212 protein-coding genes (2 of these 212 cut by a window edge) are annotated in these 226,628 nt (G+C 63.2%); 102 read left to right on the top strand and 110 right to left on the bottom strand.

The window, feature by feature from the left end:
* The 3 genes from glpK to C7A17_RS03975 all read left to right on the top strand — a co-directional run.
* A protein-coding gene (glpK, locus tag C7A17_RS03985; RefSeq protein ID WP_106736796.1) for a glycerol kinase GlpK crosses the window boundary here: on the top strand, positions 1-1,272 show its 3' portion. It extends 216 nt beyond the left edge of the window; only the last 1,272 of its 1,488 coding nucleotides appear in the window; its start codon lies beyond the left edge, outside the window; the stop codon is at positions 1,270-1,272.
* On the top strand, positions 1,269-2,054 hold the full coding sequence (locus tag C7A17_RS03980; RefSeq protein ID WP_234035881.1) for a substrate-binding periplasmic protein: 786 nt from the start codon (positions 1,269-1,271) through the stop codon (positions 2,052-2,054). Before glpK ends, C7A17_RS03980 begins: the two co-directional genes overlap by 4 nt.
* A 97-nt stretch (positions 2,055-2,151) precedes the next feature.
* Positions 2,152-2,958, top strand: coding sequence for a PhzF family phenazine biosynthesis protein (locus C7A17_RS03975; RefSeq protein ID WP_106736794.1), 807 nt, complete (start codon positions 2,152-2,154; stop codon positions 2,956-2,958).
* On the opposite strand, the gene C7A17_RS03970 is transcribed toward C7A17_RS03975, so the two are convergent.
* Positions 2,959-4,065 carry an ABC transporter ATP-binding protein gene (locus tag C7A17_RS03970; protein WP_106736793.1) on the bottom strand — a complete coding sequence of 369 codons (1,107 nt, stop codon included), beginning with the start codon at positions 4,063-4,065 and terminating at the stop codon, positions 2,959-2,961.
* Positions 4,062-4,982 (bottom strand): ornithine carbamoyltransferase, encoded by a 921-nt coding sequence (argF, locus tag C7A17_RS03965; protein WP_106736792.1) that lies wholly within the window; start codon positions 4,980-4,982, stop codon positions 4,062-4,064. Before argF ends, C7A17_RS03970 begins: the two co-directional genes overlap by 4 nt.
* Before the next feature lie 338 nt (positions 4,983-5,320).
* On the opposite strand from argF, the gene C7A17_RS03960 reads away from it, so the two are divergent.
* The 3 genes from C7A17_RS03960 to grxD all read left to right on the top strand — a co-directional run bounded on the left by C7A17_RS03960 (position 5,321) and on the right by grxD (position 8,463).
* A complete protein-coding gene (locus tag C7A17_RS03960) occupies positions 5,321-5,752 on the top strand; it encodes a hypothetical protein (protein ID WP_021490288.1) in 432 nt (143 codons plus the stop codon).
* Between the two features lie 145 nt (positions 5,753-5,897).
* Positions 5,898-8,006 (top strand): molybdopterin oxidoreductase family protein, encoded by a 2,109-nt coding sequence (locus C7A17_RS03955; protein WP_106736791.1) that lies wholly within the window; start codon positions 5,898-5,900, stop codon positions 8,004-8,006.
* Between the two features lie 130 nt (positions 8,007-8,136).
* Positions 8,137-8,463 carry a Grx4 family monothiol glutaredoxin gene (gene grxD / locus C7A17_RS03950; protein WP_013716756.1) on the top strand — a complete coding sequence of 109 codons (327 nt, stop codon included), beginning with the start codon at positions 8,137-8,139 and terminating at the stop codon, positions 8,461-8,463.
* A gap of 63 nt (positions 8,464-8,526) precedes the next feature.
* Here the strand turns inward: grxD and C7A17_RS03945 are convergent, their stop codons facing one another.
* Genes C7A17_RS03945 through C7A17_RS03935 form a run of 3 tightly spaced genes read right to left on the bottom strand, consistent with a single transcriptional unit; the run spans position 8,527 to position 11,628 of the window.
* A complete protein-coding gene (locus C7A17_RS03945; RefSeq protein ID WP_026042107.1) occupies positions 8,527-8,865 on the bottom strand; it encodes a YdbL family probable chaperone protein in 339 nt (112 codons plus the stop codon).
* A gap of 11 nt (positions 8,866-8,876) precedes the next feature.
* Entirely contained in the window at positions 8,877-9,068 is a 192-nt protein-coding gene (locus C7A17_RS03940) for a YnbE family lipoprotein (protein WP_013716754.1), read from the bottom strand.
* Positions 9,069-9,072: 4 nt separating this feature from the next.
* Positions 9,073-11,628, bottom strand: a complete 2,556-nt coding sequence (locus tag C7A17_RS03935; RefSeq protein WP_106736790.1) for an intermembrane phospholipid transport YdbH family protein — start codon at positions 11,626-11,628, stop codon at positions 9,073-9,075.
* Between the two features lie 132 nt (positions 11,629-11,760).
* Between C7A17_RS03935 and C7A17_RS03930 the strand changes: the two genes are divergently transcribed.
* The 4 genes from C7A17_RS03930 (at position 11,761) to C7A17_RS03915 (ending at position 15,313) form a co-directional block, all read left to right on the top strand.
* On the top strand, positions 11,761-12,132 hold the full coding sequence (locus C7A17_RS03930; RefSeq protein ID WP_106736789.1) for an XRE family transcriptional regulator: 372 nt from the start codon (positions 11,761-11,763) through the stop codon (positions 12,130-12,132).
* 206 nt (positions 12,133-12,338) lie between these two features.
* Positions 12,339-13,091, top strand: coding sequence for an RES family NAD+ phosphorylase (locus tag C7A17_RS03925; protein ID WP_106736788.1), 753 nt, complete (start codon positions 12,339-12,341; stop codon positions 13,089-13,091).
* Between the two features lie 428 nt (positions 13,092-13,519).
* Positions 13,520-13,771, top strand: a complete 252-nt coding sequence (locus C7A17_RS03920; RefSeq protein WP_106736787.1) for an SEL1-like repeat protein — start codon at positions 13,520-13,522, stop codon at positions 13,769-13,771.
* A 66-nt stretch (positions 13,772-13,837) separates the two neighbouring features.
* Complete coding sequence (locus tag C7A17_RS03915; protein WP_106736786.1) at positions 13,838-15,313, top strand: DNA recombination protein RmuC; 1,476 nt, start codon at positions 13,838-13,840, stop codon at positions 15,311-15,313.
* A gap of 97 nt (positions 15,314-15,410) precedes the next feature.
* Here C7A17_RS03915 and C7A17_RS03910 read toward each other — a convergent pair whose 3' ends face one another.
* Positions 15,411-16,301, bottom strand: a complete 891-nt coding sequence (locus tag C7A17_RS03910; protein WP_106736785.1) for a metal-dependent hydrolase — start codon at positions 16,299-16,301, stop codon at positions 15,411-15,413.
* Positions 16,298-17,230: an alpha/beta fold hydrolase gene (locus C7A17_RS03905; protein ID WP_106736784.1), complete on the bottom strand. Its 933-nt coding sequence runs from the start codon at positions 17,228-17,230 to the stop codon at positions 16,298-16,300. The genes C7A17_RS03910 and C7A17_RS03905 overlap by 4 nt, the downstream gene beginning before the upstream one ends.
* A gap of 285 nt (positions 17,231-17,515) precedes the next feature.
* Here C7A17_RS03905 and C7A17_RS03900 point away from each other — a divergent pair, with 285 nt between their 5' ends.
* Complete coding sequence (locus C7A17_RS03900) at positions 17,516-18,328, top strand: MerR family transcriptional regulator (protein ID WP_106736783.1); 813 nt, start codon at positions 17,516-17,518, stop codon at positions 18,326-18,328.
* Between the two features lie 75 nt (positions 18,329-18,403).
* Here C7A17_RS03900 and C7A17_RS03895 read toward each other — a convergent pair whose 3' ends face one another.
* Positions 18,404-21,892, bottom strand: coding sequence for a hybrid sensor histidine kinase/response regulator (locus C7A17_RS03895; protein ID WP_106736782.1), 3,489 nt, complete (start codon positions 21,890-21,892; stop codon positions 18,404-18,406).
* Between the two features lie 201 nt (positions 21,893-22,093).
* Here C7A17_RS03895 and C7A17_RS03890 point away from each other — a divergent pair, with 201 nt between their 5' ends.
* Together C7A17_RS03890 and C7A17_RS03885 are read left to right on the top strand one after the other, a co-directional pair.
* Complete coding sequence (locus tag C7A17_RS03890; RefSeq protein ID WP_106736781.1) at positions 22,094-22,663, top strand: GNAT family N-acetyltransferase; 570 nt, start codon at positions 22,094-22,096, stop codon at positions 22,661-22,663.
* A 5-nt stretch (positions 22,664-22,668) separates the two neighbouring features.
* Positions 22,669-23,511, top strand: coding sequence for a helix-turn-helix transcriptional regulator (locus tag C7A17_RS03885; protein ID WP_106736780.1), 843 nt, complete (start codon positions 22,669-22,671; stop codon positions 23,509-23,511).
* Positions 23,512-23,641: 130 nt separating this feature from the next.
* Here the strand turns inward: C7A17_RS03885 and C7A17_RS03880 are convergent, their stop codons facing one another.
* Positions 23,642-24,979: an imelysin family protein gene (locus C7A17_RS03880; RefSeq protein ID WP_106736779.1), complete on the bottom strand. Its 1,338-nt coding sequence runs from the start codon at positions 24,977-24,979 to the stop codon at positions 23,642-23,644.
* Between the two features lie 190 nt (positions 24,980-25,169).
* Here C7A17_RS03880 and C7A17_RS03875 point away from each other — a divergent pair, with 190 nt between their 5' ends.
* Entirely contained in the window at positions 25,170-25,742 is a 573-nt protein-coding gene (locus C7A17_RS03875) for a LemA family protein (RefSeq protein WP_106736778.1), read from the top strand.
* 1 nt (position 25,743) lies between these two features.
* Positions 25,744-26,649: a GIDE domain-containing protein gene (locus C7A17_RS03870; RefSeq protein ID WP_106736777.1), complete on the top strand. Its 906-nt coding sequence runs from the start codon at positions 25,744-25,746 to the stop codon at positions 26,647-26,649.
* Positions 26,650-26,730: 81 nt separating this feature from the next.
* Here the strand turns inward: C7A17_RS03870 and C7A17_RS03865 are convergent, their stop codons facing one another.
* Positions 26,731-28,785: a putative bifunctional diguanylate cyclase/phosphodiesterase gene (locus C7A17_RS03865; RefSeq protein WP_106736776.1), complete on the bottom strand. Its 2,055-nt coding sequence runs from the start codon at positions 28,783-28,785 to the stop codon at positions 26,731-26,733.
* 255 nt (positions 28,786-29,040) lie between these two features.
* On the opposite strand from C7A17_RS03865, the gene C7A17_RS03860 reads away from it, so the two are divergent.
* Together C7A17_RS03860 and C7A17_RS03855 are read left to right on the top strand one after the other, a co-directional pair.
* Positions 29,041-30,336, top strand: coding sequence for an ammonium transporter (locus tag C7A17_RS03860; protein WP_106736775.1), 1,296 nt, complete (start codon positions 29,041-29,043; stop codon positions 30,334-30,336).
* A 2-nt stretch (positions 30,337-30,338) separates the two neighbouring features.
* Entirely contained in the window at positions 30,339-30,983 is a 645-nt protein-coding gene (locus C7A17_RS03855) for a hypothetical protein (protein ID WP_106736774.1), read from the top strand.
* A 100-nt stretch (positions 30,984-31,083) separates the two neighbouring features.
* On the opposite strand, the gene C7A17_RS03850 is transcribed toward C7A17_RS03855, so the two are convergent.
* The 8 genes from C7A17_RS03850 to C7A17_RS03815 form a co-directional block, all read right to left on the bottom strand.
* Positions 31,084-31,665 carry a superoxide dismutase gene (locus C7A17_RS03850; RefSeq protein ID WP_003462535.1) on the bottom strand — a complete coding sequence of 194 codons (582 nt, stop codon included), beginning with the start codon at positions 31,663-31,665 and terminating at the stop codon, positions 31,084-31,086.
* Positions 31,666-31,917: 252 nt separating this feature from the next.
* Positions 31,918-33,249 (bottom strand): DUF58 domain-containing protein, encoded by a 1,332-nt coding sequence (locus tag C7A17_RS03845; protein WP_106736773.1) that lies wholly within the window; start codon positions 33,247-33,249, stop codon positions 31,918-31,920.
* A complete protein-coding gene (locus C7A17_RS03840; RefSeq protein WP_106736772.1) occupies positions 33,246-34,286 on the bottom strand; it encodes an AAA family ATPase in 1,041 nt (346 codons plus the stop codon). The genes C7A17_RS03845 and C7A17_RS03840 overlap by 4 nt, the downstream gene beginning before the upstream one ends.
* Positions 34,283-35,461 carry a DUF4350 domain-containing protein gene (locus C7A17_RS03835; protein WP_106736771.1) on the bottom strand — a complete coding sequence of 393 codons (1,179 nt, stop codon included), beginning with the start codon at positions 35,459-35,461 and terminating at the stop codon, positions 34,283-34,285. The genes C7A17_RS03840 and C7A17_RS03835 overlap by 4 nt, the downstream gene beginning before the upstream one ends.
* A complete protein-coding gene (locus tag C7A17_RS03830; protein WP_106736770.1) occupies positions 35,458-37,035 on the bottom strand; it encodes a DUF4129 domain-containing protein in 1,578 nt (525 codons plus the stop codon). The genes C7A17_RS03835 and C7A17_RS03830 overlap by 4 nt, the downstream gene beginning before the upstream one ends.
* A complete protein-coding gene (locus C7A17_RS03825; RefSeq protein ID WP_106736769.1) occupies positions 37,022-38,002 on the bottom strand; it encodes a stage II sporulation protein M in 981 nt (326 codons plus the stop codon). Before C7A17_RS03825 ends, C7A17_RS03830 begins: the two co-directional genes overlap by 14 nt.
* Positions 37,999-38,724, bottom strand: a complete 726-nt coding sequence (locus C7A17_RS03820) for an RDD family protein (RefSeq protein ID WP_106736768.1) — start codon at positions 38,722-38,724, stop codon at positions 37,999-38,001. Before C7A17_RS03820 ends, C7A17_RS03825 begins: the two co-directional genes overlap by 4 nt.
* An 88-nt stretch (positions 38,725-38,812) precedes the next feature.
* Positions 38,813-39,571: a DUF975 family protein gene (locus C7A17_RS03815; RefSeq protein WP_106736767.1), complete on the bottom strand. Its 759-nt coding sequence runs from the start codon at positions 39,569-39,571 to the stop codon at positions 38,813-38,815.
* 180 nt (positions 39,572-39,751) lie between these two features.
* On the opposite strand from C7A17_RS03815, the gene sbcB reads away from it, so the two are divergent.
* Positions 39,752-41,197: an exodeoxyribonuclease I gene (sbcB, locus tag C7A17_RS03810; RefSeq protein WP_106736766.1), complete on the top strand. Its 1,446-nt coding sequence runs from the start codon at positions 39,752-39,754 to the stop codon at positions 41,195-41,197.
* A 268-nt stretch (positions 41,198-41,465) separates the two neighbouring features.
* On the opposite strand, the gene mvaT is transcribed toward sbcB, so the two are convergent.
* Complete coding sequence (gene mvaT / locus C7A17_RS03805; protein WP_106736765.1) at positions 41,466-41,840, bottom strand: histone-like nucleoid-structuring protein MvaT; 375 nt, start codon at positions 41,838-41,840, stop codon at positions 41,466-41,468.
* 303 nt (positions 41,841-42,143) lie between these two features.
* Here mvaT and purU (C7A17_RS03800) point away from each other — a divergent pair, with 303 nt between their 5' ends.
* The 3 genes from purU (C7A17_RS03800) (at position 42,144) to C7A17_RS03790 (ending at position 43,730) form a co-directional block, all read left to right on the top strand.
* The gene (purU, locus tag C7A17_RS03800; protein WP_106736764.1) at positions 42,144-42,995 is read left to right on the top strand and encodes a formyltetrahydrofolate deformylase; all 852 of its coding nucleotides are present in this window, start codon (positions 42,144-42,146) and stop codon (positions 42,993-42,995) included.
* A gap of 108 nt (positions 42,996-43,103) precedes the next feature.
* Entirely contained in the window at positions 43,104-43,532 is a 429-nt protein-coding gene (locus tag C7A17_RS03795) for a CBS domain-containing protein (RefSeq protein ID WP_106736763.1), read from the top strand.
* A 15-nt stretch (positions 43,533-43,547) separates the two neighbouring features.
* On the top strand, positions 43,548-43,730 hold the full coding sequence (locus C7A17_RS03790; RefSeq protein WP_106736762.1) for a hypothetical protein: 183 nt from the start codon (positions 43,548-43,550) through the stop codon (positions 43,728-43,730).
* 90 nt (positions 43,731-43,820) lie between these two features.
* On the opposite strand, the gene C7A17_RS03785 is transcribed toward C7A17_RS03790, so the two are convergent.
* Positions 43,821-45,698: a methyl-accepting chemotaxis protein gene (locus tag C7A17_RS03785; protein ID WP_106736761.1), complete on the bottom strand. Its 1,878-nt coding sequence runs from the start codon at positions 45,696-45,698 to the stop codon at positions 43,821-43,823.
* Positions 45,699-45,854: 156 nt separating this feature from the next.
* Here C7A17_RS03785 and C7A17_RS03780 point away from each other — a divergent pair, with 156 nt between their 5' ends.
* On the top strand, positions 45,855-47,330 hold the full coding sequence (locus C7A17_RS03780; RefSeq protein WP_106736760.1) for a helicase HerA-like domain-containing protein: 1,476 nt from the start codon (positions 45,855-45,857) through the stop codon (positions 47,328-47,330).
* Positions 47,331-47,406: 76 nt separating this feature from the next.
* Here the strand turns inward: C7A17_RS03780 and C7A17_RS03775 are convergent, their stop codons facing one another.
* Positions 47,407-47,628, bottom strand: coding sequence for a hypothetical protein (locus C7A17_RS03775; RefSeq protein WP_106736759.1), 222 nt, complete (start codon positions 47,626-47,628; stop codon positions 47,407-47,409).
* A 244-nt stretch (positions 47,629-47,872) separates the two neighbouring features.
* Positions 47,873-48,748 carry an aldose 1-epimerase gene (locus C7A17_RS03770; RefSeq protein ID WP_106736758.1) on the bottom strand — a complete coding sequence of 292 codons (876 nt, stop codon included), beginning with the start codon at positions 48,746-48,748 and terminating at the stop codon, positions 47,873-47,875.
* Positions 48,749-48,848: 100 nt separating this feature from the next.
* Between C7A17_RS03770 and C7A17_RS03765 the strand changes: the two genes are divergently transcribed.
* Entirely contained in the window at positions 48,849-49,604 is a 756-nt protein-coding gene (locus C7A17_RS03765; RefSeq protein WP_106736757.1) for a FadR/GntR family transcriptional regulator, read from the top strand.
* Positions 49,605-49,685: 81 nt separating this feature from the next.
* Here the strand turns inward: C7A17_RS03765 and C7A17_RS03760 are convergent, their stop codons facing one another.
* From C7A17_RS03760 to C7A17_RS03665, 20 genes are all read right to left on the bottom strand, one after another.
* Positions 49,686-50,591 carry an EamA family transporter gene (locus C7A17_RS03760; protein ID WP_106736756.1) on the bottom strand — a complete coding sequence of 302 codons (906 nt, stop codon included), beginning with the start codon at positions 50,589-50,591 and terminating at the stop codon, positions 49,686-49,688.
* Between the two features lie 92 nt (positions 50,592-50,683).
* Positions 50,684-51,964 carry a TRAP transporter large permease gene (locus C7A17_RS03755; protein ID WP_106736755.1) on the bottom strand — a complete coding sequence of 427 codons (1,281 nt, stop codon included), beginning with the start codon at positions 51,962-51,964 and terminating at the stop codon, positions 50,684-50,686.
* Positions 51,965-52,492 (bottom strand): TRAP transporter small permease, encoded by a 528-nt coding sequence (locus C7A17_RS03750; RefSeq protein ID WP_106736754.1) that lies wholly within the window; start codon positions 52,490-52,492, stop codon positions 51,965-51,967.
* 59 nt (positions 52,493-52,551) lie between these two features.
* Positions 52,552-53,526, bottom strand: a complete 975-nt coding sequence (locus tag C7A17_RS03745; RefSeq protein ID WP_106736753.1) for a TRAP transporter substrate-binding protein — start codon at positions 53,524-53,526, stop codon at positions 52,552-52,554.
* A 77-nt stretch (positions 53,527-53,603) separates the two neighbouring features.
* Positions 53,604-54,479, bottom strand: coding sequence for a glucurono-1,5-lactonase (locus C7A17_RS03740; RefSeq protein WP_106736752.1), 876 nt, complete (start codon positions 54,477-54,479; stop codon positions 53,604-53,606).
* Between the two features lie 53 nt (positions 54,480-54,532).
* Positions 54,533-55,357 (bottom strand): NAD-dependent epimerase/dehydratase family protein, encoded by an 825-nt coding sequence (locus C7A17_RS03735; protein WP_106736751.1) that lies wholly within the window; start codon positions 55,355-55,357, stop codon positions 54,533-54,535.
* Positions 55,358-55,793: 436 nt separating this feature from the next.
* Positions 55,794-56,897 carry a DUF1513 domain-containing protein gene (locus C7A17_RS03730; protein ID WP_106736750.1) on the bottom strand — a complete coding sequence of 368 codons (1,104 nt, stop codon included), beginning with the start codon at positions 56,895-56,897 and terminating at the stop codon, positions 55,794-55,796.
* Between the two features lie 2 nt (positions 56,898-56,899).
* Complete coding sequence (locus C7A17_RS03725; protein ID WP_106736749.1) at positions 56,900-57,961, bottom strand: imelysin family protein; 1,062 nt, start codon at positions 57,959-57,961, stop codon at positions 56,900-56,902.
* A gap of 10 nt (positions 57,962-57,971) precedes the next feature.
* A complete protein-coding gene (locus C7A17_RS03720) occupies positions 57,972-59,384 on the bottom strand; it encodes a di-heme oxidoreductase family protein (RefSeq protein ID WP_106736748.1) in 1,413 nt (470 codons plus the stop codon).
* Between the two features lie 156 nt (positions 59,385-59,540).
* Positions 59,541-60,320 (bottom strand): SH3 domain-containing protein, encoded by a 780-nt coding sequence (locus tag C7A17_RS03715; RefSeq protein ID WP_106736747.1) that lies wholly within the window; start codon positions 60,318-60,320, stop codon positions 59,541-59,543.
* Between the two features lie 143 nt (positions 60,321-60,463).
* Positions 60,464-62,428 carry a methyl-accepting chemotaxis protein gene (locus C7A17_RS03710; protein WP_106736746.1) on the bottom strand — a complete coding sequence of 655 codons (1,965 nt, stop codon included), beginning with the start codon at positions 62,426-62,428 and terminating at the stop codon, positions 60,464-60,466.
* 391 nt (positions 62,429-62,819) lie between these two features.
* Complete coding sequence (locus C7A17_RS03705; RefSeq protein WP_106736745.1) at positions 62,820-63,590, bottom strand: IclR family transcriptional regulator; 771 nt, start codon at positions 63,588-63,590, stop codon at positions 62,820-62,822.
* A gap of 86 nt (positions 63,591-63,676) precedes the next feature.
* On the bottom strand, positions 63,677-64,351 hold the full coding sequence (locus C7A17_RS03700) for a sarcosine oxidase subunit gamma (protein ID WP_106736744.1): 675 nt from the start codon (positions 64,349-64,351) through the stop codon (positions 63,677-63,679).
* Between the two features lies 1 nt (position 64,352).
* Positions 64,353-67,250 (bottom strand): 2Fe-2S iron-sulfur cluster-binding protein, encoded by a 2,898-nt coding sequence (locus C7A17_RS03695; RefSeq protein ID WP_106736743.1) that lies wholly within the window; start codon positions 67,248-67,250, stop codon positions 64,353-64,355.
* Positions 67,247-67,555, bottom strand: coding sequence for a sarcosine oxidase subunit delta (locus C7A17_RS03690; RefSeq protein WP_074938280.1), 309 nt, complete (start codon positions 67,553-67,555; stop codon positions 67,247-67,249). Before C7A17_RS03690 ends, C7A17_RS03695 begins: the two co-directional genes overlap by 4 nt.
* Positions 67,556-67,565: 10 nt before the next feature.
* A complete protein-coding gene (locus tag C7A17_RS03685; protein ID WP_106736742.1) occupies positions 67,566-68,804 on the bottom strand; it encodes an FAD-dependent oxidoreductase in 1,239 nt (412 codons plus the stop codon).
* A gap of 5 nt (positions 68,805-68,809) precedes the next feature.
* Positions 68,810-69,685 (bottom strand): bifunctional methylenetetrahydrofolate dehydrogenase/methenyltetrahydrofolate cyclohydrolase FolD, encoded by an 876-nt coding sequence (folD, locus tag C7A17_RS03680; RefSeq protein ID WP_106736741.1) that lies wholly within the window; start codon positions 69,683-69,685, stop codon positions 68,810-68,812.
* Positions 69,682-70,548 carry a formyltetrahydrofolate deformylase gene (gene purU, locus C7A17_RS03675; RefSeq protein WP_106736740.1) on the bottom strand — a complete coding sequence of 289 codons (867 nt, stop codon included), beginning with the start codon at positions 70,546-70,548 and terminating at the stop codon, positions 69,682-69,684. Before purU (C7A17_RS03675) ends, folD begins: the two co-directional genes overlap by 4 nt.
* 450 nt (positions 70,549-70,998) lie before the next feature.
* Entirely contained in the window at positions 70,999-72,378 is a 1,380-nt protein-coding gene (locus tag C7A17_RS03670) for an ATP-binding protein (RefSeq protein ID WP_106736739.1), read from the bottom strand.
* The gene (locus C7A17_RS03665) at positions 72,375-73,097 is read right to left on the bottom strand and encodes a response regulator (RefSeq protein ID WP_106736738.1); all 723 of its coding nucleotides are present in this window, start codon (positions 73,095-73,097) and stop codon (positions 72,375-72,377) included. Before C7A17_RS03665 ends, C7A17_RS03670 begins: the two co-directional genes overlap by 4 nt.
* A gap of 180 nt (positions 73,098-73,277) precedes the next feature.
* Between C7A17_RS03665 and C7A17_RS03660 the strand changes: the two genes are divergently transcribed.
* The 3 genes from C7A17_RS03660 to C7A17_RS03650 are packed head-to-tail and all read left to right on the top strand — an operon-like array spanning position 73,278 to position 76,248.
* The gene (locus C7A17_RS03660) at positions 73,278-74,399 is read left to right on the top strand and encodes an ABC transporter substrate-binding protein (protein WP_106736737.1); all 1,122 of its coding nucleotides are present in this window, start codon (positions 73,278-73,280) and stop codon (positions 74,397-74,399) included.
* Positions 74,396-75,469, top strand: a complete 1,074-nt coding sequence (locus C7A17_RS03655; RefSeq protein WP_106736736.1) for a FecCD family ABC transporter permease — start codon at positions 74,396-74,398, stop codon at positions 75,467-75,469. Before C7A17_RS03660 ends, C7A17_RS03655 begins: the two co-directional genes overlap by 4 nt.
* Positions 75,466-76,248 carry an ABC transporter ATP-binding protein gene (locus C7A17_RS03650; RefSeq protein ID WP_106736735.1) on the top strand — a complete coding sequence of 261 codons (783 nt, stop codon included), beginning with the start codon at positions 75,466-75,468 and terminating at the stop codon, positions 76,246-76,248. The genes C7A17_RS03655 and C7A17_RS03650 overlap by 4 nt, the downstream gene beginning before the upstream one ends.
* Before the next feature lie 31 nt (positions 76,249-76,279).
* On the opposite strand, the gene C7A17_RS03645 is transcribed toward C7A17_RS03650, so the two are convergent.
* The 5 genes from C7A17_RS03645 to C7A17_RS03625 form a co-directional block, all read right to left on the bottom strand.
* Entirely contained in the window at positions 76,280-76,957 is a 678-nt protein-coding gene (locus tag C7A17_RS03645) for a carbohydrate-binding family 9-like protein (RefSeq protein WP_106736734.1), read from the bottom strand.
* A gap of 252 nt (positions 76,958-77,209) precedes the next feature.
* Positions 77,210-77,563: a cupin domain-containing protein gene (locus tag C7A17_RS03640; RefSeq protein ID WP_106736733.1), complete on the bottom strand. Its 354-nt coding sequence runs from the start codon at positions 77,561-77,563 to the stop codon at positions 77,210-77,212.
* Between the two features lie 34 nt (positions 77,564-77,597).
* Positions 77,598-78,992, bottom strand: coding sequence for an NAD(P)/FAD-dependent oxidoreductase (locus C7A17_RS03635; RefSeq protein WP_234035880.1), 1,395 nt, complete (start codon positions 78,990-78,992; stop codon positions 77,598-77,600).
* A 20-nt stretch (positions 78,993-79,012) separates the two neighbouring features.
* Positions 79,013-80,296, bottom strand: a complete 1,284-nt coding sequence (locus tag C7A17_RS03630; protein WP_106736732.1) for a nucleotide disphospho-sugar-binding domain-containing protein — start codon at positions 80,294-80,296, stop codon at positions 79,013-79,015.
* Positions 80,297-80,477: 181 nt separating this feature from the next.
* Positions 80,478-81,407 (bottom strand): GntR family transcriptional regulator, encoded by a 930-nt coding sequence (locus C7A17_RS03625; protein ID WP_106736731.1) that lies wholly within the window; start codon positions 81,405-81,407, stop codon positions 80,478-80,480.
* 188 nt (positions 81,408-81,595) lie between these two features.
* On the opposite strand from C7A17_RS03625, the gene C7A17_RS03620 reads away from it, so the two are divergent.
* From C7A17_RS03620 to C7A17_RS03570, 11 genes are all read left to right on the top strand, one after another.
* The gene (locus tag C7A17_RS03620; protein WP_106736730.1) at positions 81,596-82,645 is read left to right on the top strand and encodes a polyamine ABC transporter substrate-binding protein; all 1,050 of its coding nucleotides are present in this window, start codon (positions 81,596-81,598) and stop codon (positions 82,643-82,645) included.
* Between the two features lie 90 nt (positions 82,646-82,735).
* Positions 82,736-83,599, top strand: a complete 864-nt coding sequence (locus tag C7A17_RS03615; RefSeq protein ID WP_106736729.1) for an ABC transporter permease — start codon at positions 82,736-82,738, stop codon at positions 83,597-83,599.
* Positions 83,592-84,404, top strand: coding sequence for an ABC transporter permease (locus C7A17_RS03610; protein WP_106736728.1), 813 nt, complete (start codon positions 83,592-83,594; stop codon positions 84,402-84,404). The genes C7A17_RS03615 and C7A17_RS03610 overlap by 8 nt, the downstream gene beginning before the upstream one ends.
* Positions 84,394-85,473, top strand: coding sequence for an ABC transporter ATP-binding protein (locus C7A17_RS03605; RefSeq protein WP_106736727.1), 1,080 nt, complete (start codon positions 84,394-84,396; stop codon positions 85,471-85,473). The genes C7A17_RS03610 and C7A17_RS03605 overlap by 11 nt, the downstream gene beginning before the upstream one ends.
* Positions 85,474-85,502: 29 nt before the next feature.
* Entirely contained in the window at positions 85,503-86,789 is a 1,287-nt protein-coding gene (locus tag C7A17_RS03600) for a nucleotide disphospho-sugar-binding domain-containing protein (protein WP_106736726.1), read from the top strand.
* Entirely contained in the window at positions 86,782-87,147 is a 366-nt protein-coding gene (locus C7A17_RS03595; protein WP_106736725.1) for a cupin domain-containing protein, read from the top strand. The genes C7A17_RS03600 and C7A17_RS03595 overlap by 8 nt, the downstream gene beginning before the upstream one ends.
* A gap of 63 nt (positions 87,148-87,210) precedes the next feature.
* Positions 87,211-87,555 (top strand): cupin domain-containing protein, encoded by a 345-nt coding sequence (locus C7A17_RS03590; protein ID WP_106736724.1) that lies wholly within the window; start codon positions 87,211-87,213, stop codon positions 87,553-87,555.
* Positions 87,556-87,559: 4 nt separating this feature from the next.
* Complete coding sequence (locus C7A17_RS03585; protein WP_106736723.1) at positions 87,560-88,603, top strand: aminoglycoside phosphotransferase family protein; 1,044 nt, start codon at positions 87,560-87,562, stop codon at positions 88,601-88,603.
* 16 nt (positions 88,604-88,619) lie between these two features.
* Positions 88,620-90,122: an aldehyde dehydrogenase family protein gene (locus C7A17_RS03580; protein WP_106736722.1), complete on the top strand. Its 1,503-nt coding sequence runs from the start codon at positions 88,620-88,622 to the stop codon at positions 90,120-90,122.
* Positions 90,123-90,132: 10 nt separating this feature from the next.
* The gene (locus C7A17_RS03575; RefSeq protein ID WP_106736721.1) at positions 90,133-91,083 is read left to right on the top strand and encodes an NTP transferase domain-containing protein; all 951 of its coding nucleotides are present in this window, start codon (positions 90,133-90,135) and stop codon (positions 91,081-91,083) included.
* Between the two features lie 12 nt (positions 91,084-91,095).
* On the top strand, positions 91,096-92,577 hold the full coding sequence (locus tag C7A17_RS03570; protein WP_106736720.1) for an aldehyde dehydrogenase family protein: 1,482 nt from the start codon (positions 91,096-91,098) through the stop codon (positions 92,575-92,577).
* A gap of 52 nt (positions 92,578-92,629) precedes the next feature.
* Here C7A17_RS03570 and C7A17_RS03565 read toward each other — a convergent pair whose 3' ends face one another.
* Complete coding sequence (locus C7A17_RS03565; RefSeq protein WP_106736719.1) at positions 92,630-93,922, bottom strand: NAD(P)/FAD-dependent oxidoreductase; 1,293 nt, start codon at positions 93,920-93,922, stop codon at positions 92,630-92,632.
* A gap of 127 nt (positions 93,923-94,049) precedes the next feature.
* On the opposite strand from C7A17_RS03565, the gene C7A17_RS26710 reads away from it, so the two are divergent.
* Positions 94,050-94,808 carry an IclR family transcriptional regulator gene (locus tag C7A17_RS26710; protein WP_158704639.1) on the top strand — a complete coding sequence of 253 codons (759 nt, stop codon included), beginning with the start codon at positions 94,050-94,052 and terminating at the stop codon, positions 94,806-94,808.
* A gap of 46 nt (positions 94,809-94,854) precedes the next feature.
* Here C7A17_RS26710 and C7A17_RS03550 read toward each other — a convergent pair whose 3' ends face one another.
* Together C7A17_RS03550 and nhaA (C7A17_RS03545) are read right to left on the bottom strand one after the other, a co-directional pair.
* Positions 94,855-103,497, bottom strand: coding sequence for a glycoside hydrolase family 94 protein (locus C7A17_RS03550; protein WP_106736718.1), 8,643 nt, complete (start codon positions 103,495-103,497; stop codon positions 94,855-94,857).
* Between the two features lie 132 nt (positions 103,498-103,629).
* Positions 103,630-104,967, bottom strand: a complete 1,338-nt coding sequence (gene nhaA, locus C7A17_RS03545; protein WP_234035879.1) for a Na+/H+ antiporter NhaA — start codon at positions 104,965-104,967, stop codon at positions 103,630-103,632.
* 199 nt (positions 104,968-105,166) lie between these two features.
* On the opposite strand from nhaA (C7A17_RS03545), the gene C7A17_RS03540 reads away from it, so the two are divergent.
* A complete protein-coding gene (locus tag C7A17_RS03540; protein ID WP_106736717.1) occupies positions 105,167-105,895 on the top strand; it encodes a Crp/Fnr family transcriptional regulator in 729 nt (242 codons plus the stop codon).
* 111 nt (positions 105,896-106,006) lie between these two features.
* On the opposite strand, the gene C7A17_RS03535 is transcribed toward C7A17_RS03540, so the two are convergent.
* On the bottom strand, positions 106,007-106,618 hold the full coding sequence (locus C7A17_RS03535; RefSeq protein WP_106736716.1) for a hypothetical protein: 612 nt from the start codon (positions 106,616-106,618) through the stop codon (positions 106,007-106,009).
* A gap of 209 nt (positions 106,619-106,827) precedes the next feature.
* Between C7A17_RS03535 and pdxR the strand changes: the two genes are divergently transcribed.
* Positions 106,828-108,249 carry a MocR-like pyridoxine biosynthesis transcription factor PdxR gene (gene pdxR, locus C7A17_RS03530; protein ID WP_106736715.1) on the top strand — a complete coding sequence of 474 codons (1,422 nt, stop codon included), beginning with the start codon at positions 106,828-106,830 and terminating at the stop codon, positions 108,247-108,249.
* Positions 108,250-108,331: 82 nt separating this feature from the next.
* Here the strand turns inward: pdxR and C7A17_RS03525 are convergent, their stop codons facing one another.
* The gene (locus tag C7A17_RS03525; RefSeq protein WP_106736714.1) at positions 108,332-109,315 is read right to left on the bottom strand and encodes a GlxA family transcriptional regulator; all 984 of its coding nucleotides are present in this window, start codon (positions 109,313-109,315) and stop codon (positions 108,332-108,334) included.
* A gap of 108 nt (positions 109,316-109,423) precedes the next feature.
* Between C7A17_RS03525 and C7A17_RS03520 the strand changes: the two genes are divergently transcribed.
* Entirely contained in the window at positions 109,424-109,966 is a 543-nt protein-coding gene (locus C7A17_RS03520; RefSeq protein WP_106736713.1) for a thioesterase family protein, read from the top strand.
* A gap of 48 nt (positions 109,967-110,014) precedes the next feature.
* On the opposite strand, the gene nhaA (C7A17_RS03515) is transcribed toward C7A17_RS03520, so the two are convergent.
* Complete coding sequence (gene nhaA, locus C7A17_RS03515; RefSeq protein ID WP_106736712.1) at positions 110,015-111,280, bottom strand: Na+/H+ antiporter NhaA; 1,266 nt, start codon at positions 111,278-111,280, stop codon at positions 110,015-110,017.
* A 393-nt stretch (positions 111,281-111,673) separates the two neighbouring features.
* The gene (locus C7A17_RS03510) at positions 111,674-112,273 is read right to left on the bottom strand and encodes a helix-turn-helix domain-containing protein (RefSeq protein ID WP_106736711.1); all 600 of its coding nucleotides are present in this window, start codon (positions 112,271-112,273) and stop codon (positions 111,674-111,676) included.
* A 244-nt stretch (positions 112,274-112,517) separates the two neighbouring features.
* On the opposite strand from C7A17_RS03510, the gene glnT reads away from it, so the two are divergent.
* The 4 genes from glnT to C7A17_RS03490 all read left to right on the top strand — a co-directional run bounded on the left by glnT (position 112,518) and on the right by C7A17_RS03490 (position 116,972).
* Positions 112,518-113,852 carry a type III glutamate--ammonia ligase gene (gene glnT, locus C7A17_RS03505; protein ID WP_106736710.1) on the top strand — a complete coding sequence of 445 codons (1,335 nt, stop codon included), beginning with the start codon at positions 112,518-112,520 and terminating at the stop codon, positions 113,850-113,852.
* Positions 113,853-113,929: 77 nt separating this feature from the next.
* The gene (locus C7A17_RS03500; RefSeq protein ID WP_106736709.1) at positions 113,930-114,832 is read left to right on the top strand and encodes a class II glutamine amidotransferase; all 903 of its coding nucleotides are present in this window, start codon (positions 113,930-113,932) and stop codon (positions 114,830-114,832) included.
* A gap of 23 nt (positions 114,833-114,855) precedes the next feature.
* Positions 114,856-115,539 carry a GltB/FmdC/FwdC-like GXGXG domain-containing protein gene (locus C7A17_RS03495; protein ID WP_106736708.1) on the top strand — a complete coding sequence of 228 codons (684 nt, stop codon included), beginning with the start codon at positions 114,856-114,858 and terminating at the stop codon, positions 115,537-115,539.
* 107 nt (positions 115,540-115,646) lie between these two features.
* Complete coding sequence (locus C7A17_RS03490) at positions 115,647-116,972, top strand: FMN-binding glutamate synthase family protein (protein WP_106736707.1); 1,326 nt, start codon at positions 115,647-115,649, stop codon at positions 116,970-116,972.
* A gap of 241 nt (positions 116,973-117,213) precedes the next feature.
* Here the strand turns inward: C7A17_RS03490 and C7A17_RS03485 are convergent, their stop codons facing one another.
* Positions 117,214-117,999: an IclR family transcriptional regulator gene (locus C7A17_RS03485; protein ID WP_106736706.1), complete on the bottom strand. Its 786-nt coding sequence runs from the start codon at positions 117,997-117,999 to the stop codon at positions 117,214-117,216.
* 247 nt (positions 118,000-118,246) lie between these two features.
* Between C7A17_RS03485 and C7A17_RS03480 the strand changes: the two genes are divergently transcribed.
* The 5 genes from C7A17_RS03480 to C7A17_RS03460 all read left to right on the top strand — a co-directional run bounded on the left by C7A17_RS03480 (position 118,247) and on the right by C7A17_RS03460 (position 122,782).
* Positions 118,247-119,608, top strand: coding sequence for an MFS transporter (locus C7A17_RS03480; RefSeq protein ID WP_106736705.1), 1,362 nt, complete (start codon positions 118,247-118,249; stop codon positions 119,606-119,608).
* A gap of 63 nt (positions 119,609-119,671) precedes the next feature.
* Entirely contained in the window at positions 119,672-120,541 is an 870-nt protein-coding gene (locus C7A17_RS03475; RefSeq protein ID WP_106736704.1) for a sugar phosphate isomerase/epimerase family protein, read from the top strand.
* Positions 120,542-120,549: 8 nt separating this feature from the next.
* Complete coding sequence (locus C7A17_RS03470; RefSeq protein WP_106736703.1) at positions 120,550-121,356, top strand: shikimate dehydrogenase family protein; 807 nt, start codon at positions 120,550-120,552, stop codon at positions 121,354-121,356.
* Between the two features lie 24 nt (positions 121,357-121,380).
* Positions 121,381-122,412, top strand: a complete 1,032-nt coding sequence (locus C7A17_RS03465) for a Gfo/Idh/MocA family protein (RefSeq protein ID WP_106736702.1) — start codon at positions 121,381-121,383, stop codon at positions 122,410-122,412.
* Positions 122,413-122,491: 79 nt separating this feature from the next.
* Positions 122,492-122,782, top strand: coding sequence for a Rossmann-fold NAD(P)-binding domain-containing protein (locus tag C7A17_RS03460; protein ID WP_158704638.1), 291 nt, complete (start codon positions 122,492-122,494; stop codon positions 122,780-122,782).
* Between the two features lie 36 nt (positions 122,783-122,818).
* Here C7A17_RS03460 and C7A17_RS03455 read toward each other — a convergent pair whose 3' ends face one another.
* Positions 122,819-123,262, bottom strand: a complete 444-nt coding sequence (locus C7A17_RS03455) for a GNAT family N-acetyltransferase (protein WP_106736700.1) — start codon at positions 123,260-123,262, stop codon at positions 122,819-122,821.
* Between the two features lie 117 nt (positions 123,263-123,379).
* Positions 123,380-123,835: a GNAT family N-acetyltransferase gene (locus C7A17_RS03450; RefSeq protein WP_106736699.1), complete on the bottom strand. Its 456-nt coding sequence runs from the start codon at positions 123,833-123,835 to the stop codon at positions 123,380-123,382.
* A 131-nt stretch (positions 123,836-123,966) separates the two neighbouring features.
* Between C7A17_RS03450 and C7A17_RS03445 the strand changes: the two genes are divergently transcribed.
* The 3 genes from C7A17_RS03445 (at position 123,967) to C7A17_RS03435 (ending at position 127,824) form a co-directional block, all read left to right on the top strand.
* Positions 123,967-124,485 carry an RNA polymerase sigma factor gene (locus C7A17_RS03445; protein ID WP_106736698.1) on the top strand — a complete coding sequence of 173 codons (519 nt, stop codon included), beginning with the start codon at positions 123,967-123,969 and terminating at the stop codon, positions 124,483-124,485.
* Entirely contained in the window at positions 124,482-125,321 is an 840-nt protein-coding gene (locus C7A17_RS03440) for a FecR family protein (RefSeq protein ID WP_106736697.1), read from the top strand. Before C7A17_RS03445 ends, C7A17_RS03440 begins: the two co-directional genes overlap by 4 nt.
* Positions 125,322-125,400: 79 nt before the next feature.
* Positions 125,401-127,824, top strand: a complete 2,424-nt coding sequence (locus C7A17_RS03435) for a TonB-dependent receptor (RefSeq protein ID WP_106736696.1) — start codon at positions 125,401-125,403, stop codon at positions 127,822-127,824.
* A 91-nt stretch (positions 127,825-127,915) separates the two neighbouring features.
* Here the strand turns inward: C7A17_RS03435 and C7A17_RS03430 are convergent, their stop codons facing one another.
* Complete coding sequence (locus C7A17_RS03430; protein ID WP_106736695.1) at positions 127,916-129,877, bottom strand: methyl-accepting chemotaxis protein; 1,962 nt, start codon at positions 129,875-129,877, stop codon at positions 127,916-127,918.
* Positions 129,878-130,321: 444 nt separating this feature from the next.
* Positions 130,322-132,442 (bottom strand): TonB-dependent siderophore receptor, encoded by a 2,121-nt coding sequence (locus C7A17_RS03425; protein ID WP_106736694.1) that lies wholly within the window; start codon positions 132,440-132,442, stop codon positions 130,322-130,324.
* 384 nt (positions 132,443-132,826) lie between these two features.
* Here C7A17_RS03425 and C7A17_RS03420 point away from each other — a divergent pair, with 384 nt between their 5' ends.
* The 6 genes from C7A17_RS03420 (at position 132,827) to C7A17_RS03395 (ending at position 138,059) form a co-directional block, all read left to right on the top strand.
* Positions 132,827-133,372 carry a dimethylamine monooxygenase subunit DmmA family protein gene (locus C7A17_RS03420; RefSeq protein WP_158704637.1) on the top strand — a complete coding sequence of 182 codons (546 nt, stop codon included), beginning with the start codon at positions 132,827-132,829 and terminating at the stop codon, positions 133,370-133,372.
* Positions 133,369-134,313 carry a PDR/VanB family oxidoreductase gene (locus tag C7A17_RS03415; RefSeq protein WP_106736692.1) on the top strand — a complete coding sequence of 315 codons (945 nt, stop codon included), beginning with the start codon at positions 133,369-133,371 and terminating at the stop codon, positions 134,311-134,313. The genes C7A17_RS03420 and C7A17_RS03415 overlap by 4 nt, the downstream gene beginning before the upstream one ends.
* Before the next feature lie 80 nt (positions 134,314-134,393).
* Positions 134,394-135,422, top strand: a complete 1,029-nt coding sequence (locus C7A17_RS03410) for a heme-dependent oxidative N-demethylase family protein (protein WP_106736691.1) — start codon at positions 134,394-134,396, stop codon at positions 135,420-135,422.
* Between the two features lie 85 nt (positions 135,423-135,507).
* The gene (locus C7A17_RS03405; RefSeq protein ID WP_106736690.1) at positions 135,508-136,638 is read left to right on the top strand and encodes an aminomethyltransferase family protein; all 1,131 of its coding nucleotides are present in this window, start codon (positions 135,508-135,510) and stop codon (positions 136,636-136,638) included.
* A gap of 281 nt (positions 136,639-136,919) precedes the next feature.
* Complete coding sequence (locus tag C7A17_RS03400; RefSeq protein WP_074917000.1) at positions 136,920-137,258, top strand: DMT family transporter; 339 nt, start codon at positions 136,920-136,922, stop codon at positions 137,256-137,258.
* A 114-nt stretch (positions 137,259-137,372) separates the two neighbouring features.
* Positions 137,373-138,059, top strand: coding sequence for a type 1 glutamine amidotransferase (locus C7A17_RS03395; RefSeq protein ID WP_106736689.1), 687 nt, complete (start codon positions 137,373-137,375; stop codon positions 138,057-138,059).
* 39 nt (positions 138,060-138,098) lie between these two features.
* Here C7A17_RS03395 and C7A17_RS03390 read toward each other — a convergent pair whose 3' ends face one another.
* The 6 genes from C7A17_RS03390 to C7A17_RS03365 form a co-directional block, all read right to left on the bottom strand.
* A complete protein-coding gene (locus tag C7A17_RS03390) occupies positions 138,099-139,754 on the bottom strand; it encodes a methyl-accepting chemotaxis protein (RefSeq protein ID WP_106736688.1) in 1,656 nt (551 codons plus the stop codon).
* Between the two features lie 470 nt (positions 139,755-140,224).
* Positions 140,225-140,404 carry a hypothetical protein gene (locus C7A17_RS03385; RefSeq protein WP_106736687.1) on the bottom strand — a complete coding sequence of 60 codons (180 nt, stop codon included), beginning with the start codon at positions 140,402-140,404 and terminating at the stop codon, positions 140,225-140,227.
* A gap of 53 nt (positions 140,405-140,457) precedes the next feature.
* Positions 140,458-141,825, bottom strand: a complete 1,368-nt coding sequence (locus C7A17_RS03380) for an ammonium transporter (RefSeq protein WP_106736686.1) — start codon at positions 141,823-141,825, stop codon at positions 140,458-140,460.
* 245 nt (positions 141,826-142,070) lie between these two features.
* On the bottom strand, positions 142,071-143,057 hold the full coding sequence (locus C7A17_RS27305) for a methyl-accepting chemotaxis protein (RefSeq protein WP_106736685.1): 987 nt from the start codon (positions 143,055-143,057) through the stop codon (positions 142,071-142,073).
* 192 nt (positions 143,058-143,249) lie between these two features.
* Positions 143,250-145,595, bottom strand: coding sequence for a DUF1989 domain-containing protein (locus C7A17_RS03370; protein ID WP_106736684.1), 2,346 nt, complete (start codon positions 145,593-145,595; stop codon positions 143,250-143,252).
* Positions 145,596-145,704: 109 nt separating this feature from the next.
* Positions 145,705-147,075 (bottom strand): NAD(P)-binding domain-containing protein, encoded by a 1,371-nt coding sequence (locus C7A17_RS03365; protein ID WP_106736683.1) that lies wholly within the window; start codon positions 147,073-147,075, stop codon positions 145,705-145,707.
* A gap of 298 nt (positions 147,076-147,373) precedes the next feature.
* On the opposite strand from C7A17_RS03365, the gene C7A17_RS03360 reads away from it, so the two are divergent.
* The 5 genes from C7A17_RS03360 (at position 147,374) to C7A17_RS03340 (ending at position 151,115) form a co-directional block, all read left to right on the top strand.
* The gene (locus C7A17_RS03360) at positions 147,374-148,471 is read left to right on the top strand and encodes an ATP-binding protein (RefSeq protein ID WP_106736682.1); all 1,098 of its coding nucleotides are present in this window, start codon (positions 147,374-147,376) and stop codon (positions 148,469-148,471) included.
* Positions 148,468-149,133: a response regulator gene (locus C7A17_RS03355; RefSeq protein ID WP_106736681.1), complete on the top strand. Its 666-nt coding sequence runs from the start codon at positions 148,468-148,470 to the stop codon at positions 149,131-149,133. The genes C7A17_RS03360 and C7A17_RS03355 overlap by 4 nt, the downstream gene beginning before the upstream one ends.
* Positions 149,130-149,924 (top strand): PAS domain-containing protein, encoded by a 795-nt coding sequence (locus C7A17_RS03350; protein ID WP_106736680.1) that lies wholly within the window; start codon positions 149,130-149,132, stop codon positions 149,922-149,924. The genes C7A17_RS03355 and C7A17_RS03350 overlap by 4 nt, the downstream gene beginning before the upstream one ends.
* Positions 149,925-150,075: 151 nt before the next feature.
* Positions 150,076-150,786 (top strand): AzlC family ABC transporter permease, encoded by a 711-nt coding sequence (locus C7A17_RS03345; protein WP_106736679.1) that lies wholly within the window; start codon positions 150,076-150,078, stop codon positions 150,784-150,786.
* Entirely contained in the window at positions 150,786-151,115 is a 330-nt protein-coding gene (locus tag C7A17_RS03340) for an AzlD domain-containing protein (RefSeq protein ID WP_106736678.1), read from the top strand. Before C7A17_RS03345 ends, C7A17_RS03340 begins: the two co-directional genes overlap by 1 nt.
* A gap of 86 nt (positions 151,116-151,201) precedes the next feature.
* On the opposite strand, the gene C7A17_RS03335 is transcribed toward C7A17_RS03340, so the two are convergent.
* The 7 genes from C7A17_RS03335 to C7A17_RS03305 all read right to left on the bottom strand — a co-directional run bounded on the left by C7A17_RS03335 (position 151,202) and on the right by C7A17_RS03305 (position 155,173).
* Complete coding sequence (locus C7A17_RS03335) at positions 151,202-151,789, bottom strand: putative glycolipid-binding domain-containing protein (protein WP_106736677.1); 588 nt, start codon at positions 151,787-151,789, stop codon at positions 151,202-151,204.
* Positions 151,790-151,946: 157 nt separating this feature from the next.
* Positions 151,947-152,288 (bottom strand): HopJ type III effector protein, encoded by a 342-nt coding sequence (locus tag C7A17_RS03330; protein WP_106736676.1) that lies wholly within the window; start codon positions 152,286-152,288, stop codon positions 151,947-151,949.
* Positions 152,285-152,578, bottom strand: coding sequence for a DUF1244 domain-containing protein (locus C7A17_RS03325; protein WP_106736675.1), 294 nt, complete (start codon positions 152,576-152,578; stop codon positions 152,285-152,287). The genes C7A17_RS03330 and C7A17_RS03325 overlap by 4 nt, the downstream gene beginning before the upstream one ends.
* Positions 152,579-152,642: 64 nt before the next feature.
* Complete coding sequence (gene folX, locus C7A17_RS03320; RefSeq protein ID WP_106736674.1) at positions 152,643-153,014, bottom strand: dihydroneopterin triphosphate 2'-epimerase; 372 nt, start codon at positions 153,012-153,014, stop codon at positions 152,643-152,645.
* Positions 153,014-153,574 carry a GTP cyclohydrolase I FolE gene (gene folE, locus C7A17_RS03315; protein ID WP_106736673.1) on the bottom strand — a complete coding sequence of 187 codons (561 nt, stop codon included), beginning with the start codon at positions 153,572-153,574 and terminating at the stop codon, positions 153,014-153,016. Before folE ends, folX begins: the two co-directional genes overlap by 1 nt.
* 21 nt (positions 153,575-153,595) lie before the next feature.
* Positions 153,596-154,306, bottom strand: coding sequence for a dihydromonapterin reductase (gene folM, locus C7A17_RS03310; RefSeq protein WP_106736672.1), 711 nt, complete (start codon positions 154,304-154,306; stop codon positions 153,596-153,598).
* A gap of 300 nt (positions 154,307-154,606) precedes the next feature.
* Positions 154,607-155,173 (bottom strand): antibiotic biosynthesis monooxygenase, encoded by a 567-nt coding sequence (locus C7A17_RS03305; protein WP_106736671.1) that lies wholly within the window; start codon positions 155,171-155,173, stop codon positions 154,607-154,609.
* Between the two features lie 277 nt (positions 155,174-155,450).
* Between C7A17_RS03305 and C7A17_RS03300 the strand changes: the two genes are divergently transcribed.
* Positions 155,451-156,404, top strand: coding sequence for a MerR family transcriptional regulator (locus tag C7A17_RS03300; RefSeq protein WP_106742712.1), 954 nt, complete (start codon positions 155,451-155,453; stop codon positions 156,402-156,404).
* A 9-nt stretch (positions 156,405-156,413) separates the two neighbouring features.
* On the opposite strand, the gene C7A17_RS03295 is transcribed toward C7A17_RS03300, so the two are convergent.
* Positions 156,414-157,022: a PilZ domain-containing protein gene (locus C7A17_RS03295; RefSeq protein WP_106736670.1), complete on the bottom strand. Its 609-nt coding sequence runs from the start codon at positions 157,020-157,022 to the stop codon at positions 156,414-156,416.
* Between the two features lie 66 nt (positions 157,023-157,088).
* Positions 157,089-157,535, bottom strand: coding sequence for a PAS domain-containing protein (locus C7A17_RS03290; RefSeq protein ID WP_106736669.1), 447 nt, complete (start codon positions 157,533-157,535; stop codon positions 157,089-157,091).
* Positions 157,536-157,638: 103 nt separating this feature from the next.
* Between C7A17_RS03290 and C7A17_RS03285 the strand changes: the two genes are divergently transcribed.
* From C7A17_RS03285 to C7A17_RS03250, 8 genes are all read left to right on the top strand, one after another.
* Positions 157,639-158,088, top strand: coding sequence for a flavodoxin (locus C7A17_RS03285; RefSeq protein WP_106736668.1), 450 nt, complete (start codon positions 157,639-157,641; stop codon positions 158,086-158,088).
* A 207-nt stretch (positions 158,089-158,295) separates the two neighbouring features.
* Complete coding sequence (locus C7A17_RS03280) at positions 158,296-159,072, top strand: class II aldolase/adducin family protein (RefSeq protein WP_394337062.1); 777 nt, start codon at positions 158,296-158,298, stop codon at positions 159,070-159,072.
* The gene (locus C7A17_RS03275) at positions 159,069-159,965 is read left to right on the top strand and encodes an alpha/beta fold hydrolase (protein WP_106736666.1); all 897 of its coding nucleotides are present in this window, start codon (positions 159,069-159,071) and stop codon (positions 159,963-159,965) included. The genes C7A17_RS03280 and C7A17_RS03275 overlap by 4 nt, the downstream gene beginning before the upstream one ends.
* Positions 159,958-160,488: a DUF1569 domain-containing protein gene (locus tag C7A17_RS03270; RefSeq protein ID WP_106736665.1), complete on the top strand. Its 531-nt coding sequence runs from the start codon at positions 159,958-159,960 to the stop codon at positions 160,486-160,488. Before C7A17_RS03275 ends, C7A17_RS03270 begins: the two co-directional genes overlap by 8 nt.
* Before the next feature lie 259 nt (positions 160,489-160,747).
* Positions 160,748-160,930, top strand: a complete 183-nt coding sequence (locus C7A17_RS27035; protein ID WP_234035877.1) for a hypothetical protein — start codon at positions 160,748-160,750, stop codon at positions 160,928-160,930.
* A 115-nt stretch (positions 160,931-161,045) separates the two neighbouring features.
* A complete protein-coding gene (locus tag C7A17_RS03260; RefSeq protein WP_106736663.1) occupies positions 161,046-161,957 on the top strand; it encodes an SDR family oxidoreductase in 912 nt (303 codons plus the stop codon).
* 91 nt (positions 161,958-162,048) lie between these two features.
* A complete protein-coding gene (locus C7A17_RS03255) occupies positions 162,049-162,816 on the top strand; it encodes a crotonase/enoyl-CoA hydratase family protein (RefSeq protein WP_106736662.1) in 768 nt (255 codons plus the stop codon).
* Positions 162,817-162,893: 77 nt separating this feature from the next.
* Positions 162,894-163,502, top strand: a complete 609-nt coding sequence (locus C7A17_RS03250) for a DUF2846 domain-containing protein (protein ID WP_106736661.1) — start codon at positions 162,894-162,896, stop codon at positions 163,500-163,502.
* Positions 163,503-163,514: 12 nt separating this feature from the next.
* Here C7A17_RS03250 and C7A17_RS03245 read toward each other — a convergent pair whose 3' ends face one another.
* From C7A17_RS03245 to C7A17_RS03220, 6 genes are all read right to left on the bottom strand, one after another.
* Positions 163,515-164,375, bottom strand: a complete 861-nt coding sequence (locus C7A17_RS03245) for a DUF6279 family lipoprotein (protein ID WP_106736660.1) — start codon at positions 164,373-164,375, stop codon at positions 163,515-163,517.
* A 155-nt stretch (positions 164,376-164,530) separates the two neighbouring features.
* Positions 164,531-165,232 carry an ABC transporter ATP-binding protein gene (locus C7A17_RS03240; protein WP_106736659.1) on the bottom strand — a complete coding sequence of 234 codons (702 nt, stop codon included), beginning with the start codon at positions 165,230-165,232 and terminating at the stop codon, positions 164,531-164,533.
* A complete protein-coding gene (gene livG / locus C7A17_RS03235) occupies positions 165,233-166,000 on the bottom strand; it encodes a high-affinity branched-chain amino acid ABC transporter ATP-binding protein LivG (protein WP_106736658.1) in 768 nt (255 codons plus the stop codon).
* The gene (locus C7A17_RS03230; RefSeq protein WP_394337061.1) at positions 165,997-167,265 is read right to left on the bottom strand and encodes a high-affinity branched-chain amino acid ABC transporter permease LivM; all 1,269 of its coding nucleotides are present in this window, start codon (positions 167,263-167,265) and stop codon (positions 165,997-165,999) included. Before C7A17_RS03230 ends, livG begins: the two co-directional genes overlap by 4 nt.
* Entirely contained in the window at positions 167,262-168,185 is a 924-nt protein-coding gene (gene livH, locus C7A17_RS03225; RefSeq protein WP_106736657.1) for a high-affinity branched-chain amino acid ABC transporter permease LivH, read from the bottom strand. The genes C7A17_RS03230 and livH overlap by 4 nt, the downstream gene beginning before the upstream one ends.
* Positions 168,186-168,300: 115 nt before the next feature.
* Positions 168,301-169,422 carry a branched-chain amino acid ABC transporter substrate-binding protein gene (locus tag C7A17_RS03220; RefSeq protein ID WP_106736656.1) on the bottom strand — a complete coding sequence of 374 codons (1,122 nt, stop codon included), beginning with the start codon at positions 169,420-169,422 and terminating at the stop codon, positions 168,301-168,303.
* Between the two features lie 298 nt (positions 169,423-169,720).
* On the opposite strand from C7A17_RS03220, the gene C7A17_RS03215 reads away from it, so the two are divergent.
* Both C7A17_RS03215 and C7A17_RS03210 read left to right on the top strand, forming a co-directional pair.
* The gene (locus C7A17_RS03215) at positions 169,721-170,038 is read left to right on the top strand and encodes a DUF2288 domain-containing protein (RefSeq protein WP_106736655.1); all 318 of its coding nucleotides are present in this window, start codon (positions 169,721-169,723) and stop codon (positions 170,036-170,038) included.
* Between the two features lie 89 nt (positions 170,039-170,127).
* On the top strand, positions 170,128-170,496 hold the full coding sequence (locus tag C7A17_RS03210; RefSeq protein WP_106736654.1) for a DUF5064 family protein: 369 nt from the start codon (positions 170,128-170,130) through the stop codon (positions 170,494-170,496).
* Between the two features lie 111 nt (positions 170,497-170,607).
* Here the strand turns inward: C7A17_RS03210 and C7A17_RS03205 are convergent, their stop codons facing one another.
* The 3 genes from C7A17_RS03205 to pyrC form a co-directional block, all read right to left on the bottom strand.
* Positions 170,608-170,826, bottom strand: a complete 219-nt coding sequence (locus C7A17_RS03205; protein WP_106736653.1) for a bacterioferritin-associated ferredoxin — start codon at positions 170,824-170,826, stop codon at positions 170,608-170,610.
* A gap of 181 nt (positions 170,827-171,007) precedes the next feature.
* Complete coding sequence (gene rnt, locus C7A17_RS03200) at positions 171,008-171,682, bottom strand: ribonuclease T (protein ID WP_106736652.1); 675 nt, start codon at positions 171,680-171,682, stop codon at positions 171,008-171,010.
* Entirely contained in the window at positions 171,679-172,725 is a 1,047-nt protein-coding gene (gene pyrC / locus C7A17_RS03195; protein WP_106736651.1) for a dihydroorotase, read from the bottom strand. Before pyrC ends, rnt begins: the two co-directional genes overlap by 4 nt.
* A 318-nt stretch (positions 172,726-173,043) precedes the next feature.
* Between pyrC and C7A17_RS03190 the strand changes: the two genes are divergently transcribed.
* The 3 genes from C7A17_RS03190 to gloA all read left to right on the top strand — a co-directional run bounded on the left by C7A17_RS03190 (position 173,044) and on the right by gloA (position 175,813).
* Positions 173,044-173,991, top strand: a complete 948-nt coding sequence (locus tag C7A17_RS03190) for a flagellar protein MotY (RefSeq protein ID WP_106736650.1) — start codon at positions 173,044-173,046, stop codon at positions 173,989-173,991.
* A 117-nt stretch (positions 173,992-174,108) separates the two neighbouring features.
* Positions 174,109-175,326, top strand: a complete 1,218-nt coding sequence (locus C7A17_RS03185) for an argininosuccinate synthase (protein WP_106736649.1) — start codon at positions 174,109-174,111, stop codon at positions 175,324-175,326.
* Between the two features lie 94 nt (positions 175,327-175,420).
* Positions 175,421-175,813: a lactoylglutathione lyase gene (gene gloA / locus C7A17_RS03180; RefSeq protein ID WP_106736648.1), complete on the top strand. Its 393-nt coding sequence runs from the start codon at positions 175,421-175,423 to the stop codon at positions 175,811-175,813.
* Between the two features lie 42 nt (positions 175,814-175,855).
* Here the strand turns inward: gloA and nadE are convergent, their stop codons facing one another.
* Genes nadE through C7A17_RS03165 form a run of 3 tightly spaced genes read right to left on the bottom strand, consistent with a single transcriptional unit; the run spans position 175,856 to position 178,535 of the window.
* Positions 175,856-176,683: an ammonia-dependent NAD(+) synthetase gene (gene nadE, locus C7A17_RS03175; protein WP_106736647.1), complete on the bottom strand. Its 828-nt coding sequence runs from the start codon at positions 176,681-176,683 to the stop codon at positions 175,856-175,858.
* Positions 176,684-176,694: 11 nt separating this feature from the next.
* Complete coding sequence (pncB, locus tag C7A17_RS03170) at positions 176,695-177,894, bottom strand: nicotinate phosphoribosyltransferase (RefSeq protein WP_106736646.1); 1,200 nt, start codon at positions 177,892-177,894, stop codon at positions 176,695-176,697.
* Entirely contained in the window at positions 177,891-178,535 is a 645-nt protein-coding gene (locus C7A17_RS03165; RefSeq protein WP_106736645.1) for a nicotinamidase, read from the bottom strand. The genes pncB and C7A17_RS03165 overlap by 4 nt, the downstream gene beginning before the upstream one ends.
* A 140-nt stretch (positions 178,536-178,675) precedes the next feature.
* Here C7A17_RS03165 and C7A17_RS03160 point away from each other — a divergent pair, with 140 nt between their 5' ends.
* On the top strand, positions 178,676-179,368 hold the full coding sequence (locus C7A17_RS03160) for an NUDIX domain-containing protein (protein ID WP_106736644.1): 693 nt from the start codon (positions 178,676-178,678) through the stop codon (positions 179,366-179,368).
* Positions 179,369-179,634: 266 nt separating this feature from the next.
* On the opposite strand, the gene C7A17_RS03155 is transcribed toward C7A17_RS03160, so the two are convergent.
* The 4 genes from C7A17_RS03155 to C7A17_RS03140 form a co-directional block, all read right to left on the bottom strand.
* A complete protein-coding gene (locus C7A17_RS03155) occupies positions 179,635-182,148 on the bottom strand; it encodes a penicillin acylase family protein (protein ID WP_106736643.1) in 2,514 nt (837 codons plus the stop codon).
* Positions 182,149-182,257: 109 nt separating this feature from the next.
* Complete coding sequence (locus C7A17_RS03150; RefSeq protein ID WP_106736642.1) at positions 182,258-182,719, bottom strand: DUF2489 domain-containing protein; 462 nt, start codon at positions 182,717-182,719, stop codon at positions 182,258-182,260.
* 7 nt (positions 182,720-182,726) lie between these two features.
* Positions 182,727-182,921, bottom strand: a complete 195-nt coding sequence (locus C7A17_RS03145; RefSeq protein ID WP_106736641.1) for an SEC-C metal-binding domain-containing protein — start codon at positions 182,919-182,921, stop codon at positions 182,727-182,729.
* 18 nt (positions 182,922-182,939) lie between these two features.
* Positions 182,940-183,437: an LEA/WHy family protein gene (locus tag C7A17_RS03140; RefSeq protein ID WP_170965184.1), complete on the bottom strand. Its 498-nt coding sequence runs from the start codon at positions 183,435-183,437 to the stop codon at positions 182,940-182,942.
* Between the two features lie 191 nt (positions 183,438-183,628).
* On the opposite strand from C7A17_RS03140, the gene C7A17_RS03135 reads away from it, so the two are divergent.
* A complete protein-coding gene (locus C7A17_RS03135) occupies positions 183,629-184,189 on the top strand; it encodes a hypothetical protein (protein WP_106736639.1) in 561 nt (186 codons plus the stop codon).
* 131 nt (positions 184,190-184,320) lie between these two features.
* On the opposite strand, the gene C7A17_RS03130 is transcribed toward C7A17_RS03135, so the two are convergent.
* The 3 genes from C7A17_RS03130 to C7A17_RS03120 all read right to left on the bottom strand — a co-directional run bounded on the left by C7A17_RS03130 (position 184,321) and on the right by C7A17_RS03120 (position 186,499).
* On the bottom strand, positions 184,321-185,442 hold the full coding sequence (locus tag C7A17_RS03130; protein WP_106736638.1) for a hypothetical protein: 1,122 nt from the start codon (positions 185,440-185,442) through the stop codon (positions 184,321-184,323).
* A gap of 72 nt (positions 185,443-185,514) precedes the next feature.
* On the bottom strand, positions 185,515-185,997 hold the full coding sequence (locus C7A17_RS03125; protein WP_106736637.1) for a YchJ family protein: 483 nt from the start codon (positions 185,995-185,997) through the stop codon (positions 185,515-185,517).
* Between the two features lie 4 nt (positions 185,998-186,001).
* Positions 186,002-186,499, bottom strand: coding sequence for a DUF6231 family protein (locus tag C7A17_RS03120; RefSeq protein WP_106736636.1), 498 nt, complete (start codon positions 186,497-186,499; stop codon positions 186,002-186,004).
* A gap of 163 nt (positions 186,500-186,662) precedes the next feature.
* Between C7A17_RS03120 and C7A17_RS27300 the strand changes: the two genes are divergently transcribed.
* The 3 genes from C7A17_RS27300 (at position 186,663) to C7A17_RS03105 (ending at position 188,649) form a co-directional block, all read left to right on the top strand.
* A complete protein-coding gene (locus tag C7A17_RS27300) occupies positions 186,663-187,295 on the top strand; it encodes an OmpA family protein (RefSeq protein WP_106736635.1) in 633 nt (210 codons plus the stop codon).
* A 294-nt stretch (positions 187,296-187,589) separates the two neighbouring features.
* Positions 187,590-187,895, top strand: coding sequence for a DUF1145 domain-containing protein (locus C7A17_RS03110; protein WP_106736634.1), 306 nt, complete (start codon positions 187,590-187,592; stop codon positions 187,893-187,895).
* On the top strand, positions 187,888-188,649 hold the full coding sequence (locus C7A17_RS03105) for a hypothetical protein (protein ID WP_106736633.1): 762 nt from the start codon (positions 187,888-187,890) through the stop codon (positions 188,647-188,649). The genes C7A17_RS03110 and C7A17_RS03105 overlap by 8 nt, the downstream gene beginning before the upstream one ends.
* Positions 188,650-188,762: 113 nt before the next feature.
* Here the strand turns inward: C7A17_RS03105 and C7A17_RS03100 are convergent, their stop codons facing one another.
* Entirely contained in the window at positions 188,763-189,227 is a 465-nt protein-coding gene (locus C7A17_RS03100) for a CopD family protein (RefSeq protein WP_106736632.1), read from the bottom strand.
* A 130-nt stretch (positions 189,228-189,357) separates the two neighbouring features.
* On the opposite strand from C7A17_RS03100, the gene dinG reads away from it, so the two are divergent.
* The 15 genes from dinG (at position 189,358) to C7A17_RS03025 (ending at position 205,469) form a co-directional block, all read left to right on the top strand.
* Positions 189,358-191,502: an ATP-dependent DNA helicase DinG gene (gene dinG, locus C7A17_RS03095; RefSeq protein WP_106736631.1), complete on the top strand. Its 2,145-nt coding sequence runs from the start codon at positions 189,358-189,360 to the stop codon at positions 191,500-191,502.
* Between the two features lie 95 nt (positions 191,503-191,597).
* Positions 191,598-192,743, top strand: a complete 1,146-nt coding sequence (locus C7A17_RS03090; RefSeq protein WP_106736630.1) for a serine hydrolase domain-containing protein — start codon at positions 191,598-191,600, stop codon at positions 192,741-192,743.
* A gap of 69 nt (positions 192,744-192,812) precedes the next feature.
* Positions 192,813-193,463, top strand: a complete 651-nt coding sequence (locus tag C7A17_RS03085) for an OmpA family protein (RefSeq protein WP_106736629.1) — start codon at positions 192,813-192,815, stop codon at positions 193,461-193,463.
* A 76-nt stretch (positions 193,464-193,539) separates the two neighbouring features.
* Complete coding sequence (gene pdxH / locus C7A17_RS03080) at positions 193,540-194,187, top strand: pyridoxamine 5'-phosphate oxidase (RefSeq protein ID WP_106736628.1); 648 nt, start codon at positions 193,540-193,542, stop codon at positions 194,185-194,187.
* Positions 194,188-194,368: 181 nt separating this feature from the next.
* Entirely contained in the window at positions 194,369-195,490 is a 1,122-nt protein-coding gene (locus C7A17_RS03075) for a sugar diacid recognition domain-containing protein (protein WP_106736627.1), read from the top strand.
* Positions 195,491-195,650: 160 nt separating this feature from the next.
* Positions 195,651-197,018, top strand: coding sequence for a GntP family permease (locus C7A17_RS03070; protein ID WP_106736626.1), 1,368 nt, complete (start codon positions 195,651-195,653; stop codon positions 197,016-197,018).
* 55 nt (positions 197,019-197,073) lie between these two features.
* Positions 197,074-198,228 carry a glycerate kinase gene (locus C7A17_RS03065; RefSeq protein WP_106736625.1) on the top strand — a complete coding sequence of 385 codons (1,155 nt, stop codon included), beginning with the start codon at positions 197,074-197,076 and terminating at the stop codon, positions 198,226-198,228.
* A gap of 119 nt (positions 198,229-198,347) precedes the next feature.
* Positions 198,348-198,809, top strand: coding sequence for an outer membrane lipoprotein (locus C7A17_RS03060; protein WP_106736624.1), 462 nt, complete (start codon positions 198,348-198,350; stop codon positions 198,807-198,809).
* Between the two features lie 330 nt (positions 198,810-199,139).
* The gene (locus C7A17_RS03055; protein ID WP_106736623.1) at positions 199,140-201,932 is read left to right on the top strand and encodes a monovalent cation/H+ antiporter subunit A; all 2,793 of its coding nucleotides are present in this window, start codon (positions 199,140-199,142) and stop codon (positions 201,930-201,932) included.
* A complete protein-coding gene (locus C7A17_RS03050; protein WP_106736622.1) occupies positions 201,933-202,262 on the top strand; it encodes a Na+/H+ antiporter subunit C in 330 nt (109 codons plus the stop codon).
* Positions 202,259-203,764, top strand: coding sequence for a monovalent cation/H+ antiporter subunit D (locus C7A17_RS03045; protein ID WP_106736621.1), 1,506 nt, complete (start codon positions 202,259-202,261; stop codon positions 203,762-203,764). Before C7A17_RS03050 ends, C7A17_RS03045 begins: the two co-directional genes overlap by 4 nt.
* Positions 203,761-204,258 carry a Na+/H+ antiporter subunit E gene (locus C7A17_RS03040; protein WP_106736620.1) on the top strand — a complete coding sequence of 166 codons (498 nt, stop codon included), beginning with the start codon at positions 203,761-203,763 and terminating at the stop codon, positions 204,256-204,258. Before C7A17_RS03045 ends, C7A17_RS03040 begins: the two co-directional genes overlap by 4 nt.
* Positions 204,243-204,512, top strand: a complete 270-nt coding sequence (locus C7A17_RS03035) for a K+/H+ antiporter subunit F (protein ID WP_106736619.1) — start codon at positions 204,243-204,245, stop codon at positions 204,510-204,512. Before C7A17_RS03040 ends, C7A17_RS03035 begins: the two co-directional genes overlap by 16 nt.
* A 19-nt stretch (positions 204,513-204,531) precedes the next feature.
* Positions 204,532-204,870 (top strand): Na+/H+ antiporter subunit G, encoded by a 339-nt coding sequence (locus C7A17_RS03030; protein WP_106736618.1) that lies wholly within the window; start codon positions 204,532-204,534, stop codon positions 204,868-204,870.
* Between the two features lie 83 nt (positions 204,871-204,953).
* The gene (locus C7A17_RS03025; RefSeq protein WP_106736617.1) at positions 204,954-205,469 is read left to right on the top strand and encodes a GNAT family N-acetyltransferase; all 516 of its coding nucleotides are present in this window, start codon (positions 204,954-204,956) and stop codon (positions 205,467-205,469) included.
* Between the two features lie 65 nt (positions 205,470-205,534).
* Here the strand turns inward: C7A17_RS03025 and C7A17_RS03020 are convergent, their stop codons facing one another.
* The 4 genes from C7A17_RS03020 to C7A17_RS03005 form a co-directional block, all read right to left on the bottom strand.
* A complete protein-coding gene (locus C7A17_RS03020) occupies positions 205,535-207,145 on the bottom strand; it encodes an NAD(P)/FAD-dependent oxidoreductase (RefSeq protein ID WP_106736616.1) in 1,611 nt (536 codons plus the stop codon).
* Positions 207,146-207,319: 174 nt separating this feature from the next.
* The gene (locus tag C7A17_RS03015) at positions 207,320-208,516 is read right to left on the bottom strand and encodes an MFS transporter (RefSeq protein ID WP_234035876.1); all 1,197 of its coding nucleotides are present in this window, start codon (positions 208,514-208,516) and stop codon (positions 207,320-207,322) included.
* A gap of 32 nt (positions 208,517-208,548) precedes the next feature.
* Positions 208,549-209,151 (bottom strand): NADPH-dependent F420 reductase, encoded by a 603-nt coding sequence (locus C7A17_RS03010; RefSeq protein WP_106742705.1) that lies wholly within the window; start codon positions 209,149-209,151, stop codon positions 208,549-208,551.
* 78 nt (positions 209,152-209,229) lie between these two features.
* On the bottom strand, positions 209,230-209,994 hold the full coding sequence (locus C7A17_RS03005) for an SDR family NAD(P)-dependent oxidoreductase (protein ID WP_106736615.1): 765 nt from the start codon (positions 209,992-209,994) through the stop codon (positions 209,230-209,232).
* 116 nt (positions 209,995-210,110) lie between these two features.
* Between C7A17_RS03005 and C7A17_RS03000 the strand changes: the two genes are divergently transcribed.
* Positions 210,111-211,040 (top strand): LysR family transcriptional regulator, encoded by a 930-nt coding sequence (locus tag C7A17_RS03000; RefSeq protein ID WP_106736614.1) that lies wholly within the window; start codon positions 210,111-210,113, stop codon positions 211,038-211,040.
* A 63-nt stretch (positions 211,041-211,103) separates the two neighbouring features.
* On the opposite strand, the gene C7A17_RS02995 is transcribed toward C7A17_RS03000, so the two are convergent.
* On the bottom strand, positions 211,104-211,763 hold the full coding sequence (locus C7A17_RS02995) for a COG3650 family protein (RefSeq protein WP_106736613.1): 660 nt from the start codon (positions 211,761-211,763) through the stop codon (positions 211,104-211,106).
* 125 nt (positions 211,764-211,888) lie between these two features.
* On the opposite strand from C7A17_RS02995, the gene C7A17_RS02990 reads away from it, so the two are divergent.
* Positions 211,889-212,770 carry an RluA family pseudouridine synthase gene (locus C7A17_RS02990; protein WP_106736612.1) on the top strand — a complete coding sequence of 294 codons (882 nt, stop codon included), beginning with the start codon at positions 211,889-211,891 and terminating at the stop codon, positions 212,768-212,770.
* A gap of 67 nt (positions 212,771-212,837) precedes the next feature.
* Here C7A17_RS02990 and C7A17_RS02985 read toward each other — a convergent pair whose 3' ends face one another.
* The 9 genes from C7A17_RS02985 to C7A17_RS02945 form a co-directional block, all read right to left on the bottom strand.
* Complete coding sequence (locus C7A17_RS02985) at positions 212,838-213,812, bottom strand: Bug family tripartite tricarboxylate transporter substrate binding protein (RefSeq protein ID WP_106736611.1); 975 nt, start codon at positions 213,810-213,812, stop codon at positions 212,838-212,840.
* Between the two features lie 105 nt (positions 213,813-213,917).
* The gene (tcuB, locus tag C7A17_RS02980) at positions 213,918-215,084 is read right to left on the bottom strand and encodes a tricarballylate utilization 4Fe-4S protein TcuB (RefSeq protein WP_394337068.1); all 1,167 of its coding nucleotides are present in this window, start codon (positions 215,082-215,084) and stop codon (positions 213,918-213,920) included.
* A 4-nt stretch (positions 215,085-215,088) separates the two neighbouring features.
* Positions 215,089-216,543: an FAD-dependent tricarballylate dehydrogenase TcuA gene (gene tcuA, locus C7A17_RS02975; RefSeq protein ID WP_106736610.1), complete on the bottom strand. Its 1,455-nt coding sequence runs from the start codon at positions 216,541-216,543 to the stop codon at positions 215,089-215,091.
* Positions 216,544-216,679: 136 nt separating this feature from the next.
* The gene (locus tag C7A17_RS02970) at positions 216,680-217,615 is read right to left on the bottom strand and encodes a LysR family transcriptional regulator (RefSeq protein WP_106736609.1); all 936 of its coding nucleotides are present in this window, start codon (positions 217,613-217,615) and stop codon (positions 216,680-216,682) included.
* Between the two features lie 138 nt (positions 217,616-217,753).
* Positions 217,754-218,794 carry an AbrB family transcriptional regulator gene (locus C7A17_RS02965; protein WP_234035875.1) on the bottom strand — a complete coding sequence of 347 codons (1,041 nt, stop codon included), beginning with the start codon at positions 218,792-218,794 and terminating at the stop codon, positions 217,754-217,756.
* Positions 218,795-218,803: 9 nt separating this feature from the next.
* Positions 218,804-220,321, bottom strand: a complete 1,518-nt coding sequence (locus tag C7A17_RS02960; protein WP_106736608.1) for a tripartite tricarboxylate transporter permease — start codon at positions 220,319-220,321, stop codon at positions 218,804-218,806.
* A 2-nt stretch (positions 220,322-220,323) separates the two neighbouring features.
* A complete protein-coding gene (locus tag C7A17_RS02955) occupies positions 220,324-220,779 on the bottom strand; it encodes a tripartite tricarboxylate transporter TctB family protein (protein WP_106736607.1) in 456 nt (151 codons plus the stop codon).
* A 149-nt stretch (positions 220,780-220,928) separates the two neighbouring features.
* On the bottom strand, positions 220,929-221,849 hold the full coding sequence (locus C7A17_RS02950) for a tripartite tricarboxylate transporter substrate binding protein (protein ID WP_234035919.1): 921 nt from the start codon (positions 221,847-221,849) through the stop codon (positions 220,929-220,931).
* 93 nt (positions 221,850-221,942) lie between these two features.
* Positions 221,943-223,208, bottom strand: a complete 1,266-nt coding sequence (locus C7A17_RS02945; RefSeq protein WP_106736605.1) for an OprD family porin — start codon at positions 223,206-223,208, stop codon at positions 221,943-221,945.
* Between the two features lie 395 nt (positions 223,209-223,603).
* Between C7A17_RS02945 and C7A17_RS02940 the strand changes: the two genes are divergently transcribed.
* Positions 223,604-224,275 (top strand): response regulator, encoded by a 672-nt coding sequence (locus tag C7A17_RS02940; protein ID WP_106736604.1) that lies wholly within the window; start codon positions 223,604-223,606, stop codon positions 224,273-224,275.
* Positions 224,272-225,669, top strand: a complete 1,398-nt coding sequence (locus C7A17_RS02935; protein WP_106736603.1) for a sensor histidine kinase — start codon at positions 224,272-224,274, stop codon at positions 225,667-225,669. Before C7A17_RS02940 ends, C7A17_RS02935 begins: the two co-directional genes overlap by 4 nt.
* On the opposite strand, the gene C7A17_RS02930 is transcribed toward C7A17_RS02935, so the two are convergent.
* A complete protein-coding gene (locus C7A17_RS02930) occupies positions 225,652-226,407 on the bottom strand; it encodes a substrate-binding periplasmic protein (RefSeq protein ID WP_106736602.1) in 756 nt (251 codons plus the stop codon). The two genes, C7A17_RS02935 and C7A17_RS02930, sit on opposite strands and share 18 nt — an antisense overlap.
* A gap of 138 nt (positions 226,408-226,545) precedes the next feature.
* Positions 226,546-226,628, bottom strand: the end of a protein-coding gene (locus C7A17_RS02925) for an HDOD domain-containing protein (RefSeq protein ID WP_106736601.1). 754 nt of this gene lie beyond the right edge of the window; only the last 83 of its 837 coding nucleotides appear in the window; its start codon lies beyond the right edge, outside the window; it ends in the stop codon at positions 226,546-226,548.

Raw genomic sequence — 226,628 nt, 5'->3', positions numbered from 1 at the left:
ATCGCGGCCATCGGCATCACCAACCAGCGTGAAACCACCCTGGTGTGGGATGCCGTCAGCGGCACGCCCATCCATCCGGCCATCGTCTGGCAGGATCGCCGCACCGCCGACTATTGCGCCGGGCTCAAGGAGCAAGGCCACGAAGCGATGGTCTCGGCCAAGACCGGCCTGCTGATCGACCCGTATTTCTCCGCCACCAAGCTGCGCTGGATTCTGCACAACGTGCCGGGCGCCCGTGAGCGTGCCGAGCGCGGTGAGCTGCGCTTCGGCACCGTCGACAGCTTCCTGCTGTGGCGCCTGACCGATGGCAAGGTGCACCGCACCGACGCCAGCAACGCCTCGCGCACGCTGATGTTCAACATCCATACCCAGCAGTGGGACGAAGAGCTGCTCGAACTGTTCGACATCCCCACCAGCCTGCTGCCCGAAGTGCTCGATTGCTCTGCCGAGTTCGGTCATACCGCCAGGGAACTGCTCGGCTCCAGCATCCCTGTGCTGGGCATGGCCGGTGACCAGCAGGCAGCGCTGATCGGCCAGGCCTGCTTCGAGCCGGGTATGGTCAAGAGTACCTACGGCACCGGCTGCTTCATGATCCAGAACACCGGTGACCAGCCGGTGAGCTCGAAGAATCGCCTGCTGACCACGGTCGGTTACCGCCTTGATGGCAAGGTCACCTACGCCGTGGAGGGCAGTATCTTCGTCGCGGGCGCGGCGGTGCAGTGGTTGCGTGACGGCATCAAGCTGATCAGTCATGCGCGTGAGAGTGAAGCGCTGGCCGAAGCCACCGGCGAGGCCTGCGGCGTGTACCTGGTGCCGGCCTTTACCGGGCTGGGAGCGCCGTACTGGGATCCCAAGGCGCGGGGCGCCATCTTCGGCCTGACCCGCGACACCGGGATCAAGGAGATCGTTACCGCCGGCCTGCAATCAGTGTGTTACCAGACTCGCGACCTGCTCGAAGCCATGCGCCAGGACGGTGCGGCGGCGCCCAGCGCCTTGCGCGTGGACGGCGGCATGGTGGAGAACAACTGGGTCATGCAGTTTCTCGCCGATATTCTCGGCGTCAGTGTCGAGCGCCCCGAGGTTACCGAGACCACCGCGCTTGGCGTGGCCTATCTCGCGGGTTTGAAGCTCGGCCTGTACCAAGACCTCAATGCCATTGCCAGCCATTGGCATCGCCAGCAGCGCTTCGAGCCGCGAATGAACGAAGCGCACCGCGAGCGACTCTACGCCGGTTGGCTGGATGCGGTGAAACGGGTGCGCAGCGAAGCGTGAAAAGACTCGTCCCGGTACGCTCCCTGCTGAGCGGAATGGGCGTCGGCGTGCTGCTGTCGCTGCTGCTAGGCAGCGGGCTGGCGCGGGCGGAGAAGCTGGTGATTGCCGGCGATCTATGGTGTCCGATCAACTGTGCAGCGGATGCGGAGAAGCGTGGCCTGTTCGTCGAGCTGGCCGAGCAGATCTTTGCCGAGTCCGGTATCGAGGTGGAGTACCGTGTCATCAACTGGGCGCGTGCGGTGCACGATACCCGACGCGGCAAGCTGGGCGCGTTGATCGGCGCCGGGGTGCAGGATGCGCCGGACTTCATTTTCACGTCCAGTGCCCCCGGTATTTCGCGCATGTGCTTCTACGCCCTGCGCGGTGGAGCCTGGCGCTACAAGGGGTTGGAGTCGTTGCAGGCCGTGCGTCTCGGCGCGATCAACGGCTACAGCTACGGCGCCGAACTCGATCTGTATCTGCGTAACCACCATGACCTGGATCACGTACAACTGATGACCGGCGACCGCGCGCTGATCAGTAACCTGCGCAAGCTGCGTCATGGTCGTATCGATGCGCTGGTGGAAAATGCCTGGGTGATGCAGGCGCTGCTCAGCGAGCGCTATCTGCATGGTGACGTGGTGGAAGTAGGTTGCCGTCAGCCGGATATTCCCATCTACCTGGCATTCGCTCCAGGGTTGCCGGAAAGCGCGCGTTATGCGCAACTGTTCGAGCAAGGGCTGCAGCGTTTCCGTGAGGACGGGCGCATGGAGCAACTGTTACGGCGCTACGGCATTCGCTGACGCCCACTGTTCGGGGAAAATACAGCGCGGCTGTACCGGGTTCACTACCGGTAAACTGGGCATGCTCTGATTTTTCAGAACCGGCCAGGAAAGCCCCATGTCTCTCGAATTTCATCAGATCGACGCCTTCACCGATCAGCCCTTCGCCGGCAATCCGGCCATCGTCTATCGCCTTGACCGTTGGCTCGATGAGGCGCTGATGCAGCGCATCGCGGCCGAGCACAATCTGGCCGAGACGGCGTTCGTGGTGAGGGAGGGCAACGCCTGGCATATCCGCTGGTTCACGCCGGTCAGCGAGGTGCCGCTCTGCGGGCATGCCACCCTGGCCGCTGCCAAGGTGTTGTTCGATATCTATCAGGAACCGGCTGAAATACTGGATTTCACTTGCCTGTCCGGAGCGTTGCAGGTTACCCGGCAGGGCGAGCGTCTGGAGCTGGATTTCCCGGTGCGCCGCGCGGCCGTGGTGGAGCAGGCGCTACGCGAGCAAGCCGAGCAGGCCCTGGGGCGCCAGGTGGAGGAGGTGCTGGCACTGGGCAACGCCGATGGCGGCGTGCAGGAGCTGATGGTCGTCTTGGGATCTGAAGCCGAGCTTCGCGAGTTGAAACCGAATCTGCCAGTGTTGGCCACGTTGCCAGGGCTGGGTGTACTGGTCACGGCCGCCGGGCAACAGCACGACTTCGTCTCGCGTTACTTCGCGCCGAGTATCGGCATCGATGAGGATCCGGTGACCGGTTCGACCCATTGCATCCTGATGCCCTATTGGGTCGAGCGCCTGGGTCGCAACACGCTCAGCGCCTTTCAGTGCTCGGCACGTGGCGGTGAGCTGCTCTGTCGTCTGGAAGGTGAGCGGGTGAAGATCGCTGGCCATGCGCGGCATATCGCCAGCGGCCAGCTGATGCTCTGATCAGTTGCTGCTGATTCGGCGAACGCCGCCGGAGTCGCTCAGCTGCAATTGAGCGGCGACGCTGCCCAGGGCCGGGAAGGCCACCAGGTGGTCGGCGGCGATGCGGATGCCCACCTCGTCGCCCGGCTGGTGGTCGGCATGACTGGGGAAGATCGACTCCAGTTGACTGCCGGTCGGCAGTTGCAGGCGGTATAGGGTGGCTGCGCCAAGAAAGGTCTTGCCGACGATACGAGCCTTCAGCCCACTGTTTTCGTCCGGGACGATGTCGTCCGGACGTAGCAGCACATCCACTGCGCTGCCTTGTGCCCAGGTATAGGCGCGGTTGCCGCGGATCACGCCAAGTTCGGTCTGCACCGTTTCCGGGCTGAGCAACTGGCCGCGGATGAAATAACCCTGGCCGATGAAGCTGGCGACGAAGGGCGTCAGTGGTTCGTGGTAAAGGTTGAATGGCGTGTCCCACTGCTCCAGGCGGCCATCCTTGAACACGCCTACGTGGTCGCTGACGGCGAAGGCTTCTTCCTGATCGTGGGTCACCAGAATGGCGCTGGTGCCGCGTGCCTTGAGAATCTCGCGCACTTCATGGCTGAGGCGCCGACGCAGTTCGCCGTCGAGGTTGGAGAAGGGCTCGTCGAGCAGCAGCAGCTTCGGCTCCGGCGCCAGTGCGCGGGCCAGTGCGATGCGTTGCTGTTGACCGCCAGACAGCTCGTGGGGATAACGCTTCGCCAGGTGGCCGAGCTTGACCAGTGCCAGCAGTTCCTGAGTCACGCGCTCGGCGTTGGGTTGTTTGCGAATGCCGAAGGCGACGTTCTCCGCCACGCTCAGATGGGGGAACAGGGCGTAGTCCTGAAACACCATGCCGATGTGGCGCTTTTCCGGTGCCAGGGTGAAGCCGGCGCGGGAGATTACCTCGCCTGCCAGCTCGATCTCACCTTCGAGTACCGGCTCGAAGCCGGCAATGGCGCGCAACGTGGTGGTCTTGCCGCAGCCGGACGGGCCGAGCAGGCAGCCAATATCGCCAGCGTTGAGGTGCAGGTCGAGATCCTGCACCACCTTGTGTGCGTGGTAGCCGCAGTTCAGCCCACGTAGCTGCAGCAGGGGCTGGTTCATGCGTGGTGGTACGCCGGCTCGACCAGCAGTTCCAGCAGCGCTTTCTGTGCGTGCAGGCGGTTCTCGGCTTGATCCCAGGCCACCGAGCGCGGGTCGTCGAGCAGGTCGAAGCTGATTTCTTCGCCACGGTGCGCCGGTAGGCAGTGCATGAACAGCACGTCTTCGGCCGCCGCATCGAGCAGTTCACGGGTGACCTGGTAGGGGCGGAACAACGCCATGCGCTGCTCGGCCTCGTCTTCCTGACCCATGGAGGCCCACACGTCAGTACTGACCAGGTGGGCGCCGGCGACCGCTTCACGCGGATCGCGCACGACCTGCACACGATCGCCAGCCTGGGTCAGGAAACGTGCATCCGGCTCGTATCCAGCAGGGCACGCGACCCTCAGCTGGAAATCGAACTGGATCGCCGCTTCGATATAGGAGTTGCACATATTGTTGCCGTCGCCGATCCAGGCTACCGTCTTGCCGGCGATGCTGCCGCGGTGCTCGAGGAAGGTTTGCATGTCGGCGAGCAACTGGCAGGGGTGCAGGTCATCGGACAGGCCGTTGATCACTGGCACCTTGGACTTGGCGGCGAAGTCGGTGAGGTTGCTGTGGGCGAAGGTGCGGATCATCACCGCATCGAGCATGCTCGACATGACGATGGCCGCGTCGCCGATCGGCTCGCCACGACCCAGCTGGGTATCGCGCGGCGAGAGGAAGATGGCCTGGCCGCCAAGCTGGATCATGCCGGCTTCGAAGGAGAGGCGGGTGCGGGTCGAGGCTTTCTCGAAGATCATGCCCAGCACGCGATTCTTCAGCGGTTCGAAGAGCACGCCACGATTGCGCAGATTCTTCAGCTCGATGCCTCGGCGGATCAGCCCCACCAGTTCGTCCGGTGTGTAATCCATCATCGAGAGAAAGTGTCTGACGCTCATCGTTAACTACCTTTATCACAACAGTTCGCAAGCCCATGGCCGGCGATCAAAACCGACAAAAACAGCAGAGCTTGCGGCAGGAGGCCGCAGGATGCGACGAAACAGGGGAAGGCGCGATCTTATAAGGAAATGACGAGAAGGCGCAAATTGCCGCCCTCAGGCATACAAAATCCTGTTTTGTAAGCTTTTTCCCAAAGCTGCGTGCGAGATGTCACAAAACTGACATCCTCGCTTGCGCCGCTCTAGAACGGGCCTCTAGGATGCCGCCGCCTTTCCAAGGCAATGCATTGCCCCCGCAACGGGGACATCCATGGAATATATGTGCAAAGGAGTTTTGCATGAAACACGTAGCCTACGCCGCCGCTTTCTCCGCTCTCGCCCTGCTGACTGGCTGTGCCAGCCAGAACGTTAGCCAGCCGACCGTTCCGCTGAACGGCACCGTGCAGACTAACCTCAAGGCCGACGTGAAAGTGGGCGAGCCCATCTCCGGTCAATCTTCGGTGAACATCCTGTTCGGTGTGTTCAAGCTGGGTGGTGACACTCAGTTCGCCGATGGTGTGACCTACGGTGGTGGCGAGGGTGGTTTCGCGCTGGGTCTCGACCCGGTCGCTTCCGCCAAGTCCGCAGCTGCCTACAAGGCAGTCAAGGCCTCGGGTGCCGACGTGATCGTCGCCCCGCGTTACGAAGTGAACGTTCAGGATTACTTCGTGTACAAGACCGTTAGCGTCAACGTTACCGGCAACAAGGGCACCGTGACCTCCATCCGTTAATTCGGACAGTCGCGACCCTGAATCGGCAGGCTTGATGCCTGCCGATTCATGAGACGAACGCTGCTGGCGTCGCCTCCGTGCTCGGCCCATAGTTCATGACCTGCGACCTGACCGGTCGTCTCGGATCAGAACAAGAGGCCAGGCCATGACCAAGTCCCTCCATTACCGTGCATGCCATCTGTGCGAAGCCATCTGCGGGCTCGCCATCGAAACCGAAACCCAAGCTGACGGCAGCACGCAGATTCGCTCGATCAAGGGCGATGCCCAGGACAGCTTCAGCCGTGGCCATATCTGCCCCAAGGCCGTTGCGCTGCAGGACATCCAGAACGACCCCGACCGTATCCGCCAGCCCATGCGTCGCATTGGCGAGCAGTGGCAGGCCATCGGCTGGGATGAGGCATTCGAGCTGGTAGCCGAGCGTCTGAGTGCGATCCAGTCCGAGCACGGACAAAACGCCGTGGCCGTGTATCAGGGCAATCCCAGTGTGCATAACTACGGGCTGATGACCCATAGCAACTATTTCCTCGGTCAGCTGAAAACCCGCAATCGCTTCTCCGCCACCTCGGTGGATCAGCTGCCGCACCACCTGACCAGCCACCTGATGTATGGCCACGGCCTGCTGATTCCGATTCCCGATATCGATCACACCGACTTCATGCTGATCCTGGGCGGCAACCCGCTGGCCTCCAACGGCAGCATCATGACCGTGCCGGATGTGGAGAAGCGCCTGAAGGCCATCCAGGCCCGTGGCGGCAAGCTGGTGGTGGTCGACCCGCGTCGCAGCGAAACCGCGGCCATAGCCGACCTGCACCTGTTCGTGCGCCCCGGCAGCGATGCCGCGCTGCTGCTGGCATTGTTGAATACCTTGTTCGAGGAAGGCCTGACGCGTGACAGCCATCTGCCTGTAGAGGGGCTGGATCAGGTGCGCGCGGCCATCGCCGGCTTCGATGCCGAAACCATGAGTTTGCGCTGTGGCGTGCCGGCCGCCACCATCCGCCAACTGGCGCGGGATTTTGCCGCCGCGGACAAGGCGGTGTGCTACGGCCGTATGGGCGTTTCCACCCAGGCCTTCGGCACGCTGTGTCAGTGGCTGGTACAGGTGATCAATCTGGTGACCGGCAACCTGGATCGCTCGGGCGGTGTGCTCTGCACGTCACCGGCGGTGGATCTGGTGGCCAGCACCTCGGGTGGCCATTTCAATCGCTGGCAGAGCCGTGTGTCCGGCCTGCCGGAATACGGTGGTGAGCTGCCGGTCTCGGCGCTGGCCGAAGAGATGCTGACCCCCGGCGAAGGGCAGATTCGCGCCCTGGTCACGGTGGCTGGCAATCCGGTGCTGTCCACGCCCAACGGCCGGCAGCTGGAGCAGGCGTTGGACGGCCTGGACTTCATGCTCTCGGTGGATTTCTACATCAACGAGACCAGCCGTTACGCCGACCTGATCCTGCCGCCAACCGCACCGCTGGAGCACGATCACTACGACACCACCTTCAATGTGTTCGCCGTGCGCAACGTCACCCGTTTCAACGAGGCGATCCTGACCAAACCGGACGGCGCGCTGCACGACTGGGAAATCTTCGTGGGCTTGGCCAAGGCCTTCGCGGCGCGCAACAGCCTCGAGCTGAAACCGACCCTGGCGCCGGAGCAGATGATCGATATGGGCCTGCGCTTCGGCCCCTATGGCGATCGCAGTGAGCACAAGCTCAGCCTGGCGGCGTTGCGCGAACATCCGCATGGGCTCGACCTGGGGCCCTTGCAGCCGAATCTGGCGGCACGTCTGAAAACTCCGAGCAAAACGGTGCAGGCTGCACCCGAACAGTTGTTGGCGGATCTGGCACGCTTTGCCGAGCAGGAGCAGCCCGCCGCCCATGAGCTGCTGCTGATCGGCCGCCGTCATGTACGCAGCAACAATTCCTGGATGCACAACTATCACCGTCTGGTGAAGGGCAAGCCACGTCATCAGTTGTTGATGAACCCGGCGGATCTTGCCAGCCGCGGCTTGGCCGATGGTCAGCGCGTACAGGTGCGCTCGCGGGTCGGCAGCATCGAGGTGGAGGTGGCCGCCAGCGATGAAGTGATGGCGGGTGTGGTCAGCCTGCCCCATGGTTGGGGTCATGCCCGACCTGGGGTACAGATGGATATTGCCCGTGCGCAACCGGGCGCCAGTGCCAATGACCTGACCGACGAGCGCCGGCTTGATGCGCTGTCCGGCAATGCGGTGCTCAATGGCGTGCCGGTTGAGGTAGTAGCTGCGTAGTCCGAATGAAATCCGGGGTTGTCTTGACGTGATGGGGGTGATGGCAAGGCCGAGCATTGCGCTCGGTTTTTCGCTACAATCGCGCCACCGTGGCGACCGTCGGGTCGCGAAGTCTATGCTGAGGTGCCCCATGGATATCATCGAAACCATCAAAGAGCAGATCGCCAACAACACCGTTCTGCTGTACATGAAAGGCTCGCCCAATGCCCCGCAGTGTGGCTTCTCCGCCCGCGCTGCCCAGGTGGTGATGGGCTGCGGCGAGAAGTTCGCCTACGTCGACATCCTGCAAAATCCGGAAATCCGCGCCAATCTGCCGAAGTACGCCAACTGGCCGACCTTCCCGCAGCTGTGGGTCGGTGGTGAACTGGTTGGCGGTAGCGACATCCTCACCGAGATGTACGAGAAGGGCGAGCTGCAGACCCTGATCAAGGACGCCGTGAGCAAAGCCGGCGCCTGATCGCCGTTCGCACAAAGCAAAGAACCCGCCTAGGCGGGTTCTTTCGTTTCTGCCGCAGGCTTTCTACTTCTGTAGCCACTGGCCATTGAGCTGGATGAACTGGCCCTTGGGCGTGCGCTCTATGGCCTTCTTGCCGGCGATGGCTTCCACGTCGCTCAGGCTGATGCCGTTGTCCTTGGCCACTTTCTGGTATTCGGCGCGACGCGCCTGGTTGATCAGGCGAGCGATCTCGTCGGCCTGGCCTCCAGATTTGACCACACCCAGATAGCCATTGGGTTGCTCGCCCAGCTGGCCGCTGGCCTTGGCGTCGCCCAGCGCGCTCATGGCCTGGTTGAGGTTCAGTGCATAGGCCGGCAGGCTCAGGGTCAATGCCAGCAGCAGGGTCGAAAGGTATCGAATCATCATGCTTCTCCTTAGAAGAGACCGCTGTCTTCGTTGAAGACATTGTCCAGCGCCTTGTCCACCTTGATGTAGATCTCGTGCTCGACCTTGACGTTGAGGTTGATGTTGATCGGCTCGTTGGGCATGGCCAGTTGCACCGTCGGGGTACAGGCCTGGCAGAGCAGACCCAGGCTCAGGGCTGCGAGGAGGCGGTACGTGCGCATGGCGCTACTCCTTTGACTCTTGGGGGACACGCTGGCGCATCCGTTGCTGAATCCGTTGCTGGATGATGTCGCTGACCTTGTCGGTCAGTTGCAGGCTGGCCAGCAGGGTCGGAATGTCTTCTTCCAGGTTGATGGTGAAGTGGATAGGCCGACCCTGTTCGATGGCCGGATTCTGTCCATGTAGACGCATACCGAGGCGCAGTGTGCCGGACGAATCATAGTCGAGGCTACTGCTGAGCAGATCGTAGTGGAAGTCCTCCAGGGCATCAGTGACCAGCTTCATGCCCGGGTTGGCCTGGCCCATGGCGCGGATGCGCGGCGAGTGAAAGCGCAGGCGGCCGCCGGGGGCGCGTGCTTCGATCAGCCCCTGCTCGACGCTGATCGCGTCGCCCAGGCGCAGCGGCAGGGTGCCGTCGAGCAGGCCGTAGCCTTCCAGGCCTTCGGCCGGATAGACGCGAAACAGTTCCTGCAGATCCAGGCCGCTGAGCTTCAGCGGTAGCAACTGGCTGGGGCGATCCAGTGCCCAGGTCGCCGGTTCCAGGCGCAGGATGCCGCCGAGGATACCCAGTTCGGCGCGCTGATGGCTTAGGTGGCCGGCCATGGGGCGTTGCAAGCTAGCCTGATAGCTGGCCTGCAGTTGCAAGGGGCCGAGGGCGATGCCGGGGTCGATCTGTTTCGCACTCAGGCTCGGCACTTCCAGCATCAGGCGGTCGCCAGCGAGTCGCAACTGCAGCTCGGCGTCCACACCGGCCAGCGTGCTGCGGTCATAGATGCCGGCCAGGCCTTTGCCATTCAGGCTCGCCCTGAGTTGCAGGGGCTTGCCGCTGGGCAGATTCAGGCTGGCGTCGGCCTGGATGCGGCCATTGTCCAGCGTCAACAGTGGCGGCCAGTTGGCCAGGGTTTGCGCCAGCGGGTTGCCGGCGCGCAGGAAGAGTTCGTCGAGCTTGGCATTCAGGCCCAGCGCATCGGCTGTATGGTTCAGGCTCAGCGCCATGCTCAGCCCCGAGTCAGCCAGTAGGGCTCCATCGAGCTTCTGGCTGGCGCTCTCGGCTTCCACTCGGCCTTGCCATTGCCAGCCCTGAGCCTGCAATTGCGGGTGTTGCAGGCTCTGTATGCGCAGCGCCAATGGCCCGGACAGCGTTGGTGAGCCTGGCGCTCCAGCAATGCCGAGGTTGGCGAGTGTCAGTCGAGTCTGTTGCAGCTCCAGATCACTGCTGCGCAGACGTTGGATATCCAGGCGAGAGTTGCCTGTGAGGGTGAGTTGTAGCTGCTGCGTGCTCGCGCTGCCGGTCAGGCCCAGGTTCAGCTGCAGGCCATCTGCACGATTGCCTGCCAGATCCACGCGCTTACTACGGGCATCGAGTTGCAACTGGCGCACGTTCAACGACCAGTCAGGGGCCTGTTGCAGGCCGAGCTCGGCATTGGCCTGCAGCTCGAGTGCTCCCTGTCCGGCGAGCTTCAGTTGTACGGCCAGTTCGTTGTCGAGTTTGCTCTCCAGTGGTGTGAGCTGCATCTGCAACTGGCGGGGTTGCAAGCCGCTTGGCAGGGAGTCGAGCCAGGGCGCGTCCTGCGTGTCGAGTTGCAGGTTGCCGTGCAGCTTGCGGGCTTGCCACAGGCCTGTGGTGTTGAGCAGGTCGAGCTGCAGTTCCCCGCTGATCATGCCGACACCGGGCAACGGCCAGGGCTGTGGCAGCTGTGCGTCGACACGCAGCCATCCCGGCGCTGCCAGCAGCTCTTCGAGTTGGCGAGTGGTCTGCGGTAGTTGCAATTGCCACTGGGCAATGACGCCGGCCTGCTGCGGTGTCGTTGGCAGGTTGGTAGCGTCAAGCGGCGTCCATTCGCTCAGCCAGGCGCCGACCCAGGCGATTTCCTGCAAGGGGGCGAGCAGCAGGTTGCCAGCCCATTGCAGCGCATCGTTCTGGGCGAGCAGGTCGCTGTGCAGCTCCATCTGCTGCTGATCGTCGAGGTGCAGGGTCATCTGTAACTGGCGTGGACTGTTCAGAGCACTGCCGAGTCCTTGCAGCTGCCCCTGCAGTGTTGCGCTGTGGCTATCGCGCACAAGCAGCAGGTGCAACTGCAATGCATCGTCCAGATGCTGCAGGCTGAGGTCGCCATCGACTGTGCATTGGCCGCTGTAGCAGGGCAGCTGGACATGAGCGTCCTGCACGTCAATCTGTCGTGGTAGCCAGGGCAGGGTGTTGAGCGCGTTGCTGAAGAGGGCGCTGAAGTCGCTGTCTGCCGAGTTTTGTACCTCAGCCGGGGCCGGTTGCCAGGTCATTTGCAGACCCTGTGCGACGAGGCGATAGCGCGGCGCTTCGCTTGCCAGCCAGAAGAGTTGCAATTGTTTGACCTGTGCATGCAGCTCACCGCTCTGGTGCTGCGTCAGGCTCACGTCATGCAGTTGGAGGCCGCGCCAGGACAGGCTCAATCGGTGCCAGTCCAGCTCGATATGTTGCTCTTCGAGCAGTTGCTGCACGCGATAGCCGGCATAGCAGATCAGTAGCGACAACACCGCCAATGTTGCGATGCCTATGCTCAGCCAGAAACGCCGGCGGCTCATGAGTTCTCCTTGCCCGATGCAGTGCAAAGGACGGTACCCCATGCTCGGGTAGGTGCCAAGCAGCTTTCCATGCTATTGTGTGTTTACAGCTTTCGAAGGTTTCTTTGTTCAAAACACGCGTAGGAGGAGATGATGAGTGCAGTAACTCGCAGCCAGCCTGACGCCGATGCGGTACTGGCCAAGGCCTTGCTCAATACCCGCGAACAGTTGGGGCTTACCCAGCAGGAGCTGGCCGATATCGTCGGCGTCCATCGCAGTGCCATCGGGCGCTGGAACGAGCAGGGTGGATTGCGTCCACAGAGCAAGACCGGCGAACTGGCGCTGCTATTGATACGCGCCTATCGCGCGTTGTTCGCCCTGTTTGGCGGCAACCAACAGGACATGCGCCATTTTCTGCGTACCGAGAATCGCCATCTGGCTGGCGTTCCGTTGCAGCAGATGAGTCAGGTGCAGGGCCTGGTGCGTGTCGTCGAGTATCTGGACGCCATTCGCGGCAAGGTCTGAGCGCATGTAGGGTGCGCCATGCGCACCGATTATCGGCGCGGTTTGCTGACAGCCCGCCTTCTTGAAGGCCGCGGCGTGCTGCTTCGCGAACGGGTTGTCGCCCGGTCACCCTACGACTGATCGCACAGACCATTTCCTATGTGAACGGCATCAGACCCTGGCTCGCGATGCTTTGAGCAGGCTCTACGCTTTAAGGAGGTATTGCCATGGATATCTGGCAACGATGTGAAGGCGAGCGCCAGGTTCGGCCGCTGCGCGGCAAACTGCTGCGCATGGTGGAAAGCCAGGCGCAGGTCGCGACCCTACAACTGGTGGATAACCTCGCCGAGCAGGCCCTGCTCGAAGAATTGCTCGAGAGCAGCAAGCCGCCACTGCCCGAGGCCGCCGAGCCTCTGCACTATCTGCTCAAGACACCGTTTCGTTATCCACCGCTGCGTTGGGGCTCGCGTTTTGGCACCGTGCACGAACCCAGCCTGTTTTATGCCGCTCAGCGTCTGGAAACGGCCATGGCCGAGGCTGCCTACTACCGTTTCGTGCTGTGGAACGGTATGGCCACGCCGCCGCCCAGTGGGCGCATCCTTTCCGAGCACTCCACCTTCGAAGCGCGTTATCGCGTCGAGCGCGGTATCCAGTTGCAACAGCCGCCATTCGATCAGCACGGCGCCCTGTTAGCCCATCCCAGCGATTACAGCGTACCCCAGCGTCTCGGCGCGGCGATGCGTGCGGCGGGTATCCAGGCCTTCGAGTACCGCTCGGCGCGCTGCCCGGATGGCGGTAGCAATGTTGCGCTCTACGTGCCAGGGGCGTTCGCGGAAAAGCGTCCGCGCAACCTCACGGCTTGGTTATGTGAAACCACCGGCGAATACGTGGCATTCAAGCATGCGCAGACGCCGGATCAGCCACGGCTGTTTCACTGGGAGCAGTTCCTTGTGCGAGGGCAGTTGCCACACCCCGCATGAACACAGTGTTGAGCGTTCCGCTGCCCCGAAACAGAGCGCTGCGCGGATATGTCGCAGCGAGTTGTGCACAATGCTGAAGCAGTCTGTCATCTCACTGTCAGAATCGCCGCTAAACGTTTGATTTTCCGTGGTTGATTTTTAAGTCAATGAAAAATATGCATTTTTTTCGTTGGTGAAAAAATCGACAGTTTGACTGAGAGCCCCATGGCATCGGGCCTGTGACCTCTTTCTCCCAAGTTGTTCACGGAGTTATCCACAGCTTCTGTGGATTGTGCGGAACCTATTTCGTGGAACGCAATCGGGCGGTTCTGGCAAGTCTTTACCTCTGGAAAAAAAGGAGTAGAGTGGCGCGCCCCGGCAGTCACCCCCTCGTATTTATGCCTCGCGCTCCGTTCTCTGCATCTTCCACGCCCCGTCCCAATGTTCCCATGCGCGTCGCGCTCTGGTTGCTCGACAACCCGCGCCTTGGGCAGACGGCCAGTGCCAAACGTCTGGCCGGCAACCTGCTCAAGCAGCCAGCATTGAAAGGTTGCGTGCAGGCGCAGAGTCGCCTGGGCCAACTGTTGTGCCGTGATTGTGGCAATACCCGTGACCGTCGTATCGGTTACGAGCTGCTGCGCCAGGCCGCCCGCGCGGGTGATCGTGGTGCGCAACTGGAATTGGAGCGCCTGTCGCGCTGATTCCGTGCTGGCCCCGTGTGAATAGTCAGCTGGGTATACTGCTCGGCGGTCAAACATGGAGCGTCTATGCCAATCGATCCCCTTTCTCTCGCCATTGGCGCCGTCGCCGCGCTGATTCCATTGCTGGCGGGCCTTTGGTCGCTACAACGCCGGGTTACCCAGGCGCAGAGCGAGCAGGCGCTGCTGCAGGAGCGTCTGGAGCATGCCCAACTGAGTCAAACCGGACTGTTGGCGCAGCTCGATGCCTGCCGCGCCGAGTTGGCCGAGGTCAGCGAGATCAAGGTGGAGCAGCAGACCGAGCTGGCCGGGCTGCGCCGTGAGAACGAGCTGTTGCAGCAGGAGCGGCAGATTGCCCGCGAAGCTGCGCAATCCTGGAACCAGCAGCGCGATCGCAATGAAGCTGAACTGCGACGGCTCACCGCCGAATGTGCGGCGCTGGCCGCCGAGCTGCAGGAAAATCGCGACAATCAGCAACAACGCCTCGATGACTTGCAGGGGGCGCGCAACGAGCTGCGTGCCCAGTTCTCTGAGCTGGCGACGAAGATCTTCGATGAGCGTGAGCAGCGTTTCGCCGAGACCAGCCAGCAGCGCCTCGGCCAGTTGCTCGACCCGCTCAAGGAGCGCATCCAGGCGTTCGAGAAGCGGGTCGACGAGAGTTATCAGCAGGAAGCGCGCGAGCGTTTTTCGCTTGGCAAGGAGCTCGAGCGTCTGCAGCAGCTCAATCAGCGTCTGGGCGATGAGGCGACCAACCTGACTCGTGCCCTGAAAGGTCAGAAAACCCAGGGCAATTGGGGAGAGCTGGTGCTGGAGCGGGTGCTGGAGCATGCCGGCCTGGAGAAGGGGCGCGAGTACCAGACTCAGGTCAGCCTCAAGGGCGCCGGTGGCGAGCGCTTCCAGCCCGACGTACTGATTCGTCTGCCGGGCGACAAACAGGTAATCGTCGATGCCAAGGTTAGCCTCACCGCTTATCAGCAGTATGTCGCCGCGGTGGACGAGCCCAGCCGTCAGCAGGCGTTGAAGCAGCATCTGCTGTCTCTGCGCAGCCACCTCAAAGGCCTCTCCGGCAAGGATTACCAGCGCCTGGAAGGGTTGCACAGCCTGGATTTCGTGCTGCTGTTCGTACCTATCGAGGCGGCCTTCGCCGCGGCGCTGCAGGCCGAGCCGGATTTGTTCCAGGATGCTTTCGAGCAGCACGTGGTGATCGTCAGTCCGACCACCTTGCTGGCCACGCTGCGTGTCATCGACAGCCTTTGGCGCCAGGAGCGCCAGGGCCAGAATGCGCGTGAGATTGCCGAGCGTGCCGGCCAGCTGTACGACAAGTTCGTCGCCTTCATTGCTGATCTGGACGAGATGGGCAGCCGTTTGCAGCAATTGGACAAGGCCTACGCCGGTGCTCGCAACAAGCTGGTGGACGGCCGTGGCAATCTCATTGGCCGGGTGGAAAACCTCAAGCTGCTGGGCGCACGTGCCAGCAAGAGTCTGCCGAGCGAGCTGCTCGAGCGCTCCGCCGATCTGCCGGCGTTTGACGAACTCGGCGAGTGAGCGCTCACTGCCGGTGATTGTAGGAAGTAGGGCGGGTGCAACCCGCCGGAGCGCCAATGGCGGGTTGCACCCGCCCTACATGTGGCGATCCACCGCTTCAGGCCGCGGCTTTTTCCGCCTCGGCGCGTAGCGCGGCCGGCGAGTTGGCCAGGTAATCCAGTGCCGCCTGTAGATCGCCCTCGACACGCGGGTGATAACGCGGATTGAAATAGCGCAGTACCGAGCGTCCCACGCTGGCCGTGGTCGGCAGCAAACCGCGCTTGCCCAGGTCGTGCCACATGCGCAGAAAGCCAGGGCGGTAACGCGTGGCCGGATCCTGGCGCATCATCATCTTCATCGCATCGCTGAACAGATAGAGCAGCGCTGGCGTGGCGATCAGCATGCACAGCCAGCGCATCGCCAGGCTGCCGCCCAGGTGCACGTGCAGGTCATGAGCCACGCAGCGATGCTCCACCTCCTCGGCGCCATGCCAGCGCAGCAGATCGAGCATCACCGGATCGGCATGATCGAGCCCGCGGCTGTTGACGACCCAGTCACCGAGCACGCAGGTGAAGTGCTCCACGGCGGCGATCAGGCCGACGCGCTGGCGCAACCACCAGGGTTGCAGGCGGCGAGCCAGGGCATTTTCCCCCAGCGGGTAGTCGCACAGAACCTTGTCGAACAGCCAGTCGACCTTGCGGGTAAAGGGCTTGGGATCAATGCCGTGGCGGATCAGGTAGGGCGTTAGCGCGCTGCCATGAGCACGGGCATGCTGGGCTTCCTGCAACACGAAACCGCGCACGTCCTCGCGCAGACCGGCTTCGTTGACCAGCGGGAGTGCCTTGTTGTAGACCTTGCAGAACCAGAACTCGCCGGCCGGCAACAGCAGGTGCAGGCCGTTCATGATGTGCGAAGCTTCCGGCTCGTTCGGTACCCAGTGCAGCGGGGTGTCGGCGAAGTCGAAGCGCACTTTGCGCTGTTGCAGTGCGGGTTGGCTTGGCGGGTTCATGTGCGAGCCTCGTGGGGGCGTGCCTGTTCCAGTTTGTTCACGTATTCACGCACCCAGCCGGCCAGGGCGGTGGGCTCGGCCAGCAACTGCCAATGGCCGGCGCGGACTTCGCGGCGGCTCAGCAGTGGCGCCCAATGCTGCAGGTCGTCGAACAGCTGTGGGCGCACGAAACGGTCGTTCAGCGGCACGATCAGTTGCAGCGGGACGCGGGTGCTGCGGCTGCGTGGGCGCAGCAGACTGCGAATGAAGTTGGCGCGGTACAACTGCACGCCGCGCATGCCATCAGCGCGTTGCGTGCGGCTCGCCTGCAGGTTGCGTATGCCTTCGAGGCGACGCAACAGCCAGGGCCAGGCGCGATCCAGGCCCAGGCGCCAGCACAGCTCCGGCAACAGCGGGATGTGGAAGAAGACGATGTACCAGGAACTGAGCAGCTGCCCCAGCGCTTGTAGCAATGCCTTTGGGCGACGCAAGGTCAGACGTTCGCGCATCCAGTGGCCGACATGGTCGAGACAGGGGCCGGAAATGCTGGTGTAGGACGCCAGCAGCGGCTGGATGCGTGGCTCGGTCACCGCCTCCCAGCTCTGGATCGAGCCCCAGTCATGGGCGATCAGGTGCACCGGGCGATCCGCGCTGGTGGCCTTTACCACTGCTTCAAGGTCGCGCGCCAACTGTTCCAGGCGATAGTCACGCAGACGCTTCGGCACCTGGGAGGCACCACAGCCGCGCACGTCATAGGCGACGATGCGGTAGTCGGCTGCCAGCTCGCGAACCAGTGGTAGCCAGATCTCATGATTGTCCGGATAGCCATGCACCAGCAGCAGGGTCGGTGCGTCTGCCTTGTCCCAGATGTAGGCTTGCAGGCACAGGTCGTCGCTGTGAACGCACACCTGTTGCGGCGGCAATGCATGGCGTTGCAGTGGCGCATTCATGATGCAAGGCCCAGGCGGATAGCGAGCAGGTACATGGCAGGCTCCAGGGAGATGACGATTACATTGTTTGATGTAATCGTCATTGTTGTGCGCCCACGCGCACTTGCCTAGTCATCCCGAGATCAAGTGGCAGTGGAGCGTTACGGCGTTACCTCAAGGTGCCAGGTGCTCTGGAATCGGCCTTGCTGGTGCAATTAGCGGGTTTCCTAGGCGGCAGCTGCGAGCAAGTCCAGCCCTTGGTTGGGGCGGTTGTGAGCCTTGCTGGCGCAGGGCTATGATCGCGCCATGACTCAAGCCTCCGCATTTTTCCAACGCCTTCTGAGTAGCGCCGCACCCGTGGCTGCGGCAGTCGCCGCCGAATACACGGTGGACGAACTGGCGCAGGCGGCGCAGACCACTGTGCGTAATGTGCGCGCCTATCAGGATCGTGGCCTGCTACCGCCGCCCGAGCGCCGTGGGCGCGTCGGCATTTATAGCGGTGAGCATCTGGCGCGTTTGCGCCTGATCGGCCAGTTGCTCGAGCGTGGCTATAGCATCGCCAGTATTCGCGAGTTGTTCGAGGCATGGGCGCAGGGCCGTGATCTGGCTCATGTGCTGGGGCTCGAGCAGGCCATTCGCGGCCCGGGTGAGCCCGAGCAGCCGGGACGGCTGGAGTTCGCCGAGTTGCAGGCGATCTTTGGCGACGATCTGGATGATGCCGTGATCGATCGCGCTCAGGCCATGGGGTTGCTGCAATTTGCCGGCGATCACCTGAGCGTACCCAGCCCGCGTCTGTTCGCTGCTGGCGTGGAGTTGTATCGCGCCGGTATCCCGCTGCCGGCGCTGCTCGATGAACTGGAGTCGATTCGCCGGCATGTCGAGCAGGTGTCCACAGGCATCGTGCAGATGATCGTCGGACATCTGGTCAACCCGCTGCTGCAGAGCTCGTTGCCCCGTGCCGACCAGTTGGAAGGCCTCAGCGCCCAGTTGCTGCAATTGCGACCGCTGGTCGAGCAGGTGGTCGAAGCCGAGCTGGCGCGTGGTCTGCCGGTGGCGGCCAATCGTGAACTGAGCGAGCGGGTGCACCAGTTGCTGCAGGGATTCCTGCAGCGCAACTAGCGTCGCATCTGCCCAGGCTCGGAAGTTATCCGTAGCCTGGACGATCTCCCGGATGGCATCTGGATACTCTCACCGTTAGCCGCGCAAGGTCAGATGGCGACTGAGCAAGGCGCGCAGGGCGGCAGGCTTGACTGGCTTGGGCAGATAGTCGAGGCCAGCGGCGTGCACTTCTGCCACCAGCTCAGGGCGGCCGTCGGCGCTGATCACCACGCCCGGCATGGGCTCGCCCATGCGCGTACGTAGCCAGGCCATCAGCTCGGTACCGGTTTCACCTTCGTCGAGGTGATAGTCGATCAGGGCCAGTTGCGGGCGTACTTCCTCGCTCAGCAAGTGCTCGCACTCCAGGCGGTTGCGCGCCGTCCACACCTGGCAACCCCAGCGCGACAGCAGGCTGTGCATGCCGGTGAGGATGCTGTCCTCGTTGTCGATGCACAGCACCTGGGTACCCTGCAGCGGTTGACCATGCACGGCCTGGGTGGCCTGTGCCTGAGGACGGGAGGCGGGTTTCTGCACCAGCGGTACGCTGACGCTGAACACGCTGCCCTTGCCAGGCCAGGAACGCACTTCCAGGCGATGGGAGAGTACGCGGCACAGGCCGTCGGCAATCGCCAGACCCAGGCCCAGACCTTTTTCGGCGCGGGTCTGGTGGCTGTCGAGGCGTTTGAATTCCTCGAAGATCACCTTGCGCTTGTCCTCGGGAATGCCGGGGCCGCAGTCCCAGACTTCGAGTCGCAGGTGCTGGCCTTCACGGCGTACGCCGAGCACCACGCGACCCTTGGCGTAGCGGAAGGCGTTGGTCAGGAAATTCTGCAGGATGCGGCGCAGCAGCTTGATGTCGCTGTCGATCCACTGCCGGCTGCCCCGTACGCGCAGGTCGATACCCTGTTCGGTGGCCAGCACGCCAAATTCGGCAGCGAGGGTGTCGAACAGATTGGCCAGGGCGAAGGGGTGGCGATCAGGGGTGATCCGGCCGTTTTCCAGGCGCGAAATATCCAGCAGGTCGGTGATCAGATCCTCGGCCGAGCGCAGTGAGCTATCCAGGTGGCGTACCAGCTCCTGCGCCTCCACCGGCAGCGCATCATCCTGATGCGCCAGTGCGGCGGAGAACAGACGCGCAGCGTTGAGCGGTTGCATCAGGTCATGGCTGACGGCTGCAAGAAAGCGGGTCTTGGACTGGTTGGCCGCTTCGGCGTGGGCTTTTGCTTCACTCAGCGCCTGGTTGAGCTGCGACAGTTCCTGGGTTCGCTCGGCGACGCGACGTTCCAGGCTCTCATTGGCTTCCTTGAGGGCACGCTCGGCCTGACGGAATTCGGTGATGTCGGTGAAGCTCATGACGAAGCCGCCACCGGGCATCGGATTGCCGATCAGCTCGATCACCCGTCCATTGGGGAAGACCCGCTCGTAGCTATGCGCGGTGCCCTGGCGCATCCAGTACAGGCGCTTGGCGACGTTCTCCTCGACATCGCCGCCGCCGAGCATGCCGCGTTCGGCATTGAAACGGATGATCTCGGCGATGGGGCGGCCGACGTAGATCAGCCCCTCGGGGTACTCGAACAGTTCCAGATAGCGGTGGTTCCAGGCCACCAGGCGCAGGTTCTGATCGACCACGCTGATGCCCTGGGTAATGTTTTCGATCGCGCCCTGCAGCAGGGCGCGGTTGAACTGCATGACCTCACTGGCCTCGTCGACGATGCGCACCACATCCTCGACCTGCATTTCGCGGCCTTCGATGGCCGCCTTGACCACCGCGCGCGTGCTCGATGCACCGAGCACGCCGGCAAGCAGGCGCTCGGTATGCGCGATCCATTCGCTGTTGGCCGGTTGGTTGGGGTCGAATTCCTTGCCTTTGCTCTGGCGTTGAGCGAAGCGCAGGAAGCTCTTGCGTGCGCGCTCCTCGCCAACGAAGCGGCTGGCCAGCATCAACAGGTCGGCTACCTGAACCGCCAGCAGGCTGCGACTGCTGGGTTTGGTGCCAAGGTCGTGACCGATGAAGCGCCCGGCCTGCCAGTGCTCGGACACCCGCGTGCGGGAGAACCAGGAAACCCAGGCGAACAGCAGGAAGTTGCCGGCCAGCGAGAGCACGACACCGCGGGTCAGCGGATCGACATGCAGGCCGATTGGTGCGTAGAGCAGGGTGGTCAGCGCGGGGAAACTCTCCAGCGACCAGCCCATGCCACGTGCCACCAACGGCAGCACCAAGGTGTAGAACCACAGCATGGAACCCAGGATCAACCCGGCGAACACGCCACGACGGTTGGCCTGCTTCCATACCAGGGCACCGAACATAGCCGGCGCCAGCTGGCCGATGGCGGCGAACGATACCTGGCCGATGGTGGCCAGGCTGGCGCCCTCACCGAGCAGGCGGTAGCAGACGTAAGCCAACAGCAGGATCAGTACAATGCTGACGCGACGTGCCGTGAGCATCCAGTGGCGGAAGGCTTCGAACGGGCGCTCGGTGCTCTGCCGGCGCAACAGCCAGGGCAGCAGCATGTCGTTGGAAATCATGGTCGACAGGGCCACGGAGGCGACGATCACCATGCCAGTGGCGGCTGAAGCGCCGCCGATGAAAGCCAGTACCGCCAGGCCAGGATGCGCCTCGGCCAGCGGCAGGCTGATGACGAAGGAGTCCGGGGTCACGCCTGCCGGTAACAGCATCTGTCCGGCCAGCGCGATGGGCACCACGAACAGGGCGGCCAGTACCAGATAGGCTGGAAACACCCAGCGCGCCAGGCGCAGATCCTTGGGTTCGATGTTCTCTACCACGGTGACATGGAACTGCCGTGGCAGGCAGATGATGGCGATCATCGCCATACCTGTCTGTACCAGCATGGCGGGCCAGTTCACGGCCTCGCTCCAGAAGGCATCGAGCTCTCGGGTGTTGTGCGCCTGTGCTATCAGGTCATTGAAACCGTTGTAAAGGCCGAAGGTGACGAAGGCGCCGACGGCGAGGAAGGCCAGCAGTTTGACCAGCGACTCGAAGGCGATGGCCAGCACCATGCCCCGGTGGTGCTCGGTGACGTCCAGGTTGCGCGTGCCGAACAGGATGGTGAACAGCGCCAGGGCCAGCGACACGATCAGCGCGGTGTCCTGCGCACTGGTGCCGGTGTCCTGGGCGTGCACGCCAATCAGCAGGTTGACGCCGAGCACGATGCCCTTGAGCTGCAGGGCGATATAGGGCAACACGCCGACCAGACAGATCAGTGCGACGACGATAGCCAGCGGTTGCGACTTGCCATAACGGGCGGCGATGAAGTCGGCGATGGAGGTGATGTTTTCCTGCTTGCTGATCATGACCATCTTCTGCAGCACCCAGGGCATGGTCAGCAACAGGATGATCGGCCCCAAGTAGATCGGCAGGAACGACCACAGCTGCTCGGCCGCCTGGCCCACCGCACCGAAGAATGTCCAGCTCGTGCAGTACACCGCCAGTGACAGGCTGTAGACCCAGGCGCGAACCTTCGGCGACATCGGCGTGCTACGACGGTCGCCGTAGAACGCGATGGCGAAGAGGATGGTCATGTAGATCAGCGCGACCGCGGCAATCAGCCCAGGGGACAGCGACATGCGAACTCCAGAACGCAGCAAGGAACGAGAACGGCCAGCGCCGGTGGGCGAGGCGGACGATAATGCAGTGTTGCACAAAGCAGCGCACTGTCGGCTGCGACCAAGGTCGCACGGTGGCTGCCGGGCTTTGCGGCACGGGTCGATTGTGTCGGAGTCGGGCGCCTGATAGCGTGATCGATCTGGGACTCAGGAGGGATCCTAATGTTCAAGCCGCAACTGGTCACGCTGCAACGTGGTGCTTTACGCCTGGAACCGCTGGCCGATGCCGATATTCCTGCATTGGTGGCGCTGGCCGAGGCCAATCGCGAAGAGCTGCTTTACATGAGTGGTACTCAGCGTCTGGATTGGTATCGCAGCGCGCTGGCCGATCTGCGCGAGCAGCGCGCACTGCCGTTCGTCATCCGGCTCGGCGACGTGCTGGTGGGGACGACTCGTTTCGCTGATTTCATGAACACGCTGCCGGCCTGTGAAATTGGCTGGACCTGGCTCGATCGCAGCCAGCATGGCAGTGGGCTGAACACCAGCATCAAGTACCTGATGCTCAAGCATGCCTTCGACAACTGGGGCATGGTGCGCGTGCAACTGAAGACCGCAGCCAGCAACCTGCGCTCGCAGCGCGCCATCGAAAAGCTCGGTGCCGTGCGTGAAGGGCTGCTGCGCAATCATCGTCGCCTGGCCGATGGACGTCTCGACGACACCGTGCTGTACAGCATCACCGATCAGCAATGGCCGCAGGTGCGCGAAGCACTGGAGTCGCGCTTCGGCGCCTGATCCTCATGGCGAGTCGCGAGCACACACGTTTCTGGCAGGCCTCGGCGTTATCCGGGGTAGAACTGTTACAGGCGCGTTATCGCGAGCAACGCTTCGCACCTCATGTGCACGAGGGCTTCGTCTTCACCGTGATCGAACACGGCGCCCAGCGCTTTCGCCATCGCGGCTGCGATCATTTGGCGCCGCAGGGCAGCATGGTGCTGATCAACCCGGATGAGGTACATACCGGTTCCAAGGCTCATGAAGATGGTTGGCGTTACCGGGGGTTCTACCCCAGCAACGGCCAGGTACTGGGTGCATTGCAGGAACTCGGTCTGGCCAGCGCCGGCATGCCGTCATTCGACTCCAGCGTGCTGCATGACCCGCAGCTGCATGCGGCCTTTCTGCATCTGCATCGCCTGCTCGAGGATGGTGCTGAGGCATTGCAGCAGCAACTGGCCTGGCGCGAAGCCATTCTGGCGTTGTTCCAGCGTCATGCGCGAATAGCCGAGCCACCGTTGCCCGGCCGCGAGCCCTGGGCCGTTTCGTGCGCCAAGCAGATGCTCGCCGAAAGACTGGTCGAGCCACCCTCGCTGGAAGAGTTGGCGAGTGCAGTCAATCTGTCGCCCTTTCACTTCGCCCGGGTTTTTCGTCGCGCCACTGGCCTGCCTCCGCATGCCTGGCTCAAACAGCGACGCCTGGAGCAGGCGCGTGCCTTGCTCAAAGGCGGTTGCTCGGCAGTCGCGGTCGCCATGCAGCTGGGTTTTGCCGATCAGAGTCATCTGTCACGGCAGTTCAAGCAGGTCTATGGCGTCAGCCCTGGCGAATACCGCAGCGGCGTAGCGCGGGTTGTGGTTGGGGATTCTTAGGGAGCGCCGTGCGCACCAGCAGCCCGAGCATTTCCCCGGTGCGCACGGCGCACCCTACTGAGCGTAACAGCCGCCATAAAAAAACCGGCGCTCCTTGCGGATGCGCCGGTTGTTCAACCCTGCGTTTCGATCAGAACTCGTGATCGGCGGTGTCCGGGTTCAGGTCGCTGATGCCCAGCTTGCCGGCGGCCTGCTCGATAGCGCCGGTCTGCTTGACCAGTGCAGCGATGGCGCCGCGAACCAGAGCCTGACCTTCGGCGTTGTCGGCTGCGATCAGTTGATCGAAGTGCACGTTGTTCTTCTCGGCACTGTCGACCAGCTTTTGCAGTTCGGCCTGGGTGGCGTCCAGATCGGCCTTGAGGGTGCTGTCAGCCTGAGCGTCGATTTTGGCGACCAGTTCAGACAGGCTCGGGCCGGTCAGGGTGCTGCCATCGGCTTTCTTGTACTCGCCCAGATAGACGTTGCGGATGCCCAGGCCATTGTAGAAGTGCGAGTTGTGGGTGTTGTCGCTGAAGCAATCGTGCTCGTCTTCGGTGGAGTTGGCTTCCAGCGCGACTTTCATGCGCTCGCCGGCCAGTTCGCCCAGTGACAGGCTGCCCATGCCGAACAGCATCTTGCGCATACCGTTCTCGGCGGAGTCGGCCAGCAGCTCGCTGCGGTAGTTACCTTCGACGCCGTCTTTCCACTGCTCGACCATTTCGTCCAGGTCGCTGACCAGCAGGTCGGTGGCAGCTTTCAGGTAGGTGCGGCGACGCTCGTTGTGACCACCGGTAGCGCCTTCGCCCACCAGGTAATCGGTGTAGGGACGCTCGCCGGCGCCAGGGTTGGTGCCGTTCAGATCCTGGCCCCAGAGCAGGAATTCGATGGCATGGTAGCCGGTGGCGACGTTGGCTTCGGAACCGCCCAGCTCGTTCAGGCTAGCCAGCAGCTCGCCGGTGATTTCGCTGACGTCGATCTTGTCTTCACCCACCTGGATTTCGGTGTTGGCGATGATGTTGGCCTGTGCGCCCGGGTTGCCCAGCGCATGCTGGTAGTCGGCGGCGACGTAGTCGATCAGGCCTTCGTCCAGCGGCCAGGCGTTGAGCTGACCTTCCCACTCGTCCACCACCGGGTTGCCGAAGCGGAACACTTCGGTCTGCATGTACGGTACGCGCGCGGCCAGCCAGGCTTCACGAGCAGCCTTCAGGGTCGCCTCGCTCGGGTCGGCGAGCAGGGCATCCACGGCGCTCTGCAGGGCCTTGCCGGTGCTGGCTGCGTCGCTGAATACGGCCAGAGCCAGGTCAGCGTAGTGCTTCACTACTGCCTGCGCAGCTGCTTCGTCGACCTTGGCGGCTGCGCTGGTGACGGTGCTCTCGGTGCTGGCAGCCGGAGCCGCCGCTTGGTTGGCAGGCGCTTTGTCTTCACCGCAGCCGGCGAGGGAAATGGCGATGGCCAGCAGGCTGGCGGAAGCCAGGGGCATACGAATCATGGCGTGGTCCTTTGCATGTACAGAATGTGGATGGTACGCAGGGGTACCTGAAAAACTGCAACATAATGCAAATGTTTCGCATTATGTGTAAAGGCCATTATTCGTTGCTGTGCGGGATATCGCTTCCGCCGCCCGTGACTGCCGTTAGAATGCCAGCACCCGATTCGCAGTTCTGCATGGAGAAAACTGCATGAGCCTGACCGCCGTGATCCTGATCGTCGTCCTCATTTTGCTGGGCGCCTACGCGGTGTCGTTGTACAACGGCCTGGTGCGTCTCAAGCATGGAGTGAGCAAGGCCTGGTCGAATATCGACGTGTTGCTCAAGCAGCGTCATGACGAGCTGCCCAAGCTGGTGGAAACCTGCAAGCAGTACATGCAGTACGAAGGCTCCACGCTGGAACGTGTAATCGCGGCGCGCAGCGCGGTTGCCAGTGCTCGCGAACAACATGACGTAGGCGCCCTGGGCAAGGCCGAAAGTGGTCTGCGCGCCGGCCTGGGGCAATTGTTCGCCCTGGCCGAGAACTACCCGGAGCTCAAGGCCAATGACAGCTTCCAGCATCTGCAGCAACGCATCAGCGGTCTGGAAAACGGCATCGCCGACCGGCGTGAGTTGTACAACGAAGCGGTCAATCTCAACAACGTGCGCATCGAGCAGTTTCCGGATGTGATCATCGCGCGCATGTTCAACTTCCAGGCGGCCGAGTTGCTGGTGTTCAGCGACGCGGAGAAAGCCGACGTCGATATCAAGTCCCTGTTCAACTGAGATGATGCACGGCGATCCTCTCGGCTTTCTGGTCGCACTGTTCTTCACCCTCGGTGCCTGCCTGGGCGGTGGTTGGTGGTGCTTGCGACGTTGGTCGCAGGCACGCCACCTGCTCGACACGCCAACTTCGAAGATTCGTTCGGCGGCGCAGGGCTATGTCGAACTTTATGGTGTGCTCGAAGAACTGCCGGATGTGCAGACTCGCGGGCCGCTGACTGGCAAACCCTGCCTGTGGTGGCGCTTCCGTATCGAAGAGTACGTCTCCAGCGACAAGAAACGCAGTTGGCGGGTTGTCGAGAGTGGCGCCAGCGATACCTGGTTGCGCCTGGTCGATGGCACCGGTGAGTGCCTGATCGACCCGCGCGGGGCGGAGATTCGCACGGCAGTTCGCGAGGTCTGGGAGGGTAACCTGCGTCACCCTCTGGGCCCAGCCAAGACCGGGCTGTTCGGTTTTCTCACCAGCGGCAAACGCTACCGCTACAGCGAAGAGCGTTTTCATGCCGGCCAACCGCTGTATGCCATCGGCGATTTCCGTACTCACGGCGCTGCGCAGCAGGGTTTCGACATGCACTCGGCTCAGGGCGAGGTGATCCGTGAGTGGAAAGGCGATTACGTCGGCTTGCTGCGGCGTTTCGACAGCGACGGTAATGGTGAACTCGATGAGCTGGAGTGGAATCGTGTGCGCCTGGCGGCGCAACTCGAAGCCGAGGATCGGCATCGGCGCAAGGCAGCGCAGCCTGCGCGGCACCAGATGAGCAAGCCCGGTGAGCGTCAGCCCTTCATTCTTTCCAATAGCGGAGAGGACGAGCTGGCGCGCAGTTTCTATTGGCAGGCTGCCGCAGGCGCGGCGCTGTGTCTGGCAGGTGCGCTGTCCACGGCCTGGCTGTTCGGCGTGCAGCACTGGTAAAGCGCGCCCTCGGTGATGCTGAGGCTGTGTGCGACATTGTAGGGTGCGCCATGCGCACCGGCTTTTCCTTGCGGTGGCCGTCTAGAGTGTCGCGGCAGAACTCAGGCGTCTTGCCTGCTTGAGGAACAGGGTCAATTCGCGCGCCGGCAGCGGTTTGCTGTACAGATAACCCTGACCCTCGTGACAGCCCTGAGCGATGATGTAGGCCTCCTGTTCGGCGGTTTCCACACCTTCGGCGATTACCTGCATGCCCAGGCTCTTGCCCAACTGGATGATGGCGCGAACGATGGTAGCGTCGTCCTCGTCTTCGAGCAGATCCTGCACGAAGCTCTTGTCGATCTTGATCTTGTCCAGCGGCAGGCTCTTCAGATAGCTCAGCGAGGAGTAGCCGGTACCGAAGTCGTCGATGGCGATCAGCGCACCTGAGCGGCGCAGGCTGAGCAGGTGCTGCGCGGCCGTGCTGATGTCTTCCATCAGGCCGGTTTCGGTGACTTCCAGCTCGAGGCTCTTCGGTGGCAGGCGGTAGACCTGCATCAGGTTGTTGACCACGCGCGGCAGCTCCGAGTGGTGCAGCTGCACGGTGGACAGGTTGATGGCCATACGCAGGTCGGTGAACCCCTGGTCGTGCCATTCGCGCAATTGGCGACAGGTCTGGTCGAGAATCCATTCGCCGATGGGAATGATGGTGCCGTTCTGTTCGGCCAGCGGAATGAACAGATCCGGTGGAACGAAACCATGCTGCGGGTGTTGCCAGCGCAGCAGCGCTTCGACGCCGACCACGCGGTGGTCGCGATAATCCACCTGCGGCTGATAGACCAGGTGCAGCTGGTTCTGCGCCAGGGCGTCGCGTAGATCCTTCTCCAGCTCGCGACGGCGACGCATCTCGCTGTCGACGCTGGCGATGTAGAACTGGTAGCGATTGCGCGAGCGGCTCTTGGCCAGGGTCATGGTCTGTTCGGCTTTCTGCAGCAGCTTCTCGGTGCTGTCGCCATCTTCCGGGAACAGGGTGATACCGATGGTGGCGCGCAGACGCACTTCCTGATGGTCGAGCAGGAAGGGTAGTTCCAGGTCATCGAGCACGCTCTGCGCCAGTTCGGCGGCTTCGTAGGGCTGCTCGATATCGGCCTGAACCAGGGCGAACTGGTCGCCACCAAGACGCGCCAGGGCGCCAAGACGGCCACTGTGACTACGCAGGCGGTCGGAGAGCGCGAGCAGTAGCTGGTCGCCGCTCTGGTAGCTGAATTGCTCGTTGATGCCCTTGAAATCGTCCAGACCGACACACAGCACGGCGACGCGGCGTTGCAGGCGGCCGGCGTCTTCGAGAATCTGGTCGAGCTGCTGCTGCAGTTGCTGGCGGTTGGGCAGGCCGGTAAGGAAGTCGTACTGAGCCATGCGCAGCAGGCTGTTCTCGGCCTCCCGGCGCAGGTGGGTGTTGCGCTCGATGGAGGATAGAAGCTGGTTGGCGGTGTTGATCCACAAGCCCAGTTCGTTCTTCTCGTTGCCCTTGAGCATGGGCAACTTGTGTTCGCTGGGGCGATCCGGGTTGATGTGGGTCAGGTGCTCGATGATCTTCGACAGCGGTTTGGTCAGCAGCCAGTGATAGACCAGGTACAGCACCAGGCCCATGGCCATGGCGCGTAACACGCCGGAGATGAAGATGATCACCGAGTTGGTGACGAAGCTCTCACCGTAAGGGGCCGTGTCGAGGGTGATGTTGAGGTCGCCGTAGTATTCGCTGTAGGGGCCTCGGCCAACCAGTTTGGTGGAGAACTGCTGCTCCTGGCCGAGAATCGGGTCGGTCAGCCAGCGTGTCGGGATCTGCGCCAGGTCGCGGGATTTTTCCGCCAGCATGGGCTCGTTGGGGTGGCCGATGGCGGCGTAGCGCACCGACTCGTGCTGAAACAGGCCTTCGATCACCTGCATGCCCATTTCCCGATCCAGGCTGTACACGGCCTGGGTCGATGGGTCGCGGAACATCCCCAGAATGCGTTGCGCGTCATTGGCAACCGCCTGGCGCGTCTTGTAGGCATCGAACACGATCTGCGCGCAGCTCAGCACCACTCCCACTACCAGTGCCGACAGCAGCACTACGCGGAGCAACTTGAGTGACAAGCTGTTCTTCAATTCCAGCTTCAAAGGCAATTCCTTGTGTCGATGCTTACAGCGTCAGTCAGACGAGAGTATTGGCAATCTCGACCTAGCCGTCAAAGGGCCATCATCACTGGTGGCACTTTTTGTTTTCAAGGATCGCTCATGGTGCGTGGCAATCCCTCTGGCCGTGCCCCTTGCTCTGTGTCGGTGCGAATTTCGCGGACTTGAGCGCTATCTGACATGGCCAATGGCTGGCACAAGAGTTGCGAAGGCTGACGTGACCATTATGAGGGGGCTCGGATGAAAACACTGTGGCTGTGGTTCGTCGTTGTCTGCTTTACCCCGTATGCACATGCCGCCGATGACGAGGCGATCAATATCGCCTGGATCGTGCTGGCCAGTGTCCTGGTGTTCTTCATGCAGGCCGGTTTCGCCTTGTTGGAAAGCGGCATGTCGCGCGCGAAGAATGCGGTCAACGTGATGATGAAGAACTACATGGACAGCTGCGTGGGCGGCATCGTCTTCTGGCTGGTGGGCTTCGGCCTGATGTTCGGCAGCAACCTCACAGGCTGGTTCGGCATGAGCCATTTCGGTCTGCACGAGGGCGAGCCCTGGGATTACACCTTCCTATTGTTTCAGATGATGTTCGCTGTCACTGCGGCGACCATCGCCAGTGGCGCGATGGCCGAGCGCACGCGTTACTCGGCGTATCTGATTGGCGCGGTGCTGATCAGTGGTGTGATCTACCCGATATTTGGTAGTTGGGTATGGAGCGGTGTCTATGGTGGTCAGGGTTGGCTGGCCAAGATGGGGTTCGTCGACTTCGCCGGTTCTACCGTGGTGCATAGCGTCGGTGCCTGGTGTGCATTGGCTGGCATTCTGGTACTCGGGCCACGACTGGGTCGCTTCGGCAGTGACGGTGAGGCGCGGATGATTCCCGGCCACAATCTCGGCATGGTGGCGCTGGGCGGTTTCATCCTCTGGTTCGGCTGGTTCGGCTTCAATGCCGGGAGCAATCTGGAGGTCAGCACCAGTCTGGGATTGATCGCTCTGAATACCCACCTTGCTGCTGTTTCTGGTGCCATTGGTGCCTTGTTGGCACAGCGCAGTACCGCCAGCCCGATCCTGCTGACCACCACCGTCAACGGCTCGCTCGGGGGGCTGGTGGGAATCACGGCAGGCTGCGCGACGATGGCTCCGGGGTTCGCCGCGCTCAGCGGTTTGCTGGCTGGTTTCGTGGTGGTGTTCGGCATGCGCCTGCTCGACCGGTTGCGTATCGACGATGTCGTCGGTGCAGTGTCTGTGCATGGCTTTGCCGGCATCTGGGGCACGCTGGCCGCGGGGTTGTTCTATCAGGGCGATCTGTTCAACTGGTCGCGCGTGGCGATTCAGGCGTTGGGCGCCGCTTCTGCTTTCCTCTGGGCATTTCCCATGGCGCTGCTGATGTACCTGCTGCTGGCCAAGACCATCGGTCTGCGCGTGACGCCGCAGCAGGAACAGCGCGGGCTCGATTTTGCCGAGCACGCCGAGGTGGGGTATCCAGAATTCAACCTGGCGCAGACCTTCGATAGTGAGCAGTGGTCGAGGAGGGGCTGAGGATGAGACTGAGCCTTCGTCGCCGCGCCATCTATACCGGCCTGGCCGGACACTTCTCCGAGGAGGAAATCTGGCCCCTGCTGGCATTGTGGGAGAGCAAGTACGCCGACAAGCCGCCCTTTGCACTCAATGAGTTTCTCGCCGAAGTGGTTCTGCGCACTGAGCGCAAGCTCGAGCGCGCGCGTCTGTATCGCGAGCTGGTCGGCGCCTTGACCGGGCCGCCCTCGCAGTTGTTGCCGGATCCGGAAGAACAATTACTGGCCTGGCGCCAGGGCCGTAACGAGGCGATTCGCAGTGTGGCCAAGCCGGATGCTGCCGCCCAGAAAACCTTCCTCTCGCTCAGTCAGGCATTGCTGGAACAACTGGAAGTACCGCAGCAGCAGGCCTTGCGTCGATTCGCTGCTGGCAACCTGGGAGGGATGCAGATCGGGGCGGAGCTGGCCACTCGGCTGCGGGCCTGGCTGGAGCAGGGGACGCAAGAGGGCATAGAAAGCCTCGGTCTGGAACAGCTGCGCAAGTTGCTCAATCTGCTCTATATCGGCTTGTGCGAGTTTCTCGGTCCAGTACGAGCGGATCGGGTGCTCAGTCAGGCGGTCAGTCGAGTGGAAGAACAGGAGGTGGCGTTTTCTCCGCGACGCCTGCTCTAACCTGAGGCTGCATAGGAGGGCGTCCCCCATTTCTGAATATTCGGGGCAGAAACGAAAAACCCGGCCGAGAGGCCGGGTTCTTGCGTTACGAGGCTTGGACTCAGGCCGCGTAGTTCTGGGCAACGAAGTCCCAGTTGACCAGGTTCCAGAACGCTTCGACGTACTTCGGACGCAGGTTGCGGTAGTCGATGTAGTAAGCGTGTTCCCAGACGTCGCAGGTCAGCAGCGGAGTGTCGCCGCTGGTCAGCGGGCAGCCGGCGCCGATGGTGCTGGCCAGGGCCAGGGAACCGTCAGCTTTCTTCACCAGCCAGCCCCAGCCGGAGCCGAAGGTGCCGATGGAAACCTTGCTGAATTCTTCCTTGAACTTGTCGAAGGAACCGAAGGCAGCGTTGATGGCGTCAGCCAGGGCGCCGGTCGGCTGGCCACCGCCATTGGGCGACAGGCAGTTCCAGTAGAAGGTGTGGTTCCACACCTGAGCGGCGTTGTTGAAGATGCCGCCCGAGGAAGTCTTGACGATCTCTTCCAGACTCTTGCCTTCGAACTCGGTGCCCGGCACCAGGTTGTTCAGGTTCACCACGTAGGTGTTGTGGTGCTTGTCGTGGTGGAATTCCAGGGTCTCGGCGGAAATGTGAGGCTCGAGAGCGTTCTTTTCGTAAGGCAGCGGCGGCAATTCGAAAGCCATGGTCTATCTCCTACTCAGGTCGTGTGCGGTATGCGCATGAGGCCGTTCACGGGCGGCCGGAACAGCAGGCCAGTGCGGTGTTCCGCTACAGCCTGCAGGCGGCGGGAGTTTCCACTCCTTGCGCCGCAGAACGGGGATCATAGCACCGGCCCCCCGGCTTAACCACGCAACAACTGTGTGGGAAAGCCGATGCCAGGGCCTCTACGTCTCCGTATGTGGGGTTCGACCGCGGCATGTGGGAGGTGTTGCTTTTTAAAGTGCCCCGGCCTTCTTCCAGGCCAGGTAACTGCTGACCAGCTCCGGGCCCAGTTCACCTGGCCGGGCGTCGAGCACTGGTACGTCGTGGGCGGCGAGGCGCTCGTGCAGCTCGGCGCGGGCGTTGAGGTAATCCAGCGTGCCGCAGTAGGCCAGGGCCTGATCGAACTGTTCCACGGGCGTGTGGCGCAGGCGATCGAGCGCCTCTTCGCGCAGGCTGGCAATCAACACCCGATGCTGGCGCGACAGGCGCTTCACGGCGGCGAGAAGATCCTGATCATCTTCGTCGCGCAGGTTGGTCACCAGCACGACCAGGGCACGGCGGCGTTGACGGGCCAGCAGAAGGTCGGCGGCCGCACTGAAGTCGGCCGGTTGCTGGCTGGTTTCCAGGTCGTAGACGGCATTGAGCAGCACGTTGAGCTGAGCCGGCCCTTTGACGGGGGCCAGGTAGCGCGACTGATTGCCGGCAAAGGTCGCAAGCCCCACGGCATCGCCCTGGCGTAGCGCCACGTAACTGAGCAGCAGCGTGGCGTTGAGGGCGTGATCGAAATGCGAGAGTTCATCGTCCTGGCTGCGCATGCGCCGGCCGCAATCGAGCAGGAAGACGATCTGCTGGTCGCGCTCGTCCTGGTATTCGCGGGCAATCGGCGTGCGCTTGCGCGCGGTGGCTTTCCAGTCGATCTGGCGCAGGGTGTCGCCGTCGCGAAACTCGCGCAACTGGTGGAACTCCAGGCCCAGGCCGCGACGTGGACGCTGACGCACGCCGAGCTGGCTCAACCAGTCATCCACGGCCTTGAGCTGGGCGCCGTACAGGCGCGCGAAGTCGGGGTAGACACGGCTTTCATCGGGCAGATCCAGCAGGCGTCTGGCCTGCCACAGGCGCAACGGGCTGGGCAGTGCCAGTTCGCAATGGCTGAAGTGGAAATGTCCGCGCACCAGTGGCTTGAGGCGATAGAGGATGCGCGTCTGCTGGCCCGGACGCAGGCTCATGCATTGCGGCAGGTGCTCGAATGCCATGCCTTCGGGAATGTGGTCGAAGACTGTGATATCCAGGGGCTGGGTGTAGTCGTGATGAGCCGTCAGTTGCACCTCGCTCCAGCGCCCGAGCGGCAGGTTGCCCGGCAGCGTGCGCACCACGCGTGGCGAGGGCAGACGGCGCAGCCACAGAGCGTCGAGGGTGGCGAGCAACGCCAGGGCTACCAGCAGACCCCAGGCAATCGGCATCACGTTGCTGGCCAGGCGTATGCCGAGCAGGGGCAGAGCGCCGAGCAGCACGGCGGCGGCGAACAGGCCGCCGAGCAGCCCGAGGAGCAGGCGCGAGGGTTTCATAGACGAGGAGCCGGCACCTGGTCGAGCAATTGTTGCAGCACCTGATCCACCGATAGGCCTTCGATGTCCAGCTCCGGAGTCAGTCGCACGCGATGACGCAGCACGGCCAGGGCGCAGCTCTTGATGTCATCGGGCAGGACAAAATCACCGCCGCGCAGCAGCGCCCGCGCCCGTGCTCCACGCACCAGCGCGATGGAGGCGCGCGGGCCGGCGCCCATGGCCAGGCCGGGCCAACTTCGGGTGGCGCGGGCCAGGCGTACGGCGTAGTCGAGCACCTGATCGTCCAGCGGCAGGTCGCTGGCGATCTTCTGCAGGGCTAGCACATCCTTGGCCTGCAGCAGGGTACGTAGCGGGCTGACCTCGAGCATATCGGCCTTGGCCGAGCGGGTTACCTGGCGCACCATGTTGAGCTCTTCGTCCTGCTCCGGATAGTCCATGCGCAGCTTGAGCATGAAGCGATCCAGCTCGGCCTCCGGCAGCGGATAGGTGCCTTCCTGCTCGATCGGGTTCATGGTCGCCAGCACCATGAACGGCAGTTGTACGGCCAGGGCGCGGCCTTCCAGAGTCACCTGGCGCTCCTGCATCACTTCCAGCAACGCAGCCTGGGTCTTGGCCGGGGCGCGGTTGATTTCGTCGGCCAGCAGCAGGTTGGTGAACACCGGTCCTTTGCGCAGTTTGAACTGCTCGCTCTGCATGTCGTACACGGCATGGCCGGTGACATCGCTGGGCATCAGATCCGGGGTGAACTGGATGCGTGCGAACTCGCCGCCGAAGCAACGTGCCAGGGCACGCACCAGCAGGGTCTTGCCGAGACCGGGAACACCTTCGACGAGCACGTGACCGCCGGCGATCAGGGCGGTGAGCACATCGTCGATCACCGTATTCTGGCCGATCACCGCCTTGCGCAGCTCAGTGCGAAGTGCCTGGGCCAGCTGGCTGGCGCGCTGGCGCTGTTGGGCCTGCGGATTACTGGCGGGCGTGGCGGGGGCCTCGTTGACTGGCGTGATTTCGGCGTCGGGTGTCTGTTCGCTCGTCATAGGGCATTCCTGAGGGTTTGCAGGTGCGCGACCTGGCGGGTGAAGTCGGTGGCGGAAAGGCGTTTGTGTGGCAGCGGGCGCATGGCCTGGCTGATTTCCCTGGCCGGCAGACGGGTCAGGCGACCCAGCACCTGCCATTGCTCGGCCACGGCGAGTTTTTCAAAACCGGGGTGACGGCGCCGCGCACGGCGCTGGATGTCCTGCTGCAGGCCCTTGAGCAGGCTGTGCTGGCCGCTGCGGCGCAGCAGGAAGTCGGCGCTGCCGCGCAGGTGTTCTTCCAGTTGCCGACGTGCACGGCTGGCCGGTGCTTGCAGCGGGCCGTGGCGCATGCCGAGGTGCCAGAGACCGGCGATGATCAGCAGAGCCAACACCGCCAGCGCCAGCGGGAAATGGCGCAGCAGCAGGCTTGCCAGGCTGTCGCTGTCAGCGTGGTAGAGCAGGGTCACCGCGCTGTCCTGGCCGAGATACCAGAGCAGCCAGGCATGGTCGTATTCGTCGATGTTGCGGTTCTGCCAGATCCACGGGTCACTGAGTACGGTGATCAAGCCGTCGCCGTGATAGAGCTGCAGCAAGTGGGTGGCTAGCGCGCTGTTGGCCCAGGCGTGGGCCCGGTTCTGCGAGTCGTACAGGTGGTAGTCGGTGTCGAAGGCGATATAGGCCGGTGCCTGCTCGTTTTCCAGGTAGAGCTTGGTCAACTGCGGATAGGCTTCGCCTTCTTCACTCGCTTCGTCCGCGCTGCTCTCTTCTTCGTCCAGCTCGTCGCTCATGTATTGCTGGATGCCGAGCAGGTCGAGCAGCAGGTCGCCGCTCTTGCCCTCGTCCTCATCCCACAGGCGTTCGGCGATCAGCAGCAGATGACCGCCATTGGCCGTCCATTGCAGTAGTTTTTCGGCCTGACGTGGGGTCATGTTGCTGCGGTCGGCCAGCAGCATCAGGGTCTGGCCCTGGCTGGGCAGACCGTCGAGCACTTCCAGGCTGTCGGCGCGGCGCGCAGTGATGTTCTGCAGGCGCAGGAAGTGTTCGGCGGCCAGGTAGGGGCTGCTGTCCACTTCCGGTGAAGGGCCGTGTTCGACCACCTCTTGATAGGGTTCGAGATTGCCCAGCAGGTAGCTGGCGAGCAGACCCAGCGCCAATAGCAGGGCCATGCCCAGGATGAATCCGGCGCGCCGACTCATGGTGTGCGCCCCTGGCCGAACAGGTTGCGCCAACCCTGACACAAGCCCAGGCGTAGCGCCTCGGCAGGCAGACGATGTCCATAGGCCAGCGCCTGCCAATGGCCGGTGAGCTGCTGGCTGTAGTCTTCCAGATCCTGCTGTTGCAATCCGGCGACCAGATGCAGGACTTCGCCCTCGGTGTGCGATTGTTTCAGCGGCAACCGATGCTCATGCAGCAGGCGGCTGAGCAGGGCGCGATAAAGCAGACCGAGGGCCGCGCGAGGTTGCTCGGCCCAGAGTCGCTCGGCCTCGCTGGCGACGTCGTCGGGCAGGCTCTCCGGTGCCAGTTCCAGGCCGAACAACTGATCGGGTGTCGATACCTTGCGCCGTAGTGGCAGGCCAACGCGTTCGCCGAAGATCTGCAGCCATTCCCGGTAACGCCAGAGGATGAAGGCCAGCAGGGCGACGAGAGCACCCCACAACAGCACTTCGAATATCTGTGCGACGACATCCAGACTCTTCCACCACTCGCCAAGCTTGAGCAGGTTCTTGAGCATCTCGAGCAGGGCTTCGAGGTCTTGCGGGTCGGCTTCCTGGGCCGGTTTTTCCTCACCCAGGCGCCAACGCGTGACGGTTTCACGATGCTGGAACGGTGGTTCGTCGAGCAGGGATTCGATGCCGGCGCGCGCTGCCTGGCTGGTCAGCTGTTGCTTGAGCAGGCGTGGTGCGTCAGGGCCTTGTTGTTCGGCTTGTTCGCTGGCGCTCGCTGGCGTTTCAGCCCAGGCAGCGCTCGGCAGTTGGCTCAGCAGCAGGGCGCAGCCAAGTAACACGGCATAGGCGCTGCCGGTCAGGCGCTGGCGCAGGCGGCGGAAGGTCAGCTCGATGTCCCAGGCCTCCAACGCGGTGCGTCGATTGAGATAGAGGGTGAATCCGCAGGCGACGTAGACCGGTTCCCAGAGGATCAGCAGCAGCACGTACAGCAGGTTGGACAGGTGCTCCAGCCAGAGCCATTGCCCACTGCTGGCGGCGATCAGGGTTTCCCAGCTCCAGTCGGTTTCCACCTGCTGCGGCAGCATCAGATAGAACAGGGCGGCCAGGCCCATCCACAGGGCGATTTCCAGGTGCACACCGACCAGCGTCAGCCAGGTGGCCGCGCCGCTGTCGCGCTGGCCGAGGACGATCAGGCGCTGGCTGCGTGCCTGGCCAGACAAACCTTCGAGCTGCAGTACCGGCAGGTCGAAGCTGCGCGTCGGGCTCAGGCGGCGCCAGGTGAGGCTGGCCAGCAGTTGCGGCCACAGCAGGCGTGGCAGGGCCCGCAGGGACTGCTTCAACGATGGCGTGTTGCCGAACAGTGCCTGCGAGAGGATGTACAGCGGCAAGCGCTCGTAAGCAGGCTTGAGCCACCAGAAGATGAAGATCGCCCAGCCCGGGTACTGCCAGAGCACTGCGCAGAGCAGGGCGAACAACGGTAGGGTAACCAGTGCCCAGCTGGCCATCAGCAGGCCGGCGTGACGACGGGCGAGCAGCACGCCGAGGTCGATGGCTTCCCAGGCGGTACGCGGACGGATGGCGACGCTGGCTTCAGTCAGGCGCATGCTGCCTCCGGCCGGCTAGCAGCAGGTACATCAGCACCAGCGCCCAAAGACCTGTGCCTACCGCGTACTTGATGTCGGGGCTGGCGAAGGTGGTCGATGACCAGAAAGCCTCGATGAACGCCGCGAGCAACAGGAACAGGATCACGCCGGCGACCAGTTGGATTGCTTTGCCGGCTGCCAGGCGCAAGGCCTCGCCACGCGGTAGGCGACCCGGTGCCAGCAAGGCCCAGCCGAGCTTGAAGCCGGCGGCGCCGGCCAGGGCGATGGCGGTCAGTTCGAATGCGCCATGGCCGATGACGAACGACCAGAACGGCTCGCCGTAGCCGATGCGGGTCAGGTGACCGGCCACCGCGCCGATCATCAGGCCGTTGAACAGCAGGAAGAACAGGCTCCCCAGGCCGAGCAACAGGCCGCTGGCGAAGGTCTGAAAGGCGATGCCGATATTGTTCATGATGTAGAAACCGAACATCACCCAGTCGTCGCCCGAGCCACGTTCGCTGAAACGACCCAGGCGTCGTGCATCGGGGTCATACATACGTTCCATCTCGCTGACCTGATCGGGGCTGACCAGGCTGTAGATCAGCTCCGGGTAGAGGTAGGTGAGCAGCCCCATCAGGCCCAGGCTGCCGAAGAACAGCAGACTGGCTGCACAGACTGCGCGCCATTCACTGCGCACCAGGCGAGGGAAACCGCCGAACAGGAAGCGGATCAGCTGTGCGCCGAGGTGGCTGCGGTGACGGTAGAACTGCTGGTGGCCGCGCATGGCCAACTGTTGCAACTGATCGATCAGGTGGCTGCTGTAGCCTCGCGCCTGTGCCAGCGCCAGATGCTGACAGAGTTGCCGGTAGTTGGCGGCGAAGCGGCTGTTGGACTTGGGGTCTGCCTTGCCCCGCTCGAGTGCTTCGAGTTGAACGGCGAAATTATCCCAGTCGACCTGGTGGCGATTTTCGAACAGGCTTTGCTTCATGGCGTGGTTCCCAACAGGCCGCGTGCGATGCCGTTGAGGCGCGCTTCGGTCTGCTCGGCGGGTACCTGCAAGGGTTCGGCCAGCAGCGCCGCGAGTTCGGCGCGGCGGGCGGCGGACAACTGACCGCCACGTTCGGCGAAACCGAGCAGGGCCCGTTGTTCGGCCAGGCTGAGCGGGAAGGGTGGTGGCAGCGGTTCGGCGTCCGGTAATTGCGGGCGCGCCACGGCGGCATCGCGGTAGACCACCAGGGTGCCGGCGGCGATATCGCCGAGACGTTTGAACGCCGGATGATTCAGGCAACTGATGATGCCCAGGGTGTAACCGAACGGCAGGATGTCGACGAAACGCAGCAGGTTGCGTGTCAGCGAGGCAGCCCAGCCGATGGGCGTGCCGTCATCGTGCACCACACGCAGGCCGAGCATCTGCTTACCGGGCGAGCGGCCCTGGTTGAGCACTTCGAACAGCACCATGTACCACCAGGTCACGAGAAACAGCAGGATGGTGCCCAGGCCCATGCCGAACTGACCGAGAAGACCGAGAACGATGAACATGACAGCCAGGATCAGGCCGCGGATCGCCAGGTCGATGGCGAAAGCCAGGGCGCGCGGCACCAAACCGGCCGGACGCAGATGCAGATCGATGCCTTCCGGCGTCTCGACCTGGTAGCGGGTGTCCAGGGGCGGCTGGCTAAGCGGAAAGCTGGCGCTTGAGCGTGAGGACATGGCGGACTGCATCAGGGAAAGCCCGATGCTAGCGAGCAGCGGGTCGATAACGCAACCGGGCCGATCGATTCGGCCCGGTCAGGTCAGCTCATTGGCCGGCAGGCAGTACGCCGAAGATCGTGCGGTAGAGAACGCCCATGGCGACGACCATCAGCGGGATGGTCCATACCAGGCCGATGCCCAGCGGAATGGCGCTGACCATGACGATCAGGCCGAGCAGCAGGAACAGACCGAAGACCTTGAACCAGTGCTGGGTGATGGCCTTGCGCGAGGCTTCCAGCGCCTGCCATGGCGAGAGGCCGCGCTCGACCACCAGCGGGATGGCCAGCAGGTAGGCGACGGCCAGGTAGATGCCAGGGATCAGCAGCAGGATCATGCCAAGGTAGATCAGCAGCATCATCACCACCGCAGTGATGATCAGCGGTATTGTGCGGCCGAAGTGGCTGAAGATCTCGTTGAAGCTGAGTGGCTGATCAGCCGCGCGGCGGATACCCACCATGTTGATGCCGGCCATGAAGGGGTAGGCCAGGGCCGAGGCCAGCAGCGAGATCACGATCTCGCCAGCGAACATGATGAACAGGTTGTCGCTCAATGCGCTGAAGATACCGACGACACTTCCGAGGATGAAGGACGCGGCCAGCAGCACCACGTAGAACACCAGGAAACCGCCGATGATGATGCCCTTGGTGCCACTGACCTTGCTCCAGGATTCGCTGAGCAGATCACCGATGTTGAAATCGTAGCCACGAGCCAGGGCTTCTTCGATGCTGGGCGTCTGGTCGCTGACGGGCAGTTGCAGGTTGCTGACGGGGGCGGCGTAGGGATTGGGGGCAGTGCTGTCACTCATGGCGGCATCCTTGTTCATGAGGGTGGTGGGGGCCGCAATGCTAGTAGCAGAGGTGTTGGGCCTACAAGAGGCACCATGCCGAGGCGTGCAGCCTCTGTGCGCTGGTTCAAGCTTTGCCGACGGCGGTGTGGCAGGACACGGATGTTAGACTCCCTGCACTTTGCATTGAAGGAACCGCAGATGGCCTCCAGCATCTTCTGGTACGACTATGAAACCACTGGCATCAACCCGCGTAGCGACCGGCCGCTGCAGGTGGCTGGTATTCGCACCGACGAGTCGCTCAACGAGATTGGTGAGCCGCTGAACATCTACTGTCAGCCCAGCGACGATATCCTGCCGCATCCGGCTGCGTGCCTGGTCACCGGTATCGACCCGCAGCGCCTGCGTCAGCAAGGTCTGGACGAGGGCGAGTTCGTCACCCGCGTGCATGCTGCACTATCTGCACCGGGTACCTGCGGTGCCGGCTACAACAGCCTGCGCTTCGATGATGAGGTGACCCGTTACAGCCTCTACCGCAACTTCTTCGACCCTTATGCCCGTGAATGGCAAGGGGGTAACAGCCGCTGGGATCTGATCGATCTGGTGCGCACGGCATACGCGCTTCGCCCCGAGGGTATCGAGTGGCCGCAAGAGGATGGGCGGGTGACGCTCAAGCTGGAGCGCCTGACGCAAGCCAACGGCATCGATCATGGTCAGGCCCACGATGCGCTTTCCGACGTGCGCGCTACCATTGGCTTGGCTCGTCTGCTGCGTGAGCGCCAACCGCGTCTGTACGACTTCCTCTATCAGTTGCGCAGCAAGCAGCGGGTGATGGATCAGATTCGCCTGCTGCAGCCGCTGCTGCATGTTTCCGGGCGTTTCTCGGCTGTGCGTCATTACCTCGCGCCGGTCCTGCCGCTGGCCTGGCATCCGCGTAACCGCAATGCATTGATCGTCTGCGATCTGCAGGCTGATCCGAGCGTGTTGCTGGATCTGGATGCCGAGACCTTGCGCAGTCGTCTATACACTCGCCACGAGGATCTTGCAGAGGGGGAGACGCCAGTCCCGCTGAAACTGCTGCATATCAATCGCTGCCCGGTGGTCGCCCCCTTGTCTGTGCTACGTGATGCGGATCGACAGCGCCTGAGGCTGGAGTGGTCGCTCTGCGAGCGTAATGCCGAAATGCTCAGGACGGCACAGGCGCTATGGCAGGACAAGCTGGCGACGATTTACCACGAGGAAGGATTCGCTGGCAGCTCTGACCCAGAGCAGCAGCTATACGATGGGTTCATAGGCGATCGTGACCGCCGTCTGTGTGAGCAGGTGCGCAATGCTCAACCGCAGGAGCTGGCTTCGCGAGACTGGCCATTCGACGACGCACGCCTGCCCGAGTTGTTGTTTCGCTACCGTGCACGCAACTTCCCGGAAACGCTTTCACCGCCCGAGCGGCAACGCTGGACGGACTTTTGCCGTCAACGCCTGAGTAACCCGGAGTTTGGCGCGCCCAATACGTTGGCGCAATTTCAGTTGGCACTCGAGGAGAGGTGTGGCAATTGCAGTCCGGGCCAGCTGCAATTGCTTCAGCAATGGCAGGCTTATGCACAGCAATTGCAGGTGCGCTACGGCTTGGAAAAATCGAACGGGTGAGCTGTGGACTGTGCGAGAAGTCAGAGGGCGCCGGGGAAAGTGCCTGCTACCCTGTGCGATAAAAATTAATTCGGGAACTTTTATCTGAACGCCTGAATTATTGGCGGTTCAATCGATTCAGCGTGCGTGCTCTGGCTTGATAAGGTGGTGCTTCCTGGCAACTGGGCAGGGAATTGCCTGAAACTGTTTTTTCGGTCAACTCCAGGGAGAAAGTTACAGGCATAAAAAACGCCAGCATGGCTGGCGTTTTGAGGGGGTTGCGCAAGCGTTAGCCCAGCAGAGTGGCCCAACCTTCAACAACATCGGCGCCCCATTTGGCTTTCCACTCTTTCAGCGTCTTGTGGTTGCCACCTTTGGTTTCGATCACTTCGCCGCTGTGCGGGTTCTTGTACTGCTTGACCTTGCGAGCGCGCTTGGTGGCAGCAGGCTTGCTGGCGCGTACGCCCTTGGCGCTTTTGGCTTCCGGGTCGAGCAGGGCGATGATGTCACGCAGGGACTTCTGGTATTCGCCCATCAGGGTGCGCAGCTTGCCTTCGAACTCCAGCTCTTTCTTCAGCTTGTCATCTTGCGACAGGTTCTTCAGGCGCTCTTGCAGCTCTTTGATGGCTTCTTCGGTGGCGCGGTATTCATTGATCAGCGACATGGGCATTACCTTGGCGTGAATAAGTTTTAGTAGTGAACAGTGGGCTAATAATAGTCAGGCACTTTAAACAAGTAAACAGCGTACAAAGAAATAACCTATGTGCAGTGCAACCCTTTGTGTCGGGTAGGGTTGAATTAATTCGATTGTTTCAACTGTGTGTAAAGTTTTGGCGTTGCGCCTTGTGAGGATGTTTACGTGCCCGTCGAGGTCGCTTCGCACGCATTATTCGGAGCTGCGCTACTGCAGTTTTCCGGGCTTGTCGTTAGAATGAGCGACTTTTGCGCCGTCATTGGGGTTTTGTATATGCGCACGTTCAGATTGGTCATCGCCTGCCCGGATCGCGTTGGTATCGTGGCCAAGGTCAGTAGTTTCCTGGCGACTTACAACGGCTGGATCACCGAGGCGAGCCATCATTCCGATACGCAAAGTGGCTGGTTTTTCATGCGTCATGAAATCCGTGCCGACTCGTTGCCGTTCGAACTCGATGGTTTCAAACAGGCTTTCGCGCCCATCGCGCGCGAATTTTCCATGGAGTGGCGCATCACCGATTCGGCAGAGAAAAAACGCGTCGTGCTGATGGCCAGCCGTGAATCGCATTGCCTCGCCGATCTGCTGCATCGCTGGCACAGTGATGAACTCGATTGTGATATTCCCTGCGTGATTTCCAATCATGACGACCTGCGCAGCATGGTCGAATGGCACGGCATTCCCTATTTCCATGTGCCGGTCAATCCGCAGGACAAGGCACCGGCCTTCGCCGAGGTGGAACGCCTGGTCAAGGAACATGGGGCCGACGTCATAGTGCTGGCGCGCTACATGCAGATTCTGCCGCCTGCCCTGTGCAGCGAGTACGCGCAGCGGGTGATCAACATCCACCACAGCTTCCTGCCGTCTTTCGTCGGCGCCAAGCCTTATCACCAGGCTTCATTGCGCGGCGTCAAGTTGATCGGGGCCACTTCGCATTACGTTACCGAAGAGCTGGATGCCGGCCCGATCATCGAACAGGACGTTGTACGCGTGACCCATCGCGACGATATCGAGGAAATGGTGCGTCTTGGCAAGGACGTGGAAAAAATGGTGCTCGCACGTGGGCTACGCTATCACTTGGAAGACCGGGTTCTGGTGCATGACAACAAGACGGTCGTGTTCGACTGAGTTCGCCAGACACCAGCGCTCCGGTAGGCAGTACCACAACAGGCGCCTCTGAACGCGCAAGCGATAACCACGCCGTTGGTTTCAGAGGTGTCTACTAGGAGGTTGTTCATGCTCAATTCGATCAAGGTTCGGGACTACATGACTCGCCATCTGGTGACTTTTCGGGCCGAGACCGATCTGTTCACCGCTATTCACCGCCTGCTGGAACACCGTATCTCGGGTGCGCCAGTGGTGGATGATCAGGGCGAGCTGATTGGTCTGCTGTCGGAGGGCGATTGTCTGCGTGGCATTCTCTCGGGTGCCTATTACGAGGCCATCGGAGGCAATGTCGGCACCTACATGACCAAGGTGGTGGAGACGGTTTCCCCGGAGGCCGACATCATCGAAGTGTCCGAACGTTTCCTGCGTGGTCGGCGTCGGCGTATGCCAGTCGTAGAAGGTAATCGCCTGATCGGTCAGATCAGTCGTAGTGACGTTCTGCGAGCGGTCAAGGCATTCGCCCAGCATGAAAACAACAAGTCTCAGGAAGCCAGCTGACAGGCAGGTGGTGCGATGAGTGATCCACTGGATCGGGCGACGTCCAAGGCGCCGCCCACCCTTGGTGAAGGTTGCGTTCGGCGCTACGACCCCGAGGCGCTGAGCAGTGAAGATGGCACCGAGTTTCCCGATGCTGCCGAGTTGTGGTGCACGTTGCAGGAGGCGCAGGCCGAAGACCCCGCCGAGGGTTCTGAGTGATGATCGCAGCATGAATCAGGGGCGCTCCAGGCGTCCCTGATTCATTTGGCGCTGATAGCGCCAACCTTGGTGCGCACGGCGCACCCTACCTCAGATGCGGAAACTGTCGACCAGATGCTTCAGGCGTATCGCCTGTTGTTCCAGGTCGCCGCAGGCGCGCAAGGTGGCCTGCAGGTTTTCCACGCCTTCCTGGTTGAGGGTGTTGATCTCGATGATGTCCATGTTCAGGGATTCGATCACCGAGGTCTGCTCTTCGGTCGCGGTCGCTACCGACTGGTTCATGCCGTCAATTTCGCCAATGCGCGCGGTGACCGTGCCTAGGCGTTCACCGGCCTGATAGGCGATCTCCACGCTATTCTCGCTGTAGCGTTGGCTTTCGGTCATGGTAGTGACCGACTCGCGTGAGCCGACCTGCAGTTCCTCGATCATCTTCTCGATTTCCTGTGCCGACTCCTGGGTGCGGTGCGCCAGGTTGCGTACCTCGTCGGCCACCACCGCGAAACCGCGGCCGGCCTCGCCCGCACGTGCCGCTTCGATGGCGGCATTGAGCGCAAGCAGGTTGGTCTGTTGGGAAATACTCTTGATCACTTCGAGAATCTGGCCGATATCCACCGTCTTGCTGTTGAGCATCTCGATCTTGGCACAGGCGTCGCTGATCTTGTCCGACAGCTCGCTCATCGATTGGATCGCCTGCTGTACCACCTTGCCGCCATCCTCGGCCTGATGACGGGCGTCGGATGCCTGGCTCGAGGCGTCGGCGGCGTTGCGGGCGATTTCCTGGGCGGCGGCGCCCAGCTCATTGATCGCCGCCGCCACGCTGTTGGTGCGGCTGGCCTGCTCGTCGGAGTTGGCCATCGACGAGTTGGAGGCGCCGACTACCAGCTTGGCCACCTCATTGACCTTGGTGGTGGCCTGCGACACTTCTCGAATCGAGCCGTGGATACGCTCGACGAAGCGGTTGAACGAGCTGGCCAGGGCGCCGAACTCGTCGCTGGACTGGATGGCCAGGCGCTTGGTCAGGTCGCCTTCGCCCTGAGCGATGTCTTCCATCGCCTTGCCCATCGTGGTCAGTGGCTGCATCAGCACGCGAATCAGCAGGCCGAGCAGGGCGATGATCAAAACCACGGCGATGACCGTGGCGATGATGGCCGAGGCGCGGAATTCGGTGAGCATGGAATAGGCCTTGGCCTTGTCCACCGACAGGCCGACATGCCATTGCACCGACGGCAGCCCGGTGACCGGTGCAAAGGTGAGAATGCGAGGCTCTCCATCGAGCGTCACCTCGCTGAACTGGTTGCTGATGCGCGGCGTGTCCTGTGGGTAGATGTCCTTGAGGTTCTTCATCACCCAGTTTTTGTCCGGGTGTACCAGGATCTTGCCGTCGGCGCTGACCAGGAAGGCGTAACCGATGCCATCGAAGTCCAGGGCGTTGATGATGTTCACCAGGGTCTGCAGGCTGAGATCGCCGCCTACCACGCCGGCAGGTTGTGCGGGCGTGGCGATGGTGATGATCAGCTCGCTGGTCGCGGCGTCGACGTAGGGTTCGGTCAGGGTGGTGCCGCCAGCCGCCAGGGCGTCCTTGTACCAGGGGCGGGTGCGCGGGTCGTAGTCGGCGGGCATTTGCTCGTCCGGGCGCATGGTGAAACCGCCTGCCGCCGTGCCCAGGTAGGTGAAGGCGAAGGACGAGGTCAGGGCGCGCTGTTCAAGCAGCTTGATCACTCGCTCCGCATCACTGTCGTTGATGATCGACTGAGCGGTACTTTCTACCAGCAGGATACGGCCGGACAGCCAGTTCTGAATGTTGCTGGCGGTGACGTTACCCATTTCCTGCAGGTAGCTTTCCAGGTCTTCGCGGATGGCGTTGCGTTGCAGATAGTCGTTGTAAAGGGTGAACAGGGAGAAGGCGACCATTACCACAAGCGAGGCTGCGAGCAGGATCTTGTGGCTGAACTGCAGGTTTTTAGTCATGGTGTCTTGCTTCCGGAGGGCTCTGGAACCAGTCTTGTGTTTCACCGCCTCGCCTGAACGGTAATGGCGTGGGTGTTGCGGCGAGCGCAGCTCGCCTTTGATCCGGTGCCTGTGTCGGCATAGTTGCAGTAAAGCTCTAACCCAGGGGATGGCAAGATGCCTTTAAGTTCGCAGTTCATATTGGGTGCTGGTAGCGATGGACAACCGGTGGGACAGCCGTTGCGGCTGGCTAACCGTCATGGTCTGATCGCGGGCGCCACTGGCACCGGCAAGACAGTGACGCTGCAGCGTCTGATCGAGACGTTCAGTGATGCAGGCGTAGCGGTGTTCGCTGCTGACGTTAAGGGGGATCTCTGTGGCCTGGGCGCCGCCGGTACGCCGCAAGGCAAGATCGCCGAGCGTATCGCCAGCATGCCCTGGCTGGAGCACCGGCCGCAGGCCTATCCGTTGACCCTCTGGGACGTACACGGGCAGAGCGGTCATCCGTTACGTACCACCCTCAGCGAGATGGGCCCGCTGCTGCTCGGCGCCTTGCTGGAGTTGACCGACAGCCAGCAGGCTGCGCTCTATGCCGCATTCAAGGTGGCGGATCGAGAAGGGTTGTTGCTGCTCGACCTGAAGGATCTGAAAGCGCTGCTCGGCTATCTCAAGGACAGCCCGCAGGTACTCGGCGAGGACAGTGCGCTGTTCACCAATACCTCGGCGCAAGCCTTGCTGCGACGCTTGGCCAGTCTGGAGCAGCAGGGCGCCGAGGCGTTGTTCGGCGAGCCGGCGTTGCAACTCGAGGATCTGCTGCATCCGGATCGCGATGGTCGTGGACGGGTTCATCTTCTGGACGCCACGCGCCTCGTGCATGAAGCACCCAAGGTTTACGCCACCTTCCTGCTGTGGTTGCTGGCCGAACTGTTCGAGCAGTTGCCGGAGCGCGGCGATGCCGACAAACCGGTGCTGGCGCTGTTCTTCGATGAGGCCCACTTATTGTTCCAGGGCACACCGAAGGCTCTGCAGGATCGTCTCGAGCAAGTAGTGAGGCTGATTCGCTCGAAAGGGGTCGGGGTGTACTTCGTCACTCAGTCGCCGAGCGACTTGCCAGATGACGTGCTGGCGCAACTCGGCTTGCGTATTCAGCACGGCTTGCGTGCGTTCACCGCCAAAGAGCAGAAGGCGCTTCGCGCCGTGGCCGATGGTTTCCGTCCTAACCCGGCGTTCAACAGCCTCAGCGTGTTGACCGAGTTGGGAATTGGCGAGGCGCTGGTCGGCACGCTCGAAGAAAAGGGGACGCCCGCGATGGTTCAGCGTGTGGCCATTGCGCCGCCGCAATCACGCATCGGTCCGTTGAGCGAGAGTGAACGAGCGGTGCTGGTGCGTCAGTCGTCTCTGGCCGGGCGCTATGACAAGCCCATCGACCGCGAATCGGCCTATGAAATGCTCACCGCACGCGCTGAAAAGGCTCGCACCGAGGCACCTGCGAAGGTGCCTGGCAAGCAGAAGACCGAACCAGGGCTGGGCGAGATGGCCAGTGACCTGATTGGCAGTGCGATGAAGAGCGCCCTGCGTCAGGCCGCTAACCAGATTGGCCGACAACTGGTGCGTGGGCTGATGGGATCGCTGACTGGCAGCAAGAAACGTTAGTCGTAGGACGGGGGCTACTCGCCATTGCCACTCAAGCGGGTTGCCCCTCGCCCTACGCCGTTCGTGTTGGGTGTAGCTAGCTGGCGGCTTCGTCGGCAGCTTCTAGCTTGTCCTGACGTTCTTTTTCGATTTTTTCGATTTCTTTATCGAAAGCCTGATCGAGCAGGCTGGGCCTCTTGCGCCAGGGTTTGCGGTCAGGATCCGGTTGAGCGGCGTAGGTGATGACTTCCCCGCCGTATACATCCTTGTAACGTTGCGCCTGGCGCTCGAGTTCGGCGCGCAGTTCGTCTTTCGTCACGTGTATTACCTGTAAGTGTGGTGATCGGCCTATACGACGCGTGAAACGCTCCGTCTCACTGTTGCGGTCGTAGGGTAATCGAGAGGTTCATGACTTATCGGGCGGTGCGTGCACTACAAAGTTGCATGCTTGGCACGGCCACCCGTTATGTTCAGTTACTGATGTATTGGTAACTTTTTCATGAGAAAAGTTGCAAGACGCAACTCGCACGTATTATCGCCAATGCCTTTCGAATGTCCAGCCATCAACCCGCAATTGCCTGATAATGCAGGCTGTATCGCAATTGTCGGCTTTCTCCAGTGGCCAGCAGGTGCAGGCCTGGGTGCCCTTCTAGGTGATGCGCATTGACCGGGTGGGTAACGGGTTCGAAGCAGAAGAAGTTCTGTTCCTGGGGGCAGAACAATAGAAAAACTTCAGTACCTTCTGCCTGGCAGACAAGTTGATAACCTGCATCCGGCTGAATGATGCGTGCGTTACCAGGCCAGGCGGTAAAGGCATTGTCGACAAGTTGCTCGGGTAGTGTCTTGGGCTGCTCGAAGTTCCAGATGTCGGGCAACTCGATCCATTGCCTGGAAAGTTTATCTTCGCCACAAAGCCAGACGCCTTTGGCCGTCGCCTGCAATTGAGTCTGCGCGCTGCGTGTCAGGTAAGGGTGCAGGCCGAGTCCGTACCAGGTGGGGTGGTCGCCCATGTGGGTGGCTTGTAACGTCAGGCTCAGGCGGCCGTCACTGAGTTGTACGTGCAGGCGTGCCTGGTAGGGATACGGCTGTTGGCTGTCGAGTTGCAACATGGCGCTGTCGGACGTCGCATTCACTACCTGCCAGGGCTGTTGCCAGGCACTGCCGTGGATCGGCAACGGTTCGTGGCCGGTGTTGGGTGTCAGTGGCTGCCAGCCGGTAGGGGTGTCGAAGCCCCCGCCGCCAACGCGGTTCGACCACGGCAGCAGCGGGTAGCAGGCCAGACGCCGCGGGTTGGCACTGGCCAGTGCCTGTTCGTCGCTGTAACGCAATAATGGCCAGCCGTCGCTCAGGCGTGTCCAGTTGACCAGGCTGGCGCCCAATTCGGGGGCGATGGTCAGTTGCGTCAGGTGATCGCTCAGCGTCAGCAAAGAAGTTGGCATTTGGCGTTCCAGAGGTGGTATTTGTCGGGAATTCATAGTGTCATCGTACAACTGCTGGGCTATCATTGCTGCAAACTCTTGAATCGAGAATCCGCCCGCCATGGAAATGCAAAACACCCCACCTCGCGCTCGTCGCAAGCACCGCAGCCTGGCTCAGGAGTTGGTGGCCGACTTGTCGCAGCGCATTCGCGACGGGGTGATCAAGCGCGGTGAGAAGCTGCCGACCGAGTCGGCGATCATGGAAGAGCAGGGCGTCAGCCGCACCGTGGTGCGTGAAGCGCTGTCGCGTTTACAGGCTGCGGGCCTGGTCGAGACCCGCCATGGCATCGGCACCTTCGTGCTCGATACACCCAGCGCCAGTGGTTTTCGTATCGACCCGGCAACCATCGTCACGCTGCGTGACGTGCTGGCCATTCTCGAGTTGCGCATCAGCCTGGAAGTGGAGTCCGCCGGTCTGGCGGCACAGCGCCGCAGCGATGTGCAGTTGCAGGAGATCCGTCAGGCACTGGATGCGATCAACGAGAGTGCGGCCAGCTCCAGTGATGCGGTGTCCTCGGATTTCCAGTTCCACCTGCGCATTGCCGAGGCTACTGGTAACCGCTACTTCACGGACATCATGAGCCACCTGGGTACCAGCATCATCCCGCGTACTCGGGTCAATTCGGCCAGGTTGGCCCACGATGACCAGACGCATTACATGGCGCGTCTGGAGCGTGAACATGAGCAGATCTTCGAAGCCATCGCGCGCCAGGATGCCGAAGCGGCTCGTGCGGCGATGCGCCTGCACCTGACCAACAGCCGCGAGCGCCTGCGCCAGGCGCATGAAACCGCCGAGGCCGAGGCGCTGCACGGCTAAAGTCGTCGCAACGCCAGGCGGGTGCGCTGCACGCCCGCCGGCTATTCCCTGCCGGCACAACGTGGGCGCCCCCGCGACATCCTAGCGACGGTAGGCCAGGGCGACGATACCGCCGACCACGATCAGCCCGCCGATCACCTGCAGGCCGCCAAGCACCTGGCCGAGCACCAGCCAGCCCAGCACCATGCCCGCCACCGGCTCCATGTTCATCACCGGCGCATTACGCGCGATGTTCAGCCGTGGCATGCAGATGAACAGGGTGGAGAAGGCCGCGCCATAGAGCAGCACCAGGCAGGCCAGTGCGATCCAGCCAGCGCTGGCGTTGGGCAGGCTCAAACCGCCTGGAATCAGACCACTGCTGCCCAGCAGGGTCGAGGCGCTGAACACCACGGCCAGGGTCAGCATGCTGCGCACCGAGCCGGCGATTTTCGACAGACGATTTTCGGTGATCCACAGCGCCACGGCGAACACGGCGGCAGCAGTCAGACTGAACAGGATGCCGGCTACCCACTCGCCATCCGGTGCATCGGCGCTGGTCAGGCGACCAGGAACATCGAGCACCAGCACCAGGCCGAAGAGAATCACGCCCATGATGGCCAACGCCTGGCGGGTTGGCGCTGCACCGCCGAGCGCCCAGGTGAGCAGGGCCAGCAGGATCGGCGAAAGGTTGACCACCAGCAGTGCCAGCGCCACTGGAATACGCGCCACCGCTGAGTAGATGCAGAAGCTCTGGATGGCGATCAGCAGGCCCAGCAGGATCTGCCAGCCCCAGGTAGCGCGACCCAGTTTCAGCGATTCACGTCGCCACATTACCAAGGCGGCCAGCGCGACCAGCGTCACGCCGGCACGCGTGAGCATGGCCAGCAGCAGCCCGGTGTCGTGGTCGAAGGCGATCCGCGCAGCGATGTGGTTGCCCGCGAAAGAGCAAGCCAGTGCTGCGAGGATCAGGACGGCGATGTGACGTGGAAACGGGGTGGAACCTTGCATGACTAAATCCTGTTGTCATGGCCTTGAAATCAGGCCCTAAAGCAAAACGCCGCCCGATTGGGCGGCGTTGTCGTTCAATGCCCGGGTTGCTGTCAGAGCACGACGCTCGGCAGCCACAGCGAGATCGCTGGAATGTAGGTGACGGCCATCAGCACCATGAACAGTGCCGCATAGAACGGCAGCAGGGCCTTCACGGTGTTTTCGATGGTGACCTTGCCGATTGCGGCGCCGACGAAGAGCACTGCACCTACTGGCGGAGTGATCAGGCCGATACCCAGGTTGACCAGCATGATCATGCCGAAGTGTACCGGGTCTACACCGAAAGAGGTGACCACTGGCAGCAGGATCGGAGTCAGGATCAGGATCAGCGGTGCCATGTCCATCAGCGTGCCCAGTGCCAGCAGCATGAAGTTGACGCACATCAGGATCACATAGCGGTTGTCCGAGAAGGTCAGGAACGCGGTGGTGATCTTCGATGGGATCTGCATCAGGGTCATGATGTAGCCGAACGCGGCGGCGAAGGCGATGAGGATCATCACGATCGACAGCGTGCGTACGGTACGGTGCAGCATCTTCGGCAGTTCACTCCACTTGTAGTCGCGGTAGATGAACATGGTCACGAAGAAGGCCCAGATCACGGCCACGGCAGCGGACTCGGTAGCGGTGAAGATACCGGAGAGAATGCCGCCGAGGATGATGAACATGGTCATCAGGCCCCACAGGGCTTCCACACAGATCTTGATCGCCTGGCGCAGCGGAATGACTTCGCCTTTCGGGTAGTTACGCTTCTTGGCGAACCACAGGCACAGCGCGGCCATGGTGGCGCTCATCAGCAGGCCCGGGCCGATACCGGCCATGAACAGCGCGGCGATGGACACGGTGCCGCCAGCGGCCAGCGAGTAGATCACCGAGTTGTGGCTGGGCGGAGTGAGCAGCGCCTGCACCGAACCAGAAACGGTCACGGCCGTGGCGAATTCACGCGGGTAGCCTTTCTTCTCCATTTCCGGGATCAGTACCGAACCCACCGAGGCGGTATCGGCCAGTGACGAGCCGGAGATGGCGCCGAAGAAGGTCGAGGCAGTGATGTTCACCAGCGACAGACCGCCGCGGACGAAACCCACCAGTACCCCGGCGAAGGCCACCAGGCGGCGAGCCATGCCGCCTTCGGCCATGATCGCGCCAGCCAGCACGAAGAACGGAATGGCCAGCAGGGAGAACTTGTTCACACCGCCGGCGATCTGGATCATCACGGCGTGCAGCGGGATCTCGATCCACCAGGCCCCGATCAGGGCGGAGACACCGAGGGAGTAAGCAACGGGGACGCGTAGCAGGATCAGGACGATGAAACTGCCCACGAGAATGGCGGCATCCATTTACGCGGCCTCCTTGGAATCTTCAGAGTGTTCGAAGTCGACGGCACGGCGCTTGTGTTGATCGCCGTAGAGCAGTTGTTCGATGACGAACAGGAGGGTGATGAAACCGCCCACCGGGATTGGCATGTAGCTGATGCCGACACGTACCGAGGGGAGGGTGCTGAGGTATTGGTTCCAGGTCGCTGCACACAGCTTGTAGCCCCAGATCAGCATGAACAGCGCGATGCCGCCCATGACCAGACGTACGAACAGCGTGATCAGCGGTGCCAGGGGTCGTGGCAGGCGATCGGTCAGTGAGGTCACGGCCATGTGGGCACCTGCGCGATAGCCGGCAGCGGCTCCGACGAAGGTGAACAGCACCATCAATAGCACTGAAATAGGCTCGGGCCAGCCCAGTCCTTGACCCAGCACGTAACGGCTGAAGACGCCCCAGGGGATGATCGTGGCCATGATCACGATCGCCAGGCTGGCGGTTGCGATGCAGGCACGGTAGATGGCGTCGTTGACGCCTAGAACCAGGTTTTTCATGAGACTTCACCGGTTGCGCGGCGCAGGCGTGGTGCCTGCGCCGCGCGCTTGCGCGTGGATTACTGGACGGCTTCGATGCGCTTGATCAGGTCGGCGAACTGGGCGCCGTACTTCTCACGAACCGGGGCGGTGGCGTCGTAGAAGGGCTTGGTGTCGACTTCGATGAACTCGACGCCTTCGGCCTTGAGCTTCTCGTTGGACGCGGTTTCCTTGGCGACCCACAGATCACGCTCTTCCAGCTGGGCTTCCTTGGCCAGTTTCTTGACCAGCTCCTGCTGTTCCGGCGTCAGCTTGTTCCAGGTGGTCTTGGACATCAGCAGCGGCTCGGGCAGGATCAGGTGGTGAGTCTGGGTGTAGTACTTGGCCGCGCGGAAGTGGTTGTGCTCGAGCAGGGTCGGCGAGTTGTTCTCGGCACCGTCGATCACGCCGCTCTGCAGGGCGCTGAAGATTTCACCGGTGTCCATGGCGATGCCGTTGCCGCCCATGGCGTTGAGGGTGTCGATGAACAGCGGGTTGCCGATCACGCGGATCTTCATGCCCTTGAGGTCTTCGATCTTGCGTACCGGCTTCTTGGTGTAGAGGCTGCGGCTACCGGCTTCCATCCATGCCAGACCGACCATGTTGAAGTCGGAGTTGGTGATGGCGTCGAGGATGTCCTGGCCGATGTCGCCGTCGATCACCTTGCGCATGTGGTCGATGTCGCGGAACACGAACGGCATGTTGAACACGTTGGTGGCCGGAACCACCGAACCGACCGAACCGAGGCTGACGCGGGTCAGCTGGACGGCGCCGATCTGGGTTTGCTCGATGACTTCCTTCTCGGAGCCCAGTACACCGCCTGCGAACATGCGGGACTTGATTTCACCGTTGGTGGCAGCTTCCAGCTTCTTGCCGAGGTTTTCCATGGCGACTACGGTCGGGTAGCCGGCAGGGTGGATTTCGGCAATCTTCAGGGTCGTCTCGGCCTGAACGAAGGAAGACAGACCGAGAGCTAGCGGAAGTGTGGCGAGAAGCAACTTGCGTTTGAGGTTCATGCGGAAAACTCCGTCTTGTTGTTGTTGGTGTACAGCAGTGCGAGTCCGGTGCCGCGAGCGGCCCGGGGTGAATCGGATCAGGGGTGGAAGGTCGGCTCCTCGATACCGCGCACGCCGGCTTGCAGGGCGAAGACGCCGCCAGCCAGCGGCTGGTCGGAGAGGTCGCCGCCGGGGCGGATCGAGGTGACGAACAGGGTGTCCAGGTTGGCACCGCCGAAGGCGCACATGGCGGGCTTCTTCACGGGAACCGCCAGCGAACGGTCGAGGCGGCCATCCGGGGTGAAGCGATGGATCAGGCCTTCGTCGTTGCCGCAGATCCAGTAGCAGCCGTCTACATCCATCGCGGCGCCGTCGGGGCGACCCGGATGCTGCTTCATGTCGATGAACAGGCGACGGTTGTGCGGCGTGCCGCTATCGGTGTCGTAGTCGAAGGCCCAGACGCTCTGCACGGTCGGGTGCGAGTCGGAGAGGTACATGGTGCGGCCATCGGGGCTGAAGGCCAGGCCGTTGGGCACGATGAAGTCATCGAGCACCTGTTGCAGCTGACCGTCGTAGCGATACAGCGCGCCGACGCGGGCGCCTGCGGCCATGTCCAGGAGCATGGTGCCGGCCCAGAAGCGCCCCTGGCGGTCGCAGCGACCATCGTTGAAGCGCATCTCCGGGCGGGCATGATCGACCTGCGCCAGACGCTCGGACAGTACGCTGCCGTCGTCCTGTGGGCGCAGGTGGAAGAGGCCGCTCTGCATGCCGGCGAGCCAGCCACCGGCCGGATGCATGGCGATGCAGGCGAGCATCTCGTCGGCCTGCCAGCTGCGTATGCTGGCATCAGCGGCGTTCCAGCGATAGAGGCGACCGGCTGGGATATCGGCCCAGTACAAAGCCTGTTCCTGGGCGTTCCATACCGGACTTTCGCCGGTGGCGTTGCGGGCATCGAAGATCAGTTCGGCTGACATGGCAGTTCGTCGCTCTGGTTATTCTTGTAGCGTCGCGGGGTGTAACGGGTGAATCAGTCGCCGAAGGGGCCGGAGGCAACGAACGCACCGCCTTGGTAGATGCGATTCGGGTCGTCTTCGGCAGGCAGCGGCTGTGCCTCGATCTTGGCGCGGAAGATTTCCGAGCTGTCCTTGGGCTTGAAGCCCAGGTGAGCGGCATGGTTGTTGTCCCACCAGACGTCACGGTTGTTGGACATGCCGTAGATCACGGTGTGGCCGACGTTGTCGGCGTACAGGCAGCGTTCGATCAGGTGCGTGAGGTCGTCGAAGCTCAGCCAGGTGCTCATCATCCGGCGGTTGGCAGGCTCCGGGAACGAGGAGCCGATGCGGATGCTGACGGTCTCGATGCCGTAGCGATCGAAGTAGAAGCTGGCCATGTCTTCGCCGTAGGACTTGGACAGACCGTAGTAGCTGTCGGGGCGGCGCAGGGCGTGGGCGTCGATGCCTTCGTTCTGCTTGTAGAAGCCGATGACATGGTTGGAGCTGGCGAACACCACACGTTTGACGCCATGGCGGCGAGCCGCTTCATAGATGTGGAATACGCCGCAGATGTTGGGGCCGACGATTTCTTCGAAGGGACGTTCTACCGATACGCCGCCGAAGTGGATGATGGCGTCGACGCCTTCGACCAACTGATGCACGGCCTGTTTGTCAGCCAGGTCGCAGGGCACGATTTCTTCGTGCGAACCTTCGGCCGGCGCCATGTTGGCGATGTCGGAAAGGCGCAGGATGTTGGCGTAAGGGCGGAGGCGTTCGCGCAGTACCTTGCCCAGGCCGCCGGCAGCACCGGTGAGCAACAGACGATTGAACGGACGGAGGTCGCTGGAATTAGAGGTCATTGCAGGGCCTGGACTCTTGTCGCTTGTTGTTATTGGGTTGTCATACGTTGTCGTATGACTTGGATCGATTATCAGCAGCCAACTAGGCAATGTCAACGCAGTGGAAAGGGAAAATTGCGAGTTTTCACCTGGGCTTCGATAGCCAGGGGCGCAGTGATAGGCTATTCGCTATCTATGTAAATGCTGGCGTTGAGCAGCTCTATAACGCTTGTCTTGGCCGGGTTTCAGGTGGTTGGCGGAGGTTCGGCGGGCTTTGCGGGCGGCGCTTGAGCAAAACGGCGCGTTCGGCTTTTTGACTAAAGTTGTATGACAACGTATCTCGATGTGAATGGAAGTCGAGATAATGCCAGTTCGGGGCAGGGTAGGGTGTGCTGTGCGCACCGGGAATGCTGCGGTGCTTGCATGTGCGCATGGCGCACCCTACTTAACTGTCGGTTCAGGCCAGACGCAGGTGGTTGTCCCACAGACCGGCGGGCAACTCCAGCGCCTTGGCGGCGATGCGCTCGCTGCGGCAGTCGTACAGGCGGCAACGACCCTGGCCGGAAGTGACGACGAAGCCATCGGTTACCGCGCCGACGCCGGCGCAGTCCGCAAGCGCCACGTCCAGGCGAACCTCGGCGCTGTCCAGATCCCAGATGAAGAAGCGATTGCCACGCGGGGCGGTCATTGCCAGCAGGCGCAGCTCGTCGTGTATGGCAACGCTGGCCGTGTACTGATTCATCATCGCGCGTTGCGCTTCACCCAGGGCAAAGGGCTGGAACGCCTGGCCAGGGCGTTTGATCGCCAACAACGGCACTCTGTCGTGCAGGTCGCCCATGTATTGCTGGCCGCTGACCACGGTGCCATCGCGGGCGACGGCCAGGTGGCGGATGCTGTTCTGCGGGTCGGCCAGGCGTTCCTGGCTGACCAGGCTACCGTCGCGGCGCATCAGCACCAGGCTGGCGTCCATGGCGTCGAGGTTCATCTCTACGCGGCTTTCCGCTTCGGTGCGTATGCCGCCGTTTGCTACCACCAGCGTTTCGCCGTCAGGCATCCACAGCAGTTGGTGCGGGCCGACACCGTGGGTACCGTGCTCGCCGTCGCGCAGCAGCTGTTCGCCTTGCAGGCGATAGACGCCGAGCACGCCACGCCCGGGTTCGGTGGTGTCGTTCTCGGTGGCGTACAGCCAGTCACCACCCTTGTGGAATACGGCATGGCCATTGAAGTGGCGTCCGTCCGGCGAGGCGAGGGTCTGTAGCAGGCGACCGTCGCGGGTATCGATCAGGTAGCTTTCGGTGCTCGGGCGGCGGCCGACGAACAGCGCCAGCGGCAGGCTGGGATGGGGCACCACATCGTGACAGCGTTCATTCACCGGGGTGGCGAAGGCGCGCTCGCCATCCAAGCGATAGCCGACGGCATAGTGGCGGCCGTCGGCGTCGTCGCGGGCCGACAGCAGCAGCGGCTGGCCGGAGGGGCCGAACAGCGTCCAGCCTCCGAAAGCACCGGCGGCTGCCAGGCTCGCAGCCACGGCGCCGAGACCGAGAAAGGCTCTGCGCTGCATGCTCAATCTCCGTCGTGGGCGTTGAAGCCGATCTGCACGCCGAGCGCCTTGGCCAGCTCGCTTTCCTGCAAACGATGCAGGCGATTGAGGCTGTCGTAGAGCTCGTTCAGGCTGGTGCGGCCGGCTTCGTCGGCGAGCAATTCGCCCAGTGGACGATCCAGTGCAGCCAGGCGCTGACGGGTGTCCTGGTAGGCGGCATCGATGCGTTGGCCCAGCTCGGCCTGATCCTTGTCCAGCAGCGACTGGATGCCGTCACGGTTGGTGCCATGCCAGAGCAGTTCGGCATTGGCCAGCGCCGCGCCGAGGTTGGCCAGGCTGGCCGCGCTGCGCCAGGCTTCGGCCTGGTAAGGCTGGGGGATGCCCTTGCTTTGGCGACCCATGGGCGCGCCGAGTTTCTTCTTCAGGCCGTCCAGGGCGCTGACCTGCACGCGCAGCAGCTCGGCGATGGCTTCGTTGGAGTCGGCATAGCGCTCGTTGGGGAACGTCTTGAGCTGCGCCGCGGTGCCGTCCTTGGCCTGCCACTGACCGAGGATATCGGCGGCGAGCGCTTGCTGGTGTTTGCCGATGGCTTGCAGCAGCGGGCAGTAGCGGGCTTTCTGCTCGGCCTGGTTGAGATCCAGGTTCGGGTCGAACAGCAGGTACTCGTAAGCGGTCAGGCCCTGCACCACCACGCTGGCACTGGCCAGGTCGTCAGCGCTCAACTGCGGCTTGCTGTTGAGCAGCGCTTCGACCTGGCGCTGCACCAGGTTCTTCTTGTCCGGCCAGAACTGGATCTGCCAGGCGCGGTTGCCCTCGGCGAGCGGGCCTAGCAGCACCGGCTGCAAGCCGGCCCAGGCACTCTGGGCACCGAGGAAGGCCTGGCGCGCGACTGGCAGGTCGGCGCTGCCTGCGCAGAACGCGGCGGCGCTGCTGGCCAGTTGGCGGTCGGCTTCCTGCCAACTGTTGTAAGCCGGAAGGATCACGCCTTCGGTCAACGCGGCGCTGACCTTGGCCTTGGGATCCTGCTGACCACAGCCGACCAGGGCCAGGCCGAGTAGTGAAGCGATCAGGGTTTTGTGCAACATCGCAGGCTCCTTACAGAGAATTCAGGAAGGCGAGCAGCGCTGCTCGCTCATCGCTATCGAAACGCAGCACCTTCTGCTTGGCCGCTTCGGCTTCGCCACCGTGCCAGAGAATGGCTTCCAGCAGGTTACGTGCGCGGCCGTCATGGAGGAACTGAGTATGGCCGTTGACCGTTTGCGTCAAGCCGATGCCCCACAGCGGCGCCGTGCGCCATTCACGGCCGCTGGCAAGAAACTCCTCGCGGCCATCGGCCAGCCCTTCGCCCATGTCGTGCAGCAGCAGATCCGTATAAGGACGGATCAACTGGTTGGCCAGTTCCGGCTCGGCCGCATCGGCCGACGTGGTGAAGCTTGGTGTATGGCACTGCTGGCAGCCGGCCTGGTGAAACAGACTCTTGCCCTTGAGCACTTGCGGTGCGTCGACATTACGCCGTGCCGGCACGCCTAGATTACGACTGTAGAACAGCACGCTGGCGAGGATATTGTCGCTGACCTCGGGTTCGCCACCACTGGGCGCGGCCAGGCAGTCGGCCTGCGCGGCGGTGCAGTTGTCATGGGGAATCAGTGAGCTGGTCAGGCCCATGTCGTTGGCGAAGGCGTCGGCGTTCTGCTGGTTGAGGTTGGGTTGGCCGGCCTTCCAGCCGAAGCGGCCGAGCACGCTGCGCTGCTGGGCGCGATCCCAGACCATATTGGGGCGACCGGAGATGCCATCGCCATCGGCGTCATCCGGATCGGCGCCGGCCAGGATGTCTTCTTCGGCGATGGCTTCGAGCAGGCCGAGGCCAATCATGGGCGGAGCGATGCGCGCCGAGAACAGGGTGTCCGGGTGCATGTCGCCGTAACCGAGCTGGCTGATGACCAGCTGCGGCTTGCGCAGCTCCACCACGCTGCCGTCGGCGAAGCGCACCGGCACGCTGCCGTAGGTCACGCGCACTTTGCCTTCGGGTGCCACGCCCGGGTTGGCCATGTCCTGCAACTGGGCGCCATAGGTCGGTTCGGCGACCACGCCCTGGCGTACCAGCAACTCGGCATGCTCCGCTTTGGCCGGTATCGAAAGGCGTACCAGCATCGAGGCGGCGCTGACGGCGTCCGGGCCAGGCGGGTGGCCGCGACCATCCTTGAGGTGGCAGTTCTGGCAGGCATTGGTGTTGAACAGCGGGCCCAGGCCGTCGCGTGCGGTGGTGGTGGCCGGCGCCGTGACCCAGGGGTTGCGGAAGAAGCTGTTGCCGACCGAGAAGTCCAGGCGGCGGCTTGGCGCCAGGTTGGCCGAAGGCTGGGAGAAGGCGTTGTGATCGAACTTGCGTACCGTGGCCGCACCGGCTGACAGGGCTTCGCCGGGCTCTGCCGCGGTGAATTCAGGCTGCCGTTCACAGGCAATCAGGGTCAGGGCCAGAAAGGGCAGCAGGCAACGCTGAAGCGGCGACATCGAGGAGCTATCCGGGCGGGCAGGAAACGGGGCGCCAAGATTAGCAGGCTAACGTAATTTAAATAAGATGGATTAGCGTTATCTGGACGTGGCCAGAGGTCGCGGGTGGGCTGCGTCAACCTCGCACGCTGACGCAGCCGATTGGCTCCATTCGCCTCAAATCGTCGGCCTGTTCACTTCGATGAACCACTTGGGTTGCATGGCGGCGAAGTCGGTGCGGATGTTCGAGGGCAGGTAACTGGCTGAATCCAGCACGCGGAGCTGACCCGCCAGGCGTTCGAATACCACCCAGTGCCAGAAGTCGCGGCCGTTTTCCTGGTGGTGCTTGATCGCCAGCAGCGCCAGATCCGGCAGGCTCTCCCAGGATTCGAAGGGTGTCTCGCCGGCTGCGGCAGTCGCACCGCCCGTGGCCAGCAGGCGCCTGACGTACTGGGTATCGGACCACAGCGATGCGTCCTCGGCATGGATGCCCATGGCGTTGGCGATCGTTTTCATCTCGGCGTAGGTCTTGCCGAGAATATTGGCAGAGGCGGCGATGCCGCAGCCGCTGATTTCTTCCTGGATCACGCAGCGCAGCGCGTGTTCGACGAGGTTGGCCTGGGGCACCCAGCCTGACTCTGTGCCACCCTCGCGCGTGCACCAGAACCAGCCATTGAGGCTGCGCGAGGCGATCAGCCGTTCACCGATGCGTGCATCGAGTTCTCGGGCGGTATAGGCCTCGCGAGCGCGAGCGCGCTGTCCGTCGATCCGCTCGATGACCTGACTGGGAACCCAGCCGGCTTCCTGGCCTGGCGTGCTGCAGAGGAACCAGTCATCCCAGCCTTCGTCGCCCTGATACGCCTTACCAACCGTGAGCGGTGCGCCCTCGGTGAGGGTGATCGGGTTGGGATACTCGCTGGTATGGGCGCTGGTGACGATGAAGGTTCGCGGAGTCATGTGCATCCTGCCAGTCGCTGTCCGTGGGATGGCGCGACAGGTTAGCGGCAGGCCGACGGTTCGGGAAGGGCGGCGCGTGGCGAGTCGCGCCGCGAGTGGATCGGGTGTGCGACCTGGAGAGTATCGCCAGGCCGCAGCGTGGGTCAGGCGCTGACCCGGAAGCGGTTGACCTGCTCCTGCAGGTCGCTGCCCAGGCGCGCCAGGTCGACGCTGGCCGCAGAGGTTTCCTCGGTGGCGGCGGCCGACTGTTCGGCGATGTCGCGGATGTTGGAGATGCTGCGGTTGATCTCCTCGGCCACCGAACTCTGCTGCTCGGAGGCGGTGGCGATCTGCTGGTTCATCTGCTGAATGCGTGACACGGCCTCGTCGATCAGAGTCAGGGCGGTACCAGCCTGGCGCGCCGCTTCCACGGTGTCGCCTGCCATGCTGCGGCTTCGGGTCATCACGCCTACGGCATTCTCGGCGCCGCTTTGCAGGGTTTCGATCAGTTGCTCGATCTGCTGCGTGGATTCCTGCGTGCGGCGGGCCAAGGCGCGCACTTCGTCGGCGACCACGGCGAAGCCGCGGCCGGCGTCGCCAGCGCGGGCTGCTTCGATGGCGGCGTTGAGGGCCAGCAGGTTGGTCTGTTCGGCGATGCTCTTGATCACGTCCAGCACGGTACCGATGTTGGCGCTGTCGCCCTTGAGTCGGCCGATGGCTTCGGCGGAGGCCTCCACCGTATGGGCCAGCTGCTCGATGCTGGTGATGGCCTGTTGCACCACGGCGCCGCCCTGGCGGGTCTGATCCTCGGCGTGGCTGGCGGATGTGGCGGCGCTTTCGGCGTTGCGCGCGACGTCGAGAACGGTGGCGGCCATCTGGTTCATGGCGGTGGCGACCTGCTCGGTTTCCATGCGCTGTTCGGTGACCCCGGCGCTGGTCTGTTCGGTGACGGCCGAGAGTTCCTCGGCAGCAGTGGCAAGTTGGGTGATGCCGGCGCCGAGGCGCCCGATGAGGTCGCGCAGGCTCTCGGTCATGGCCTGCATGGCTTGCATCAACTGACCCAGCTCGTCGCGTCGTTCGCTGCGGATATCGAGGGTCAGGTCGCCGCTGGCCACCTGGCGCGCGACACCGACCACGCGTTGCAGTGGGCCGACGATCACCTGGGTGATCAGCAGGGCGCACAGCAGGCCGAGGGCAAAGGCCACCACCGCTGCGGTGATCAGCAGGTGCTTGGCATCGGCGGAGTCGCTCTCCAGGAGCGTGCGTTGCAGGCCCAGCGACTGGCTGGAGGCTGCCGCCACTTCGCGGGCGCGCTCGGTCATGGTTTGCTCGGACTGGTCGCGGGCCTGAATGCTGGCGCGCATGTTCTTGAACTGCTCGCGGTACTCGCCGAGCGAGCGCATGGCCTCACCCAGGGTCTGGTGCGCCTGGGCATCCAGGGGCAGTTGCTGGAGCTTTTCGCCATTGCTCTCCAGCGAGCGGAAATGCGCCTCGAGTTGGCTGGCGTAATCGTCACTGCCACGCAGCAGGAAGTCCTTTTCCCGGCGCCTGGCTTCGAGCAACTCGGTGGAAAGGGTGTTGGCCAGGTTGGCGTGATCCAGCAGTTCGATGCTGGTGGCGTCGTTGGTCTGGCGAATCTGCTCCACGGCGGTTTGGCGTAGGCGTTCGGTCAGTGCTTCGAAGCGCTCCAGGGCTGCCCTGGCCGAGTCTTCCATGGCTTTCTGGGTCTGCAGATTGCTGTCGGTGGTTTCCTGCAGATGCAGCAGTTCCGCGCGGTAGAGCGCGGCATCCTCCTGGATCTGGCGCATCAGGGCCTTGTTCTCCGGCAGTTGCAGACGTGCTTCGCTGGTCTGTGCCTGGGCGCCGATTTCATCGGCGAGGGCGACGGCCTGGGCCAGATACTGTTTTTCCCCACGGATGATGTAGTTCTTTTCCTGCTGGCGGGCCTGGGTCAGTTTGCTGTCGATGGCGTTGACGCCCAGCAGGTTATCGAAGCGCGTCAGGCTGGTTTCCAGTGCCCAGTGCCCGATCCATACGGTGCACAGGGTGATGAGCAATATCAGGCCGAAACCGGCCATGAGTTTCTTACGGACACTCAGGTCAAGCAGGACTCTAGCAAGCGTATTCATGACAACTCCTTGTAACGCGTTCTTCTCGTAGAACCTGTGGTCTGCAGCGTGACTGCTGGAAGAAGTGAGCAGCAGGCAGGCGCGGCCGTACTGGCGAAACGGTGCCGATGCAACGAGTGGGTGGTGCGAGGAGGGCTGGCCGCTTTCGGTCAGGTGCAATGGAAGTGGGTGCTTGTGCGGATGTCCTGGCCTCTTGCGGGAAGAGGCCCTGGCCTTGCCATGGGATGGCCGCAAGCGTTCGGGTGATGCTCGATACTCGAAGTGATCCGGCGATCGCAGAATATCAGTCCGCCCAGTGATGGCAATATGATGTTACGTATTTTGCTAAAAAAATGACGCCGCTTAATTGGCGCTGATCGGGGAGGTTTTGTCCGTTCGCTGCTGGGGCCTGCTATTTGCCTCCGAGTTCGAGGGAAATCGCGTCCGCACACCGTTGCAGGCTTTCCCGGTAGCGTTCACGCGCCACGGGGCTGTCCATCACCGCTTCCGGGCCAGACAGGTTGATCGCTGCCACCACGTCACCACGGTGGTCGCGCACGGCGCAGGCGATGGCGGTGGAGTAGTCGGAACGGTGCATCACCCAACCGCGCTCGCGGTCGCGTTCGAGCAGTTGCTGCAGCTCGGGCAGGGTCTTCGGTGCGGGCGGCGGGTAGTCGTCCAGGCGCACGTGCTGGTAGAGCGTGTCCAGCGCCATGGGCGTCAGGCCGCTGAGCAGCATGCGGCCCATGGCCGTGCAGTGGCAGGGAATGCGCGTGCCGATGGGGATGTTCACCGACAGGCGCTGGGCGGCAAAGGCGCGGGCGATATAGAGGCTGTCGGTCTGCTCGCGGATGGACAGGTGGCACGACAGCGAGGTGCGGTCGCGCAGGGCATTGAGATGCGGCATGGCGATGTCCACCAGATCGCGGCTGGCCAGGTAGGCGAAGCCGTCGCAAAGCACCTGCGGGCCCAGCTCGTAGCTGTTCTTGCCGAGCTTGCGCAGGTAGCCCATGTCGGTGAGCGTGACCAGGATGCGGTAGATGGCCGAGACGCTGAGCCCGAGGCGCTCGGCGATGGCGTTACTGCTCAGGCTGCGCTCGCTGGCGTTGAACATCTGCAGGATGCTCAGACCGCGTTGCAGCGCCGGTACGCGGTAGTCCAGTTCGTCTTCGTGGATGCCCATGGTTGTCCTCCTGATTCGGTGGTGCGCATGGCGCACCCTACGTTTGGCGCCATGGCCGTAGGGTGCGCCGTGCGCACCTAGGGGGCTCAGGGCAGGGCGTCGATCCCGACCGGCTGTCCACCGAACTCCTGCATGGCATCGAGCAGCGCGCCCCAGAAGTAATGCACCGAGGCGCGGTCGCAGAGGATGTGCAGGCACGGCACTTCGCCCAGCGGCAGGTTGGCGACGATGACGTTGATCCGCGCCGCCGAGGTCTGCGCCACCTGGCCGACGGCGAAGGCCTGCGGGCTGAGGTCGACGCCGCAGAGCTTGGCCATCACCTCGGCCTGGCATGTGCCAGTCAGCACCAGCCAGGCATGGCTGTCCTGGCGCGGCAGCAGGTACTGGCCGGCGCTGGCTTGCCACTGGCTTTCCTCGCGCTGCGCTTTGCTGCCGGCATCGTGCAGGCTGCCGAGTAGCAAGTACTCGGTTTGCGACAGGCGCAGTACGTGGCTGCCATCGGCCTGGCTCAGTGCCTGGTTGGGCGCCTGTGGCAACTGGTAGCCCAGTGCGCCCAGGTAGTCGGCAGCCGCCGGGCCGCGCAGGCCGTAGCGCGCCAGGCTGGTCAGGTCGATGAGCGCGCAGTGGCCCAGCAGGGCGCTTTCGTCGCCCTGGCCGTAGGTGGTGACGATGCAGCTCTCGCCGAATGGGGCGAGGGTGGCGTCGGCCTGCAGGCGGTAGAGTGGGCTGCGCGCTGCGAATTGATTGGCGTGGAGGGTCATCTCACAGCTCCTGGCGTTGGCTTTCAGGGTCATAGAAGGGCAGTTGCACCACCGTGGCCTGCACCACCTCGCCGCCTTCGACGCGGATTGGCAGTCGCTGGCCTGGCGTGGCCTGGTCGGGCGCACAGTAGGCCAGGCCGATGATCTGGCCGAGGGTTTGCGAATACTCGCAGGAGGTGACGTTGCCGCTGATGTCCGGCCCCTTGAGCACCAGATGGCCTTCCAGCGGCTGGCTGCTGCCCTTGGGCAAGGTGAAACCGACCAGTTTGCGGATCGGTGGCTGCGCTTCGAGGATCTCAACTGAGCGTTTGCCGACGAAGAACGGCTTGCTGCGGGCAATCGCCCAGCCCATGTCGATCTCGGCCGGGCTGGTCATGCCGTCGGTGTCCTGGCTGATGATGACGTGACCCTTTTCCAGGCGCAGCAGGCGCTGCGTTTCGACGCCGAAGGGGCGAATGTCGAACTCCCGACCGGCTTCCATCAGCGCATCCCACAGGGCTTCGCCGTAGCGCGCCGGGACGTGGATCTCGTAGCCCAGTTCGCCGACGAAGCCGACCCGCAGCAAGCGGGCGGGAATACCCGCCACCGTGCCCAGGCGTACCGCCAGGTAGGGGAATCCCTCGGCGGACAGGTCGACATCGCCGCACAGCTTGGCCAGCACCTTGCGCGAGTCCGGCCCGGCCAGGTTGACGGCAGCCAGCGCGGCGGTGACGTTGGTGATATCGACGTTCAGGCGCCACTGCGCGTTCCACTTGAGCATCTGCTGGTAGACGCGGTCCACACCGCTGGTGGTGGCGCTGACGTAGAAATGCTCGTCGGCAAAGCGTGCGCAGACGCCATCGTCGATCACCACGCCGTGTTCGTTGGTCATCAGCGCATAGCGCGAACGGCCCACCGGCTGCTTGGCGAAGGCGAAGGTGTAGAGGCGGTTGAGCAGCTCGGCGGCGTCCGGGCCGCGCACGTCGAGGCCGCCCAGGGTGGACACGTCGATCAGGCCGACCTTCTCACGCACCTGGTGAGCCTCGGCCTGCATGCAGGCTTCGCGTTCTTCCGGCTTGCCGTAGTAGGCCGGGCGCTGCCAGATGCCGGCGGGCATCATCTTCGCCCCCAGCTCCAGGTGCCGTGCGTGCATGGCGGTTTGCCGATACGGATCGAAGCCACGGCCGGCGACCTGCGCCAGGGTTTCCGGGCAGAACGGCGGGCGCGCGGTGGTCACTCCGGTTTCGCTGACGCTGCGGCCGGTGGCATGGGCCACCAGGCGCGCGGTGGGCAGCGCCGAATGGCGGCCCTGCGAGGGGCCCATGCCGACTGTGGAGAAGCGCTTGACCAGTTGCACGTCACGGTAGCCGTGACGGGTGGCGTTGACGATGTCACGCACCTGCAGGTCTTCGTCGAAGTCGACGAAATCCTTGCCTTTCGGGTGGGGGAAGATCGGCCAGGGAAAGTTGACCCGAGGCTCGCTTGGCAGCTCGCGCAGGCTCGCCCCCGTTTCCAGTCCAAGAGCAGAGAGCGCACGCTGGGCGCCGTTGGCGGCATCGGCCAGCAGGGCGTCGAGGGCGTTGTGACCATTGACCGAACCGACCACCTGCAACCCGCTCGGCAGGCCGGACAGGCTGAAGCAGGCGCTGGCGTCGTCGTAGGCCAGCTTGCCGCCGGCCTGGCACAGCAACTGGTACACCGGCATGTAGCCGGCGGACATGCACAGCAGGTCGCAGTCGATGCGCAGGCCGCTGCCCGCCACCTTGCCCTGGCCTGTGATGCGGCGTACGTCCACGGCGTTCAGGTGTTTGTCGCCCAGCGCTTCGTACACCGTGCTGCCGGCATGGCAGGCGACACCACGGGTTTGCAGGGCGGTGGCCAGGCTGCCGTCATCGGCGCGTTCGCGCATGTCCACCAGGGCGGTGACCTCGACACCGGCATCGAGCAGGTCGAGGGCGGCCAGGTAGCCGTCGTCGTTGCCGGTCAGCACCACGGCGCGCTGGCCCGGCTTGACCGCGTAGAGCTTGATCAGGCGCTGCGCGGCGCTGGTCAGCAGCACGCCAGGCAGGTCGTTGTTGCGAAACACCACCGGCTGGTCGAAGGCGCCCGCCGCGACGATGCACTGGCGGGCGCGCACCTTGTACAGGCGATTGCCCTGGATCACCGGCAGGTAGTGATCGGTGAACCAGGCGTTGCAGGTGGCTTCCTTGAGAATGCGGATATTGGCGTGGCCTTCGACGGCGGCCAACAGCTCGGCGCGCAGCTCGGCGGCACGTTTGCCTTCAACGTCGAAACGCGCCCAGGCCAGCGCGCCGCCCAGATAATTCTGCTGTTCGATCAGCAGCACCTTGGCTCCGGCGTTGGCAGCGCTCAGCGCCGCGCACAGGCCGGCCGGGCCGGCGCCGATCACCGCCAGGTCGGTGAACAGGAAGGCCTTGTCGTGGTACTGCGGCTGCAGCTTGAGGTTGAGCACGCCGAGGCCGGCTTTCTTGCGGATCAAGGGTTCCCAGACCTTCCACATGCCCTTGGGCTTGTAGAACGAGCGGTAGTAGAAGCCCACCGGCATGAACTTGGAGAAGTGCCCGAGCAGGGCGTCGCGATCCTTGTCCAGGCTGCCGTTGTAGTTTTGCGCGCTGACTTGCAGGCCGCCAGACAGCGGCTGCATATCGGCCAGCACGTTGGGCTCGTCCGGCAGTTGCACCAGGGTGTTGGCGTCCTGCCCGGCCATCGACAGCGGGCCGCGCGGGCGGTGGTACTTGAACGAGCGCGACAGCAGCCAGCGCTGGTTGGCCAGCAGGGCGCTGGCGATGCTGTCGCCGGCCAGGCCCTGGTAGGTGGTGCCCTCGAAGTCGAAACTGACGGGGCGGTTGCGGTCGATCAGCAGGCCCAGTGGGGCCGGCAGGCGGGCAGCGGCGCTCATGCGCTCACCTCCTGGGGTTTGGCAGGCGCGGCGAAATCGACGCGGCGGTCGAACAGTTCCTTCGGGTCGAAGGTGCGCAGAATTTCATCGCTGACGGTGTGGCGTTCGGCCAGGAACCAGTAGCTGGAGGCGTTGTGCATCCACCACTCGGTGACGACGCCGGCGATGTTCTCGCTGTTGAACACGTAGTCGGCCCATTCGGCGTCCGAGCAGGTGTTCGGGTCGGGCATGCGCTTGAGTTCGCCGCCGTAGGTGAATTCGTTGATGTTGCGAGGCCCGTTGAGCGGGCAGGGCATGATCTTCATGGTGCGAACCTCAGTGACTGGCAGCCGTGGCGCCCATCTCGTTGACCTGGCGGAAGGTCGAGAAGCGCTCGAGGGCGAAGGGTTGGATCAGCGCCGGGGTCTTGCCGGTGGCGACCAGCTCGGCCATGGTCCAGCCGCAGATCGGCGTGGCCTTGAAGCCCCAGGTGCCCCAGCCGGCGTCGAGGTAGTAGTTGTCCAGCGGCGAGTGACCCATGATCGGGCTGTAGTCTGGAGTCATGTCGGTGCTGCCGGCCCACTGGCGCATCAGCTTGGCGCCGGCCATGAAGGGGAACATCTCGATGGCGTGGGCCAGCAGGCTTTCCTTCAGGTCGAGGGTGGAGCGCGTGTTGTACAGCGGGTACGGGTCGGAGCCGCCGCCGAAGACGATCTCGCCACGGCTGGTCTGCTGCACGTAGCAGTGCAGTGCCGAGGAGCTCACCAGCGGGTCGAGGAATGGCTTGAACGGCTGGGTGACCATGGCCTGCAGCGGGTAGGTGTGGATCGGTGCCTTGATGTTCAGCTTGTTCATCAGCAGCGAGCTGGCGCCGGCCACCGCCTGCACCACGCAGCCGCAGCGCACGTCGCCACGGTTGGTGCGCACGGTGGTGACGCGACCGTTCTCGACGATGAAGTCCTGCACCTCGGTGAGCTGGTGGATTTCCACGCCGCGCTTGGCCGCCTGCTTGGCGTAGCCCCAGGCCACGGCGTCGTGGCGCGCGGTGGCGCCGTCGATGTGCCAGAGGCCGGCGAGCACCGGGATATGGCCGGGGTCGAGGTTGAGGCAGGGCACCAGTTCACGGATCTGCTGGCGGTCGATCATCTCGGTACGGCCACCGAAGTGCTTGTTCACCTCGGCGCGCTGGCGGAAGGCGCGCACCGTGGCGTCGGTGTGCGCCAGGGTGAGCTGGCCGCGCTCGGAATACATGATGTTGAAGTCGAACTCGTTGGACAGCTCCTTGAACATCCGCACCGACTCGGCGTAGAAGCGTACGCCTTCGCTGGTTAGGTAGTTGGAGCGGATCACCGCCGTGTTGCGCGCGGTGTTGCCACCGCCGAGGTAGGATTTCTCCAGCACCGCGACGTTGGTCACGCCGTGGTACTTGGCCAGGTAATAGGCGGTGGCCAGGCCATGGCCGCCACCACCGATGATGACCACGTCGTACGCCGGCTTGAGTTCCTTCGGCGCAGGCAGGTCGACCTCCACGGGGTATTCCGAGGACAGGCCGTACTTGAGCAGGGCAAGGGGCATTGCGTTTACTCCTGGGTCGTCAGGCCATGTTGCTGGCGGGCGGCGGTGACAGTGTTCTGCATCAGCAGGGCGATGGTCATCGGGCCGACGCCACCGGGCACCGGGGTGATGGCCGAGGCCACCGGCAGCACGGCGTCGAAGTCGACATCGCCGACCAGGCGCGAGCGGCCGTCCTCGTCGATGCGGTTGATGCCTACGTCGATCACCACTGCGCCGGGTTTGATCCAGTCGGCGCCGATCATCCGTGGCCGGCCGACGGCAGCGACGACGATGTCGGCCTGGCCGCAGAGCTTCTCCGGCTTGACGCTGCGCGAATGCAGCACGGTGACGCTGCAGTTGGCGGCCAGCAGCAGCGCCGCCATCGGCTTGCCGACGATGTTCGACCGACCGACCACCACGGCATGTTTGCCGGACAGATCGCCCAAGGTGTCGTACAGCAGGCGCATGCAGCCGGCCGGCGTGCAGGGCGTGAGTACCGGACGACCCTGGCTGAGGCCGCCGACGTTCTCGCTGTGGAAACCGTCGACGTCCTTGGCCGGGTCGATGGCCTGCAGCACGCGGCTTTCATCGATATGCGCCGGCAGCGGCAGTTGCACCAGGATGCCGTTGACCGATGCGTCGGCATTGAGCCCGGCCACCACTTCCAGCACGGCCTCGGCGCTGGCGTCGGCGCCCAGGCGATATTCCAGCGAGCGGATGCCCACTTCGTTGGCGCGCAGCACCTTGTTGCGCACGTAAACGTGGCTGGCCGGATCATCACCGACCAGCACCACGGCCAGCGCCGGCTCGATGCCTGCGCCCTTGAGCGCAGTCACGTCTGCGGCGACTTCGGCGAGCACGCGGGCGGAGGCGGCCTTGCCGTCGATCAGCTTGCTGCTCATCGGAAGATCACCGTCTTGTCGTGATTGAGGAACACGCGGTGCTCGAGGTGGTACTTGACCGCCTTGGACAGGGCTACGGTTTCGGTGTCGCGACCCACCGCCACCAGGGCGTCGGGGGTGTAGTTGTGATCCACGCGCTGCACTTCCTGCTCGATGATCGGGCCTTCGTCGAGATCCGAGGTGACGTAGTGCGCGGTGGCGCCGATCAGCTTCACGCCGCGATCGAAGGCCTGGTGATAGGGCTTGGCGCCCTTGAAGCCAGGCAGGAAGGAGTGGTGGATGTTGATGGCGCGGCCGGAGAGCTGCTTGCACAGGTCGTCGGATAGGATCTGCATGTAGCGCGCCAGCACCACCAGGTCGGTCTGGGTCTCGTCGACGATCTTCAACAGTTCGGCTTCCTGCTGGGCCTTGCTGTCCTTGGTCACCGGCAGGTAGATGAAGCGGATGCCCTCGCGTTCGGCCATCGGCCGCAGGTCGAGGTGGTTGGAGACGATGGCGGTGATCTTCATCTGCAACTCGCCCTTCTGGTGGCGATAGAGCAGGTCGGCCAGGCAATGGTCGTACTTGCTGACCATCAGCAGCACGCGCATCGGCTCGGTGGTGTCGTGCAGCTCCCAGTTCATTTCGAAGCGCTCGGCGACATCGACGAAACCGTCCTGGATCAGCTGGATGTCGCCGGCGAAACCTTCGTTGAAGCGGAATACCGCGCGCATGAAGAAGGAACCACTGACCTCGTCGTCGAACTGCGCCATTTCGCTGATGTAGCAACCATGGTCGGCGAGGAAGGACGTTACGGCGGCGACGATGCCGGATGTGGCCGGGCAACTGATCTTGATCACGTATGGGTGCTTGGCGTGCTGCATGGCGAATCCTCTGCTGGGGTCGGCGGCAGGAAAATCTTCAGGGATAAAGAGGATGTTCGTCTGTGAATAAAAATTACTGTGACGAATCTATTTTTCGTGTTGGTGATTTTTATAAGTGAATGAAGATGCTCTGTCCATGCCTGTTAGGAATTTTTTTATCCTGACGAGAAATAAAGGACAGATGGCAGCGACGCTCCTATTCGCGACGCAATCCAGAACGGCTTGCATGCAAATGACGTGGAGGCACAAGCCCGTAGGGGGCGCCATGCGCACCGGGGGAGAACGCTGTCTTCAGGCGGTGCGCGCAGCGCACCCTACGAGTGTGTGGCCCGGATGCAATCCGGGGGGGCTGTATGCAGATGGCTCGGTGGACAAAGAGCTGTAGGGTGCGCCGTGCGCACCGGGGGAAACGCTGTCGTCAGGCGTTACGCGCAGTGCACCCGACGACGCTCAACTCTGGCGAGGAAGGTCGAGCACTGCCAGCAGCCCGCCGCCTGTGCGGGGCTGCAAGGTGAGGCTACCGCCGTGGGCGCTGGCGATCTGCCGAGCGATGCTCAGGCCCAGACCGTAACCACCGGCACTTTCGCTGCGCGCTTCGTCCTGGCGGTAGAAGGGCTCCATGACGCTCTCCAGCAGCGCCTCGTCGATGCCCGGCCCACGGTCGGCGATACCGATGCGCAGGCGGTCGGCACTGTCGTCGAGCTGGATTTCGATGAGTCCACCGGCATGCCGCACGGCATTTTCCAGCAGGTTCTGCAGGCAGCGGTGCAGGCCACTGGCGTGGGCCACCAGTGGGCAGGCGCTGCCGTGAATCTCGACCTGTGCCCCCAGGTCGTGAAAGTCCGCCTGCAGGCCCTGTAGCAATGCATCGATATCCACCGGCTCGCGGGCGTCGTCCAGCTCGCCGCTGCGCAGGAAGTCGAGGCTGGCCGAGACCATCTCCTCCATGCGTTGCAGGTCGTCGCGAAAGCGCTGGCGGGTGGCTTCGTCGGCGAGCAGTTCGGCGCGCAGGCGCAGGCGGGTGATGGGCGTGCGCAAATCGTGTGAGACAGCGGCAAAGAAGCGCGTGCGCTCGGCGATGCTGTCGATCAGGCGGCGCTGCATGGCGTTGAATGCCTGCGCGGCCTGACGCACTTCACGTGGCCCGTCGACCGGCAGGGGCGGACGGTGAATATCCTGGCCGAGGGCTTCGGCGGCACCGGTCATGCGCTGCAGCGGGCGCAGCACCAGGCGCACCGCGAGCAGGGCGATCAGCACCACCACGACGATGCGCAGCAAATAGATGCGCGTCAGGTAATCGAGCAGTAGCGACAGTGTCGAGGCACTCGTCCAGCCCTGTTCCTCGATGGCTTCCAGATACAGCACGGGGCCGCTGGGCAACTGCAGCTCGACCTGAAAGCGGCCACTGGCCGGCGCTGTGCCGAACAGCACCGGCAGGCTGGCGGGATGGCCATCCGGATCGAGCACATCGAGCGCCAGCAGGCGCAGGGTTGGCGTGCTGCCGGTGCGCTCGGCGATCACCTGTCGCAGCAGCGCCTCGCGATTGTGATCGGCTTCGTCCAGTTGCCTGGCGGGCGGTGCTGTGTCCAGCAGGCGCAAGTCCGGCCCTTGCAGCGCCTCGATCAGCGTCACCGCCAGGGCCGGATCACGGCGGTCGAGCAGGATCAGGTCGGCCAGGCGCGTGGCCAGCAGGCGCGTGGGGATTTCCAGCACCTGGCCGTGGCGGATCTCGTACCAGATGCTGCTGGTGAGAATCTGCGCGGCGAACAGACCGGCCACCAGAATCAGCACCAGACGGCCGAACAGCGAATCGGGCCAGAGTCGCTTCACGCCTGCTGCACCTCTTCGACGGTCAGCGCATAGCCCTCATTGCGCACGGTACGAATCAGCTTCGGTGAGCGTGGGTTCTCCTCCAGATGTTGACGCAGACGGCTGATGCATACGTCGATGCTGCGGTCGAACGGCGCTCTCTCCTTATCGAAGGCATGACCGAGCAGGAAGTCGCGGCTCAGCGGGCGGTTGGGGTGCTGCAACAGCAGGCGGAGCACGCGGTAGTCGGAGTTGCCGAGGCTGATCACCAGGCCGGCGGGGGAGCGCAGCTGGCGGGTGGCGGTGTCCAGGCGCCAGCCGGCGAAACGCAGGCTGGCCACCTCGTCGAGGCGGGCGCGCTCCGGGAAGCTTTGCGTGCGACGCAGCACCACCTTGATCCGTGCCAGCAGCTCGCGCGGGTCGAAGGGTTTGGCCAGGTAGTCGTCGGCGCCCATTTCCAGGCCGACGATGCGGTCGACCAGGGTGCCGCGCGCGGTGAGCATGATCACCGGCACGTTGCTGCGCACGCGCAGTTCGCGGCACAGGGTCAGGCCATCTTCACCCAGCAGCATCAGGTCGAGCACCACCAGATCGATCAACTGCTCTTCCAGACGCTTGCGCATCTCCGTGCCTTGGCTGGCCACCGAGGTCTGGTAGCCGGCCTCGCTCAGGTAGGTGGCGAGCAGCTGACGAATCTCGGGGTCGTCATCGACGATGAGGATGTGATCCTGTCGGGACATCGGGCAGTACCTGCAAAGGCTGAGCGCGGAACATACACCGGCGCTCAGGGGCAAATGTAATGGATTGTGTTGCGGGTGCCGGTTTTGTACTGGCGATACATCTTGGGCAGCGGGCCGGGTGGGGCGGATCGCTAGAATGCCGCGGATACAAATGCGACTGATTGTATTTAAGGAATCTCGATGTCCCAAGTCTCTCCTATGCTCCTGCGTCGTCTGGCGGCGTTGCCCTTGCTGTTTTGTGCCTGGTTGTCACTGGCTGGTTCCGCCCATGCTGTGGAAGTCACCGACGTGCTCGGGCGCAAGGTCGAAGTACCGGCCGAACCCAAACGTGTGGTGCTGGGTGAAGGTCGGCTGTTCTTCGCCCTGGCGTTGCTCGACCGCGAGGCGCCGTTCCAGCGCGTGGTTGGCTGGCAGAACGACATGCGCCTGCTCGACCCGCACACCTATGAGGTCTACGCGCAGAAATACCCGGCCATCGCCGATATTCCGCTGATTGGCCAGGCGTCCGAGCAGAGTGTCAGCGCCGAGCAGATCCTTGCTCTCAAGCCTGATCTGGCAGTGTTCAGCATCGCTGGTGAAGGCCCGACCCAGCACAGTCCGGTCGCCGACCTGCTGGCTGCTGCGGGCGTGCCGGTGCTGTTCATCGATTTTCGCGTGCACCCGATCGAGAACACCCGCGTCAGCCTGGAGGCGCTGGGCAAAGTGTTGGGGCGTGAGCGTGAGGCGCAGGAGTACCTGAGCTTCTATGACCGCCACCTGGCGCGCATCACCGATGCCGTGGCCGACCTGCCGGATGCGCAGCGGCCCAAGGTGTTCCTCGAACTGCTGGCTGGCGTCTGGCAGGCGCCGGGGCATACCACCGGCAAGAGCGGCCTAGGTGGCGTGGTCGAAGCCGTGGGTGGGCGCAATATCGCCGCCGGCGTAGTGCCGGGCGCGATTGGTGACGTCAGCGTCGAGTACGTGCTGAGCGCCGACCCGGATGTCTACATCGCCACCGGCAACCGCAACCCCGGCGTGCTGCTCGGTGCCGGTGTGGACGAGAAGACCGCCCGCGACAGCCTGACGAAGATCACCGCACGCCCCGAGTTCGCGCCGCTGCGGCCGATCCAGAATGGCCAGGCCCATGGCCTGTGGCATGACTTCTACAACTCGCCGTTCAACATCCTCGCCATCGAGAGCATGGCGCGCTGGATTCACCCCGAGCGCTTCGCCGATCTCGACCCGCTGGCGACTCAGGCAGAGATCAATCGCTTCCTTGCCGTTGGCCTGGATGGCCACTACTGGATCGACGCAACGCCGTGAGTGCCTATTTGCAAAGTGCCGGCACGCCCGCGTTGGAGGCGGCAGCGCTGAGTTATCAGCGCCTGTTGCTACGCCGCAGCGTGCTGGTGGGCCTGTTGCTGGCGCTGCTGGTGGCCAGCGTGCTGGCTGACCTGGCCAGCGGCGCCTCGGGCATGGGCCTGGGCCAGTTGCTGGCTGGCATTCTCGATCCCGATGCGCTGAGCGCCACCGAACGAGTGATCATCTGGAATGTGCGCCTGCCGTACGCGCTGATGGCGGTGCTGGTCGGTGCAGCGCTGTCGCTGGCTGGCGCCGAGATGCAGGCGATCCTCGACAACCCGCTGGCCAGTCCCTTCACCCTTGGCGTGTCCTCGGCGGCAGCGCTTGGCGCCTCGCTGGCCATCGCCTATCCGCTGGCCATCGACTGGCTGGCGCCGAGCGGCCAGGTGACGGTGGCGGCGTTCGTCTTCGCCTGCCTGTCGGTGCTGCTGTTGCAGGCCATGTCGCGTTTGCGCGGGGCAGGTGTGGAGAGCCTGGTGCTGTTCGGCATCGCCCTGGTGTTCAGTTGCAACGCGCTGGTGTCGCTGCTGCAACTGCTTGCCACCGAAGACGTGTTGCAGCAACTGGTGTTCTGGACGCTGGGCAGCCTGGCGCGGGCCAACTGGGAGAAGCTCGGCATTCTCGCGGCCGTCCTCGCCGTGCTGCTGCCGTTCTCCTTGCGCGCCGCACCGAGCATGACCCTGCTGCGCATGGGTGAGGATCGCGCGCGCAGCTTCGGCGTCGATGTGCGCCGCCTGCGCTACGCCTCGCTGCTGCGTATCAGCCTGCTGGCCGCCACCGCCGTGGCGTTCGTCGGCACCATCGGTTTCGTCGGTCTGGTCGGCCCGCATATGGCGCGCCTGCTGGTCGGTGAGGATCAGCGCTTTCTGCTGCCGGCCAGCGCACTGGTCGGCGCCTTGCTGCTGTCGCTGTCGTCGATTGCCAGCAAGCTGATCCTGCCGGGCGTGATCGTGCCGGTGGGCATCGTCACCGCGCTGGTCGGCGTGCCGGTGTTCGTCGCGTTGGTGTTTCGCCGGGGGAGGCGCCTGTGAATCTCAAGGTCGATGGCATCGAGGTGGCCTACGGGCGGCGGCGCATCATTCATGGCCTGTCGCTACCGGAGTTGCCGGCCGGCAGCCTGGTGGCGCTGGTCGGCCCCAACGGTGCCGGCAAATCCACACTGCTGCGCGCGCTGGCCGGGCTGGAGCACATGCAAGGCGGGCTGAGCCTGGGCGATCGCGACCTGACCCGGCTGAACGCCGCCGAGCGCGCCCGTCTGCTGGCCTACATGCCGCAGCAACTGCCGCCGGGTATCGCCCTGGGTGTGCTGGAAAGCGTGATCGCCGCGTTGCGAGTGGGTAACGAACCCGATGTACTGCGCGCCTCGTTCGAGGCGTTGGCGCGGATCGGTATCGAGGATCTGGCCGAGCAATCGCTGGACGGCCTGTCCGGTGGTCAGCGGCAGCTGGTTTCGCTGGCTCAACTGATCGCGCGCAAGCCGCAGGTGCTGCTGCTCGACGAGCCGACCAGCGCGCTCGATCTGCATTACCAGTTGCGGGTGATGGACTGCGTGCGCGAGCTGGTGCGAGAACATCAGTTGTTGGCCGTGGCGGTATTGCACGACATCAACCTGGCCGCTGCCTGCGCCGACTTTATCGTGGTGCTGCATGGCGGGCGTCTGCATGCCAGCGGTGTGCCGGCAGAGGTGCTGACCCCGGCGTTGCTGGCCGAGGTCTACGGCGTCGAGGCGCGGGTCGAGCAGTGCTCGCGCGGGCGTCTGCAGGTGCTGGTGGATCGGGCGCTGCCCAGAGCCCGATCAGGCGCGCAGTGATAGCCAGACCGGTGGTGAGCGACGGCAGGATTCATGCGAAACGAATCGCTCCAAAGGTCTCCGGGGCGTGGAAGTTGAGCTCCCTTACCGGGCGCCATGAAGCCCAGTGAGGGTGCGAGGTTTCATCGGCGCACTTGAACAGGTTGCAGCGCCAGGTCTGTCCGGGCAGTGCGCCGAGCGGGCCGACATAAGCCTCCAGCAGGGTGAAGGGCAGGAAGAACTGCAGGCACCATTCGGTCGGCTCGCTCAGCTCCGGCTCCACCACGGCGGGCAGGGTCGAACGGATGTCGACCTGGCGGCCCTGTTCGGGCGTCAGTTTGACGAAGGCCTTGAAGCCGCCCGGTGCGCGCTTGGCATCGGTGATGTAGTAACTGAGCAGGGTGCCGTTGCCACTCATTTCCAGGTTCAGATAGCCATTGTTTTCGGCTTGCCCGGCCTTGGGCTGGAAGTACACCTCGACGCAGCTGTCCTTGCACACCAGATCCTGGAACTGCGTGTGCACGCAGCGCACGTAGCGATCATGGGCGCGGAAGATGCCGTGGATGCCGGCATCGCTGTACAGCAGGCGCGCTTCGGTGAGCGGGCGGTGGTCGCTGCTTTCCGGGCGAAACTGTTCGATACGGATGATCTCCGCAGCCTGCCAGATCGGATCCGCCCAGTCGGCGTTCAGGGCGGGAGGCTGGGTCAGGCGGTTGACGCGATATTCCATATGGGGATTCCAGTTCTGCTGTGTTCAGAACCTGTTTACGATCTTTTGGACTAGAGCCAGACAATACCGATGGCGGCCCCGCAAAAACAGCTGAGGAACGGTCGGAGTCGCGCTCGACTTTACGAGTTGTAAATGAGCATGACTCGTTTCACTCGCCCTTCGGGCCGCGCTGAAACGCGTTAGCCGCAAGCGGCTTGCCGAAGCTGTTTTTAACGCCGTATGGCCGACGGCCAGGAGATCGTAGACAGGTTCTCAGGTGCCCAGGATCACGTAGACCTTTCTCACCTGGCTGAGGTTTTCCCAGGTGCCCTTGAAGCCCGCCGCCACCACGAAGGTGCTGCCGGGGCCGAACTCGCGGCTGCTGCCGTCGGTGTCGGTCAGGCGCACCTGGCCTTCGAGGATGTGGCACAGCTCGTCGTAGTCGCAGTCGCAATATTCCTTGTGCGTACCGGCCTCCCAGACGCCAGCGGTGAAGTGCTTGCCGGGGTTGGTGAAGTGACGCCAGGTGTGACTGCGGTAGGGCGCCTCGACGATGGCGGGATCGGTGATGTCGCGAACCAGTGGCTCGACCGGGCTGGCGGCGAAATCGATGACGTGAGCGGGCATCTTGGACACGGTGGGTTATCTCTTGTTGGAATGATCAGGAGTCGAAGCCGACGCCGAAGGCGTCCATGGTGCGCAGCAGCAGGTTGCGTCGACCGGTGCGGTCTTCCTGCTCCAGGCCGCGTTGGGCCAGGGTCACGGCGCTATAGCGGATCGGCTCCGGCGGGAACATCACCGGCGCCCGGCTGAGCATCTTCAGTGCGGTACGCTCGGTCTTCTCGCCAGCCAGCAGATCGAGCATGGTGGCGGCGGCGAAGCGGCTGGCCGAGACACCCTGGCCGGTAAAGCCGAGGGCATAGGCGATGCGGCCCTGGCTGGCGCTGCCGGTGAACAGGGTGGTGCGCGCCGAGGAGTCGATGATGCCGCCCCAGGCGTGGCTGAAGTTGATGTCACCGAGCTGCGGGAAGGTATCGAGGAACTGTTCGGCCAGGCGGATGAAGGTTTCCGGACGTTGGGTGAGGCCTTCGTCGAGTTTGCTGGCGAACGGGTAGACGGCATCGTAGCCGCCCCAGAGGATGCGGTTGTCGGCCGTCTTGCGCCAGTAGTGGAACTGGTTGCCGGAGTCGGCGATGCCGTAGCGCCCCTGCCAGCCGATGCTCGACAACTGTTCGTCGCTCAGCGGTTCGGTGGTCAGTGCGTAGTCATAGATGGGGATGACCTTGGAGGTCAGGCGCGGCAACAGCGAGGTGAAGATGTTGGTGGCCAGGGCCAGACGTTCGGCCACTACCACGCCGTAGTCGGTTTCCAGGCGGATACCATCGACATGCTCGACCAACTGGCGTACCGGCGAGTGCTCGTAGACCTCGATGCCCTGTTCCAGGCAGGCGCGGCGCAGTTCGCGCACCATTCTCGCCGGGTTGAGCAGGGCATAGTTGGGTTCGAACAGACCGGCCACGTAATTCGGCGAGTCGAGGCGAGTCTTGAGCGCGTCGCCCTCCAGGTATTGGCAATCGATGCCAAAGCGCCGGTACTTCTCCTGCATGGCCTTTAGGCCATCGACCTGCCAGGGCGTGGTGGCCACGTTCAGTTTGCCCTCGCGCTCGAACTCCACATTCAGGCCCAGGCGTTCGATGTCTCGCTGCAGTGCGTCGAGGTTCTGCCGGCCCAGGCGAATGAGGGTTTCAGCTTCCTGCGGCCAGCGCTTGAGCGCATTGGACACGCCGTGGGAAATGCTCGGCGCGCAGAAGCCGCCGTTGCGTCCGCTGGCGGCTCCACCGCAGGCATTGGCTTCGAGCAGCACGATGCGTTTGTCCGGGTAGCGCTGGCGGGCCAGCAGGGCCGTCCACAGGCCTGTGAAGCCACCGCCGACGATGGCCAGGTCACAGTGCAGCTCACCGGCGTGCCGGGTGAAGGCCGGGGGAGGGCCTTCGGCATCCAGCCAGTAGGGCTGGGGAATCGCGTGTTTGAGGCTGGTGAGTGCGCGGTGAGTCATGTCGATGGCTTCTTGTTGGTCTATGAACTCGATAGCCCGAGGATGGCTCGGGCAGCCACCTCGGTGCCGTGGGAGGCTTGCATGGCGGTGCGGGCATCGGCCAGGCGCTGTTGCATGGCTCTGTCGGTGAGCAGTTCGGCGATGGCCTCGGGCAGCGCGCTCAGCGGCTCGGCGAAGCGCGGCAGGTAGCGGCCGACGCCGACTTCCTCGGCGCGGCGGGCGTTGTCGTGACCGTCCCAGCAATAGGGGATGATCAGCGACGGCAGGCCGAAATACAGGGCCTCGCAGAAGCTGTTGTTGCCGCCGTGGTGGATGAACAACTGGCATTCACGCAATACCGCCGGCTGCGGATACCAGCTGTCCAGGTAGACGTTGTCCGGCACCGTGTCGTACTGCTCGCGGTAGGCGCCGACATTGACCAGGAAGCGGTAGGGCAGGGTGGCGGCGATGGCGATCAGGCGTTTCATCATGCCGACGTCGGCGGCGCCCAGGCTGCCGAAGCTGAGGTAGATCAGTGGCGCGTCGTTGTGCTGCGGGAAGGGCGGCACCACGTAGGGCGCCTCGCGCCGAACACAGCCGTCCAGGTAGACGAAGCGCTGCGGGTCGAGCGGCTGCTGGCGTGCGTAGCGCACGGGTGTCGGCGACAGCAGCAGGTTCAACCAGGGCGATTCCTCGAGGAACAGTCCGGGGGCGCAAGGGGCATGGCCGTGGCTTTCAAGAAAACGGCTGAAACGCGAATGCGCCGGCTCCACCGCTTCGACATAGCGCTGCCAGTACGCCTGACAGGCCTCCTTGTCGCTGGCGCTGGCGCCGGACAGATAGGGCGGCACGGCCGGGTCGGGCAGTTCGGTTTCGGCGCAGGAAATCACCCGCACCCAGGGGCAGCCAGCCTTGGCGATGGCCGGGAACATCACCACGTTGTCCAGCACGATGGCGTCCGGCTTGAGCCGGGCGAGCAGTTGCTGCAAGGGTTTTTCCGCCTCGATGGCGGTGTCGATGATTGCTTCCCAGGCCGGTGCGACGTAGCTGTCGATTTGCGCCAGCGGGGTCTGGTCGAAGTAGGGGATGTTGCGCTCGATGAAGCGCTCCCAGTAATGCTGGTGTTCCTCGGCCGACAGCGGGCTGTCCAGCAGCAGGGGGTACTCGGCGAAGCCGTATTCGGCGAACAGGCCCTGGAAGTGTTCGTGGCAGATGAAAACCGGGCGAGCGCCCTGCTCGCGCAGCGCCTGGGCGATTCCGATGCAGTTCAGCGCGGCGCCGAAGCTGGCCTCGGGGAACAGGGCGATGAGTCTTTCTCTAGGCATAGTCGACTTTCTTCCATGGCAGGGGAGCTTCTGCTCCTGCCTGCGTAAATTTAATACTGTATTTTTTACGATAAAAAAACATTTTTATTTTTAGGGATGCTGCGCAAAGGGCAGTCGCGTCCGTTCGGCGACGAGCATGCCATGCTCGTCGCTGGTTTATCGGGCGAGCAGGTTACAAGTCTTATCGGCGCTGGTAGAAGCCCAGCGGGATGCCGCGGTTGGCAGTTTGCGGGCGCATGGCGGCGGAGAGGCGCAGGTGCAGGCGCAGCAGGTCGGCGGCGATCTGCAGTTGGCCGCGCTCGATGTGGTCGAGGATGCGCAGGTGCTCGCGCAGCGATTCCTTCAGGCGATGCGCGTTGATCGACGGCAGCAGGTTGGGCAGGCGCCGCAGGCGCTGATGTTGTAGCAGGGCATCGCCGATGAAGCGGTTGCCGCTGCAGGTGGCGATCATTTCGTGGAAGCCGATGTCCAGTTCACGAAACTGCTCCAGGTCGAAGCGCTCGATCGGCTGTGTCAGCAGATCCTCTGTGCTGTCGCGCAGCAGGGAGAGGCGTTGTCGGTCGATGTTGAAGCCTTCGGCCAGCAACGCTTCGGGCTCCATCACCATGCGAAAGTGCAGGCTCTCTTCGAGCGCGGTGAGGTTGTCCAGTAGTGGGCGGAAGCGCCAGGACTGGCCGGGCCCGCGCTCCAGTACCTGATCCTCGCTGAGCTGGCTGAGCACCTTCTGTGCGGCCGGTCGGCCGATCGCATAGCGGCGCATGATTTCGCTGACGCTGATGCTGCTGCCCAGGCGCCCGGCCATGCGATCACGCAGCACCGAGCTGGCCAGTTCTTCTTCTTCCGCCTGGGGCAGGGCGGGGGCCAGTGCCTGGCTGGTCGGGTCGGTCAGCAGGCTGTAGCCGCGTCCGGTCTTGTGCTCGGCCAGGCCTTGCTCGACCAGTAGATTGAGTCCGGCGCGAATCAGCGTGCGGGATACCTCGAAGCTGCGTGCGAGCTGTTGTTCCGAGAGTGCGTCGCCGCTGGTCATCCCGTTTTCCTGGGCGAGCTCGATGATGCGGCGGGCCAGTTCCAGGTGATTGGTGCGGGGTTTTTTCTCGGTGGTCTTGCTCAATTTGGTTCGTCTCGTACGGGGTGGTCGCGCGCGCCCCACCTTATGCCACAGCCCTGCGTGCTCAACAAGAAAGCAGAAAAGTGTTGACTTGATTGGGTCTCTGGTTTTTATTTGAAAAAAAAGACATGCAATACCGCTTTTGATTCGCTGCCTTCGAAACAACAACAAACAGTCGTTAGGTGTGCCACATGAAAAGAAGCAGAACCCTGCTGTGCGCAAGTCTCATCCTGTCCTCCCTGGCGGCTCCGCTGGCCCAGGCCAAGGATCTGGTGATTTCCATCTGGGACGGTTACATGGCCCCGGATGCCCTGGATAAATTCCACACGACCACCGGTATCGAGGCTGACAAGTCGCTGCATGCCACCAACGAAGAGATCATGGGCAAGCTCATGGCCTCCGGTGGTGAAGGCTATGACGTCGTCTTCGTGTCCTCGCCCTTCGCCGAGATTCTGCAGAAGCAGGAGCTGCTGGCGGAGATCGATCCGGTCAAGGTGCCCAACCTGAAGAACCTCTACCCCGAGGCCCAGACACTGGCCTACGACGAGGGCAACCATTATTCGGTGCCCTACACCTGGGGTACCACCGGCATCTGCTACCGCTCCGACAAGCTGGCCCAGGCGCCATCGAGCTGGAGCGACCTGCTCGAGCCGAGTGAGGAAACCAAGGGCAAGCTGACGCTGCTGGCGACCGATCGCTGGTTGCTCGGGGCTGCTTTCCTGGCCAATGGCTGGAACGTCAACGAAGACGCTCCGGAGCATATCGCCAAGGTGCGCGATCAGTTGATCGCCACCAAGAAACGCATCCTCTCCTTCGACGACACCACCTTCTACTCCAAGCTGGCTTCTGGCGAGACGGTGCTGGCGCATGCCTGGGACGGCTGGTGCAACTACGGCACCCAGGCCAACGCCAGCATCAAGTTCGTGGTGCCCAAGGAAGGTTCCGACCTGTGGGTCGACACCATGGTGGTGATGAAGAGCTCGAAGAACCTCGACGCGGCCTACCAGTTCGTCAACTTCATGCTGGAGAAGGACAACCACGCCTGGGTCGCCGAGAACATCCTCTACAAGGTGCCCAACCAGGCCGCCATGGAAGGGCTGAGCAAGGAACTGCTGACGCAGTACCCGAACCTCACCACCACACCAGCCGAACTCGTCGAGCAGCAACTGCTACGTGACGTCGGTGGCTCCACGCAGAAAGCCTATACCCGGGCAGTGACCGAGATCATGGCCGCCCAATAACGGCTGCACGACTGCGGGGTTGCGTTCGTAGCCCCGCCATCCAAATCCGCTGCATACCACCTCATTGGCTTGGGGTTGGGGGAGCTACGCATGAGTGTTTTGCACGCTGACAGACGTTTGTCGGCCTGGCTGCTGCTGCCTGCGTTGAGCTGGCTGGCGCTGTTTCTGCTGGTGCCGTGCTTGCTGGTGCTGGTCTACAGCTTCTTCGAGCGCGGTGCCTATGGCGGCATCGACTACGTATTCACCTGGGAAAACTACCAGCGCGCGTTCGACCCGCTGTACCTGGATATTCTGCTGCGCTCGGCGAAGATCGCCGGGCTGGCCACCCTGTACGCCGTGCTGATCGGCTACCCGGCGGCCTACGCCATCACCCGGGCGCCGCAGCGCCGTCAGGCGGTGTACCTGTTCCTGGTGATGCTGCCGTTCTGGAGCAACTACCTGATCCGCACCTACGCCTGGATCGTCCTGCTCAACCGCAAGGGCCTGATCGCCAGCGTACTGGAGCCCATGGGCCTGTACAGCGAGCTGCTGGACATCCTGTACACCGAGAAAGCCGTGATTCTCGGCCTGGTGTACAACTACATTCCCTTCGTGATCCTGGCGATCTACTCCTCGCTGTCGCGGATCAATGGCGAGCTGTGGGAAGCCTCCCACGACCTCGGCGCCTCGGGCTGGACGACCTTCCGCCGCATCATCCTGCCGATGAGCGTGCCCGGTATCGCTGCCGGCGCGGTGTTCGTTTTCGTCCTCAGCATCGGCAACTTCATCACTGCCGATTTGCTCGGTGGCAAGCAGGTGCTGATGGTCGGCAACCTGATCTATTCGCAGTTCCTCACTGCGCGCGACTGGCCGTTCGGCTCGGCGCTGGCCTTCTTCCTCATCGGCATCATGCTCCTGTTGCTGTTCGCCCAGGCGCTGCTGTCGCGACGTGCCCAGGAGGTGCGCCATGCGTAATTCGTCTGGCCTGCTGCTCGGCAGTCACCTCTGGCTGGTGTATGCCTTCCTTTATGTGCCGATCCTGGTGCTGATCGCCCTGTCGTTCAACGCCAGTGGCTTGCCCACCGCCTGGGGCGGCGCCTCGTTCAAGTGGTACGGCGCGCTGTTGGCCAACCAGGCGATCCAGCATGCGGCACTGAACACGCTGATCGTTGCGGTGATCTCCACCGTTCTGGCCTGCCTGCTCGGCACGCTGTTGGCGCTCGGCGTCGAGCTGCGCGCGCATGCCAGCGGCAACCCGGCACGCAGCGCAGGGGTAGCCGATACCCTGCTGATGGCGCCGATGATCATCCCCGACATCGTCCTGGCCATCGCGCTGTTGAGCTTCTTCAACCTGCTGAAGATGAGCCTGGGTCTGCACTCGATCATCCTCAGTCACGTGGTGTTCAACATCGCCTTCGTCTGCGCGGTGGTGCGTACCCGCCTCAAGCACTTCGATTACTCGATCCTCGAAGCCTCCATCGACCTCGGTGCTAGCTGGCCGACCACCCTGCGCCGGGTGCTGCTGCCGGCGATCTTTCCGGGCGTGCTGGCGGGCGGGTTGCTGGCGTTCACCCTGTCGGTGGACGAATTCATCATCGCCTTCTTCAACGCAGGTGCCGGCAGCGCCTCGACCACTCTGCCGATGCAGGTCTACTCGATGATCCGCTTTGGCGTCACTCCCGAAATCAACGCGCTGGCGACCCTGGTGATGCTGGTCAGCTTCACTGCGCTGTTCGCTTCCCAGCGGCTCAACAAGGTGCAAAGCAAGCATGAAGACTGACAAAGCCCCGGTGCTGGTTCTGGACAAGATCAGCAAGAGCTACGGCCAGGGTCTGGCTGTGAACAATGTGTCGCTGAGCGTGCGCGAGAACGAATTCTTCGCCCTGCTGGGCCCGTCCGGCTGCGGCAAGAGCACGCTGCTGCGCATGCTCGCCGGTTTCGAGACGCCGACCTCCGGGCAGATCCTGCTCGATGGTCGCGACATCTCGCCGATGCCGGCCAACCGCCGTCCGCTGAACCTGATGTTCCAGTCCTATGCGCTGTTTCCGACCATGAGCGTGGCGGCCAACATTGCTTACGGTCTGGAGATGGAAAAGCTGCCCAAGGACGAGATCGCCCAGCGCGTCGAGGCCATGCTGGAGACCGCGCAACTGCGCGATCTGGCCCGGCGCCGTCCGGATCAGCTGTCTGGCGGCCAGCGCCAGCGCGTGGCTCTGGCCCGCGCGCTGATCAAGCGTCCACGCGTGCTGCTGCTCGACGAGCCACTCGGCGCCCTGGACAAGAAGCTGCGCGGACAGATGCAGCTGGAACTCAAGCGCCTGCAGCACGAAAGCGGCATCACCTTCATCGTGGTCACCCACGACCAGGAAGAGGCGCTGGTGATGGCCGACCGCATGGCCGTGCTCAAGGACGGCCAGGTCAGCCAGTGCGGTACGCCTGCCGAACTCTACGAGTATCCGCAGAACCGTTTCGTCGCCGACTTCATCGGCGTCAGCAACCTGATCGAGGCCCAGCGCCTGTCCGGCAACCAGGTCGAGGCTGGCGGCCAGACGCTGCGCATCGAGCCGACGGGCGAGGGGCTCAACGGTCAAGTGACCCTGGCCGTGCGCCCCGAACGCCTGCGCGTGCTGGGGGGCGGTGACAACGCCTGCGACAACCGCCTCGATGGTCAGGTGGTGGAGGTCGCCTACCACGGCCTGGACACCAACCTGCACGTGCGCACGCCGGTATCGAGCAAGCCGCTGATCGTTCGCGTGCCGAGCGCCGAACACGAATTTTCCGCCTTCACCTGTGGCATGCCGATCAGCCTTGGCTGGAACGCCGTGCATGCCCGTGTCCTGTCCTGCTGAATCACAAGAACAACGTTGGGAGTACCGAAATGAGTGAACGCAAAGTCATCGCCTTCTTCCCCGAGGCCGCCTACGGCCCGGCGCTCAACTCCGTGGGCATCGCCCAGGCCTGCGAGGCCCTGGGGCACAAGGCCGTGTTTCTGACCGACCCGGGCATGACCGGGGTCTACTCGGCCTACGGCTTCGAGGAGCACTACGTGAACATGTCCGAGCCGATGCCGGCGGACGAGATGGCGCGCTACTGGTCCGACTTCATCAATGGCCATATCCCCAACTTCGGCAAGGAGCCGATCGACCAGCTCGATAACTACGTCAAGGAGTGCTGGTCGGCCATCGTCGAAACCAGCAAGTGGGCGCAGAAGGAGTTGCCGGCGATTCTCGACCGCATCAAGCCGGATCTGATCTGCGTCGACAACGTCATCCTCTTCCCGGCCATCAAGCAGTACGGCAAGCCGTGGGTGCGCATCATCTCCTGCTCGGAGAACGAGGTCGAAGACCCGGATATCCCGCCGTATCTATCGGGCATGAGCATCGACGACAAGGCTGGGCATGCGCGCTTCCGCGCCAAGTTCGAGGAAGTCATCACACCGATCCATGACGACTTCAACCGCTTCCTCAACGAGTGTGGCGAGCGCCCTTATCCGCTGGGCACCTTCTTCGAAGAGTCGCCGTGGATGAACCTGCTGCTGTACCCGGATCCGGTCAAGTTCGAGCGCCGTTACCCGTTGCCGAGCCGCACCTTCCACTACCTGCAGGGCTGCGTGCGCCAGGACAAGCCATACGAGATCCCCGAGTTCCGCGCGAACAACGACAAGCCGCTGCTGTATGTCAGCTTCGGCAGTCTCGGTTCGGGCGACGTCGGCCTGCTCAAGCGCCTGATCGCCAGCATCGGCCAACTGCCGTACCGCGCACTGTTCAACGTCGGCGAGCATGTCAGTGAGTACAGCGACCTGCCGGACAACGTGATCGTCTCCAACTGGTACCCGCAGCCGTCGGTAATTGCTCAAGTCGACGCAGTCATCCACCACGGTGGCAACAACAGCTTCACCGAGTGCCTGTACTTCGGTAAGCCGGCCATCGTCATGCCCTATGTCTGGGACGGCCATGACAACGCCATGCGTGCCCAGGAAAGCGGCCACGGCTTCCGTATGCACCGCAGCAACTGGGAGCACGCCGAGCTGGCCGAGAAACTGGCGCTGTGCGTCGGCGACGCCGACATGAACGCGCGCCTCAAGCGCACCAGCGAGTACATGACCTCGCGCAAGGGCCCGCAAGACGCGGCCAACATTCTCGATGGAATCCTCAAAAATGCCTGAAGCCATCCTGCAATCCAGCGCGCCACGCATCGTCGGCGCGCGTGACTACGCCGATCTGGTCGACTGGGGTTACCAGTCCGATGCCGTCGCCGGGCAGTCGCATTCCAGCGGCCGCCTGCTGCACAAGGGCCCGGACAATCGCCCGGAAGTCGGCCTCTGGGTGTGCACGCCTGGCACTTGGAAGTTGTCCATTCCGCGTGACGAGCTGTGTCACTTCCTGTCGGGCGTGGCCATCTACCGCCGCGACAACGGCGAGGTGATCGAGGTTGGCGCCGACACCCTGGTGCTGTTCCCCGCTGGCTGGACTGGCGAATGCGAGGTCGTCGAGACCCTGCGCAATACCTACATGCTGGTCTGAACCGGCTGATTCTGCCGCGTCCATGTGGGCGCGGCTTCGTTTGAACAAAGTGAGTACACGACCATGACAACTCCCATCATCCGCCGCCCACTGGAAGTCACCGAGCTGAAGGACTGGGGCATCATCCCGACCATGCTCGAAGGCGAGTCGCACGTCAGCGGCGTGGTGCTGCACAAGGGCCCGAACGGTGAGTCCGAATGCGGCATCTGGCACTGCACGCCGGGCAAGTGGTTCTGCCATGTGACCAGCGACGAGTTCTGCCACTTCCTCGAAGGCCGTTGCACCTACGTGCACGAGTCGGGCGAAGTGATCGAGATCACCCCGGACACCGCCGCCTTCTTCCCCAAGGATTGGAAAGGGGTGTGCACCGTCCATGAGACGGTGAAAAAGGTCTACATGATCCGGTGATGACATGAATCCAGTCCTGACCTCTCAAACGGATGCCCGCGCGCAGATGCGCGAGGCCTTCGTCGCCGACCACTGGCATGCCGGGGTGCAACTGCAGGCGTTGCCGGCGGACGCTTCGGCGCGCCGCTACTTCCGCCTGGCGGGTGCCGACCTGCTGCTGATGGATTCGCCGCCGCAGTCCGAGCCGCTGCGGCCTTACCTGCGGGTTGCCGAGTTGCTGCGCGAACTGGGCCTGTCGGCGCCGCGCGTGCTGGCGGCCGACGAGGCGGCAGGGCTGGCCCTGATCGAAGATTTTGGCCACAGCACCTACACCCGTCTGCTCGCTGCCGGCCATGCCGAGGCGCCGCTGTATGAGCTGGCGGTGGATTGCCTGGCGCAGCTGCACGCGGCGCCGGCCGAGCAGGGCGCGGTGTTGCCGGCCTACGACGACAAACGCCTGGCCGACGAATTCGCCCTGTTCATCGACTGGTATGCACCGCTGCTGCTCGGGGCGGCGCCGTCCTCATCGCTACGTGCCGCCTACATGGGGCTGTTCGACGGCCTCTGTGACGACGCTGCGCAACGCCGTGAGGCACTGGTGCTGCGCGATTTTCACGTCGATAACCTGATGCTTTTGGACGGGCGCAGCGGCGTGGCTGCCTGCGGCCTGCTGGATTTCCAGGATGCCTTGCATGGTGCCTGTGCCTACGACCTGATGTCGCTGCTCGAAGACGCCCGGCGCGATGTGCCACGCGAACTGCAGGCGCAACTGCTGCAGCGCTACCTGGCGCAGCGCCCGGAGCTCGACCAGGCGGCGTTCATGGCCGATTACGCCGTGCTCGCCGCGCAGCGCCACGCCAAGGTGCTCGGCATCTTCGTGCGCCTGGGCCAGCGCGACGGCAAACTCGGCTACCTCGCTCACCTGCCACGGGTGCTGCGCCTATTCCGTGAGGCACTGGAACGGCCTGCACTGCACCCGCTGCGCGATTTCCTCGATTGCCACCTCGAAGGCTGGCGCGACGACCTTCCGGTCGCCGTGCTCGACGGCCTGCGTGGCCAATCTCTCTGACTTTGCAGGAACTGCCATGACCACCTTCAACTGCGACACCCCGCTGCGCTTCATCAACCCGGACTACCAGAGCCCGGCGACCCGCCGTCTGCGCGGCATCATCGACCCGGCCAGCCTGCAGCAGGTCGGCAGCATCGGCTTGTGCGAGCGCGAAGATGTCGACGCCGCGCTGGACGCCGCCAGCGCCGCCTACCTGCAATGGCGCAAGGTCGACGCGAAAAGCCGTGCGGCAGTGCTGCACCGCCTGGCCAACGCCATCGAACAGAACGAGGCGTGCAACCGCGAAGTGGCCCGCCTGATGACCCTGGAAATGGGCAAACCCTTCCCCGAGGCCATGGGCGAGCTGGCCAACTGCGCGCCGATCTTCCGTTACTACGCGGAGATGGCTCGTGACGAGGCCGGCAAGGTGGCCGGTACCACCCAGCTCGGCTCGTTCCAGCATGTGCGCTACGAGCCTTACGGCGTCAGCGTGCACATCATGCCGTTCAACTTCCCGATCCTGCTGATGTGCTGGACGCTGGCCGCCTCCCTGGCCGCCGGCAACGCCTGCATCGTCAAACCGGCCGAGAGCACCAGCCTGTGCACGCTGAAGTTCATGGAGCATTTCCGCGAACTGCCTGCCGGGCTGATTTCCTGCCTGCCGGGTGATGCGCAGACCGCGCAACTGCTGGTGCAGTCCGAGCGCACCCACGCGGTGGCGTTCACCGGCAGCGTTGCCGCCGGCAAGGCGGTGGCGATGGCCTGTGCCGAGCGGATGAAACCGGCGGTGATCGAGGCTGGCGGTAGCGACCCGATGATCATCAGCAAGCACGCACCGCTGGACGTAGCCGCCGCTGGTGCGGTGACCGCTGCCTTCCACCTCACTGGGCAGATCTGCACCTCGGCCGAGCGCTTCTTCGTGGTCGACGAGATTCACGACGAGTTCGTCGCCCGCTTCGCCGAACGCACCCGCCAGCTGCGCATCGGCCATGGCCTGGAACACAGCGAGATCGGACCGCTGGTCAGCCAGGCGGCGCGCGACAAGGTCATGCGCCTGGTCGACGACGCGGTGGCCAAGGGCGCCGAGGTGGTCTGTGGGGGGCGTATCCCGCCGCAGCACCAGGTCGGCTGGTTCTACGAGCCCACCATCCTCGCCGGGGTGACCGCCGAGATGGCGATCTTCCACGAGGAGTGCTTCGGCCCGGTGGCGGCAATCTGCAAGGTGGCCGACTTCGACGAAGCCGTGCGCCTGGCCAACGACTCGCCCTTCGGCCTCGGCGCCTCGCTGTTCTCCACCGACCTGGCCGAGGCCATGGAAGCGGCGGATCGTCTGGAAGCCGGCATGGTCTGGGTGAACAACCCGCTGATCGACAACGACGCGCTGCCGTTCGGTGGCTGGAAGATGTCCGGCATGGGCCGCGAGCTGGGCCGTCAGGGGCTGGATGCTTTCCGGCGCTCGAAGATGGTGATCATCGACCACCAGCCGCAGATCCAGTCCTGGTGGTATCCGTACGCCGACGACGCGTTCTACCGTGCCTGAGGAGGGAATGATGAGCGATCAAGCGCAGTTCCCCACCCTGGCGCTGATCCTGGCCGCTGGCCAGGGCACGCGCATGCGCTCCAGGCTGCCCAAGGTGATGCACGAAGTCGGTAACCGCCCGCTGCTTGGCCACGTTCTGGCCACCGCGCTGGAAGCCGGGGTCGAGCACCTGGCCGTGGTACTGGGGCCGGACAGCCCGGAGGTGACCGACTACGTCGAACGTGAGGCGCCGCACGCGCAGCATTTCGTGCAGCGTGAACGATTGGGTACCGCCCATGCGGTGCTGGCCGCTCGGTCAGCGCTGGCAGCACACGCCGAGGGTTGTGTGCTGGTGCTGTTCGGCGACTCGCCGCTGATCGGCACGCGGACACTGGAACGCCTGCGCCAGACCCTGATCGACGGCGCCGCAGTGGCAGTGGCCGGCTTCACCACCGCGCAGCCCGGCCCTTACGGTCGCTTGCTGGTGGAGGAGGGGCGCCTGCGTGCCATTCGCGAGGCCAAGGACGCCAGCCCGGCTGAGCTGGCCATCAACCTGTGCAATGGCGGCGTGATGGGCTTTCGGGCCGAACACTGCCTGGCGCTGCTGGAGCGCATCGGCAACGCCAATGCGCAGGGCGAGTTCTATCTGACCGATGCGGTGGAATTGGCCAACGCCGCTGGCCTCGCCGTGGTGGCGGTGGAAGTCGAGGAAGAGGAAATCATGGGGGTCAACGACCGCGAGCAACTGCATGCCGCCGAACAGGTGTTCCAGCGCCGTCGCCGCAGCAGTGCGATGCGTGAGGGCGTGACGCTGGCCGCCGCCGATACCGTATTCTTCAGTGCCGATACCGAACTGGCGGCCGATGTGAAGGTGGAGCCGTGCGTGGTCTTCGGGCCGGGCGTACGGGTTGGCCAGGGCGCTCGCGTGGCGGCCTTCAGCCGTCTGGAAAACATACGAATCGAAGCGGCCGAACGGGCCTGAGAGGAATAGCCGATGGATAGCTATCAGCATCTGTACATCGACGGACAGTGGACGCTGCCGGTCAAGGGCGGCAGCTTCGCCAGCATTGACCCGAGCGACGAGACGCTGCTGGCCCAGGTGCCGGCAGCGACTGCCGAGGATGTCGACCTGGCGGTTCGCGCCGCGCGCCGCGCCTTCGACGAAGGCCCCTGGCCGCGCATGTCCGGTGCCGAGCGCGGCAAGGTATTGCGCGCCATTGCCGCCGGTATCCGTCGCCGGCTGCCGCAACTGGCCGAGCTGGAAGTGCGTGACAACGGCAAGCCGTTGCCCGAGGCCGAGTGGGATCTGGGCGATGCCGCCGGCTGCTTCGAGTTCTACGCCGATCTCGCCGAAACCGCCGATGCGCAACCACGGCAGGACATCGCTCTGGCCGACGAGCGCTTCAGCTCCTGGGTGGAGCGCGAGCCGGTGGGCGTGGTGGGGGCGATCATTCCGTGGAACTTCCCGCTGCTGATGGCGGCCTGGAAGATCGCTCCGGCGCTGGCCGCCGGTTGCAGCATCGTGCTCAAACCCTCCGAGCTGACGTCGCTGACGGCGCTGGAACTGGCCGCCATCGTCCACGAAGCCGGTGTGCCGGCCGGGGTGTTCAATCTGGTCACTGGACTCGGGCCGGATGCCGGTGCACCACTGACCGAGCATCCGCTGGTGGACAAACTGGCCTTCACCGGCAGCGTACCGACCGGGCGCCGGGTGATGCAGGCTGCCTCGCGCGAGATCAAGAATCTGAGCCTGGAGCTGGGCGGCAAATCGCCCTTCATCGTGTTCGCCGACAGCGATGTCGCGGCCGCGGTGGAGTGGATCATGTTCGGTATCTTCTGGAACCAGGGCCAGGTCTGCTCGGCCACCTCACGAGTGCTGGTGCAGCGCGAGCTGTACCCGGCACTGCTGGAAAGGCTGGTCGCAGAGACGCAGAAAATCCGCATCGGCAATGGCCTGGAGGAGGGCGTGCTGCTCGGTCCGCTGGTCAGCGCTGGGCAATACGACAAGGTGTTGGCTGCCATCGACTCCGGCCGCAACAGCGGGGCGCGCCTGCTGCACGGCGGCGAACGACCGGCAGGGTTGGACAAGGGCTACTACCTGACGCCGGCGATCTTCGCCGACGTACCGACCGACAGCGATATCTGGCGCGAGGAGATCTTCGGCCCGGTGGTGTGCCTGCGTGCCTTCGACGACGAGGCCGAGGCCCTGCGCCTGGCCAACGACTCGCCGTTCGGCCTGGCCGCCGCAGTGATGTCGCGTGACCTGCCGCGTGCCGAGCGAGTGGCCAAGGGCCTGCGTGCCGGCATCGTATGGATCAACTGCTCGCAGCCGACCTTCACCGAAGCGCCCTGGGGCGGCTACAAGCAGAGCGGCATCGGCCGCGAGCTGGGCCAGTGGGGGTTCGACAGCTACCGCGAGGTCAAGCAGGTCACCCGCTACGACAGTGATCAGCCCTGGGGCTGGTACATCAAGTAAGTGGGCACTGGCTCTGCAGCAATCGATTGCACGCCGTTGTGCATGAGGTTGCTCAGAGCCTGTCGTAGGCGAAGGGTTGGGGATCGACCAGCGGCGTGCTGCCATCGATCAGGTCGGCCAGCAAATGGCCGGCGCCGGGAGCGATGCCGAAGCCATGGCCGGAATAGCCGGTGGAGAGAAACAGCCCTGGCAGCTTCTCGACCGGGCCGATCACCGGGATGGCATCCGGGGTGACGTCCATCACTCCGGCCCAGCTTTGCTCCACGCGCATCTGACGGAAGAAGGGGAAGGCGGCGGCCAGAGCGTCGCGCGCCTCGCTCAGGATGGCCGGGGAGGGCTGCGGGTCGAGTACCCGGCAGCGTTCGAAGGGGCTTGCGCTGTCCATGTCCCAACGGCGTGGCTGGCATAGCTCCTCGAAAAAACGACCGTCCAGGCGCAGGCGTACTTCACGAAACTGCTTGCCCAGTGCCGGGAGAAAATCGCCGAGGTAGCGAAAGCTGTCCGGTGTGATCGGCGCCAGGTTGCCGTTGCGCTGGGCAATCGTATAGCCACCGTCGGCGCGCTTGCGAAAGGCATAGCGGCTGGCGCCCACGGCCAGTTCCGGGCCGCCGGCCATCGGTGCGGTGCGCAGTACCGAGGCCACCACCTTCAGTTGCGGCAGGCGCAGATCAAGATTGGCGCAGAACAGCGTCGACCAGGCGCCACCCGCCAGCACCACCCTGCTGCAATGCAGTTTGCCTTGTTCGCTATACAGCCCACGAACTCGACCAGCCTGAATGTCCAAACCCCGCACCGCGCAACCCGTGACGATGCGCGCGCCCAGGCGTTGAGCGGCGCGGGCGATCACTGCACTGGCGCGGTGCGGTTCGGCGCGGCCATCACTCGGCGTATGCAGCGCGCCGCTCCATCCGGCGGCGGCTCCTTCCGGCATCACCCGCAGCAGATCGGCACCTTCGAGCAGGCGTGCCTGCACGCCATGGGCGCTGGCCGCCTGCAGCCAGTCCGCCTGCTGCTGCAACTGGCGCGGGGTTTCGCAGGCATAGAGCACGCCGCTGCGGCGAAAGCCCAGGTCTTCGCCGAGCTGCGTTTGCCAGGTGTCCCACAGGCGCAGGCTGGCCATGGCCAGGGGAATCTCCGTCAGGTCGCGGCCCATGCTGCGGCACCAGCCCCAGTTGCGCGAGGACTGCTCGGCGCCGATCAGGCCCTTCTCCAGCAGGGTGACGGCGATACCTCGGCGGGCCAGACAATAGGCCGTGCTGACGCCGATAATGCCGCCGCCGATGATGGCCACCTCGGTGCTTTCCGGCAGCCTGTCGCTGACCACCTGTTCAATCTGCGGATACATGCACGCTCTCCGGGACAGGGTGCGCCGCGCGCACCGAAGGAAGGTTCAGCGAGCATGCCCTGGCCGACGAGGCGTGCAATTTGCATCGCGCTGGTCGGTCATCCTTTATCAGTATGTGAGAAACACCATGAGTGGCACCCAGACCCTGGAGCGAGCGTTCCTGCTGTTGCGTGTCATCGCTGCCGCCGGTCAGCAGGGCGCCAGCCTGGCCGAGTTGCGTGAGGCAGCTGACTGCTCGCAGGCTACTGCCTATCGTCTGCTGCAGTACCTGCGCCGCCAGGGTTTCGTGCGTGGCGCAGTGCCGCGCGGGCGCTACGTGCTCGGCTATGAACTGTTCGCCCTCGGCGCCCAGGCCGGCAACGCCAGCGCCCTGCGTGAACGGGCGCGACCGGTGTTGCTGCGCCTGGCGCAGCGTTTCGGCGACAGTTTCTTTCTCCTGGTGGCGGACGGTCACCAGGTGTTGTGCCTGGACATGCTGGCTGGCGAACTCCCGGTGCAGAGCTACAGCGGCGCAGTAGGTGGGCGCATTCCCATGGGTGTCGGTCAGGCTTCGCAGGTGCTACTGGCCTGGCTCGGTCGCAGCGAGCGCAACGACATCCTTGCCCACAACGCCGCGACCCTGCGCCTGGACTACGGTCTGGAGGTGGAACGCATCACCGCCAGCCTGCCCAGCGTAAAACGCCTGGGCTATGCCAGCGGCCTGGTCGATAAACGCCTGCCGGGCTACACCGGCCTGGCCGTACCGATCCTCGATGCCTGCGGGCAGCCACTCGGGGCACTCAGCTGTGCGCTGGCGCGGCCGCGCATGACCGATGCCAGAAGACAGGCGCTGGCGCAGGCGATGAAGGAGCAGGCACAGCGCTTGGTAGTGGCGTTGGAGCAGTAGAGGAGAGAGGCCGGTTCAGTGATCAGCAGGATGACCTGATGCACAGCTAGCTGCCTCCTGTCAGGGATATGGGGTGCGTATCGGTCTGACCCGCTTCGTAAGCTTTGGCCGGTGGGCAGCGAAACACTATGTGGTGCTCGTGGCCATCGTCCAGCAGTGGGCACTGAATGCCGTCTATCGGCACGCCGTCCAGGCTGAGCGACGTTGTATCCCCAGCCTGTTGCAATACCTCTATCCGATACAGCGTCGAGCCGAAGCGGTAGTCCAGGCTGAAACCGGGCCAGTCAGCAGGCAGCAGCGGTTGCAGGCGCAGGCTGTCGGCACTGCGTTGCAGGCCTAGCAGCGATTCGATGATCAGCCGGTACATCCAGCCGGCAGCCCCGGTATACCAGCTCCAGCCGCCACGCCCGGCATGCGGCGCCATGCCGTACACATCGGCGCTGACCACATAGGGTTCGACCTTGTACCGGGCTATCGCTTGTGCGCTGCTGTGGCCGACCGGGTTGATCAGGCGCAGCAGTTCCCAGGCCCGTGCGCTGTCACCGAGATGGGCGAAGGCCATGCTTGCCCACACGGCGGCGTGGGTGTACTGGCCGCCGTTTTCGCGTACGCCCGGCACGTAGCCCTTGATATAGCCAGGGTCCAGTGAGCTCTTGTCGAACGGTGGGTCGAGCAGTTGCACCAGGCCTGGATCGCGGCGCAGCAAGTGGTGCTCCAGGGCGTCCATGGCGCTGCGTTGGCGTTCTGCTGAGGCGGCGCCGGATAGCACCGACCAGCTCTGGGCAATGGAGTCGATGCGGCATTCCTGGTTGCTCGCCGAGCCCAGCGGCGTGCCATCGTCGAAGTAGGCGCGGCGGTACCAGGCGCCGTCCCAGCCGTGTTCTTCCAGGCTGTTGCGCAGGGCGGCGGCCTGTTCCGTGCAGTGCCGGGCGAACTTCGCATCGTTCTGCATGAGCGCGACAGGGACGAACTGCCGCAGTACTTCGTGGAGGAAGAAGCCCAGCCACACGCTTTCGCCAAGGCCCTGTTCACCGACCCGATTCATGCCGTCGTTCCAGTCGCCGCTGCCGATCAGCGGCAGTCCGTGGATACCGCGGCGTAGGCCATGTTCGATGGCTCGAACGCAGTGCCGATAGAGGCTTTCGCGCAGACACGAGCGTTGGGGCAGGTCGTAATAGGATTCTTCGCCGGCATTCAGCGCGCGGCCTTCGATGTAGGCCACCTGCTCATCGAGCACGCTGCGGTCGCCGCTCATCTGTACATAACGACTGGTGGCCAGGGGCAGCCACAGGTAGTCGTCCGAGCAGCCAGTACGCACACCTCGATCCAGCGGCGGATGCCACCAGTGCTGCACATCGCCTTCACCGAACTGGTGGGCCGCGCACAACAGCAGGTGCTGGCGGCTGGCGTGCGGGCTGGCGTGGATCATCGCCATGCTGTCCTGCAACTGGTCGCGGAAGCCGTAGGCGCCGCCGGACTGGTAATAGCCGCTGCGTGCCCAGAAGCGGCTGGCGATCACCTGGTACATCAGCCAGCCGTTGGCCAGTACATCGATGGCCGGCTCGGGCGTGCGGATGCGGATCGTGCTCAGAGTCGCACGCCAGTGCGCGCGCACCTGTTCCAGGGCCTTGCTGGCTGCGTCGCTGCCGCGAAAGCGCTGAACCAGTTGCGCGGCGGCCGTGGCGTTGAGCCCGGCGCCCAGGCGGAAGATGATTTCCTGGCTGTCGCCATCGGCGAGTTCGAAGGCGACCTGGATCGCCGCGCAAGGGTCGAGGCCGCCACCGCTGCGCCCGGACAGGCGCGGCCTGGCCAGCGCCGCCGGGGCGTTCAGGTTGCCGTTGCGGCCGAGAAATTCGCTGCGGTCGCCACTGACGCTACGCGCTGGCGAGTCGACATCGAAGAACGCCACCCGACCGGGAAAGTCGATGGAGTAGGCATTACGGGCGAACAATGCGCCACTGGCCGGATCCTGCTCGGTGACCACGTGCAGGGCCGATTTCTCGCGCAGGTCGCCGAGTACCCAGGCCACGTAACCGGTGGCGGACAGACGCCGCTCGCGGCCCGAGCGGTTGCGGATTATCAGGCGTGAGAACTTGATTGCGGCATCCAGCGCCACGTATACCCACAGCTCGCTGTGGATGCCGTCCTCCTCGTGCTCGAAGACGCTGTAGCCGAAGCCGTGGCGGGTGGTATAGGCGCCCTTGCCGGGGCGCGGCAGCGGCGTTGGCGACCAGTAGTGGCCGCTGTCGTCGTCGCGCAGGTACAGCGCTTCGTCGCTGGCGTCGCCGACCGGGTCGTTGTGCCAGGGGGTCAGGCGATACGCATGGGCGTTCTCGCTCCAGGTGTAGGCGCCGCCGCTCTCGCTGATCACCGTACCGAAGTCGGGATTGGCCAGCACGTTGGACCAGGGCGCCGGTGTGCTCGTACCCTCGGCCAGGTGGATCAGGTATTCGCTGCCATCGGCGCTGAAGCCGCCGTAGGGGTTGCCCAGCAGCAGCGAGGGAGGGTCGGCGGTTGGGCTGGGCGGCCGGCTGCGGGATGTACGCATCCGCAGTGGGTCGAAGCGTGGCAGCGCCGGCTCGCTGACATGCCGATGCACCTGCTCGGCCAGGCTGCCATTGCCGTCGCTGAGCACCAGGCGCGCCACGGCGAGCATCAGCAGGCGGTCCTCGTTCGACAGCTGCTGGGCCGGGCGGACGAAGATGCCGCCAGGGCGGTCGACCATATGCGCCTCGCTGCCGGAGGTGACCAGCGCCATGATCAGATCCTGCAGTTGCTGGCGGTAGCCGGCCTGATCCTCGTTCCAGATCACCAGATCCAGGGCCAGGCCTTTCTGCCGCCAGTAGGCGTGGGCCTGTACCAGTTGCCGCACCAGTTCGATATTGGCCGCATCGGCGATCTGTACCAGGACGATCGGCAGGTCGCCGGAAATCGCCTGGCCCCAGAGGTCGGACTGGTTGCGCTGATTGCCGCTCAGCACGCTGGCGTCGGCGCGCAGCGCAGCATTGGCGTAGAGGATCGAGGTGGCCATCTGCTCGAACAGGCGGGCGTCGGCCTGCGTGGCGTTGAGCTGACGCAACTGCACCTGGCTGTGGGTCCAGGCCAGGCCGAACACGCGGTCGGCCAGGTGGCGGTCGCGGTATTTGTTGATCAGTTGCAGGCAGCCTTCGCGGCTCTCGCCGATGCCGGTGACCAGATCGATGATGGCGGTCTGACCGGGTTCCAGGCTGATGCGGCAGCGGATCGCCACGATCGGGTCGAGCACCGAGCCGGCGCTGCCGGACAGGCTGTCGACGCCGGCATCCAGAACCGCCGGGCGGGCCGTGCTGCGGCCGCGGCCGATAAAGCGGGCGCGGTCGGTTTCGTAGGAGATCGCGTCGATATCCACATCGTGGGCAGCCAGCAGATGACACATCCATGGCACCTGTTCCTGGCTGGAGCGCGGCCGCCGGCTACACAGGATCGCCTGCAGTTCCGGCAGCAGTTCGCTCTGCACGAACAGCTTGCTGAAGGCCGGGTGCAGGGCATCGGCGATGGCCGGGGAGAGCACCACTTCGGCATAGCTGGTGAGTTCCAGGCTGCGTCGTACGCGGGCCCGGTTGGTCAGGTGCAGGCGGCGCAGTTCGATGTTGTCCTCGGGTGAGACGACGATCTCGGTGTGACAGTCGAAGTCGCGCTCGCGGACGCGGAATTCGGCACGGGCGTCGGTGAAGATCGCCTCGTAGCCGGCGCTGTGGCGCAGCGTCGGCTGGTGCGCGGCCGACCAGAAGTCGCCGCTGGCGACATCGCGCAGGTAGCAGAACATGCCCCAGTGGTCACGGCTGATGTCCTCCTGCCAGCGTGTCACGGCGGTGCCGTCGCAGCGGCTGTAGCCGCCGCCGGCGCTGCTGAGCATGACGTGATAATGACCGTTGGACAGCAGCTGTACGGCGGGGCGGCGTCGATCCGGGTCGGTGAATACCCTGAGCTTGGTCTCGGTCAGGCGCACGGCGGCGTCGGCAGCGGATGAGTGGGCGGCATGCCGGTACTGCGCAGCGGCTTTCGGGACGCGTTCCTGCAGCAGCAGGGCGGTGGCCTGGAACTGCGGATCGGATTCGAAGCGCCGCTGCATCGGTTGATCCAGCAGCACATGGGCCAGTGCCAGCAGGCTCATGCCCTGGTGGTGGGCCATGAACGAATGGATCACCGCTGCGTTCTGTCCGCGTGGCAGGCGTGTCGGCGTGAAGTCGACTGCCTCGTACAGGCCGAATGTGCCGCTCAGGCCCAGCTTGGCCAGGCGCTGCAAGTTGCGGCAGGCGGCCTGTGGCTCGACCATCAGGGCCAGGGCCGAGGCATAGGGGGCGACCACGCGGTCTTCGCCGAGCCCGTGCTTGAGGCCCAGGCCGGGGACGCCGAAGGCGCGGTACTGGTAGTTGAAGTGGGCGTCCTGGGTGTTGTAACCAGACTCGGACACGCCCCAGGGCAGGCCCAACTGGTTGCCGTACTCGATCTGCCGGGCCACGGCGGCGCGGCAGGTCTGGTCGAGCAGGGTGCCGGGATAGTTGGGCATCACCAGCATAGGCATCAGGTACTCGAACATCGAGCCGGACCAGGACAGCAGTACCGGCACGCCTGCACTGCTGGTGAGCAGGCGGCCGAGGGTGAACCAGCCCTCCTGGGGCAACTGGCCCTGGGCGATCACCACGAAGTTGGTCAGCCGTGCTTCGGAGGCCAACAGGTCGTAGTAGGCCGCGTCCAGGCGATCCTTCTCGGCGTTGTAGCCGATGGAGAACAGGTCGCGCTGCGGGTCGTAGAGAAAACCGAAGTCCATCTGCGCCAGTTCACCGGCTTGCCGGGCGAGGTGTTTGGCGCTGGCGATGCGCTCGCCGGCGCGGTGCTGCACCGCTTGCACCTGGGCCTGGTCGGCGGCGGGCCATTGCCTGCTGTCCAGTTGCGTGAATTGCTGCCAGGTCGTCTGTGCCGGCTGCTCGCCTGCACCTGTAGGTGGCAGACGAAATGGGGCGAGCTCGTCATGCAGGTCTTCAATCTGCGCCAGCAATGCCTGCAGCCAGCGCTCGCTCTCGCTGTCGTGCGTCGGCCGCAGGTTCTTGTCCAGCAACTGGACGTGGCCGAGCAGGCGTTGCAGCTCTTGGCAGGCCGTATGCAGATCCTGCGTGGCCTCTGTCTGTGCGCTGTGCAGGTCGTTTTGCAGTTCGCGCAGCAGCTGTTCGCCGAGGTGCTCTGCAATCATGGCCTCGCGCAGCAAGACGAGGGTATCGGCGAGGCCGGCGAACATCCGCGGGTGGAGCAGAGGCTGGCTCGCCAGCTCCAGCAGGCCGGGGCGCAGGGTCAGCAGCAGGCCGGCCAGGTTGCCGCTGTCTACCGTCGACACATAGTGCGGGGGCAGGGGCTGCAGGGTCTGGGTGTCGTACCAGTTGAAGAAGTGCCGGCGGTGGCGCTCCAGGCCGGCCATGCTGCTCAGCGAGCGATCGAGGCGCAACAGCAGCCTGCCGGCGCTGAGGTAGCCGAAATCGTAGGCGGCCAGGTGTGACAGCAGGGACATGCCCATGTTGGTGGGCGAGGTGCGCTGAGCTACCACCAGGCTCGGTTGCTCCTGGATATTGTCGGGCGGCAGCCAGTTGTTCTGTGGGCCGACGTGCTGGTCGAAGAAGGCCCAGGTCTTGCGCGCCAGGCTGTGCAGGAAACGCAGTTCCTCGGCGGAAGGTTCGAAGCGTGTTCGTGCCCTGGGCTGGCTCAGCCGCCAGGCGATGGCCGGGCTGGTCAGCCAGAGCAACAGGAACGGGCTGGCCAGGGCCAATGTCGCGGGGGCGAACAGCAGTAGTGTGGCGCAAGCCAGAGCCAGGCCGGGGGCGATCCACATCAACCGGTACAGGCCAGGAAGATCATTACGGCTGCTGCGCTCCACCTCACGCGAGGGGCTCCATTGCAACAGGTGGCGCCGGCTGATGAACATGCGCCACAGGGTGCGGGCGATGGCGTCCAGGCTGAGCAGGGCCTCGAAGGGCAGCCACGCCAGTGCCAGCAGCGCGCGGCCGAAATGCAGCCTGGCCGTGCGCCAGGTGGCTTGCAGATGTTGGCCGAGCGAGATGTCATGGGCTTTGCGCAACAGATCGAGCAAGGCACCAAGCAGGGGTTGCGCCAGCAGCAGTGCGAGTATGGCGAGAGTCCAGAGCAGGGCCTGGTCGATGGCGAACCAGCCCCATAGCAGCAGCGTCAGCGTGGCGGCGGGCTCCAGGCTGCGGCGCAGGTTATCGAAGATCTTCCAGCACGCCAGGGCGTCGAGGCGATTGCGCTGTAGGCCGCCCGATGCGGCGGGCGTCCACGGCAGCAGCCAGGGCAGCAGTTGCCAGTCGCCGCGGATCCAGCGGTGCCGGCGCTTGCAGTCGGCGCTGTAACTGGCCGGATGCTCCTCGTACAGTTGCACGTCGCTGAGCAGGCCGGAACGAGCGTAGCAGCCCTCGATCAGGTCGTGGCTGAGGATGCGGTTGTCCGGGAGAGAACCGTGCTGCGCCTGCTCGAAGGCATCGACGGCATAGATGCCCTTGCCGATGAATGAGCCGTTGTGGAACAGATCCTGATACACGTCGGAAACGGCGCGGGTGTAGGGATCGATCCCGGCGTCGCTGCCGAACAGCTGGGCATAGGGCGAACGGGCGGTGCTCGGCAGGCTGATGCCCACCCGTGGCTGGAGGATGGCGTAACCGCTGCTGATGCGCCGCCGTATGGGATCGAACTGCGGCTGGTTGAGCGGGTGGGCGAGTGCGCCAATCAGTTGCCGGGCGACGTCCCGCGGCAGCTGGGTGTCGGTATCCAGGCTGATCACGTAGTTCACCCGGGGCAGGGTGGCGATGTCGCCGACGATCAGCGCGAATGCTTCCAGGCCGCGGCCGCGCAGCAGCTCGTTCAGCGCGGCAAGTTTGCCGCGCTTGCGTTCATGGCCCATCCACACGCCTTCGGCGGGGTTCCAGCGGCGTGGCCGATGCAGCAGGTAGAAACGGTCGGCGCCCACCGGCGGGTACTTGCGGTTGAGCGCCTCGATCGACTGGCGGGCCAGCAGAAGCAGGGCGGCATCCTGTTCCAGCACCTCACTCGGCGCATCCATGAAGTCGCTGAGCAGGGCGAAGTGCAGGCAGGCGTCGCGATTGGCCAGATAGCGCACCTCCAGACCCTCGACCAATTCCTTGATATCGCGCGCGCTGCCGATCAACGTGGGCACTACCACCAACGTGCGCGCCTGCTCGGGTATGCCGCGGCTGTAGTCCAGGCGCGGCAGGATGTGCGGGGTCACGGTCAGGGTCACCAGCCGGTTCAGCAAACCCAGGGCCAGGCTACTGGTCAGCAGCAGGATCGGTAGACCGAGCAGGAGCGCCAGGCCGTCGCTCAGGCCGCTGGCCTGGGCAGCGGCGAGGAAGGGCCAGGCCAGCGCCAGGCTGAGAAGCAGCGCCGGGACGAGGAAGAAGGCCAGTGGGGCACGGCGCAGCAGACGTTGCCAGGCCTCGGCGAAGGGGATACGGGCTTCGAGGCGCTGCTCCAACTCGACCAGCCCCTGACCCAGCAGATAGAAACCGATGTGAGTGCCGATGCCGGTGCCGGCAGCGGCTGCCAGGTCAACGGCGGCACGGGCTACCGCTTCTTCCGCGTGCTCGCAGTTTCTGGCCAGGCGTTCGACCACGTGGCGGTAGTGGTCGCGGGTGGCGAAATCCATAGTGGGGTAGATCTGCGCCGGGTCTTCATTGAGTACCTGCTCGACCCTGCTCATGTCTTCGACGAAGCCGCGCCAGTCGACGGCAGACAGCTGGCGCAGGCTGTTGATGCTGTTGCTGATGGACACCTGTTCGGCGGCCTGCTGCTGGGCATCCAGTTGCACCAGACGCTCGATGTTCAGCCCGTCTTCGCTGAGCGTCTGTTCGATCCAGGTCAGCGGCAGGATCAGTGCGGCGCTCTGGCCCTGCAGGCGCCTGGCCAGTTCGGCAACGAACGAACTGGTCAGCGGTGGTTGTGAACGGGCCATGTCGGCGACAGTCAGCAACACGCTCTTGGCGTCACGCTCGGCGGTTTCCTGCAGGCGGTCGGCCCAGTCGTTGGCCAGGTTGCGATCATCCCAGTTGGCCATCACTCGTGATGCCACGCGGCGCAGGTTCTCGATCAGCGCCAGGCGCAGCATGATCGGGATCGCCCACAGTTCGCCAAGGGCCAGCGGCGTGACCGACTGGTAGGCGGCGATGAAGCGTCTCAGGCTCTCGCTGTCGACCCGTCCGTCACCGTGGGAGATGGTTTCCAGGGCGATGTCGTAGACCCGCGGCAAACCGCGTGAGGGGCCGTCCGCCAAGCGTGGTAGCTCGCGGCTGTAGCTCCGCGGCAGGTGCTTGCGCGCCGTGCGGATCTGCTCTTCGATCAGGTAGAAGTTGTCCAGCAGCCATTCCGCTGCCGGGGTGGCGCGGCGCGTGATCGGCGGTACCTCGCCGAGCATGGCGCAGCTGTGCACCAGTAGCGCTTCGTTGTCGTCCAGGCGTCCCAGCAGAGTTGCGCTGGCTGGCCGTGGGCTGAGTTGGTGCTGCCTGGCCAATTGACGGCCATGGTTAGCCATCTGCTCGGCGCTGAACAGTTCGGCACGCAGGATGGGTTCGTAGGTGAACTTGCGCGTTGCACTACGTGAGCGTATCAGGCGGTGGAACCAGGTTCTGGGCATTGTGTCCTTGGCCGGCCACGCTAGTTTCCGGCGGCCTGCAGGAGCGCAGAGGGAGCAACGGGGTGGGCGTGGCTCAGGTAGTCAGTGTGCATGAAGCCTCTGGCAGGGTCTGTCCGCTAGCGCACATAGCGTCTAGGCGTGGTGACTTCCTGGTTTGGCTATCCACACCAGCAGCATGAGACCCGCGACGGCCGAGAAGACCGAGGCCGCGAAGATGCCCAGCTTGGCGCTGTCGATCAGATGTGCGGGAAATGCCAGGTTGGCGATGAACAGGGCCATGGTGAATCCGATACCCGCGAGCAGACCGCCACCGGCGATCAATCGCCAATCGAGATCGAGAGGCCGTGCGGCGACGCCCAGGTAGACGGCCAGCCAGCTGAAGACCAGGACGCCAATGGGTTTGCCCAGTGCGAAACCGATGAATACGGCCAGGGTGACGGAGTTGCCAATCTCCGCCATGGACAGCGGCAATCCGGCATTGGCAAATGCAAACAGGGGCATGATGACGAAACCGACCCAGGGGTGCAGGCCAAGCTCCAGTCGCTCGACGGGGGACAGGGCTTCACGCGCGGCGATCTCGGCTGCAAGCAGGGTCTGGCGATCCTTGGTTTCACCGCTTCCCTCACCACTGCTGGGATGAGCGACGACCTGGCTCAGGATCGCGTACAAGCGCTCATCGCTGACCCAGCGGCGTGCCGGCGTCATCAGCCCCAGAATCCCCCCGGTGATCGTTGCATGTATGCCGGATGCATCCACTGCAATCCAGATGAGCCCTCCGACCAGAAAATAGAGCCTGAAGCTGCGGATGCCGGCTCGCGACATGCCGTAAACGACCGCCAGACCTCCTGCAGCCAATATCAGCATTTCCCAGGAGATATGTTCGCTGTAGCCGATGGCCACGACCAGGATTGCACCGATGTCGTCAACGATGGCCAGTGACAGCATGAATACGCGCAGGCTTTGCGGAATGCGTGAGCCCAGAAGCGCCAGACACCCGATGACGAATGCGGTATCGGTGGCCATGACGGTGCCCCAGCCATGCTGGCCGGGCTGGCCCTGCTGCAAGCCCCAGTACAGGGCGGCGGGCACGACCATGCCGCCGAGGGCTGCCGAGATCGAGAGTGCGGCCATGCGTGCATTGTTCAGTTCGCCCAGCACCAGTTCCCGCTTGAGTTCCAGGGCGACCAGGAAGAAGAACAGCGTCATCAGGCCGTCGTTGATCCAGCCTTTCATCGAGCGTGTGTAGTCGAACGAACCGAGTCGAAAGCCGCCCTGGGTTTCCCACAGAGCCAGAAACGACTGCGCCCATGGCGAGTTGGAGAGAACAAGGGCGGCGATGGTGAACAGCAGGAGCACGCCTGCGGCTGCCGATTCGATATGCAGGAACCGAGACAATGGTCTGGCCAGTCGGTCGACCATCACCTTGGGCAATTGAATGGCTGCCCTATCGGCCAGATGATCCTGGCTCACGATAGCAAGTGTCCGAAGTATCTGGTGACTTCGTTGGGGGCTGGCATCGATACCCTACCTTGAGCGCATGGCAAGTTCGGCCGGGCGGCTGATCAGTTTAGGGGGATCGTTGCCACCGTCTGTTCGATAGCGCACAGAGCAGGGTGTACAAGGGCGTATGGTGTAACGACCTGTTGTTATCTTTCTAGAGAGGTCATATATGGGGACGACCACCATGCCCCAGCAAAATCACCTGCTCGCCGCCTTGTCGAAGGAGGTGCAGGATCGGCTTTTTCCTCATTTGGAGCACGTGGAGTTGCCACTGGGCAAAGTTCTCTACGAGTCCGGCGATACCCTGCGTCATGTGTATTTCCCCACCGACGCCATTGTCTCACTGCTGTATGTAATGGAGAGCGGTGCCTCGGCTGAGATTTCCGTGGTGGGCAATGAGGGACTAGTGGGGGTGGCCCTGTTCATGGGGGGGGAAAGCACTCCAAGCCGCGCTATCGTACAGAGTGGCGGGCATGCCTATCGTCTGCTGGGGCAGCGCCTCAAAGATGAATTCAATCGGCATGGTGAATTGCTGGTTTTGATGCTGCGTTACACCCAGGCGCTGATCACTCAGATGGCACAAACCGCTGTTTGCAATCGGCATCACCAGATTGATCAGCAACTTTGTCGATGGCTGCTGTTATCACTCGACCGTCTTCCTGACAACCAACTGACCATGACTCAGGAGTTGATCGCGAACATGCTCGGGGTTCGTCGTGAGGGGGTGACTGAAGCCGCAGGAAAACTGCAGCGTCAGGGAGTGATCGAGTACAGCCGAGGGCACATCACCGTTCTGGATCGCCAGAAGCTGGAGCAACTGAGTTGCGAGTGCTATGCCGTGGTCAAGCGAGAAACCGACCGTCTGCTGCCCTACGTGCCACGGCATCAAACCACGTGAGTGTCGGGAAATTCCGCGCTGCTCTGGTGAACGGAGGGCGTTGCGGGCGCACATTGCGTGGCGCGGGGTTGCTCAACGCGGATCATGCGCAGTGCCAAAGGTAATACCGTGTCAGGCGTGAGTGTCCAGGCTATCGCCGACGACAGGCGAGGTTGAGTAAACCGGCGAGGTGGAGGCCGGTGCTGGTGCGGGTGTCACGCGACTGCCCTGAGAGACTGCGCCAGCCTGATCGTCTTCTGTCGTGTTGTCTGTTGGTGCATTTGGTTCGGCAGTGCTGGCCGACTCGGTGTGCTTTTCCTCGAGCGATGCGGCAATCTCTTCTCCGGCTTCCCGGATTGCCTGCGCATCTTCGCTCGACGCTTCGAGGATCTTCGATTTCTCCTCCTGTTCGGCCATGTCGTTGACGGTGTTCAGGGTGTCCTTGCTGGCTTTCTCCAGCGGCCTCAGCATCCTTTCCTTGGTCAGTGGATCAATATTGGGATCGTTGCGAATGTCCTGCATTCTGCGGGACGTTTCCACCATTGCATTCAGCAGTCCGCCGTCCATGCCCGGCACACCCTGCGCCTTGGCGAGAGTGGACGAGCCGCCGACCTTGATTGCGCTGAACGAGGTCGTCAGTGCTGTGCGCGCACCGTCTGCCTCCTGTGTGGAACTGGCCCGCTGTGACTTGGCGGTGTCAGTGGTATGGGGCACTGCATTGGCAGGGAAGGACGGGATTCTCATGGCGCTCTCCTGAGACGGCCGAAATCTGAAATGGAGCTTGATCCGGGTAGCGAAAGCTTGTGTGCAACACTCCGGCTATGCCTGCAGCCAAAGTCTTGTGGCCTTGGCGCCCCGATCCGATGGATTCCTTGGTTGTAGGACCGTAAATTAGGTGAGCCTTGGCCTAGTGGACAGGTGCAATAACCAATCGGATAACTGGGACAGTTTTCATGGAGCTAGAGCACCTGACGCCCTCTCGGGAACACGACGCGCCGATCTACCTGCAGCTTTACCGCCGTTACCGGGAGGCAATCGCCAGCGGCAAACTCAACCCAGGCGACCGAGTGCCGTCCGTGCGTAGCCTGGCCAGCGAACTGAACCTGGCGCGTGGTACGGTCGAAGTGGCCTACCAGATGCTGGTGAGCGAGGGCTACTTCACGACGCGCGGCACTTCCGGCACCGTCGTTTCTCCCCACCTGGATGGCCTGGCAGAGCCTGGCCACGCGACGCCGCTCGCTCCCGCCCCGTCGCCAGCTTCCAGCCTGAGCCATTCGAGCAGCGAGGTGCTGTCGTTCCAGCTCGGTTTACCGGCGTTGGATGCGTTTCCGCGCAAAGCCTGGGTACGCCTGACCGGGCGCCGCCTTCGCTCCCTGGATACCGCCGCCATGACCTACCCCGATGAGACGGGATATGAACCACTGCGGCGGGCCATTGCGACCTATCTGGGAATATCACGCGGTATCGCCTGCTCGCATGAACAGGTCTTCGTCACGGCGGGTTATCGCGGGGCGTTGGAGCTCGTGTGCCGCACGCTGCTGCAACCTGGCGACCTGGGCTGGTACGAGGAGCCTGGCTACCTGCTGGCCCGGCAGTTCTTGCAGCAGGCAGGCATGCGCCTGGAGCCGGTGCCGGTCGATGAGGAAGGACTGAACGTGGCGAGTGGTCAGCAGCGTGCCGCCGACGCCCGTTTCGCCGTGGTTACCCCCACACACCAGAGCCCGACTGGCGTTGCGCTGTCGCTGCCGCGCCGTCTGGAGCTGCTGGACTGGGCGAGCCGACGCAGCGCCTGGATCATCGAGGACGACTACGACAGCGAGTTTCGTTACCACGGCCGCCCGCTGCCGGCACTCAAGAGCCTGGATCGCGATGGTCGGGTGCTCTACACCGGTACCTTCAGCAAGGTACTGTTTCCCGGTTTGCGCTTGGCTTATCTGGTGGTGCCTGCCAGTCAGGTCGACACCTTCAGAACGGCAGCGCACCAGTATCCCAGCGCTGGCTCGATCCTGTCGCAGGCCATGGTCGCCGACTTCATGGAGCAGGGGCACTTCACCCGGCATCTTCGCAAGATGCGGACTCTGTACGCGCAGAGGCATCAGTTTCTGATCGATGCGCTGACCCAGACGATGGGACAACGCCTGTACGTTTCGCCGCAGGCCGGCGGTATTCACGTGCTGGCCTACCTGAATGGTCGCAGCGACGACCAAACCCTGGCCAAGGCCGCCAGAGGCAACGGTCTTGCAGTGCATGCCCTGAATGACTGGCGAATGCACGGTGCAGGGCAGGGCGGGTTGCTGATGGGCTTTGCCAACTTCAAGACGGCCGAAGAAACCGCGATCTCGGTTCGTCAACTCGAAACCCTGTTCAGCCGTTAGCCGAGGTCGCAGCAGTCGTCGAGCATCGAAACGCCCATCGATTGGTAACCCATGGCCAGGCGCAAAGTGGATGTGGCCAAGACTATTGGCCTGCCAGCAGCTCGGCAGGGCTTCTGAGGAAACGCTTGCGGAAGGCTGCTGGTGAAATGCCGACACGCTGACAGAACAGGCGGCGGAACGAGTTGCTGTCCTCGTAGCCCACGCGACTGGTGATCACCTCGAAGTTCAGGCGCGTGGTTTCCAGCAGTTCCTTGGCCTTTTCCAGGCGCAATGCCTGGAGGTAGGCCAACGGGGTATGGCCGGTGGCGTCCTTGAAGCGGCGCTTGAAGTTGCGCACACCGAAACCGAAGCGCTCGGCCAATTCATCGATGTTGCAGGGCTCGGCGAAGCTCGACTCCATCCAGTCCTGAACGCGCAACACGGCCTCGTCGCCATGGCTGCGCGGCATTGACCAACTGATGTAGACGGACTGCTCGCTGCGCACGTTGTCGATCAGCAGGTAGCGGCTGCATCGCTGCGCCAGTTCTCGCGAGGCGAAGCGGCGAATCAGGTGCAGCAGCAAGTCCATTGCCGCGCTCGCCCCGGCGCTGCTGATCACCCGTCCGTCCTCGCAGAGAATACGTCGTTCGTCCACGCGAGCCGCAGGGTAACGGCGGCGCAACAGGTCGGCAAAAGCCCAGTGGGTAGTGGCTTCGACGCCATCGAGCAAACCCGCTTCTGCGAGCATGAAGGTGGCCGTGCACATCGAGGCGACGACCGCGCCCTGATCGTGCTGGCTCCGTAGCCAGCCGCGATAGTGCCCGAAGGCGGGCAGGGCGTCGCGCAGGCTGAAGAGAAAGCCGGGAATCAGCACCAGGTCGGTTTGCGTCACCGCGTCTAGCGACATGTCTACCGGCATCGCTCGACCCAGGGAATTGGCCACCGGCTGCCCGTCCAGCGATGCCACGCTGAGGGTGAAGGGTGCTGCGGCTGGCTGGGCGAAGCGATTGGCGGCGTCGAGGACTTCAAGCGCCAGGGCGGCGCTGGCCAGCGAGCTGTGTTCGGCCACCAGCAGCGTGATGTGCATGGGAACTCTCTTGCGTAAATCGCATGGTATTAGTCATTTCTGCATCTACCTTACTCCATGCGTGCCACCTAGAGTGCGGCCCTCGTCATTCAAACAGGTGCTCGCCACATGAACCTATGGTTTCGCCTTTTCCTGATGCTGCTGCGTCGCCCCTGGCGCAAGCCGGTGCCGTGGCTCGCCACCACCGTTGTACGGCTGCGGGTCTGGCCACTGGATCTGGATTTCAATCGGCACGTCACCAATGGTCGTTACTTCACCCTGGCCGATGTCGGACGTATGGATTACGTACTGCGCAGCGGGGCTTTTCGCGTGGCGCTTCGGCACCGCGCGCTACCCATCGTCGGCGACGTGTGCGGCAAGTTTCGCCGTGAGCTGAAGCTGTTCGAACGCTTTGAAATCCACACACGCATGCTGGGTTGGGATGAGCGATGGAGCTTCGTCGAACACCGCTTCGTCAAGGATCAGCGGGTGATCGCCGTGGTGGTCATGCGCGGGTTGTTTCGTGGGCCGACAGGCAATGTCGCGCCGGCCGAGTTCGCCCGTGAGCTTGGCATCGACGAGCAGTCGCCGCCGTTGCCGCAATGGTTGCGGGAGTGGTCGGCGAGCTGTGATGGCTTGAGCCTGTACCTGCGTGAAGCAGAGCGTCCGTAGACGCCCTGCAGGTTGCTCAGATGCTCTTGGCAGGAGCCATTGGCATGGCTAGATCCGCTGCACATCGCCGTCCTGGCGAATTTCTGCTCTCTGCGCGCGTTCTTCCTGGGCTTGATCCTGTGCCTTGGGTGCGAAGCGCAGAATCAGGCAGGCGATGATGGCCGACAGCAGTGAGCCGAGCATGATGCCGATCTTGGATTCTTCCACCAGCTCCGGGGAACCGGGGAAGGCCAGGCCGCTGATGAACAGGCTCATGGTGAAGCCGATACCGCAGAGCATGGAGATCGCATAGATCTGCAACCAGGTGCAGCCTCGGGGCTTGGCGGCCAGCCCGGATTTCACCGCCAGCAGCACGCCGCCGAATACGCCGAGCTGCTTGCCGAGGAACAGGCCGGCCGCGATGCCCAGGGGCAAGGGTGCGAAGACATCCGCAAGGGAGAGGCCCTCGAAGGAAACCCCGGCATTGGCGAAACCGAAGGCGGGGACGATCAGGAACCCCACCCAGGGCGCGATGCCATGTTCGAGGCGGTGCAGGGGCGAATCGGGAGAGTCAGGTTCGCCAGGCGTGGGAATGTAGGGAATCAGGAAGGCGCCGACGACACCTGCGATGGTGGCATGTACGCCCGACAGCAGTGTCACGTACCACAGCAGGGCCAGGCCGATCAGATAGGGCCACAGCACCATCACGCGCAGGCGGTTGAGGGTGAACAGCACGGCGATGATGGTGGCCGCCATGAGAAGCGCGGTGACGTTGATCGAGGCGGTGTAGAAGATCGCGATGATCGCCACGGCACCCATATCGTCGATGATGGCTACCGACACCAGCATCAGTTTCAGTGACAGCGGTGCATGGCGGCCCAGCAGGGCCAGCGCGCCGACGGCAAACGCGATATCGGTGGCGGCGGGGATGGCCCAGCCGTTGGCAAGTTGTGCCTCCCCCTGGGTGATTGCCAGGAAGATTCCCGCTGGCACCATCATTCCCATCAATGCGGGCAAGGCGGGCAGGCGTCGCTGTTCCCAGGAGGAAAGACGGCCGTCTACCAGCTCACGTTTGATCTCCAGCCCCACCAGCAAGAAGAAGATCGCCATGAGGCCATCGTTGATCCACAGGTGCAGCGTCATGGGGCCGAGCTTCTCGCTGAGCGTCGGGCCGGTCGTCATGTGAAGCAGATGCAGGTAGCTGCTGGCCAGCGGGCTGTTGGCAATCATCACGGCTGCTGCGGCTGCGAACATCAGCAGTACGCCACCGGCCGCCTCGCTGACGAGAAAGCGCTTGAGCGCGGACGGCTGCGGGATCGACGACGAATAGGTCATACAAGGTTCTCCTTGGACGAGTGGAAACAGGCGCTATGTCGGGCGGCCAATGAGCGAGTCTGGGAAAGGCGGACACAGCGAAGCGCTGGCCAGAACGGGGTCTGGTCAGGGACGGGGAAAGGGCACAGAGGAGTGGCGGAAAAGGCCCGGGACGGATTCGACGAATCGCGGCGTCGCCACAAAAAGCTGAACGGCTGCATGTTTCGGGAAAGCCTCACGGAAAACGACTGATCGTTCTCCGTATTCGGGGCTTACCCCGGGCGCACGCAGCACACGCCAAAGTGCGGGGATTTTATAGCGCGTTACTGACGTGCTTCAACCGCATGGCGTTGCAGGTTGTTTCATGGTGCGGGCAGGGCGCAGCCGATACCCGAGGCCGCCATGCTGTACTGGTCAGTCCGCCCCGTAGTTCATGATCGACAACAGCCGGATCGGCACTTTCACCAGCTTCTCCGGGCCGTGCGGCACTTCGCCGTCGAAGGTCAGGCTGTCGCCGGCTTGCATCGGGTAGAGCTGGTTGCCGTGGCGGTACACCAGTTCACCCTCCAGCAGGTGCAGGAACTCGGTGCCGGGGTGGGCAAAGGTAGGGAACTCCTCGCTGGCGTCGTCCATGCTCACCATGTACGCCTCGAAGCTCTTCTTCGGCCCGCGGGTGTGATTGAGCAGGCGATAGGTGTGGCCCTTGTCGGTGCCACGCCGCACCACTTCGAGGCCTTCGCCGGCCTTCACCAGCAGGGCGCTGCCACCTTGCTGGTCGTACTGGCTGAACAGCTTGGACATGGGCATGCCGAGCACGTCGCAGAGGCGGCTGAGGGTGTCGAGGCTGGTGGAGACCTGAGCGTTCTCGATCTTGCTCAGCATGCCCTGGCTGATTCCGGCGATGCGTGCTACATCGGCGATCTTCAGTTCCTGCGCCTGCCGCTGACGGCGAATCTGCATGCCCAGGTATTGCTCGAGCTTGAGGCGGGGAGGGATTTCTGTAGAAGTCGTCATGCGTACCAATATCTTCTTATGAATAAAAAGTTCGCACTGAGAATGTGCGGGGTGCCTTTCTTCGGTGCATTTTCACGGTTTTAATTTCCTCCTATGAAAGCATCTTTCCTTGGCGGATAGAAGAATGGCGGGCCTTTGAGGCATTTCGAAAGGTAAGGACAAGGTTGGCAAGCTGCTTGCATTTCTTTTGGAGAAATTAAAATTCCCCAGCGGAATAATGGCGACGCCACCGGAGGCCCTACCCATGTTGCCCAGCGAAACCCAGAAAATCATCGACCAGCACGGCATCAAGTACGTGCTGGCCCAGTTCGTCGATATCCATGGTGCAGCCAAGACCAAGTCGGTACCTGTCTCGGGTCTCAAGGCCGTGGCTGAGGAGGGCGCCGGTTTCGCCGGATTCGCCATCTGGGGCATGGGCATGGAGCCGCACGGCCCCGACTTCATGGCGCGTGGCGATCTCTCCACACTGATGCCGGTGCCCTGGCAGCCGGGCTATGGCCGCGTGGTATGCGTCGGTCATGTCAATGGTCAGCCCTGGCCCTACGACACCCGCTATGTGCTGCAGCAGCAGGTGGCGCGCCTGAGCGAGCGCGGCTGGACGCTCAATACCGGGTTGGAGCCGGAGTTCAGCCTGTTCCGGCGTGACGCCGAGGGTAAGCTGACCACGGTCGATGCCAGCGACAAGCTGGAGAAGCCCTGCTACGACTACAAGGGCCTGTCGCGTTCCCGCGCCTTCCTGGAAAAGCTCACCGAGTCGCTGCAGCCGGTCGGCTTCGATATCTACCAGATCGACCACGAGGATGCCTGCGGTCAGTTCGAGATCAACTACACCTACAGCGATGCCATGGAGTCGGCGGATCGTTTCACCTTCTTCCGCATGGCCGCTGGCGAGATCGCCAACGACCTCGGCATGATCTGCTCGTTCATGCCCAAGCCGGATCCGCGCCGCGCCGGTAACGGCATGCACTTCCACCTGTCGATCGGCAACGACACCAGCAAGAACCTGTTCCATGACGCCAGCGACCCAAGCGGAATGGGCCTGTCGAAGCTGGCCTATCACTTTCTCGCCGGCCTGCTGGCCCATGGGCCTGCGCTGTGCGCCTTCGCCGCGCCGACGGTGAACTCCTACAAGCGCTTGGTGGTAGGCCGTTCGCTGTCCGGCGCGACCTGGGCGCCGGCCTTCATCGCCTACGGCGACAACAACCGCTCGGCGATGCTGCGCATCCCTTATGGGCGCATCGAATTCCGTCTGCCAGACGCCGGCTGCAACCCGTATCTGGTCACCGCCGCGATCATCGCCGCCGGTCTCGACGGCATCGACCGCCAGCTCGACCCGGGCACCGCCTGCAACGAGAACCTCTACAACCTGAGCCTGGAGGCGATCGCCGCGCGCGGCATCAAGACCCTGCCGCAATCGCTCAAGGAGGCCTGCGATGCATTGGAGGTCGACCTACTGTTCCGTGAGGTGCTGGGCGCGGAAGTGGTCGACGAATTCCTCAAGCTCAAGCGCATGGAGTGGGTCGAGTACAGCCGCCACGTCTCCGACTGGGAGATCGAGCGCTACACCGAATTCTTCTAGCCGAACGCCCGCCTGCACGGGCACACGCCAACGCCCCCGAACGAGCCTCCCCCAAGGGAGGTGATGAGGACTTTTTTATGTGTGGAATCGTAGGTCTGTACCTGAAGAACCCGGCGCTGGAGAACCAGCTCGGGGCCCTGTTCGAACCCATGTTGCTGGCCATGACCGACCGTGGCCCGGACAGCGCCGGCTTCGCCATCTACGGTGACGAGGTGAAGGATGGCTGGATCAAGCTGACCCTGCAGAGCACCGCAGCCGGCTATGACTTCAAGGCCCTGATGGGTGAGCTGGAAGGCCGCCTGGGTTGCTCGCTGGACTGGTTCCAGAACGCCAGCGCCGCCGTGCTCAAGACCAATGCCGACGAGGCGGCGGTACGTGCCGTGCTCGCTGAGCTGGCGCCGGCCGTACGGGTGATGAGCGTCGGCCAGAGCATCGAGATCCTCAAGGGCATGGGTCTGCCGAAGGAAATCTCCGAGCGCTTCTCGCTGGCCAAGATGAAGGGCAGCCACATCATCGGCCACACCCGCATGGCCACCGAGAGCGCGGTGACCATGGAAGGCAGCCACCCATTTTCCACCGGCCAGGATCTGTGCCTGGTGCATAACGGCTCGCTGTCCAACCACTTCCGTTTGCGCCAGGAACTGCGCCGCCACGGCATCGAGTTCGAAACCGAGAACGATACCGAGGTCGCCGCCGGCTACCTGACCTGGCGCCTGCGCCAGGGCGATTCGCTCAAGGAAGCGCTCGACCATTCACTGGAGGATCTCGATGGCTTCTTCACCTTCGCCATCGGCACCCGCGACGGCTTCGCGGTGATCCGCGACCCCATCGCCTGCAAGCCGGCGATCCTCGCCGAGACCGACGACTACGTGGCCATGGCCTCCGAATACCAGGCCCTGTCGACCCTGCCGGGTATCGACAAGGCCAAGGTGTGGGAGCCGGAGCCGGCGACCATGTACATCTGGGAACGCAGCGCCTGATTTCGCGAGTTGGAGACCACATCATGAAAACCATCGACCTTTCCAGCGCCACCGTGCGCGACCTGAACCAGGCTCTGCATGACCAGGCCAAGACCCTCACCGAGCGCGAGTGGGTGGTGAGCAACCCGGGCGGCAAGCACAACCTGGCCGTGGGCCTGAACGAAGCGCTGAGCGTGGAGATAGACGGCCATGCCGGCTACTACTGCGCCGGCATGAACCAGAAGGCCAGCGTCACCATCCACGGCAACGTCGGTGTCGGCGTGGCCGAGAACATGATGAGCGGCATGGTGCGCATCAAGGGCAGCGCCTCGCAGGCGGCCGGCGCCACCGCCCATGGCGGCCTGCTGGTGATCGAAGGCGACGCCGGCGCGCGCTGTGGCATCTCGATGAAGGGCGTCGACATCGTCGTCGGCGGCAGCATCGGCCATATGAGCTGCTTCATGGGCCAGGCCGGGCGCTTGGTGGTATGCGGCGATGCCGGTGACGCGCTGGGCGATTCGCTCTACGAGACGCGCATCTACGTCAAGGGCACGGTCAAGTCGCTGGGCTCGGACTGCATCGAGAAGGCCATGCGCCCCGAGCACCTGGAGGAACTGGCCGAACTGCTCAACCGCGCCGGCTTCGACGAAGACCCGGCCAGCTTCAAGCGCTACGGCTCGGCCCGCCAGCTTTACAACTTCAAGGTCGACAACGCTTCTGCGTACTGATCCAGCACCGTCTGGTGCGCGCGGCGCACCCTACCGATTACCGACGCCCATAGGGTGTGCGGGGCCGTCTAGGCTGTGCGCACCAACGCTTCGACGAGGAATTTGCAATGAGCGAAAAAACCACCCCGGTGCTGCGCGAATCCGCCACCTTCGACCGCCTGTCCATCCAGGAAATCCAGCGTGCCGCCGAGACTGGCATTTATGACATCCGCGGCGGCGGCACCAAGCGCAAGCTGCCGCACTTCGATGACCTGCTGTTGCTCGGCGCCTCCATGTCGCGCTACCCGCTGGAGGGTTACCGCGAGAAGTGCGGCACCGACGTGGTGCTGGGCAACCGCTTCGCCAAGAAGCCGATTTACCTGAAGATTCCGGTGACCATCGCCGGCATGAGCTTCGGCGCGCTGTCGGCCCAGGCCAAGGAAGCCCTCGGCCGTGGCGCCACCATCGCCGGCACCAGCACCACCACCGGTGACGGCGGCATGACCCCGGAAGAGCGTGGCCAGTCGCAGCATCTGGTCTACCAGTACCTGCCGTCGCGCTACGGCATGAACCCGGATGACCTGCGCAAGGCCGACGCCATCGAGATCGTGCTTGGCCAGGGCGCCAAGCCGGGTGGTGGTGGCATGCTGTTGGGCATGAAGGTCACCGAGCGCGTCGCCGGCATGCGTACCCTGCCGATTGGCGTCGACCAGCGCAGCGCCTGCCGTCACCCGGACTGGACGGGCCCGGACGACCTGGCGATCAAGATCGCCGAGATTCGCGAGATCACCGACTGGGAAAAACCCATCTACGTGAAGATCGGTGCCAGCCGCCCGTACTACGACGTCAAGCTGGCAGTGAAGGCCGGTGCCGACGTGATCGTGCTCGACGGCATGCAGGGTGGCACCGCCGCGACCCAGGAAGTGTTCATCGAGCACGTCGGCATCCCCATCCTCTCGGCCATCCCGCAAGCCGTGCAGGCCCTGCAGGAGATGGACATGCACCGCAAGGTGCAACTGATCGTCTCCGGTGGCATTCGCACCGGCGCCGACGTGGCCAAGGCCATGGCCATGGGCGCGGATGCCGTGGCCATCGGTACTGCCGCGCTGATCGCCCTCGGTGACAACCACCCGCGTCTGGACGAGGAATTGAAGAAGATCGACTCGGCCGCCGGTTACTACGATGACTGGCAGAACGGCCGCGATCCGGCCGGCATCACCACCCAGGATCCGGAGCTGTCCAAGCGCCTCGACCCGGTCGCCGCTGGCCGCCGCCTGGCCAACTACCTGCGCGTGCTGGTGCTGGAAGCGCAGACCATGGCCCGCGCTTGCGGCAAGTCGCACCTGCACAACCTCGATCCCGAGGATCTGGTGGCCCTGACCGTGGAGGCCGCCGCCATGGCTCGCGTACCGCTGGCCGGCACCAACTGGGTTCCGGGGCAGCTGCAGTACTGAGCCTGACAGTAAAAGTGAAAAGGGCCACAACGCTTGGTGTTGCGGCCCTTTTTCATTGCCTTAGAACCTTTATGCGCCTGAAGCGGCAACTACAAGGCAAAAGCAGTCGGTGAGCATGTAGGAGGGGCTTCAGCCCCGAGCTTCATTGGGGGGCAAAGAGCTCGCGGCTAAAGCCGCTCCTACAAGATTGCGAGCGGCTACTTTCGCCAATTGGCTGCCGAAATCTACGAATCTGTGCTGATTAGCGGCTGTTGAAGGCAGGCGAGACCAGGCTCAGGGCGGCCAGGCGCTTGGCGCAATCCTGCAACTGCGGTGCAATCGCTTCGATCTTCTCGGCGGTCATCCTGGCCGATGGGCCGGCGGCGCTGACGGTGCCGATGGGCCGGCCGTCGTCCACGTGGCGAATGACCACGGCCACGGCGCTGGTGCCGGGCTCGTAGACATCGTGCACCACGCCGTAGCCGCGCTTGTGCGTCTGGTCGATGCGATCCAGTAGCTCGCGCAAGCTCTTCGGGGCATTGGGGCCCATGTGCTGCGCCCGTTCCATGCCTTGCTCGGCGATCAGCTCCAGTGCGCGCTCCTCGCTTTCGGCGGCCATCCAGGCCAGGCCGTTGGCGGTCGCCGGCAGGTAGACATCGGAGCCGGCATCGGGGTCGTAGCGCAATCCGGTGCGCGCACCCTGGGCCTTGGCCACCCAGATCAGGTGGTTACCCTCGATCACGGCCATGCGGATCAGCTCCCCGGTTTCCTGGGCCAGCTCGTCCAGCAGGGGCTGCGTGGCATCGGTGATGCCGCTCGCGGCGAGGTAGGTGAGGCCGAGCGATGCGAGCTTCACCGTCAGCAGGTAGTGCGTGGTCGCCGCGTTCTGCTTCACGTAGCCCATGTCCTTGAGTTCGTTCAGCAGGCGATGCGTCGCAGTACGTGGGATGTCCAGGCGGTCGGCGATTTCGGACATGGGAAGCCCGCCGACGTGTTTTACCAGCAGCTCGAGAATGGACAGGGCGCGGTCACGAACGGACGTGGACATCAGGGGGCAGCTCCAGAAGCAGGAAAGCCCTCATTCTAGAGCGCTATGGAATTGCAATCCAATTGAATGCAGTCAGATAGATTTCTCTATTCTGGTTTTATTTTCCACTTGGAATGCTATTCCAGAAGTGTAATATTGAGTTGCCCACCGACAATCGGGGGCCAAGACTCCCAAGATTCGGCGCCACTGCCTTGGCCTTGCCGGAAAGGGTCTGAGACATAAACACAACAACAATCGGAGCCTCCCCATGAAACCCTCCAGCCAACTGGACATCCAGGCGTTCCTGGATTCCCGGCCTTTCGGCCACTTCCAGTGGAAGATCCTCCTGCTGTGCCTGACCGTACTGATCCTCGATGGCTTCGACGTGGTGGCGATGGGCTTCATCGCGCCCTCGCTGATCGCCGACTGGAACATCCCACGCGAAGAGCTGGGCATCGTGATGAGCATGGGCCTGTTCGGCCTGGCCATCGGCGCACTGATGGGCGGGCCGCTGGCTGACCGCTTCGGTCGGCGCAAGGTGATCATCGTCTCGATCTTCTTCTTCGGCTTCATGAGCCTGATTTCGGCCTGGTCGCCGAACGTCGAGATCCTCTCGCTGCTGCGCTTCCTCACCGGCCTTGGCCTGGGCGCGTCGCAGCCCAACGCGGCGACGCTGGCGTCGGAATATGCGCCGAAGAAATACCGCTCGTTGATGGTCACGGTGGTGTACTGCGGCTTCACCCTTGGCGCCGCCGGCGGTGGCTTCCTGGCCAATGGGATGATCCCGAGCTACGGCTGGGAGTCGATCCTGGTGGTTGGCGGCGTGGTGCCGATCCTCTTCGCCGTGCTGCTGTGCTTCGGGCTGCCCGAGTCGGCCAAGTACATGGCGATGAAGCACCAGCACCGTGGAGAGCTGCAGCAGGTGGTCAACGCCATCGAACCGGGCACTGCCGATCAGGCCACTCAGTACATCAGCCCGGAGCCGCAACGCGCCGGCAAGGGCACGATCAAGCTGATCCTCTCGCCGTCGCATCGGCTGATCACCCTGGCGCTGTGGGTCGGCCTGTTCATGAACCTGCTGACGGTCTACTTCCTCAACAGCTGGCTGCCGATCATCGTCAAGGACGACGGCTTCAGTCTGGCCGACGCGGCGCTGGTGGGCGCGATGATGCAGGTCGGTGGCACCCTCGGGAACATCGTCATCGGCTGGGAGATGGATCGCTTCAATCCGCACAAGGTGATGATCGGCACGCTCATCGGTGGCGCCGTGCTGACCCTTTCGTTGGGCAACCTGTCGCCTGGTCTGTATGGCTTGATGGCGCTGGTCTTCATGCTGGGGTTCTGCATCAACGCGACCAACACCGGCTGGACGGCCATGGCCGCGACCTACTACCCGACCGAGATGCGTGCGACCGGCACCAGCTGGATGACCGGTATCGGCCGCTTCGGCGCGATCCTCGGTGCGTCCGTCGGTGCCGTGCTGCTGGGCCTGAAGTGGGACTTCAGCCACCTGTTCATGTTCCTCACCCTGCCCATCGGCATCGCCGTGGTCGCCGCCTACGTGAAAGGGCTGCGTGATCGCAAGCCACAGGCGGCCGCTGGTGTGCTGGGCAACGCCTCCCATTCCTGAGCATTCGCTTTCCATTTTCGGCCGGGGTACGCCCCGGCCCTCAGGCCCTACAGGACGCCCATCATGAAGATCGCCATCGACTCCTACTGCTACCACCGTTACTTCGGCGAGGTGTACCCGAACCTGGAACAGCCTCCCGCCTACCGCATGACCCTCGAGGATTTCATCGACAGGGCACGCGCCCATGAGGTGCAAGGTGTTTCCATCGAGTCGTTCATGCTCGATGACAGCTCGCCACATAACCTGGAGCGCCTGCGTGGTCTGCTGGATGACGCCGGCCTCGAACTGGTCTGGGCCTGGGGGCATCCCCATGGGCTGGGTTCCGGCGCACGCGGCGAAGAACTGGCCGATCTGCAGCGCCATGTCGATATCGCCAGGACGCTGGGTGCCGGCGTGATGCGCATCTGCGCCGGCGGTCGTCGCACGCGGCCGGACTCCTGGCTCGCGCACAAGACTCAGTTGCTGCCGCTGCTGCGTCGGGCGGCCGATTATGCGGCAGGGCAGGGCGTGGTACTGGCCATGGAGAACCATGTCGACCTGCTGGCTGCCGAAGTGCTGGAGTTGCTCGAGGCCGTCGACAATCCGGCCCTGGGCGTGTGCCTGGATACCGCCAACAACCTGCGCATGTTCGAAGACCCGATGCAGGTGATCGAGCTGCTCGCACCCCATGCCAAAGCCACTCACATCAAGGACATCTGCGCCTTCCGTGGCAGCCCGCGAGAGTTCGGTTTCTGGCCGAGCGTGCCGCTGGGCGAGGGCCTGATCGACATTCCGCGAACCCTGCAGTTGCTGCGTCAACATGGCTTCGAAGGGTTGCTGGCGCTGGAGATCGATTATCTGCATCCGCGCTATGGCAGCGAAGAGGAGGCGATCGACAAGAGCCTTGCCTTCATGCGCCAGACCCTGGATCGGCAACATGGCGCATGCGCCTGAGGTGACTCATGAACGACTCGATGATTCCCAGCCCATCCGGCACCACCCGCTTTCTGGCAGTGGTCGGCGACCCGGTGAGCCAGGTCAGGGCCCCCATGCTGCTCAATCGGCTCTTTCGTGACGAGGGTGTGGACATGGTCATGATTGCCGTACATGCCCGCGCCGAGAACCTGGAGACGGTCATCCGCGGCTTGCAGGCGACGGAGAATTTTCACGGCATGCTGGTGACCATTCCACACAAGTTCTCCTGTTGCCAGTTCGCCGAGCGGCACAGCCTCTGCGTCGAGCTGTCCGGGGCGACCAATGCGTTGCGGCGTGACCTCGATGGCGTATGGCGCGCGGAGAACTTCGACGGCATCGGCTTCGTTCTGGGCCTGCGCCATGCCGGTTTCGAGCCGAAAGACAAGAACGTGCTGCTGCTCGGCGGCGGCGGTGCGGGCAGCGCCATCGCCGTGGCGTTGCTCGAGGCTGGTGCGCAGCGCCTGCATCTGCGCGAACCGGATCAGGCCAAGGCCGCAGAACTCTTGCGCCGCCTCGAACTGCACTGGCCAGGGCGCGTGGTGCTGGATCGGGACAAGTCGATTCGCGATGTCGATCTGTTGATCAATGCCACGCCTCTGGGATTGCAGCCCGATGACCCGCTACCGTTCGACCCGGCCGTGCTGGCTGCTGGCACCTGGGTCGCGGACATCATCATGAAACCGGCCGAAACGCGCCTGCTCAGGCTGGCTGCCGAACGTGGGCTACCGGTGCAGCCGGGGATCAGCATGCTCAATGAACAGATCGACTGCTACCGCGCGTTCTTTTCGCTCTGAGCCCATAGAACATAGGAGAAAAGCATGACCGAGCCTTTGCGTATCGCCCTGGTCGGAGCGGGCGTCATGGGGCGGCAACATGCCGCCCAGATCGACCTGAATGACGAGACCGAACTGGTGGCCATCGCCGACCCGTTCAGCTCAGCCTTGGCACAGGAACTGAACCTGCCCGGTTTCAGAGAACATCGGCAGATGCTTGAGCAGAGCCAGCCTGATGCAGTGATCATTGCCAACCCCAATAATTTGCATGTGGCGACGGCCCTCGATTGCATCGAGGCCGGCATACCTATGCTGCTGGAAAAACCGGTTGGCTGCTCGGTCGAGGAGGTGAAGGCACTGGTGCAGGCGGAGGCCGAGTCGGGCGTGGCCATTCTGGTTGGACACCATCGTCGCCATAACCCGATCATTCGTGAGGCGCGGCGGATCATCCAGAGCGGCGAACTCGGGCAAATCACCACCTTCACGGCGCTCTGGCAACTGCAAAAGGCGGATAGCTACTACGACATGGCCTGGCGACGCAGCAAGGGTGCCGGGGTACTGCTGATCAACCTCGTGCATGACCTCGACCTGATGCGCCATCTATGCGGCGAGGTGGGCAGCGTGCAGGCGATTACCAGCCATGCGGCGCGCGGGTTCGAGGTCGAAGACAGCGCCGCGTTGTTGCTGCAGTTCAAGAGTGGCGCGCTCGGCACTCTGACGGGCTCGGATGCCTGTGCCACGCCCTGGGGGTGGGATCAGAATGCGGCTGAAAACCCCGCTTTTGCCCAGCAGCCGGAACAGCCCTGTTACTTGATCGGCGGTACATTGGGTTCGCTGTCGGTGCCTCAACTCAAGCGTTGGCATTACGGTGAGAGCAGAGGCTGGTATTCGCCATTGTTGGAAAGCGCCGGCACGGCCGCTCCGGGGTCAGCGCTCGATAACCAGTTGCGGCACTTCGTGCAGGTCGTTCGGGGGCACTGCTCGCCATTGATAAGTGCCGACGATGCCCTGCAAACCCTGAGGTTGGTTGAGGCCGCACAGGCTGCAGGTGAGTCTGGGCGGGCGATCAAACTGTAAGCGCCTGGCCGGCTTGAGTGCGTGCCGAGCCGATGGCGTGTGGCGGGCGCTAACCGAATCAGGTCAAGCCGCAGACCTCGTGCGTCGTCTGGAGCTGCACTGGCCAGGGCGCGTGACGCTGGATCGGGAAAGATCGATCAGCGATGTCGACCTGTTGGTCAACGCCACGCCTCTGGGGTTGCAGCCTGATGATCCGCTGCCGTTCGACCCGGCTGTGCTGGCCGCAGGCACCTGGGTCGCTGACATCATCATGAAGCCGGCCGAAACGCGCCTGCTCAGGCTGGCCGCTGAACGCGGGCTGCCGGTGCAGCCGGGGATCAGTATGCTCAACGAACAGATCGACTGCTACCGCGCGTTCTTTTCGCTCTGAGGGGGCTGGCTTTCCGCTCGTCTGTCAGTTGAGTAGTCAGCCGCGCTGCTTCTCGTACCTGACATCACGTTCATCGACGGCTTCCGTCAACTGCCAGCCATGGCGGCGGTAGAAACCATTGGCGCGGATGCTCCCGTGGCCATCGGTGATCAGCCAGATCGACCCGTGCTGCTCGAACAGTGCAGCCTCCGCGGCATTCAGCAGCAGGCGCCCGAGGCCATGGCCTTCGGCGTGCGGGCGGATGAACAGGGCGAACAGCTCGCCTGCTTCGAAATCCACCATGGCGAAGCCCGCCGCCACGCCATCGAGCTCCGCGATCCAGGCGCAAGGTGCCTGGTCGATCGCCTCGGCCAATGCGGCCGGCGTGATGCCGAGTTCGGCCATCTGCTGGCGTGACAGGTGGTTCTCGATCACGCTGGTGCGGATGTCGAACAGTGTTTCGATGTCGGCCGTCGTGGCCTGGCGAAGAGTGGCGCCCATTGCGTTGCTCCTTGCAAAAGGGGCGACCATAGCCCGGTGCGGTGCGACGGGCAAACATGAGACTGCACGAGGAGGTCTTCAGCTCTTCGTGTGTGCTCCCATTTATGCCGCGGCGTTTCACTCAGACAGCCGACGCACCATGACCAGGGTGCGTTCTTCGCCCTCGCTGACTTCACGGAGCAGAGTGAAGCCAAGCTGCCGGTAGAAGCCCTGCGCTGTCAGTGATGACGGCACGAGCAATTCGCTGGCGCCTCGTTCCTGTGCGAGCCGTTCGATGGCTGCCATCAGCCTGCGTCCGATGCCCTTGCCCTGCTGGGTCGGGTCAACGAAAACCGTGCGGATCACCTGCCCATCGAGGCTGGCAGTGCCGAGCAATTGTTGGCCCTGCAGGGCAATCAGAACTAGGCGCGTCTCGATCAGTTTGCCGATGTGTTCGGCGGTGAAGTTGCTCTCCACACGCTGAATGACCTCGGGTGAATAGTCCCTGGCGTTGCTGATGCGCAAGGCATCGATGATTACCCGGCTTATCGCGGGGGCGTCATGCGGCTGTGCGGCGCGGATTTCGATGCTCATTCCGGAGGCTCAGGCTTGCTGTTCGGTTGGTCGATACCGATAGCACAGATGGGCGGGCTGGTGGCAATGCTTTAACTGAAAAGAATTCTCACTTATATTCGCGCTCACTTGATCGGCAGCGAAGCGCCCACTTGCCTCATTCCTCCGCCAATACCTCTCTGCTCGCCGTGCTGGCTCGTCATTATGAGGAGCTGGTCGACTCGGTGCGCCGGCGTTTCGGTGATCGCCATGCGGCGCGTGAGGTGGTGCACGATGTCTGCGTCCAGCTACTGGAGGCGCCAGAGAAGGACGGTGTGCGCGTGCCCTTGGCGCTGCTGCGCAAGATCGCCCATGATCGTGCCGTCAGCCATTACCGCAGCGAGCGGCGGCGCCAGGCGTGGGTGGACGAGCAGGCGATATTGCCCGAGCTGGCTTGTGCGCTTCCCGGCCCGGATCGCTGCCACGAAGCCGCTCATGAACTGGAGCGGCTGTGTGCGGCGATTGCGCAATTGCCGCCGCGCTGTCAGCAGGTATTCGTCATGCACAAGATTCACGAGCTGCCCCAGCAGGAAGTGGCCGAGCAACTGGGCATTTCCCTCAAGGCCGTGGAAAAGCACCTGCGTGTGGGCATGAGCAAGTGCCTGGACTGGTTGGATCGGGGAGCGCCATGAACCGCCAGCCGCCGCACGAAGACGACCGTATCCCTGCCGACGACGCCATCGCACGCCACCGCGAGGCACTCAAGGCGCGCTTTCCCATGCCTGCGCCGGTCAAGCGCAGCCGACGCTCGCCGGGTACGACGCTGGGGCTTTTCGCTGCCGCGCTGGCCCTGGCCGGTGGCCTGCTCTGGCTCGACCCTGCCTACCGCAGCGAGGATCATGCCAGCGCGGCGGGGCAGGTGCAGGCGGTCACGTTGGCCGATGGCAGCCAGATCACGCTCGATGGCGCCAGCCGTATCCGCGTCAGCTGGCACCTGCGCAGCCGGCGGGTGGAGTTGCAGGCGGGACAGGCGCTGTTCGCTGTTGCACCGATGGTGTATCGACCGTTCTTCACCGAAGTCGGGTCGACGCGTATCGCCGTGGTCGGCACCCGCTACAACGTCAACCGCTTAGGTGACGATGTGCGGGTCACGGTGAGTGAGGGGCGGGTGTCAGTCCGCGGCCACGGTGATGCACTGCTGCTCACGCCGGGCGACCAGGTGCGTGTGCGCGCCGGCCAGATCGGCACGCCGCTACGAATCGATGCCAGCGCTGCCGCTGCCTGGGTCGAAGGGCAACTGGTGTTCGAGCGCACGCCGCTGGGCGAGGTGCTCGATGCCCTGCGGCGCCAGGCGGGCATCCAGGTGCGTCTGGCCGACGCCAGGTTGGCGGAGCTGCCGGTTTCCGGACGCTTCGAGCGGTCGCGCCTCGATGGCCTGCCGGCCCTGCTGCCGAAGATCCTGCCGGTTGATTTGAAGACCGGTGCCGATGGCGTACCGACCCTGAGCCGGCGCGAGGCGAAAAAATAATTTCACCACGAGGTAGGGTTCTGCCCGCGCTGTGGCGGCTATCTCCAGGAACGCCCTTTTTCATTCCCGGAGACCTCACGTGAGAACCCCGACACTGCGCCTTACTCTGTTGGCCAGCAGCCTGCTGCTGGGCCTGTCGTCGATGGTGCAGGCCGCCAGCGAAGTCGATTTCGACCTGCCTGCCGCGCCGCTCGAACAGTCGCTCAATGCCCTGGCCGGCCAGTCCGCCGTGCAGATTCTCTTTTCCAGCGACATTGCCGGCGGCAAGCAGGCAGGCGAGCTGCGCGGTCGCTACAGCACCACCGAGGCCCTGCAGCGCCTGCTCGAGGGCAGTGGCCTGGAAGTTCGTCAGCAGGACGAGCAGACCTATCTCGTCGTATCCCGCGAGCCGGTGCCGGCGCAGGTTGGCGCTGCTGCGCCGCTGGAACTGGGGCCGCTGGACGTGACCGCCTCGCGTACTTCCAGCGGCCTGGTTCCGCAGGTGCGCCAGGTCGACGTGATCGAGCGCGACAAGCTGGAGCAGTTGCGCCAGGGCTCCGACAGCCTGGCCACGCTGCTGGCCAAGGTCACGCCCGGGATGTCCGATTCCAGCCGCACCATCACCGACTACGGCCAGACTTTGCGTGGCCGCACCATGCTGATTCTGGTCGATGGCGTGCCGATGAACACCAACCGCGATTCCTCGCGCAACCTGGCCAGCATCGACCCGGCGCTGATCGAGCGGGTCGAAGTGGTACACGGCAGCAGCGCGATCTATGGCGCAGGAGCCACCGGTGGCATCGTCAACATCACCACGCGCCCCGCTGGTGGCGAGAGCCGTGCCGAGACCACGCTGAGCGGCACGTCGTCACTGACGCAACTGGACAACGACAGCCTCGGCGGCCAGCTGCAGCATCATCTGTCCGGTGCACAGGGGCAGGTCGACTACGCCTTCGACCTTGGCGTGCGTCACATCGGCGGTTCGTTCGACGCGGACGGCCAGCGCATCGCGCCGGAGCCGAGCCAGGGCGATCTGTTCGACTCCAATACCTTCAACATCGGCGGCAAGCTGGGGCTGCGCATCGATAACGATCAGCGCATCCAGCTCGCCCTCAGCCATTACGACGCCAAGCAGGACAGCGATTACACCTCCGATCCGTCGGTCAACGCGCTGCCGGCCGGCTCGGTGCCGGCGCAGCCGCTCGATGGCCTCAAGCTCGATACCCAGAACCGCATCAAGAACACCCTGGCCAATCTCGAATACAGCCACGAAGACCTGCTCGGCAGCCGTCTGTCCGCGCAGCTCTATTACCGCGACTATTTCACCCGCTTCACGCCTTTCGATGCACGCGGCGTGGCGACCCGTGGCCGCTTCGTCGACCAGGTGATGCAGAACAGCGAGATCTTCGGCAGCCGTTTCACCCTGCGCACGCCGCTGGGGGAGAGCACCGAGCTGGTGTGGGGCGCCGATCTCAACCACGAGCGCAGCGACATGCCGCTCGATATCTTCGATGCGGCGCGTTACGACGCCAGCGGCGGCCGGGTGTTCGAGAAGATCGGCAAGCTGACCTACATGCCCGAGCTGACCACCATCAGCACCGGTGCCTTCGCCCAGTTGCGCCACCGCCTCAACGAACAATGGTCGGTCGACGGCGGCCTGCGCTACGAATACGCCACGGCCGAGTTCGACGACTTCGTGCCGCTGTCGGAAATCCGCAACGCCAACCCGGCGACCGTCAGTGGCGGCAAGGTGCGCTACGACGATGTGCTCGGCAACCTCGGCGTGGTCTATTCGCCGGTTGTCGGCCAGGAGCTCTACGCCGCCTTCAGCCAGGGCTTCCAGCTGCCGGACATCGGCGTGCAGCTGCGTAATGCGCGCAGCGGTTTCGATATCGCATCCTCCGACCTGGAGCCGGTGAAGACCAACAACTACGAGCTGGGTTGGCGTGGTGCGCTGGGGGAACAGACGCTGGGTTCGCTGGCGCTGTTCTACACCACCTCCAAGCTGGGCGACGTGCAGAGCTTCAACAACGGCCTGATCCTGACCCGCACCGAGGAGCGCATCCATGGCGTCGAAGGTAGCCTCGACTGGCTGAATCTGGAGGAAACCTGGGGCCTGGGCGGCACCTTCACCTGGATGAAAGGGCGCGAGAAACCGGACAACGGCGAATGGCGCGACATGACCGGCTTCCGCGTGCCGCCGCTGAAACTGACCGCCTACGTGCAATACAACCCCTGCGAAGCCTGGAGCAACCGCCTGCAGGCGACCTACTTCGCCAGCAAGGACTATCGCCTCGATGGTCAGGCCAGCTTCGGCCGTCGCGACGTGGACGGCTACACCACGGTCGACCTGATCAGTGACTACCGCCTGAGCGAGGCGGACAAGGTCAGCCTGGGCATCCAGAACCTGTTCAACCGGGATTACTACCCGCTATACAGCCAGCTCCTGCGCAGCAACAACAACGCCAGCCACCTGCCGGCACCCGGCACCACGCTGACGGTCAGCTACAGCCACCAGTGGTAACGAAACGGCCCCGCCGGGTGGCGGGGCCGCTATTTCGGTGTTGTGTGAAGCCAGCGAGCCGGTAGGGAGGTTTACCGGCGCGGGCGACGACTCAGGCCACCTTGAAGCGGCCCACCAGTTGCTGCTGGTGGTCGGCCAGGCGCGCCAGCTCGCGGCTGGTCACGGCGGTCTGTTCAGCGGCAGCGCTGACCTGGATGACCAGGTCGTTGATGTCGTTGACGTTGCGGTTGATCTCCTCCGACACCAGGCTCTGTTCCTCGGCAGCGGATGCCACCTGGATGTTGCGGTCGCTGATGCTGGCGATGCCATCGGCGATCTCCACCAGCAGGTTGCCGGCCTTGACCACGTTGTTGGCGCCGGCCTGCGCCTTGTTCAGGGTTTCCTGCATGGAGCTGGCCGCACGGTCGGAACCGCTTTGCAGGTTGCTGATCATCTGCTGGATGCTGACGGTGGAGGCCTGGGTTTTCTGCGCCAGTTGGCGTACCTCGTCGGCGACCACGGCGAAGCCACGGCCTTGTTCGCCCGCGCGGGCCGCTTCGATGGCGGCGTTGAGGGCCAGCAGGTTGGTCTGCTCGGCGACGCCACGGATGACGTCGAGCACCGAGGAGATGGCGTCGCTCTCTTGCTTCAGCTCGACGATGATCTGTGCGGTCTGCTCGGCCTGGGTCGAGAGGGCCTGTACCAGGCGCACGGTGCTCTCGATCTCGGTCTTGCCCTGCACCGTGTTGTCATTGACCTGGCGCGACATCTCGGCCGCTTCGGTGGTGCTGCGTGCCACGTCGCGCACGGTGGCGCTCATCTCGTTGATGGCGGTGGCGACCTGGTCGGTGCCCAGGCGTTGCTGCGCCACGTTCTGGCTGGTTTGCAGGGCCACGGCTGAGGATTCCTCGGCGGCGGTGGCGACTTGCGCGGTGGCGCCGCCGATCTCCTGGATCACTTCCTTGATCTGCAGCGCCATGTTGTTGAGGTTGCGCGCGATCACACCGAATTCGTCACCGCCTTCGTAATGGGTTTGCGCGGTGAGGTCGCGCATCGACAGGGCGACCAGGGTATCGTTGACGTCGCTGACCGCCGCTTTGATGTTGCGAATGATCAGCAGCGACAACGCCAACACGGCGATCAGTACGGCCAGCATGGCCGTGACGGTCAGCCACAGGCTGCTGGCTGCTTCGTCACGAGCCTGTGCAGCCAGGTGGCCTACGCTCTGTCCCAGTTCGCTTTCCACCTGGCTCATCAGGTCGATGCGGCTGGTGGAGAGTCTGAACCAGTCTTCGGACTTGATCCCCAACGCATCGCCCAATGGTGTTTCGAAGGCAAGGCGCTGCAGGCGCGCCACTTCCAGCGATTCTGGCTGTTGCAGGGCGCTGTCGAGCTTGCTGCGGAAGCTGGCCGAGGCGCGGCGCTGGAACGCATCCATATACGCGGAGAATTCGCCCAGGTTGCGGCTGAAGCGTGAAAGCAGATCGGCATCGAAGTGGTTCTGGGTGAAGACCAGGCCGAGCAGCACGCGCTCGCGCCCAGAGCGTTCCTTCATTTCGACGAATTGGTTGAGCGCACCGAGGGCACGCAGGATCTGCGGATCGTCGACGCTTGCTTCGAGCGAATGGGTGTAGCCGATCAATGTCTTGATCAGGTTGGTGTAGCGGTTACCTGAGTCGGTGCTGTTCAGCGACAGGGCATCGACCTGCGGGCGCAACGCTTTCAGCTCATCCAGTGCGCGCAGGGCCTCGTCCATATTGGCCGAGCCTTGCTGCGAGAGTGCACGCATCTGGCTGGTCGCTACGTCGGTATCGCGGCGATATTCGGCCAGCTTGTCGCGCATTGAGTTGCCTTGGCTACCGATGAATACGCCGCTGGCACCACGTTCGCGTTGCAGGGCGGTGATCACGACGCTGATTTTCTGCGCCGTGGCACTGGCACTCACGGTGCGATCCATCTCGGTCAGCGTGTGGTACTTGCCGGCGACATAGACACCGGCGAACGCCAGGAAGCCGAGTAGGGGGAATATCAATATGAGGAGTAGCTTCACGCTCAGCGGGGCATTTCTAAGCATTTCTTTAGGGTCTCATCGTCTTGAATTGAACGTTGGCAGGCGAAGTTACGACGATTGTCGACAGCCTTTCGGGCTGATGGCTGAGCAGGCGCGAGGGATCTTGGTGCCCCTCTGCTTCTGTTGCGGCGTTGTTGTTGTGCTTCGTGATATCGGCTGCTTCTGGGGATTGTCCGTTTCATGTGCCTTCGCCGGTGCTGCTTGAGGCTTAGGCGTGAGACAGAAACGGGTTTCGAGCGGGGCTGGATACATATGACATCGTATGTCTGTGGCAGGTCTTTGGTGAAACTTGCACGGCAGCAGGGACGTTGTCGTCCGTAGCGAGTACGGGCGCTCGTTAAGCAGATTAAACAAAATCGGCTGCCGGCCTTTGACCGGCAGCAACGAAAGGTCGATGCGGGGAAAAATAATCGAGCGCCGAGCAGTGTCGGCGCCTGATTGCGCGGATCAGAAGCTGTACGCGAAGCCGACCTGCACGGTGCGCGGTGCGCCGGGGTAGGCGTAGAGGTTGAAGGCGCCTTCTTCGTATTCCTCGTTGAACAGGTTCTTCACGTCGAGGTTGAGCCGCAACTGCTCGTTCACCTGGTAGAAACTCAGCAGGTCGACCACGGTGTAGCCCTGCATGTCGTAACTGGTCGCGGAGGTCTGGCCGGCACGTTCATCGACGTACTTCACGCCCATGCCGAGCCCCAGGCCCTTGGCTGCGCCATTCTGGAATTCGTACATGTTGAGCAGGCTGAAGCTGTTGCGCGGGATGTTGGCCAGGCGCGTGCCTTTCTCCAGGCTGTTGTCCTTGGTCACTTCTGCGTCGACGAATGCATAGCCGCCGGTAACGCGCCACTCCGGGGTGATGTTACCCGCGACGTTGAGGTCGAAACCGCGACTGCGCACCTCACCGGCGGCGATCTTGTAGATGCCGCTCGGGTCGTTCGGGTCGTTGGTCAGCACGTTCTCCTTGAGAATCTGGTAGACGGCCGCATCGACGCTGAGGCGCTGATCTGCCGATTCCCACTTCATACCCAGTTCGTAGGACGTACCTTCCTCCGCATCGAAGCCTTTGCCCTGAAGGCTTGCGCCGCTGTTGGGCTTGAAGGATCGGGCGGCGTTGGCGTAGACCGCCAGGCTTTCGCTCAGGTCGTAGATCACCCCCAGCCGCGGCGTGGCTGCATTGTCGGCAGCCGTCCAGTCGGTGCTGCCAGGCAGGCGGTTGTCGTAATCATGCTCGAAGCGCTCGAAGCGCACCCCGGCAAGTACCTTCAGGCGCTTGGTAAGCGCCACCTGATCCTGCACGAAGGCGGCCCAGGTCTTCAGGTTTTCCTTGTCGTGCGTGGTGGTTCGGGTGAGTGCTGGGCGTGGCTGGCCCAGTACCGGATCGAAGATGTCGACAGGGTAGGCACCCAGCGCACCGCTGGAGCGGCGAATGATCGACTGGTAGTCGTAGTCCTCGTACTCGATGCCGGTCAGCAGGGTGTGGGAGACACCCAGCGCATCGAAATAGCCGGTCAGGTTCAACTGGTAGTCGCGGTCGTTCCAGTCGAGCTTGCGGTAGTTGAAGTTACGCCCGAGGGTGCGGCCATCCGCGCCCAGGCCATTGGCTTCGACGGCGTTGCCCTTGAGCGTGCCGTCGAGTTGCTGCACGCCGCCGGCCAGTGTCCAGTTGTCGTTGAGGGCATGCTCGAAGCGCAGCTGCAGCATTTCGTTGTCGTTGTGCAGGGTGTTGTCGCTGCCCTTTTCCCAGGCGTTGGTGCCCCGCGAAGGGTTGCCGCGTTGATTGGGATATCGCGTCAGGCCGCGATCCAGCGGGTGGTTGTTGCGCATCAGATCCGCCTCGAAAACGATGCGGGTCGTCTCGTTGACTTGCCAGGCGAGTACCGGTGCAACGCCATAGCGCTCGGTCTTCACATCGTCACGGAAGGTTTCGCCACCTTCGCCGAGCAGGTTGAGGCGATAGGTCAGGGCGCCTTGTTCGTCCAGTGCTCCGGTGGTGTCGAGCGTGCTGCGGTACAGGCCCTGATCATCGAACTGGCCGCCGATGGTGGTGCGACGCTCGGCCTGTGGCTGCTTGCTGACGATATTGAAGGTGCCGCCGGGGTCGCCTCGACCGTACAGGCTGCTGGCCGGGCCACGCAGCACTTCCAGGCGCTCGATGATGTTGGCATCGGGGGCGTTGGGGTAGCCACGGTTGATCGGGAAGCCGTTGCGGTAGAACTCGCCCGTGGTGAAGCCGCGCACGGTGAACGTGGTCAGGCCCTGGCCGCCGAAGTTGTTGGCGCGACCGACGCCGCCGGCATAGTCGAGCACTTCCTGAAGGCGGCTGGCCGAGCTGTCCTCGACCACGTCGCGGGGCAGAACAGTCACCGACTGCGGTGTTTCATGGAGTGAGGTATCGGTGCGGGTTGCACTTTTCGAGCGGCTGGCGCGGTAGCCCTGTACCGGCCCATCGGCGCTTTCCAGGCCTTGAGCGTTGACGCTCAGGGCTTCCAGTTCGAGAGGGGGTTCGGGCTGGTCAGCCCAGGCAGCGCAAACAATGGCGTTGAGTACACAGAGCGAGAGGAGCGTGCGACGCATCGATTTTCAATTTCCAACGTTGTAAGAATTTGTAAAGGAATTGTATTGCTAATGATATTTTTTATCACCTGAGAAGATGTGCTTTTTGATACTTCTCGCCAGGCGCTTCGATAGTGGTCGAGGCGCCTGCACGAAGCTTCTTGTTCACCCCTCAATACCTCTCTTCAGAAATCGTTTCGATGCGCCGCGGCAGCGCGCATTGCCCTGCCGTTGTGCAGGCTGTGCATGGGTTTGCTCGTCGACACGGGCGCCAGCCCGGTAATGGCGCGGAAAGAGGGAAATGGCACAGTCCGTGCTTTCCTTGTGAGAACAAAAAGTTCTCCAAAAGAATTTTCCTTGGAGCCAAACCGACCATCGCCTTGCTCTCACCCAGGAGGTTTTCCGATGACAGCATCCAGTGCCGAACCAATGTTCAGTACCCCGCGCTACGCCAGCGAGGCGTCGAGGCACCCCGCCAGCCGACGTATCGTGGTTGCGCAGCAGGCGAGGGCGGCCGTTGCGCTGCTCGACCACCCCGCGCCCACCTTGCTGCTGTGCCTGGACGAACCGCTGACAACGAGCGTCGACCAGGAAAGCCTGCCGAGCATCGAGGCGCTTTACCTGCGCCTGCAGATGCTGCTGGAGCAGGCGCAGGCCGGCACCCGGCTGTATGTCAGTGGCGATGAAGGCTTCCTCTGGCACGTTTACCGCCTGGCTCGGCATGCCGGCCTGCTCGGTGACGAGATCGAGCTGTTCAAACAGGGCAGTCGTCGCCGTCTGTATTGCGTGCATTGCACGCACTTTCAGGACATCGGCGATGAAGGGCAGTGCATGTGTGAGCAGTGCGGGGTGAAGCTGCTGGTTCGCGAGCATTTCTCTCAACGCCTCGGCGCCTACATGGGCGTATGCATCGACCCGGACAGCCCCTATGCCAAGGTGGTGCGGCCATGAGCGCGATGATCGACGTTCAGGTCACCGATGTACGTCAACTGACCCCGGTGGTACGCGAATTCACCTTCGTCGCTGTCGCCGGCAGCCTGCCGGGTTTTTCCTGCGGCAGCCATGTACAAGTGGTGTTGCCCATCGAAGGGCGCACCCTGCGCAATGCCTATTCGCTGTTGAGCGACCCGCGCGAGACCGGCATCTACCGTATCGCCGTGCGTCTGCAGGATGCCTCGCGGGGCGGCTCGCGTTATCTGCACGAGCAGGTTCAGGTCGGTGACCGCCTGCGTATTGGCGTGCCGAGCAACCTGTTCGCGCTGCATTCACAGGCCTGCCATCACATTCTGGTGGCCGGTGGCATCGGCATCACGCCGTTCATGGCCTACCTCGCTGAGCTGGAGGCGCGTGACGCCTCCTTCGAGCTGCACTACGCCTACCGCAGCGGCCTGACCGACGCCTACGCCAGCGAATTGCGCGAGCGCCTGGGCGAGCGCTTTCACGGCTATGACGCGGCTATCGGCGAGCGCCTGGCATGCGCCGATCTGTTCAGTGGCAAGCCGCTTGGGAGTCACCTCTACGTCTGCGGCCCGCAGCGCCTGCTCGATGAACTCAAGACTCAGGCCGACGCCCATGGCTGGTCGACCGGGCGCCTGCACTGGGAGGCCTTTGCCGCGCCCGAGCCGGGCCAGCCCTTTACCGTCGAACTGACGCGCAGCGGTCAACGCTTGCAGGTACCAGGTGACCACAGCCTGCTCGAAGCGCTGGAGGCAGCCGGTGTGGAGGTGCCCAACCTGTGCCGGGGCGGTGTATGTGGCCAGTGCACCACGCGCTACCTGAGCGGCGAGGTGGAGCACCGTGACCACTACCTGGATGAGCAACAGCGCGGCGAAGCGCTGATGCCCTGTGTTTCCCGTGGCGGCTGCACCGGCACGCTGCTGCTCGATTTGTAGGTATCGCAAGGCCGTCCAGGCCATGTGCACCACAACGATTGGAAATGGTGCGCACGGCGCACCCTACTGAGGATTCCGCCATGCCCGTCGTGATGAAACCGCTGGAAACCTACCGGGACGATTTCACCTTCAGCAACAGCCCGCAGGCCATCGCCCGTTTTCCCTTCCCCTTTCCCGAGGACAACTACATGTACTCGGTCAACATCGAGCCGGCCACGCCGCGCGAGCCCGGCTCGGTGTTCGAACACTGGTTCGACATCGACGAGCACTATGTCTCGGAGATGGCCGAGCGTGCCTGCGTGCTGGATAAGGATCCGCAGCGTTGCCTGGTGATGCCGCACATGGCCCAGGCTGCCTGGGACACCCTGGAAATGCTCATGGAGCATTTGAGCACCGACTATCCCGAGCATTTCGAACTGCAGCGCGAGGGCGACCAGTGGCTGTGGATCAACCGCCCGTTGGGTATCGAGCAGCGCTTCACCTTCGGCGACTCCAGCACGCTGCCGTTCGAGCCACTGGAGTACATCACCCGCCAGGCGCAGGGAGACTTCGCCGTGCTCGATCAGCGCGACGGCGACCTGTTCATGGACGCCGGCATGGTCACCTGCCCGGCGGACTGGTCGATCAAGTTCGACGCCGGCATGAGCTTCAAGCAGTGGCATGCGCCGGTGCCGGGCGTGGCGCACCAGCTCGGCGTTTTCGACCGTGCGTTGAAGTACCTGCTGAACATCCAGGTCGGCCATCCCGTGCGCCGTCTGAACTGGACCATGACCATCAACCCGCGCATGGACACCTCTTCGGAAACCTTTCACGAGTGGGGCCATGAGCGCGGGCTGGTGACGCCGGAGAACGTCGCACGGCTGGTGCACCTGCGCGTCGAGCTGCAGTTCATGCCGCGCCTGCCGCGCAGCAATGCGCTGCTGTTCGGTATCCGCACCTACCTGATCAGCCTCGAGGAACTGGCCAGCAACCCGGCCTGGGCCTGCCGCCTGCACCGGGTGCTGCGCGATCTGCCGAACGAGATCGCCGACTACAAGGGCCTGACCCGTTACCGGCAGACCGTGGTGGACTGGCTGCGCCAGTTCGATCCGCAAGCCGAGGCTGCCTGATTACCGCTGAGTCTTTTCCCGCTGAGCCGGGGAAGGTGCCCGAATTCATCGCCTGCGTGCGCAGGTCAATAACAGGAGAACTGACATGGCCAATTCCTGGCGCATTTCCGCCCTTGCCGAGCGTCATCGTGCACTGGGTTCCAAGCTCGAAGACTGGAGTGGCATGGGTACCGCATGGACCTATGCCAGCGACCTGGCCGACGAGCACGAGGCGATCCGTACCCGTGCCGGGTTGATGGACGTGTCCGGGCTGAAGAAGGTGCACTACGTCGGCCCGCATGCCGAGAGCCTGCTGGAGTACGCCACCAGCCGCGACATCTCCAAGGTCTATCCGGGCAAGAGCGTGTACGCCACGATGCTCAACGAGGCCGGCAAGTTCGTCGACGACTGCGTGATCTATCGCACCGGCCCCAACGCCTTCATGGTGGTGCACGGTTCCGGCAACGGTCACGAGATGCTGGTGCGTTCGGCCCAGGGCCGCCAGGTGGCGGTGCTGTTCGATGACGACCTGCATGACCTTTCGCTGCAGGGCCCGCTGGCGGTGGATTTTCTCGCCGAGCACGTGCCGGGCATTCGCGAGCTGCCGTATTTCCATCATTTGCAGACCAAGCTGTTCGACCGCCCGGTGATGATTTCGCGCACCGGCTACACCGGTGAGCGTGGCTACGAGATCTTCTGCAAGGCTGCCGATGCGCCGGCGATCTGGGACGGCATCCTGGAGAAGGGCAAGGGGCTGGGCATCATTCCCTGCGCCTTCACCGCGCTGGACTGGCTACGGGTGGAGAGCTACCTGCTGTTCTTCCCCTACGACAACTCCGAGATGTACCCCTTCGCCGACCAGGCGGCTGGCGACACCCTTTGGGAACTGGGGCTGGACTTCACCGTCTCGCCGACCAAGAGCGATTTTCGCGGCGCCAACGAGCATCGCCGTCTGCAGGGCAAGGAGCGCTTCAAGATCTTCGGCGTGCTGCTCGACGGCGACAAGGCGGCCGAAGCCGGCGACACCCTGTGGGCCGATGGCAAGCAGGTGGGCGTGATCACTTGCGCCATGTATTCGCGGCTGTCCGGCAAGTCCATGGCCATCGCGCGCATGGACGTGCCCTACGCCGAGCAGGGCGCACCGCTGGAAGTCAAAGGCAGCCTGGCGGTGAAGGCCATTGCCCATACCCTGCCGTTCGATGACCCGGAGAAGAAGAAACGTACGGCCAAGGGCTGAGTGTTGGGGGTCTGTTGCCCTTTCGACGCGAGCCGCGCGACCCGAAGGGACGGGCCAGTTTTTGCGTGGTGCGTTGTTACTCGATGGCTCATTTGGGCGAGCGACCAAACTTTGCGTCTCGCGCTTAGCCCCACGGAAAACTGGCTCCGACGCGGCCGTGCACGAAATGGCAACAGAGCCTAGATCCCGCGACCGGGAGTCGTCGCGGACAAGGGGTTCCTGGGGCAAGGGAACAGGGCCATAGGGACATGGCCCGATTTACCTCGAATTAGGAGAGCGTCATGGCCTGGTTGAACGGTTGGGGTTTTCTGCTGCTGGCCGGCATTTGCGAGGTGTTCTATGCCTCGATCATTCCGCGTACCGACGGCTTCACGCGTTTGTGGCCGAGCCTGTACTGCGCGTTTTTCCTGGCGCTGAGCATCTACCTGCTGAGCCTGTCGGTGCGCGAGTTGCCGCTTGGCCTGGCCTACGCCGTGTGGGTTGGCATCGGCACCTTGGGCACGGTGGCCTATGGCGCGATGTTTCTCGGTGAAAGCCTGAACCTGTTGCGCAGCCTGTGCCTGGTGATGATCGTCGCCGGCATCGTCGGCCTGAAACTGGCCAGCCACGAGACGGCGTAAGAGCCTGGTAAAGAGACTCTGAAAAAAGCCCCACACCGTCACTCCCGCGAAGGCGGGAGTCCAGGTGCTGTGCGGGAATGACGACTATTTCAGACCATGCTCAAGGAGTTGAACATGCATGTACAGGTATTGCAGCACGTGCCCTTCGAAGGTATTGGCAGCATGGCTGAGTGGTTTCAGGCTCGTGGTTGCACGGTCGAATACACCCGTTTCTTCGAGGCTGATGCCAGGTTGCCGGCAGTGCAGGGCTGCGATCTGATCGTCGCAATGGGTGGGCCGATGAGCGTCAACGACGAGGCCGAGTTGCCCTGGTTGGTTGCGGAGAAGGCGTTTCTCCGTGAAGCGATCGGGGCAGGTGTCGCCGTGCTGGGGGTATGCCTGGGGGCGCAGTTGATCGCCAGCGCGCTGGGGGCTCGCGTGCATCCCAATCCGGTGGCCGAGATCGGCTGGTTTCCGGTATGGCGAGCCGAATCTGTTGGCGACGACTGCTTCGTCTTTCCCGACCGTGTCGAGCTGCTGCACTGGCACGGTGAAACCTTCGAACTGCCTGCGGGCGCCACGCTGCTAGCGTCGAGTGAAGCGTGTCGGCACCAGGCGTTCCAGCTCGGCAGGCGGGTGATCGGGTTGCAATGCCACCCGGAAATGACGCCGCAGATCGTCGCCGACCTGCTGGCCGAATGCGCCGATGAACTCACGCCTGGTCAATGGGTACAGACGCCCGAACGACTGACTGCAGAGCCGCGCACATACGTGCCTGGAAATGTCCTGATGGCGCGGGTGCTGGACTACCTGCTCGGCTGACCCGTACGCGCGGCCCAGCCCAGGCCGCGCGTGTTGGCGTCAGAGCTGGAAGCGCGCGATGTTCTCGCGTAATGCCTCGCTGGTACGCGCCAGGCTCTCGCTTTCCTGATGAGTGCTGCGAAACGCCGTGGCCGACTGTTCGGCGCTGTCGCGCACCGAGACGATGCCCTGACTGATCTGCTCGGCGACCGTGCTCTGCTGCTCGGCGGCGGTGGCGATCTGCTGATTCATGCCGTTGATACGCTCGATCATGGTGACGATTCGTACCACGGCCTCACCGGCCTCGGAGACACCGGAAACCGACTGCGAGCTGGAGTTCTGGCAGCGCTCCATGTAATGCGAGGTTTCGTCGGCGATCTTCTGCAGGCTGGCGATCAGGCCCTCGATCTCGGTGGTGGCTTCCTGGGTACGCCGTGCCAGGCTGCGAACCTCGTCGGCGACCACGGCGAAACCGCGCCCGGCCTCGCCGGCACGTGCTGCCTCGATGGCAGCGTTGAGTGCCAGCAGGTTGGTCTGATCGGCCACCGCCTTGATCACGTCGAGCACGCTGCCGATGTTGCTGCTTTCGGTCTTCAGACGCCCCATGGCCTCGCTGGAGCTGTCGATCACCTGCGCCAGTTCGCCGATCAGGCTGACCGCCTGGCTGGCCTTGCGCTGGCTGTGCACGGCCGCTTCGTCGGCCTCGCTGGCGGCCTGTGCGGCCGATTCTGCGCTGCGTGCCACGTCCTGCACCGTTGCCGCCATTTCGTGCACGGCGGTGACGATCTGCTCCACTTCACGTTGGGCCTGGGCCACGCCTTCGGCATTGCGCAGGCTCGACTCGCTCAGTTCCTGGCTGGAATGGGCGACGGTACGCGATGAGCTGTCGATGCCCTGGGTTACCTGGCGCAGGTTCTGCTGCATGCGCAGCAGGGCGGCGAGCACGCTGTTCTCGGCGCTGTCCACGGCTTTCTCCGTGATGCGCAGATCGCCTTCGGCAACGCGTTGTGCGATGCGGTTGAGGTCGCTGGGTTCGGCACCCAGGGCGCCGAGCAGGTAGCGGCTGATCCAGTGACCGAGCACGATGGCCGTGAACAGTGCGATGCCGCCGATCACCAGCAGGGCGAGGCGCTGGTTCGCATATTCGGCTTCTTCCTCGGTGACCCGGCCCTGGGCGACCTGCATGGAGTAATTCAGGTAGGCCTCGATGGCCTGGGTGAGTTCTTCGAGTAACGGCGTGCATTGTTCGGCCACCAGTTTCAGGGCGGTGGCGTCCTCACCCTTGAACAGATGGTCGGCGATGGTGCGCGCAACCGGTGCATAGCGCATTTCAACCTGCTCGATACGTTTGAACAGATCCCGTGCCTGGGGTGATACGCCCTCGTGCGTGTCGATGGCCTTGCGCAGTTCCGCCAGTTTTTCGCTCACGGCCCGGTCGTGGCTCTCGATGGCCGTGCGGCGTTGAGCACGTGCTGCCACATCCGGAGTCAGGGCCATGTTGCGCAGTGCGATGGCGCGTTCCTTCGCGGCATCGTTCAACTGGTTGGCCAGGCGGGTACGTTGGTCGATGCCGTTGATGTAGCCAGTGAAGTCGTCGTTGACGTCAGACAGGCTGACCAGCGACACGACAGTGAGCAGCAGCATCAGCGCGAGGATGATGGCGTAGCTGGCATAGATCAGGGTGCGGGTAGAGAAGCGGGCAGATTGCGACGACATAAGGCACCTTCGGCATGAGTGACGGTCACGAGCTTGCTAGGGACGCATACCGTTGCGCTGTGCGCTCGGTTCCGCATCCTGCGTCGTCCACGAAAGGTTTTGCCGATCTCCATGGCGGCTGCCATGGTTGATGAGGGAAGTTGGGTGGCCGCAAGGCCACACCGCCGATCACGGCTCAATCAAGTCGTGATGGCAATATGATAGTCATAAGGATGGACGTAGTGGATAGTCCCCCCACCGAGAATGCCGATGATCGGTAGGGCCCTGTTGACGGGGGTATCTGGCGGCCTCTTGCTGTTGGGCTGGTACCGACCAGCGGGCCACCATCCAGGCCATTGCTGCTGCACGGATATTCCACGCCTTTCTTTGCCTGGGCTGCAGTGGAGCGGGATTCGGTGAGGCCTGGGCTCATGGCGGTGGTGGTGTATCTAAAGCAGGGAGCCGGCGACATGTGCCGCCGGCCGGAGGGCTTACTTGAGCTTTTCCAGCTCGTCGTCAGGCAGGGCGTAGCTGTGTTTCTCGTGAATCATGGTGGCGACCAGCGCATAGAGGCTGACGCCAGCCACCAGCAGACTGATGAAGATCAGGATGGCGGGCTTGTCGGCGAAGGTGAATACGGCGCTGGCGCCGTCGTAAGTGGTGATGCTCATGGCGATGCTCCTTTAGGTTGGCCCGTCACCCAGTGGCACGGGCCGTTTGCTGATCAGGCCGGTTTGGTTTCGCCAACCAGCGGGGCGGGCGCGGAGCTGCCGACGCTGGTGCTGCTGCCGTACATCGAACTCCATTCCGGGTAGGCCTGGGCCGGTACTTCGGTCAGGTCGAGACCGCGCTCTTCGGCGTGCGCCGGAACGCGCAGCATGCCGGCCTGCTTGAGGGCGTAGGAGATCGCGTAGCCAGGGATGAAGCCCAGCGCGGCCATGACGATGGCGCCGCCCAGTTGGCCGAAGAAGCTGATTTCCGGCATGCCGTTCACATTCGGGTAACCGGCCAGGAAGATGCCGCTGATCACCAGGCCAGCGAAGCCGCCGAAGCCGTGTACGGCGAAGGCGCCGACCGCGTCGTCCAGCTTGAACTTGAGCAACAGGTTGTTGACCAGCGGTGCCAGGGCCGACACGCCCATGCCGATCAGGTAGGCCAGGCCGGGGTGGTAGAGATCCAGACCCGGTGCGACCGAGATGATCCCGACCAGACCACCGGACATCATCCAGTAGGGTTCGCGAGTGGTCAGGTAAGCGCCGATCAGGCCGCCAGCGAAGCCCATCAGGGTGTTGAAGGAGAAGGCCGAGAGGTTGGTCGGCTGGCCGTAGATGTTGATCCACTGCGCGCCGGAGTTGTAGATGATGCAACCGCCGAGGAAACCGAAGAAACCGACGATGATCAGCATCAGGCCGACCACGCTCATCGGCATGCTGTGACCGACGATGGCGTTGGCGCTGCCGTCGGCATTGAAGCGGCCGATGCGTGCGCCCAGGTTGATCAGCACGCCAAGGGCGAAGAAGCCGGCGATCATGTGCACCACGCCAGCGGCGCCGACGTCATGGTAGCCCCACTTCACGGTCAGCCAGCCTTCCGGGTGCCAGCCCCAGGCCGCGGCGAGCAGCCAGAGGAAGCCACCGAGGACGATGGTCATGATGATGAAGGCGCTCATCCGTGCACGCTCGATGATCGCGCCGGAGAGGATCGAACCGGTGGTGGCGGCGAACAGGGCGAAGGCGCCCCAGAAGATGCCGGTGGCGTTGTCCTGGATGTTCGGGCCCATGGACTGACTCCACGGCATGCCGGCCATCAGCGCGTCCATGCGTGGCACCAGACCGTCCGGGAAGGCGTTGTACACGGCCCAGCCGAGCAGGAACACGCTGGGTACGATGAAGCCGAAGGCGAGAATATTCTTCACGCCGGCCGCCAGGGCGTTCTTCAGTCGCGATGCACCGATCTCGTAGGACAGGAAGCCTGCGTGAATGCAGATCATCAGCGCGGTACACCACCAGTAGAACATTTCCATGTTCAGGGTGTTGGTCATCTCTATCAGAGCCTGTAGCTCTTCCAGAGTGGGTGTCTTCTGCTCTTCCATCAATCAATCCTCGATGCTGTTCTTATGAAGGTTCGTCGGTATTGGCAGTGGAAATGAAAGTGTTAAGCCCTGGGTTTTAATTTATCTGTAGTTATAAAAAGTTCTTTGTGTGAATAGGCAATAGCTGTGCCAGAAGTCGTCTTGCGCTGAGCGCCCGGTGGCTGCGGCGAGGCTGAAACAGCTGGTTAAAAAATGCCCTGTTTGTGCTCATTCGGTCGGTATCACGCCTGAAAATGGGTCGTAATTCAGATGTTCTTCTGCAACATGCCTTGAATCTGCTGCACCGATTCCTGGGTGCGCCGCGCCAGGTTGCGCACCTCGTCGGCGACCACCGCGAAACCGCGGCCCTGCTCACCGGCGCGGGCGGCTTCGATGGCGGCGTTCAAGGCCAGCAGGTTGGTCTGTTCGGCGATGCCCTTGATCACCCCGGCGACCTGGGCGATCTGCCCATAAGTGGCCTGGATGCTGGCCTGCTCGCGTTCGTGCATGCTGGCGGCGGCCTTCTCGTCGCTGATTTCGCGTACCGCGCCAGTGACGTAAGTCAGCTTGCCCTGGGCATCGCGCAGGCAGCGGCCACGCTCGCGATACCAGACTTCGCCACGGGTCTTGTGGCGCATGCGGTATTCCACGGCGTAGAAACCGTCGCCGCTCTTGTCCACCATCGAGGCATTGAAGGCCTGCATCACCGCTTTCAGATCGTCCGGGTTGACCACCTGGAAATAGCTGTCCCAGCCGTCGGGGAATTCGGCGCGGCTGTAGCCGATCAGCTCGCGGAACTGTTCGGACCAGCGGATCAGGTTCTGCGGGTGATCCGGGTCGCCGTTGACTACGTTCATTGCCCAGCAGCCCTCGGTCAGGGTGCGCTTGGTCAGTTCCCAGACCTGGCGCTCCTCTTCCCAATGGGCGCGCTCGGTCGCGACGTCCTGATTCTGTGCGTGACTGGCGCGCAGCTCGTCTTCAAGCTGCGCACATTGCCGTTCGGCCTGGGCCAGCCGCTGTTGCAGCGCCGCGTAATCATCGGCGGTACAGGGCGCGGGTGGCTGTTGTTCGCTGTGCTGGCGAATGCGCTGCAGCTCCTCCCAGTCACGCTGCAGGCGTTCCAGGCTGCCGAGCAACTGCGGCTGTTGCTGCAGGTGCGGGCGAGCCGTTGCCGGCGTGCGCTGGCTGAGCAGGTGCTCGAGCCACTGGTTGAGTTCATTGGCCAGGTTTCGGGGCGTATTGCTGAACCACATCGGCCGATCCTCCTCGGGGTCGTTGAGCGCTGCCCTCCTGATTGGCAGCTGCTACCCGGTTCCCTAGCAATTCTCTTTCCAAGAGCCGCGTCCTACTGCATGTGTCAGCCCGTAGGGTGCGCCGTGCGCACCACCGGGCTCGACACAGCTTGGTTCTGTGCGCACGGCGTACCCTACGGCGACATGCCGGCGTCAGGCCCTGACCCGGCTCTTGTCCGGGTCATAAGCCACGGTGCCGGCAGCGACGGTGGCGCCGATGCGTTTCTGCTGACCATCGAGCTTGCCGATCTCCACGCGGGTGCCTGGCGTGCAGTAATCGACCGCCAGGCGGCACAGGGCGATGTTCTTGCCCAGCACCGGCGAGCGCGTGGCGCTGGTGATCACCCCGACCTGGGCGCGGCCGACATGCACGCAATCGCCATGGGCAGCCGGCTCGTTGCCTTCCAGCTCCAGCCCAACCAGCCGATGCATCGGATGTTCCTTGCGCCGTAGCAGTGCTTCGCGGCCGATGAAATCCTCCTGCTTGCTCTTCAGGGGCACGCAGAAACCGATACCGGCCTCGAACGGATCGGTCTGGTCGCTGAACTCGTAGCTGGCAAAGATCAGGCCTGCCTCAATGCGCAGCATGTCCAGCGCGTGCAGGCCGAGGGGTGCCAGGCCGAGCGGTTCGCCAAGTTGCCAGAGGCGCTTCCAGACTTGCATGGCATCGCCTGGATGGCACCAGATTTCATAGCCCAGCTCGCCGGTGTAGCCGGTGCGCGAGACCATCAGTGGAATGCCGTTGTAGTCGTCCAGGCGGCCGACCAGAAAACGAAACCAGCCCAGCTCTTCCAACGGCGGCTGGGTGCCTGGTGTCCAGATCATCTGCCGCAGCAGTTCGCGGCTCAGCGGGCCCTGCACGGCGATGTTGTGGATCTGCTCGGAGGCGGATTTGATCCACACCTTCATGCCCAGTTTCTCGGCCTGCTGGCGCAGCCATTCGCCGCCGAGATCCTCGCCACCGATCCAGCGGAACGCATCCGCGCCAAGACGCAGCAGCGTGCCGTCGTCGAGCATGCCGCCGTGCTCATAGCACATGGCGCTGTACACCACCTGACCGACCGCCAGCTTGCGCACGTCGCGGGTCAGACAGTAGTTGAGCAGGGCTTCGGCGTCGGGGCCGAGCACCTCGAACTTGCGCAGGGCAGACAGATCCATCACCGCCACCCGTTCGCGGCAGGCGTGGTATTCGGCCAGCGTGCCGTAACCGTCGAACTGGGTGGGCGTCCACCAGCCGCGATAATCGATGAAGTGGCGGGTGAGGGCGGAAGTGCCCGGATGGAAGCCGCTTTCGCGGGTCAGCACCGGGTCGGCGTCGGGCGTTTTGCGGTTGGCCATGGCGATACTGAAGCGCTCCTTGTCGGAATACACGCGAATGTGGATGTCGGTGGGGTTCCAGCCGTTGGCCGGGTCGATGTCGTCCGGGCAGGAACTGCTGGCGCACACCAGATCGTTCATGGCGCGCAACAGCACATAGTCGCCGGGGCGCGACCAGGGCTCGTCCAGAGTCAACTGCTGGTGCGCATCGACCCCGGTGTTGAAGAAGAAGTTGATCGCCGGCCAGCCCCGACGGCCCTGCACACCATGGCCTTGCAGGGCGCGACTGATGTTGTCGCTGCAGTTGGCGTGGCCGAAGTAACCCTGCGCCTCGTAATAGCGTGCGGTGCAGGCCAGGGCGAAGGTGTCATGGCGGCCGACGGTGTCGCGCAGCACCTCCAGCATCGGCTGCATGTCGCGGTCGAAGAACTTGCTGAACAGGCCGGGGCCGGGATAGGCGTTGCCGTTCAGGGTGCGGGTGACGGTGGGGTCAAGGTCGATCTCGCGACCGGCATCGAGGCCGCGCCGGTCGAAGGCGACGAAGTCCGAGCATTGCCGGCCGGCGACGTCGATCACCTGGATGTACTGGCCGGCACCGACCACATAGTCGCGGGCGCTGCCGGGGCTGATGGTGAATTCGTCGAGCACTTCGCCCAGCGGCGTCGGCAGGGTTGGAATCAGCAGGCTCGATGGGTTGGCGCGGTGGATCAGCAGGCGCAACTCGCTGGCGCGCTGCTGGCTGTCCACCGCCGTCTGTCCGCCGGGGGCGGCAACGATCAGCAGCAGGGCTGCGTTGGCCTGCAGTTTCACCTGATGACCGGCTGGCGTGCCGTCTGGCCATAGGCGTGCGGCCGTGGGCAGGTGGCGTGAGTCGATATGGTGTTTGAGCAGACCGTTGGCGACGTGCTGCGACTCGCGGCTGCCGTCGCTGAGCAGGCGGCCTATGAAGTTGGCGCCGGGGCTGGACAGCAGGCCGAGCGCCGCTAGCGCTTCACGGCCGTCCTCGGTGAAGGCCAGCAGCTCGGCGTGTTGGTCGCCTTCGATATCGATCACCTCGATGCGGTCACCGGGTTCCAGAGCGACTACTGTCAGGCCGCCCGGGGCGACGCGGTGACGTTCCACTCCAGGCGTTCGAGCGAATAGCGCCGGCTCGTGCGGCCGGGAAATCACGGGCATCTGCATGCAAGGCACCTTGGTTCTTTTTTCGGTGCGCACGGCGCACCCTAGGGGGGCGTGCACACTGCGACGTAGGGTGTCGCGGGGCCGTCTAGGCTGTGCGCACCGTTTCCCTTCAGCCAACGGCTTTTATGGCTGTCTGCGGCGAATCGGAAAGGTAGGCGGCGAGCGAGTCGTCCAGCGCCTCCAGCCAGGAGGTGTGGTGCGGCGTGGCCAGGGTGCCGGTCATCAGCGAGCGGTGGCACTTGTTGCGGTAGCCCATGATGTCGTCGTACTTGTCGTGCTTCCAGTCGAGGAAGGTCTGGTTCACCGCGGCGATGTCGAAGCTCGGGTAGTCGGTGGCATCGATCAGGGTCTGGATGTACTTGCCCTGGAATTCGAACATCTCCTGGGCGTTCTTCAGGGTCAGTTCTTCTTCGCGCCAGGCCAGATCTTCAGCGTGCATGGCAGCGTGGTCGGGCAGGGCGATGCGTCCGAGGATCACGTCACGGGCGTACCAGGCCTGGGCATCGAACATGTTGAAGCTGTACCACTGATCCTGCATGCCGAGGTAGACCAGCTTCGGGTTGTCCTCCCAGAACACGCCTTTGAACAGGTTCAGCGGCCACAGGCGGTTGTCGGTCTTGAGCCGCAGGTTCTCGGCCAGGAAGGGGAAGTGGTGCTTGTAGCCGGTGCTCAGAACGATGGCGTCGATGTGCTTGCTGGAGCCGTCGGCGAAGAAGGCCGTGCTGCCCGAGACGTGCGTGAGCAGCGGTTTTTCCTCCCAGTTCTCCGGCCACTTGTAGCCCATCGGCGCGCTGCGATAGCAACTGGTGATCGAGCGCGCGCCGTATTTATAGCACTGCGAGCCGATGTCCTCGGCCGAGTAGCTGGCGCCGACGATCAGCACGTCCTTGCCCTTGAATTCCAGGGCGTCGCGGAAGTCGTGGGCATGCAGCACGCGCCCGGCAAAGCTCTCGAAACCCTCGAAGTAAGGCACGTTGGGCGTGGAGAAGTGGCCGCTGGCGACCACCACGTAGTCGAAGCGCTCGGTGCGGGTGAGGTCGCGGTCATAGCTGTGCACGGTCACGTCGAACTGGCCGCTGGCCTCGTCGAAGCTCACCCCGCGCACGGCAGTGTTGAACTGGATGTACTTGCGCACGCCGGCCTTTTCGACGCGCCCCTTGATGTAGTCCCACAGCACTTCACGTGGCGGATAGGAGCCCATCGGGCGGCCGAAGTGCTCGTCGAAGGTGTAGTCGGCGAACTCCAGGCACTCCTTCGGCCCGTTCGACCACAGGTAGCGGTACATGCTGCCGTGCACCGGTTCGCCGTGCTCGTCCAGGCCGGTGCGCCAGGTGTAGTTCCACATGCCGCCCCAGTCGCTCTGCTTTTCAAAGCAGACCAGCTCGGGAAGCTCCGCGCCCTTGGCCGCGGCGGACTGGAAGGCACGGAGCTGAGCCAGGCCGCAGGGGCCGGCGCCGATGATGGCGATGCGAGTGGTCATGCTGAATCTCCCGTATGAAATCGTATGTGTAATTTCAGGAATTTAAATTTCCTATTGGGAATTACCTTACTGGCTCGATGCCCAGTCGCAACTCGCTCATTGGGGATACCTCCTTGGAGGTAGTCGCGTGGCTCAACATGCTCTGCGGAGGGGCGCGGCGGCCTTCTGATGGTGCGCGCGGGAGAGGAGGGTTATTTCTTTTTGGGAAATATTGTTTCTTATCAGTGGTTTTTGTCTGCGTCCTGCCAGGGCATGGAACTTGCTCGATCCAGAGCGATTCCTTGTCCGTGGAGGCCGGATGATCCAGTTGCTGCTGCGCACCCTGCTGCTCGAGCGACAGCCTCGACCCGCTGCGTCCCCGGCCTATCGACAGACGCTGCTGGAGCTGCCGCTGCGTCTGTTGCAGCAGGGCGGCGGTGATGGGCCGTTGCTGGAATTGTTGCCTCAGCTGCAGCAGGCGCTTCAGGCCGATCACGTCAGTCTGTTGTTGCCGCAACGCACAGGGCCGGGTTGGCGGGCGTTGGGCGAGAGAACTGCCTGCGCCAGCTGTCCCGAGCATTCTGGAGAGCTGCCGTTGCCCGGCGTGGTGCAACTCTGTCGCAGCTGTCTGGAGCAGGGGCGCTTTCAGGCCTTGTGCGGTCTGCAGCAGGAGGAAGGGCGTAGCGCGCTGCTGCTGGTGGGTTTCAGCGGTCGTCCGGGTATCGGCCAGCGCAACCAGTTACGCGATATCGCCCGGCGCCTGGGCGAGGTGTTGCAAGCCTTCGCCGAGGATCGCCGCCTGCGTCGTCGCGAGTTGAGCGCCGAGCGCGGTGTGCTGGCGCGTGAACTTCACGACTCGGTGGCGCAGCAGCTCGGCTATCTGCAAATTCGCAGCGCGCGCCTGCAAAGCGTGCTAGGCGATGCCAGGCAGGCCGAGGTGATGCTCGATGATCTGCGCGATACCTTGCGGGGTGTGCATCGCCAGGTGCGCGAGCTGATCAGCAGCTCGCGACTGACCATGGACGGCCGCACGCTGCGCCAGGCATTGGAAGCTTCGGTGGAGGAGTTCGCCCGCAGCAGCAGTTGCGTGTTCAGCCTGGACAACCGTCTACCCGGAAATTGCCTGCCTGCCGACAGCGAGTTGCAGGTGCTGCAGATCGTGCGTGAGGCGCTGGCCAATGTGGTGCGGCACTCGCATGCGCGGCAGGTGGGTATTCGTCTGTGGCCGACCGCCAGTGGCCTGGAAGTCGAAGTCTGCGACGACGGCATCGGTCTGCCGGAGGATTTGCCCGACAGCGGTCACTTCGGCCTGAGCATCATGCGCGAGCGTGCGGCTGCGATCGGCGCCGAGCTGAGTGTCGAGGCGCTGCCGAAGCGTAGCGGCACACGGGTGCATCTGCGCTGGAGTCGGCCATGAATACGCCGTTCGACCTGCTGCTGATCGATGATCACCCGATGCTCCGCCGCGGCCTGGCGGAGCTGTTCGAATCCAGTGGCGAATTCCGGGTGATCGGTAGCGTTTCCAGCGGCAGCGAAGGCATCAGTCTGGCGCGTGAGCTGAACCCTGCGATGGTGGTGCTCGACCTGCATATGCCCGGGCTTGATGGCCTGGCCACGCTGGAATGGTTCAAGCGTGATCTGCCCGAGGTGAACGTCGTGGTGCTGACGGCCTCGGCAGCGCGTGACGATGTGCTCGCCGCCCTGCGTGCCGGCGCCGATGGCTACCTGCTCAAGGACAGCGAGCCGGAAGCTCTGCTGGCCGCAGTGAGTGCCTGCGCGCATGGCCAGGGCCGGCTCGATCCGGCGCTGTCGGTGTTGCTCGCCAGCAGCCTGCGCGAGCGCGAGACGGCCATGGAGGCCGAACGCGTGGAGTTGACCGAGCGTGAGCGGCAGACCCTGGCACTGATCGCCGAGGGCTTCAGCAACAAGCTGATCGCCCGCCAGTTGGGCATCAGCGATGGCACGGTAAAAGTCTATGTGAAGCATCTGCTGAGCAAGCTCAACCTGCGTTCGCGCCTGGAGCTGGCGGCCTGGGCGCATCGCAGCGGCCAGCCCGAGGGCAATGGAGGGTGTCGATGAATGGGTGGCGACGTCTGCGCGATGCGTTGAGTGGCGGAAGCCGGTCGGTGGATTTCGATGCGCTGCCGATTGCGCTGATCCATCTGGATGGCGCTGGGCTGATACGTCAGGCCAATCGCGGCTGGGAGCTGCTCAGTGGCTACCGGCTGCGCGATTGCCAGCAGGCCGAGCACAGCCAGTTTCTGCATATCGAGGATCGCCCCTTGTGGCAGCTCGGTTTGCACAGCCTGCGGGATGGAGAGGCACCCTGGGTGGGCAGCCTGCGCTACATGAATCGCACGGGAGAATTGCGTTGGGTCGAGATTCGCCTGGCGCGGCACGGAGATGGCTTCGTCGCCAGCCTGGCCGATATCAGCGCGCAGATGCCCGAGCATCAGCAGTTGCAGGCGCGCCATCGCAGCCTGAGCAACCTGCTCGATGGCCTGCCGCTGATGGTCTATCGCTGCCGCAACAACCGTAACTGGAGCATGGAGTACGTCAGTGCGGGGTGCCTGGAACTGACCGGCTACGCTGCGCAGCGTCTGGTCGACAGTCAGAGTCTGACCTTCAATGGGCTGATCCACCCTGCTGATCGTGAGCGGGTCTGGCGCGGCGTGCAGGAGGCGTTGCGCGAGTCACGGCCGTTCGCTTTCGACTATCGACTGTTGTGCGCCGACGGTAGCGAAAAGCAGGTCAGCGAGCGTGGCCGGGGCATCTATTCGGATCTGGGCGACCTGCTGGGGCTCGAAGGCATCGTGATGGAGCGTGGTGCCGCACCGGCGCTGTTGCGGGACGTCGCCGCGGGTTTCTAAGCGCTGTTCGTAGGGCGGGTGCAACCCGCCGCCGCTGTCTGTCTGGCGGGTTTCACCCGCCCTACGTCTGAGATCGTAAAGAGGATTTGAGCAAGAACGTTCAAGACCTGCCTGGGGCACTTGGCTAAGCTTGGCTGCCCAAGGAGGTTCCATGTCTCGTTATCAAGAATTCACTCAGGGCGCCCGCGATATGCTGCCGATGCTGCTCGGCGCCATGCCTTTCGGCATCATTTTTGGCAGTCTGGCTGGCGCCGCCGGGCTCGATCCCTGGCAGACGCAGGGCATGTCAGTACTGGTGTTCGCCGGCTCGGCGCAGTTCATCGCCATCAGTCTGCTGGCTGGCGGCGCGGGTATCGCTGTGGTGCTGCTGACCACCTTCGTGGTCAACCTGCGCCATGCCCTGTATAGCGCCAGCTTGCAGCCATACGTACGTCACCTGCCCAAGCGCTGGCGCATGCCGTTGGCCTTCTGGCTCACCGACGAGGCCTACGCGGTGGTGGTGCAACGCTATGCGCGCGGCGATACCGAGCCCTATCGGCATTGGTACTTCCTCGGCGCGGCCCTGGCGATGTACTGCAACTGGCAGTTATGCACGCTGGTCGGCGTACTGTTCGGCCAGGCCGTGCCGAACATCGGTGAGTGGGGGTTGGATTTCGCCATGCTGGCGACCTTCATCGGCATCGTCGTGCCCATGCTGCGCAACCAGCCACAGGTCGCTGCGGCGCTGGTTGCAGCAGCTGTGGCGTTGGCTTGTCATCCGTTGCCATACAAGCTCGGGCTGATGGCTGCCGCGGCCAGTGGCATCGTGGTCGGCGTATGGCTGGAGCGGCGCAAGCCGGTCTTGCTGGAGGAACTGGTCTGATGGATATCTGGTTGCTGATCCTGGGCATGCTGGCGATCACCTTCGTTACCCGCTACAGCCTGTTCGCCTTCCCTGATCTACGTTTTCCACCGTTGATCCGGCAGGGACTGCATTACGTGCCGACCGCCGTGCTGACGGCCATCGTGGTGCCCGGAATGCTGCTGCCTGATGGGCAGAACTGGGCCTTGCGCTGGGATAACGCCTATTTGCTGGCAGGCCTGGCGGCCATTGCCATCGCCGCTCTCAGTCGCCATCTGCTGGCGACCATCGGCGGCGGTTTTCTGGTGTTCTTTCTGCTGCGCTGGGCGTTTGGGCAGTTGCCCATCTGAGTGGCGCGTGCCCTGGCTTTGCGTAGTGTGCGCTGCGCGCACCAGGCAGGTTCAGCCGTATTCGCGGTGCGCACAGGTGAGGCGTGTTACACCAGCGCGCTGACTTTCAGATCACGCTGGCTCAGGCGCAGGTAGTGTTCGTTGGCCTTGAGCAAGAGGGCCTGGTCGTCGACGCACAACTCTGTCTGAGGACTGCCCTCGGCCTGGCTGCGGTAGAGCGTTTCGCCAGGGCGACGGCGTAGACACTGGTAGCGCTGCTGACGCGGTTCGATCTTGAGGCTGAGCATGTCGATATAGGCGACCTGCATTTCATCGCTCTGCCCGGTCTCCAACGCACTGCGCTGCAGTGGCGGGGTATGGGTGAAGGGCGAAGCCGACAGCATGACGTGTTGGCAGTCGAGCAGGTCGGGTCGAGGTTGGCCGTCGAGCAGCCAGTTGCCGCGCAGATCGCGATGCAGGCACAAGCTGCGCTGACCGTGGTTGTCCACCTTGAGCCAGAGGCGGCGGAAGCGCCAGCGCGTATCGCAATCGATGAGGTAGTTGGCAACGATGCTGTTGCCCTTGATGACCTGCATGAGATGGCTGGTAGCGTGAATGCCGTTGGCATCCTGACTCAGGCGCAGCGTTTCCACGCCGGCGGTGTACCAGGGTTTCCATACCAGGGTTTGCTGCATCGGACGACTCCATGCCGAGCGCGAAACAGGAGGGAGAGGCGGCAGCTGCGCGCAGAACACGTTCCCTCGTGTTCCATGATGTGTTGTGGCGCGCAGCATAGCGTGGTGGCGAAGTGATGTCTGTCAGCCTTTGCCGACAGTTGCGCAAGTTTTTGCGCTATTGCTTGGCTTTGAGCGGCTGTTGCTCGAACGCCACACCTTCCAGGCCGTGGGTCATTAAGGCGCGAATATTGCCGTGATCGCTGCCGTTCGGCGTGGCCACTACGCTGCGATAGTGTTCGCCGAAGGCACGCAGTGCTTCGTCCTGGCTGAACCCCTCGAGCAGGGCCAGGCCCAGTGTCTTGCACGAGCCTTCGTTCTGCCCGGCAGCGTTTTCCACGTCTCCATTGCGAAAGGCGCTGGGCTGATAGTCATAGTGCTCGGCGACGAAGGCCAGGGTTTCGCTGAAGGCGTAGTCGTCCTGCTGCAAGCGACTGCGCAGGTCGGTGAGGGCGGTCATGCGTGTTTTCCTTTTTCGAATGCGGCTTTCTGTTCGGCCGAGGCTTCTTTCTGGTGTTTGGCCTTCCAGTCGGCATAGGGCATGCCGTACACGGTTTCGCGGGCCTGGTCGATGCTCACTTCGACGCCAAGATCATCAGCGGCGGCCTTGTACCACTTCGACAGGCAGTTACGGCAGAAACCGGCCAGGTTCATCAGCTCGATATTCTGTACGTCAGTGCGATCACGCAGGTGCTGCACCAGGGCACGGAAGGCTGCGGCTTCCAGTTCGAGGCGTTCTTGCTCGGTCATGCTGGGCTCTCCGGGGCGGGGGTTGGCGGCGATGATAAGAGCGCGTTTCGAGGCCAGCAAGCCGTCAGCGGTGCCCGGCCAGGGTGATCGACACCGACTCGGCGAAACGCAGGGCATGCGGTTTATCCACTTCCACCTCGGCGTAGCGCACTGCCGGATTGGCCATCACCAGGTCGAGAATCTCCTGGGTCAGGCGTTCGAGCAGGGCGAAGCGATTGCCCTCGACGTGAGCGATGATCGCCTTGGTGATGGTGCGGTAGTTCAGGGCGTGGTCGATGTCGTTGACCTGCACGGCATCGACGGCCGGATAGAGAATGGTCAGGTTGATCAGCACGTCCTGCTTGTTGTTGATCTCCTCTTCCTTGATGCCGATGTAGGTGCGCAGGCGCAGATCCTTGACGCGGATGCGCGCCATTCCGGGTTCCAGTCGCGGCATTAGTTGTTCCGTCCGATCAGTTGCAGGAATTCATGGCGGGTATTGTAGGACTCGCGGAAGGCGCCGAGCATCACCGAGCTGCTCATGACCGAGTTCTGCTTTTCTACCCCGCGCATCATCATGCACATGTGCTTGGCTTCGATCACCACGGCAACGCCTGCGGCGTTGGTGACGCTCTGCACGGCATCGGCGATCTGCTTGGTGAGGTTCTCCTGGATCTGCAGACGGCGGGCGAACATGTCGACGATCCGTGCCACCTTGGACAGGCCAAGCACCTTGCCGGTCGGGATGTAGGCGACATGCGCCTTGCCAATGAAGGGCAGCAGGTGATGCTCGCACAGCGAATACAGCTCGATGTCCTTGACGATCACCATCTCGTCGTTGTCCGACTCGAACAGTGCGCCGTTGACGATTTCTTCCAGTGACTGCTGATAACCGTGGCAGAGGTACTGCATGGCCTTGGCCGCACGTTTCGGCGTGTCGAGCAGGCCCTCGCGCTCGGGGTTTTCACCGAGGCCTACAAGAATCTCGCGGTATTGCTGGGAAAGAGGTTCGCTCATGGCTGTGTCCTGGGGCTGGCCTCACTTGAGGTGGCGGCCGCCGTTGAGGGTAAGGGTGGTGCCGGTCAGATAGGGGGTGTCCAGCAGGTAGCGCAGGCTCTGGTAGAAAACCTGCGGGCCGGGCTCGATGCCGAGTGCCGATTTGGCCAGGGTCTTGCTGCGGTATGCCTGGTCGTCGCCTTCGTTGAACATCAGCAACGCCGGGGCGATGCCGTTGACCTTGATGCGAGGTGCCAGGCGCGCAGCGAAGGACAGCGTCAGACTTTCCAGGCCGGCCTTGCTGGCGCAATAGGCCGGGCGGTTGGCGCTGCCCTTGCGTACCACGTCGTCGCTGACATGGACGATGTCCGCGTGCTCCGAACGCAGCAGCAACTCGCTGCAATGCAGGTTGATCAGGTAGGGCGCGAGCATGTGCACGCTGAACAGCTGGCGAAAGACATCGGCTTCTTCACCGTGTGTTTCGGCCAGCCACTGCGACGCGTTGTGCACGATGGCACGCAGTCCTGAACAATGGCTTTTCACGTGCTCGATGAAGGCGAGGATGCCCGCTTCATCGCTGAAATCTGCCTGCAAGGCGATGGCGCCGCGTTCGCGTAGGCGGGCAATGCTGTCGCGCTCCTGGCGGTAGCTGATGATCACCGCCTGGCCGTCATCGAGCAGACGCTCGGCGCAGTACAGGCCGATTCGCTGGCCGGCGCCGGTGATCAGGATGGGAAAGCTGGCAGCGCTCATGGGCGACTCGTGCAGGGAAGATGAGGGCCAGATGTCACGCTCTTGCGATAATGCTCTTCTGGCAGATCGCCAATAAAGCTATACCAGTGCTACGACTTGTACAACCATGCGAAGCGTGAGGATTTGCTCGAAGGAGCCTCGCATGGCGCTATTTTCCTGTCTTTAAACGACTTTTGCTGCGAATCGGGGAAATGCCTGTTTGTACTTTATCTATACGATTTTTATATTTTGTACAGGTTTTGGCGGTTTGTAGAAACGAATCGGCCAGCACGAGGCTGGCCGATGACGAGGCGAGAACTTTCAGGATTTGCCAATGCTGGCCGCGCGTTTGCTCAGCCGAGGTGCGCTGGAGCCTTGTAGCCATGGCTCCAGCAGGCGTGTGGACAGCGGGATGAACAGATAGGTCATCAGCGGTGTAAGTGCCAGGGTGGAAAGCAGAACGCGCGTGACCAGCGACAGGTCGCTCAGCCAGGGGCCGAACAGCAGGTTGAAGGCCAGCGAAACCGGGAAGAAGGCCAGCCAGATGGCCACGCTCTGTTTCCAGCGCGGCGTTTGCCGGTGGGCGCTGCCGAACCAGGCATCGAGGCCTACGGCGCGCTTCTCCTGCGGTTGGGCGAACAGGCCAGTGCCGCGTGCGAGCCAGGCCTGGCGAGAAGCCGAGTGCTCCCAGGCTGCCATGGTCTGTTCGTCGCTGAAGCGGAATACGATCTGGAATTCGTCATCGCCGGCGGGGGGCGCCAGGACGCCGGAACCGAGATAACCAGGGAAATCGGTGGCCAGGTGTTCACCCTCACGCAGCCATGCGATGAAGTCGTGATAGCGGCCGTTGGCAACGCGACGCGCCACCATGAGCGTAACGGGGGACATTGTGTATCTCCTCGAATGTGGCCCGGGGCAGGGGTGGTGCCGTGGGCGGTACTGAGCGCGGGGTAATGCGCTCAGTAAATATGCAGCAAGGATTATTCCCATTTTCTGCGAAAGCGCCAGCGCCATGTGATGGCCTGCCCGCGAGCTGTCATGCGGCTGGTGAGGATCGAAGCAGATGCACCCTGATCGTGCACCGTGCTTGCAGGCGGTGCGAAGTTGGCAGCTTGAACGCCTGCTGTACAATGCGGCGATTCCCGTCTGCTGTGATGCTCATGCCATGTCCGAATTTGCCGGTGCCAGATCACCCATTTCCAGTGCGCTGAAGCAGGAAGAACTGTTTCCGATCCGTGAAGTATCGCGGCTGACGGGCGTCAACCCTGTCACCTTGCGAGCCTGGGAACGGCGTTACGGCTTGATCCAGCCGACCCGCACCGACAGCGGTCACCGTCTTTACTCGCAAGCCGATATCGATGCCGTGCGCAGCATCCTGGCGTGGATCGAGCGTGGCGTCGCAGTCAGCAAGGTCGGCTCGATCCTGGCCAAGAGCGTCGCCAGCCGTAGTGTCGCGACACCGGCTTACGACGAAGTCAGCAGCGATGACTGGAGCCAGTGGCAGGAGCAGTTGCGTCGTGCCTTGGAGAACTTCGACGAGCCGCGCCTTGAACGGTTGTACGGCCAGATTTTCTCCTGCTATCCACTGGCAGTGGTGTTTCAGGACATCCTGATGCCGCTGTGGCAGGAGCTATTGTTGCGTCAGGATGACGTTGGTCAGCGTGGTGAATGGCTTCTGCTCGACGGCTTTCTCAGAGGACGCTGCTGGCAGCGTTTGCAGTTGGGCCGTGATGAGTCGCGTGATCGCATCCTGCTCGCATCGCTGCCGGGGCAGTGCCGTGAGCTGGAGTTGCTGGTAGCAGCCTTGCTGCTGAGCAACCAGGACTCCGATGTGACGCTGATGGGGCCGGGCGTCCCTTTGAAGGATCTGGCGCTGATCTGCGAGCGGATGCAGCCGCAGGCGCTGGTGCTGTTCAGCAATCAACCGCCAGGCGAGGATTTTCCACGCCAGCTTTCACGCCTGGCACTGGCATTGGAATGCCCGTTGTTGCTGGCCGGCGACAGCTCCGATCTTGCCGAAGAAAGCCTGGCGGGTTCACCCATTGCCTGCCTGGGCAATGAAGGGCGACTGATGCAGCGGCGTTTGCAGCAGTTTCTCGCCGGTCACCTCGACACCTGAGCGGGGCTTTCAACCAATCGTTGCGGGGCGATGCTGAAGGTCGCTGTGTTGCTCGAAAAGGTACTGGCGTAGCGTCTGCTCATCTTCCGCATGCAGGGTCGTCAGGCTATAGGCATAGCGCGCCTGGCTGAGGCGACGCACCAGGCGTGCACGCAACTGCACGCGGCGCTGTTGCGGCAGCATCAGTTGCAGCAACTGATCCTTGGCCGGGCTGCCTGGCTTGCCGTAATGCACAAGCATGCCGCTGTGCGATAGTTCCATGGCTTGTAAGCCGCTGGGACGATCGTCGCTGTCGAGCAAGGTCAGTGGTGCCGGCAGCTCCAGCCGCCAGGGTCGCTCATTGACCCCGTGTTCGAAGATCAACGGTGCGCCCAATTCCAGGCGCGAATGACTCTGTTCATCCTGAATCAGATGCAGCGGAAAGCTCAGGTGCTGGTCGTCGCGGTGAGTGTCCAGGCTCAGTTGCTCTTGATTGCCCAGACGGCTGAGTAGTTCGCTCAGCTGTTCCCCAATGGCCAACTGTGGCGCCGTACTGGGACGGCGCCTGCGCGAGGAGGTGGAAAGGATCTTCTGGATGTAGTCCAGTTCGTCCTGAGTCAGCAGCGGATCGCTTTGCATGATAGGTACTGCATAGGGTTGCAAACCATTCAGACCCCGCCGCGCGACGATAGTTTTGTACGTTCGTCAGCTTTTCAAACGTGCCAGCTCGGCGGTCAGCGCCGCGACCTCGGCTTCCAGCTCCCGTATACGCTGCTGAGCTTCCACCTGCTCGGTGACGTCCTTCTGTATACCGATGTAATAGGTCAATTGGTCGCCTTCGTTGAATACCGGAGTGATCGACAGTTCATTCCAGAAGGCGCTGCCGTCCTTGCGGTAGTTGCGGATGATCTGGCGGCAGGGTTTCTGCTCGCGCACCGCGTCACGAATGGCCTGCAGGCCAACCTGAGCACGGTCGGTTCCCTGCAGGAAGCGGCAGTCCTGGTAGAGGATGTCGTCGCAGGGATAACCGGTCAGGTGTTCGAACGCTGCATTGGCGTAGATCAGGATGTTGTCTTCACCCTCCTGCTCGGCCACCACGATTCCGTCGTTGGAGGCATCGATTACCAGTTGCAGCAGCTTGGCATTGATCATGAGGACAATTCCGCGAGAGATATGCGCTGCATTCTAAAACATCGGGTCGGGCTGTCCACTTGCGGCATAATGCGCGGCGTTTTTCCCTGTTTCCGGAGTTGTCATGAAAATCGCCATCCTCTCGGGTTCGGTCTACGGCACCGCAGAAGAAGTCGCCCGCCACGCCGAACGTCAACTCAAGGCTGCTGGCCTGGAGGCCTGGCACAAATCGAACATGAGCCTGGACGAACTGCTGGCCTTCGCGCCCGATGCCTTTCTCACCGTGACCTCGACCACGGGCATGGGTGAGCTACCCGACAATCTGCTGCCGCTGTACAGCGAGATTCGCGACCGTTTGCCAGCCTGGAGTGGTTTGCCGGGCGCGGTGCTGGCGCTGGGGGATTCCAGTTACGACACCTTCTGTGGTGGCGGCGAGCTGATCCGCGAACTCTATGCCGAGTTGGGGCTGCGCGAGGTGGTCGAAATGCTGCGTCTGGACTCCAGTGAAACCGTCACGCCTGAAACCGATGCCGAGCCCTGGCTGCAGGAACTTGCTGTGGCCTTGCAGGGCTGAGCGATCAAGGACGGGCAGGGTACTTCATGCGCACCTGCCTGCGCCGTCCTGACGATAAGAGCGGCGAATATCGGCTTATCGCGCCACGCGTCATCGGTTTCGTGACTCGCAAGGTCATCAAGATGGCTGCCAGAGCGACTATCGCCCGTCAGCGGCCGGGCTAGACTGCGGACACCACCGACCAACAAGAATATCGAGGTGACCGCCGTGAACGCTCCGCTGAAGCTCCCTGCCGTGAAGAACCAAGTGTCTGAAGCCGAATGGCGCGCCCGTGTCGACCTGGCTGCCTGCTATCGGCTGATCGCCCTGTACGGCTGGGACGATCTGATCTTCACCCATATTTCCGCCAAGGTGCCGGGCACCGAAGATTTCCTCATCAACCCCTATGGGCTGATGTTCCACGAAATCACCGCATCCAGCCTGGTGAAGGTCGACCTGGCGGGCACCAAGCTGATGGACAGCCCGTTCGACATCAACCCGGCCGGTTACACCATCCACAGTGCTGTGCATGAGGTGCGTCACGATGTTGGCTGCGTGCTGCATATCCACACCACGGCAGGTATCGCCGTTTCGGCGCAGAAGCAGGGGTTGCTGCCGCTCTCGCAGCAGTCGCTGTTCGTGCTCGCCAGCCTGGCCTATCACGGCTACGAGGGTGTGGCGCTGAACCATGACGAGAAGGCGCGCCTGCAGGCTGACCTGGGTGAGAAGAACTTCATGATTCTGCCCAATCATGGCCTGCTCACGGCTTTCGGCAGCATCGCCGATGCCTTCCTCGGCATGTTCATCCTGCAGCGTGCCTGCGAGATTCAGGTGATGGCGCAGAGTGGCGGTTCGGAACTGATCCATATCCCTCAGCAGATTCTCGATGGCGCTCAAGCGATGATCGCCGGGGTGATGAAGAGCCCGCAGGGCATGGGCGGTTCACTGCCCTGGCCGGCGCTGTTGCGCAAACTCGATCAGCAGATGCCGGGCTACGACCAGTGAGCAAGTTGCCAGGCATTGCCCTGGATGACTGGCATGCTCGGGGTCTTGCAATGGACTTTCGCGGACACGCTATCCGCTACTGGGTAGCCGGTGCTGAAGACGCTGAACCGTTGTTGCTGATCCACGGTTTCCCTACCGCGAGCTGGGATTGGCACTACCTGTGGGCACCACTGGCCGAGCGCTACCGAGTGATCGCCTGCGACATGCTTGGCTTCGGTTATTCCGCCAAGCCTCGCGGCCATGATTACAGCCTGCTGGAGCAGGCGGATCTGCAACAGGCGTTGCTGGCGCACATCGGCGAGCAGCGGCCCTTGCATGTGCTGGCGCACGACTATGGCGACAGTGTGGCGCAGGAAATGATTGCCCGGCACCAGGAGGGGCGAGTGAAGCTGGCCAGTTGCGTGTTTCTCAACGGCGGCCTGTTTCCCGAGACTCACCATCCGGTGCGTGTACAGAAATTGTTGCTGGGACCGCTTGGGCCCCTGATCGGTCGTCTGTTCTCGCGGCACAAGCTGGCGCAGAGTTTCGCCCGTATCTTTGGCCCGCGCTCGCAGGCCAGCGATGCTGAACTGGACGCTCTCTGGCAACTGGTGAAATACAACAATGGCCCTGCAGTGATGCACCGGCTGATCCGTTACATGCCCGAGCGGCGCCAACAGCGTGAGCGCTGGGTGACGGCGATGCAGGCGACGACGGTGCCGATGCGGGTGATCGATGGCGCGTTTGATCCGATCTCCGGTGCGCATATGGTGGCGCGCTATCGCGAGTTGATAGCCAATGCCGACACGATCCTGCTGGACGATATTGGCCATTACCCACAGCTCGAGGCGCCGCAGCAAGTGCTGGAGCACTATCTGCAGTTTGTTCATGGAACAAGGAGTAATGATGCGTAGGCGTACTCTGTTGAAAGGCGCCGCTGTCGGCGGTGTGGCGGCTCTGGGCGTCGGTTTCTGGGCGTTACCGACCAGCCCGCGGCCGGCGGCCGTCAGCCTGGAGGGGGCGCGTCAGGTGCTCGATGAATTGCACGGACGAGCCCTGCTCAGCAGCCGTGGCTGGAGCCCGAAAGAAGTGTTCAATCATTGCGCACAGAGCATCGAGTACTCCATGGACGGTTATCCCGAGCTGAAGCCTGCCTGGTTTCGGCACAGCGTTGGGCCGGCCGCCTTTGCCGTGTTCAGTGCTCGTGGGGCCATGCGTCATCCGCTCGACGAGGTCATTCCAGGTGCCGCGCCGCTGGCCGAACCGGCTAGCCAGGAACTGGCGTTGCAGCGCCTGCAAGCGGCCTTCGAACGCTTCGCCAGTTACGAGGGCGAACTACAACCTCACTTCGCCTACGGTGCGCTCGATCATGCCGAATATGCCGAGGCGCACGTGATGCACCTGTACAACCATCTGAGCCTGATTCGTCCCGCCTGACCAACCACTTTCACGGCTTCCAGTCTTCACGGCGTCCAATGCTGCTGCCGGTCTCACCCGCCAGCTGGCAAGTGGCCGCCGATCATTTTTGTCGAACCAATCTCGACCCTGGTGACTCACTAAAACTGTAACTCACCAACAATCGAGGTACGTCATGAACAAGACATTATCCGCGCTACTGCTGGGTGGCATGCTGAGCGCCGTAGCACTGCCTACATTCGCAGCTAATGACCCAGATACCGATGGTAGTGGGCCTACCATGCCTGCACCAACCGACCCGCAGGCGCCGACTACCCCGGGTGGCGAAGATAGCGATGGCTACGGTCTTCCTCCTGCTGGCGGTGGTCCGGGTACCGATGGCAATCCGGGCGGCAGCAATGGTGACGGTGGCACTGGTGGCGATGGCAATGGGGCCGGCTCTGGCTCCGGTTCGGGCAACTGACGGCCTATAACGTCGCATTATCAGTCGTCATTCAGGCAGGTCGCGCGCTCTTGTGGAGCACGCGACGCTGCCGGACACTCGGGGGCATTGCCAATCTGCCCCGAGGAGCCAGTCGATGAGTGATGCCATCCGTTTCGAAGATCAAGTGGTGATAGTCACCGGTGCTGGTGGTGGCCTCGGTCGCGCCCATGCACTGCTGTTCGCTCGTCATGGCGCGAAGGTAGTGGTCAACGACCTGGGCGGCAGTACTCACGGTGAGGGCGCTAACGCCTCGGCCGCGGACAAGGTGGTGGAAGAGATCAAGGCTTTTGGCGGCAGTGCCGTGGCCAACCACGATTCGGTGACCGATGGCGACAAGATCGTGCAGACCGCGCTGGATCACTTCGGGCGCATCGATGTGCTGGTGAACAACGCCGGCATCCTGCGTGACAAGAGCTTCCATAAGATGGAGGACGCCGACTGGGATCTGGTCTACAAGGTGCACGTCGAAGGTGCCTACAAGACCACCCACGCCGCCTGGCCTCATCTGCGCGAACAGAATTACGGTCGGGTGATCTTCACTTCTTCTACCTCCGGCATCTACGGCAATTTCGGCCAGAGCAACTATGGCATGGCCAAGCTTGGCCTCTATGGTCTGACCCGTACGCTGGCCATCGAAGGCCGCAAGAACAACATTCTGGTCAATGCCATCGCACCTACCGGTGCCACGCGCATGACCGAAGGATTGATCCCGCCACAGGTATTCGAGCAGCTCAAGCCCGAGTTGATCAGCCCGTTGGTGGTTTATCTCGGCAGCGACGCCTGCCAGGACACCGGTGGCTTGTTCGAGGTCGGTGGTGGTTGGGTCGGCAAGGTTCGCTGGGAGCGTAGCCTGGGGGCTGGCTTCGATCCCAAGGCCGGTTTCGCGCCGGAAGATGTCGCCGCGCAGTGGCAGCGCATCTGTGATTTCGATGGCGCGGCGCATCCGGCCGATAACGTCGAGGCACTCAAGGAAATGATGGCGAATCTGCAGAAGTACGCCCTCTGATCGGCCAACGGGGCTGACGCCGCCTTGGCGACGCAATAGGGTAGAAGGCCGGCAGCGATGCCGGCCTTTTCTTTTTGGTGGAGGCAACGAGATGTCCGTGATCATCGAGCAGCATGGCCCGGTCACCACCCTGATCATCGATCGACCCCAGGTGCGCAATGCAGTGGATCGCCCCACGGCGCATGCTCTGGCCGATGCCCTGCGCGCCTTCGAGGCGGACGAGCAGGCGCGTGTCGCAGTGTTGAGTGGCGCGGCTGGCACCTTCTGCGCGGGGGCTGACCTTGCTGCCGTCGCCGAAGGTGGTGCGCGTGCCAATCGGCTGGAGGTCGAGGGTGACGGGCCGATGGGGCCGAGTCGCATGCTCCTGGGCAAGCCGTTGATCGCCGCCATCGAGGGCCACGCGGTGGCCGGTGGCCTTGAATTGGCGTTGCTCGCGGATCTGCGAGTGATGGCCAGCGATGCGATCCTTGGGGTGTTCTGCCGGCGCTTCGGTGTGCCCCTGATCGACGGTGGCACAGTGCGTTTGCCTCGCCTCATTGGCCAAGGGCGGGCGCTGGATCTGATTCTCACTGGGCGCCCGGTCGAGGCCGATGAAGCCTTGCAGATGGGACTGGTCAACCGTGTCTGCGAGCCAGGGCAGGCATTGTTGCTGGCACAGGCGCTGGCAGCGCAGATCGCGGCCTTTCCGCAGCGCTGCATGCTCGCCGACCGCGCCAGTGTTCACGGGCAATGGTCGCTGCCCTTGGACGCGGCGCTGCGCGCCGAATTCGAGGGTGGGATGGCAGTGGTGGGCAGTGGCGAGACGCAGGCGGGCGCGCGTCGTTTTCGTGACGGCGCGGGGCGACACGGCCGATTCTGAAAGACCCGCACTTTCGTCGGGTGCCGTTCGCCACGGCGCCGACTAAGCTCGGCTGACGATCTGCTAAGGACGACCCGATGCGCCGTTTGCTGCTGCCGTTCTCCATCTGCCTTCTGGTTGGCTGCTCCACTCCGGGCGCCTTTTTCGGTGACGTGGAGGGCGAACCCTTCGTTGCGCACACGCTGAGTGACGAGAATCACGCGCTGGTTTACCTCTATCGGCCACGCAACGACTGGGCGGATCAGGAGCTCGAAGCGCCAGGCTTGTTTCTCGACAATCGCCTGATTGGCAGCCTGCCCAGCAATGGCTATCTGGTGCTGGAGTTCGATGCGGCCAACTACAAGCTGGAGATGCGTCGCCCACTGGCTGGAAGTTTCTGGACGTTGCTGGCCGACGGGCCATTGGATTTCACCCTGATCTCCAGCTTCACCCTCGATGCAGCAGTAGGCGCTACCTACTACCTGCGTTATGACGAGGACGGCCCGCCACCGCAGAACTCAGCGTCCGAGACCAATGCCGATGGGCCGTTGCAACTGGTTTCGGCCGAGCTGGCCGAGCAGGAACTGGGAGCCACGCGTAGCGTGCAGCCGATGACTCGCATTGCTGCCAGCCAGGTCGAGGTGGAGCGAGCACAGCGCGGATTCTGGCGCTCCATCGGTGAGTCGCTGGACAAGATCGGGATCTGACGGCGAAGCGGCTCAGCGCCCGGCCAGGCCATCGGGTGCCTGGCATTGCTGGGCTGCCAATTCGCTGTGCAAACCATCGAGGCGCTTGCGCGCGCGCTCCAACTGGCTGTCTTCGGCCTGCTCGATGAGGTCGACGATCAGCTCGGCCATGGCTTGCCGGTTTGCCTCGTAGCGGGCCAGGTAGTCGCCCGTGTAAAAGCGTTCGCGCTCTTGCAACAGGGCGGTCATGCGCGCTTCGAAGTCATCACCGCGGCGGACTTCCAGCGCTTCACGCAGCGCTTGCTGCCAGGCCAGGCGGTTGGCCAGCCATATCTCATTCTGTGCACCCAGACTTTGCGCCCAGTTCTCCACCTCGCGGGTCTGTTGCGTATTCAGTTTGCCAAACCAGGGTTGCAGGCGCTCCGACATGCGCTCGGCACGCCTGGCAATCTGCTGCTCCAATGAGGGGGAGAGGAATTCTTCGCGCAATTTTTCGTTCTGCTTCTCCAGCTCCTCGAACAGTTGTTCCACCTGGCGTGGGCTGAGGCCGCGCAACAGTTCGGTGGTGCTGGGCGTGATTTCCACGGCGATGCGTTGCATGGCTTCGTCGAAGGCCGCCAGTTGTTTGGCCAGGCCTGCACTGTCGCGATTGCTCAGCGCCTGCTGGCTGGTTTCCAGCCACTCCAGGTAGCGCGGGAGCTCCACGCTGCAGTGCCAGGAGAGGTGCTCTTGCAGTCGGGGTTTGAGCCAGGCGCTCTGCTCGCTGCTGAGCGTGACGTAGTCACCCAGCTTCCAGGGGATCAACCAGTCGAGGTTGCGGTAGGCCAGGCCGACTCGACTGCACGCGCCGAGCAGCAGGGTGAGAGCCAGTAGCAGGAGCAGGGATTTACGCATGACCGCTGTTTCACAAGGGCAGAAGCGTTGAGCCTAATACTGGCCGGGGTAGACGCAATAGGCTGGAAATATCCGCTTAACAGTTCGTGTAACGCGCACGCCCACAAAAAAGAACCGCCCCGAAGGGCGGTTACGATACAGCTTGTAGAGCGCGTTCAGCCTCCGAGGTAGGCGTCGCGCACCTTCGGATCGTTCAGCAGCGCTTCGCCGCTACCCTGCATCACGATATGGCCGTTCTCCAGCACGTAGCCGCGGTCGGCCAGCTTCAGCGCCTGGTTGGCGTTCTGCTCGACCAGGAACACGGTCACGCCGTCTTCACGCAGTTGCTCGATGATGTCGAAGATCTGCTGGATGATGATCGGCGCCAGACCGAGCGAAGGCTCGTCGAGCAGCAGCAGTTTCGGCTTGCTCATCAGCGCACGGCCGATCGCCAGCATCTGCTGTTCGCCGCCGGACATGGTGCCTGCCCGCTGAGCGAAGCGCTCCTTCAGGCGTGGGAACAGGTGCAGCACCTTGTCGATCTGCTCCTGATTGTCAGCCTTGCTGCCGAAGAAGCCGCCCATGGCCAGATTCTCCTCGACGGTCAGGCGGGCGAACACGCGGCGGCCTTCCGGCACGATGGCGATGCTCTTGCGCATGATCTCCGGGGTGTCCATGCCGACCAGCTCTTCGCCCATGTAGCGGATGCTGCCGCTGGTGGCGCGCGGGTTACCGCAAAGCGTCATCAGCAGGGTCGACTTGCCGGCGCCGTTGGCACCGATCAGGGTGACGATTTCGCCTTTCTGCACTTCGATGCTGATGTCGTGCAGCGCCTGGATCTTGCCGTAGAAGGTGGATACGTTGTTGAAACTGAGCATTTACGCTTCCCCCAGGTAGGCTTTGATCACGTCCGGGTTGTTGCGGATCTGCTCCGGCGTACCATCGGCCAGAGGCGTGCCCTGGTTGATCACGTAGATGTGGTCGGAAATGCTCATTACCAGCTTCATGTCGTGCTCGATCAGCAGCACGGTGACGCCGTGCTGGTCGCGCAGCATGGCGATCAGCGCCTTGAGGTCTTCGGTTTCGCGTGGGTTCAGGCCCGCGGCCGGTTCGTCGAGCATGAGGATGCTTGGGCGAGTCATCATGCAACGGGCGATTTCCAGGCGGCGTTGCTGACCATAGGCGAGGGTGCCTGCGGTGCGGTTGGCGAACTCCACCAGATTGACCTGCTCCAGCCAGTGCGCGGCGAAGTCCATCGCCTCACGCTCGCTGCGGCGGAAGGCCGGCGTCTTGAACAGGCCAGCCAGGTAGCCGGTGTTCAGGTGACGATGCTGGGCCACCAGCAGGTTTTCCACTGCGGTCATGTCCTTGAACAGACGCACGTTCTGGAAGGTACGTACCACGCCTTTGCGCGCGATCTTGTGGCCTGGAAGGCCCTCGATGGCTTCGCCGTTGAGGCGGATGCTGCCGGAGGTCGGCTGATAGAAGCCGGTCAGGCAGTTGAACACGGTGGTCTTGCCGGCGCCGTTCGGGCCGATCATCGAGACCACCTGTTTTTCGCTTACTTTCAGGGCCACCTCGTTGACGGCCAGCAGGCCGCCGAAACGCATGGTCAGGCCGCTTACTTCAAGAATCGGGCGGCTCATCGCTTCAGCTCCAGGTGGGGACGTTGCATCGGCAGCAGACCTTGCGGGCGCCAGATCATCATGAAGATCATGACCAGGCCGAAGATCAGCATGCGGTACTCGCTCAGCTCACGCATCTCCTGCAGCATGACCATGACCACCGCTGCGAGAATCACGCCCAACTGCGAGCCCATGCCGCCCAACACCACGATGGCGAGGATCATCGCCGATTCGATGAAGGTGAAGGACTCCGGCGTCACCAGGCCCTGACGGGCAGCGAAGAAGCTGCCAGCGAAACCGGCCAGGCTGGCGCCGATGGTGAAGGCCGAGAGCTTGATCACGGTCGGGTTCAGACCCAGCGCGCGGCAGGCGATCTCATCTTCACGCAGGGCTTCCCAGGCGCGGCCGATCGGCATGCGCAGCAGGCGGTTGACCAAAAACAGGGTCAGCAGCACCAGCAGCAGGGCGATCAGGTAGAGGAAGATCACCTTGTACATCGAGCTGTAGGCGATATCGAAGAAGCCGTGGAAGGTCGGCATGTCGGCCGGCACGCGGCGTTCGAAGGACAGACCGAACAGGGTCGGCTTGTTCTCGTTGGCGATGCTCAGGCCGTTCGGGCCGCCGGTGTACTCGGTCATGTTGCGCAGCATGATGCGGATGATCTCGCCGAACCCGAGGGTCACGATGGCCAGATAGTCACCGCGCAAGCGCAGCACCGGGAAGCCCAGCAGGAAGCCGAACAGCGCCGCCATCATCCCTGCCAGTGGCAGGCAGATCCAGAAGCCGAAGCCGAAGTAGTGGGCAAGGATCGCGTAGCTGTAAGCGCCGACGGCGTAGAAGCCGACGTAGCCCAGGTCGAGCAGGCCGGCCAGACCAACGACGATGTTCAGGCCGAGGCCGAGCATCACGTAGATCAGGATCAGCGTGGCGATGTCCACCGAACCACGGCTGGCGAAGAACGGCCAGACCAGGGCGAAGGCGATCAGCGCCAGAATCACCCAGCGTTGGGTAGAGGGCAGGGTCAGGAAGTTGCTTGCGCTACCGGGCAGGCGTGGCAGCGATACCTTGGCCCAGGCTGGAGTGAGGCGATCACGCAGCAGTTGCCAGATGAAGATCAGCGTTGCCGCCGCGCCGATGCACCATAGCTCGAGCGCGGTCGCGCCCTCTACGCGCAGGCTGATGCCGACGGTGGTCAGTTTCAGGCCCAGTACCGGGTAGGAAATGATCAGCACCAGCAGGGCGCTGAAAATCGCCGATTTGAGGTTTTTCGTAATAGCGCTGCTCATACCTTTTCCACCTCTGGGCGACCGAGAATGCCAGTGGGGCGGAACAGCAGAACCAGTACCAGCAGAGTGAAGGCGACGACATCCTTGTATTGATCACCGAAGATGTCGGCGCCGAAGGCTTCGGCTACACCGAGCAGCAGGCCGCCGAGCACGGCGCCCGGAATGCTGCCGATACCACCGAGCACTGCGGCAGTGAACGCCTTGATGCCGGCGAGGAAGCCCAGATGCGGGTTGATCACGCCATACTGCATGCTCAGCAGCACCGACGCGATGGCGGCCAGCGAGGCGCCAATGACGAAGGTCAGAGCGATGATGTTATTGGTGTTGATCCCCAGCAGGTTGGCCATCTTCAGGTCTTCGGCGCAGGCACGGCAGGCACGGCCAAGGCGCGAGCGCGAGATGAACAGGGTCAGGCCGATCATGGCGACGAAGGTGACGATGAAAATCAGCACCTGCATATAGGAAATCACCACGCCGTTGCTGACACTTTCACCGAACAGGAAATTGCCGGGTAGCAGGCTGGGGATGGATTTGTCCTTGGAGTCCTGGGAGAGCAATACGGCGTTCTGCAGGAAGATCGACATACCGATCGCGGAGATCAGTGGGATGAGTCGATTGCCGCCGCGCAAGGGGCGGTAAGCGACCCGTTCGATGCTGTAGCCGTAGGCGCTGGTGACGATCATGGTGGCGGCGAAGGCCGCGATCATCACGAACGGCACGGCTTCGAGGCCGAACATGGCGAGACCGGCGATCACAGTGAAGGCCACGTACGAGCCAATCATGTAGACCTCGCCATGGGCGAAGTTGATCATGCCGATGATGCCGTAGACCATGGTGTAGCCGATGGCGATCAGGGCATAGGTGCTGCCAATGGTCAGGCCATTGATCAGTTGTTGTAGGTAGTGATAAAGCTCAGGCATTGCCTAACTCCTGGGCCTGCGTGAAGCGGCGCTTGTGGCGCAGCGCAAGGCCGGAATTCTTCTAATAAGCAAAGCCCACTGCGTGTGCAGTGGGCTTTGGGTTCAGGCGGGAAGCTTACTTGGCTTCGGACTTGGAACCGTCCTGGTGCCACTCGTAGACCACGAAGTTGAAGTTCTTCAGGTCGCCTTTCTCGTCGAAAGCGAGGTCGCCGGTCGGCGTTTTGAAGGTGTTGGCGCGCAGGGCTTCGGCCACCTTGGCGGTGTCGGTGTCGCCAGCTTTCTCGATGCCCTCGGCGATAACTTGAACGGCCGCGTAGGCCGGGAACACGAACGGACCGCTCGGGTCTTCGTTCTTGGCCTTGAAGGCATCAACCAGTGCCTTGTTCGCCGGATCCTGATCGAAGGACTTCGGCAGGGTGACCAGCAGGCCTTCGGAAGCAGGGCCAGCGATAGCCGAAATTTCCTTGTTACCCACGCCTTCCGGGCCCATGAACTTGACGTTCAGGCCACGCTCTTTGGTCTGGCGCAGTAGCAGGCCCAGTTCCGGGTGGTAGCCGCCGTAGTAGACGAAGTCGACACCCGCCTGGTTCAGCTTGGCGATCAGAGCCGAGAAGTCCTTGTCACCGGCATTGATGCCTTCGAACATGGAGACTTTCACGCCTTTGCTTTCCAGGGTCTGCTTGACCGCGGTGGCGATGCCCTCGCCGTATTGCTGTTTGTCGTGGATGACAGCGACGTTTTTCGGCTTGACGTGGTCAGCGATGAAGTTGCCGGCGGTCGGGCCTTGCAGGCTGTCCAGGCCGATGGTGCGGAATACCAGTTCGTAGCCGCGAGCGGTGATGTCCGGGCTGGTGGAAGCCGCAGTGATCATCAGGATGCCTTCGTCTTCGTAGATGTCCGAAGCCGGTTGAGTGGAGCTGGAGCACAGGTGACCGACCACGAACTTTACGCCATCGTTGACGATCTTGTTGGCTACCGCCACGGCTTGCTTCGGATCGCAGGCGTCATCGTAGACCACGCCTTCGAGTTGGGCGCCGTTGACGCCGCCGGCCTTGTTGATCTGCTCGATTGCCATTTTGGCGCCGATGAATTGCATCTCGCCGTACTGGGCGACGGCACCGGTCACCGGACCGGCCAGGCCGATCTTGATGTTGTCGGCCGCCATCGAATAGCTGGCCGCCCCCGCCAGTGCCATTGCAGCGAACAGCTTGGAAATCTGCTTAGTAGCCTTATTCATGAGTGCTCCACTCGTCGTTGTGTCTTCATTGTTGTAGTTCTTGCTGCCTAAGCTGCAGAACCGGGTTCAACACCCCGGTCACGCCTCAGGCAACTGTACCGGAACAGTGTAGAGCGCGGATTTGCGCCTTGAAAAGCCGGCATTGGGAGGCTGAACGCGGGGTTGTCGCTAAATTGCAAGGAATGTATAGAAATACGGCGTGCCCCGTTGCGGCTACAGAGCGTCCCGCGGCTTGTCAGGGGAAGAGCCGGCGCTATCATGCGCGCCTGCACTTACCGCCATCGATACGGGGCACACCATGACGGATGAATCTAGCACCCTCTATGCCAAGCTGCTTGGCGAAACCGCACCTATTCGCTGGCAGGAGCTGCAACCCTTCTTTGCTCGTGGTGCGCTGCTTTGGGTGGCAGGGCATGCGGATCTGATCGCCGTGGCGCAGGCCCTGGCGAGCGATGACCAGGCCAGGGTCGCGCAATGGATGAACCAGGGGGTATTGAGCAAGTTCGAAGATACCCGCGCCGAAGACCTTTTAGCCCGTGATCCGCAACTCTGGGCGGTGGTGGTGGCCCCTTGGGTGCTGGTACAGGAAAGGGCAGGGGATTCGACGCTGCACTGAGGTGGTGCGCGGCAGGGGCGTGAATCACGGTCTAGACTGTCTGGGCGCTCCTGCCGGGAGCTCATGCATCACGTCAAAGGAGTTGAATCATGTTCGAACCTGGACACCTGCATCGCAGCAACCTACCCGGAGAGAATGGCCAACCCGGATACAGCATCGACTTTTACTATGAGGTTCGTCAGGATCCGCAGGAGGGCGCCATGTTACATGGGCGCCTGGTCGGCGAGATCGATGGCCAGCACTTCGAGGAGGTATTCGAGATGCACCGCGATACCGCCTTCAATTTCGCCAGTGTGATTTCTCGTTTGGTGGCCAAGCATGGCCTGCATCCCAATGCCAGCCCGATCATGCGGGCGCATCAGGAATACGACGCCATTTTCGAGGATATTCGCGCCAAGCTGCACGCCAAGCCCGGTGAGGCGGTCAATCTGGAGCATCTGAAGAGCGATGGTCTCTAGCCTGGCAGGTCTTCTTGGCAGGCGAAGGCCTCTGGGAGATCAGCTGAACGGCGGGCATAAAAAACCGGATCATGGGATCCGGTTTTTTTATGTCGAGGTCTAGGTCTCGATTCAGGCGGCGACGAACCCGGCAGGGTAGGCCAGTGCTGCTTGGCTACTCTGAACTTCGGCGATGGTTTCACGTACCACTTGTTTGGCCAGGCAGGCGCATTTGCCACATTGGCTGGCGATGCCGAGCGTACCACGGACTTCGCGGTAGCTGCAGCAGCCCTCGTAGACCGCGTCGCGGATCTGAGTATCGGTAACACCTTCACAGAGGCAGACGTACATAAGCAAGGCTCGTCTTGGTTGTTCTGTTCGATGCGAAGGATACTAATGTTAATGAGAATGCTTGTCAAAGATCTGTTGGGAACACTCGCATTGGCTGACGAACGGTTCCTGAGCGGATTGCCGTAGCCATGAAAAAACCGGCGCAAGGCCGGTTTTTCATGCTTCGGGTCAGGCGTAAGGCCTACTGGTCGAACTCGTCCCAGCCACCCATTTCTTTCCAGCGATTGACGATGCCGCAGAACAGTTCGGCAGTTTTCTCGGTGTCGTAGCGGGCCGAGTGCGCTTCCTTGCCGTCGAACTCGATGCCGGCGGTCTGGCAGGCCTTGGCCAGCACGGTCTGGCCGTAAGCGAGGCCCGCTAGGGTCGCGGTGTCGAAGCTGGAGAAGGGGTGGAACGGATTGCGCTTGATGCCGCAGCGCGCCACCGCCGCATTGAGGAAGCCCAGGTCGAAGCTGCTGTTATGGCCGACCAGGATGGCGCGCTTGCAACCCGCCGATTTGATCGACTTGCGCAGGCCCTTGAAGATTTCGCCCAGGGCATGCTCTTCGCTTACCGCCATGCGCAGCGGGTGATCGAGCTTGATGCCGGTGAATTCCAGCGCGGCTTGTTCGATGTTGGCGCCTTCGAACGGTTCGATGCGGAAGAAGTGGGTGTGATCCGGATAGAGGAAGCCGCCTTCATCCATGGCGATGGTGGTCGCGGCGATTTCCAGCAGCGCATCGGTGGCGCTGTTGAAGCCGCCGGTCTCCACATCCACCACGACTGGCAGGTAGCCACGGAAGCGCGCGGCCATTGGTGTGCGTGGGCCGGACGGCAGGCTGGCTTCCAGTTCGTCTTCGTAGTTGTCTTCGCTCACGCCTGGCCCTCCAGCAGCTTCCAGCGTAGGGTTTCACCGGCGCGCAGCGGCACCACACTGTTCTCGCCCAGGGGCAGGGTGGCCGGTACGACCCACTCTTCGCGCACCAGGGTGATGCTGTCGGTGTTGCGTGGCAGGCCGTAGAAGTCCGGGCCGTGGTGGCTGGCGAAGGCTTCCAGCTTGTCCAGCGCATTGCGCTGTTCGAAGGCTTCGGCATACAGCTCGATGGCGGCATAAGCGGTGTAGCAGCCGGCGCAGCCGCAGGCGGCTTCCTTGGCATGCTGGGCGTGCGGTGCCGAGTCGGTGCCGAGGAAGAAGCGGCTGTCACCGCTTGCGGCTGCGTCGAGCAGGGCTTCCTGGTGCACGTTGCGCTTGAGGATCGGCAGGCAATAGAAGTGCGGACGAATACCGCCGACCAGCATGTGGTTGCGGTTGTACAGCAGGTGATGGGCGGTGATGGTGGCGCCGAGGTTGTTCGGGCGGCTCTGCACGAACTGCACGGCATCGCGGGTGGTGATGTGTTCGAAGACCACCTTCAGCGTCGGGAAGCGCTCGACCACGCGCACCAGATGCTCGTCGATGAAGGTCTTTTCGCGGTCGAACACGTCGATTTCAGTGCGCGTGACTTCGCCGTGAATCAGCAGCAGCATGCCCACTTCGGCCATGGCCTCGAGGGCTGGGAAGATCTTGTCGATGCTGGTGACGCCGGAGTCCGAGTTGGTGGTGGCGCCAGCCGGGTAGAGCTTGGCCGCATGCACGAAACCACTGGCCTTGGCGTTACGCACGTCTTCGGCGGTGGTCTTGTCGGTGAGGTAGAGCACCATCAGTGGCTCGAAGCGACTGCCGGCCGGGCGGGCGGCGAGAATGCGCTGGCGATAGGCGTCAGCCTCTTCGGCGTTACGTACCGGCGGTACCAGGTTGGGCATGATGATCGCGCGAGCGAAGGTGCGGGCGGCATCGCCGACGGTGTGCGGCAGCACCGCGCCGTCGCGCAGGTGAATGTGCCAATCGTCGGGGCGCAGTAGGGTCAGTCGGTCGGACATGGGGAGTTCCAGGCGGGCAAATCAGGCTGCGAATGCTACCGGAAACCGGCGGAAAATGCGCTGCAGGCTGCGAGATTCGAGCACCCAGGCCGGCGTGCGCCAGCGCGGCGATTCGCTTCTGCCTCGTCTGACTGCGGGGTGGTGTCGCGAAGACCATCCTGCGAACTACAGGGCCGCGCAGGTGTGGTGGCACGGTCGAGTAACACCATGGGCAGCCAGTGACACACAACAAATCCTGCTGATGTACCGACGCTCGCCCTACAGTTTTTCCGGAAGCCACCGATACCTAGAAAGAACAGCGTTTTCGTGGAGCCCGTCGTGCGCCAGCCTCATCTCCTCCTTCCCAGCCTGCTGGCCGGCCTGGCCCTGTGTCTGCCGGCACACGCCATCAGCTTCCAGACGCGTCTGGAGAGCGTGGAGTGGAAGGTCGAGGGGGACAAGTTCGAGTGCCGGCTCACTCAGCCGATCAGCAACTTCGGCAGCGGCGAGTTCGTGCGCCGAGCTGGCGAGCAGGTCACCTTCCGTCTCAAGGCGCGCGAGCGCTGGATGGGGGCCGGTTCTGCCACGTTGCTGGCAGCTGCAGCGCCCTGGCAGCCGGGGCGTGGCGATATCAACCTGGGTGTGGTCAGCGTCGGCAATGGCGAGGTGCCGTTCAACAGTTCGCAGGAGCAGGGCGCGCGTTTGCTCACCGGCCTGCTCGAAGGCCGCAGTCCGCTGGTGCGCCACCGCACGCTGAACGGCGGCGACAACCTGGAAGTGCGCCTGCTACCGGTGAAGTTTCACAAGGCCTATGACGATTACCAGGCCTGTACCGCCAACCTGCTGCCAGTCAATTTCGACCAGATTCGTCAGGCGCAGATCGGCTTTCCAGGTGGCGGCATCGATCTCGATCCGATGGCCAAGGCCAAGCTCGATATCATTATCGACTTCGTCAAGGCTGACCCGACCATCAACAGCTTCCAGATCGACGGGCATGCCGACAACAGCGGCAATCGCCTGACCAACCGCGATTTGTCGCGCCGCCGGGCATTGGCCGTGCAGGAGTATCTGGTGGCCGGTGGTGTGCCGGTCGAGCAGATCACCATGCGCTTCCATGGTGAGCGTTACCCGCTGGCGCCGAACAACAGCGAAGCCAATCGAGCCAAGAACCGCCGGGCCACCTTGCGCCTGGAACGTGTGCCAGCCCCCGAGGCTCCGCCACAGAGCGCCCCGCAGGCGGCACCACCGAGTACACCGGTCGACCCGGCTGGAAGTACCCCCTCCTGAGACAGAAAACGCCATTCTTGTCGTCGCTTCGTCGTCACTAGCTGTCGCGCCCCTGTAAATTGGCCCGCAGGGTCAGTAGAATCACCGGTTTTACCGTACAACCCGTGGAGTGATGGCATGGCGGACGTCAAAAAGGTAGTTCTGGCCTATTCCGGTGGCCTGGACACCTCGGTGATCCTCAAGTGGCTGCAAGATACCTATAACTGTGAGGTGGTGACCTTCACCGCTGACCTCGGTCAGGGCGAGGAGGTCGAGCCGGCCCGCGCCAAGGCTCAGGCCATGGGCGTCAAGGAAATCTACATCGACGACCTGCGCGAAGAATTCGTGCGTGATTTCGTCTACCCGATGTTCCGCGCCAACACCGTCTATGAAGGCGAGTACCTGCTGGGTACCTCCATCGCCCGTCCGCTGATCGCCAAGCGCCTGATCGAAATCGCCAATGAGACTGGCGCCGACGCCATTTCCCACGGCGCCACCGGCAAGGGTAACGACCAGGTGCGTTTCGAGCTGGGTGCCTATGCACTGAAGCCGGGCGTGAAGGTCATCGCTCCGTGGCGCGAGTGGGATCTGTTGTCGCGCGAGAAGCTGATGGACTACGCCGAGAAGCACGCCATCCCGATCGAGCGTCACGGCAAGAAGAAGTCGCCGTACTCCATGGATGCCAACCTGCTGCACATCTCCTATGAAGGCGGCGTGCTGGAAGACACCTGGACCGAGCACGAAGAAGACATGTGGCGTTGGACTAAGTCGCCGGAAGCGGCGCCTGATACTCCGACCTACATCGAGCTGACCTACCGTGCTGGTGACATCGTCGCCATTGACGGCAAGGAATTGAGCCCAGCCACCGTGCTGGCCGAGCTGAACCGCATCGGCGGCGAGAACGGCATCGGCCGTCTGGACATCGTCGAGAACCGTTTCGTCGGCATGAAGTCCCGCGGCTGCTACGAAACCCCCGGCGGTACCATCATGCTCAAGGCTCACCGAGCCATCGAGTCGATCACCCTGGATCGCGAAGTGGCTCACCTGAAAGACGAGCTGATGCCGAAATACGCCAGCCTGATCTACAACGGTTTCTGGTGGAGCCCGGAGCGTCTGATGCTGCAGCAGATGATCGACGCCTCCCAGGCCAACGTGAACGGTGTGGTACGCCTGAAACTGTACAAGGGCAACGTTATCGTCACCGGCCGCAAGTCCGACGACTCGCTGTTCGACGCCAACATCGCGACCTTCGAGGAAGATGGCGGCGCCTACAACCAGCAGGACGCGGCGGGCTTCATCAAGCTCAATGCCCTGCGCATGCGCATCGCTGCCGGCAAGGGCCGCAAGCTGGTCTGATAGACTGCCTGCTGCATGTCAACGAACCCCGGCCATGTGCCGGGGTTCGTCGTTCATGGCCCATGAAAATACCGAGCCGGTGAGGAGAATCTTCATGAGACTGCTGCATACCATGCTGCGCGTCGGCGATCTGGACAGATCCATCGCCTTCTACACCGAAGTGCTGGGCATGACCCTGCTGCGGCGCAAGGACTATCCGGATGGTCAGTTCACCCTCGCGTTCGTCGGCTACGGCGACGAAGCGCACAACAGCGTGATCGAACTGACCCATAACTGGGGCGTGCAGAGCTATGAGCTGGGCACTGGCTATGGGCACATTGCGCTGGAGGTGGAGGATGTTCACAAAGCATGTGCCGATATCCGCAGCCGGGGCGGCAAGATCACCCGCGAGCCTGGGCCGATGAAGCACGGCACGCGGGTGCTGGCCTTCGTCGAAGACCCGGACGGCTACAAGATCGAACTGTTGTCGCCGTCGCGCCCGGCTTGACGACCGACGCCATGCACACCTGAGTGCGCATGGCTATCCGCTTCAAGGAACCAGCGGCAGTTCGCGTTTGTGGCGAGTGGCGTCATAGGTGCGCACGATGGTGGCGTAGGCCTCGTCACTGACCTTCTCGCCATGTAGGAAGGCATCGATTTCGGCGTAGGTCACGCCATGCGCTTCCTCGTCCGGCTTGCCGGGGCGCAATTCTTCCAGGTCGGCGGTCGGCGTCTTCTGCACCAGATGCTGTGGCGCGCCGAGGTGTTTGGCGATGGCGCGAACCTGGTTCTTTACCAGGCCGGAGAGCGGGGCGAGGTCGCAGGCGCCGTCACCGAACTTGGTGAAGAAGCCCATCACCGCTTCGGCAGCATGGTCGGTGCCGATCACCAGGCCGTTATTGGCGTTGGCGATGGCGAACTGCGCGACCATGCGGATGCGTGCCTTGATGTTGCCGACCACGAAGTCACGGCGCGCATCGCTGAGCTTTTGCAGGTGCGTGACCTGTTCGCCCAGACCATTGACGCTGCCGGCGATGTTGACGGTGTCGTTCTCGTCGGCGCGAATGAATTTCAGCGAATCCTGCGCGTCGTGTTCATCGTGCTGCGCGTTGTGCGGCAGGCGCACGGCGATGAAGCGGTAGCCCTGGTCGCCGGTTTCGGCGCGCAGCTCCTCGACCGACAACTGAGCCAGGCGCCCAGCGGTGGTGGAGTCCACGCCACCGCTGATACCCAGCACCAGCACTTTCAGGCCGGATTGCTTGAGGGTGTTCTTGATGAAGGTCTTACGTCGTTCGATTTCCGCCACCAGGGCAGCTTCATCGGCGAAAGGCGGCACCACGTCGAGGGCGGCGGCGATTTCGGCTTGGCGGTTGCTCATGTCTGGAGTCCTCACTGGGTGACGCGAAAGACGTGTTTCAGGTAGCTGACGAAGTTCTCGTCGCGGCACTGGGTCTTGCCCGGCGTGTCGGAGATCTTCGCTACGGGTTGGCCGTTGCAGGCGATCATCTTGATCACGATGTTCATCGGTTCGACGCCAGGGATGTCGCAGGTCAGGTTGGTGCCAATGCCGAAGCTTACGTGGATTCGCCCGGAAAGTGCACGATAGAGCTGTAGCGACTTCTGCAGATCGAGGCCGTCGGAGAACACCAGGGTCTTGCTCATGGGGTCGATGCCCAGCTTCTCGTAGTGGGCGATGGCTTTTTCTGCCCAGACCAGCGGGTCGCCCGAATCGTGGCGCAGGCCATCGAACAGCTTGGCGAAGTACAGATCGAAATCACCCAGGAAGGCATCCATGGTGATGCAGTCGGTGAGGGCGATCCCCAGTTGGCCACGGTACTCGCGTACCCAGCAGTCCAGCGCGGCGATCTGGCTGTCGATCAGCCTCGGGCCGAGTTGCTGATGGGCCATCAGCCATTCGTGGGCCATGGTGCCGATCGGCTTGAGTTCGAATTCACGGGCCAGGTGCACATTGCTGGTGCCGACGAAGCGCCCTGGGAAGTCGCGCTTGAGGATGCGTACGGCCTGCTCCTGAACCCGATAGGAAAAGCGCCGGCGGGTGCCGAAATCCGCCAATTGGAAACCGGCCAGCTCGTCGTCAGTGGCTTCGGCGCGTAGCCAGTCGAGCTTCTCGTACAGGCGCTCGGCAGCCTGCTCCAGCAGCACTTCGCGATAGCGGTAACGGTTGCGCACCTCGCTGATGATGGCCAGCAGCGGGACTTCGAAGAGGATCACGTGCAACCAGGGGCCACGTAGGCGGATATTCAGCTGGCCGTCTTCGATGCTGGTGTGCACATAGCGCATGTTGAAGCGGAACAGGCTGAGGAAACGGATGAAGTCCGGCTTGATGAACGGAATTCGCTCGAGGAAGGCGAGTTGGTCGACGGTCAGGCTCAACTCGCTCAGGCGCTCGATCTGGTAGCGAATTTCGGCCAGGTAAGGCGTCAGATCCTCGGCGTTGCGGCAGCGGAACTCCCATTCGACTTCGGCGTTGGGGTAGTTGTGCAGCACCGCCTGCATCATGGTCAGCTTGTAGAAATCGGTATCGAGCAGGTTCTGCACGATGCGGTCGGCGAAGATGCTGTTGCTCATCCTTGGGTCTCCTTGGCCAGGGCCATATCCAGCTGTTCCAGGCTGGCGGTCAGGGTAATGCCGCGGTCTTGCATCTCGCGACAGGCTGCCTGGGCGGTGTCGTCGGCGATGGCGCGGCAGGCTGGCAGGTGAACGATCACCTCGAAGCCGGCGCGGCGCAGTTGCAGGGCAGTGGTCTTGACGCAGTAGTCCAGTGCCAGGCCGCCCACCAGTATCAGGTCGACGCCATTTTGCCGGAGAAATTCGATCACGCCCGTGCTGCGCTTCTCGGCCAGGTCGTGATAGCAGGCGCCGTAAGGGTGCAGATCCGGTTCCACGCCTTTCCACACGAAGTAGTCGTAATCCAGCGGTGCGGGCAGGTCGTCGAGCAATTCGAAACCCGTTGTACCGGGTACGCAGTGGCTGACCCAGGTCAGGTCGGCGTTGGCCATGGGCAGGAACTGCAGCATGTCGGCGTGATTGTCGACTACCCAGGCGGCCTTCGGGCTGTGGGCATCCTTGCTGCCGATGCGCAGTTGAGTACGGCTGGCCAGTTGGTTGAGCGCGGGAACGATGCTGTCGCCATCGGGTACCGGAAGCTCGTTCGGGCAAAGCGGAGTGAAGCCTTTCTGGGCATCGACATCGAAACTGGCAATCTTCATGGCGTGGCTCCTTTCTCGTTTGGAGTGACTACATATTTCATTAGATGAAATATGTAGTCAAGCGATACCTCACGAACAGAGATGAAAAAACCTGGGTTATTGTTCAAGATGAAATATGTCATGGAGGCCGGGAGGCACAGATGAGTGCTGCAGAAGTTTTGGCGGGGGTCGATATCGTCGCGTTGCGCCTGAGTGAGGAGGGCGCGCTGCAGGTGCTGCTGGTACGTCGTGGGCGCGAACCCTTCGCGGGTCAATGGGCGTTGCCCGGAGTGCTGGTCAATGGTCGTTGCGCTGACGTCAGCCTGGATGCTGCAGCAGCACGAGCGCTGGCCGACAAGGCGAAACTGCAGCCGCAGTATCTGGAGCAGGTGGCGACGGTGGGCAATGGTGTCCGGGATCCGCGTGGTTGGTCGCTCAGTACCTGTTATCTGGCACTGCTGGCGCCGGACGCGATACCGCCTGATGACAACCTGCGTTTCGTCGACCTGCAGGGGCTGATGACAGGTCAGCAGGCGCTGCCTTTCGATCATGCGCAGTTGGTTCGCCTGGCTTTCGAGCGCTTGCAGGGCAAGTCGGTGTATAGCTCGCTGCCGCTTTATCTATTGGCGTCGCGTTTCACCGTTACCGAGGCTTTGTGCGCGTTCCAGGCCTGTCTGGGCCAACCGGTACAGCACACCACGCTGCGCGGGCGACTGGAACGCATGAAGGCGCAAGGCTGGATCAGCGAGACTGGCGAGAAGAACTACCCGAAGATGGGGCGGCCGCAGAACCTGCTGGAGCATCGGCCAGTGGCAGCAGGCGCCTTTATCTTCGACCGCAGCTTGTTGGCCTGATGGCTGCGCGGCTATGAAGGGGAGCGAGGCGAGAAATCGCAGGCAAAAAAATAGGCGCCAGAGGCGCCAGGGGAGCATTTCAATCGATGCATAGGTTCTGAACCTGTATCGGTTGGAAAGTTCACTGCGCAATGCGCAAATGCCATCTTTTCTTCAGGCAAAAGAAAAGGCGCCAGAGGCGCCTTAAAACGATGATCTATGGAGTAAGTCGATTATTCAGAGTCCGGCGCTGAGCGAAAGGTTCAGCGCCGCCCGACGAACGGTCGTCACTTGCCCGGCATCAACAGCAGGCGCTGGTTGCCATAGACCTTGTCCAGATTCTGCGACTTGAATGGGAAGCTCATGTAGCCGCCTTTCAGCCAGGACTCGATGCCGTCGGCATAGTGCGGGCTGGCCGGGTTGCCCGATTGGCCGGAGCTGTTGACCCCGACCAGCGGCTCGTCGGCGGCGAAGTCGACGACGATGCGCATGGCGGGGATCAGGGCGGTATTGAAGTCCTGGCCCCAGGCGTACGCCGAGACGTTCAGCGTGCTGTGGTCGCCGCCAGCAGGGTAGGGACCGCGATCCAGATAACCTTTCAGTGCATTGATGCTGGTACGTTGGCTGGCGCTCATGTACGGCGCCATGCGCGTGGTGTCGGTTACCCATTCGTAGGTGTGCAGCTTGCCCCACTGCCAGTTGCGCCGTTCGTTGCCCAGGCGGCTTTCCAGCAGTTCGATACTGGCGGCCAGGCTGCGCGCGAGAATGGCCGGTTTGTCTTCTTTCTGCGGGGTGCGGATGTCGTCCCAGAACGGACTGTCCGGGCGGCCGAGCAGATGGTCGGCCTGCGCGGAGTAGGAAGTGTTGGCGGTTTCCACCAGGGCTTTCCAGGCCGGGCTGGTGTCCGGGCCGAGTTCGTCGAGGAAGATCTGCCGTGCGCTTTCATGCAGGAAGGCGCCGTAAATGGCTGCATCTGCCGAGCTGGCGGTGAGCTTGCCGTCGAACGCGAGCAGACGTTTCAGGGCTTCATCGGCGCGCTCGCGTTGGCCGGCCGGCAGGGCGGCAATGGCCTGGCGCAGCGGGTCGTGCATGGCCGGGTCGTTGAACATGGTTTGCAGTTTGGCGACGAAGGGCGAGGTCTGGTCGTACTGCATGGCGATCATGCTGCGGCCATCGTGGCGACCGTTGCCGGCCAGTTGGGCGATGCGCTCGGCGCGCTCAGGGTAATACCAGGAGCTCGACAGCTGCATGCCATAACCTGGCGGTACGCTGCGTTCGTTGGCAGTGCCCAGCCAGCCTTGTGGTGGATCCTGGTCGTAGGGATGCAGCATCGGATCGGCGAAGCCGTCCCAGGCATAGCGCTCGTCCCAGCCAGGGGATGGAAGCAGGCCGCGACCTTCGCGGCGGTTCGGATAGCGGCCGGTGACCTGCCAGCCGATGTGCTGGGCGTCGGCGAAGACGATGTTGAGTGGCATGGCGCGGATTTCCCGCGCCGCTTCGAAGGCCTGGTCGACCGACTGCGCCCGGGACAGGTCGAAGAAGGCATCGAGGCTCTTGTCACGTTCGAACTGGGTGGTCTTCAGCGCCAGGCCATAACCACTCTGTAGAGGTAGCGGTTGCAGGGCGTGCTTGCGCTCACCCAGTACCGAGTTGAGCAGCGGGCCATTGCGGGTTTCGTAGAGCGTTTCGCGGATGGGGCGTTGGCCACGAATGAAGAAGGTTTCCTGGCGTTCCATGACCGGCAGCCATTTGCCGTCGGCCTGGTACATCAGGCGACTGCCTTCACGCTTGATGCGTTCGAGGTAGATGTCCTGATTGTCGCCCATGACCATGGTCATGCCCCAGGCCAGCTTGCCGTTGTAGCCGGCCACAACGGCCGGTACGCCAGCCAGGGAGACTCCTGCGGCCTGGTATTTGGGCGAGCGGATCTGCACGAAATTCCACAGCGAAGGCATGCTCAGCGGCAGGTGAGTGTCGTTGGCCAGCAGGCTTTTGCCACCACGGCTGCGTTCGGGGGTGATAGCCCAGTTATTTGAGGCGGCGACGCCAAGCATGTGTTGTTCGGCGATCTGCGCGGCGGTTCGGGAAATCGCCTGCAGCCCAGGCAGCTGACCTTTGAGATTCAGGCCCGCGAGTTTTTCCGCCTCGGCGAAGGGCAGGGGCTCATCGGGGTAGATTGGCAGCAGCCAAGGCAGCTTGTCAGCTCCCACTTGCTGGGCCATGGTCAGTGCGGCGATTTCTTCTTGGAGATTCACCGCCAGGCCGAAGTTGAGCAGGCAAAACAGCAGTACCGAATCCTCGGGCTTCCAGTATTCGGGTCGATAGCCGGCCTCGGCCAGATCCATCGGCAGACGATCGCGATAGCGGAAGATGTAAGCGTTGACGCCGCGTGAGTAGACCTCGAAGAAGCGCTTGAGGCGTGGCGATGCGTCGGCGTAGAGGATTTCTGCGCTCTTCTTGAGGTTCACCGCGCGCATGAATCGATCCATTTCCAGCGCACCTGGTCCGGTTAGCTCCGCCAGGCGTCCCTGGGCGAGCAGGCGCATGCCGACCATCTGGCTGAGGCGATCACCCGCATGCACGTAGCCGAGGGTAAAGAGTGCGTCATGGAATGTACCCGACTCGATCAGTGGCATGCCAAGGGCGTTGCGCCTGACCGATGCGCTCTCGGCGATGCCTTTGACGCGCTCCACTCCGCGAGTCGGCGGCACGCTGTCGGCATAGCGGCTATTGAGCAGAGACTGGCAGCCGGCAAGGCCGGTCAGTGAAACTGCAAGGGTCAGGCAGGCCAGCGTGCGCATGGCGAAATTCCTTGGAATACGGTCAGGACGGGGCATAAGGGCCGGTCAGTGAGTGGCCAGCCGTGAAGTCGCCAAGGTAAAGAGGCAATGCAGGCCTGGCAAGAGGGGCTCAGGCGTTTGCGGGCGCGCGCTTGAGCCCTTCATCCAGAAGCCAGCGTGCAGCGGTATGGGCAGGGACTTTGTGCTGCTGTTCCAACTCGCTGAAGCGCTGCTCGAAGCGTCGCTTGTCGCCCTTGTCCAGAGCCTTCCAGGCGGTATGGGTGGGAACGTCGGCTGTCGCCTCGAAAAGCTGATGAAACACCTGGCAGCGAGGATCGTTGCTCAGGCTGCTGTCGTAGTTGTCGAGCAGCACCTTGATGCGAATGGCGCCTTCGATCAACGGCAGTTGTTCATCCAGCAGGCTGCTGGCGAGGATAGCGAGGTCTCCCCCGAGCCTTTCCTGGCGTGCCTGAGTCGCTTCCTTGTGGGCTCGCTGCTGGGCCCAGACACGGCGCCAGAGGTGCAGGGCATAGAGGCCTAGCGCTGCGATCAGCGCCAGACCGAGTAACAGGGAGAGGGTGAGAGTGCTCATCGGCTGATCAGGCGCCGTGGCACTTCTTGAACTTCTTCTGGCTACCGCAAGGGCAGGGATCGTTGCGACCGACGTCTTTCAGCGCGTTGCGAACCGGCTCCTGATGAGCGTGATTGCAGTGCGGGCCATGCACATGACCATGATCATGATGATCGTGGTCATGGTCGCAGTCAGGGCCGTGGACGTGGGGTTGGTTACTCATGGTGGTTGCTCTTGCTGGTTATTCGGGGATGAAATCGCCAGGAATTATCTCGCCATTGCGCGACATGTGCACGCTTCGACCGAACAACATGCCGGTTTTGACTTCACCCTTGAGGGTATAGCGGATTGGTGTGTCGGGTTTTTCCAGCATTTTTACCACCTGCCTGACATGGCGCCAGAGGTTGGTGCGCACCGGAACTTCGAAAGTGTGGTGGCCGTGAGCGGGAACGGTGAACCACTCGTTGGAGTGGCCTTCGGCAAGCAGGATGCCATTGAGGTGGACGTTGTAGTCCAGCCCGCGTACGGGAAGGCTTACCCCATTGGGGTTGTCGATACGAAAGCGCAGACGGAACTCCTGTTCGAGCAGTCTGGCCTTGATGACATCAACTTTGATGAGTTGGACATCCGGGTCCTTGAATCCACCTGTCATCCAGGTAGAGCATCCTGCAAGGCCAAAAGTCAGGCCGAAAAACATCAATAGGCTGATAATTCTTATCATTTGCGCCTGAGAAAACATTTCATACCCCCATTGCGCCCCAGTGTAACAAGCAACTGCTTGGCTGCAACTGGGAAGATGCCATTATTTTCAAGGCGATACTGTCGCTACTTGCACTGGGAAGACTTTGCGAGGTCGGGATGAGAAGCCGACGGTGTCAGCGCAAAAAAACCTGCGCCATACTGATGGCCGAATAGGACAGGAGTGTGACCATGAGCCGTTACGAGATCGCCTTTTCCGGGCAGCTGGTGCCGGGCGCCCAGCTGGAGCTGGTCAAGGCCAATCTGGCCAAGCTGTTCCAGGCCGATGCTCAGCGCATCGCCCAGCTGTTTTCCGGGCGGCGTATCGTGATCAAGAACAACCTGGATGCGGCCGGCGCCGAGAAATACCGGGCTACGCTGGAGCGAGCCGGTGCTCGGGTCGATGTGGTCGACATGGACGTGTTGATCGAAGAGGTCGAGCTGGCGCCGCCGCCTCCGGTCGAGCCAGTCTCTGCTCTCGCGGCACCTTTAGCTGCGCAGGCCGCGCGCCCCGGCCGATTGCAGGTGGCGCCACGGGACGAATACATGGCGGCATTCAGTGAGGTGGATGCACCAGATTTCGGTATCGCTCCGGTCGGTAGCGATCTTCAGGATGCCAGGCCTGATGCAGCGGCACCGCAAGTCGATCTGTCCCAGTTCAGCCTGGCACCGGTCGGCAGTGATATGGGCCAGGCCAAGGCCGCAGCGGCTGCACCGCCGCCCGATACCTCACACCTGAAATTGCAGGAATAAGTAGTAGCCCGGTGCAATCCGGAAATTGTGAGGATATCCCCGGATTTCATCCGGGCTACGGCTGAACATCAGGAAGCGCCGCGACTCGTTTGCTCAGTCGCGGCGTTTTCATGTGATCGCTGGCCCTGTGGTCAGCCCGCCTGGCTCTTGCACTTGGCTTCGGCTTCTTCAGGTTTGAGATTGCGCACTGTCACGAAGAACAGCTCGCAGGTCTGCAGCTTGTCCGTCACCTGCCATTTCTGGGTGCAGCCATCGAGGGTCTGCTTCGGGTCGCGTGAAGGTTGCTGGCCCATGCCGGCCTGCCAGCAAGCTGCGCTCAGATCCTGTCCCATGACCTTGATTCCGGTCGCATTGGCCTTGTCCTCGCTGCCCTGATTGTTGGCGGGGTCGGCTGCATACCAGATGTAGCTGGGATGATTGGCTCCCAGGACTGAAACCTGCTGGCCGGGGGCTGCAGTGATCTGACCCAGGCCAAGTACTGCAAGCGATACGCCGTATTGCTGCTTGATCCAGTTCCGTACCGGGCTGCCGAATGCAACCATTGGCAAGGTACCGTCGCCTTTGCCAGCGCTCAGCTCGACGACCATGCGTTGTTGATAGCGGTTGAAATAGCTGTAGACGCCTTCGAGTGCGCTGCCGGCGTTGGCGGGAGCGGCAATCGGCGCGATATCGACGATGGTCTGGTAAGCCGGTGTCTGCTCTGGCGGTACGCCGTTGCTGCTGAGCAGGGCGGCCCAGCGATCCGTGGTGCTGGAGCGAAGGTAGTCCTGGGCTTGAGTCAGAGAGTAGTCAGGTGGGAAGTGCAGCAGTTCGACGCTCTTGCGATTTTCCAGGGCCATGCCCAATGGCAGGAAGAAGTACCAGTTGTACTGCCACTTGCCATCCTTGTTCAGTTGGCTGGCACCCTGGTAGGCGAGGTCGCCGGAATCCAGCAGTTGCTGCAGTGGTTGGCCATAGCCCGGCGGGGTGCCCTCGAAGTAAGCCTGAATACGTTCGCCGCTGCGCAGCACCTTTACGCTGGCCTGAGCGTAGCCGTCTCGCTTGAGGCTCTGCTCCAGGTAGTGTTGTACGGTCTGTTCCAGCGTCCAGTCGCGGTAACAGATCACACTGCAGTTGTTCGGATAGGCGAATAGCCGGCTGACGCGCTGGCTATCCCCCAGGTCGATACGCTCCCCTTGTTGCCCAGTGGGCTGACCGGCGCAGCCTGCGAGCAGGGCGGCCAGGATGATGGCGATACCACTCTTCTTGTGCATGACTTTCTCCTTGTTGAATGTCCGGGTGGACGTTTCAACTCAAGCAGAAAGCGTCGTAAGTGCCAGCCCGGCTCAGGTGCCGAGGTAGGCGGCGCAGCACTTCTTGAACTTTTGTCCGCCCTGGCAGGGGCAGGGGTCATTGCGCCCGGCTTTCAGCGGTACGGTCGGATCGATGAAGTACCAGCGTGCGTCGATCTGCACGAAGGCCGAGCGTTCGCGATGGCTGTGCTCACCCTGCTGGTCATGCCAGCGTGCGGTAAAGGTGACCTGAGCGTGCTCGGGTTGGCCGCCGAATACATCACTGCTTTCCACCTCCAGGCCCAGCCAGGTGCTTTGAGCGCTCCAGGCAGTCATGGCGGTGCGATCCAGTGCACTTTGTTGAGCTGGCAGGGTAGTTGCGACCAGATAGTCCACCTGGCCTAGAACATAAGCGCTGTAGCGCGAGCGCATGAGCAGTTCGGCACTGGGGGCAAAAGCACCGTCGTGGTATTGACCACAGCATTGGCTCAGCGGGTTGCCGCTCCCGCAAGGGCAGTTGGGGTCGAGTGGATTCATCGCGTTACCACCAGTACTTGCCGAAGTTTTCCGGGTTGGCCCAGAACTTTGCGTTCAACCAGTCGGGAACTTGCTTGTAATCGAGCAGATCATAGGTGAACAGATGCAGGGTCTGTCCTTCGCGCTGGAATTGCTCGCTTGCTTGCATGGCCAGGGCGAAGAAGTCGGTTTCTTGCCAATCGCCGGCCTGCAGGTCGACCAGTACGGCGACTCGGCTGGCATTGAGGTTGCGGATGCCGCCGAGCAGTTGCAGACCCTCGCGTTTGGGCAGGTGCTCCAGGCAATCGACCAATAGGGCGAGGTCGAATCGCTGTGCGGCCACTTCAGGCGCCAGCGGAGCAGCTGGTGCAGTAGTGACACGACACTGTGGATGAGCGTTCTGGAAAGCGCTGAGCGCGGGTAATTCGCTTGCTCCGAGCAACAGCAGTTTCTCGGGCGTATAACGGGCGAGCAGCGCGGCCAGGGCCTGCTGTGGCGTACGGGAACTTAGGCTGGCAGTCATCGAACATCCTCGAAAAGTCACTAAAGACTAACGTGGTGTCGTTAATAGGCCTAGAGATAGAAGAAACTAAGCGCAATACCTTCTATAGCTGGCGGATTGTAAAACTCCTGTCTTTACTACTATGGAGTCGGTTATGGGCCGATGAACATTGGAGACCTAAAGTATGAGTATCACAAGGAACGCTGTACCCCTGATTCTGGCTAGTACCCTGTTGACCGGTTGTGCCGGGTTGCAGAAAACCGACTGGCCCACTTGCGCAGCCGTAGGCGGTGTCGGTGGTGCTGCACTGGGCGCAATCGAAAGTTCTACCTGGGCAGGCGGTGGTGCTGTCGCCGGTGCTGGCTTGGCAGCGGCATACTGCTGGGTTCATGGGGCCGATGCGCAGCAAGTAGCTGTGGTCGAGGAAGAAGTGGTCGTCGAGGAAGTCGTGGTCGCCGAGCCGGCTGAAGCCGTGCGAGTCGAGTTGGACGTCAAGTTCGATTTCGACAAAGCCCAGGTCAAGCAGGAAAGCTACGGCGATATCAAAGCTCTGGCTGATTTCATGAAGCAGTACCCGCAAACCAGCACCGTGGTTGAAGGTCATACCGACTCGGTCGGCAGCGATGCTTACAACCAGGGTCTGTCGGAGCGTCGCGCCAGCGCCGTTCGTGATGTACTGGTGAATCAGTATGGTGTTGAATCTGGCCGCGTGCAGGCAGTGGGCTACGGTGAAAGCCGTCCTGTCGCCGATAACGCCACTGCTGATGGCCGTGCCATCAACCGTCGCGTAGAAGCCGAAGTCGAGGCTCAGCCGTAAGGCCGCTTCACACCGCTACAAGAGCCCGCACGGTTGTAAGGCCGTGCGGGCTCTGTTCTTTTCGGCTTCGCGATAACGCCTTTGCTCCCGCGATGGGGCGTTGCGCAACTGCGTCGTTCAGTGCCATGGCCAACAGTCTTCTCTCTGGAACCGTGATGCTATCACCGATGGTGCATGCCGTTTGTTCTCGGCGTGCGACAGAAAGCGATGGAAAAACATTCCTCCACACTGGTGGCCGGCGCCATGAGCGGTTAACGTGCTGCGCTATTAGAAAGCGCGTGCACGAGGGCGGGGATGAAAGCATTGATGATCACGGGTAAGGCGTTGGCCTTGTCCTTCTGGCTGGTGTTCTGCGCTGCCCTAGCCAAGTGGCTGGGCAGCCCGTTCGAACAACTGATCTACCTGTTGGCTGCCTTCCTGTTGTCGCTGCATGGCCTTCAGCTGTGGTTGTTCTCGTCACTCCTGGTCGGGCGTAGCAGTCCCTGGCTGGATCGTGTCCAGGTACTGCTGTTCGGCATCTTTCATCTGTATCCGCTTAAAGTGGAAAAGCCGGCCGAAGCACCGGTTGTGGTGACAGTTGAGGAGGCTGCTCATGCGTAGTCTGGCGCTTGTGCTGTGTTTCTGTGCGACAACGGCGCTGGCCGATTCGCAGATCAAGGTTTCCTCCAACACGCTGATGCGCCTGCCAGCTGCCTCCAGTGCCTTGCAGCTGGATCGCCTGGAAGTGGCCGATCACGGCACGTTGTTGATCCCGGCGACAGTGACCGAACTGCGTATCGCCGAACTGCAGATGGGGCGTGAAGCGCGTATCGGCGTTGCGCCTGGTGCTCAACCCTTGCGTCTGGAAATCCTCGATGCCGACGTGGGGGAGGGGGCCTGGATCAGCGCCAAAGGGGCAGCAGGCTCATACAGCAAACCTGCCACTGCAGGACGCGAGATCAAGCTCAAGCTGCATAAGATCACCTTCGAGTCACTGACCCTGGACGTTCGCGGTGGTCGTGGTACGCCTGGCTATGCAGGGCTCGACGGTGCTCACGGACAGCCGGGGGGATGCACCTGGGGCAGTGCCAGCAGTGGCTATGACGGCCAGGATGGCACGGACGGTCATGAAGGTGCGCCCGGTGGCAACGTTACCCTGGAAGTTTCGCACGCCGTCGAGGTCGAGCGTCTCCAGGTATTGCTCGATGGCGGTGCTGGCGGTGAGGCCGGCACTGCGGGGCGTGGTGGTCGTGGCGGTGCTGCCAAGGGCTGCCTGCTCTATGGCGTAGAGGGTGCCAGTGATGGCAGCCATGGTCGACCGGGCCGCGAAGGCAGTGTCGGCCGCAGTGGTGAGCTGCAGGTTTTCCGTTTCTGAGCCTTCCGCTTCTGTCGCGTAGGGCGCGCCGCGCGCTGTAGTGGACGGTGAGTGTGTGGCCACACCCACCGCATGCGGCTTCCCGTTAGTGCCGCTACCCGGGCCGCCTCGCGTCAGAAAGTGGGGCGCATACCGACCAGAGCAGTCAGTGCCAGGCCGATCAGCAGGTTGAATCCCACCACCTTGCGAATCCTGCCCAGCACTGCACCGCCTGCCGGCCAGTCCTCGGCCTCCACCGCACGACGCAATTCCGGCAGTTGCAGGGCCTGAATGCGCAGGAACAGGGCGAGCATCACCAGGTACAGCCCCATCATGATGTGCACGTAGCGCGGTGCGCCCTGCATACCGCCGAAGCCCATCTGCAGCATGCCCATGCCGCTGACCGGCAGCAGCACCACCGCGGCCCATACCCAGATGAAGAAGCGCTTGAACACGCTCAGCCACAGGCGCAAGCGAGCTGGTGCTTCCAGCACTTCGACCGCCGAGGGACGCAGGATCATCCAGGCGAAGAACATGCCGCCTACCCAGATCAGGGCAGCGAGCAGATGCAGGGCATAGAGCGAGGCATAGGGCGTCATCAGGCGTCTCCGTTCGATTCTTGTAGCGATCCTTCGACACAGGGTTCTGCGCCGGATCGATTGGCGCGCTATGATAGCGACCGCTTCAGAAATACTGAAAATTTATCCAGCCTTTTTCGTTTCAGAATACATGCTCAGCACTGAACTCAAGTCCCAGATCCAGGGCGCCTACTCCCGTTTCCTCGAGGCCAAGTCGCTCAAGCCTCGCTATGGCCAGCGCTTGATGATCGCCGAGATCGCCAAGGTGCTCGGCGCGATCAAGGCTGACGACGAAGGCAAGCGCCTGGGCGATCCTGCCGTGGTCGCGGTAGAGGCGGGCACCGGTACCGGCAAGACGGTGGCCTACAGCCTGGCGACCATTCCGACCGCCAAGGCAGCGGGCAAACGTCTGGTCATCGCCACTGCGACGGTCGCCCTGCAGGAGCAGATCGTGCACAAGGATCTGCCGGATCTGCTGCGCAACAGTGGTCTGAACTTCAGCTTCGCCCTGGCCAAGGGGCGTGGCCGCTATCTGTGCCTGTCCAAGCTCGACCATCTATTGCAGGATGGCGCCGCGCAAAGCGCCACCGCTCAGTTGTTCGAAGAGGAAGGCTTTCGCATCGATGTCGACGAGCAGGGTCAGAAGCTGTTCACCGCGATGATCGAGAAACTCGCCGGCAACAAATGGGACGGCGACCGCGATTCATGGCCTGAAGAACTTGAAGACACGCGCTGGAGCCAACTGACCACCGATCATAGCCAGTGCACCAATCGTCATTGCCCGAACTTCCAGCAGTGTGCGTTCTACAAGGCCCGTGAAGGCATGGGCAAGGTCGATGTGATCGTCACCAACCACGATATGGTGTTGGCCGACCTGGCGTTGGGTGGCGGTGCCGTGCTGCCTGATCCGCGCGAAACCATCTACGTGTTCGACGAAGGCCATCACCTGCCGGACAAGGCCATCGGTCACTTCGCTCACTTCACCCGGCTGCGCTCGACTGCCGACTGGCTGACCCAGATCGACAAGAACCTCACCAAGCTGCTGGCGCAGAATCCGCTACCGGGTGACCTGGGTCGCCTGATCGAGCAGGTGCCGGAGCTGGCGCGCGAATTGAAGAGTCATCAGCAGTTCATGTTCAGCGCCTGCGAGGAAATTGCCGACTTCAAGGCGGGCGAGGACATGGAAGGACGCGAGCGCCCACGTCATCGCTTCGTCGGCGGCGTAGTGCCCGAGCACATTCGCGAGCTGGGGCTGGAGCTGAAGAAAGGTTTTTCCAAACTCAACGACCTGTTCACCGGTGTCACCGAGCTGCTCAAGGAGGCGATGGACGGCGAGGGCGCAGTGGGTGTCGCCAGCCACCAGGCCGAGGAGTGGTACCCGTTGTTCGGCAGTCTGATGGCACGAGCCAAGGGCAACTGGGAGCTGTGGTTGGCATTCACCGCCGAAGACCCGGAAGAGAGTCCGCCCATGGCCCGTTGGCTGACCCTGGCTGAGAGCGGCGCTCTGTTCGATATCGAGGTCAACGCCAGCCCGATCCTGGCTGCCGAGACCCTGCGGCGCAACCTGTGGAGCGTCGCCTACGGCGCTCTGGTGACCTCGGCCACGCTGACGGCGTTGGGCACTTTCGACCGTTACCGCATGCGCGCAGGGCTGCCCAAGGTGGCCGTCACTGCGGTGGTGCCGAGCCCCTTCCATCACGCGGATGCCGGTGTGTTGCGGGTGCCCGACCTCAAGGCCGATCCGCGTGATGCCGCCGCGCACACTGCTGCGATCATTCGCGATCTGCCGGCGCTGGTGGCGGGTAGCCGTGGTTCGCTGGTGCTGTTCTCCTCGCGTCGGCAGATGCAGGATGTATTCGACGGTCTGGAGCGCGACTGGCGCAAACGCGTGTTCATCCAGGGCAACCTGTCTAAGCAGGAGACCCTGAACAAGCACAAGGCGCGTGTCGATTCCGGTGAGGAGAGCGTGTTGTTCGGCCTTGCCAGCTTTGCCGAAGGCGTCGACCTGCCTGGTGCCTATTGCGAGCACGTGGTGATCGCCAAGATTCCCTTCGCGGTGCCGGATGATCCGGTCGAGGCGGCGCTGGCCGAATGGATCGAGGCCCGTGGCGGCAACCCGTTCATGGAAATCGCCGTGCCGGATGCGTCCCTGCGTCTGGTGCAGGCCTGTGGCCGTCTGCTGCGAACCGAAGAGGATCGCGGCACCATCACCTTGCTGGATCGTCGCGTGGTCACGCAGCGTTACGGCAAGGCGATTCTCAATGCCTTGCCGCCCTTTCGTCGGGAAATCCACTGAAACGCCCGTGCCACGGGCGTTTTGTCGATTACCAGCGGTTCCCAACAGGCGCATTGGCTGGAACAATGCCCGCAATTTCGTCAAAGGAGTCAACTGTGCAGGTTCAGGGGTATTTCGACTTGCGCTTCGAGGCGGTGAAGGAAGCCTTTGCCAGTCTCTTCGATGATCCACAGGAGCGCGGCGCCGCGCTCTGTGTCCAGGTCGGCGGGGAAACCGTGCTGGATATCTGGGCCGGTGTGATGGACAAGGACGGCCAGCAAGCCTGGCATAGCGATACCATCGCCAACCTGTTCTCCTGCACCAAACCCTTCGCCGCTGTCGTCGCCTTGCAGCTGGTTGGCGAGGGCAAGCTCGAACTCGACGCGCCGGTTGCACGTTACTGGCCTGAATTTGCTGCCGCGGGCAAGGAGCGCATCACCCTGCGTCATCTGCTCAGCCACCAGGCGGGCCTGCCGGCGCTGCACCAACTGCTGCCGGCCGAAGCCCTCTACGACTGGCAGACCATGACCACCGCGCTGGCCGCCGAAGCGCCCTGGTGGACGCTCGGCGAAGGCCATGGCTATGCACCAATCACTTATGGCTGGTTGATCGGCGAGCTGATCCGCCGTGTCGAGGGACGTGGCCCGGGCGAAAGCATTGCCGCGCGTATCGCCAAACCGCTGGGCCTGGACTTCCATGTCGGCCTGGCTGACAGCGAGTTCGAGCGCGTCGCTCATATCGCCCGGGGCAAGGGCAACCTGGGGGATGCCGCAGCGCAGCGACTGCTCAAGGTGATGATGAGCGATGCCGCTGCCATGAGTACGCGTTCGTTCACCAATCCGCCGTCGATCATGACCAGCACCAACAAGCCCGAGTGGCGACGCATGCAGCAGCCGGCCGCCAATGGGCACGGCAATGCCCGTAGCCTGGCCGGTTTCTACGCAGGCCTGCTCGATGGTCGCCTGCTGGAGAGCGAGCTGCTCGCCGAGATGACCCGTGAGCACGCTGTCGGTGAAGACAAGACGCTGCTGACCCAGACCCGTTTCGGTCTTGGCTGCATGCTCGATCAGGCACAGGTGGCCAACGCCACCTACGGTCTGGGTGGCAACGCCTTCGGCCATCCCGGTGCCGGTGGTTCCAGCGGCTTCGCTGACCCCGAGCGCGATGTCGCGTTCGGCTTCGTTATCAATAATCTGGGACCGTTCGTCCTGATGGATCCGCGTGCGCAGAAATTAGCGCGGATATTGGCCCAATGCCTGTAACTGCCGGTCTACACTGCCTGGCAGTCGTGTTTTGAATAATTCGAATCGACTGAGACCCTGGGGGGCTTCATGCGCAACAAGATCTTCGCTTTCACCTGCTGCCTGTTGATTGCAGGCTGCTCCAGCCCGGAAAAGAAGGAAGTGGCCAAGCCGGCAGTGATGCCGCCGCCACAAGTGACCCGTGCCTGGCTCGATGAATATGAGCCCAAGCTGCGCGAAGCGGTCAAAGGCAGCCATTTCGAGTTCGAGCGTCGCGAGAACCTGCTGGTGGTCACCGCGCCGGTACAGGGTTCCTTCAACCCGGATCGTCCGCAGATGCTGCTGCCGGTCAGCCTTGGCCCAATCACCCGCGTCGCCAAGCTGCTGGAAACCGATGAGGACATCGCCGTCGTCGTGCTCGGGCATGCCGACAGCAGCGGTGATGATGCGAAGAATCGCGACCTCAGCCAGCAACGTGCGCGTGCCGTGACCTCGATCTTCCGTCTCAGTGGCCTCAAGCAGAACCGACTGCAGGTCATGGGCCTGGGTTCGGATGCCCCGCGTGCAGCCAACGACAGCGCCGCGGGCCGTGCGCTCAACCGCCGTGTGGAGATTCTGCTGACCTCGCGTGACACCATGCAGGGCCTGATCGCCAAGTACAGTCAGCCGGCCAAGGCCGAGTTGAAGGATGCACCCAAGGTAGCTGCTGTAGATCAAGGAAAACAGAGCAAGTCGGAGTAAGCTTGGCGGCATTTCCCACTCGCTGAGGTGGCTCTGGAAACGCAATTACTTTCTAGAGGTGCCCTGAGGAGCTGCCATGACCCAGACACTGGCCGATATGCGCCGCGACTACACCCGCGACGGCCTGAGCGAGACTCAGGCCCCGCTGGAGCCTTTTTCCCTGTTCCGTCAATGGTTCGATGACGCGGTGAAGACCGAGCAGTTGCCGGTCGAGCCCAATGCCATGACTCTTGCGACGGTCGACGATGGCGGTCGGCCGCACTGTCGGGTGCTGCTGCTCAAGGGCCTCGACGAGCGCGGTTTCACCTTCTTCAGCAATTACGACAGCGCCAAGGGGCGTCAGCTTGCGGCGCGTCCATTCGCCGCCATGACCTTCTTCTGGCCCAGCCTGGAGCGCCAGGTGCGCATCGAAGGGCGCGTGGAGCAGGTCACTGCAGCCGAGTCCGATGGCTATTTTCAGGTACGCCCCCTGGGCAGCCGGATCGGTGCTTGGGCTTCACCGCAGAGCCGGGTGATTCGGGATCGTGCCGAGCTCGAAGGCCTGCTCGCCGAAACCGAGAAGCGCTTTCTCAACCAGACTCCGCATTGCCCGCCTCACTGGGGCGGCTATCGCCTACTGCCGGAACGTATCGAGTTCTGGCAGGGGCGTCCCAGCCGTCTGCATGACCGGCTCAATTACCGCCTGCAGGGCGAGGCCTGGATTCGCGAGCGCCTGGCACCCTGATCCACCCGCAATGACGGCCTTGTAGGGGGGGGGGCGTGGTGCGCATCAATCAAGATCGCACCACCGTCATTGGTGCGCGTGGCGCGCCCTACCAGGGTTTTGGATGCATTCTGGGTGGTTTCCCGAGGTGTGAGCTCGTAGCTGGCCTACAATGCCGGCTCCCGTCGTGGAGCCATTTCTCATGCTCGAACTCGATTCCACCCTGGCGCAGCGCATCGTCGACCGTGCGATGGCCATCCTGCCGCACAACATCAACGTGATGGATGCTCAGGGCATGATCATCGGCAGTGGTGATCCCAGCCGACTGCACACCCGTCATGAAGGTGCGCAACTGGTGCTGGCCAACCGCCGTGTGGTGGAAATCGACGCACAGGCGGCGGCCTGTCTGCGTGGCGTCAAGCCGGGCGTCAACTTGCCGCTTCGTCATGCCGAACAACTGATCGGCGTGCTCGGCATCACCGGTGATCCCGAGGTGGTGCGCCCCTACGCCGAGCTGGTACGCATGGCCGCCGAGATGCTGGTGGAGCATCGTGTGTTGCAGGCTGAGCGGCATTGGCAGCGGCATCAGCAGGAAGCCTGGTTGCGTCAGTTGCTCGATCCGCAACAGGCCTTGGCCAGTCTCGAGGCGGAGGCCGAGCGGCTGGGACTGAATCTGGGCTGGCCCCGGCAGATGTGCCTGCTGCGTCTGGTGGAGCAGGGCGACCCGCTGCCGCGCCAGGCGCGTCTGCTGGCGGCGCTTGGAGGCAAGAGCGAGCATCTGGTGGCGCCGCTGGGGCGTAATGAATTGCTCTGGTGTCGTCCCTATAACGCCAGTCGCGATGATCAGGCCTGGTTGAGCCAGGCTGATGAGCGCGAATGGGGCGTGCGTTCCCTGGCCTTGAGCGACCCTCTGGGCGACCTTGCCGAATTGCGTCAGGCCAGCCTGGTGCTGCGTGATCTGCAGGCTTATGGACAGGCGCGCTTCCCGCGGCGTCGCCTGCTATCGCTGGAGGAGCTGCGCCTGCCCACCTTGCTTTATGCGCAACGCCACAGTTGGTTGTTACAGGGGTGGCTGGCGCCGTTGCGCCAGGTTCTGGCTCAGGATGCACAAGGCACGTTGCGGGCCACGCTGGAAGCCTGGTGCGCCCATGATGGCCAGATTCAGACCTGTGCCCAGGCATTGGGCATTCACCGTAATACCCTGCGTTATCGCCTGGAGCGCATTGGCGAGCTGAGTGGACTCGACCTCAATCGTTTCGATCAGCGCCTGCAATTATCCCTTGGCCTGGGTCTGTTGGGTGTCGAGGGTGACGAGTCCCGTTGAAGGGTTATTGTGCGCCTGAACTAAACGGCTCGTTCAAGGCTCTTGTCTTTTGGTGCAGGTGCACAGGGTCTGCCGCTCAAGGCTGAGCCACAATGGCCTGCCTGTCGGCATTCCCAGCCGGATACTGCATCCGGTCATAACAACAATGAGGAGACTGGTCATGGGCCTGGTCCTGATCCTGGTGGCGCTCATCGCGTTCATCGTACTGTCCACTACACGCTTGAAGTTGCACCCCTTTCTCGCCTTGCTGGGCGCCGCGATCATCGCCGGTTTCGCCTATCAGCTTCCCGCTCCCGAGATTCTCAAGACCGTCGCGTCGGGTTTCGGCGGCATTCTCGGCTACATCGGTATCGTCATCGCGCTGGGCACCATCATTGGGGTGATCCTGGAGCGCAGTGGCGCAGCCATCACCATGGCGGAGACCGTGATTCGTCTGCTGGGCCAGCGTTTCCCTACGCTGACCATGTCGATCATCGGTTATCTGGTGTCCATTCCGGTGTTCTGTGATTCCGGCTACGTCATCCTCAACTCGCTGAAGAACGCCCTGGCGGCGCGGATGAAGGTATCCGTGGTGGCCATGAGCGTGGCATTGGCCACCGGTCTGTACGCTACCCACACCTTCGTGCCGCCGACCCCGGGGCCGATTGCCGCTGCCGGCAACCTCGGCCTGGAAACCTCGCTGGGCCTGGTGATCGCTGTCGGCCTGGTGGTCGCGCTGGTTACCGCGCTGGCTGGCATGCTGTGGGCCAATCGCTTCCTCAAGCAGAACGACAAGGATCTGCTGGAAGAGGCGCCGAGCGAACTGCTCGACGATGCGGTCGATTTCGAGGCCCTCAAGGCCCGCTATGGCAAGTTGCCCAGCGCCTTCCAGGCTTTCGCGCCGATCTTCGTGCCCATCGTGCTGATCTGCCTGGGTTCCATCGCCGTGTTCCCCAGCAAGCCGTTCGGTGATGGTCTGCTGTTCGGCATGCTGAATTTCTTCGGTCAGCCCATTGCGGCGCTGCTGGTTGGCCTGGCTCTGGCCTGCACGCTGCTCAAGAGCGCCGACAAGCGCCAGGAATTCCATGATTACGTCGTCGATGGCCTGGTGTCCGCAGCGCCAATCCTGCTGATCACCGGTGCTGGTGGCGCTTTCGGTGCGATCCTCAAGGTCACCCCGCTGGGTGATTACCTGGGTACTACGCTGTCGGCACTGGGCATTGGTCTGTTCATGCCGTTCGTGGTCGCCGCCGCGCTGAAGAGTGCACAAGGTTCGACGACTGTCGCGCTGGTCACCACCTCTGCCTTGGTCGCGCCACTGCTCGGTCAGTTGGGGCTCGATAGCGAGATGGGCCGCGTGCTCACCGTCATGGCCATCGGGGCGGGAGCGATGACTGTTTCGCATGCCAACGACAGCTTCTTCTGGGTCGTCACCCAGTTCAGCCGCATGAAGGTTTCCACGGCTTATCGTGCGCAAACGGTCGCTACCCTGATCCAGGGTGTCGCCGGCATGATCACCGTCTGGCTGCTTAGCCTGGTTCTGCTGTAATTCGCTTCATTGGCGGACGGTTTTCGGGCCGTTCGTCCCTTCCGAGGTTTCCATCATGAAAATCGTCATCGCTCCCGACTCCTTCAAGGAGAGTCTCAGTGCGCCCGATGTGGCCGCAGCCATCGCTCGCGGCTGGCAACAGGTGTTTCCCGAAGCCGAATGCCTGTTACGGCCTATGGCCGATGGCGGCGAGGGCACGGTGGATGCGCTGCTGGCTGCCGTAGGTGGCGAGCGGCGCGAGCATCAGGTACGCGGCCCCATGGGTGAGCCGGTCACGGCGCATTGGGGCTGGTTGGGGCAGGGCACAGCGGTCATTGAAATGGCTGCTGCCAGCGGCCTGCACTGGGTGCCGCGTGAGCAGCGTGATGCACGCCGGGCCAGTAGCTTTGGCACGGGCGAGCTGATCAGGGAGGCGCTCGAGGCTGGGGCGAGGCGCATTATCCTCGGGCTTGGCGGCAGTGCCACCAATGACGGTGGGATGGGCCTTCTGCAGGCGCTTGGCGTGCGTTTTCTCGATGAGCAGGGGCATGAGCTGGCGCCAGGCGGTGCCGCGCTGGCTGGGCTCGATCAGATCGACCTGAGTGGCCTGGATGCACGGCTGCTGCAGGTACAGGTCGAGGTCGCTGCGGACGTCGATAACCCGCTCTGCGGCCCGCGCGGTGCGTCGGCAGTGTTCGGCCCGCAGAAGGGGGCGACGCCCGAGCAGGTCGTCGAACTGGATGCTGCGCTGGAGCGTTATGCGCACGTCGTTGCGTCTACGCTTGGCGAGGATCACGGGCAATTTCCAGGCGTAGGTGCGGCGGGCGGCCTTGGTTTTGCCGCGCGGGCGTTCCTGAAGGCCAGCTTCCGGCCGGGCATCGAGCTGGTTGCCGAGCTGTCCGGGCTGGCCGAAGCGGTGCAGGGGGCTGATCTGGTGATTACCGGTGAAGGGCGAATGGACGAACAGACCCTGCACGGCAAGACGCCCATGGGCGTGGCGCGCGTCGCACGCGCAGCTGGTGCGCCGGTGATCGCCTTGGCTGGTAGCCTGGGCGAGAACTACCAGGCGCTTTACGACGCCGGCATCGAAGCCGCGTTCAGCCTGGCGCCGGGACCGCTTTCGCTGGAGCAGGCGATGGCTGGTGCTGCAGCGGAGTTGCAGGCGCGCGCGGTGGATATCGCTCGGCTCTGGCGCCTGAGCGGTCTGGCACGAGCCGAAGCGCTACGCTGATTCCACGTATAGAACCTAGCTGAACTCTGTCTGTCTGAATCTACTATTGTTGAGGCATGTTGGTGACGACTGCCTGGGCGTGGCGTCTAATGGATCGAGATATCTCTGGAGGAATTGCTATGCGTAAACCTACTCTGCTCATCACCTCGCTGGCTGCGTTTCTGCTTCTCGGCGGTTGCCAGTCCAGCCTGACCGGCGACACCTACAGCCGTGACGAGGCCCGAGCTGTGCAAACGGTGCGCATGGGAACCATCGAGTCGCTCCGTCCTGTGAAGATCGAAGGTACCAAGACGCCGATTGGTGCTGGTGCCGGTGCGGTGATCGGTGGCGTTGGTGGTAGTGGCGTCGGTGGTGGTCGGGGTAGCGCCGTCATGGCGGTGATCGGTGCAGTTGCCGGCGGCTTGCTGGGCGCCGCAGCCGAAGAGGGCCTGACGCGTACCCAGGGTGTCGAAATCACCGTGCGTGAAGACGACGGCACCATGCGGGCCTATGTGCAGGAAGTCGAGCCGAATCAAGTGTTCAGGGTTGGCGAGCGCGTTCGTATCATGACCGTCAACGGTACCAGTCGCGTCACTCATTAAGTCTGCATCTCTATGAAAGTCGGAGCGGTGCGACACCGCTCCGACTTTTTTATTCCTGCGTCATTCATGGCGGCTAACCTCCAAGCCCCGCACTGACGAGGGGAACATCACCCCTGGCGCCCTCGCATTCGTACAGTCATTGCAACATGCTGTTTTTAGTAATAATTCAATGCATGACGATGGTTCGATAGTTATGGATAATCGCTGGCTATTCTGGTTCTGACGACGGTGTAGCCGTTTCCGGGCGGTAGGGACTGCCGCCGTCACGGACTTTTGACTCCAGTTCATGCCGCCGGGTCGCGCCGGCCGTTCCGCATAGAGGGGGTGCCGATGGTACTTGCGCTGATTATCGCCTTGCCGTTTCTCGGGCTGATCCTGCCCGTGCTGGCCGACCGCTTCGGCCGTCTGGCTTGTGCCCTGGCCACAGCCATTGCGCCGCTCACGGCCCTGATCCTGCTGCTGATGCAACAACCGCGTGTGTTCGCCGGTGAAGTGCTGCGCGTGCAGTACGAGTGGCTGCCACAACTGGGCTTGAACCTTAGCCTGCGCCTCGATGGCCTGGGCTTTTTGTTCGCCCTGTTGATCCTCGGCATCGGTTTGTTGGTGATTCTCTACGCACGTTACTACCTGTCGAAGCGCGACTCGATGGGACAGTTCTTCTCCTTCCTGCTGTTGTTCATGGGCGCCATGCTGGGCGTGGTGCTGTCGGAAAACCTGCTGCTGATGATGGTGTTCTGGGAGCTGACCAGCCTGTCGTCGTTCCTGCTCATCGGTTTCTGGGGCTGGCGTTCCGAAGCGCGCAAGGGCGCGCGCATGGCGCTGACCGTCACAGGCGGCGGTGGTCTGGCGCTGCTGGCCGGTATCCTGCTGATCGGCAACATCGTCGGCAGCTTCGAGCTGACCGACGTGCTGGCTTCGGGCGACCTGATCCGCGCCCATGCGCTGTATCCGCTGGCGCTGATCCTGGTGCTGCTTGGGGTGTTCACCAAGTCCGCACAGTTTCCCTTCCATTTCTGGCTGCCGCACGCGATGGCGGCACCCACGCCGGTTTCGGCCTATCTGCACTCGGCGACCATGGTCAAGGCCGGCGTGTTCCTGCTGGCGCGTTTGTACCCGGCACTGGCCGACTCCGACTGGTGGTTCTATCTGGTCAGCCTCACCGGCCTGACCACGCTGCTGGTCGGCGCCTGCATGGCGTTGTTCCAGCATGACCTCAAGGGACTGCTGGCTTACTCGACCATCAGCCACCTGGGCCTGATCACTCTGTTGTTCGGCCTGGATACCCGTCTGGCAGCCGTGGCGGCGGTGTTCCACATCATCAATCATGCGACCTTCAAGGCCTCGCTGTTCATGGCCGCGGGCATCATCGACCACGAGACCGGCAGCCGCGATATGCGCAAGCTCGCCGGGCTATGGCGGTACATGCCGCATACGGCCGTGCTGGCCATGGTGGCCGCTTCGGCGATGGCCGGGGTGCCGTTGCTCAACGGCTTCCTCAGCAAGGAAATGTTCTTCGGCGAAACCCTCAATCAGCACCTGTTTGGCAGCTTCAATTGGGTGATTCCGGCGGTGGCGACGCTGGCCGGTGTATTCGCCGTGGCCTATTCGCTGCGTTTCATTCATGACGTGTTCTTCAACGGCGAGCCGCATGATCTGCCCAAGTACCCGCCTCATGAGCCGCCGCGCTATATGAAGGTGCCGGTGGAGATTCTGGTCTTCCTCTGCCTGCTGGTCGGCATCGTGCCGACCTATACGGTGGCACCGCTGCTGGCCAGCGCCGCAGGTGCGACCCTTGGCGGCGAGCTGCCGGAGTACAGCCTGGCGATCTGGCACGGTTTCAACCTGCCGCTGCTGATGAGCTTCATCGCGCTGTTTGGCGGTATTGCCGTCTACGTGCTGCGCAAGCCGCTATACCACTGGTACGACGGACTGCCGAGCGTCGATGCCAAGCTGGTGTTCGACAACGCGCTGGTCGGCCTGATCAAGTTGGCGCGCCGCTTCACCGGCCTGCTGGAGAACGGTTCGCTGCAGAGTTATCTCGGCTGGATGCTCGGTGCCACGCTGCTGCTGCTGATCGTCGCGCTGAGCCCGCTGCAGAACCTCACCGGCTCGGTGGAGCTGACGCCGCTCGATGGCATCACGGTGCTGGGCATGATCCTGCTGATGGGCAGCGCGCTGTTGACCGTGTATTTCCATCGCCGTCGCCTGGTGGCGTTGATGCTGCTCAGCCTGGCGGGGTTGATGGTGGCGCTGGCCTTCGCCCGTTTCTCGGCGCCGGATCTGGCGCTGACCCAGGTGTCGGTGGAAGTGGTGACCATCATCCTGTTGATGCTGACGCTGTATTTCATGCCGGATCGCACGCCGGTCGAGTCCAGCAGTCTGCGTGCATTGCGTGATTTCACCCTGGCTGGTGGTGTCGGTGCGGTGGTGGCGATGCTCGCCTACGCGGTGCTGACCCGTCCCTACCAGAGCATTTCCTCGTTCTTCCTCGACAATAGCGTCTCCGGCGGCGGTGGAACCAATGTGGTCAATGTGATCCTGGTGGACTTCCGCGGTTTCGATACCCTTGGCGAGATCACCGTGCTGGCGATTGCCGCCATCGGTATCTACGCACTGTTGTACGGCCTGCACCTCCCACATCCGACCCATGACAAGAACGGTCGTCTGTGGTCGACCGACAGCCACCCGATGATCCTCGACAACCTGGCGCGGGCCTTGCTGCCGCTGGCGCTGCTGATCGCCGTGTTCATCTTCATTCGCGGCCACAACCTGCCGGGCGGCGGCTTCATCGCTGGCTTGATCACCGCGGTCGCGCTGATCCTGCAATACATCTCTCATGGCGTGACCTGGACGCAGCAGCGCCTGCGTTTCAGCTATCACAGCATGGCCGGTTGGGGCGTATTGATCGCCGCATTCACCGGTCTCGGCAGTTGGGCGTTCGGCGTGCCGTTCCTGACGTCCGCCTTCGATCATTTCCACATCCCGCTGATCGGCGAGATCGAGCTGGCCACGGCCATCCTCTTCGACCTGGGCGTCTACCTCGCGGTAGTGGGGGCCACGCTGCTGATCCTGTCCAACCTCGGACACGTCGGCCAGGACGAATCCTGCAAGGAGGTCATCTAAATGGAGGTGTTGTTCGCCATCACCCTTGGGGTACTCACGGCTGCCGGTGTCTACCTGATCCTGCGCGCACGGATCTTTCCGGTGGTCATGGGGCTGACCCTGATTTCCTACGCGGTCAACCTGTTCATCTTCGCTATGGGGCGGCTCGGCACCGGGGTGCCGGCGGTGATCGGACGCAGTCCGGCCTATGGTGACCCACTGCCGCAGGCGCTGGTATTGACTGCCATCGTCATCGGCTTCGCCATGACCGCTTTCGTCGTGGTACTGGCACTGCGCGGCCTGGGTGAGCTGAAGACCGATCACGTCGACGGCGAGGAGCCGCGCGTATGAATCATGCTCTGATCCTGCCGATTCTGTTGCCGATGCTGGCGGGTGCCTTGCTGCTGGTTGGCCACAATCTGAGCAAACCCCTCAAGCGCGCGCTGTCGCTGACGGCCACCTGGGCCTTGGTGCCGCTGGGACTCTACCTGGTATTGCTGGCCGACGATGGCCAGTTGCGCGCCTATGCACTGGGCAATTGGCAGGCGCCGTTCGGCATCATGCTGCTGCTCGACCGCCTCAGCGCGCTGATGCTGCTGCTGACCGCGGTGCTGGCCGGTTTCGCCGTGCTCTACGCCTGCCGTGGTGACGATGCGCGCGGGCAGAACTTCCATGCCCTGTTCCAGTTCCAGTTGCTGGGTATCAACGGCGCTTTTCTCACCGCCGACCTGTTCAACCTGTTCGTCTTCTTCGAGATTCTGCTGATTTCCTCCTACTCGTTGCTGGTGCATGGCAACGGCAAGGATCAGATCAGAACCGGTGTGCATTACGTGGTGCTCAATCTGCTTGGCTCGTCGTTCTTCCTGATCGGCGTGAGCATGCTCTACGGCCTGACCGGCACGCTGAACATGCCGGATCTGGCGCAGAAAGTGGCCGACGCCGACCCTGAGCTGGCGCCGCTGCTCAGCGCCGCCGCCTATCTGCTGCTGGTGGTGTTCGCCCTCAAGGCGGCGGTGTTGCCGCTGTACTTCTGGCTGCCGAGGGCCTACGCCTCGGCGCCTGCCCCGGTGGCGGCGCTGTTCGCGATTATGACCAAGGTCGGCCTGTATTCGATCTTCCGCGTGTTCACCCTGGTCTTCGGTGAAGGTGCTGGCCCACTGGCCAATATGGCCCATGAGATGCTCTGGTGGTTGGCGTTGCTGACACTGGCGGCAGGCGCCATCGGTGCACTGGCTGCCGAACGCCTGCAAGTGCTGCTGGGCTACCTGGTGGTGGTGTCGGTGGGCACGCTGCTGGCGGGCTTCTCGCTCGGTACGCCACAGGCGTTGAGTGCCGCCCTGTATTACCTGCTGCACAGCACCCTGATCAGCGCGGCGTTGTTCCTGCTGGCCGGGTTGATCGTGCGTCAGCGTGGCCCGGCGCGTGACGATCTGCACCTGCTGCAGGCCCTGCACCAGCCGCTGCTGCTGGGCGCGCTGTTCTTCGCCGCGACCATTTCGGTGGCAGGTTTGCCGCCATTTTCCGGCTTCCTCGGCAAGCTGTTGCTGCTGCGGTCGGTAGAGCCGGGCAGTCAGGCGCTGTGGTTGTGGTCGGTGGTGCTGCTCTCAGGGTTAGTCACGCTGGTGGCGCTGAGCCGCGCCGGTAGCCAGCTGTTCTGGCACAGCCATGGCCGGCCGCTGGAGAACACCGAACCGGCCGATTGGACGCGCCTTGGCGCAACGCTGGGTCTGTTGCTGGCCAGCCCCTTGCTGCTGGTAATGGCGCAACCGCTGCTGGCCTACGCACAGGCCACCGCCGAGCAGTTGCTCAACCTGCAGCCGTACCTTTCGCTGATCAATGGAGGTGAGGCATGAGACGTCTGTTTCCCCATCCCCACCTGACCCTGCTGCTGGCCGTCATCTGGCTGGCGTTGGTCAACACCATCGCGCTCGGCCAGGTCTTGCTCGGCCTGTTCCTCGGTTGGGCCATCGTCTGGCTGACCCGTGACTTTCTGCTCAATGTGCCGCACCTGCGGCGGCCGTTGAAGCTGGCCGCGTTCCTGATCAAGGTGTTCTACGACATCGTGCTGGCCAACCTGCACGTCGCGCGCCTGGTGCTGGGGCCGCAGGATCGCCTGCGACCGGCATTCGTCGAGGTGCCGATGGACATCGAGGACGAGTTCCTTCTGTCGTTGCTGGCCTGTGTGGTTTCGCTGACCCCGGGCACCGTCTCGGCTGGACTCAGCAATGATCACAAGACCCTGTTGCTGCATGGCCTGGATGTGCCGGATGCCGATGCCATGATCGCCGAGATCAAGAGCCGTTACGAAGCGCCGCTGCTGGAGATATTCGAATGCTCGCCTACGTGATTCCTGTCTGCCTGTTCATCATCGGCGTGGCCATGGTGCTCAACGTGCTGCGCCTGGTGCAGGGGCCGAGCATGCCGGATCGCGTGCTGGCCCTGGATACCCTGTACATCAATGCGCTGGCGCTGATCGTGTTGTTCGGCATCTGGCTGGATTCCGACCTGTTCTTCGAGATCGCCCTGCTGATCGCGGTGATGGGCTTCGTCAGTACCGTCGCCGTGGGTAAGCATTTGATGCACGGCGACATCATCGACTAGATTCCAAGGAGGTTCTTTTATGCCACTGTGGATCGAAATACTGGTCTCCCTGTTCCTGCTGATCGGCAGCCTGTTCGCCTTGGTTGGCGCCATCGGCCTGTACCGTCTGCCGGACTTCTTCATGCGTCTGCATGGGCCGACCAAGGCCACCACCCTTGGTGTGGGTGGCATGGTCATCGCCTCGCTGATCTTCTTCGGCAGCCGCGGCGAAGGGCTGAGCCTGCATGAGTTTCTGATCACCCTGTTCCTGTTCATCACCGCACCGGTGAGTGCGCACATGCTGTCCAAGGCGGCGATGCAGCAGAAGGTCGAACTGGTCGAACGCACCCGCGGGCGTCCCTGGGAAGACGACCGTTAACAGGCACAGTTCTCGTCTCTTGCTGTACCTGTGTCTGTACCAGGCCAGTCTCTAGACTGGCCTTTTCTTTGGGGAGCCAGGTCATGAACGAAGCCCGCATTCGCCAGGCGCAGCCGGCCGATATCCAGGCCATGTGCGAACTGTTACTCGAACACGGCCCCAACCCCTGGAACTACCTGCCCGAGGCCGAGGTGCGTGCTCACCTGCAGGCCATCGCAAGTGGCGAAACACTGGCCGTGTTGGCCGAGGGCGGCAGTGGCTTGCTCGGTTTCGTCAGCTATCGACTGACCCACGATTTTTCCGCTCATCAGCCCATGGGGCGAGAGCTGCAACAGCACGCGTATATCTGTGAGGCGGTCGTGCATCGCGGCTGTGCGGGGCAGGGGCTGGGTTCACGATTGCTCGAAGCGACGATTGAGCGCATCAGCGCATTGGGCGTGCAAGACGTCTACATCGACCGACACGAGGAGAATGCCGCCTCGGCAGGGATGATGCGCAAGGCTGGATTCACTGAATTGTTGAGCTATGACGACCCTGCACGGCGTAGCCATGGCTCGCGTCGCTCGACCTTGTGCTGCCGGCGCCTTGGTGACCAGTAGGGTGCGCTGTGCGCACCAATTGTTGTACGCAGGAAGAGGTGCGCATGGCGCACCTTGCTAGAGGTTCAGTCCAGGCGAAGCATCGAGCGGCCGACCGCTTCGGCGACGCGAATGCCATCCACGCCGGCAGAGAGAATGCCACCGGCATAGCCTGCTCCTTCTCCTGCCGGGTACAGGCCCTTGAGGTTTAGGCTCTGCAGGTCGGCGCCACGGGTAATGCGCACCGGCGAGGAGGTGCGTGTCTCGATGCCGGTCAGCACTGCATCGGCCAGGTCGAAGCCCTTGATCTGCTTGCCGAAGGCCGGCAGTGCTTCGCGGATGGCCTCGATGGCGAAGTTCGGCAGCGACGGAGCCAGGTCGCCCAGCTTCACGCCCGGCTTGTAGGAGGGTTGTACTTCGCCCAGTGCACTCGACGGCTTGCCAGCGATGAAGTCGCCGACCAGTTGCCCTGGTGCTTCGTAGTTGCGCCCGCCGAGCACATAGGCGTGCGACTCCAGGCGCTCCTGCAGCTCCACACCGGCCAGCGGGCCGCCCGGATAGTCCTGCTCGGGGGTGATCCCGACGACGATCCCGGCGTTGGCGTTGCGCTCGTTGCGCGAGTACTGGCTCATGCCGTTGGTGACCACGCGCTCTGGCTCGGAGGTGGCGGCGACCACGGTACCGCCTGGGCACATGCAGAAGCTGTACACCGAGCGGCCGTTGCTGGCGTGGTGCACCAGTTTGTAGTCGGCGGCGCCGAGCTTCGGGTGGCCGGCGTACTTGCCCAGGCGCGCGCGGTCGATCAGCGATTGCGGGTGCTCGATGCGGAAGCCCACCGAGAACGGCTTGGCCTCCAGGAACACGCCGCGCGCATGCAGCATGCGGAAGGTGTCACGGGAACTGTGGCCGAGCGCCAGGATAACGTGGCGGCTAGCGATCTGTTCGCCACTTTCCAGCACCACCCCGCAGAGTTGATCACCCTCGATCAGCAGGTCGCTGACCCGCTCCTGGAAACGCACTTCGCCGCCGAGCGCCTTGATCTCCTCGCGCATGGTGGCGACCACGCCGGTGAGGCGGAAGGTGCCGATGTGCGGCTTGCTGACGTAGAGGATTTCCTCCGGTGCTCCAGCCTTGACGAACTCCTGCAGCACCTTGCGGCCATGATGGTGAGGATCCTTGATCTGGCTGTACAGCTTGCCGTCGGAGAAGGTGCCTGCACCGCCTTCGCCGAACTGCACGTTGGACTCCGGGTTGAGCACGTTCTTGCGCCACAGGCCCCAGGTGTCCTTGGTGCGTTCGCGTACTTCCTTGCCGCGTTCCAGCACGATGGGGCGCAGGCCGGCCTGAGCCAGAATCAGCGCCGCGAAGATGCCGCAGGGGCCGAAGCCGACCACGATCGGGCGTTCGTCCAGCGGCGTTTCAGTCTTGCCGACCGGCTTGTAGCTGATGTCCGGTGCCGGGCCGACATGCTTGTCATCGTGCAGACGAGCGAGCAGCGCTGCCTCGTCCTTTACCTCGCAATCGAGGGTGTAGATGAACGGCATGTCGCCGAACTTCTTGCGGGCATCGTAGCTGCGTTTGAACACGCTGAAGGCGAGCAGGTCGGCGTCAGGGATGCCCAGGCGTTGGACGATGGCCGGGCGCAGGGCCTCATCGGGATGGTCGAGGGGCAGTTTCAGTTCGGTCAGGCGAATCATGTGGGGCATCCTGTTGGCCGGTGGTGATCCGGCAATGTGAAGAAGGGCGGCGATTGTACGGGATTCGCTGCCCGGATGGAGGAGGCCGGCATTCTGAAATACTGGCGGCTTTGCTCCGTTGAGCGTAGGTGAACGATGTCTTGAGCGCTGCGCCAGTGCAGGCAAATGGGCTGATCAGCCGTGCTGACGTTCGATTGCGCGACCCCGGATGAACATCAGGGCAGCGCCCGCGAAGGCTGCTGCCGCGGCATAGACGATCACGGCTTGCGAGTCGAGGCTGTCGATGATCAGCCCTCCTAGAACCGCACCTGCGGCAATGGCCACCTGGAAGGTCGATGACAGCAGGGCGCCAGCGCTTTCCGCGTGATCGGCGGCAGCACGCGCGTTCCAGATCGAGATCGATACCGGGAAGGCGCCGAAGGCGAAGCCCCATAGCGCAATCGCGACGAAGGCAACGTCGGCCTGCGTGCCGAACAGGATCAGCGTGAGTGCAACGGCAGCGATCAGGAACGAGCAGCTGCTGACCGCCCAGGCCGGACTGCGCGCCGCGATGGCGCCGCCGGCAAGGTTGCCGAAAAAGCCGCTGACACCGAAGGCCAGCAAGGCAAGCGAGACGGTCGCGACATCCAGGCGTGGAACCTCCTCGAGGAAGGGGCGGATGAAGGTCAGAGCAGCGAAGTGCCCGGAAATGACCAACAGCCCGGTGCCGATGCCGATGGCGACCGCGCGCCGCGTCAGGGCCGCCTTGAAGGACGCCAGGCCCGGCGCTGCGGCGGCCGGCAGTTTGGGCAGGGTCAGCATCTGGATCGCCAGCGCCGCCACGCCAATAGCGGACGCGGCCAGGAAGGTTGCCTGCCAGCCCCACAGTTCTCCCAGGTAGGCACCCAGTGGGGCAGCGAAGATGGTTGCGAGCGAGATGCCCATCATGATGATCGAAATGGCTCGCGGCACCTTGTCCGGGGGCACCAGGCGCAGGGCGAGCGCTGCCATCATGGCCCAGAAGCTGCCGAGGGCGAAGCCCAGCAGCCCACGCGCGATCAGTAGTACCGTGATGTTTGAGGCATAGGCCGAAAGGATGCAGGAGAACACCAGCATGCCCATCAACCCCCAGACGATCTTCTGCCGATCGAGGCGGCCCGAGAACAGCACCACCAGTGGCCCGGCGAATGCGGCGATCACGGCCGTGGCGGTGATGGCCTGGCCCACAGCGCCGTTGGATACACCCAAGTCGGCGGCCATCGGCGTCAGCAGACTGATCGGCAGGAATTCCGCCGTGACCAGGCCAAAGGCGCCCAGGGCAAGAGAGATGACGGCCCACCACGCAGCAGACATGGATCGGGTGTCAGCAGCAGATGAATCGGTATGGGGCATGATGGAATCCTTCATTTTCGTCTCCCGGTAGTTCAGCCGAACTGCACCAGTTCGAGCGAGGGCAACGGCCCACCGGGGAATTGCGTCAGGCGGCCACCTTCGGCCAGCTCGCCAAGGTCGATAGCGGCGAAGCCCAGCTCATCGATCAGTGCGCTGACCTGGTTTTTCGCGCGATTGTCGTCACCCGCCAGGAACAGCACACGTCGGCCGCCGCGCTCGGCGGGATCGGCGATGAGCAGTCTGGGGTTCAAGTGGTTGAACGCCTTCACTACATGGGCGCCCGGCACCAGGTCGGCAAACACCTCGCTTGAGGTGCGGCCATGCAGATCGATGGGGTTGAACAGCGGCGCTTCGATCGGGTTGTTGCTGTCGATGACGACACGCCCGGCGAAGTCCGCAAGCCCGGACAGTGCGGCTGGCAGCTTCGACCAGTTCACTGCGACCAGCACGATGGACTGCGCTGCCGCCTGCTCACGGGTACCGGCACGGATGCTCGGGCCGATGGATTGTACCAGGCCTTGCAGGCTCTCTGGCCCACGGCTGTTGGCGAGGATTGCCGGAATGTTCCGACGCGCCAGGGCGCGAGCGAAGGCCGCGCCGATATGGCCGGCGCCGATGATGCCGATGGAGGGCAACTTGCTCATGCTGGGACTCCTTGATACCTGAGGTGGCGGAAAACCATGGGGCAGGCCGACTGGCCTGCCCCGGCGCACTCAGGAGGTCAACCCGCCGTCTGCGAGGATGTCCGCACCGGTGATGAACGAGGCTTGCGGGCTGGCGATGAATGCCACGAGGCTGGCAATTTCGTGTGGCTCTCCGTAGCGACCCACTGCCATGCGAGGCGTCAGGAGCTGGGCTACCTCGCTATCGGCCGGGTTCATGTCGGTGTTCACTGGCCCCGGGTGGATGCTGTTGACCGTGATCCCACGTGGCCCCAGATCATGTGCCAGGCTGCGGTTGAAACCGGCGACGGCGCCTTTGGTCAGGCTGTATGCGGCAAGTCCGGGCACGCCGGCGTACTTGGTGACCGAGCTGGCTATGTGGATGACGCGGCCGCCTGCCTGCATGTGCCTTACCGCTTCCTGGGTGGCGACGAATACACCGGTCACGTTGACCGCGAGCATCTTCTGGTAATCCTCGAAGCTGGTTTCTTCGAACTGACTGAACACGCCGATACCGGCGTTATTCACCAGAATGTCGAGGCCGCCGAACGCTTCTACTGTCTGCGCGACGGCGGCGCGCACGGCCTCGGGATCGGCTGCGTCGGCCTGGATCGCCAGCACGCGACCACCTGTCGACTCGATGGCCGCTGCGGTTTCCTTGGCCTGTTGGGGCGAGCCATTGTAGGTGAAGGCAACCTGCGCACCGTCGGCGGCCAGGCGTTTGGCGATAGCTGCGCCGATGGAGCGAGAGCCGCCTGTTACGAGAGCCGTTTTGCCGGCCAGAGGAAGGGGTTGGGAAGAAATTACGTTGCTCATGGTTCACTCCGTTTGATTGCCGAGACATTCGGTGGAGTGACTATCGTGTTTTCATTGCTCTTTGATTAGTTGCTAATCATTTGGATTATCTTCAAGTATCTATTTAAGATCGCGCCATGGAAACGCTCGCCAATCTTGAATCCTTCGTACGCAGTGCCGAGAGCGGCAGCTTCTCGGCGGCTGCACGTCGCCTTGCTCTGACGCCGGCAGCGGTGAGCCGCAATGTCGCCATGCTGGAGCGCAACCTGGGCGTACGGCTATTCCAGCGCTCGACTCGCAAGCTGACGCTGACCGAGGCTGGAGAGACGTTCCTCAATGCCATTGGCGACAACCTGGAGTCTCTGCAGAACGCCATCGCCGCCGTATCCGCCGATGATGGCCAGCCGGCCGGTGTGCTCAAGATCAGCGTGGCGCCATCCTTCGGGCTCGATTACCTGCTGCCGCTATTGCCCGAGTTTCTCCAGCGCTATCCCCGGGTAAGGCCCGAGTGGCACTTCGAGAACCGGGCGGTCGATCTGATTGCCGAAGGCTACGATGCGGCCATTGGTGGCGGCTTCGAACTGGCGACTGGCGTGGTTGCTCGAACGCTGGCTGCGCTGCATGTCATCGCTTTCGCTTCGCCCGCTTACCTGGCTCGTCACCAGTTGCCAGCCGACCCTTCGGGGTTGATCGAGCTGGATGGCATCGTCATGCGCTCCCTTTCTTCGGGGCGTATCCGCACCTGGAACATGCGCACCGTGCAGGGCGATGAGGTGGCCGCTGCGATGCGAGAAACCATCGTGGTCAATGATCCTGCGGCCGTGCGAGAAGCGGCGCTGCTGGGCCTGGGGGTGGCGATGCTTGCCGTGCCCGATGTGTTGCCCTGGCTGGAGTCGGGCGAGCTGGTGCGGGTGCTGCCGCGATGGTGGGCGGATGCCGGCGCGTTGTCGCTGTATTACCCCAGCCGTCAGTTGCTGCCGGGCAAGACGCGCAGTTTCATCGACTTCGTGGTCGAGGCCTTCGAGCGGGAAGATTATGCGCGGCGTTTCGCCGGCAGTCTGGGCTAGCGGTTAGCGCGGTCGCACGCTTCGTGCGGATGACCCTGCGCAGGATCACCCGCAGTTCAACGGTCAGTTACGCGCGCCGCCGAAGTGCGCGCAGCCACGCATCACCTGGCCGTCGAGACGCAGCTCGGCGCTGAGGTGATTGACTGCGCCACTCATGCCGTCGACGCAACGCTGCGGCGCCAGCCACAGGTCGAGACGCTGGCCGTTGGCTTCGCTGCTGAAGTTGAGGCGGCCGTCCGGTAGTTGTTCTTCCAGATAGGGCAGGGCCAGCGGCTCATGCTCGGGGCGGTTGAGTACCAGGCCCTTGCTGCCGACTTCCACTTGCCAGAACGGCTCGTTGCCGCTGGCGCGCAGGGTCAGGCGCTTGAAGTTGAGATCGTCGCAGCCATGGCCTTCGTTCTGCAGGCGATAGATCTGACTGATCTCGAAGCGCCCGTCGTTGCCTTTGCCCTGACTGCCACCCAGGCGGCCTGCCAGATCGGCGAACAGATCATTGCCGAGTTGGCTGGCTTCGCGTTCGATACCGGTGTTGCCGGCATCGGCCAGCACGAAGCGGCGTTGCTCCTGGCAAGGGGTGAAGGTCAACTGGCCATTCTCGACCTGCACCTGGCCCTGCAGACGGGTGGCCGGAGGCGGACCTTCCGGCTTGCCGGTGTAGACCTGGCAGGCGGCCAGGAGCGGGAGTAGGGCGATGCTGGTGAGCAGGGAACGGGTGATGGACATGGGTCTCTCCAAATACGAGCGGCCACCATAGCCACTGCCGGACGCCCGCTCAAGCCGTTTGCTTTGACTGAGTGCAACGACTGCGGCCTAATTCACCCCTCCGGATTCGTCGAGTGTTTCCCGCAATGCCCAGCCCCGCCATGCGCCCCAGCACCCTTCACTTGCCCCTGGGCGAATGGACAACGGTGCTTGATTGCCTGTGCGATCACTTTCCGGCCATCGATCGTGCCACCTGGTTGCAGCGCATGACGACGGACAAGGTGTTGGATGGCGCGGGTGTGCCTATCGGCCCCGAGCATCCTTACCGCGTCGGGCTCAAGGTGCGTTACTTCCGCGAAGTGCCGAACGAAACGCCGATTCCCTTCGAAGAACAGGTGCTATGGCAGGACGAACACCTGCTGGTGGCGGACAAGCCGCATTTCCTGCCAGTCATGCCGGCCGGTGAATACGTCGAACAGACTCTGCTGGCACGGCTGGTCAGGCGCACTGGCAATCCCGACCTGGTGCCGATCCACCGCATCGACCGGCTGACTGCCGGGCTGGTGCTGTTTTCGGTGAGCCCGAGCAGTCGCGGTCAGTATCAGGCGCTGTTTCGCGAGCGGCAGGTGGAGAAGCGCTACGAGGCCATCGCCCCGGCACTGCCGCAGCTGCAGTTTCCCTACCTGCATCGTTCGCGCATGGTGGATGGCGAGCCGTTCTTCCGCATGCAGGAGGTGGCTGGGCAGGCCAATAGCGAGACGCTGATCGAGGTGCTGGAACAACGTGGTGCGCTGTGGCGTTACGGCCTGTCACCGGTGACGGGCAGGAAGCATCAGTTGCGGGTGCATCTGGCCGGGCTTGGCGCGCCTATCGTGGGCGATGATTTCTACCCCGAGTTGCAGGCGTCGCGGAACCAGCCGGACGACTACGGCAAGCCGCTCAAACTGCTGGCGCGGGGTTTGCGTTTCGTCGACCCCGTGAGCGGCCAGCCACGTGAGTTCGACAGTGCTCTGCAGTTGCAGTGGTGATGTATAAAAAAGCCCGCACGGGGCGGGCTAAACGTGGTTCCTGATCGGAGCCAGAACGGCTCGGGCGTTAGCGCAGTAGGCCGAACTCGTCCGCCAGCACCTTGTACTCGGCCACCTGTTCATGGACGAACTGCTCCAGATCCTTGCCCGTCTTGGCAAAGGGCAGCAGGTCGAACTGCTCGCGGGTCTTGTCGAAACCTTCCTCGGCAAGCAAGGTTTCGAAGCGCTCCTGCCACCAGGCGAAGTCCTCGTCGCTGACCTCTGGGCCCATGTAGAAGCCACGCACGATAGGCCAGACGACGTCATAACCTTGCTCTTTCGCGGTGGGAATATCCGCGAGTTTTCCCGGCAGTCGTTCTTCGGCCATCACTGCGAGGATGCGCACGTTGCCTGCCTCCAGCTGCGCCGTGGCCTCACCAAAGCCGCTGACGATGGCGTGCACGTGGCCGCCGAGCAGCGCCGTCATGGGTTCGCCGCCGCCCTCGAAGGCCACGTAACGCAGTGCCTGCGGATCGATATGCGCGCTGCGGGCGACGAGCGCCGCCTGCATCCAGTCCTGGCTGCCGACGGTGCCGCCCGCGCCGATGACCAGTTCCGATGGCGCCTTTTCCAGCTGTTTGATCAGGTCATCGAAGGTTTTCAGCGGCGAGTCGCGGTGCACGGTAATCGCGCCGTAATCGGTGCCGATGGCGGCGAGCCAGCGTACGGCCTTTTCGTCATAGCGACCGAACTTGCCTTGCGCCAGGTTCAGCAGCGAACCACTCGACCAGGCGGTGATGACGCCGGGTTCTTTCGGCCGCAGTGCGACCACTGCGTTGTAGGCGACGGCGCCGATGCCACCGGGCATGTAGGTGACGCGCATGGGCGCCTTGAGCAGGCCGCTGTCCTTCAGGCCGCTCTGGGCGATCTTGCAGGTGATGTCGAAACCGCCACCGGGCTTTGCTGGTGCGATGCATTCGGGGCGTTTGGGTTCGGCGAGTGCCATGCCGGCGGCAAGCAGACCAGAGGTCAGCAGCGCGGCGCAGGTGAGGCGGTTTTTCATGTGTTCTCCTGTGGAGTTTTATTGTGGTTCAGGCTGGGACACCGCTGGCGGTGTCGGGGCAACGGGCTGGATGCACGGTGCATCCCGCCGGTATGGGGTTGCGGCTCAGTCGCTGCCGAGCTTGAGGTTGTCCGGCTGGCGCTTCTCGATGGCGTACTTGAGCAGCGCCGCGCTACGGAAGATGCCGTGGGCGAACTTGCCGTACGGCATGGTCAGGAAGAACGCCATCACCATGCCCAGGTGAATCGCCAGCAGCAGGGCCATCGCGCCGGTATCGCGCCAGGCCAGCAAGGCCAGGCCGGTCAGGCTGATCAGGAACAGCAGCACGATGAAGCCGCGATCCATGGGCGCCTGGGCGCGGTCACCATGCGCCGGGTCACGGCGATAGTTGAGCCACAGCAATCCGGCAGGCCCGATGAGCAGGCCGATGCCGCCCAGCGTGCCGAGCACGACCGGCAGACTGAGTAGTGGATAAGGCGCCTGCAGGCCGAGCAGGTAGTGGTAAAGCGTGGCCACGCTGGTGGAGGCCAGGCACAGCATGAAGCCGTAGAAGGTGAAGTGGTGGAAGCGGCGGCGCCAGAGGGTGAAGCGGTCGCTTTCGTTGTTGCAGCCCTCGCCATGGCCGCCGTCGAGGTACTTGAGCTTGAGCACCGCACCGGAGGCTTCCGCTACGGCGGCTCCACTGGCGAGCGCTTGCGCGTCGGTGGGGCTGATCGCCCGCCAGAAGCGCGTGACGCCGATGGCCAGGGCGAGAATGGCGAAACCGAAGGCGCCGCCGAACATCAGGGCCAGCGTGTTGTGCGGGAAGATCGCGTAGAAGTTACCGGCCAGCGGCCCGGGAAACAGCGTGCCTTTGACCAGCAGGGTCAGCAGCAGGAACAGCGCCAGCGAGCCTGCCAAGGCCAGCGACAGGGTCAGGCCGTTGCGCTCGTAGAGTGTGCCGAGCTTGCCTGGCCAGGCGTACTCGACATAGGTGTTCAGGCGCACCTTGGCCATGGCCTGCGGCACGTTCACGGCGAACTCGTGCGGTGCGGCGTATTGGCATGCATGCAGGCAGGCGCCGCAGTTGTGGCAGAGGTTGGCCAGGTAATGGACGTCGGCCTTGGCGAAATCCAGTCGACGGGTCATGGCCGGGAACACGGCGCAGAAACCTTCGCAGTAACGGCAGGCGTTGCAGATGTGCATCTGCCGGTCGACTTCGGCTTCGTGGACGTTAAGCAGGGGAATCAGGTTTTGCTGCTCCGCTTTCTTGCTTGGAGAGGCGATTTGTATGATCTCAGGCGATTGCACGGGATTCTCCGTCGCTTGTTGTATGGCGGCGATGACCGGCTGCCGCGGCAGCCTGGCTTCCTGCGATACGGCCGAAAGCAGTGCCGATGGACATGCCGACGCCCGCCGTGTAGCCCTTGCCGAGGACATTGCCCGCCATCATTTCTCCGGCGACGAACAGGTTCGCGCTGGGCTTGCCGGCGAAGTGCACGGCGGCCGTGTCGTCAGTCTTCAGGCCGAGGTAGGTGAAGGTCACCCCTGGCTTGAGCGGGTAGCCGTAGAAAGGCGGGGTATCGATGGGGCGTGCCCAGTTGGTCTTGGCCGGCGTCACGCCTTCGGTGTGGCAGCCGTCGAGGCGGGTATGGTCGAAGTCGTCGCCCACGCAGGCGCTGTTGTAGGCTTGCAGGGTCTTCACGAAGGCGTCGACCGGCAGGCCGAGTTTGCTGGCGAGTTCTTCCAGGCTGTTGGCCGTGGTGCCGGGAAATACCGGTGGCATGAAGCGCCCGATGGCCTTCTGATCGATGATCGAAAACCCCACCTGGCGAGGTTGTTGGGCGACCAGCCGACCCCAGATGGCGTAGCGCTTGGGCCAGAAGTCCTCGCCTTCGTCGTAAAAACGTTCACCCTCGCAGTTGACCACTACGCCGAGCGAGACGCAGTCGATACGGGTGCAGATGCCGCCGTCATAGAGCGGCGCACGAGCGTCGATGGCCACCATGTGAGCCTGTGTCGGATCGCCGATGGTCTCGGCACCGGCATCGATCAGCTTGCGCAGCAGTACGCCGTTGTTGAAGCGGGTGCCGCGAATCAGGAAGTTGTCCGCTGGCCACTCGCCGCGTTCGTTGACGCCCCAGGCTTCGCGCAACCATTCGCGATTGGACTCGAAGCCGCCGGCTGCCAGCACGCAGGTGCGCGCTTCTATGCGCTCGGCTGAATACTGCTTGCCATCGACTTCCCGCGCGCTAATGTGCGCGGCGACGAAGCGATCACCGTCCAGTTCGATGTCGTCGACGGGTGTGTCGTAGCGGATCTCGACACCCAGGCGCTCAGCACTACGGTAGTAAGCATTGACCAGCGCCTTGCCGCCGCCCATGAAGAAGGCGTTGGTGCGTGCCACGTGCAAGGCGCCGGACAGGGGTGGTTGGAAGTGCACGCCGTGGCTGCGCATCCAGTCGCGGCAGTTGGACGATGCTCGGATGACCAAGCGCGCCAGGTGCTCGTCGGTCTGCCCACCGGTGACTTTGAGCAGGTCTTGCCAGAATTCTTCTTCAGGATAGGCATCGACCAGAACATCCTGCGGGGCCTCGTGCATGCAACGCAGGTTGCGGGTGTGCTGCGAATTGCCGCCACGCCAGGCGCGTGGGGCGCCTTCCAGCAGCAGTACGCTGGCCCCGGCCTCTCGGGCCATCAGCGCGGCACATAGTGCGGCGTTGCCACCGCCTATAACCAGAACATCGATCATCGTGTCTCCTCGTTGGCAGAGGAGCGCTACATGATAGGGCTCCCCGTCTGGCGAGGGACTTTAGGAGGGCGTGTGGTGGCTCGAAAGAGCAGGAATGGCGTGGGGTGTTCAGTATTTCTAAACACCCACTCCGGGGTTAGGCGTCATGCTCATCCAGCAGATGAGCGCCGGGCCAGCGAGCACTGCCGACCAGCTCGCGGGTTGTATCCAGGATCGCTATGCGTGCGGCCAGGGCCGCGGGAGACAGCTCATCGTCGGGGAGGGACACCAACAGGTTGCGCCGACCTGCATGGGCATCGCTGATCTGCACCACGTGCAGCCCCTGCTCGCGCGCTCTGGCGGCGACGGAGCCGGGCTGGATGGTGGCGGCATAACCGGCCTTGACCGTGTCCATCAGCAGCGCCAGGCCATCGATGTCCATCACCACGCTGGGTTCGCAGCGTGAATGGGCGAAGGCATTGCTGATAGTGGTGCGCAAGCCGTGCTGGACGCTGGGCAGCACCAGTGGCAACTGCGCAAGCTCATCGAGCTTCACCTTGTCGCCGGTGGGCATGCCAGGCAGGTTGGGAGCGGCGATCACGAAGAGCTTCTCATCGAGCAGGGGCCTGACGCGGCAGCGCCTGCCCGGATCGCTGTGGAAAAGTATCGCCAGATCCAGCTGGCGCGCGTGCAACTGGCTGGTCAGATAGCCGGAGAGCATTTCCACCAGGTGCAGCTGGATGTTCGGGTAACGCTGGCGCATCACCGCGATCAGCGGCAGCGCCAGCACCGATGACGTGCTCGGGGCGAAGCCGACGCTCACGTAGCCACTCATGCGCTCTCGCTGCGCAGCCTGGGCGGCGTTCTCCGCCTGGCGCAGGGTGAGTTGGGCATGGTGCTGGAAGGCGATGCCCGCCGGGGTGGGTGAGACACCGGTGCTGCTGCGTGTCAGTAGGCGGGTGCTGAGCTCGTTCTCCAGCTTGCTGATCTGCTGGCTCAGGGCCGAGGTTCCCACGCCCAGCTCCAGGGCCGCACGTCCCAGGCTGCCGTGCTCGACCACCTTGAGAAAGTAACGCAGTTGTCTCAGCTCCATCGCGTATCCGCCAGTGTGGGAGTGCAGGGTAAAGGGCTTGTCGAGGATAGTGATGTGGCGGGAGAAGAAAAGAGGCTTTTGCTTTGTCGTTCTCCTTGCATGCACGCGTCGCCATAAAAAAAGCCCGCACGAGGCGGGCTAAGCGTGGCTCTTGCACCAGAGCTTGAATAAGGGTTCGGCTAGGAACATCACCAGAAACAGCCTGAGCACCTGTAGCGCGGTGACCAGGGCCACCGAAAGCTGCAATGCCTCTGCCGTCAGACTGAGCTCGGCGATGCCGCCGGGCATGATGCCGAGGATCAGCGACAGGTGATCCTGGCCGGATAGCCAGGCGAGTAGCTCGCCCAGTGCCACGGCACCCAGCATCGCCAGCAGCGTCGACAGCAGCACACGGCCGAGAAAGCCCGGTGCGCTGCGGAAGAAGGCGCGATTGAAATGGCAACCCAGGGCGCTGCCGATCAGCCACTGGCCGAACTGGCCAAGCTCCGCCGGCAATGCCAGGTGCAGGTCGAACATCGCGCTGGCCACCGCACAAACGGTCAGCGGCCCGAGCATCCAGGGGTTGGGCTGGTTCAATTTGTTCCACAGTACGCCCAGGGCGACACCCGCCAGCAGCAACGGCACCAGCCAGCTCCAGTCCACCGGAAAACGCTCAGGTGCCGGGACGTTGGGCAGGCTCCAGGTGAACAGCGCTGGAATCAGCAGCACCACCAGCAGCAGGCGCATGCTGTGCGCCGCTGCCACGCGGGCTGACTGGGCGTCGTGGCGCAGGCCGAGGTTGACCATTTCGCTGGCGCCGCCCGGCATGCTGGCAAAGAACGCGGTGGCGCGGTCGACGCCGGCCCGACGCAGCAGGGCAATACCGGTCACGCTCACCAGCAGTGGGCACAGTGCTCCGATGAGAATGACCCACCAATGAGTGAGCACCTGCTCCAGCACTTCGCTGGTGAAGTGCAGGCCGATGCCGGAGGCGATCAGCCATTGGCCGACACGGCGGCCGCCCGGCACTTCGCTGAAGGGACGATCCGTGGCGCAGCGCAACAGGATCACTGCCAGCAGTGATCCGACCATCCACGGCAAAGGCCAGTCTGCAAGACTGGCCAGGTAACCACCCAACGCGCCGGCCAGTGGCGTAGGCCACCAGCCGCGTGGGTTAAAGGAAGCGATGCTTAGGGACACGCATCTTCCTTAGGCGGCGTCAGCCACTTCAGCCTGACGCTGGCTGCGCTTGCGCCAGCTGCGGTAGAAGGGCAGGGCGATCATGCCGACGATCAGTGTCCACACGCCCCAGGTGATCGGGCTGGCGAACAGGATACCCAGCTCGCCGTTGGAGATCGACAGTGCACGACGCAGGTTCTGCTCCATCAGACCACCGAGGATGAAGCCCAGCAGGATGGCCGACAGCGGGAAGTCCAGCTTGCGCAGAATGTAGCCCGCGACGCCGATACCGATCATCAGGAACAGGTCGAAGGTGGTGGCATGCACCGCGTAGACGCCGATCGAGGTGATGATGGCGATGGCCGGTACCAGTGCCCAATACGGCACGGCGAGGATCTTGGTGAAGATCTTGATCATCGGTACGTTCATCACGATCAGCATGACGTTGGCGACGAACAGCGAGGCGATCAGACCCCAGACGATGTCCGGCTGGTTCTGGAACAGCAGCGGGCCAGGGGTGATGTTGTACAGGGTCAGTGCGCCGAGCATCACCGCGGTGGTGCCCGAGCCGGGAACGCCCAGAGTCAGCATCGGCACCATGGAGCCGCAGGCCGAGGCGCTGTTGGCGGTTTCCGGGGCAGCCAGGCCGCGCAGGTCACCATTGCCGAACTTGTTGTCCTTGTGCGCCAGGCGTTTTTCGCTCATGTACGCCACGGCACTGGCCAGGGTCGCACCAGCCCCCGGCAGGATGCCCAGGCCGAAGCCCAATGCGCCGCTACGCAGGTTGGTCGCCAGAACCGACAGACCTTCCTTGAGGTTGAACAGCATGCGGCCTTTGGCTTCGATGGCCTTCTGGCCATGGTGGGTGCGCTCGAGCAGCACGAGAATCTCGCTGACCGAGAACAGGCCGAGTACCAGCACCACGAACTGGATGCCGTCAGCCAGGCCCAGGCTACCGAAGGTGAAACGGTATACACCGCTGTTCGAGTCGATGCCCACGCACGACAGGAACAGGCCGATGCAGCAGGCAATGGCGGTCTTCATCGGCTTGTTGCCGGCCATGCCGGCCAGGCAGACGATGGCGAATACCATCAGCACGAAGTATTCCGCGGGGCCGAAAGCCACGGCCCATTTCGCCAGCAGCGGGGCGAAGATGACCACACCGCAGGTGGCGATCAGGCCGCCGACGAAGGAACTCCAGGCGGAGATGGACAGGGCAACGCCCGCTTTACCCTGACGCGCCAGCGGGTAGCCGTCGAGGGTGGTCATCACGGCCGAGGCTTCGCCGGGGATGTTCAACAGAATCGAGGAAATACGGCCACCGTATTCGCAGCCCAGGTACACGGCCGCGAGCAGGATCAGCGCGGTTTCCGGAGGCAGGCCGAGGGCGAAGGCGATGGGGATCAGCAGCGCCACGCCGTTGATCGGGCCCAGGCCCGGCAGCAGGCCGACCACCGTGCCGATCAGGGTGCCGCACAGGGCGGTGAGCAGGTTGTAGGGGCTCAGGGCGACACCGAAGCCCTGACCGAGATAGCTGAGGGTATCCATGATTAATTCTCCAGCGCGGCGAGGATGCCGAGCGGCAGGGGTACGTCGAGGGCTTTGTCGAACAGCAGATACAGACCGACGCCGAGTGCCACGCCAGCGATCACGCTGACCTTCCAGGAGCCCTCATACAGGCGGGCCATGGCGATGGCGAAGATGATGCTTGCCGGAATGAATCCGAGGAGTTCGAACACGGCGGCGTAGATGCTGAGAATCACCACGCAGCCAACGACCTTGCTCAGTACGTGGCGATCCAGTGGCGGCTCGTCATGTTCCGCCGTGGCACTGGCCGGTTTGGCGATCAGGTAGATGGCACCGAGGCCCATCAGCATCAGTAGCAGCAGTGGGTAGGCGCGAGGCCCGACAGGTTCATAGGAAAACGGCGCGTGGTAGCCCCAGGCGGTGGCGGCCAGGCCCAGGCAGCAGAGCAACAGCACGATGCCGAAGATGCGTTGGTACATGAGGAAATCCTCGTGGTGTTGTGTTGCCTGCCGGGTTTCCTGGCGTGAACGACGCCAGCCCGTGAGCACGAAGCTCCAGGCGGTTGGGGATTGCGGGTTGCGGAAACTGCCGGAGCGCCAACACCGCTAGGTGCTGGCGCCCTGGCGCGTTACTGCTGGATCAGGCCGAATTCCTGAGCCAGTTGCTTGTACTGAACGACCTGCTGCTTGACGTAGGCATCCAGTTCATCGCCGGTCATGGCGAAGGGGTAGAGTTCGCGCTGTTCACGCAGCTTGGCGAAGTCTTCCGAGGCCAGTAGCTGATCGAAGGCGTTCTTCCACCAGGCGTAGGCTTCGTCGCTGACTTTCGGGCCAACGTAGAAACCACGGATTACCGGCCAGGTCACGTCGTAGCCTTGTTCCTTGGCGGTCGGGATCTTCGAGACCACTTCGCCCGGCAGGCGCTCGTCGGAGAACACCGCGAGGATGCGCATGTCGCCACTTTCGATGTGCGGCACGGAGTCGGAAATGTCGGTACTGGCGACCTGGATGTGACCGCCGAGCAGGGCGGTAGCCAGTTCACCACCACCTTCCATGGCCACGTAACGCAGTTGGCGCGGGTCGATGCCGGCAGCGCGGGCGATCAACGCGGTTTGCATCCAGTCCTGGCTGCCAACGGTACCGCCGGAGCCGATCACCACTTTGCCGGGCTCGGCCTTGATGGCGGCGACCAGGTCGTCGAGGGTCTTGTACGGCGAGTCGCTACGTACGGCCAGGGCACCATAGCTGGTGCCGACGCCGGCCAGCCACTTCACGGCATTCTCGTCGAAACGACCGAACTTGCCTTGCGCCAGGTTCAGCAGGGAGCCGCTGGAGAAAGCGGTGATGGTGCCGGCTTCGGACGGGCGCTGAGCGACCACCGCGTTGTAGGCCACGGCGCCAACGCCGCCCGGCATGTAGGTCACACGCATCGGCGAGGAGAGTAGCTTGCTGTCCACCAGCGCGCTTTGCGCCAGTTTGCAGGTCAGGTCGAAACCACCGCCCGGGGCTGCCGGGGCGATGCATTCTGGGCGTTTCGGTTCGGCAGCCATCAGCTGGCTGGCGAAGGCCAGGCAGGAGGCAGCGATTGCGGCACGGATCAGGGCAGGTTTCATGATGGATCTCCTCGCTAATCTTATTGTGGATTACCAGATGGGCAGGCTGTAGCCGACGATGATGCGGTTCTCATCCGCATCGCGAGCGAAGTCGGAACGGAAGCTGGCGTTACGCGCACGGATGTAGAGATCCTTGAGCGGGCCGCTCTGCACCACGTACTTGAGTTCGATGTCGCGTTCCCATTCGCCACCACGCTGGTTGCTACCGGCGACGCGCGCGTCGTCACTGGTGATGTAGCGGGTCATGAAGCTCAGGCCGGGCAGGCCGAAGCTGGCGAAACTGTAGTCGTAACGGGCCTGCCAGGAGCGCTGGTCGGCGTTGGCGAAGTCGTTGATCTGTACGAAGTTGATCAGGAACGGGTCGCTGCCGTCGATGTAGGCAAAACCGGTGTCACCGCTCATGTCCTGGAAGCCCAGGCCGAATTTGTGGCCGCTGATACCGTAGCTGACCATGGCGTTGATCGCACGGTTATCCACCTTGCCGGCCTTGGACGCGCCGCTGTCCTTGCTGAGGATCAGGCGCAGATCGCTGCTCAGGGTGCCGGCGCCCACCTTGTGGCTGCTCAGCAGGCCAAAGAAGTGCTGGCGGTAGATGTCGTCGAGGTCGGCGAAGTAATAACGACCGGTGAAGCCTGGGGCGAACTTGTAGTCGACACCGGCCAGATCCAGGTGATCGGCACTGATGCCGGCGGCGAAACGACGGTTCTTGCTGTTGAGTACCAGGTCTTCCTCGTCGGTCGAGGCGCGATCGATCACCTTGTCCAGGCGACCGCCGGTGAAGGTGAGGTTTTCCAGTTCGGAGGAGGTCAGCAGGCCGCCTTCGAATACCTGCGGCAGCAGACGGCTGTCGCTGGCCTTGACCACGGGCAGCTCGGGAACGTGCGAGCCATAACGGAATTCGGTTGCGGAGACCTTGACCTTGGCGGTCATGCCGATACGGCTGAACTCGTCAGCTGAACGGCCATCGTCGTGCACGGGCAGCAGATCGGTACCGGTGCGGCCCTTGCCCGAGTCGAGTTTGATACCCAGCAGGCCCATGGCGTCGAGACCAAAACCTACGGTGCCTTCGGTGAAACCGGACTGAACGTCCAGGCGAAAGCCCTGGCCCCATTCTTCACGCTTGTTCTGTCCGTCACCTTCACGGAAGTCGCGATTGAAATAGATGTTGGTGGCGGTGAGGGTAGCCGAGCTGTCTTCGACGAAAGCGGCTTGAGCGAGGGGGGCGGCGAGGCTGGCGGCGATGGCCAGACTGAGCAGGTGTGCAGGCGGGAAAGCCTGACGCGAGGCAGCAAACATGGTGTGGTCTCCGTTCTTGTTCTTGTAACGGCACTGCTCCACTGCAGGCCGCTCAGGCAGGTGGGTCGAGCCACCTGAGAGGCGATCCTAGGTGTGCAAGCTTTCAGCAGCCTTTCAGTGCTGAAAAAAACGCCGGGAGCGATTTTTGTGGCCTGCGCGGCTCCGTCATTTGGGTGTAGGGGGCGCCGTGCGCACCGAAGTGCCAATGCGAGTGTCAGCGGTGTGCACGGCGTACCCTACCTATCCCTCTCCTGAGGCCTGACGGACTGGCACTTCCCTACGAGGGCTGCGTTCTGTAGGAGAGGCTTTCGACTCGTTCGGCATTTCGGCAATTCACAGCATCGATGACGGCGCTACACTGCGCGCCTCGAACGATCTTGTAGTGGAGGTTTAGGGTGCGAATTCTGCTGGTCGAAGACCATCTGCAACTGGCGGAAAGCGTGGCCCAGGCCCTCAAGGGCGCGGGCTGGACGGTCGACGTGCTGCACGATGGCGTGGCCGCCGACCTGGCGCTTTCCAGCGAGGACTATGCGCTGGCCATCCTCGATATAGGCCTTCCGCGGCTCGATGGTTTCGCCGTGCTGGCGCGTTTGCGCGACCGTGGCCAGACCCTGCCGGTGCTGATGTTGACCGCACGTGGCGAGGTGAAGGATCGGGTGCACGGCCTCAATCTTGGCGCCGATGATTATCTGGCCAAGCCCTTCGAGCTTTCCGAACTGGAGGCGCGGGTCAAGGCGCTGTTGCGTCGCAGTGTGCTGGGTGGCGAGCAACTGCAACGCTGTGGCGAGCTGGTCTACGACCTTGGTGCCCGACGTTTCACCCTGAGCGGTGAAGCCTTGACGCTGACGGCGCGTGAACAGGCGGTGCTGGAAGTGATGATCGCCCGCTTGGGCCGGGTCATGAGCAAGGAGCAACTGGCTGCTCAGGTTTTCGGTCTGGACGAGGAAGCCAGTCCCGATGCCATCGAGATCTACATCCACCGACTGCGCAAGAAGCTCGAAGGGCATGCCGTGCGTATCGTCACCTTTCGCGGGCTGGGTTATCTGCTGGAGGCCGTGGAGGCATGACCCGTATCGGCAGCCTGCGTGGTCGCCTGCTACGCCGATTGGCGCTGCTGTTGTCGGTGATATTGCTGGTCAGTAGCCTCAGTGCCTACTGGAGCGCGCGTCATGCGGCGGATACGGCCTATGACCGCACGCTGCTGGCATCGGCCAGGGCCATTGCCGACGGCCTGTACAGCACCGATAGTGCATTGCGCGCCAACGTGCCCTACATGGCGCTGGATGCCTTCGCCTATGACAGCGCCGGGCGTATCTACTACCAGGTACTGGGGATCGAGGGTGAGCTGATCTCCGGTTACGAAGACCTGCCTTCGGCGCCTGCAGATACCCCGCGTACAGAGGATTATCCGGCGCTGGCGCGCTTTTATGACGGTATGTATCGCGGGCAGGGCGTGCGTGTGGTGAGTCTGTTGCAACCGGTCAGCGAGACCACCATCAAGGGCATGGCGGAAATTCGCGTGGCCGAAACTCAAGGCGCCCGCGAACGCATGGCTCGAGAGTTGCTGATCGGTACCTTGTGGCGCATCGGTTTATTGGTGGTCGTGGCGCTGCTGTTGGTTTGGGTGGCGGTCAGCCTGGCTTTGCGTCCGCTGGAAACCTTGCGCCGAGCCGTGGCCGAACGCGCCAGCGATGATTTGCGTCCATTGCCTGACGCCGAGTTGCCGCGCGAGATTGGTCCGCTGGTCGAAGCGCTGAATCAGTTCAACGAGCGCCTGCAGACGTTGTTCGAGCGGCAGTCGGCCTTTATCGCCGATGCGGCTCATGAACTGCGCACGCCGCTGGCCGCGCTCAAGGCGCGAATCGCCCTGGGGCTGCGTGCCGATAACCCCGATGACTGGCGCCAGACCCTGGAGCAGGCAGCCGAACACAGTGATCGACTGACCAATCTGGCCAACCAGTTACTGTCGCTGGCGCGTATCGAAAGTGGTGCGCGGGCTATAACAGAAGGTGGAGCGCAGCGTATCGATCTCAGCATGCTGGCTCGAGAACTGGGCCTGGCCATGGCGCCGCTGGCGCATGCGCGCGGTGTCGCGCTGGCGCTCGAAGCCGAGCAGCCGGTCTGGGTCGACGGTGAACCAACCTTGCTCAATGAACTGCTCAACAACCTGATCGATAATGCCCTGGCGCATACGCCGTCTGGCGGTAACCTGGTGCTGCGGGTTTTGGCGCCTGCGGTGCTGGAAGTCGAGGACGACGGACCGGGTATTCCTGAAGAGGAGCACGACAAAGTGTTCGAACGCTTCTATCGGCGCAGTGCGCAGGGCAGTGGCGCCGGGTTGGGCTTGGCTATCGTCGGCGAAATCTGCAGAGCGCATCGTGCGCAGATCACCCTGCATCAGGCAGTGCCACATGGTCTGCGGGTGAGGGTGGTATTCCCGGTCTCAGTGCCCGAGGCTTAACGGCTGCTGGATCTCCAGCAGGTACTGAGAAATCTTGCCGCTGTCGCGCAGTCGATTCAGGCCCTGGTTGAAGCGCTGCATCAGTTCGGCATTGCCTGGTACTTCTCGCGACAGCAGCAGATGCAGGCTGTCGCTGCGTAACGGCACCGGGTGAAAGCTCAACAGGCGACGTTCGGCAGCGCTGAAGTTCTGATAGAGCAGGTCGAAACCCACCACCTTGTCGACCGGGAAGAGATCGATGCGTCCTGCCAGCAACTGGCGCAATCCCTGCTCGTCGCCGGTCAGGCGCACCACATTGATTTCACCGGCCGCTTCAGCTTGCTGGAAGGCCTCACCATAGTCATAGCCACGCGTAGCGGCGATACGCAGGCCACGCAGATCCTCGATGCTGCTCCAGTCGAAGTGGCGATTCTTGCGGTGGAACAGGTAGTAGCCACTTTCCACCACGGGATCGCTGATATGGAAACGTTGCTCGCGTTCGCGGTTAGAAAGCCAGACGGCGCTGCCATCGCGCGTGCCCTGTTCGGCCATCTTCAGCGAGCGTGCCCAGGGGTGGAACTCCCACTGTACTTCGACGTTCTGCAGGGCAAAGGCTTCGGCGACGATACGGGAGGCGACGCCATGGTGTGGCAGATCCTCGCCCAGATAGGGCGGCCATTCACCGTTGGTCAGACGCACCGTGTCAGCAGCCTGAGCGCTGCCGACGAACAGAATGAGCAACAGAAGCGTGAGACGCATGGCTCTACTTCCTCAGGCGAATGGCTCGAGTGCGGAGGCAGTTTGTGACCTACATCCCTGTAGATCACCCTCCGGGCCGTCGCGGAGCGACGTCAAACATTGTTCCCGACAATTTTTGCCGTCCGTGGCGAGACGCTTTTATTGCAGCATGCTCATCGCTGCTTCCATGGCAGCAGACAGGTCTTCGTCGGCCTGCATATCGACGTTTGGATCGAGGCCGA

It is taken from the genome of Pseudomonas mendocina (genome assembly GCF_003008615.1).
GTDB classification, from domain to species: Bacteria; Pseudomonadota; Gammaproteobacteria; order Pseudomonadales; family Pseudomonadaceae; genus Aquipseudomonas; species Aquipseudomonas mendocina_C.
Note: the sequence above shows the minus strand (reverse complement) of the source record. Positions and strands in the feature narration are given on the sequence as shown.

Coding starts and splice junctions, on each gene's coding strand:
- C7A17_RS03975 (WP_106736794.1), top strand. CDS start 2,152: ATGTCTCTCGAATTTCATCAGATCGACGCCTTCACCGATCAGCCCTTC.
- C7A17_RS03970 (WP_106736793.1), bottom strand. CDS start 4,065: ATGAACCAGCCCCTGCTGCAGCTACGTGGGCTGAACTGCGGCTACCAC.
- argF (WP_106736792.1), bottom strand. CDS start 4,982: ATGAGCGTCAGACACTTTCTCTCGATGATGGATTACACACCGGACGAA.
- C7A17_RS03960 (WP_021490288.1), top strand. CDS start 5,321: ATGAAACACGTAGCCTACGCCGCCGCTTTCTCCGCTCTCGCCCTGCTG.
- C7A17_RS03955 (WP_106736791.1), top strand. CDS start 5,898: ATGACCAAGTCCCTCCATTACCGTGCATGCCATCTGTGCGAAGCCATC.
- grxD (WP_013716756.1), top strand. CDS start 8,137: ATGGATATCATCGAAACCATCAAAGAGCAGATCGCCAACAACACCGTT.
- C7A17_RS03945 (WP_026042107.1), bottom strand. CDS start 8,865: ATGATTCGATACCTTTCGACCCTGCTGCTGGCATTGACCCTGAGCCTG.
- C7A17_RS03940 (WP_013716754.1), bottom strand. CDS start 9,068: ATGCGCACGTACCGCCTCCTCGCAGCCCTGAGCCTGGGTCTGCTCTGC.
- C7A17_RS03935 (WP_106736790.1), bottom strand. CDS start 11,628: ATGAGCCGCCGGCGTTTCTGGCTGAGCATAGGCATCGCAACATTGGCG.
- C7A17_RS03930 (WP_106736789.1), top strand. CDS start 11,761: ATGAGTGCAGTAACTCGCAGCCAGCCTGACGCCGATGCGGTACTGGCC.
- C7A17_RS03925 (WP_106736788.1), top strand. CDS start 12,339: ATGGATATCTGGCAACGATGTGAAGGCGAGCGCCAGGTTCGGCCGCTG.
- C7A17_RS03920 (WP_106736787.1), top strand. CDS start 13,520: ATGCGCGTCGCGCTCTGGTTGCTCGACAACCCGCGCCTTGGGCAGACG.
- C7A17_RS03915 (WP_106736786.1), top strand. CDS start 13,838: ATGCCAATCGATCCCCTTTCTCTCGCCATTGGCGCCGTCGCCGCGCTG.
- C7A17_RS03910 (WP_106736785.1), bottom strand. CDS start 16,301: ATGAACCCGCCAAGCCAACCCGCACTGCAACAGCGCAAAGTGCGCTTC.
- C7A17_RS03905 (WP_106736784.1), bottom strand. CDS start 17,230: ATGAATGCGCCACTGCAACGCCATGCATTGCCGCCGCAACAGGTGTGC.
- C7A17_RS03900 (WP_106736783.1), top strand. CDS start 17,516: ATGACTCAAGCCTCCGCATTTTTCCAACGCCTTCTGAGTAGCGCCGCA.
- C7A17_RS03895 (WP_106736782.1), bottom strand. CDS start 21,892: ATGTCGCTGTCCCCTGGGCTGATTGCCGCGGTCGCGCTGATCTACATG.
- C7A17_RS03890 (WP_106736781.1), top strand. CDS start 22,094: ATGTTCAAGCCGCAACTGGTCACGCTGCAACGTGGTGCTTTACGCCTG.
- C7A17_RS03885 (WP_106736780.1), top strand. CDS start 22,669: ATGGCGAGTCGCGAGCACACACGTTTCTGGCAGGCCTCGGCGTTATCC.
- C7A17_RS03880 (WP_106736779.1), bottom strand. CDS start 24,979: ATGATTCGTATGCCCCTGGCTTCCGCCAGCCTGCTGGCCATCGCCATT.
- C7A17_RS03875 (WP_106736778.1), top strand. CDS start 25,170: ATGAGCCTGACCGCCGTGATCCTGATCGTCGTCCTCATTTTGCTGGGC.
- C7A17_RS03870 (WP_106736777.1), top strand. CDS start 25,744: ATGATGCACGGCGATCCTCTCGGCTTTCTGGTCGCACTGTTCTTCACC.
- C7A17_RS03860 (WP_106736775.1), top strand. CDS start 29,041: ATGAAAACACTGTGGCTGTGGTTCGTCGTTGTCTGCTTTACCCCGTAT.
- C7A17_RS03855 (WP_106736774.1), top strand. CDS start 30,339: ATGAGACTGAGCCTTCGTCGCCGCGCCATCTATACCGGCCTGGCCGGA.
- C7A17_RS03850 (WP_003462535.1), bottom strand. CDS start 31,665: ATGGCTTTCGAATTGCCGCCGCTGCCTTACGAAAAGAACGCTCTCGAG.
- C7A17_RS03845 (WP_106736773.1), bottom strand. CDS start 33,249: ATGAAACCCTCGCGCCTGCTCCTCGGGCTGCTCGGCGGCCTGTTCGCC.
- C7A17_RS03840 (WP_106736772.1), bottom strand. CDS start 34,286: ATGACGAGCGAACAGACACCCGACGCCGAAATCACGCCAGTCAACGAG.
- C7A17_RS03835 (WP_106736771.1), bottom strand. CDS start 35,461: ATGAGTCGGCGCGCCGGATTCATCCTGGGCATGGCCCTGCTATTGGCG.
- C7A17_RS03830 (WP_106736770.1), bottom strand. CDS start 37,035: ATGCGCCTGACTGAAGCCAGCGTCGCCATCCGTCCGCGTACCGCCTGG.
- C7A17_RS03825 (WP_106736769.1), bottom strand. CDS start 38,002: ATGAAGCAAAGCCTGTTCGAAAATCGCCACCAGGTCGACTGGGATAAT.
- C7A17_RS03820 (WP_106736768.1), bottom strand. CDS start 38,724: ATGTCCTCACGCTCAAGCGCCAGCTTTCCGCTTAGCCAGCCGCCCCTG.
- C7A17_RS03815 (WP_106736767.1), bottom strand. CDS start 39,571: ATGAGTGACAGCACTGCCCCCAATCCCTACGCCGCCCCCGTCAGCAAC.
- sbcB (WP_106736766.1), top strand. CDS start 39,752: ATGGCCTCCAGCATCTTCTGGTACGACTATGAAACCACTGGCATCAAC.
- mvaT (WP_106736765.1), bottom strand. CDS start 41,840: ATGTCGCTGATCAATGAATACCGCGCCACCGAAGAAGCCATCAAAGAG.
- purU (WP_106736764.1), top strand. CDS start 42,144: ATGCGCACGTTCAGATTGGTCATCGCCTGCCCGGATCGCGTTGGTATC.
- C7A17_RS03795 (WP_106736763.1), top strand. CDS start 43,104: ATGCTCAATTCGATCAAGGTTCGGGACTACATGACTCGCCATCTGGTG.
- C7A17_RS03790 (WP_106736762.1), top strand. CDS start 43,548: ATGAGTGATCCACTGGATCGGGCGACGTCCAAGGCGCCGCCCACCCTT.
- C7A17_RS03785 (WP_106736761.1), bottom strand. CDS start 45,698: ATGACTAAAAACCTGCAGTTCAGCCACAAGATCCTGCTCGCAGCCTCG.
- C7A17_RS03780 (WP_106736760.1), top strand. CDS start 45,855: ATGCCTTTAAGTTCGCAGTTCATATTGGGTGCTGGTAGCGATGGACAA.
- C7A17_RS03770 (WP_106736758.1), bottom strand. CDS start 48,748: ATGCCAACTTCTTTGCTGACGCTGAGCGATCACCTGACGCAACTGACC.
- C7A17_RS03765 (WP_106736757.1), top strand. CDS start 48,849: ATGGAAATGCAAAACACCCCACCTCGCGCTCGTCGCAAGCACCGCAGC.
- C7A17_RS03760 (WP_106736756.1), bottom strand. CDS start 50,591: ATGCAAGGTTCCACCCCGTTTCCACGTCACATCGCCGTCCTGATCCTC.
- C7A17_RS03755 (WP_106736755.1), bottom strand. CDS start 51,964: ATGGATGCCGCCATTCTCGTGGGCAGTTTCATCGTCCTGATCCTGCTA.
- C7A17_RS03750 (WP_106736754.1), bottom strand. CDS start 52,492: ATGAAAAACCTGGTTCTAGGCGTCAACGACGCCATCTACCGTGCCTGC.
- C7A17_RS03745 (WP_106736753.1), bottom strand. CDS start 53,526: ATGAACCTCAAACGCAAGTTGCTTCTCGCCACACTTCCGCTAGCTCTC.
- C7A17_RS03740 (WP_106736752.1), bottom strand. CDS start 54,479: ATGTCAGCCGAACTGATCTTCGATGCCCGCAACGCCACCGGCGAAAGT.
- C7A17_RS03735 (WP_106736751.1), bottom strand. CDS start 55,357: ATGACCTCTAATTCCAGCGACCTCCGTCCGTTCAATCGTCTGTTGCTC.
- C7A17_RS03730 (WP_106736750.1), bottom strand. CDS start 56,897: ATGCAGCGCAGAGCCTTTCTCGGTCTCGGCGCCGTGGCTGCGAGCCTG.
- C7A17_RS03725 (WP_106736749.1), bottom strand. CDS start 57,961: ATGTTGCACAAAACCCTGATCGCTTCACTACTCGGCCTGGCCCTGGTC.
- C7A17_RS03720 (WP_106736748.1), bottom strand. CDS start 59,384: ATGTCGCCGCTTCAGCGTTGCCTGCTGCCCTTTCTGGCCCTGACCCTG.
- C7A17_RS03715 (WP_106736747.1), bottom strand. CDS start 60,320: ATGACTCCGCGAACCTTCATCGTCACCAGCGCCCATACCAGCGAGTAT.
- C7A17_RS03710 (WP_106736746.1), bottom strand. CDS start 62,428: ATGAATACGCTTGCTAGAGTCCTGCTTGACCTGAGTGTCCGTAAGAAA.
- C7A17_RS03705 (WP_106736745.1), bottom strand. CDS start 63,590: ATGGGCATCCACGAAGACGAACTGGACTACCGCGTACCGGCGCTGCAA.
- C7A17_RS03700 (WP_106736744.1), bottom strand. CDS start 64,351: ATGACCCTCCACGCCAATCAATTCGCAGCGCGCAGCCCACTCTACCGC.
- C7A17_RS03695 (WP_106736743.1), bottom strand. CDS start 67,250: ATGAGCGCCGCTGCCCGCCTGCCGGCCCCACTGGGCCTGCTGATCGAC.
- C7A17_RS03690 (WP_074938280.1), bottom strand. CDS start 67,555: ATGAAGATCATGCCCTGCCCGCTCAACGGGCCTCGCAACATCAACGAA.
- C7A17_RS03685 (WP_106736742.1), bottom strand. CDS start 68,804: ATGCCCCTTGCCCTGCTCAAGTACGGCCTGTCCTCGGAATACCCCGTG.
- folD (WP_106736741.1), bottom strand. CDS start 69,685: ATGAGCAGCAAGCTGATCGACGGCAAGGCCGCCTCCGCCCGCGTGCTC.
- purU (WP_106736740.1), bottom strand. CDS start 70,548: ATGCAGCACGCCAAGCACCCATACGTGATCAAGATCAGTTGCCCGGCC.
- C7A17_RS03665 (WP_106736738.1), bottom strand. CDS start 73,097: ATGTCCCGACAGGATCACATCCTCATCGTCGATGACGACCCCGAGATT.
- C7A17_RS03660 (WP_106736737.1), top strand. CDS start 73,278: ATGTCCCAAGTCTCTCCTATGCTCCTGCGTCGTCTGGCGGCGTTGCCC.
- C7A17_RS03645 (WP_106736734.1), bottom strand. CDS start 76,957: ATGGAATATCGCGTCAACCGCCTGACCCAGCCTCCCGCCCTGAACGCC.
- C7A17_RS03640 (WP_106736733.1), bottom strand. CDS start 77,563: ATGCCCGCTCACGTCATCGATTTCGCCGCCAGCCCGGTCGAGCCACTG.
- C7A17_RS03635 (WP_234035880.1), bottom strand. CDS start 78,992: ATGACTCACCGCGCACTCACCAGCCTCAAACACGCGATTCCCCAGCCC.
- C7A17_RS03630 (WP_106736732.1), bottom strand. CDS start 80,296: ATGCCTAGAGAAAGACTCATCGCCCTGTTCCCCGAGGCCAGCTTCGGC.
- C7A17_RS03620 (WP_106736730.1), top strand. CDS start 81,596: ATGAAAAGAAGCAGAACCCTGCTGTGCGCAAGTCTCATCCTGTCCTCC.
- C7A17_RS03615 (WP_106736729.1), top strand. CDS start 82,736: ATGAGTGTTTTGCACGCTGACAGACGTTTGTCGGCCTGGCTGCTGCTG.
- C7A17_RS03610 (WP_106736728.1), top strand. CDS start 83,592: ATGCGTAATTCGTCTGGCCTGCTGCTCGGCAGTCACCTCTGGCTGGTG.
- C7A17_RS03605 (WP_106736727.1), top strand. CDS start 84,394: ATGAAGACTGACAAAGCCCCGGTGCTGGTTCTGGACAAGATCAGCAAG.
- C7A17_RS03600 (WP_106736726.1), top strand. CDS start 85,503: ATGAGTGAACGCAAAGTCATCGCCTTCTTCCCCGAGGCCGCCTACGGC.
- C7A17_RS03595 (WP_106736725.1), top strand. CDS start 86,782: ATGCCTGAAGCCATCCTGCAATCCAGCGCGCCACGCATCGTCGGCGCG.
- C7A17_RS03590 (WP_106736724.1), top strand. CDS start 87,211: ATGACAACTCCCATCATCCGCCGCCCACTGGAAGTCACCGAGCTGAAG.
- C7A17_RS03585 (WP_106736723.1), top strand. CDS start 87,560: ATGAATCCAGTCCTGACCTCTCAAACGGATGCCCGCGCGCAGATGCGC.
- C7A17_RS03580 (WP_106736722.1), top strand. CDS start 88,620: ATGACCACCTTCAACTGCGACACCCCGCTGCGCTTCATCAACCCGGAC.
- C7A17_RS03575 (WP_106736721.1), top strand. CDS start 90,133: ATGAGCGATCAAGCGCAGTTCCCCACCCTGGCGCTGATCCTGGCCGCT.
- C7A17_RS03570 (WP_106736720.1), top strand. CDS start 91,096: ATGGATAGCTATCAGCATCTGTACATCGACGGACAGTGGACGCTGCCG.
- C7A17_RS03565 (WP_106736719.1), bottom strand. CDS start 93,922: ATGTATCCGCAGATTGAACAGGTGGTCAGCGACAGGCTGCCGGAAAGC.
- C7A17_RS26710 (WP_158704639.1), top strand. CDS start 94,050: ATGAGTGGCACCCAGACCCTGGAGCGAGCGTTCCTGCTGTTGCGTGTC.
- C7A17_RS03550 (WP_106736718.1), bottom strand. CDS start 103,497: ATGCCCAGAACCTGGTTCCACCGCCTGATACGCTCACGTAGTGCAACG.
- C7A17_RS03540 (WP_106736717.1), top strand. CDS start 105,167: ATGGGGACGACCACCATGCCCCAGCAAAATCACCTGCTCGCCGCCTTG.
- C7A17_RS03535 (WP_106736716.1), bottom strand. CDS start 106,618: ATGAGAATCCCGTCCTTCCCTGCCAATGCAGTGCCCCATACCACTGAC.
- pdxR (WP_106736715.1), top strand. CDS start 106,828: ATGGAGCTAGAGCACCTGACGCCCTCTCGGGAACACGACGCGCCGATC.
- C7A17_RS03525 (WP_106736714.1), bottom strand. CDS start 109,315: ATGCACATCACGCTGCTGGTGGCCGAACACAGCTCGCTGGCCAGCGCC.
- C7A17_RS03520 (WP_106736713.1), top strand. CDS start 109,424: ATGAACCTATGGTTTCGCCTTTTCCTGATGCTGCTGCGTCGCCCCTGG.
- nhaA (WP_106736712.1), bottom strand. CDS start 111,280: ATGACCTATTCGTCGTCGATCCCGCAGCCGTCCGCGCTCAAGCGCTTT.
- C7A17_RS03510 (WP_106736711.1), bottom strand. CDS start 112,273: ATGACGACTTCTACAGAAATCCCTCCCCGCCTCAAGCTCGAGCAATAC.
- glnT (WP_106736710.1), top strand. CDS start 112,518: ATGTTGCCCAGCGAAACCCAGAAAATCATCGACCAGCACGGCATCAAG.
- C7A17_RS03500 (WP_106736709.1), top strand. CDS start 113,930: ATGTGTGGAATCGTAGGTCTGTACCTGAAGAACCCGGCGCTGGAGAAC.
- C7A17_RS03495 (WP_106736708.1), top strand. CDS start 114,856: ATGAAAACCATCGACCTTTCCAGCGCCACCGTGCGCGACCTGAACCAG.
- C7A17_RS03490 (WP_106736707.1), top strand. CDS start 115,647: ATGAGCGAAAAAACCACCCCGGTGCTGCGCGAATCCGCCACCTTCGAC.
- C7A17_RS03485 (WP_106736706.1), bottom strand. CDS start 117,999: ATGTCCACGTCCGTTCGTGACCGCGCCCTGTCCATTCTCGAGCTGCTG.
- C7A17_RS03480 (WP_106736705.1), top strand. CDS start 118,247: ATGAAACCCTCCAGCCAACTGGACATCCAGGCGTTCCTGGATTCCCGG.
- C7A17_RS03475 (WP_106736704.1), top strand. CDS start 119,672: ATGAAGATCGCCATCGACTCCTACTGCTACCACCGTTACTTCGGCGAG.
- C7A17_RS03470 (WP_106736703.1), top strand. CDS start 120,550: ATGAACGACTCGATGATTCCCAGCCCATCCGGCACCACCCGCTTTCTG.
- C7A17_RS03465 (WP_106736702.1), top strand. CDS start 121,381: ATGACCGAGCCTTTGCGTATCGCCCTGGTCGGAGCGGGCGTCATGGGG.
- C7A17_RS03455 (WP_106736700.1), bottom strand. CDS start 123,262: ATGGGCGCCACTCTTCGCCAGGCCACGACGGCCGACATCGAAACACTG.
- C7A17_RS03450 (WP_106736699.1), bottom strand. CDS start 123,835: ATGAGCATCGAAATCCGCGCCGCACAGCCGCATGACGCCCCCGCGATA.
- C7A17_RS03440 (WP_106736697.1), top strand. CDS start 124,482: ATGAACCGCCAGCCGCCGCACGAAGACGACCGTATCCCTGCCGACGAC.
- C7A17_RS03430 (WP_106736695.1), bottom strand. CDS start 129,877: ATGCTTAGAAATGCCCCGCTGAGCGTGAAGCTACTCCTCATATTGATA.
- C7A17_RS03425 (WP_106736694.1), bottom strand. CDS start 132,442: ATGCGTCGCACGCTCCTCTCGCTCTGTGTACTCAACGCCATTGTTTGC.
- C7A17_RS03420 (WP_158704637.1), top strand. CDS start 132,827: ATGACAGCATCCAGTGCCGAACCAATGTTCAGTACCCCGCGCTACGCC.
- C7A17_RS03415 (WP_106736692.1), top strand. CDS start 133,369: ATGAGCGCGATGATCGACGTTCAGGTCACCGATGTACGTCAACTGACC.
- C7A17_RS03410 (WP_106736691.1), top strand. CDS start 134,394: ATGCCCGTCGTGATGAAACCGCTGGAAACCTACCGGGACGATTTCACC.
- C7A17_RS03405 (WP_106736690.1), top strand. CDS start 135,508: ATGGCCAATTCCTGGCGCATTTCCGCCCTTGCCGAGCGTCATCGTGCA.
- C7A17_RS03400 (WP_074917000.1), top strand. CDS start 136,920: ATGGCCTGGTTGAACGGTTGGGGTTTTCTGCTGCTGGCCGGCATTTGC.
- C7A17_RS03395 (WP_106736689.1), top strand. CDS start 137,373: ATGCATGTACAGGTATTGCAGCACGTGCCCTTCGAAGGTATTGGCAGC.
- C7A17_RS03390 (WP_106736688.1), bottom strand. CDS start 139,754: ATGTCGTCGCAATCTGCCCGCTTCTCTACCCGCACCCTGATCTATGCC.
- C7A17_RS03385 (WP_106736687.1), bottom strand. CDS start 140,404: ATGAGCATCACCACTTACGACGGCGCCAGCGCCGTATTCACCTTCGCC.
- C7A17_RS03380 (WP_106736686.1), bottom strand. CDS start 141,825: ATGGAAGAGCAGAAGACACCCACTCTGGAAGAGCTACAGGCTCTGATA.
- C7A17_RS27305 (WP_106736685.1), bottom strand. CDS start 143,057: ATGTGGTTCAGCAATACGCCCCGAAACCTGGCCAATGAACTCAACCAG.
- C7A17_RS03370 (WP_106736684.1), bottom strand. CDS start 145,595: ATGCAGATGCCCGTGATTTCCCGGCCGCACGAGCCGGCGCTATTCGCT.
- C7A17_RS03365 (WP_106736683.1), bottom strand. CDS start 147,075: ATGACCACTCGCATCGCCATCATCGGCGCCGGCCCCTGCGGCCTGGCT.
- C7A17_RS03360 (WP_106736682.1), top strand. CDS start 147,374: ATGATCCAGTTGCTGCTGCGCACCCTGCTGCTCGAGCGACAGCCTCGA.
- C7A17_RS03355 (WP_106736681.1), top strand. CDS start 148,468: ATGAATACGCCGTTCGACCTGCTGCTGATCGATGATCACCCGATGCTC.
- C7A17_RS03350 (WP_106736680.1), top strand. CDS start 149,130: ATGAATGGGTGGCGACGTCTGCGCGATGCGTTGAGTGGCGGAAGCCGG.
- C7A17_RS03345 (WP_106736679.1), top strand. CDS start 150,076: ATGTCTCGTTATCAAGAATTCACTCAGGGCGCCCGCGATATGCTGCCG.
- C7A17_RS03340 (WP_106736678.1), top strand. CDS start 150,786: ATGGATATCTGGTTGCTGATCCTGGGCATGCTGGCGATCACCTTCGTT.
- C7A17_RS03335 (WP_106736677.1), bottom strand. CDS start 151,789: ATGCAGCAAACCCTGGTATGGAAACCCTGGTACACCGCCGGCGTGGAA.
- C7A17_RS03330 (WP_106736676.1), bottom strand. CDS start 152,288: ATGACCGCCCTCACCGACCTGCGCAGTCGCTTGCAGCAGGACGACTAC.
- C7A17_RS03325 (WP_106736675.1), bottom strand. CDS start 152,578: ATGACCGAGCAAGAACGCCTCGAACTGGAAGCCGCAGCCTTCCGTGCC.
- folX (WP_106736674.1), bottom strand. CDS start 153,014: ATGCCGCGACTGGAACCCGGAATGGCGCGCATCCGCGTCAAGGATCTG.
- folE (WP_106736673.1), bottom strand. CDS start 153,574: ATGAGCGAACCTCTTTCCCAGCAATACCGCGAGATTCTTGTAGGCCTC.
- folM (WP_106736672.1), bottom strand. CDS start 154,306: ATGAGCGCTGCCAGCTTTCCCATCCTGATCACCGGCGCCGGCCAGCGA.
- C7A17_RS03305 (WP_106736671.1), bottom strand. CDS start 155,173: ATGTCCCCCGTTACGCTCATGGTGGCGCGTCGCGTTGCCAACGGCCGC.
- C7A17_RS03300 (WP_106742712.1), top strand. CDS start 155,451: ATGTCCGAATTTGCCGGTGCCAGATCACCCATTTCCAGTGCGCTGAAG.
- C7A17_RS03295 (WP_106736670.1), bottom strand. CDS start 157,022: ATGCAAAGCGATCCGCTGCTGACTCAGGACGAACTGGACTACATCCAG.
- C7A17_RS03290 (WP_106736669.1), bottom strand. CDS start 157,535: ATGATCAATGCCAAGCTGCTGCAACTGGTAATCGATGCCTCCAACGAC.
- C7A17_RS03285 (WP_106736668.1), top strand. CDS start 157,639: ATGAAAATCGCCATCCTCTCGGGTTCGGTCTACGGCACCGCAGAAGAA.
- C7A17_RS03270 (WP_106736665.1), top strand. CDS start 159,958: ATGCGTAGGCGTACTCTGTTGAAAGGCGCCGCTGTCGGCGGTGTGGCG.
- C7A17_RS27035 (WP_234035877.1), top strand. CDS start 160,748: ATGCCTGCACCAACCGACCCGCAGGCGCCGACTACCCCGGGTGGCGAA.
- C7A17_RS03260 (WP_106736663.1), top strand. CDS start 161,046: ATGAGTGATGCCATCCGTTTCGAAGATCAAGTGGTGATAGTCACCGGT.
- C7A17_RS03255 (WP_106736662.1), top strand. CDS start 162,049: ATGTCCGTGATCATCGAGCAGCATGGCCCGGTCACCACCCTGATCATC.
- C7A17_RS03250 (WP_106736661.1), top strand. CDS start 162,894: ATGCGCCGTTTGCTGCTGCCGTTCTCCATCTGCCTTCTGGTTGGCTGC.
- C7A17_RS03245 (WP_106736660.1), bottom strand. CDS start 164,375: ATGCGTAAATCCCTGCTCCTGCTACTGGCTCTCACCCTGCTGCTCGGC.
- C7A17_RS03240 (WP_106736659.1), bottom strand. CDS start 165,232: ATGCTCAGTTTCAACAACGTATCCACCTTCTACGGCAAGATCCAGGCG.
- livG (WP_106736658.1), bottom strand. CDS start 166,000: ATGAGCCGCCCGATTCTTGAAGTAAGCGGCCTGACCATGCGTTTCGGC.
- C7A17_RS03230 (WP_394337061.1), bottom strand. CDS start 167,265: ATGAGCAGCGCTATTACGAAAAACCTCAAATCGGCGATTTTCAGCGCC.
- livH (WP_106736657.1), bottom strand. CDS start 168,185: ATGCCTGAGCTTTATCACTACCTACAACAACTGATCAATGGCCTGACC.
- C7A17_RS03220 (WP_106736656.1), bottom strand. CDS start 169,422: ATGAATAAGGCTACTAAGCAGATTTCCAAGCTGTTCGCTGCAATGGCA.
- C7A17_RS03215 (WP_106736655.1), top strand. CDS start 169,721: ATGACGGATGAATCTAGCACCCTCTATGCCAAGCTGCTTGGCGAAACC.
- C7A17_RS03210 (WP_106736654.1), top strand. CDS start 170,128: ATGTTCGAACCTGGACACCTGCATCGCAGCAACCTACCCGGAGAGAAT.
- C7A17_RS03205 (WP_106736653.1), bottom strand. CDS start 170,826: ATGTACGTCTGCCTCTGTGAAGGTGTTACCGATACTCAGATCCGCGAC.
- pyrC (WP_106736651.1), bottom strand. CDS start 172,725: ATGTCCGACCGACTGACCCTACTGCGCCCCGACGATTGGCACATTCAC.
- C7A17_RS03185 (WP_106736649.1), top strand. CDS start 174,109: ATGGCGGACGTCAAAAAGGTAGTTCTGGCCTATTCCGGTGGCCTGGAC.
- gloA (WP_106736648.1), top strand. CDS start 175,421: ATGAGACTGCTGCATACCATGCTGCGCGTCGGCGATCTGGACAGATCC.
- nadE (WP_106736647.1), bottom strand. CDS start 176,683: ATGAGCAACCGCCAAGCCGAAATCGCCGCCGCCCTCGACGTGGTGCCG.
- pncB (WP_106736646.1), bottom strand. CDS start 177,894: ATGAGCAACAGCATCTTCGCCGACCGCATCGTGCAGAACCTGCTCGAT.
- C7A17_RS03165 (WP_106736645.1), bottom strand. CDS start 178,535: ATGAAGATTGCCAGTTTCGATGTCGATGCCCAGAAAGGCTTCACTCCG.
- C7A17_RS03160 (WP_106736644.1), top strand. CDS start 178,676: ATGAGTGCTGCAGAAGTTTTGGCGGGGGTCGATATCGTCGCGTTGCGC.
- C7A17_RS03155 (WP_106736643.1), bottom strand. CDS start 182,148: ATGCGCACGCTGGCCTGCCTGACCCTTGCAGTTTCACTGACCGGCCTT.
- C7A17_RS03150 (WP_106736642.1), bottom strand. CDS start 182,719: ATGAGCACTCTCACCCTCTCCCTGTTACTCGGTCTGGCGCTGATCGCA.
- C7A17_RS03145 (WP_106736641.1), bottom strand. CDS start 182,921: ATGAGTAACCAACCCCACGTCCACGGCCCTGACTGCGACCATGACCAC.
- C7A17_RS03140 (WP_170965184.1), bottom strand. CDS start 183,437: ATGTTTTCTCAGGCGCAAATGATAAGAATTATCAGCCTATTGATGTTT.
- C7A17_RS03135 (WP_106736639.1), top strand. CDS start 183,629: ATGAGCCGTTACGAGATCGCCTTTTCCGGGCAGCTGGTGCCGGGCGCC.
- C7A17_RS03130 (WP_106736638.1), bottom strand. CDS start 185,442: ATGCACAAGAAGAGTGGTATCGCCATCATCCTGGCCGCCCTGCTCGCA.
- C7A17_RS03125 (WP_106736637.1), bottom strand. CDS start 185,997: ATGAATCCACTCGACCCCAACTGCCCTTGCGGGAGCGGCAACCCGCTG.
- C7A17_RS03120 (WP_106736636.1), bottom strand. CDS start 186,499: ATGACTGCCAGCCTAAGTTCCCGTACGCCACAGCAGGCCCTGGCCGCG.
- C7A17_RS27300 (WP_106736635.1), top strand. CDS start 186,663: ATGAGTATCACAAGGAACGCTGTACCCCTGATTCTGGCTAGTACCCTG.
- C7A17_RS03110 (WP_106736634.1), top strand. CDS start 187,590: ATGAAAGCATTGATGATCACGGGTAAGGCGTTGGCCTTGTCCTTCTGG.
- C7A17_RS03105 (WP_106736633.1), top strand. CDS start 187,888: ATGCGTAGTCTGGCGCTTGTGCTGTGTTTCTGTGCGACAACGGCGCTG.
- C7A17_RS03100 (WP_106736632.1), bottom strand. CDS start 189,227: ATGACGCCCTATGCCTCGCTCTATGCCCTGCATCTGCTCGCTGCCCTG.
- dinG (WP_106736631.1), top strand. CDS start 189,358: ATGCTCAGCACTGAACTCAAGTCCCAGATCCAGGGCGCCTACTCCCGT.
- C7A17_RS03085 (WP_106736629.1), top strand. CDS start 192,813: ATGCGCAACAAGATCTTCGCTTTCACCTGCTGCCTGTTGATTGCAGGC.
- pdxH (WP_106736628.1), top strand. CDS start 193,540: ATGACCCAGACACTGGCCGATATGCGCCGCGACTACACCCGCGACGGC.
- C7A17_RS03075 (WP_106736627.1), top strand. CDS start 194,369: ATGCTCGAACTCGATTCCACCCTGGCGCAGCGCATCGTCGACCGTGCG.
- C7A17_RS03070 (WP_106736626.1), top strand. CDS start 195,651: ATGGGCCTGGTCCTGATCCTGGTGGCGCTCATCGCGTTCATCGTACTG.
- C7A17_RS03065 (WP_106736625.1), top strand. CDS start 197,074: ATGAAAATCGTCATCGCTCCCGACTCCTTCAAGGAGAGTCTCAGTGCG.
- C7A17_RS03060 (WP_106736624.1), top strand. CDS start 198,348: ATGCGTAAACCTACTCTGCTCATCACCTCGCTGGCTGCGTTTCTGCTT.
- C7A17_RS03055 (WP_106736623.1), top strand. CDS start 199,140: ATGGTACTTGCGCTGATTATCGCCTTGCCGTTTCTCGGGCTGATCCTG.
- C7A17_RS03050 (WP_106736622.1), top strand. CDS start 201,933: ATGGAGGTGTTGTTCGCCATCACCCTTGGGGTACTCACGGCTGCCGGT.
- C7A17_RS03045 (WP_106736621.1), top strand. CDS start 202,259: ATGAATCATGCTCTGATCCTGCCGATTCTGTTGCCGATGCTGGCGGGT.
- C7A17_RS03040 (WP_106736620.1), top strand. CDS start 203,761: ATGAGACGTCTGTTTCCCCATCCCCACCTGACCCTGCTGCTGGCCGTC.
- C7A17_RS03035 (WP_106736619.1), top strand. CDS start 204,243: ATGCTCGCCTACGTGATTCCTGTCTGCCTGTTCATCATCGGCGTGGCC.
- C7A17_RS03030 (WP_106736618.1), top strand. CDS start 204,532: ATGCCACTGTGGATCGAAATACTGGTCTCCCTGTTCCTGCTGATCGGC.
- C7A17_RS03025 (WP_106736617.1), top strand. CDS start 204,954: ATGAACGAAGCCCGCATTCGCCAGGCGCAGCCGGCCGATATCCAGGCC.
- C7A17_RS03020 (WP_106736616.1), bottom strand. CDS start 207,145: ATGATTCGCCTGACCGAACTGAAACTGCCCCTCGACCATCCCGATGAG.
- C7A17_RS03015 (WP_234035876.1), bottom strand. CDS start 208,516: ATGCCCCATACCGATTCATCTGCTGCTGACACCCGATCCATGTCTGCT.
- C7A17_RS03005 (WP_106736615.1), bottom strand. CDS start 209,994: ATGAGCAACGTAATTTCTTCCCAACCCCTTCCTCTGGCCGGCAAAACG.
- C7A17_RS03000 (WP_106736614.1), top strand. CDS start 210,111: ATGGAAACGCTCGCCAATCTTGAATCCTTCGTACGCAGTGCCGAGAGC.
- C7A17_RS02995 (WP_106736613.1), bottom strand. CDS start 211,763: ATGTCCATCACCCGTTCCCTGCTCACCAGCATCGCCCTACTCCCGCTC.
- C7A17_RS02990 (WP_106736612.1), top strand. CDS start 211,889: ATGCCCAGCCCCGCCATGCGCCCCAGCACCCTTCACTTGCCCCTGGGC.
- C7A17_RS02985 (WP_106736611.1), bottom strand. CDS start 213,812: ATGAAAAACCGCCTCACCTGCGCCGCGCTGCTGACCTCTGGTCTGCTT.
- tcuA (WP_106736610.1), bottom strand. CDS start 216,543: ATGATCGATGTTCTGGTTATAGGCGGTGGCAACGCCGCACTATGTGCC.
- C7A17_RS02970 (WP_106736609.1), bottom strand. CDS start 217,615: ATGGAGCTGAGACAACTGCGTTACTTTCTCAAGGTGGTCGAGCACGGC.
- C7A17_RS02960 (WP_106736608.1), bottom strand. CDS start 220,321: ATGGATACCCTCAGCTATCTCGGTCAGGGCTTCGGTGTCGCCCTGAGC.
- C7A17_RS02955 (WP_106736607.1), bottom strand. CDS start 220,779: ATGTACCAACGCATCTTCGGCATCGTGCTGTTGCTCTGCTGCCTGGGC.
- C7A17_RS02950 (WP_234035919.1), bottom strand. CDS start 221,849: ATGGCTGCCGAACCGAAACGCCCAGAATGCATCGCCCCGGCAGCCCCG.
- C7A17_RS02945 (WP_106736605.1), bottom strand. CDS start 223,208: ATGTTTGCTGCCTCGCGTCAGGCTTTCCCGCCTGCACACCTGCTCAGT.
- C7A17_RS02935 (WP_106736603.1), top strand. CDS start 224,272: ATGACCCGTATCGGCAGCCTGCGTGGTCGCCTGCTACGCCGATTGGCG.
- C7A17_RS02930 (WP_106736602.1), bottom strand. CDS start 226,407: ATGCGTCTCACGCTTCTGTTGCTCATTCTGTTCGTCGGCAGCGCTCAG.